Annotated in this window: 217 protein-coding genes, 1 other RNA gene, 1 pseudogene and 1 riboswitch (2 of these 220 cut by a window edge); of the genes and pseudogenes, 103 read left to right on the forward strand and 116 right to left on the reverse strand. The window is 63.3% G+C overall.

From position 1 onward, the window contains the following. The 8 genes from betB to yccS form a co-directional block, all read left to right on the forward strand. Positions 1–1450 carry the 3' portion of a betaine-aldehyde dehydrogenase gene (gene betB / locus V5F23_RS25935; RefSeq protein ID WP_123579715.1) on the forward strand. 23 nt of this gene lie to the left of the window's left edge, so 1450 of the gene's 1473 nt are visible here — the last part of the coding sequence; the start codon falls outside the window, past its left edge; its stop codon occupies positions 1448–1450. 218 nt (positions 1451–1668) lie between these two features. Continuing rightward, complete coding sequence (betA, locus tag V5F23_RS25940; RefSeq protein ID WP_338496979.1) at positions 1669–3372, forward strand: choline dehydrogenase; 1704 nt, start codon at positions 1669–1671, stop codon at positions 3370–3372. Between the two features lie 538 nt (positions 3373–3910). Further along, positions 3911–5353, forward strand: coding sequence for a TldD/PmbA family protein (locus V5F23_RS25945; RefSeq protein ID WP_338496981.1), 1443 nt, complete (start codon positions 3911–3913; stop codon positions 5351–5353). Further along, positions 5353–6690: a TldD/PmbA family protein gene (locus V5F23_RS25950; protein ID WP_123579158.1), complete on the forward strand. Its 1338-nt coding sequence runs from the start codon at positions 5353–5355 to the stop codon at positions 6688–6690. The genes V5F23_RS25945 and V5F23_RS25950 overlap by 1 nt, the downstream gene beginning before the upstream one ends. Positions 6691–6899: 209 nt before the next feature. Next, positions 6900–8327 carry a multidrug transporter subunit MdtD gene (mdtD, locus tag V5F23_RS25955; RefSeq protein WP_042729642.1) on the forward strand — a complete coding sequence of 476 codons (1428 nt, stop codon included), beginning with the start codon at positions 6900–6902 and terminating at the stop codon, positions 8325–8327. Positions 8328–8642: 315 nt separating this feature from the next. Next, the gene (gene dbpA, locus V5F23_RS25960; protein WP_338498989.1) at positions 8643–9980 is read left to right on the forward strand and encodes an ATP-dependent RNA helicase DbpA; all 1338 of its coding nucleotides are present in this window, start codon (positions 8643–8645) and stop codon (positions 9978–9980) included. Between the two features lie 195 nt (positions 9981–10175). Then, positions 10176–11354, forward strand: coding sequence for an NAD(P)/FAD-dependent oxidoreductase (locus V5F23_RS25965; RefSeq protein ID WP_042729641.1), 1179 nt, complete (start codon positions 10176–10178; stop codon positions 11352–11354). A 254-nt stretch (positions 11355–11608) separates the two neighbouring features. Beyond that, a complete protein-coding gene (gene yccS, locus V5F23_RS25970; protein WP_042729640.1) occupies positions 11609–13792 on the forward strand; it encodes a YccS family putative transporter in 2184 nt (727 codons plus the stop codon). A 114-nt stretch (positions 13793–13906) separates the two neighbouring features. Here yccS and V5F23_RS25975 read toward each other — a convergent pair whose 3' ends face one another. Continuing rightward, positions 13907–14644: a transporter substrate-binding domain-containing protein gene (locus V5F23_RS25975; RefSeq protein WP_042729639.1), complete on the reverse strand. Its 738-nt coding sequence runs from the start codon at positions 14642–14644 to the stop codon at positions 13907–13909. A gap of 262 nt (positions 14645–14906) precedes the next feature. On the opposite strand from V5F23_RS25975, the gene V5F23_RS25980 reads away from it, so the two are divergent. Next, positions 14907–15359, forward strand: coding sequence for a GNAT family N-acetyltransferase (locus V5F23_RS25980; RefSeq protein WP_042729638.1), 453 nt, complete (start codon positions 14907–14909; stop codon positions 15357–15359). A gap of 99 nt (positions 15360–15458) precedes the next feature. On the opposite strand, the gene V5F23_RS25985 is transcribed toward V5F23_RS25980, so the two are convergent. From V5F23_RS25985 to V5F23_RS25995, 3 genes are read right to left on the reverse strand one after another with little or no spacing between them, the layout of a single operon-like run. Then, entirely contained in the window at positions 15459–15755 is a 297-nt protein-coding gene (locus V5F23_RS25985; protein ID WP_042729637.1) for a winged helix-turn-helix domain-containing protein, read from the reverse strand. Positions 15756–15759: 4 nt separating this feature from the next. After that, positions 15760–16263, reverse strand: coding sequence for a M48 family metallopeptidase (locus tag V5F23_RS25990; RefSeq protein ID WP_042729636.1), 504 nt, complete (start codon positions 16261–16263; stop codon positions 15760–15762). A gap of 41 nt (positions 16264–16304) precedes the next feature. Next, positions 16305–18428, reverse strand: coding sequence for an EAL domain-containing protein (locus V5F23_RS25995; RefSeq protein ID WP_042729635.1), 2124 nt, complete (start codon positions 18426–18428; stop codon positions 16305–16307). A gap of 323 nt (positions 18429–18751) precedes the next feature. On the opposite strand from V5F23_RS25995, the gene V5F23_RS26000 reads away from it, so the two are divergent. Beyond that, positions 18752–19420 (forward strand): polysaccharide lyase family 7 protein, encoded by a 669-nt coding sequence (locus V5F23_RS26000; RefSeq protein WP_042729634.1) that lies wholly within the window; start codon positions 18752–18754, stop codon positions 19418–19420. 330 nt (positions 19421–19750) lie between these two features. Continuing rightward, complete coding sequence (locus V5F23_RS26005) at positions 19751–20419, forward strand: polysaccharide lyase family 7 protein (protein ID WP_042729633.1); 669 nt, start codon at positions 19751–19753, stop codon at positions 20417–20419. Between the two features lie 179 nt (positions 20420–20598). Here V5F23_RS26005 and V5F23_RS26010 read toward each other — a convergent pair whose 3' ends face one another. The 7 genes from V5F23_RS26010 to tkt form a co-directional block, all read right to left on the reverse strand. Then, positions 20599–21834 carry a delta-60 repeat domain-containing protein gene (locus V5F23_RS26010; RefSeq protein ID WP_042729632.1) on the reverse strand — a complete coding sequence of 412 codons (1236 nt, stop codon included), beginning with the start codon at positions 21832–21834 and terminating at the stop codon, positions 20599–20601. 704 nt (positions 21835–22538) lie between these two features. After that, complete coding sequence (gene fba / locus V5F23_RS26015; protein WP_072346296.1) at positions 22539–23603, reverse strand: class II fructose-bisphosphate aldolase; 1065 nt, start codon at positions 23601–23603, stop codon at positions 22539–22541. Positions 23604–23848: 245 nt separating this feature from the next. Then, complete coding sequence (locus V5F23_RS26020; protein WP_042732124.1) at positions 23849–24181, reverse strand: MliC family protein; 333 nt, start codon at positions 24179–24181, stop codon at positions 23849–23851. A 56-nt stretch (positions 24182–24237) separates the two neighbouring features. Then, positions 24238–24462, reverse strand: coding sequence for a hypothetical protein (locus V5F23_RS26025; RefSeq protein ID WP_042732123.1), 225 nt, complete (start codon positions 24460–24462; stop codon positions 24238–24240). 31 nt (positions 24463–24493) lie between these two features. Continuing rightward, entirely contained in the window at positions 24494–25657 is a 1164-nt protein-coding gene (locus tag V5F23_RS26030; RefSeq protein WP_042732122.1) for a phosphoglycerate kinase, read from the reverse strand. 24 nt (positions 25658–25681) lie between these two features. Further along, positions 25682–26764, reverse strand: a complete 1083-nt coding sequence (epd, locus tag V5F23_RS26035; protein WP_042732121.1) for an erythrose-4-phosphate dehydrogenase — start codon at positions 26762–26764, stop codon at positions 25682–25684. 148 nt (positions 26765–26912) lie between these two features. After that, the gene (gene tkt / locus V5F23_RS26040; protein WP_042732120.1) at positions 26913–28910 is read right to left on the reverse strand and encodes a transketolase; all 1998 of its coding nucleotides are present in this window, start codon (positions 28908–28910) and stop codon (positions 26913–26915) included. 271 nt (positions 28911–29181) lie between these two features. On the opposite strand from tkt, the gene V5F23_RS26045 reads away from it, so the two are divergent. From V5F23_RS26045 to V5F23_RS26060, 4 genes are all read left to right on the forward strand, one after another. Next, positions 29182–30177 (forward strand): metalloregulator ArsR/SmtB family transcription factor, encoded by a 996-nt coding sequence (locus V5F23_RS26045; protein WP_123579163.1) that lies wholly within the window; start codon positions 29182–29184, stop codon positions 30175–30177. Between the two features lie 19 nt (positions 30178–30196). Beyond that, positions 30197–31387, forward strand: coding sequence for a methionine adenosyltransferase (gene metK / locus V5F23_RS26050; RefSeq protein WP_042729543.1), 1191 nt, complete (start codon positions 30197–30199; stop codon positions 31385–31387). A 175-nt stretch (positions 31388–31562) separates the two neighbouring features. After that, positions 31563–33236 carry an NAD-dependent DNA ligase LigB gene (gene ligB, locus V5F23_RS26055; RefSeq protein ID WP_042729542.1) on the forward strand — a complete coding sequence of 558 codons (1674 nt, stop codon included), beginning with the start codon at positions 31563–31565 and terminating at the stop codon, positions 33234–33236. Between the two features lie 90 nt (positions 33237–33326). Next, positions 33327–33722: a DUF1090 domain-containing protein gene (locus tag V5F23_RS26060; protein WP_042729541.1), complete on the forward strand. Its 396-nt coding sequence runs from the start codon at positions 33327–33329 to the stop codon at positions 33720–33722. Positions 33723–33813: 91 nt separating this feature from the next. Here V5F23_RS26060 and V5F23_RS26065 read toward each other — a convergent pair whose 3' ends face one another. Beyond that, positions 33814–34263, reverse strand: a complete 450-nt coding sequence (locus tag V5F23_RS26065) for a cytochrome c (protein ID WP_042729540.1) — start codon at positions 34261–34263, stop codon at positions 33814–33816. Positions 34264–34388: 125 nt separating this feature from the next. Between V5F23_RS26065 and V5F23_RS26070 the strand changes: the two genes are divergently transcribed. Continuing rightward, positions 34389–35576 carry an MltA domain-containing protein gene (locus V5F23_RS26070; protein ID WP_042729539.1) on the forward strand — a complete coding sequence of 396 codons (1188 nt, stop codon included), beginning with the start codon at positions 34389–34391 and terminating at the stop codon, positions 35574–35576. A 63-nt stretch (positions 35577–35639) separates the two neighbouring features. On the opposite strand, the gene V5F23_RS26075 is transcribed toward V5F23_RS26070, so the two are convergent. Beyond that, positions 35640–36023, reverse strand: coding sequence for an MAPEG family protein (locus V5F23_RS26075; protein WP_042729538.1), 384 nt, complete (start codon positions 36021–36023; stop codon positions 35640–35642). Positions 36024–36392: 369 nt separating this feature from the next. On the opposite strand from V5F23_RS26075, the gene V5F23_RS26080 reads away from it, so the two are divergent. Together V5F23_RS26080 and V5F23_RS26085 are read left to right on the forward strand one after the other, a co-directional pair. Further along, positions 36393–37553, forward strand: a complete 1161-nt coding sequence (locus tag V5F23_RS26080) for an MFS transporter (protein WP_338496989.1) — start codon at positions 36393–36395, stop codon at positions 37551–37553. Between the two features lie 243 nt (positions 37554–37796). Next, positions 37797–39845 (forward strand): patatin-like phospholipase family protein, encoded by a 2049-nt coding sequence (locus V5F23_RS26085; RefSeq protein ID WP_237614144.1) that lies wholly within the window; start codon positions 37797–37799, stop codon positions 39843–39845. On the opposite strand, the gene V5F23_RS26090 is transcribed toward V5F23_RS26085, so the two are convergent. Continuing rightward, the gene (locus tag V5F23_RS26090) at positions 39766–40641 is read right to left on the reverse strand and encodes a formate/nitrite transporter family protein (RefSeq protein ID WP_042729536.1); all 876 of its coding nucleotides are present in this window, start codon (positions 40639–40641) and stop codon (positions 39766–39768) included. The two genes, V5F23_RS26085 and V5F23_RS26090, sit on opposite strands and share 80 nt — an antisense overlap. A 177-nt stretch (positions 40642–40818) precedes the next feature. Beyond that, positions 40819–41220, reverse strand: coding sequence for a hotdog domain-containing protein (locus V5F23_RS26095; protein ID WP_042729535.1), 402 nt, complete (start codon positions 41218–41220; stop codon positions 40819–40821). 190 nt (positions 41221–41410) lie between these two features. Continuing rightward, positions 41411–41517, forward strand: a riboswitch (S-adenosyl-L-homocysteine riboswitch). A gap of 23 nt (positions 41518–41540) precedes the next feature. Between V5F23_RS26095 and ahcY the strand changes: the two genes are divergently transcribed. The 5 genes and pseudogenes from ahcY (at position 41541) to V5F23_RS26120 (ending at position 48070) form a co-directional block, all read left to right on the forward strand. After that, positions 41541–42950, forward strand: coding sequence for an adenosylhomocysteinase (gene ahcY / locus V5F23_RS26100; protein WP_042729534.1), 1410 nt, complete (start codon positions 41541–41543; stop codon positions 42948–42950). A gap of 160 nt (positions 42951–43110) precedes the next feature. Then, the gene (gene metF, locus V5F23_RS26105) at positions 43111–43956 is read left to right on the forward strand and encodes a methylenetetrahydrofolate reductase [NAD(P)H] (protein ID WP_042729533.1); all 846 of its coding nucleotides are present in this window, start codon (positions 43111–43113) and stop codon (positions 43954–43956) included. An 83-nt stretch (positions 43957–44039) separates the two neighbouring features. Continuing rightward, positions 44040–45122 (forward strand): hypothetical protein, encoded by a 1083-nt coding sequence (locus V5F23_RS26110; RefSeq protein ID WP_042729532.1) that lies wholly within the window; start codon positions 44040–44042, stop codon positions 45120–45122. 55 nt (positions 45123–45177) lie between these two features. Continuing rightward, a pseudogene (locus V5F23_RS26115) lies at positions 45178–45988 on the forward strand (transporter substrate-binding domain-containing protein); the annotation flags it as partial. A 228-nt stretch (positions 45989–46216) separates the two neighbouring features. Then, positions 46217–48070 carry a DEAD/DEAH box helicase gene (locus V5F23_RS26120; RefSeq protein ID WP_042729530.1) on the forward strand — a complete coding sequence of 618 codons (1854 nt, stop codon included), beginning with the start codon at positions 46217–46219 and terminating at the stop codon, positions 48068–48070. 275 nt (positions 48071–48345) lie between these two features. Here the strand turns inward: V5F23_RS26120 and V5F23_RS26125 are convergent, their stop codons facing one another. The 3 genes from V5F23_RS26125 to V5F23_RS26135 all read right to left on the reverse strand — a co-directional run bounded on the left by V5F23_RS26125 (position 48346) and on the right by V5F23_RS26135 (position 51493). Further along, the gene (locus tag V5F23_RS26125; RefSeq protein WP_042729529.1) at positions 48346–48939 is read right to left on the reverse strand and encodes a YceI family protein; all 594 of its coding nucleotides are present in this window, start codon (positions 48937–48939) and stop codon (positions 48346–48348) included. A gap of 32 nt (positions 48940–48971) precedes the next feature. Beyond that, positions 48972–49523 (reverse strand): cytochrome b, encoded by a 552-nt coding sequence (locus V5F23_RS26130; protein WP_042729528.1) that lies wholly within the window; start codon positions 49521–49523, stop codon positions 48972–48974. A gap of 215 nt (positions 49524–49738) precedes the next feature. Beyond that, positions 49739–51493, reverse strand: coding sequence for a flavin monoamine oxidase family protein (locus tag V5F23_RS26135; protein ID WP_042729527.1), 1755 nt, complete (start codon positions 51491–51493; stop codon positions 49739–49741). A 248-nt stretch (positions 51494–51741) separates the two neighbouring features. On the opposite strand from V5F23_RS26135, the gene V5F23_RS26140 reads away from it, so the two are divergent. Both V5F23_RS26140 and V5F23_RS26145 read left to right on the forward strand, forming a co-directional pair. Continuing rightward, a complete protein-coding gene (locus V5F23_RS26140; protein ID WP_338496994.1) occupies positions 51742–53148 on the forward strand; it encodes an adenosylmethionine--8-amino-7-oxononanoate transaminase in 1407 nt (468 codons plus the stop codon). Positions 53149–53307: 159 nt separating this feature from the next. After that, on the forward strand, positions 53308–54027 hold the full coding sequence (locus V5F23_RS26145; RefSeq protein WP_047735867.1) for a 16S rRNA (uracil(1498)-N(3))-methyltransferase: 720 nt from the start codon (positions 53308–53310) through the stop codon (positions 54025–54027). Positions 54028–54159: 132 nt separating this feature from the next. Here the strand turns inward: V5F23_RS26145 and V5F23_RS26150 are convergent, their stop codons facing one another. Continuing rightward, the gene (locus tag V5F23_RS26150) at positions 54160–54777 is read right to left on the reverse strand and encodes a hemolysin III family protein (protein WP_338473998.1); all 618 of its coding nucleotides are present in this window, start codon (positions 54775–54777) and stop codon (positions 54160–54162) included. Positions 54778–54922: 145 nt separating this feature from the next. On the opposite strand from V5F23_RS26150, the gene V5F23_RS26155 reads away from it, so the two are divergent. Beyond that, entirely contained in the window at positions 54923–55837 is a 915-nt protein-coding gene (locus V5F23_RS26155; RefSeq protein WP_042731356.1) for a LysR substrate-binding domain-containing protein, read from the forward strand. A 108-nt stretch (positions 55838–55945) separates the two neighbouring features. Here V5F23_RS26155 and madM read toward each other — a convergent pair whose 3' ends face one another. From madM to V5F23_RS26230, 15 genes are all read right to left on the reverse strand, one after another. After that, positions 55946–56710, reverse strand: a complete 765-nt coding sequence (madM, locus tag V5F23_RS26160; RefSeq protein ID WP_042731367.1) for a malonate transporter subunit MadM — start codon at positions 56708–56710, stop codon at positions 55946–55948. A 5-nt stretch (positions 56711–56715) separates the two neighbouring features. Further along, positions 56716–57108 carry a malonate transporter subunit MadL gene (gene madL, locus V5F23_RS26165; RefSeq protein WP_042731357.1) on the reverse strand — a complete coding sequence of 131 codons (393 nt, stop codon included), beginning with the start codon at positions 57106–57108 and terminating at the stop codon, positions 56716–56718. 67 nt (positions 57109–57175) lie between these two features. After that, positions 57176–58096 carry a malonate decarboxylase subunit epsilon gene (gene mdcH, locus V5F23_RS26170; protein WP_338496998.1) on the reverse strand — a complete coding sequence of 307 codons (921 nt, stop codon included), beginning with the start codon at positions 58094–58096 and terminating at the stop codon, positions 57176–57178. Beyond that, on the reverse strand, positions 58093–58716 hold the full coding sequence (locus tag V5F23_RS26175; protein ID WP_053147225.1) for a malonate decarboxylase holo-ACP synthase: 624 nt from the start codon (positions 58714–58716) through the stop codon (positions 58093–58095). The genes mdcH and V5F23_RS26175 overlap by 4 nt, the downstream gene beginning before the upstream one ends. Next, positions 58710–59513 (reverse strand): biotin-independent malonate decarboxylase subunit gamma, encoded by an 804-nt coding sequence (mdcE, locus tag V5F23_RS26180; RefSeq protein WP_042731360.1) that lies wholly within the window; start codon positions 59511–59513, stop codon positions 58710–58712. Before mdcE ends, V5F23_RS26175 begins: the two co-directional genes overlap by 7 nt. Beyond that, positions 59510–60361: a biotin-independent malonate decarboxylase subunit beta gene (locus V5F23_RS26185; RefSeq protein ID WP_042731361.1), complete on the reverse strand. Its 852-nt coding sequence runs from the start codon at positions 60359–60361 to the stop codon at positions 59510–59512. Before V5F23_RS26185 ends, mdcE begins: the two co-directional genes overlap by 4 nt. Further along, entirely contained in the window at positions 60354–60653 is a 300-nt protein-coding gene (locus V5F23_RS26190; protein WP_042731362.1) for a malonate decarboxylase subunit delta, read from the reverse strand. The genes V5F23_RS26185 and V5F23_RS26190 overlap by 8 nt, the downstream gene beginning before the upstream one ends. After that, positions 60653–61528: a triphosphoribosyl-dephospho-CoA synthase gene (locus tag V5F23_RS26195; protein ID WP_123579174.1), complete on the reverse strand. Its 876-nt coding sequence runs from the start codon at positions 61526–61528 to the stop codon at positions 60653–60655. The genes V5F23_RS26190 and V5F23_RS26195 overlap by 1 nt, the downstream gene beginning before the upstream one ends. Then, a complete protein-coding gene (gene mdcA, locus V5F23_RS26200) occupies positions 61528–63198 on the reverse strand; it encodes a malonate decarboxylase subunit alpha (RefSeq protein ID WP_123579175.1) in 1671 nt (556 codons plus the stop codon). Before mdcA ends, V5F23_RS26195 begins: the two co-directional genes overlap by 1 nt. 389 nt (positions 63199–63587) lie before the next feature. Beyond that, entirely contained in the window at positions 63588–64061 is a 474-nt protein-coding gene (locus V5F23_RS26205; protein WP_042731365.1) for a chemotaxis protein CheW, read from the reverse strand. Further along, positions 64054–69999, reverse strand: a complete 5946-nt coding sequence (locus V5F23_RS26210) for an Hpt domain-containing protein (RefSeq protein WP_338497001.1) — start codon at positions 69997–69999, stop codon at positions 64054–64056. The genes V5F23_RS26205 and V5F23_RS26210 overlap by 8 nt, the downstream gene beginning before the upstream one ends. 208 nt (positions 70000–70207) lie before the next feature. Next, complete coding sequence (locus V5F23_RS26215; RefSeq protein ID WP_212803123.1) at positions 70208–72262, reverse strand: methyl-accepting chemotaxis protein; 2055 nt, start codon at positions 72260–72262, stop codon at positions 70208–70210. Between the two features lie 159 nt (positions 72263–72421). Continuing rightward, the gene (locus tag V5F23_RS26220; RefSeq protein WP_042731342.1) at positions 72422–72961 is read right to left on the reverse strand and encodes a chemotaxis protein CheW; all 540 of its coding nucleotides are present in this window, start codon (positions 72959–72961) and stop codon (positions 72422–72424) included. Between the two features lie 10 nt (positions 72962–72971). Next, positions 72972–73337, reverse strand: a complete 366-nt coding sequence (gene pilH / locus V5F23_RS26225; protein WP_042731352.1) for a twitching motility response regulator PilH — start codon at positions 73335–73337, stop codon at positions 72972–72974. Between the two features lie 46 nt (positions 73338–73383). After that, positions 73384–73812: a response regulator gene (locus V5F23_RS26230; RefSeq protein WP_042731343.1), complete on the reverse strand. Its 429-nt coding sequence runs from the start codon at positions 73810–73812 to the stop codon at positions 73384–73386. A 224-nt stretch (positions 73813–74036) separates the two neighbouring features. Here V5F23_RS26230 and gshB point away from each other — a divergent pair, with 224 nt between their 5' ends. The 7 genes from gshB (at position 74037) to V5F23_RS26265 (ending at position 80049) form a co-directional block, all read left to right on the forward strand. Then, complete coding sequence (gshB, locus tag V5F23_RS26235; RefSeq protein WP_212803124.1) at positions 74037–74990, forward strand: glutathione synthase; 954 nt, start codon at positions 74037–74039, stop codon at positions 74988–74990. 76 nt (positions 74991–75066) lie between these two features. Continuing rightward, entirely contained in the window at positions 75067–75963 is an 897-nt protein-coding gene (locus V5F23_RS26240; protein WP_212803125.1) for an energy transducer TonB, read from the forward strand. Between the two features lie 191 nt (positions 75964–76154). Next, positions 76155–76724 (forward strand): YqgE/AlgH family protein, encoded by a 570-nt coding sequence (locus tag V5F23_RS26245; RefSeq protein WP_042731345.1) that lies wholly within the window; start codon positions 76155–76157, stop codon positions 76722–76724. Then, positions 76724–77161 (forward strand): Holliday junction resolvase RuvX, encoded by a 438-nt coding sequence (ruvX, locus tag V5F23_RS26250; RefSeq protein WP_042731346.1) that lies wholly within the window; start codon positions 76724–76726, stop codon positions 77159–77161. Before V5F23_RS26245 ends, ruvX begins: the two co-directional genes overlap by 1 nt. An 84-nt stretch (positions 77162–77245) precedes the next feature. Continuing rightward, complete coding sequence (gene pyrR, locus V5F23_RS26255; RefSeq protein WP_042731347.1) at positions 77246–77752, forward strand: bifunctional pyr operon transcriptional regulator/uracil phosphoribosyltransferase PyrR; 507 nt, start codon at positions 77246–77248, stop codon at positions 77750–77752. Between the two features lie 24 nt (positions 77753–77776). Beyond that, entirely contained in the window at positions 77777–78781 is a 1005-nt protein-coding gene (locus V5F23_RS26260; protein ID WP_042731348.1) for an aspartate carbamoyltransferase catalytic subunit, read from the forward strand. Then, complete coding sequence (locus V5F23_RS26265) at positions 78778–80049, forward strand: dihydroorotase (RefSeq protein ID WP_042731349.1); 1272 nt, start codon at positions 78778–78780, stop codon at positions 80047–80049. Before V5F23_RS26260 ends, V5F23_RS26265 begins: the two co-directional genes overlap by 4 nt. A gap of 123 nt (positions 80050–80172) precedes the next feature. On the opposite strand, the gene V5F23_RS26270 is transcribed toward V5F23_RS26265, so the two are convergent. Continuing rightward, a complete protein-coding gene (locus V5F23_RS26270) occupies positions 80173–80601 on the reverse strand; it encodes a TM2 domain-containing protein (protein WP_042731350.1) in 429 nt (142 codons plus the stop codon). A 248-nt stretch (positions 80602–80849) separates the two neighbouring features. Between V5F23_RS26270 and V5F23_RS26275 the strand changes: the two genes are divergently transcribed. Continuing rightward, entirely contained in the window at positions 80850–81461 is a 612-nt protein-coding gene (locus V5F23_RS26275; RefSeq protein WP_042731351.1) for a C40 family peptidase, read from the forward strand. Between the two features lie 162 nt (positions 81462–81623). Here V5F23_RS26275 and V5F23_RS26280 read toward each other — a convergent pair whose 3' ends face one another. Continuing rightward, positions 81624–82658 (reverse strand): type IV pilus twitching motility protein PilT, encoded by a 1035-nt coding sequence (locus tag V5F23_RS26280; protein ID WP_053147214.1) that lies wholly within the window; start codon positions 82656–82658, stop codon positions 81624–81626. A 55-nt stretch (positions 82659–82713) separates the two neighbouring features. Between V5F23_RS26280 and V5F23_RS26285 the strand changes: the two genes are divergently transcribed. From V5F23_RS26285 to V5F23_RS26325, 9 genes are all read left to right on the forward strand, one after another. Further along, positions 82714–83400: a YggS family pyridoxal phosphate-dependent enzyme gene (locus tag V5F23_RS26285; protein ID WP_212803128.1), complete on the forward strand. Its 687-nt coding sequence runs from the start codon at positions 82714–82716 to the stop codon at positions 83398–83400. A gap of 42 nt (positions 83401–83442) precedes the next feature. Then, positions 83443–84261: a pyrroline-5-carboxylate reductase gene (gene proC / locus V5F23_RS26290; RefSeq protein ID WP_338474002.1), complete on the forward strand. Its 819-nt coding sequence runs from the start codon at positions 83443–83445 to the stop codon at positions 84259–84261. Positions 84262–84270: 9 nt separating this feature from the next. After that, positions 84271–84861: a YggT family protein gene (locus V5F23_RS26295; protein WP_042732791.1), complete on the forward strand. Its 591-nt coding sequence runs from the start codon at positions 84271–84273 to the stop codon at positions 84859–84861. 199 nt (positions 84862–85060) lie between these two features. After that, positions 85061–86200, forward strand: coding sequence for a homoserine O-acetyltransferase (locus V5F23_RS26300; protein ID WP_042731260.1), 1140 nt, complete (start codon positions 85061–85063; stop codon positions 86198–86200). Between the two features lie 7 nt (positions 86201–86207). Continuing rightward, the gene (metW, locus tag V5F23_RS26305) at positions 86208–86828 is read left to right on the forward strand and encodes a methionine biosynthesis protein MetW (protein WP_042731259.1); all 621 of its coding nucleotides are present in this window, start codon (positions 86208–86210) and stop codon (positions 86826–86828) included. A 25-nt stretch (positions 86829–86853) separates the two neighbouring features. After that, the gene (locus V5F23_RS26310; protein ID WP_042731258.1) at positions 86854–87288 is read left to right on the forward strand and encodes a DUF4426 domain-containing protein; all 435 of its coding nucleotides are present in this window, start codon (positions 86854–86856) and stop codon (positions 87286–87288) included. Beyond that, positions 87285–87881 carry an RdgB/HAM1 family non-canonical purine NTP pyrophosphatase gene (rdgB, locus tag V5F23_RS26315; RefSeq protein WP_042731257.1) on the forward strand — a complete coding sequence of 199 codons (597 nt, stop codon included), beginning with the start codon at positions 87285–87287 and terminating at the stop codon, positions 87879–87881. Before V5F23_RS26310 ends, rdgB begins: the two co-directional genes overlap by 4 nt. Then, the gene (gene hemW, locus V5F23_RS26320; protein WP_338474003.1) at positions 87878–89077 is read left to right on the forward strand and encodes a radical SAM family heme chaperone HemW; all 1200 of its coding nucleotides are present in this window, start codon (positions 87878–87880) and stop codon (positions 89075–89077) included. Before rdgB ends, hemW begins: the two co-directional genes overlap by 4 nt. 18 nt (positions 89078–89095) lie before the next feature. Then, positions 89096–89419 carry a DUF3392 domain-containing protein gene (locus tag V5F23_RS26325; RefSeq protein WP_024778900.1) on the forward strand — a complete coding sequence of 108 codons (324 nt, stop codon included), beginning with the start codon at positions 89096–89098 and terminating at the stop codon, positions 89417–89419. 128 nt (positions 89420–89547) lie between these two features. On the opposite strand, the gene trmB is transcribed toward V5F23_RS26325, so the two are convergent. The 4 genes from trmB to V5F23_RS26345 all read right to left on the reverse strand — a co-directional run bounded on the left by trmB (position 89548) and on the right by V5F23_RS26345 (position 91803). Beyond that, entirely contained in the window at positions 89548–90273 is a 726-nt protein-coding gene (gene trmB / locus V5F23_RS26330; RefSeq protein WP_042731255.1) for a tRNA (guanosine(46)-N7)-methyltransferase TrmB, read from the reverse strand. Positions 90274–90282: 9 nt separating this feature from the next. Continuing rightward, on the reverse strand, positions 90283–91077 hold the full coding sequence (locus tag V5F23_RS26335) for a thiazole synthase (RefSeq protein ID WP_003177480.1): 795 nt from the start codon (positions 91075–91077) through the stop codon (positions 90283–90285). A gap of 54 nt (positions 91078–91131) precedes the next feature. Continuing rightward, positions 91132–91332, reverse strand: coding sequence for a sulfur carrier protein ThiS (gene thiS / locus V5F23_RS26340; RefSeq protein ID WP_042731253.1), 201 nt, complete (start codon positions 91330–91332; stop codon positions 91132–91134). 90 nt (positions 91333–91422) lie between these two features. Then, on the reverse strand, positions 91423–91803 hold the full coding sequence (locus V5F23_RS26345; protein WP_042731252.1) for a DUF423 domain-containing protein: 381 nt from the start codon (positions 91801–91803) through the stop codon (positions 91423–91425). Between the two features lie 73 nt (positions 91804–91876). Between V5F23_RS26345 and mtgA the strand changes: the two genes are divergently transcribed. Then, entirely contained in the window at positions 91877–92599 is a 723-nt protein-coding gene (mtgA, locus tag V5F23_RS26350; protein WP_042731251.1) for a monofunctional biosynthetic peptidoglycan transglycosylase, read from the forward strand. Positions 92600–92797: 198 nt separating this feature from the next. Here the strand turns inward: mtgA and rpoH are convergent, their stop codons facing one another. From rpoH to ftsY, 4 genes are all read right to left on the reverse strand, one after another. Further along, on the reverse strand, positions 92798–93652 hold the full coding sequence (gene rpoH / locus V5F23_RS26355) for an RNA polymerase sigma factor RpoH (RefSeq protein ID WP_003177476.1): 855 nt from the start codon (positions 93650–93652) through the stop codon (positions 92798–92800). 111 nt (positions 93653–93763) lie between these two features. Continuing rightward, positions 93764–94786 (reverse strand): permease-like cell division protein FtsX, encoded by a 1023-nt coding sequence (gene ftsX / locus V5F23_RS26360; RefSeq protein WP_042731250.1) that lies wholly within the window; start codon positions 94784–94786, stop codon positions 93764–93766. Beyond that, the gene (ftsE, locus tag V5F23_RS26365) at positions 94783–95454 is read right to left on the reverse strand and encodes a cell division ATP-binding protein FtsE (RefSeq protein WP_024778908.1); all 672 of its coding nucleotides are present in this window, start codon (positions 95452–95454) and stop codon (positions 94783–94785) included. Before ftsE ends, ftsX begins: the two co-directional genes overlap by 4 nt. Continuing rightward, a complete protein-coding gene (gene ftsY / locus V5F23_RS26370; RefSeq protein WP_047735851.1) occupies positions 95451–96902 on the reverse strand; it encodes a signal recognition particle-docking protein FtsY in 1452 nt (483 codons plus the stop codon). The genes ftsE and ftsY overlap by 4 nt, the downstream gene beginning before the upstream one ends. Before the next feature lie 344 nt (positions 96903–97246). Here ftsY and V5F23_RS26375 point away from each other — a divergent pair, with 344 nt between their 5' ends. From V5F23_RS26375 to V5F23_RS26390, 4 genes are read left to right on the forward strand one after another with little or no spacing between them, the layout of a single operon-like run. After that, on the forward strand, positions 97247–98602 hold the full coding sequence (locus V5F23_RS26375; RefSeq protein WP_042731124.1) for a pitrilysin family protein: 1356 nt from the start codon (positions 97247–97249) through the stop codon (positions 98600–98602). After that, positions 98595–100085 (forward strand): pitrilysin family protein, encoded by a 1491-nt coding sequence (locus V5F23_RS26380; RefSeq protein WP_338474004.1) that lies wholly within the window; start codon positions 98595–98597, stop codon positions 100083–100085. Before V5F23_RS26375 ends, V5F23_RS26380 begins: the two co-directional genes overlap by 8 nt. After that, positions 100085–100693: a 16S rRNA (guanine(966)-N(2))-methyltransferase RsmD gene (rsmD, locus tag V5F23_RS26385; protein WP_042731126.1), complete on the forward strand. Its 609-nt coding sequence runs from the start codon at positions 100085–100087 to the stop codon at positions 100691–100693. The genes V5F23_RS26380 and rsmD overlap by 1 nt, the downstream gene beginning before the upstream one ends. A gap of 31 nt (positions 100694–100724) precedes the next feature. Further along, positions 100725–101723 carry a hydrolase gene (locus tag V5F23_RS26390; protein ID WP_338497008.1) on the forward strand — a complete coding sequence of 333 codons (999 nt, stop codon included), beginning with the start codon at positions 100725–100727 and terminating at the stop codon, positions 101721–101723. Positions 101724–101873: 150 nt separating this feature from the next. Here V5F23_RS26390 and V5F23_RS26395 read toward each other — a convergent pair whose 3' ends face one another. Together V5F23_RS26395 and V5F23_RS26400 are read right to left on the reverse strand one after the other, a co-directional pair. After that, the gene (locus V5F23_RS26395; protein WP_338497011.1) at positions 101874–102728 is read right to left on the reverse strand and encodes a sulfurtransferase; all 855 of its coding nucleotides are present in this window, start codon (positions 102726–102728) and stop codon (positions 101874–101876) included. A 33-nt stretch (positions 102729–102761) separates the two neighbouring features. Continuing rightward, a complete protein-coding gene (locus tag V5F23_RS26400) occupies positions 102762–103433 on the reverse strand; it encodes a TetR/AcrR family transcriptional regulator (RefSeq protein WP_042731129.1) in 672 nt (223 codons plus the stop codon). Positions 103434–103583: 150 nt separating this feature from the next. On the opposite strand from V5F23_RS26400, the gene V5F23_RS26405 reads away from it, so the two are divergent. The 5 genes from V5F23_RS26405 (at position 103584) to V5F23_RS26425 (ending at position 108321) form a co-directional block, all read left to right on the forward strand. Beyond that, the gene (locus V5F23_RS26405) at positions 103584–105014 is read left to right on the forward strand and encodes a coniferyl aldehyde dehydrogenase (RefSeq protein WP_338497012.1); all 1431 of its coding nucleotides are present in this window, start codon (positions 103584–103586) and stop codon (positions 105012–105014) included. 26 nt (positions 105015–105040) lie between these two features. Further along, complete coding sequence (locus V5F23_RS26410; protein ID WP_123579186.1) at positions 105041–105586, forward strand: twin-arginine translocation pathway signal protein; 546 nt, start codon at positions 105041–105043, stop codon at positions 105584–105586. Positions 105587–105732: 146 nt separating this feature from the next. Continuing rightward, positions 105733–107328, forward strand: a complete 1596-nt coding sequence (locus V5F23_RS26415) for a GMC family oxidoreductase (RefSeq protein ID WP_338497016.1) — start codon at positions 105733–105735, stop codon at positions 107326–107328. A 115-nt stretch (positions 107329–107443) separates the two neighbouring features. After that, on the forward strand, positions 107444–107923 hold the full coding sequence (gene coaD, locus V5F23_RS26420) for a pantetheine-phosphate adenylyltransferase (protein WP_042731133.1): 480 nt from the start codon (positions 107444–107446) through the stop codon (positions 107921–107923). Positions 107924–108069: 146 nt separating this feature from the next. Continuing rightward, on the forward strand, positions 108070–108321 hold the full coding sequence (locus V5F23_RS26425) for a YfhL family 4Fe-4S dicluster ferredoxin (protein WP_003249063.1): 252 nt from the start codon (positions 108070–108072) through the stop codon (positions 108319–108321). Positions 108322–108481: 160 nt separating this feature from the next. On the opposite strand, the gene V5F23_RS26430 is transcribed toward V5F23_RS26425, so the two are convergent. From V5F23_RS26430 to V5F23_RS26440, 3 genes are all read right to left on the reverse strand, one after another. Continuing rightward, the gene (locus V5F23_RS26430) at positions 108482–108802 is read right to left on the reverse strand and encodes a hypothetical protein (protein WP_042731134.1); all 321 of its coding nucleotides are present in this window, start codon (positions 108800–108802) and stop codon (positions 108482–108484) included. A gap of 64 nt (positions 108803–108866) precedes the next feature. Then, on the reverse strand, positions 108867–109679 hold the full coding sequence (gene mutM, locus V5F23_RS26435) for a bifunctional DNA-formamidopyrimidine glycosylase/DNA-(apurinic or apyrimidinic site) lyase (RefSeq protein WP_053147170.1): 813 nt from the start codon (positions 109677–109679) through the stop codon (positions 108867–108869). 29 nt (positions 109680–109708) lie between these two features. Then, positions 109709–110524 carry an HDOD domain-containing protein gene (locus V5F23_RS26440; protein WP_162489260.1) on the reverse strand — a complete coding sequence of 272 codons (816 nt, stop codon included), beginning with the start codon at positions 110522–110524 and terminating at the stop codon, positions 109709–109711. A gap of 230 nt (positions 110525–110754) precedes the next feature. Between V5F23_RS26440 and V5F23_RS26445 the strand changes: the two genes are divergently transcribed. The 3 genes from V5F23_RS26445 (at position 110755) to ilvD (ending at position 114790) form a co-directional block, all read left to right on the forward strand. Continuing rightward, positions 110755–111294, forward strand: coding sequence for a type 1 glutamine amidotransferase domain-containing protein (locus tag V5F23_RS26445; protein ID WP_042731184.1), 540 nt, complete (start codon positions 110755–110757; stop codon positions 111292–111294). A 138-nt stretch (positions 111295–111432) separates the two neighbouring features. Further along, positions 111433–112629, forward strand: a complete 1197-nt coding sequence (locus V5F23_RS26450) for a class I SAM-dependent rRNA methyltransferase (protein WP_042731185.1) — start codon at positions 111433–111435, stop codon at positions 112627–112629. Positions 112630–112948: 319 nt separating this feature from the next. After that, positions 112949–114790, forward strand: a complete 1842-nt coding sequence (gene ilvD / locus V5F23_RS26455; protein WP_042731186.1) for a dihydroxy-acid dehydratase — start codon at positions 112949–112951, stop codon at positions 114788–114790. Between the two features lie 235 nt (positions 114791–115025). Here ilvD and V5F23_RS26460 read toward each other — a convergent pair whose 3' ends face one another. After that, complete coding sequence (locus tag V5F23_RS26460) at positions 115026–116081, reverse strand: haloacid dehalogenase-like hydrolase (protein ID WP_338497019.1); 1056 nt, start codon at positions 116079–116081, stop codon at positions 115026–115028. A gap of 242 nt (positions 116082–116323) precedes the next feature. Between V5F23_RS26460 and V5F23_RS26465 the strand changes: the two genes are divergently transcribed. After that, positions 116324–117715 (forward strand): L-cystine transporter, encoded by a 1392-nt coding sequence (locus V5F23_RS26465; protein WP_042731187.1) that lies wholly within the window; start codon positions 116324–116326, stop codon positions 117713–117715. A 106-nt stretch (positions 117716–117821) separates the two neighbouring features. On the opposite strand, the gene V5F23_RS26470 is transcribed toward V5F23_RS26465, so the two are convergent. After that, complete coding sequence (locus tag V5F23_RS26470) at positions 117822–118334, reverse strand: dihydrofolate reductase (protein WP_042731188.1); 513 nt, start codon at positions 118332–118334, stop codon at positions 117822–117824. 86 nt (positions 118335–118420) lie between these two features. Between V5F23_RS26470 and V5F23_RS26475 the strand changes: the two genes are divergently transcribed. Continuing rightward, entirely contained in the window at positions 118421–119788 is a 1368-nt protein-coding gene (locus tag V5F23_RS26475) for a DUF2868 domain-containing protein (protein ID WP_042731189.1), read from the forward strand. Continuing rightward, positions 119781–121157, forward strand: coding sequence for a GTPase/DUF3482 domain-containing protein (locus V5F23_RS26480; RefSeq protein ID WP_042731190.1), 1377 nt, complete (start codon positions 119781–119783; stop codon positions 121155–121157). Before V5F23_RS26475 ends, V5F23_RS26480 begins: the two co-directional genes overlap by 8 nt. 166 nt (positions 121158–121323) lie before the next feature. On the opposite strand, the gene V5F23_RS26485 is transcribed toward V5F23_RS26480, so the two are convergent. Beyond that, the gene (locus V5F23_RS26485; protein WP_042731307.1) at positions 121324–121815 is read right to left on the reverse strand and encodes a DUF523 domain-containing protein; all 492 of its coding nucleotides are present in this window, start codon (positions 121813–121815) and stop codon (positions 121324–121326) included. Positions 121816–121819: 4 nt separating this feature from the next. Then, the gene (locus tag V5F23_RS26490; RefSeq protein ID WP_042731306.1) at positions 121820–122452 is read right to left on the reverse strand and encodes a 2OG-Fe(II) oxygenase; all 633 of its coding nucleotides are present in this window, start codon (positions 122450–122452) and stop codon (positions 121820–121822) included. Positions 122453–122592: 140 nt separating this feature from the next. Here V5F23_RS26490 and V5F23_RS26495 point away from each other — a divergent pair, with 140 nt between their 5' ends. Further along, positions 122593–123336 carry a DUF2059 domain-containing protein gene (locus V5F23_RS26495; protein WP_042731305.1) on the forward strand — a complete coding sequence of 248 codons (744 nt, stop codon included), beginning with the start codon at positions 122593–122595 and terminating at the stop codon, positions 123334–123336. 118 nt (positions 123337–123454) lie between these two features. Here the strand turns inward: V5F23_RS26495 and V5F23_RS26500 are convergent, their stop codons facing one another. Then, complete coding sequence (locus tag V5F23_RS26500; protein ID WP_042731308.1) at positions 123455–124402, reverse strand: alpha/beta hydrolase; 948 nt, start codon at positions 124400–124402, stop codon at positions 123455–123457. A 108-nt stretch (positions 124403–124510) separates the two neighbouring features. Here V5F23_RS26500 and V5F23_RS26505 point away from each other — a divergent pair, with 108 nt between their 5' ends. The 14 genes from V5F23_RS26505 (at position 124511) to V5F23_RS26570 (ending at position 134091) form a co-directional block, all read left to right on the forward strand. Further along, positions 124511–125086 (forward strand): DUF6436 domain-containing protein, encoded by a 576-nt coding sequence (locus tag V5F23_RS26505; protein ID WP_042731304.1) that lies wholly within the window; start codon positions 124511–124513, stop codon positions 125084–125086. 395 nt (positions 125087–125481) lie between these two features. Further along, positions 125482–126405 carry a sigma-54 dependent transcriptional regulator gene (locus V5F23_RS26510; protein ID WP_042731303.1) on the forward strand — a complete coding sequence of 308 codons (924 nt, stop codon included), beginning with the start codon at positions 125482–125484 and terminating at the stop codon, positions 126403–126405. Positions 126406–126498: 93 nt separating this feature from the next. Continuing rightward, the gene (locus tag V5F23_RS26515) at positions 126499–126708 is read left to right on the forward strand and encodes a hypothetical protein (RefSeq protein WP_042731302.1); all 210 of its coding nucleotides are present in this window, start codon (positions 126499–126501) and stop codon (positions 126706–126708) included. Positions 126709–126766: 58 nt separating this feature from the next. Next, a complete protein-coding gene (locus V5F23_RS26520) occupies positions 126767–127681 on the forward strand; it encodes a type III secretion protein (RefSeq protein ID WP_042731301.1) in 915 nt (304 codons plus the stop codon). Positions 127682–127727: 46 nt separating this feature from the next. Next, positions 127728–128102 (forward strand): type III secretion system inner rod subunit SctI, encoded by a 375-nt coding sequence (gene sctI, locus V5F23_RS26525; protein ID WP_042731300.1) that lies wholly within the window; start codon positions 127728–127730, stop codon positions 128100–128102. 14 nt (positions 128103–128116) lie between these two features. After that, complete coding sequence (gene sctJ, locus V5F23_RS26530) at positions 128117–129001, forward strand: type III secretion inner membrane ring lipoprotein SctJ (protein WP_042731299.1); 885 nt, start codon at positions 128117–128119, stop codon at positions 128999–129001. Then, positions 128998–129597 carry a hypothetical protein gene (locus V5F23_RS26535; protein ID WP_042731298.1) on the forward strand — a complete coding sequence of 200 codons (600 nt, stop codon included), beginning with the start codon at positions 128998–129000 and terminating at the stop codon, positions 129595–129597. Before sctJ ends, V5F23_RS26535 begins: the two co-directional genes overlap by 4 nt. Beyond that, entirely contained in the window at positions 129575–130156 is a 582-nt protein-coding gene (gene sctL / locus V5F23_RS26540) for a type III secretion system stator protein SctL (RefSeq protein WP_042731297.1), read from the forward strand. The genes V5F23_RS26535 and sctL overlap by 23 nt, the downstream gene beginning before the upstream one ends. Before the next feature lie 98 nt (positions 130157–130254). After that, on the forward strand, positions 130255–130479 hold the full coding sequence (locus tag V5F23_RS26545; RefSeq protein WP_042731296.1) for a type III secretion protein: 225 nt from the start codon (positions 130255–130257) through the stop codon (positions 130477–130479). Further along, on the forward strand, positions 130466–130903 hold the full coding sequence (locus V5F23_RS26550) for a type III secretion system chaperone (RefSeq protein WP_042731295.1): 438 nt from the start codon (positions 130466–130468) through the stop codon (positions 130901–130903). The genes V5F23_RS26545 and V5F23_RS26550 overlap by 14 nt, the downstream gene beginning before the upstream one ends. Continuing rightward, positions 130896–133043, forward strand: a complete 2148-nt coding sequence (sctC, locus tag V5F23_RS26555; RefSeq protein WP_047735831.1) for a type III secretion system outer membrane ring subunit SctC — start codon at positions 130896–130898, stop codon at positions 133041–133043. Before V5F23_RS26550 ends, sctC begins: the two co-directional genes overlap by 8 nt. Further along, entirely contained in the window at positions 133040–133249 is a 210-nt protein-coding gene (gene hrpT, locus V5F23_RS26560) for an HrpT family type III secretion system protein (RefSeq protein ID WP_042731022.1), read from the forward strand. The genes sctC and hrpT overlap by 4 nt, the downstream gene beginning before the upstream one ends. A 6-nt stretch (positions 133250–133255) precedes the next feature. Next, entirely contained in the window at positions 133256–133633 is a 378-nt protein-coding gene (locus V5F23_RS26565) for a hypothetical protein (RefSeq protein WP_042731021.1), read from the forward strand. Between the two features lie 8 nt (positions 133634–133641). Continuing rightward, positions 133642–134091, forward strand: coding sequence for a type III secretion system chaperone (locus V5F23_RS26570; RefSeq protein ID WP_042731020.1), 450 nt, complete (start codon positions 133642–133644; stop codon positions 134089–134091). Between the two features lie 54 nt (positions 134092–134145). Here V5F23_RS26570 and V5F23_RS26575 read toward each other — a convergent pair whose 3' ends face one another. From V5F23_RS26575 to sctW, 12 genes are all read right to left on the reverse strand, one after another. Continuing rightward, entirely contained in the window at positions 134146–134667 is a 522-nt protein-coding gene (locus V5F23_RS26575; RefSeq protein WP_185057675.1) for a type III effector, read from the reverse strand. 126 nt (positions 134668–134793) lie between these two features. Further along, positions 134794–135894, reverse strand: a complete 1101-nt coding sequence (sctU, locus tag V5F23_RS26580) for a type III secretion system export apparatus subunit SctU (RefSeq protein ID WP_042731019.1) — start codon at positions 135892–135894, stop codon at positions 134794–134796. 15 nt (positions 135895–135909) lie between these two features. Continuing rightward, positions 135910–136707: a type III secretion system export apparatus subunit SctT gene (sctT, locus tag V5F23_RS26585; protein WP_042731018.1), complete on the reverse strand. Its 798-nt coding sequence runs from the start codon at positions 136705–136707 to the stop codon at positions 135910–135912. Further along, on the reverse strand, positions 136707–136961 hold the full coding sequence (sctS, locus tag V5F23_RS26590) for a type III secretion system export apparatus subunit SctS (protein WP_042731017.1): 255 nt from the start codon (positions 136959–136961) through the stop codon (positions 136707–136709). Before sctS ends, sctT begins: the two co-directional genes overlap by 1 nt. 9 nt (positions 136962–136970) lie before the next feature. Continuing rightward, positions 136971–137624, reverse strand: coding sequence for a type III secretion system export apparatus subunit SctR (gene sctR, locus V5F23_RS26595; RefSeq protein WP_042731016.1), 654 nt, complete (start codon positions 137622–137624; stop codon positions 136971–136973). After that, positions 137621–138739 carry a FliM/FliN family flagellar motor switch protein gene (locus tag V5F23_RS26600; RefSeq protein ID WP_042731015.1) on the reverse strand — a complete coding sequence of 373 codons (1119 nt, stop codon included), beginning with the start codon at positions 138737–138739 and terminating at the stop codon, positions 137621–137623. The genes sctR and V5F23_RS26600 overlap by 4 nt, the downstream gene beginning before the upstream one ends. 1 nt (position 138740) lies before the next feature. Beyond that, on the reverse strand, positions 138741–139304 hold the full coding sequence (locus V5F23_RS26605; protein WP_042731014.1) for a hypothetical protein: 564 nt from the start codon (positions 139302–139304) through the stop codon (positions 138741–138743). Then, positions 139297–139716, reverse strand: a complete 420-nt coding sequence (locus tag V5F23_RS26610; protein WP_042731013.1) for a hypothetical protein — start codon at positions 139714–139716, stop codon at positions 139297–139299. Before V5F23_RS26610 ends, V5F23_RS26605 begins: the two co-directional genes overlap by 8 nt. Next, positions 139703–141061: a FliI/YscN family ATPase gene (locus tag V5F23_RS26615; RefSeq protein ID WP_042731012.1), complete on the reverse strand. Its 1359-nt coding sequence runs from the start codon at positions 141059–141061 to the stop codon at positions 139703–139705. The genes V5F23_RS26610 and V5F23_RS26615 overlap by 14 nt, the downstream gene beginning before the upstream one ends. Beyond that, entirely contained in the window at positions 141061–141954 is an 894-nt protein-coding gene (locus tag V5F23_RS26620; protein WP_042731011.1) for an FHA domain-containing protein, read from the reverse strand. The genes V5F23_RS26615 and V5F23_RS26620 overlap by 1 nt, the downstream gene beginning before the upstream one ends. Before the next feature lie 125 nt (positions 141955–142079). Further along, positions 142080–144167, reverse strand: a complete 2088-nt coding sequence (gene sctV, locus V5F23_RS26625; RefSeq protein WP_042731010.1) for a type III secretion system export apparatus subunit SctV — start codon at positions 144165–144167, stop codon at positions 142080–142082. Continuing rightward, positions 144164–145267, reverse strand: coding sequence for a type III secretion system gatekeeper subunit SctW (sctW, locus tag V5F23_RS26630; RefSeq protein WP_185057676.1), 1104 nt, complete (start codon positions 145265–145267; stop codon positions 144164–144166). The genes sctV and sctW overlap by 4 nt, the downstream gene beginning before the upstream one ends. Positions 145268–145606: 339 nt before the next feature. On the opposite strand from sctW, the gene V5F23_RS26635 reads away from it, so the two are divergent. Next, positions 145607–146143 carry an RNA polymerase sigma factor gene (locus V5F23_RS26635; protein ID WP_047735823.1) on the forward strand — a complete coding sequence of 179 codons (537 nt, stop codon included), beginning with the start codon at positions 145607–145609 and terminating at the stop codon, positions 146141–146143. Further along, the gene (locus tag V5F23_RS26640) at positions 146140–146730 is read left to right on the forward strand and encodes a GNAT family N-acetyltransferase (protein WP_042729305.1); all 591 of its coding nucleotides are present in this window, start codon (positions 146140–146142) and stop codon (positions 146728–146730) included. The genes V5F23_RS26635 and V5F23_RS26640 overlap by 4 nt, the downstream gene beginning before the upstream one ends. Positions 146731–146779: 49 nt before the next feature. Here the strand turns inward: V5F23_RS26640 and V5F23_RS26645 are convergent, their stop codons facing one another. Then, positions 146780–148009 (reverse strand): cytochrome P450, encoded by a 1230-nt coding sequence (locus V5F23_RS26645; protein WP_042729306.1) that lies wholly within the window; start codon positions 148007–148009, stop codon positions 146780–146782. 146 nt (positions 148010–148155) lie between these two features. Between V5F23_RS26645 and V5F23_RS26650 the strand changes: the two genes are divergently transcribed. After that, the gene (locus V5F23_RS26650) at positions 148156–149313 is read left to right on the forward strand and encodes an EstA family serine hydrolase (RefSeq protein WP_042729307.1); all 1158 of its coding nucleotides are present in this window, start codon (positions 148156–148158) and stop codon (positions 149311–149313) included. A 45-nt stretch (positions 149314–149358) separates the two neighbouring features. Here V5F23_RS26650 and V5F23_RS26655 read toward each other — a convergent pair whose 3' ends face one another. Then, the gene (locus V5F23_RS26655; RefSeq protein ID WP_042729308.1) at positions 149359–150483 is read right to left on the reverse strand and encodes a transglycosylase SLT domain-containing protein; all 1125 of its coding nucleotides are present in this window, start codon (positions 150481–150483) and stop codon (positions 149359–149361) included. A gap of 165 nt (positions 150484–150648) precedes the next feature. Between V5F23_RS26655 and V5F23_RS26660 the strand changes: the two genes are divergently transcribed. The 4 genes from V5F23_RS26660 to V5F23_RS26675 all read left to right on the forward strand — a co-directional run bounded on the left by V5F23_RS26660 (position 150649) and on the right by V5F23_RS26675 (position 156462). After that, entirely contained in the window at positions 150649–151137 is a 489-nt protein-coding gene (locus V5F23_RS26660) for a type III effector (RefSeq protein WP_042729309.1), read from the forward strand. A 53-nt stretch (positions 151138–151190) separates the two neighbouring features. Further along, positions 151191–153263 (forward strand): type III effector, encoded by a 2073-nt coding sequence (locus V5F23_RS26665; RefSeq protein ID WP_237614141.1) that lies wholly within the window; start codon positions 151191–151193, stop codon positions 153261–153263. Between the two features lie 350 nt (positions 153264–153613). After that, positions 153614–156019: a penicillin acylase family protein gene (locus V5F23_RS26670; RefSeq protein WP_042729311.1), complete on the forward strand. Its 2406-nt coding sequence runs from the start codon at positions 153614–153616 to the stop codon at positions 156017–156019. 101 nt (positions 156020–156120) lie between these two features. Continuing rightward, on the forward strand, positions 156121–156462 hold the full coding sequence (locus tag V5F23_RS26675; protein WP_024780471.1) for a carboxymuconolactone decarboxylase family protein: 342 nt from the start codon (positions 156121–156123) through the stop codon (positions 156460–156462). 313 nt (positions 156463–156775) lie between these two features. Here the strand turns inward: V5F23_RS26675 and V5F23_RS26680 are convergent, their stop codons facing one another. From V5F23_RS26680 to V5F23_RS26715, 8 genes are all read right to left on the reverse strand, one after another. Continuing rightward, entirely contained in the window at positions 156776–157663 is an 888-nt protein-coding gene (locus V5F23_RS26680; RefSeq protein ID WP_042729312.1) for an ABC transporter permease subunit, read from the reverse strand. Further along, positions 157660–158580, reverse strand: coding sequence for an ABC transporter permease subunit (locus V5F23_RS26685; RefSeq protein WP_042729313.1), 921 nt, complete (start codon positions 158578–158580; stop codon positions 157660–157662). Before V5F23_RS26685 ends, V5F23_RS26680 begins: the two co-directional genes overlap by 4 nt. Next, a complete protein-coding gene (gene potA / locus V5F23_RS26690; RefSeq protein WP_042729314.1) occupies positions 158577–159719 on the reverse strand; it encodes a polyamine ABC transporter ATP-binding protein in 1143 nt (380 codons plus the stop codon). Before potA ends, V5F23_RS26685 begins: the two co-directional genes overlap by 4 nt. Before the next feature lie 67 nt (positions 159720–159786). Next, a complete protein-coding gene (locus V5F23_RS26695; protein WP_042729315.1) occupies positions 159787–160884 on the reverse strand; it encodes a polyamine ABC transporter substrate-binding protein in 1098 nt (365 codons plus the stop codon). A 185-nt stretch (positions 160885–161069) separates the two neighbouring features. Continuing rightward, positions 161070–162182: a polyamine ABC transporter substrate-binding protein gene (locus V5F23_RS26700; protein WP_042729316.1), complete on the reverse strand. Its 1113-nt coding sequence runs from the start codon at positions 162180–162182 to the stop codon at positions 161070–161072. Between the two features lie 166 nt (positions 162183–162348). Continuing rightward, a complete protein-coding gene (locus tag V5F23_RS26705) occupies positions 162349–163713 on the reverse strand; it encodes an aspartate aminotransferase family protein (RefSeq protein WP_042729317.1) in 1365 nt (454 codons plus the stop codon). A gap of 59 nt (positions 163714–163772) precedes the next feature. Next, on the reverse strand, positions 163773–165131 hold the full coding sequence (locus V5F23_RS26710) for a glutamine synthetase family protein (RefSeq protein WP_042729318.1): 1359 nt from the start codon (positions 165129–165131) through the stop codon (positions 163773–163775). A gap of 40 nt (positions 165132–165171) precedes the next feature. Then, complete coding sequence (locus tag V5F23_RS26715) at positions 165172–165948, reverse strand: gamma-glutamyl-gamma-aminobutyrate hydrolase family protein (protein WP_042729319.1); 777 nt, start codon at positions 165946–165948, stop codon at positions 165172–165174. Positions 165949–166226: 278 nt separating this feature from the next. Between V5F23_RS26715 and V5F23_RS26720 the strand changes: the two genes are divergently transcribed. Continuing rightward, positions 166227–167603, forward strand: coding sequence for a glutamine synthetase family protein (locus V5F23_RS26720; protein WP_042729320.1), 1377 nt, complete (start codon positions 166227–166229; stop codon positions 167601–167603). Between the two features lie 327 nt (positions 167604–167930). Continuing rightward, the gene (locus tag V5F23_RS26725; protein ID WP_042729321.1) at positions 167931–168566 is read left to right on the forward strand and encodes a TetR/AcrR family transcriptional regulator; all 636 of its coding nucleotides are present in this window, start codon (positions 167931–167933) and stop codon (positions 168564–168566) included. Between the two features lie 12 nt (positions 168567–168578). Here the strand turns inward: V5F23_RS26725 and V5F23_RS26730 are convergent, their stop codons facing one another. From V5F23_RS26730 to V5F23_RS26770, 9 genes are all read right to left on the reverse strand, one after another. Further along, positions 168579–169793 (reverse strand): type II toxin-antitoxin system HipA family toxin, encoded by a 1215-nt coding sequence (locus V5F23_RS26730; protein WP_042729322.1) that lies wholly within the window; start codon positions 169791–169793, stop codon positions 168579–168581. Beyond that, on the reverse strand, positions 169793–170110 hold the full coding sequence (locus V5F23_RS26735; protein ID WP_042729323.1) for a hypothetical protein: 318 nt from the start codon (positions 170108–170110) through the stop codon (positions 169793–169795). The genes V5F23_RS26730 and V5F23_RS26735 overlap by 1 nt, the downstream gene beginning before the upstream one ends. Before the next feature lie 188 nt (positions 170111–170298). Beyond that, entirely contained in the window at positions 170299–170514 is a 216-nt protein-coding gene (locus V5F23_RS26740) for a TOBE domain-containing protein (RefSeq protein ID WP_003177394.1), read from the reverse strand. 105 nt (positions 170515–170619) lie between these two features. Continuing rightward, positions 170620–171426 (reverse strand): aliphatic sulfonates ABC transporter ATP-binding protein, encoded by an 807-nt coding sequence (gene ssuB / locus V5F23_RS26745; protein ID WP_042729324.1) that lies wholly within the window; start codon positions 171424–171426, stop codon positions 170620–170622. After that, a complete protein-coding gene (gene ssuC / locus V5F23_RS26750; protein WP_123579203.1) occupies positions 171423–172205 on the reverse strand; it encodes an aliphatic sulfonate ABC transporter permease SsuC in 783 nt (260 codons plus the stop codon). Before ssuC ends, ssuB begins: the two co-directional genes overlap by 4 nt. A gap of 7 nt (positions 172206–172212) precedes the next feature. Continuing rightward, the gene (ssuD, locus tag V5F23_RS26755) at positions 172213–173361 is read right to left on the reverse strand and encodes an FMNH2-dependent alkanesulfonate monooxygenase (RefSeq protein ID WP_042730184.1); all 1149 of its coding nucleotides are present in this window, start codon (positions 173359–173361) and stop codon (positions 172213–172215) included. A gap of 25 nt (positions 173362–173386) precedes the next feature. Then, on the reverse strand, positions 173387–174352 hold the full coding sequence (locus tag V5F23_RS26760; RefSeq protein ID WP_042730185.1) for a sulfonate ABC transporter substrate-binding protein: 966 nt from the start codon (positions 174350–174352) through the stop codon (positions 173387–173389). Between the two features lie 91 nt (positions 174353–174443). Continuing rightward, positions 174444–175037, reverse strand: a complete 594-nt coding sequence (gene ssuE / locus V5F23_RS26765) for an NADPH-dependent FMN reductase (RefSeq protein ID WP_042730186.1) — start codon at positions 175035–175037, stop codon at positions 174444–174446. A gap of 316 nt (positions 175038–175353) precedes the next feature. Then, positions 175354–175992, reverse strand: coding sequence for a peroxiredoxin (locus tag V5F23_RS26770; RefSeq protein WP_024617266.1), 639 nt, complete (start codon positions 175990–175992; stop codon positions 175354–175356). A 343-nt stretch (positions 175993–176335) separates the two neighbouring features. On the opposite strand from V5F23_RS26770, the gene V5F23_RS26775 reads away from it, so the two are divergent. Further along, positions 176336–176731 carry a nucleotidyltransferase domain-containing protein gene (locus tag V5F23_RS26775; RefSeq protein WP_042730187.1) on the forward strand — a complete coding sequence of 132 codons (396 nt, stop codon included), beginning with the start codon at positions 176336–176338 and terminating at the stop codon, positions 176729–176731. Next, positions 176721–177149: a DUF86 domain-containing protein gene (locus V5F23_RS26780; protein ID WP_042730188.1), complete on the forward strand. Its 429-nt coding sequence runs from the start codon at positions 176721–176723 to the stop codon at positions 177147–177149. Before V5F23_RS26775 ends, V5F23_RS26780 begins: the two co-directional genes overlap by 11 nt. A 110-nt stretch (positions 177150–177259) precedes the next feature. Here the strand turns inward: V5F23_RS26780 and V5F23_RS26785 are convergent, their stop codons facing one another. From V5F23_RS26785 to argE, 3 genes are all read right to left on the reverse strand, one after another. Then, a complete protein-coding gene (locus V5F23_RS26785) occupies positions 177260–178642 on the reverse strand; it encodes an OprD family porin (protein ID WP_042730189.1) in 1383 nt (460 codons plus the stop codon). Positions 178643–179116: 474 nt separating this feature from the next. After that, entirely contained in the window at positions 179117–180415 is a 1299-nt protein-coding gene (gene argA / locus V5F23_RS26790) for an amino-acid N-acetyltransferase (RefSeq protein ID WP_042730190.1), read from the reverse strand. 132 nt (positions 180416–180547) lie between these two features. Beyond that, a complete protein-coding gene (gene argE / locus V5F23_RS26795; protein ID WP_123579207.1) occupies positions 180548–181705 on the reverse strand; it encodes an acetylornithine deacetylase in 1158 nt (385 codons plus the stop codon). Between the two features lie 158 nt (positions 181706–181863). Between argE and V5F23_RS26800 the strand changes: the two genes are divergently transcribed. Beyond that, positions 181864–183231: a CYTH domain-containing protein gene (locus V5F23_RS26800; protein WP_338497034.1), complete on the forward strand. Its 1368-nt coding sequence runs from the start codon at positions 181864–181866 to the stop codon at positions 183229–183231. A gap of 125 nt (positions 183232–183356) precedes the next feature. On the opposite strand, the gene V5F23_RS26805 is transcribed toward V5F23_RS26800, so the two are convergent. Then, positions 183357–183827 (reverse strand): Lrp/AsnC family transcriptional regulator, encoded by a 471-nt coding sequence (locus V5F23_RS26805; RefSeq protein WP_042730193.1) that lies wholly within the window; start codon positions 183825–183827, stop codon positions 183357–183359. A 125-nt stretch (positions 183828–183952) separates the two neighbouring features. Here V5F23_RS26805 and V5F23_RS26810 point away from each other — a divergent pair, with 125 nt between their 5' ends. From V5F23_RS26810 to V5F23_RS26820, 3 genes are all read left to right on the forward strand, one after another. Next, positions 183953–184291, forward strand: coding sequence for a hypothetical protein (locus V5F23_RS26810; protein WP_042730194.1), 339 nt, complete (start codon positions 183953–183955; stop codon positions 184289–184291). A gap of 145 nt (positions 184292–184436) precedes the next feature. Then, positions 184437–186221, forward strand: coding sequence for a GspE/PulE family protein (locus V5F23_RS26815; RefSeq protein ID WP_042730195.1), 1785 nt, complete (start codon positions 184437–184439; stop codon positions 186219–186221). An 85-nt stretch (positions 186222–186306) separates the two neighbouring features. After that, positions 186307–186627 (forward strand): DUF2388 domain-containing protein, encoded by a 321-nt coding sequence (locus V5F23_RS26820; protein ID WP_170846005.1) that lies wholly within the window; start codon positions 186307–186309, stop codon positions 186625–186627. Positions 186628–186767: 140 nt separating this feature from the next. Here V5F23_RS26820 and gcvH read toward each other — a convergent pair whose 3' ends face one another. The 8 genes from gcvH to V5F23_RS26860 form a co-directional block, all read right to left on the reverse strand. Continuing rightward, positions 186768–187154: a glycine cleavage system protein GcvH gene (gcvH, locus tag V5F23_RS26825; protein ID WP_042730196.1), complete on the reverse strand. Its 387-nt coding sequence runs from the start codon at positions 187152–187154 to the stop codon at positions 186768–186770. Between the two features lie 52 nt (positions 187155–187206). Then, positions 187207–188289, reverse strand: coding sequence for a glycine cleavage system aminomethyltransferase GcvT (gene gcvT, locus V5F23_RS26830; RefSeq protein WP_042730197.1), 1083 nt, complete (start codon positions 188287–188289; stop codon positions 187207–187209). A 153-nt stretch (positions 188290–188442) separates the two neighbouring features. Further along, positions 188443–190059: an iron ABC transporter permease gene (locus tag V5F23_RS26835; RefSeq protein ID WP_042730198.1), complete on the reverse strand. Its 1617-nt coding sequence runs from the start codon at positions 190057–190059 to the stop codon at positions 188443–188445. A 195-nt stretch (positions 190060–190254) separates the two neighbouring features. Further along, the gene (locus V5F23_RS26840; protein WP_042731585.1) at positions 190255–191259 is read right to left on the reverse strand and encodes an extracellular solute-binding protein; all 1005 of its coding nucleotides are present in this window, start codon (positions 191257–191259) and stop codon (positions 190255–190257) included. Between the two features lie 218 nt (positions 191260–191477). Then, complete coding sequence (locus V5F23_RS26845; RefSeq protein WP_185057678.1) at positions 191478–192695, reverse strand: 2-octaprenyl-3-methyl-6-methoxy-1,4-benzoquinol hydroxylase; 1218 nt, start codon at positions 192693–192695, stop codon at positions 191478–191480. Between the two features lie 67 nt (positions 192696–192762). Then, positions 192763–193950 (reverse strand): 2-octaprenyl-6-methoxyphenyl hydroxylase, encoded by a 1188-nt coding sequence (ubiH, locus tag V5F23_RS26850; protein WP_042731583.1) that lies wholly within the window; start codon positions 193948–193950, stop codon positions 192763–192765. Beyond that, positions 193947–195281: a Xaa-Pro aminopeptidase gene (gene pepP, locus V5F23_RS26855; protein ID WP_042731582.1), complete on the reverse strand. Its 1335-nt coding sequence runs from the start codon at positions 195279–195281 to the stop codon at positions 193947–193949. Before pepP ends, ubiH begins: the two co-directional genes overlap by 4 nt. Before the next feature lie 27 nt (positions 195282–195308). Then, on the reverse strand, positions 195309–195863 hold the full coding sequence (locus V5F23_RS26860; protein ID WP_042731581.1) for a YecA family protein: 555 nt from the start codon (positions 195861–195863) through the stop codon (positions 195309–195311). Positions 195864–195992: 129 nt separating this feature from the next. On the opposite strand from V5F23_RS26860, the gene V5F23_RS26865 reads away from it, so the two are divergent. The 4 genes from V5F23_RS26865 to V5F23_RS26880 all read left to right on the forward strand — a co-directional run bounded on the left by V5F23_RS26865 (position 195993) and on the right by V5F23_RS26880 (position 197446). Beyond that, on the forward strand, positions 195993–196202 hold the full coding sequence (locus tag V5F23_RS26865; RefSeq protein WP_042731580.1) for a TIGR02449 family protein: 210 nt from the start codon (positions 195993–195995) through the stop codon (positions 196200–196202). Next, positions 196199–196516 carry a cell division protein ZapA gene (locus tag V5F23_RS26870; RefSeq protein WP_024780504.1) on the forward strand — a complete coding sequence of 106 codons (318 nt, stop codon included), beginning with the start codon at positions 196199–196201 and terminating at the stop codon, positions 196514–196516. The genes V5F23_RS26865 and V5F23_RS26870 overlap by 4 nt, the downstream gene beginning before the upstream one ends. 30 nt (positions 196517–196546) lie before the next feature. Then, positions 196547–196726: non-coding RNA, 6S RNA (ssrS, locus tag V5F23_RS26875), on the forward strand. Between the two features lie 114 nt (positions 196727–196840). Further along, a complete protein-coding gene (locus tag V5F23_RS26880) occupies positions 196841–197446 on the forward strand; it encodes a 5-formyltetrahydrofolate cyclo-ligase (protein ID WP_042731579.1) in 606 nt (201 codons plus the stop codon). A gap of 35 nt (positions 197447–197481) precedes the next feature. On the opposite strand, the gene V5F23_RS26885 is transcribed toward V5F23_RS26880, so the two are convergent. Next, a complete protein-coding gene (locus V5F23_RS26885) occupies positions 197482–197628 on the reverse strand; it encodes a hypothetical protein (protein ID WP_172679762.1) in 147 nt (48 codons plus the stop codon). Between the two features lie 195 nt (positions 197629–197823). On the opposite strand from V5F23_RS26885, the gene V5F23_RS26890 reads away from it, so the two are divergent. Then, entirely contained in the window at positions 197824–198276 is a 453-nt protein-coding gene (locus tag V5F23_RS26890) for an EVE domain-containing protein (RefSeq protein WP_042731578.1), read from the forward strand. A 52-nt stretch (positions 198277–198328) separates the two neighbouring features. Here V5F23_RS26890 and V5F23_RS26895 read toward each other — a convergent pair whose 3' ends face one another. Next, positions 198329–198745, reverse strand: a complete 417-nt coding sequence (locus V5F23_RS26895; RefSeq protein WP_042731586.1) for a flagellar basal body-associated protein FliL — start codon at positions 198743–198745, stop codon at positions 198329–198331. Between the two features lie 150 nt (positions 198746–198895). Here V5F23_RS26895 and V5F23_RS26900 point away from each other — a divergent pair, with 150 nt between their 5' ends. Together V5F23_RS26900 and glpT are read left to right on the forward strand one after the other, a co-directional pair. Then, the gene (locus V5F23_RS26900) at positions 198896–199873 is read left to right on the forward strand and encodes an NADPH:quinone oxidoreductase family protein (protein WP_042731577.1); all 978 of its coding nucleotides are present in this window, start codon (positions 198896–198898) and stop codon (positions 199871–199873) included. 410 nt (positions 199874–200283) lie between these two features. Continuing rightward, positions 200284–201633 carry a glycerol-3-phosphate transporter gene (glpT, locus tag V5F23_RS26905; RefSeq protein WP_047735806.1) on the forward strand — a complete coding sequence of 450 codons (1350 nt, stop codon included), beginning with the start codon at positions 200284–200286 and terminating at the stop codon, positions 201631–201633. On the opposite strand, the gene V5F23_RS26910 is transcribed toward glpT, so the two are convergent. From V5F23_RS26910 to V5F23_RS26940, 7 genes are all read right to left on the reverse strand, one after another. Further along, positions 201609–202277, reverse strand: coding sequence for a gamma-glutamylcyclotransferase (locus V5F23_RS26910; RefSeq protein WP_047735805.1), 669 nt, complete (start codon positions 202275–202277; stop codon positions 201609–201611). The genes glpT and V5F23_RS26910 overlap by 25 nt on opposite strands. Positions 202278–202496: 219 nt before the next feature. After that, positions 202497–203465 carry a CDP-6-deoxy-delta-3,4-glucoseen reductase gene (locus V5F23_RS26915; protein WP_338497035.1) on the reverse strand — a complete coding sequence of 323 codons (969 nt, stop codon included), beginning with the start codon at positions 203463–203465 and terminating at the stop codon, positions 202497–202499. Beyond that, a complete protein-coding gene (gene ubiD / locus V5F23_RS26920; RefSeq protein WP_042732143.1) occupies positions 203465–204931 on the reverse strand; it encodes a 4-hydroxy-3-polyprenylbenzoate decarboxylase in 1467 nt (488 codons plus the stop codon). The genes V5F23_RS26915 and ubiD overlap by 1 nt, the downstream gene beginning before the upstream one ends. 78 nt (positions 204932–205009) lie before the next feature. Next, entirely contained in the window at positions 205010–206965 is a 1956-nt protein-coding gene (locus tag V5F23_RS26925) for an acyltransferase family protein (protein ID WP_338497036.1), read from the reverse strand. Between the two features lie 152 nt (positions 206966–207117). Beyond that, on the reverse strand, positions 207118–208377 hold the full coding sequence (gene rho, locus V5F23_RS26930; protein ID WP_003206716.1) for a transcription termination factor Rho: 1260 nt from the start codon (positions 208375–208377) through the stop codon (positions 207118–207120). 241 nt (positions 208378–208618) lie between these two features. After that, positions 208619–208948 (reverse strand): thioredoxin TrxA, encoded by a 330-nt coding sequence (gene trxA, locus V5F23_RS26935; RefSeq protein WP_042730928.1) that lies wholly within the window; start codon positions 208946–208948, stop codon positions 208619–208621. Positions 208949–209069: 121 nt separating this feature from the next. Beyond that, positions 209070–209777, reverse strand: a complete 708-nt coding sequence (locus tag V5F23_RS26940; RefSeq protein WP_042730924.1) for a FadR/GntR family transcriptional regulator — start codon at positions 209775–209777, stop codon at positions 209070–209072. A gap of 254 nt (positions 209778–210031) precedes the next feature. Between V5F23_RS26940 and V5F23_RS26945 the strand changes: the two genes are divergently transcribed. From V5F23_RS26945 to V5F23_RS26960, 4 genes are read left to right on the forward strand one after another with little or no spacing between them, the layout of a single operon-like run. Continuing rightward, positions 210032–210817, forward strand: a complete 786-nt coding sequence (locus tag V5F23_RS26945; RefSeq protein ID WP_042730923.1) for a transporter substrate-binding domain-containing protein — start codon at positions 210032–210034, stop codon at positions 210815–210817. 21 nt (positions 210818–210838) lie between these two features. After that, positions 210839–211519 (forward strand): amino acid ABC transporter permease, encoded by a 681-nt coding sequence (locus tag V5F23_RS26950; protein ID WP_042730922.1) that lies wholly within the window; start codon positions 210839–210841, stop codon positions 211517–211519. Then, a complete protein-coding gene (locus V5F23_RS26955) occupies positions 211516–212166 on the forward strand; it encodes an amino acid ABC transporter permease (RefSeq protein WP_042730921.1) in 651 nt (216 codons plus the stop codon). Before V5F23_RS26950 ends, V5F23_RS26955 begins: the two co-directional genes overlap by 4 nt. Further along, positions 212153–212890, forward strand: coding sequence for an amino acid ABC transporter ATP-binding protein (locus V5F23_RS26960; protein ID WP_042730920.1), 738 nt, complete (start codon positions 212153–212155; stop codon positions 212888–212890). Before V5F23_RS26955 ends, V5F23_RS26960 begins: the two co-directional genes overlap by 14 nt. A 3-nt stretch (positions 212891–212893) precedes the next feature. On the opposite strand, the gene V5F23_RS26965 is transcribed toward V5F23_RS26960, so the two are convergent. From V5F23_RS26965 to V5F23_RS26985, 5 genes are all read right to left on the reverse strand, one after another. After that, positions 212894–213391 carry a hypothetical protein gene (locus V5F23_RS26965; RefSeq protein ID WP_338497040.1) on the reverse strand — a complete coding sequence of 166 codons (498 nt, stop codon included), beginning with the start codon at positions 213389–213391 and terminating at the stop codon, positions 212894–212896. Then, positions 213369–215978, reverse strand: a complete 2610-nt coding sequence (locus V5F23_RS26970) for a fimbria/pilus outer membrane usher protein (protein ID WP_338497042.1) — start codon at positions 215976–215978, stop codon at positions 213369–213371. The genes V5F23_RS26965 and V5F23_RS26970 overlap by 23 nt, the downstream gene beginning before the upstream one ends. Then, complete coding sequence (locus V5F23_RS26975; protein ID WP_080922107.1) at positions 215978–216676, reverse strand: fimbria/pilus chaperone family protein; 699 nt, start codon at positions 216674–216676, stop codon at positions 215978–215980. Before V5F23_RS26975 ends, V5F23_RS26970 begins: the two co-directional genes overlap by 1 nt. 185 nt (positions 216677–216861) lie before the next feature. After that, positions 216862–217518 (reverse strand): DUF1120 domain-containing protein, encoded by a 657-nt coding sequence (locus tag V5F23_RS26980; protein ID WP_042730918.1) that lies wholly within the window; start codon positions 217516–217518, stop codon positions 216862–216864. 366 nt (positions 217519–217884) lie between these two features. Beyond that, positions 217885–218535 (reverse strand): DUF1120 domain-containing protein, encoded by a 651-nt coding sequence (locus V5F23_RS26985; protein WP_042730917.1) that lies wholly within the window; start codon positions 218533–218535, stop codon positions 217885–217887. A 356-nt stretch (positions 218536–218891) separates the two neighbouring features. On the opposite strand from V5F23_RS26985, the gene ppx reads away from it, so the two are divergent. Next, positions 218892–220394 (forward strand): exopolyphosphatase, encoded by a 1503-nt coding sequence (gene ppx, locus V5F23_RS26990; protein WP_042730916.1) that lies wholly within the window; start codon positions 218892–218894, stop codon positions 220392–220394. A gap of 223 nt (positions 220395–220617) precedes the next feature. Here the strand turns inward: ppx and ppk1 are convergent, their stop codons facing one another. Together ppk1 and hemB are read right to left on the reverse strand one after the other, a co-directional pair. Further along, a complete protein-coding gene (ppk1, locus tag V5F23_RS26995; RefSeq protein ID WP_042731155.1) occupies positions 220618–222834 on the reverse strand; it encodes a polyphosphate kinase 1 in 2217 nt (738 codons plus the stop codon). Between the two features lie 17 nt (positions 222835–222851). Then, on the reverse strand, positions 222852–223865 hold the full coding sequence (gene hemB, locus V5F23_RS27000) for a porphobilinogen synthase (RefSeq protein WP_047735797.1): 1014 nt from the start codon (positions 223863–223865) through the stop codon (positions 222852–222854). A gap of 203 nt (positions 223866–224068) precedes the next feature. Here hemB and V5F23_RS27005 point away from each other — a divergent pair, with 203 nt between their 5' ends. Next, on the forward strand, positions 224069–224692 hold the full coding sequence (locus tag V5F23_RS27005; protein ID WP_042731153.1) for a DedA family protein: 624 nt from the start codon (positions 224069–224071) through the stop codon (positions 224690–224692). Here the strand turns inward: V5F23_RS27005 and V5F23_RS27010 are convergent. Beyond that, positions 224673–225908, reverse strand: coding sequence for a sterol desaturase family protein (locus V5F23_RS27010; RefSeq protein WP_338497043.1), 1236 nt, complete (start codon positions 225906–225908; stop codon positions 224673–224675). The two genes, V5F23_RS27005 and V5F23_RS27010, sit on opposite strands and share 20 nt — an antisense overlap. 123 nt (positions 225909–226031) lie before the next feature. Between V5F23_RS27010 and elbB the strand changes: the two genes are divergently transcribed. Beyond that, on the forward strand, positions 226032–226700 hold the full coding sequence (gene elbB / locus V5F23_RS27015) for an isoprenoid biosynthesis glyoxalase ElbB (protein ID WP_042731151.1): 669 nt from the start codon (positions 226032–226034) through the stop codon (positions 226698–226700). Between the two features lie 143 nt (positions 226701–226843). On the opposite strand, the gene V5F23_RS27020 is transcribed toward elbB, so the two are convergent. After that, on the reverse strand, positions 226844–227299 hold the full coding sequence (locus tag V5F23_RS27020) for a YaiI/YqxD family protein (RefSeq protein WP_042731150.1): 456 nt from the start codon (positions 227297–227299) through the stop codon (positions 226844–226846). Further along, positions 227299–227307, reverse strand: partial view of a cytochrome c/FTR1 family iron permease gene (locus tag V5F23_RS27025; protein WP_047735795.1) — the 3' portion only. It continues 1890 nt past the right edge of the window; only the last 9 of its 1899 coding nucleotides appear in the window; its start codon lies off the right edge, out of view; its stop codon occupies positions 227299–227301. The genes V5F23_RS27020 and V5F23_RS27025 overlap by 1 nt, the downstream gene beginning before the upstream one ends.

Below are 227307 nucleotides of genomic sequence, written 5' to 3' on the forward strand. Positions count from 1 at the left end.
ACTCTACATCGATGGCGCCTACAGCGATGCCAGCGGCGACGCCACTTTCGAAGCCATCAACCCTGCCAACGGTGAAGTGCTCGCCCTGGTGCAGCGTGCAACGAAGGAAGACGTCGAGCGCGCCGTGGTCAGCGCTGAAAAGGGCCAGAAAGTCTGGGCCGCGATGACCGCCATGCAGCGTTCGCGCATCCTGCGCCGGGCCGTGGACATCCTGCGCGAGCGCAACGATGAACTGGCGGCCCTGGAAACCCTCGACACCGGCAAGGCCTATTCCGAAACCCGCTACGTCGACATCGTGACCGGCGCCGACGTGCTGGAATACTACGCCGGCCTGGTGCCTGCCATCGAAGGCGAGCAGGTGCCGCTGCGCACCACCTCGTTCGTCTACACCCGCCGCGAGCCATTGGGCGTTGTGGCCGGTATCGGTGCGTGGAACTACCCGATCCAGATCGCCCTGTGGAAGTCGGCCCCTGCCCTGGCGGCCGGCAACGCCATGATCTTCAAGCCGAGCGAAGTCACGTCGCTGACCACCCTGAAACTGGCCGAGATCTACACCGAGGCCGGCGTTCCAGCAGGTGTGTTCAACGTACTGACCGGCAGCGGCCGGGAAGTCGGCACCTGGCTGACCGAGCACCCGCGCATCGAGAAGGTTTCATTCACCGGCGGCACCGACACCGGCAAGAAAGTCATGGCCAGCGCCTCGAGCTCGTCGCTCAAGGACGTGACCATGGAACTGGGCGGCAAGTCGCCGTTGATCATCTTCGACGACGCCGACCTGGATCGCGCCGCCGACACCGCGATGATGGCCAACTTCTACAGTTCCGGCCAGGTTTGCACCAACGGCACCCGCGTGTTCGTCCCGAGCCACCTCAAGGCGGCGTTCGAAGCCAAGATCGTCGAGCGCGTGGCACGCATCCGCGTCGGCAACCCGGAAGACGAGAACACCAACTTCGGCCCGCTGGTGAGCTTCGCCCATATGGAAAGCGTGTTGGGCTACATCGAGAAAGGCAAGGCCGAAGGCGCTCGGCTGCTGTGCGGCGGCGCTCGGTTGACCGAAGGCGAATTCGCCAAGGGCGCGTTCGTCGCCCCGACCGTGTTCACCGACTGCACCGACGAGATGACCATCGTGCGTGAAGAGATCTTCGGCCCGGTGATGAGCATCCTTGCCTACGACACCGAAGAAGAAGTGATCCGCCGCGCCAACGATACCGACTTCGGCCTGGCCGCCGGCGTCGTGACCCGCGACCTGAACCGCGCCCACCGCGTGATCCACCAGCTCGAAGCCGGCATCTGCTGGATCAACGCCTGGGGCGAGTCCGCCGCCGAAATGCCGGTGGGCGGCTACAAGCAATCGGGCGTGGGCCGCGAGAACGGCCTCAGCTCGCTGAACAACTACACGCGCATCAAGTCGGTACAGGTCGAGCTGGGCGATTACGCGTCGGTGTTCTGAACCGAGACGAGATCTTGAGTGAACGCCGTTGTGGCGAGGGGATTTATCCCCGTGGGGCTGCGTAGCAGCCCCTTCCCAAGCCCCTCCGTTCTCCAGACAAGTCCAGTCGCCGGTTTACGACTGCTGCGCAGCCGAACGGGGATAAATCCCCTCGCCACAGGTTACGTGGCACCCCGGCATGCGCGACCTGAACCCAACTCAAAAAGAGGGTGCCTTTCATGTCCCAAGAATTCGATTACATCATCATCGGTGCCGGCTCGGCCGGTAACACCCTGGCCACCCGCCTGACCGAAGACGAAGGCGTCACGGTCCTGCTGCTGGAAGCCGGCGGCCCGGACTATCGCCTGGATTTCCGCACGCAAATGCCCGCCGCCCTGGCGTTCCCACTGCAAGGTCGACGCTATAACTGGGCCTACGAAACCGATCCCGAGCCGCACATGAACGGCCGCCGCATGGAATGTGGCCGAGGCAAGGGCCTGGGCGGTTCGTCGCTGATCAACGGCATGTGCTACATCCGCGGCAACGCCCTGGACTACGACAACTGGGCCAAGCTGCCCGGCCTGGAAGACTGGACCTACCTGGACTGCCTGCCATATTTCAGGAAAGCCGAAACCCGGGACATCGGCCCGAACGACTACCACGGCGGCGACGGCCCGGTCAGCGTGACCACGCCCAAGGCTGGCAACAACCCGCTGTTCCACGCCATGGTCGAGGCCGGCGTGCAGGCCGGCTACCCGCGCACCGATGACCTCAACGGCTACCAGCAGGAAGGCTTCGGCCCGATGGACCGCACCGTCACGCCGAACGGCCGTCGCGCCAGCACGGCTCGCGGCTACCTCGACATCGCCAAGAAGCGTTCGACCCTGACCATCGTCACCCACGCCCTGACCGACAAGATCGTGTTCGAAGGCAAGCGTGCCGTGGGCGTGCGCTACCTGGTCGGCGCCGCTGAAGAGCGCGTCGAAGCCCGGGCCCGCAAGGAAGTGCTGCTGTGCTCCGGCGCCATCGCCTCGCCGCAGGTCCTCCAACGCTCCGGCGTCGGCCCGGCCAAGCTGCTGGAAAGCCTCGACATCCCGGTGGTCCACGACCTGCCCGGCGTCGGTGAAAACCTGCAGGACCATCTGGAACTGTACCTGCAATACGCTTGCACCCAGCCGGTCTCGCTGTACCCATCGCTGCTCTGGTACAACCAGCCGGCCATCGGTGCCGAGTGGCTGTTCAACGGCACCGGCATCGGCGCCAGCAACCAGTTCGAGGCCGGTGGTTTCATCCGCTCTCGTCCAGAGTTCGATTGGCCGAACATCCAGTATCACTTCCTGCCGGTGGCGATTAACTACAACGGCAGCAACGGTGTGAAGGAACATGGCTTCCAGGCGCACATGGGCTCGATGCGTTCGCCCAGCCGCGGTCGGATCCAGGCCAAGTCCAAGGACCCACGCCAACACCCGAGCATCCTGTTCAACTACATGGCGACCGAGCAGGACTGGCAGGAGTTTCGCGACGGCATCCGCCTGACCCGCGAGATCATGCAGCAGCCGGCGCTGGACCCGTTCCGCGGGCGCGAGATCAGCCCGGGGATCGAGGTGCAGACGGACGAGCAACTGGACCAGTTCATCCGCGAACACGCCGAAACCGCCTTCCACCCGTCGTGCTCGTGCAAGATGGGCACCGACGACATGGCGGTGGTGGACGGCGAAGGTCGCGTACATGGCATGCAGGGCCTGCGGGTGGTCGATGCCTCGATCATGCCGATCATCACCACCGGCAACCTGAACGCGCCGACGATCATGATCGCCGAGAAAATCGCCGACAAGATCCGTGGCCGCAAGCCACTGCCGCGCAGCACCGCTCCGTACTACGTGGCCGGCGACGCACCGGTCAAGGGCAAGCCGCTGCGTGAACTGGCGCCAGCCGGGCAGTAACCCCCAGCGCCGCCTTCGCGGGCAAGCCCGCTCCCACAAGGGATCTACGGTGAACACACATCCTGTGCCCACCCACGATCAACCTGTGGGAGCGGGCTTGCCCGCGAAGAGGCCGGCCTATCCAGCATCTCTATCGACTGACACACCGCCTTCGCGAGCAAGCTCGCTCCCACAAGGGATCTACGGTGAACACACATCCTGTGCCCGCCAACGATCAACCTGTGGGAGCGGGCTTGCCCGCGAAGCGGCCGGTCTATCCAGCATCTCCATCGACTGACACACCGCCTTCGCGAGCAAGCTCGCTCCCACAAGGGATCTACGGTGAACACACATCCTGTGCCCACCCACGATCAACCTGTGGGAGCGGGCTTGCCCGCGAAGAGGCCGGCCTATCCAGCATCTCTATCGACTGACACACCGCCTGACATCCACAATTTCCTTGTTCCTTGATCCCTCCCCCGGCCAGGCCTACTCTAGAGCCGCCGCATCAATGCGTCGCACCTCGCTGCAGCGCCAGTCCAGACAAGGAGGTTCCCGAATGTTCGACTTCCACCCCCAGCTCAAGCAGCGGTTTGCTGCCTTGCGCACGGGCGCCGAATTCTTTTCCCTGCGTTATGTGCGCGAGTCCGGCCAGCATTTGTCGGTGCGCAAGAATGTCGCCGAACCGCCCAGCCTGAGCCGTGACGAAGGGGCGATGCTCACCGCGCGGGTCAATGGCGTGGAGGCCTATGCCGCCACCAACGACCTGTCCCAGGCCGGCTTGCAGGCAGCGCTGGAGCGCGCCGAGCAACAGGCCCGCCGGCTCAAGCCCCATGCACTGCTTGACCTGCGCGAGCAGACAGTGGCCAGCGACCGGGCCGATTATTTTTCGCCGCATTTCGACCAGGCGTTCCCGCCCCTGAGCGACTGCTACCAGTTGCTCGGCGCCGAATCGGCGGCGGTGCCCCAGGACGAGCGCCTGGTGAACTGGCAGGTCAGCATCGGCCTGACCCAGGTCGAGCAGATCTACCTCAACAGCGCCGGCGCCGAATTGCGTCAGGCCCAGCGGTTCATCTACCCGTCCCTGGATGTCACCGCGTTCGACGGCCAGGACAGCCAGACTCGCACCCTGGGCCGCGAGAACTTCGGCCAGCAAGGTGGCTTCGATGTGATCGACCGCTGCGGCCTGATCGGCGCCGGACCGAAAATCGCCGACCAGGCCCTGCAACTGTTGATGGCGCCGAACACCCCGCAAGGCCCGCGGGACCTGCTGCTGATGCCGGACCAGATGATGCTGCAGATCCACGAGTCCATCGGCCATCCTCTGGAGCTGGACCGCATCCTCGGAGACGAGCGCAACTACGCCGGCACCAGCTTCGTCAAAGCCAGCGACTTCGGCCACTTGCAGTACGGCTCCAGCCTGTTGAACGTGACGTTCGACCCGGACATTCCCGAAGAACTGGCCAGCTACAGCCATGACGACGACGGCAGCCCGGCGAGCAAGCAGTTCCTCATCCGTGAAGGACGGCTGTTGCGCCCGCTGGGTGGCGCGCTGTCGCAATTTCGCGCGGGCCTTGCCGGCGTCGCCAACAGCCGCGCCTGCGGCTGGAATCGCCCGCCCATCGACCGCATGGCCAATTTGAACATCGAACCCGGCGACCAGTCCCTGGGGCAACTGATCCAGGGCATCGAGCACGGCGTGCTGATGCGCACCAATCGTTCCTGGTCCATCGACGACGCCCGCAACAAGTTCCAGTTCGGCTGCGAGTGGGGCCAGTTGATCGAGAACGGTGAGCTCAAGGGCGTGGTGAAGAACCCCAACTACCGGGGTATCTCCGCGCAGTTCTGGAAGAGCCTGCGAGCGGTGGGCGATGCCAGTACCGCCCAGGTGCTGGGCACCCCGAACTGTGGCAAGGGCGAACCGAACCAGGTCATTCGCGTCGGGCATGCCTCGCCGGCCTGCGTGTTCAGCAACGTCGACGTGTTCGGAGGTGACGCCTGATGGCTACCATGAATAACCAGGCCGAAGCCTTCAAGGCATTGGTCGACTGGCTGCGCGCGGCGCTGCGTGAGCCTGAACAGTTCACCCTCGGCTACGCTGCCGAGTCCTCGGCCTTCGTGCGCTTCAACCATGGCAAGGTCCGCCAGGCCGGGCAGGTGCAACAGGCCAACGTCAGTTTCAAGCTGATCGACGAGGGGCGCCATGCCGACCTGCAGATCACCTTGTCCGGCGAGGCCGAGACCGACAGGCAGCGCCTGGAAGAAGGCTTGCACCAGCTTCGCGAGACCCTGGCGCTGCTGCCTCGCGACCCATACCTGCTGCTCAACCCCAACCACTGGCAAAGCCACGCCGTGCAGGATCATCCGTTGCCGGAGACCGAACAGGCCGTGGCCGAGATCGCCCGCGCCGCCGAAGGCCTGGACCTGGTGGGGATCTACGCCGCCGGCCCCATCAGCCGTGGTTTCGCCAGTTCGTCGGGGGCCTTTGGCTGGCATCAGGCCAACAGCTTCAACTTCGATTTCAGCCTGTTCCACGAAAACGGCCAGGCGGTCAAAGCCAGCTACGCCGGGCATGACTGGAGCAGCGAAGGGTTCGCCCGGCGCTTTGCACAGGCTCGCGAACAACTGGCGTTTCTCGGCCGGCCGCTGCGTACGCTGCCGCCCGGCGAATACCGCGCCTACCTCGCGCCCGCCGCCCTGGAAGAAATCATGGGCATGCTCAGTTGGGGCGGTTTCTCGGCCCGGGCGATCGCCAGCAAGCAGAGCCCCTTGCAGAAGTTCTATGCCGGCGAAGCCGCTTTCAGCCCTGCCGTGGGCTTGCGTGAACAGGTCAGCGGCTCCCTGAGCCCGGCCTTTTCCGACGAAGGCTATCCCCGTGACGACCTGGCGTTGATCGCCCAGGGCACCGCCAGTGCCCGCTTGATCAACTCCCGCAGCGCCGCCGAATATGGCCTCGCCGCCAATGGCGCGAGCAGCTACGAGTACCCCACGGCCCTGGTCATGGACGAAGGCCAGTTGGCACAGCAGGAGATCCTCGCCCGCCTCGGCACCGGCCTGTACATCAGCAACCTCTGGTACCTGAACTACTCGGACCAACCCGCCGCCCGACTGACCGGCATGACCCGGTTTGCCACGTTCTGGGTGGAGGACGGCCAGATCCAGGCGCCGGTCAGCACCATGCGCTTCGACGACAGCGTCTACAGCCTGCTCGGCTCGCAACTCGAAGGCCTGACCCGGGAGCGGGAACTTCTGCTCTCGGCCAGCACCTACAGCCAGCGGGCCACGGCTTCGATGCTGCTGCCGGGAGCGCTGGTGAAGCGGTTGACGTTGACGCTGTAAGCCCCCCACCAACCTGTGGTGCAGATGATGATTTGTGGCGAGGGGATTTATCCCCGCTGGGTTGCACAGCAACCCCAAGAAGTATCGGTACGATCCAACTGACCCGCAGGGTCTGCGGATTCGGGGGCTGCTTCGCAGCCCAACGGGGATAAATCCCCTCGCCACAAGAGCTGTGTTCGCCCGTTCCAATATTCCATACAAGAGGTCCCATGCCCAACCGCGCACCGCTCGACGCCACCACCGCCCGCTGGCTTCCGTGGGTGGTGGCGATCGCTTTCTTCATGCAGTCCCTCGACGGGACCATCCTCAACACCGCCCTGCCCGCCATGGCCAGCGACCTGGCCGAAAACCCGCTGCGCATGCAGGGTGTGATCATCGCCTACATGCTCACGGTGGCGCTGCTGATCCCGGCCTCGGGCTGGATCGCCGATCGCTTCGGCACCAAGAAGATCTTCTTCGGCGCGATCCTGCTGTTCAGCTTCGGCTCGTTGCTGTGCGCCCTGTCGAGTTCGTTGAGCATGCTGATCGGCGCCCGGGTGATCCAGGGCCTGGGCGGCGCGCTGATGCTGCCGGTCGGCCGGCTCGTGGTGCTGCGGGCGTATCCGCGCTCCGAGCTGGTGCGGATCATGGGCTTCATCACCATTCCCGGCCTGCTCGGCCCGCTGATCGGCCCGACCATGGGCGGTTGGATGGTGCAGTACCTGACCTGGCACTGGATCTTCATCATCAACCTGCCGGTCGGCGTGATCGGTTGCTACGCGGTGTGGAAGTTCATTCCCGACCTGCGCGGCAGCGAGCGCACGCGGTTCGACGGCCTGGGCTTCCTGCTGTTCGGCGCGGCGATGGTGCTGATCACCATTGCCATGGAAGGCCTCGGTGAACTGCACTTGCCGCACTTGCGAGTCATGTTGCTGCTGTTCGGTGGCATGGCCTGCCTGGCGGCGTACTGGCTGCGGGCCGGGCACATCGAAAACCCGCTGTTCGCACCGTCGCTGTTCAAGACCCGGACCTTCGCCGTGGGCATCCTGGGCAACCTGTTCGCGCGCCTGGGCAGCGGTGCCCTGCCGTTCCTGGTGCCGTTGCTCTTGCAAGTGGCCCTGGGGTACTCACCGTCCCAGGCAGGAATGAGCATGCTGCCCCTGGCGGCCGCCGCCATGGTCGCCAAGTCCGTGGCCCGCCCGCTGATCGAGCGCCTGGGCTATCGCATCGTGCTGACCGGCAACACCCTGGCCCTGGGCGTGATGCTGGCGAGCATGGGCCTGGTCAGCGAACAGACGCCGTACTGGCTGTTGCTCGCGCAACTGGCGGTGCTGGGGGCGATCAACTCGCTGCAATTCACTGCGATGAACACCGTGACCCTGATCGACCTGGACGACGCCAGCGCCAGCAGCGGCAACAGCCTGCTGTCGGTGGTGGCGCAACTGTCCCTGAGCCTCGGCGTCGCCTGCGCCGGCGCCCTGCTCGGCGGCTTTACCGCCCAGGTGGGCAACGATGGCGTGGAGACCGTGTTGGGTGCGTTCCAGTTGACGTTCGTGACGGTGGGTATCATGGCGATGCTGGCGGCGACGATTTTCTCTCAACTGTCTCGTGAAGACGGGCGACGGGTGAAGCGGCCGGATGAGCATATCGAGCATTAAACCGAGCTTGAGTGGCTTCGGTGAGCTTTTGTGGCGAGGGGATTTATCCCCGTTGGGTTGCGCAGCAGCCCCAAAAAGGCTGAATGCGTTCTCCCTGATCCACCAGGGTGACCATCCTAGGGCTGCTTCGCAGCCCAGCGGGGATAAATCCCCTCGCCACAGGGAATTCGCCCACTTCAGAACTGCGCCACAGCTCGTCCAGAACTTTCAAAGAAAGTGGCAAGAGGCTGCTACACTGCGCGACATTTTGTTTTGCAGGCCCGTCCCGTGACCACCATTGCCACCGCTTTTAATACTTTGCCGCTGTCCGCCGCCATGCTGGCTAACCTCGAATCACTCGGTTATGCCCAGATGACGCCGATCCAGGCGCAGAGCTTGCCGGTGATCCTCAAGGGCATGGACCTGATCGCCCAAGCCAAGACCGGCAGCGGCAAGACCGCGGCCTTCGGCATCGGCCTGCTGAACCCGATCAACCCGCGCTTCTTCGGTTGCCAGGCGCTGGTGATGTGCCCGACCCGCGAGCTGGCCGACCAGGTGGCCAAGGAAATCCGCCGCCTGGCCCGCGCCGAGGACAACATCAAAGTCCTGACCCTGTGCGGTGGCGTGTCCTTCGGCCCGCAGATCGCCTCCCTGGAACACGGCGCCCATATCATCGTCGGCACGCCGGGACGTATCCAGCAGCACCTGCGCAAGGGTTCGCTGGTGCTCGACGGCCTCAACACGCTGGTCCTCGACGAAGCCGACCGCATGCTCGACATGGGCTTCTACGACGCCATCGAGGACATCATCCAGCAGACCCCGGAACGCCGCCAGACGCTGCTGTTCTCCGCCACCTACCCGGTGGGCATCAAGCAATTGTCGTCCAGGTTCATGCGTGACCCGCAGCAGGTGAAAGCCGAGGCGCTGCACTCCGATGCACAGATCGAGCAGCGCTTCTACGAGATCGCCCCAGAAGAACGCATGGACGCGGTGGTCAAGGTGCTCGCGCATTTCCGCCCGGCGTCCTGCGTGGCGTTCTGCTTCACCAAGCAGCAGGTCCAGGAAACCGTCGACCATCTGACGTCCAAGGGCATTTCCGCGGTCGGCCTGCACGGCGACCTGGAGCAGCGCGACCGTGACCAGGTGCTGGCGATGTTCGCCAACCGCAGCACCTCGGTGCTGGTGGCCACCGACGTGGCGGCCCGTGGCCTGGACATCGATGCGCTGGACATGGTGATCAACGTCGAACTGGCCCGGGATTCGGAAATCCATATCCACCGCGTCGGCCGCACCGGTCGCGCCGGCGAAACCGGGATCGCCATCAGCCTGGTCGCACCGTCCGAAGCCCACCGCGCCCAGGCCATCGAGCAGCTGCAGAAGGCGCCGTTGAACTGGGACCAGCTGGACAATCTCAAGCCCCAGGGTGGCGGCCCGCTGCTGCCGGCCATGAGCACCTTGTGCATCGCCGCCGGCCGCAAGGACAAGGTCCGCCCCGGCGACATCCTCGGCGCCCTGACCGGCGAGGCCGGCATCCCTGGCGCCCAGGTCGGCAAGATCGCGATTTTCGACTTCCAGGCCTACGTGGCCGTGGAACGCGGCATCGCCAAGCAGGCCCTCAAGCGCCTGAATGAAGGCAAGATCAAGGGCCGCTCGTTGCGGGTGCGGATCCTCTGACCGATATCGATTCACCCTGTGGCGAGGGAGCTTGCTCCCGCTGGGCTGCGCAGCAGCCCTAAAAAACCATGAACACGGTGCTCCAGACAGTTCGCGTTCGTTAATTTTGCGACCGCTTCGCGCTCGAGCGGGAGCAAGCTCCCTCGCCACAAGAGCAAACTCCTGCCAGCTCCCAGACATACAGAGGACACCGTTTTGCGCTCTACCGAAGTCGTGATCATTGGCGCTGGCGCCGCAGGCCTGATGTGCGCGTTGACCGCCGCCGCGCGAGGGCGCCAGGTCATGTTGCTGGACCACGCCAACAAGGCCGGCAAGAAAATCCTCATGTCCGGCGGTGGGCGCTGCAACTTCACCAACCTGTACACCGAACCGGCCAACTTCCTCTCGCAGAACCCGCACTTCTGCAAATCTGCCCTGGCCCGCTACACCCAATGGGATTTCATCGCCCTGGTGGCCAAGCACAACGTGCCTTATCACGAGAAGAAACTCGGCCAGTTGTTCTGCGATAACAAGTCCAGCGACATCCTCGCCATGCTGCTGGATGAGTGCGACCAGGCCGGCGTCAGCCTGCACCTGGAGACCTCTATCGAGCACATCGACAAGACCGAAGGTGGCTACCAGTTGCAAACCACCCTCGGCGCCATCGGCTGCCAATCACTGGTGATCGCCACCGGCGGGCTGTCAATTCCGACCCTCGGCGCCACCGGCTTCGGCTATCAAGTGGCCCGGCAGTTCGGCCACCAGTTGCTGCCGACCCGCGCCGGCCTGGTGCCTTTCACCATCACCGACCAACTCAAGACGCTGTGCAGCGAGCTCTCCGGCACCTCGGTGGACTGCCTGGTGAGCTGCAACGAGCAGAGTTTTCACGAGAACATCCTGTTCACCCATCGCGGCCTGAGCGGCCCGGCGATCCTGCAGATTTCGTCGTTCTGGACGCCAGGGGACACGGTGCAGATCAACCTGCTGCCCGACCATGACGTGCCGCAGTGGCTGCAACAGCAGCAGGCCGAACGCCCCAACAGCGAACTGAAGACCCTGCTCGGCGAGCTCTTCACCAAGAAGATGGCCAACCTGCTGGCCGACACCTGGTTTGTCTCCAAGCCTATGAAGCAATACACCCACGCCGAACTGGCGGACATCGCCGAGAAGCTGGCGAGCTGGAACGTTGTCCCGGCCGGCACCGAGGGCTACCGCACCGCCGAAGTGACCCTGGGCGGCGTCGACACCCGGGAAGTCTCGTCCAAGACCATGGAATCGCTGAAAAGCCCCGGCTTGTACTTCATCGGCGAAGTGCTCGACGTCACCGGGCACCTGGGCGGCTTCAACTTCCAATGGGCCTGGGCCTCGGGCTATGCGGCGGCGCAGTACGTTTGATTCATGATTCAAATGTGGGCACAAATCCTGTGGGAGCGAGCTTGCTCGCGAAAGGCGGTGTGTCAGCCAATTCAGATGCTGACTGACACACCGCATTCGCGAGCAAGCCCGCTCCCACAGGAGGCCAGTGGTGCTTTGGGAAGCGCATTCACACGTGACGGAACACTTTTTGCTGCCAGATGTGATCGCCCCCATTGCGTCGGCGTCATTACTGCCTCAATTTAGCGTCATTGCCCGTCAGGCCCGTGCACTTCATGTCATCGACCTCGTTTAGCCAATCTCTGCGTCGCCTTTGGGCGTTGGATAAGTTCAGTTATAGCGTGCGGGTGTTCATCGCCCTGACCGGCAGCATGGGGCTATGCTGGTACCTCGATGAAATGGCCCTGCTGATCCCATTGTTCCTGGGCATCATCGCCAGTGCACTGGCCGAGACCGACGACAGTTGGCAAGGGCGCCTCAACGCGCTGGTCGTCACCCTGGTGTGCTTCAGCGTCGCGGCGCTGTCGGTGGAGTTGCTGTTCCCCTATCCCGTCCTGTTCATCATTGCCCTGGCCCTGGCGAGCTTCGGCCTGACCATGCTCGGTGCCCTGGGCGAACGCTACGGCGCGATTGCCTCGGCCACCTTGATCCTGTCGGTCTATACGGTGATCGGCGTGGACCAACGCGGTGGCGCGGTCACCGACTTCTGGCACGAGCCCTCGCTATTGGTCGCCGGCGCGGCGTGGTACGGCCTGCTCTCGGTGCTGTGGCACGCGCTGTTTTCCAACCAGCCGGTGCAGCAGAGCCTGGCGCGGCTGTTTCGCGAGCTGGGGCGCTACCTGAAGCTCAAGTCGTCGCTGCTCGAACCGATCCGCCAACTGGACATCGAAGCGCGACGCCTGGAACTGGCCCAGCAGAACGGTCGGGTGGTCGCCGCCCTCAACAGCGCCAAGGAGATCATCCTGCACCGCGTTGGCAACGGCCGGCCGGGGTCGAAAGTCAGCCGCTACCTGAAGCTGTACTTCCTGGCCCAGGACATCCACGAGCGCGCCAGCTCGTCTCACTACCCGTACAACGCCCTGGCCGAGGCGTTCTTCCACAGCGACGTGCTGTTCCGCTGCCAGCGCCTCCTGCGCCAGCAAGGCAAGGCTTGCCAGGCCCTGGCCGAATCGATCCAGTTACGCCAGCCGTTCGTCTACGACGACACCTTCGCCGAAGCCCTCAACGACCTGCACGCCTCCCTGGAGCACCTGCGGATCCAGAGCAATCCGGCCTGGCGCGGTCTGCTGCGGTCGCTGCGGGCATTGTCGGTGAACCTGGCCACCATGGACCGCCTGCTCAGCGACGCCAGCAACCCCGACGCCCTGGCCGATGCCACCGACAGCAGCCTGCTGGACCGCTCGCCGCGCAACCTCAAGGACGTCTGGCTACGCTTGCGCACCCAGTTCACGCCGACCTCGCTGCTGTTCCGCCATGCCCTGCGCCTGCCCCTGGCCTTGAGCGTCGGTTACGCCGTGGTGCACATGATCCACCCGTCCCAGGGTTACTGGATCATCCTCACCACGTTGTTCGTCTGCCAGCCGAACTACGGCGCCACCCGGCGCAAGCTCGGCCAGCGGATCATCGGCACCGCCATCGGCCTGACCGTGGCCTGGGCATTGTTCGACCTGTTCCCCAACCCACTGGTGCAGTCGTGCTTCGCCATTGCCGCCGGGGTGGTGTTCTTCACCAACCGCACGACCCGCTACACCCTGGCGACGGCAGCGATCACCATCATGGTGCTGTTCTGCTTCAACCAGGTGGGCGATGGCTATGGCCTGCTGCTGCCGCGCCTGTTCGACACCTTGCTCGGCAGCCTGATCGCCGGGCTGGCGGTGTTCCTGTTCCTGCCGGACTGGCAAGGCCGGAGGCTAAACAAGGTGCTGGCCAATACGCTGACCTGCAACAGCATCTACCTGCGCCAGATCATGCAGCAGTACGCCGCCGGCAAAAGTGATGACCTGGCTTATCGCCTGGCCCGACGCAACGCCCACAACGCCGACGCGGCACTGTCCACCACGCTGGCCAACATGCTGATGGAGCCGGGGCATTTCCGTAAGGAAGCCGATGTGGGCTTCCGCTTCCTGGTGCTGTCCCACACCCTGCTCAGCTACCTCTCGGGCCTGGGCGCCCACCGGGGCACCGAGCTGCCGGCGCAGGTGCGCGAAGACCTGATCGACGGGGCGGGAGTGAAGCTGGCGACCAGCATCGATGAAATCGCCCAGGGCCTGGCGAGCAAACAGCCGATTGCGGTGCAAAGTGACGAAGAAGAAGCCCTGGCCAATGCCCTGGAGCAGATGCCCGACGAGATCGACGAAGGCCAGCGGCTGGTGCAAACGCAATTGGCGTTGATCTGCCGTCAGTTGGGGCCATTGCGCACGTTGGCGGCGCATTTGATCAAGGAGACGGGTGAGGCCTGACCCGGTGGTGTCCAGACGGTCGCCTTCGCGAGCAAGCTCGCTCCCACGTTGGAATGCGTTCCCCTGTGGCAGCGAGCTTGCTCGCGATGAGGCCGGCGCAGGCACGCAAACTGCTCACATCCCGTGCTGCTTCAATATTCGCTCATAGCTCCCATCGGCCTTCATCGCCGCAATCTCACGATCGAACCCCGCCACGATCTGCTCGTGCTCCGGGTTCTTCAGGCTGACCAGGATGTGCAGGCTGTTCTCGCTCAACGGCTTGGGCAAAAACTCCACGGCGTTGCGCACCTTGGCGGATTCGCGAGACAGGTAGTAACGGGCGACGAACTCATCTTCCAAGGTCAGTTTGACCCGGTCGGCGGCCAACATGCGCACTGCCATGGCGAAACTGTGGACCGGAACCTTCTGCATCTGCGGGTCTTCATCGAATGCCTTGGAGTAGGCATAACCGCGCACCACGGCAATCGGATATACGTGCAGTTGCTGCAAGTCGTCGTATTCGATGGGGATGTCCTTGCGTTTGATGAAACGCACGCTGTTGAGCAGGTACTCGGCCGAGAATTGGCCGATGCGGGTGCGCTCCTCGCTGTACCAGGCGTTGATCAACACATCGTAGCGGCCCTCGCCGATGCCCAGCATGGCCCGGGCCCAGGGCACCTGCTCGAAGTCGGTGGCATACCCCGCCCGCGCCAGGGCCGTGCTGACGATATCGGTCGCCAGGCCGCCGTTGACCAGCGTGGCGTCGGTAAAAGGAGGCCAACCATCGGCGACCAGGCGCAACTTTTGTGCGTAGGCGTTATGGCTCAGCAACAGCAACCCGACCAAAGCAAGAGCTCGATGCAATCGCGGCATGCCAACATCCTTGACGGGTTCAAATCCCGGTTTGTTTTTAGCCGAAACTCAAAGGCGATCCCTAAGATATCCGGTCCTAACATTAGCTCATTGAAACCGCTGCGCAGGGCTGGGTCGAAGATTACACAAAGAAGACAACAGCGCGACAGGCCAATGATGGCATTTTGGCCTCTATCACAGTTTTTTCCAGTTGCCCAAGGAAAGAGACTTCCCGGGGCAGCCCGCTTAATATCGGCAGCAGGTTTTTCAGGAAATTCAAAAAATGGACATCGACTGGGTCTGCAAACATCACAGTGACCTGAGCAAGGAACAGCTGTACGCCATCCTCAAATTGCGCGCCGAGGTGTTCGTCGTCGAGCAGAACTGCGCCTATCCCGACGTCGACGGCTTCGACCTGGAAGGCGACACCTGCCACCTGATGGCCTGGCAGGACAACCACCTGGTGGCCTACCTTCGCCTGCTCGACCCGCACTCGCAGAACAGCGACGTGGTGATCGGCCGCGTGATCATCGCGCCGCAGGCACGGGGCAAGGGCCTGGGCCATACGCTGATGGAGCAGGGCCTCAAGCAGGCCGAGAAGCATTGGCCCGGCACGTCGATCTCGTTATCGGCCCAGGCGCATTTGCAGGGGTACTACGGGCGGTATGGGTTCGAGGCGGTGGGGGTGGAATACCTGGAGGATGGGATTCCACACATTGGCATGCACAGGCCTTGAGGCCGTCTTCGCGGGCAAGCCCGCTCCCACATTGGAATGCATGCGCCCTTGTGGGAGCGGGCTTGCCCACGCAGGCGTCAGCCCTGATACCCACCCTCTTCAGGGGTATTGCAGCACCGTCTTGATCTGCTGCAGATTCTCCTCGATCCACCGCCGGTCGATCGCTCCCCAATCGCGAATCCGATAAGAGCCGGCATGATGGCGGGCGCCCTGCGCTTGCTCGAACTCGCAGACGATGTCCAGGTCCGCCAGCGCCGCCACGGTGTCCTGGGCCGTGCGCCGGGGCATCCCGGTGACCTCGGTCAGCGCGGGAATGCTGCTGGCCACGCCGCTGTCGATCAGGTAAGCCACGTACATGCGCCGGTAGAAGCTGGTCTTGGTCTTGCTGACATCCATCCGATCATTCCTTGTGAGGTTGCAGGTCCCGCCAGGTCAGGTACACCCGCAGGTCGAATTCCAATTGGTGATAGCCCGGCAGCATGTGCTCGCAGAGCTGGTAGAACGCCTTGTTGTGATCCGACTCCTTGAAGTGCGCCAGCTCGTGCACGACGATCATGCGCAGGAACTCCGGCGCCGCCTCCTTGAACAGCGCCGCGATGCGGATTTCCTTCTTGGCCTTGAGCTTGCCGCCCTGCACCCGCGAAACGGTAGTGTGCAGGCCGAGGGCGCGGTGGGTCAGGTCCAGGCGATTGTCGAACAGCACCTTGTCGATGGCCGGCGCATTACGCAGGTACTGCTGCTTGAGCTCCAGCGCGTAGCCATACAGGGCCTTGTCGCTCTGGATCGCATGCCGTTCGGGATAGCGCTGTTGCAGGTAGTCGCCCAGGCGATCCTGGGCGATCAGTTGCTGCACCTGAGCTTGCAGGGCGGGCGGATAGGCCTGGAGGTACTTGAGCGCGGTCATCGGGCGGCAACAGTGTGAGAGAGGTCGCCAGTGTAGCGAATTCAGTGCCTGATCGCGCTCCAGTCGAACGGCTCGGCAAAGGCATCGGTGTCGTCGGCCACCAATGGCCGCGCCACCAGAAAGCCCTGCACGAACTCGCAGCCATGGGCCTTGAGCCACTGGTACTGCTCGGCGGTCTCCACCCCTTCGGCAATCACCCGCAAGCCCAGCTGCAGGCACAACTCGATCACCGACGCGGCCAGTGCCGCATCCCGCGGCGAACCGGGCAGGCGGGCGATCAGATGCCGGTCGAGCTTGAGGGTGTCGAGCTCCAGGTCGCGCAGGTGCACCAGCGAGCACGGCCCCGAACCGAAATCATCCAGCGCCACCCGCACCCCGAGGTGACGCAGCAGCCGCAGTTGCTTCTGGGTTTCGTCGGGGTTGCGCACCAGCGCATCTTCCGTCACCTCGACCTCCAGTTGCCGGGGCTTCAAGGCATGGCGCTCCAGCACCTGGCGCAGCTCGGTCACCAGGTTGGGCATGCCGAACTGGGTGCTGCTCAGGCTCACCCCCAGCACCAGGTCGTCCGGGAACCTGCGCTCCCAGACTTTGCGCTGGGCGCCGCTGCGATGGTAGATCCAACTGCCCAGTCGACTGATCAACCGCGCCTCCTCCAGCAACGGCAGGAACAGCCCGGGCGGCACGTCGCCGACGCTCGGATGCTGCCAGCGCAGTAACGCCTCGAAGCCACGGATGCGCCCGTCGCCGATGCTGACCTGGGGTTGATAGACCAGGTTGAACTCACGGTTCTCGATGGCCGAGCGCACGCTTTCTTCGAGCATCAACCGTGAACGGGCTCGACCGTTCATTTCGTGATCGTAAAAACGGTATTGCTGGCGACCGGCGCGCTTGGCCTCGTACATGGCAATGTCGGAGGCACGCAGCAGGCCATCGAGGTTGGCGCCGCAGTCGGGGTACGTCGCGATGCCGATGCTGGCCCCGAGCGCCACGTCCATGCCCTCGATCTGCTGGCAGATCGCGACGCGCTCGATGAGCTTCTCGGCGATCTTGGCCGCCTGCTCCGGAAACTCCAGGTCCAGCAGCGCGGTGAACTCGTCGCCCCCCAGGCGGGCAAGGATGTCGAAGGGCCGCAGGCACGCCTTCAACTGTTCCGAGACCCAGCGCAGCACCCGATCGCCGGCGTCATGGCCGAGCAGGTCATTGACCCGCTTGAAGCCGTCGAGGTCCAGGTACAGCAGCACCCAGTTGCTTTCCAGTCGCTCGCTGCGCATCAGCAGGTTTTCCGCGGTCTGGTAGAACCCTCGCCGGTTGAGCAAGCCGGTCAGCGGGTCCGTGACCGCCTGGTATTCGAGTTGCTGGTGCAGGTGACGCACCACCGACATGTCCTGCAGTGTCACCACCATGGCCTTCTGCTCTGCCGGCAGCGGTGCACAGGACAACGCCACCGACACCTGCTGGCCCGGCGCCGTGCGCAATACGGCATCATGCAGGCGCAAGGTCTGCCCACGGCAATAGGCCGCGAAGATATCGGAATCGGCCCAATCGGGAATGTGGGGTTTTTGCAGGAAATCCAGCATCGGCAGCCCTTGCAACTGCTCAGCCGTCGCGTTGAGCAGTCGGCAGGTGGACGGATTGGCGAAGCGGATGCAGCCGCTCTCATCCACCACCAGGATCCCTTCGGCGGCGTTATCCAGCACCGAAGCGTTGAAGGCCCGGGCCGCTTCCAGGTCCTGGCTCAGGCGCTGCAAGGCTCGGCGATTGCGCTGATGCTCCAGCAACGCCTGGACCTTGGGCTTGAGAATCTGCGGGTCGAAGGGCTTGAACAGGTAATCCACGGCGCCACTGGCATAACCCTTGATCACCGCGTCCTGGGATTGTTCGTTGGCGGTCAGGAAGATGATCGGCGTGAGCCGCGTGCGTTGGCTACCGCGCATCAGGCGCGCCACCTCGAAACCGTCCATGTCGGGCATCTGCACATCCAGCAGCACCAGATCGATGTCGTGTTCGAGCAGCAGGTTGAGGGCCTCGACACCCGAGGCCGCCGTCATCACCTGCCAATCCTGACGCTGCAGTAACGCTCGCATGCTGAGCAGGTTTTCGGGGTAGTCATCAACAATCAAAAGGACAGAGTTGTCTTCGCCAAGCGTAGGTTGCGCGCATTCCATGCTGCTTCTCTTATCAGGCGCCACGTCCGTTTTTCACAAAGTAAAGCGGACAAATACTGAGATCTCACTCTAGACCGGGATTTTGAAAAGCAGTAGGTGTCATCACGCCATCATCCAGACAAAGCCCGAAATAGCCGACTAACGGTCACCCTCCTCAGGCATAGAACCTGCAAAGACGGATTTCGACGGACATTTGACGTCAACCATCCGCCGGGCAGCGCTCGAAAACATCCTGCCTGACTTTTATAGATACGCCTCAAAGGCCTGGGCTAGAGCCTCCCTGATGCGGCGTGCAACATTGAACCGTTACGCAGGATCCGAACATGATCGATCTCAACACCTGGAACTTGAGCATTCCTGAAGGCAGCCCGGCCATCACCATCGAAACCCCTCGATTGGCACAAGGTTTCAAGGACGAATACTTCAACGCCGAAACCGGCACACTATTCTTCTGGGCCCCGGTGACCGGCACCAAGACCGCCAACGCGATCTACCCGCGCAGCGAGCTGCGCGAAACCTACAGCGACGGCACCCTGCGTAACTGGCTGTATTCGGCAGCGGATAACTCGCTGAAGGCGACCCTGATGGTCAACCAGGTACCCAGTACCGGCAAGATCGTGATTGGTCAGATCCACACCAAGGACAGCACCAGCCCCATGGTGAAGCTCGAATACCAGTACAAGACGAAGACCTCCACCGGCAACATCGTCGCCAAGGTCCGCATGCGTCCTGACGACGAGGAAGGGCAGGTCATCATCATTGCGACCGGCGTCAAGCTCGACAGCCGGTTCTCCTACCAGATTCATCTCAACCAGAAGGGTGCGCTGGGTATCACCGCAGCGGGCTACAACTGGAGAACCACCATCGACCCGACCTGGAAAGACAAGCCGCTGTATTTCAAGGCGGGGGTCTACGTGCAAGACAACACCGGCTACACCACCGAAGGCGGAAAAGTGACCTTCAGCCTGCTGGCTGTCGATCACAAGATCTGATCCCCTCCAGGCGCCGAAGCAGCAGGGAACGCTGCTTGGGCGGACGCCTGTCGATACGCCCCCTCTCCAAGCAAGAGCTGCCAAAAAGTGGAAAGCGACAGATACCACTTGGCCATCGTTCCAACCATTTTGTGATTAATCGACCAACGGTCATTCCGTTCGGGCACAAAAGCGGCAAATGCCACTCTGACGGTCCGTTGACGCCAACCCTCCGCCGAACGCGTACAGGAAGAATTACCGTCGCGCACGCCCACCGGTGTCTTCAAAAGCGCGTCACAGAGCCTCCGGCTATGGCGTAAATCATTTCTTTTGTACAGAAAGGATCCGAGCATGGTCGATCTTGCAACGTGGAACTTGAGCATCCCTGAAGGCAGCCCGCCGAAAACCATCGAAACCCCACGCCTGGTGGACGGGTTCAAGAACAAATACTTCAACTCCGACGGCAGTACCGTCTACTTCTGGGCGCCGGTCACCGGCGCCAAGACCGAAAACGCCATCTACCCGCGCAGCGAGCTGAGGGAAACCTATAAAGACGGCACCTTGCGTAATTGGCTATACCCCGACGCCGATAACTTCTTGAATGCCACCCTGACCGTGAACCAGGTGCCCAGCAGCGGCAAAGTGGTCATCGGTCAGATCCATACCAAGGACAGCAACAAGCCCATGGTGAAACTGGAATACCAGTACAAAGAGGCTACCGACAGCGGTGACATCGTCGCCAAGGTCCGGATGCGCCCCGACGACAAAGATGCCCGGGTCATCACCGTCGCCACTGGTATAAAGCTTGGCCGCGCCTTCTCCTACCGCATTCACCTTGACCGCACCGGCGACCTGGGCATCACCGCGGCGGGCCGCAGCTGGTACACCACCATCAGCGCAACCTGGCGAGTCAGGCCGCTGTATTTCAAGGCAGGCGTGTATGTGCAGGACAACACCGGCTATACCAGCGAAGGCGGGAAAGTGACGTTCAGCAAGCTGGATATCGATCACAACACCTGAGACTTTCTGCTCCTAAAACCTCGTAGGCATTGACACTTCGTGGCGAGGGAGCTTGCTCCCGCCGGGTCGCGAAGCGGCCCTCGCTTTTCGTCAGACCCAGCGCATGTCCAGGCTTTGCAGCGGCTGCGCCACCAAGCGGGGGCAAGCTCCCTCGCCACGGGGGGGGGCCCTCTCCTGTCTTAAAGCCAATATTTAGAGATGTACTGGCGCTCGAACGGCAATTCTACGTGTAACCGAGTGGCTCCTAGCACCAGAAGATTGCCGTCCGAGGTAAGCGCCAAGCGACTGACTTGCTCAAAGAAACCAGCGTCGACCGTGTGCGTCCAGCCCATGTATTCAGGGCTTCCATCAAAGCTTGGAAAGCCAAAGCTATGGTCAAGGGCACCGCTACGTTCCAAACGAAAAAGCACTCCCTGCTCTAGCCCCGCGGTTTGTCCGCCCACCACGATCTTGCCATCGGTTTGGATGGCGACAGCCTTTGCATCCCCACTGTCGATGCCCAGCTCTATTGCCACAAGCGGTTGCCCGCCGTTGAACGTGTTATCGAAGCTCCCGTCACTGTTGAGGCGCAAGACGACTGCATCAGTGGTATGCGCTCCTTCAATGCCGATTCCTCCAACCGCTACCAGTTTTCCGTCGGACTGCAACGCAAGGGCCTGCAGCATCGCCGGGCGCCCGTCAACGGGTACGAAAGTCACGTATCCTCCACTTCCGAATGCCGGTTCCAGGCATCCATCGAGTCGGTACTTGGCGACCAATGCGCTTTCCCCATTGATGACGCCCGTAGCAAGAATGTGCCCACTGTGCAAGACAACTAGAGGCCCGCGCAGCCCTACAGGCGCCAGAAGCACGACGCCCAATTCACCGAATGAATGATCGATTTCGCCATCAACCGTGAAGCGCATGAGCCAGGATGCTCCACTCGAGTATGGACCATGACCAGCGCCGATCACCCGACCATCAGGCAGAAGGGCAATCCTGGCGGTCGTGAGCATACCGATAGGTACCGGTGCCCAAGCGAAGCCACCGTCGCCAAAATCAGGCTCAAGCACACCTTCCGAAGTGACGCACATCAGGCGCACGGTTGTCTGCTCTCGCCCCAATCCGTAGACCAGAACTTTACCCTCCGCCAGAATCGCAACATCTGTCACACTGAAGAACCCCGAATCAGGCATTTGCAGGCCGCCACCATTGCCATAGCTTTGATCGGGCTTGCCATCCGCTGTAAAGCGCCACAGCTCCAGTTGCAGGCCCGGCGCCATGAATGCTGCGAATATTTTTCCATCCGGCAGCTGGACGACCGAACCGGGAAAACGTTCGGTCTCAACACCGGAGGGGGGCGGAAAAACCAGTGCACCTCGGTCAGCAAAAGCTTCATAAGGACTGCCTGGGTGCAAAGGTACGCTCTGGTTCATGGTCATACTCTCCTGAGTTAGCAGCCTCTTGATGACGTCCCGGACAGATCTGCTCAAACTCGCACTTACGATCCGACTTCTGATGGTGCACGGCGTCGCTTTAACGGTCGTGCTTAAAGTGTCACCCAGGGTTTGCAGTGGCAGCTACTGTCAGGATCGACAGCTGCACAGACAGTTTCCGAATATAAGGTTGCTCCAAACCACCAGAAGTCATCCAAGAGAATGCCCTCAACAACTGCTGGCACGAGGCGTGCATTGGCCATGAACGCAATGAGGGCGTTGAATGGATTCTGTATGTACCGACGCCTTCGCGGGCAAGCCCGCTCCCACAATTGGATCGGGTATTGCCGAAAGAGTCAGGCCGGCTATTAGGCCGCCTCGCGAGCAAGCTTTGCTCCCACAGCCTTAGCCCTACAGACCTTATGAATGTACGACCGCAAGAGCCAGATCGGCTTTAAGGCCGCTTCGGCGAGCTTTTGATCTGGGGGCCCCGTTAACCACGCCTGCGTTCGGGCACACCGAGCCTAGGCGAGGTGCCGAGTGGTGGGGCAAGGCGCTTTTGGTTACTTTTGGCGCCTTTCCAAAAGTAACCCGCTGTAAGAGCGGAACCCTAAGTAGCCGTTACCGCAGCAATGGATATGCCCACAAAACCCCACCCATAAAAAAAACCCGCAAAAATGCGGGTTTTTCCGAAAGCAAAAGACTCAGTTGACCTTGGCGTTCAACTCACCCTTCAAATAGCGCTGGTACATGGCCTCCAGCGAAATCGGTTTGATCTTCGAAGCATTACCCGCCGTACCAAACGCCTCATACCGCGCAATGCAAACGTCACGCATGGCCGTCACGGTGGCGCCGAAGAACTTGCGCGGGTCGAACTCGCTGGGATTGGTCGCCATCAAGCGGCGCATGGCACCGGTGGACGCCAGGCGCAGGTCGGTGTCGATGTTGACCTTGCGCACGCCGTACTTGATGCCTTCGACGATTTCCTCAACCGGCACGCCGTAGGTTTCCTTGATGTCACCGCCGTACTGGTTGATGATCGCCAGCCATTCCTGAGGCACCGAGGACGAACCGTGCATCACCAGGTGGGTGTTGGGGATGCGCTTGTGGATTTCCTTGATGCGGTCGATGGCCAGCACGTCGCCGGTAGGCGGCTTGGTGAACTTGTAGGCGCCGTGGCTGGTGCCGATGGCGATCGCCAGGGCGTCGACCTGGGTCTTCTTGACGAAATCAGCGGCTTCTTCCGGATCGGTCAGCATCTGGCTGTGATCCAGCATGCCTTCGGCGCCGATGCCGTCTTCTTCACCGGCCATGCCGGTTTCCAGCGAACCCAGGCAACCCAGCTCACCTTCCACCGAAACGCCGCAAGCGTGGGCCATGGCGACGGTTTGCTGGGTAACGCGCACGTTGTATTCGTAGTCGGTCGGGGTCTTGCCGTCTTCGCCGAGGGAGCCGTCCATCATCACCGAGCTGAAACCCAATTGGATGGAGCGCTGGCAGACGTCTGGGCTGGTGCCGTGGTCCTGGTGCATGCACACCGGGATATGCGGGAATTCTTCGATGGCGGCCAGGATCAGGTGACGCAGGAACGGTGCACCGGCGTATTTACGCGCGCCGGCCGAAGCCTGGACGATCACCGGGGAGTCAGTCTTGTCAGCGGCTTCCATGATGGCGCGCATCTGCTCAAGGTTGTTGACGTTAAAGGCTGGGACGCCGTAGCCGAACTCGGCTGCGTGGTCCAGCATCTGACGCATGCTGATAAGTGCCATGTGTGTCTCTCTCCCGGTCGAGGGTCGTTAATCGTGCCAGCCTGCCGGAGCGGCGGCGGCTATTCAAGTCATTGCAGGTCGGGGCTTGGCCCTGGCCTGGATGTTTGGTGAAGCAAATGCTCGAAACTGCAGCGGCCCCTTGTGGGAGCGGGCTTGCTCGCGAATGCGGTTTCACATCCAACTAAAATGCAATCTGATCCACTGCATTCGCGAGCAAGCCCGCTCCCACACTGGATCTCTGTGAATCAATCGGCCTTGCAGCCACGCCCAATCAAGTCATTGGTGGCGACCCAATACACCAAGCCTTCCTCACCCTTGACGTGAAACGCCAGCATGTCATCGCTGTACAGCGAGCCTGAGGCGCCCGGCTCCTGCTTCAGGTGGTAGACCTGCTCGGCACCGCCAAGGCGCACGTCGACTTCCTGATGGGCGGCATCGGTGTAGCGCCAGAGCACCTTGGCCTCGCTGTCACAGGTCCAGGTCGTCCAACCCGTAGCAGGCGCGGCCCCGCCCGAAAAACCCAACTGCGCACAACCGGCCAGCACTGCCAACGCCGCAACGGCGATCAAGCCTTTCATCCGTGTTCCTCGACTGACGGCGCACGCCGCCAGCCATGAGTTAAGAGTCAGACCCGTCAAGGACAACCATGTTCCTTGGCCGGGGTTTGCGTCTCGTATTTGTCCAGGCCGTCGGGTCCGGAACGCTTGTTCAGCACCGGATTGGTCTCGGCCTGCCAGTCGGCCTGGTAGCAGCCTTCCTCAGGCGCCGGCGTCCCGGTTTCCGGGGGCGTGGCCTTCGGACTGCCGGAGCAGGCCGCCAACAGCGTCGCCGCCAGCAGCAACGTGAACGTCTTGACCATCAGAACACTCCTTTGCCTGGTCAACGCAGCCTCAGGCCTTGGCCCGGCTTTCCAGGACTTCCACGGCCGGCAGCACTTTGCCCTCGACGAATTCGAGGAACGCGCCACCCCCGGTAGAAATGTAGGAGATCTGCTCGGCCACGCCATATTTATCGATGGCCGCCAGGGTGTCGCCGCCGCCCGCGATGGAAAAGGCCGCGCTCTCGGCGATCGCCTGGGCCAGCACCTTGGTGCCGTTGCCGAACTGGTCGAACTCGAACACGCCCACCGGGCCGTTCCACAGGATCGTCTGGGACGATTTCAACAGTTCGGCGAAGTTGGCCGCGGTTTGCGGGCCGATGTCGAGGATCATGTCGTCTTCGGCCACGTCGGCGATCAGCTTCACGGTCGCGGCAGCGCTTTCGGCGAACTCCTTGGCCACCACCACGTCCACCGGCAACGGCACGCTGACCTTGGCGGCGATGTCCCGGGCCGTGTCCAGCAGGTCCGGTTCATACAGGGACTTGCCGACCGGATGACCGGCCGCCGCGAGGAAGGTGTTGGCGATGCCGCCACCTACGATCAGTTGGTTGCAGACCTGGCTCAGGCTGTTGAGCACATCGAGCTTGGTCGACACCTTGGAGCCGGCGACGATGGCCGCCATCGGCTGGGCCGGGGAGCCCAGTGCCTTGCCCAGCGCGTCCAGTTCGGCGGCCAGCAGCGGGCCGGCGGCGGCGACCTTGGCGAACTTCGCCACGCCATGGGTCGAGCCCTCGGCGCGGTGGGCGGTGCCGAACGCGTCCATCACGAATACGTCGCACAGGGCGGCGTATTGCTGGGCCAGTTCATCGGCGTTCTTTTTCTCGCCCTTGTTGAAGCGTACGTTTTCAAACAGCACGACATCGCCGGCCTTCACGTCCACGCCGCCCAGGTAGTCAACCACCAGAGGCACCTCACGACCCAGGGCACGGCTCAGGTAGTCGGCCACGGGCTTGAGGCTGTTTTCGGCCGAGAACTCGCCTTCGGTCGGGCGGCCCAGGTGGGAGCAGACCATCACGGCCGCGCCTTTTTCCAGGGCCAGCTTGATGGTCGGCAGCGAAGCCAGGATACGTGCGTCGCTGGTGACAACACCGTCCTTGACGGGGACGTTGAGGTCTTCGCGAATCAGTACACGCTTACCTTGCAGATCGAGGTCGGACATCTTCAACACGGTCATGGGTCGCAATTCCTGGGTAACTGTTTAGAGAGCAGGTTTGTTGGAAGCACTGAGCGGGCCAGAATGCGCCGTCGCTGCTTGCAGGTAATGTTCAGCAACGTCGAGCATTCGGTTGGCAAAACCCCATTCGTTGTCGAACCAGGCCAGGATGTTCACGAGCCGCGGCCCGGAAACACGGGTCTGGCTGGCATCGACGATGGCCGAATGGGGGTCATGGTTAAAATCACAGCTGGCATGAGGCAATTCGGTGTAGGCCAGAAGGCCTTTGAGCGGGCCGCTGGTGGCGGCTTCGCGCAGGATCCGGTTGACCTCGGTGGCGTCGGTATCGCTCACGGTCTGCATCGTGATATCGAGGCAGGACACGTTGACCGTCGGCACCCGCACGGCTTTGGCCTGAATTCGCCCCGCAAGTTCCGGCAGCAGCCGTTCGATGCCGCGCGCCAGACCAGTGGACACCGGAATCACCGACTGGAACGCCGAACGGGTGCGGCGCAGGTCTTCGTGGTGATAGGCGTCGATCACCGGCTGATCGTTCATCGCCGAGTGGATGGTGGTGATCGACACGTATTCCAGGCCGATGGCCTGGTCCAGCAGGCGCAACAGCGGCACGCCGCAGTTGGTGGTGCAGGACGCGTTGGACACCAGCAGTTCGTCGCCCGCCAGGCAATCCTGGTTCACGCCGTAGACGATGGTCGCGTCCACATCCGCTTCGCTGGCCATCGGTTGGGAGAACAGCACGCGGGGCGCGCCGGCCGCGAGAAAACGCTGGCCGTCTTCGCGGGTGTGGTAGGCGCCGGAACATTCGAGCACCAGGTCGACGCCCAGGGACGCCCAGTCGATGCCTTCGGGGGTGGCACTGCGCAGGACCTTCACGCAGTCACCATTGATATGCAGACAATCGCCCTCGACCCGCACTTCGCCCGGGAACCGGCCGTGGGTGGAGTCAAAGCGTGTCAGGTATTCGATACTGGCCATGTCGGCCAGATCGTTGATCGCGACAATTTCAAACCCGGCCTTCGCCCCTCGCTCGAACAACGCACGCAAGACGCAACGACCAATCCGGCCGTAGCCGTTGAGTGCAACTTTGTAGGGACGCGGTTGGGGCATGGGGGTCTCTATTACCGTATTGGACCTTCAATCCACTGTCGCCTGGAACACCGTCTTCGCGAGCAAGCCCGCTCCCACATGAGAAGGTAATCCTCTGTGGGAGCGGGCTTGCTCGCGAAGGCGCCGGCCCAGGCGACATCTTTGCGGATCAGTCTTCCAGCAACTCTTCAGCCTGGCCCAGGATGTTGTCCAGGGTGAAGCCGAACTCCTCGAACAGCGCCGGCGCAGGCGCCGATTCGCCGTAGGTGGTCATGCCGATCACGCGACCTTCCAGGCCGACGTACTTGTACCAGTAATCGGCGTGAGCTGCCTCGATGGCGATCCGGGCGCTGACCTGCAGCGGCAGTACCGCCTGCTTGTAGCCGGCGTCCTGGGCGTCAAACACGCTGGTGCACGGCATCGACACCACGCGTACGTTGCGACCCTGCGCGGTCAGCTTGTCGTAGGCCTGGACGGCCAGGCCAACTTCGGAGCCGGTGGCGATCAGGATCAGTTCCGGCTCGCCGATGCAGTCCTTGAGCACGTAGCCACCGCGAGCGATGTCGTCGATCTGGCCGGCTTCGCGCACTTGGTGTTGCAGGTTCTGACGGGAGAAGATCAGCGCCGATGGGCCGTCGTTACGCTCGATCGCGTACTTCCAGGCCACCGCCGACTCCACGGCGTCGCAAGGGCGCCAGGTATCCAGGTTCGGCGTGCAGCGCAGGCTGGCCAGTTGCTCGATCGGCTGGTGAGTCGGGCCGTCTTCGCCCAAGCCGATGGAGTCGTGGGTGAACACGTAGAGCACGCGTTTCTTCATCAGGGCCGACATGCGCACGGCATTGCGGGCGTATTCCATGAACATCAGGAAGGTCGCGCCGTAAGGCACCAGACCACCGTGCAGCGCCACGCCGTTCATGATGGCGCTCATGCCGAATTCACGAACACCGTAGTACATGTAGTTGCCGCTGGCGTCTTCGGCGCTGACACCCTTGCAGCCTTTCCACAGGGTCAGGTTGGAACCGGCCAGGTCGGCCGAACCGCCCAGCAGTTCGGGCAGCAGCGGGCCAAAGGCATTGAGGGTGTTCTGGCTGGCCTTGCGGCTGGCGATGGTCTCGCCCTTGGCCGCGACTTCGGCGATGTACGCCGAGGCCTTGGCGGCGAAGTCGGCCGGCAGCTCGCCGCTGAGGCGACGCACCAGCTCATTGGCCAACTCAGGGAATTCGGCGCTGTAGGCCGCGAAACGCTGGTCCCAATCGGCTTCGACGGCGCGGCCTTTTTCCTTGGCGTCCCACTCGGCATAGATGTCGGCCGGGATTTCGAACGGGCCATGGTTCCACTTCAGCGCCGCGCGGGTCAGGGCGATTTCCTCGGCGCCCAGGGGAGCGCCGTGGCAGTCTTCCTTGCCCTGCTTGTTCGGCGAGCCGAAGCCGATGGTGGTCTTGCAGCAGATCAGGGTCGGCTGGGCACTTTTGCGAGCGGTTTCGATGGCGGTCTTGATCTCTTCCGGGTCATGACCGTCGACGTTGCGGATCACCAGCCAGTTGTAGGCTTCGAAACGCTTGGGGGTGTCGTCGGTGAACCAGCCTTCGACTTCACCGTCGATGGAGATCCCGTTGTCGTCGTAGAAGGCGATCAGCTTGTCCAGGCCCAAGGTGCCGGCCAGGGAGGCGACTTCGTGGGAAATACCTTCCATCATGCAGCCATCACCCAGGAACACGTAGGTGTGGTGATCGACCACGTTATGGCCGGGACGGTTGAACTGCGCCGCCAGGACTTTTTCCGCGAGGGCGAAGCCCACGGCGTTGGCCAGGCCCTGGCCCAGCGGGCCGGTGGTGGTTTCCACGCCTGGGGTGTAGCCGTATTCCGGGTGGCCCGGGGTGCGGCTGTGCAACTGGCGGAAGTTCTTCAGGTCATCGATCGACAGGTCATAGCCGGTCAGGTGCAGCAGCGAGTAGATCAACATCGAGCCGTGGCCGTTGGACAGCACGAAGCGGTCACGGTCGGCGAACGATGGATTGCTCGGGCTGTGCTTGAGGTAGTCGCGCCAAAGCACCTCGGCGATATCCGCCATACCCATAGGGGCACCGGGATGGCCGCTGTTGGCTTTCTGCACGGCATCCATGCTGAGGGCACGAATGGCATTGGCTCGCTCACGACGGCTGGGCATCGCTGATCTCCTGCGGGAATTGAATCGAGAATGAATAAAACGAAACTGAAAAAGGCGAGCATTTTCCCTCACCCACCCGCCCCGGGGCAATGACAGATAGTCATCGGCAGGCGTTTTTCCGGTGGATAAAGTCTCATTCGCCAGGTGAAACCTTTCCGCTGATGGATTGTAGAGTCCGGCACGCGGCGGGAAGTGCCATTTATCAAGCAATATCAAAACTTTTTGATATTGACCTTGCGATGCACCGCCCCCCTCACTAGACTGCCGCCTTATGAACTTACACGTGCCTTCCATTCGCCACGACGATTGCGATGAGCTGGCGGCCCTTTGCAAGGCCGGCGGCGATCCGTTGCGGCTCAATGTATTGCGCGCCCTGGCGAACGACTCGTTCGGCGTGCTGGAACTGGCGCAGATCTTCGGCATCGGCCAGTCCGGCATGAGCCACCACCTCAAGGTCCTGGCCCAGGCCGACCTGGTGGCCACCCGCCGCGAAGGCAACGCCATTTTCTATCGCCGCGCCCTGCCCCACACCGATCTTCTGGGCGGCAAGCTGCACGCCGCGCTGCTGGACGAAGTGGACGCGCTGCAGTTGCCGACGGACGTGCAGGCACGCATCGCACAGGTCCACAAGCAACGGGCCGCCGCCAGCCAGGACTTCTTCGCCCGTGTGGCCGAAAAATTCCGCGCCCAGCAAGACCTGATCGCCGGTCTGCCGCAATACCGCGAAAGCGTGGTGGCGCTGCTGGACAAGCTCGGCTTCGAGCCCACGGCCAGCGCGATCGAAGTCGGCCCTGGCGACGGCGCGTTCCTGCCGGAACTGGCGCGGCGTTTTAACCAGGTCACGGCGCTGGACAACAGCCCGGCCATGCTCGAACTGGCGCGCCAGGTGTGCGAGCGGGAAAACCTGGCTAACGTCAGCCTGCAACTGGCCGATGCCCTGGATGGCCTCAACCAGCAGGCCGACTGCGTGGTATTGAACATGGTGCTCCACCACTTCGCCGCACCGGCCGATGCCCTCAAGCACTTGGCCAGCCTGGTGCAAACGGGCGGCAGTCTGCTGGTAACCGAGTTATGCAGCCACAACCAGAGCTGGGCCAGGGAGGCCTGCGGAGATCTCTGGCTGGGGTTTGAACAGGATGACCTGGCCCGTTGGGCCTCCGCTGCGGGCCTTGTGCCCGGGGAAAGCCTCTATGTGGGCTTACGCAATGGTTTCCAGATCCAGGTTCGCCACTTCCAGCGACCGACTGGCGACACTCACCAACGGTAACTTGTAGGAAAACATCGAGATGAGCGAATACTCCCTTTTCACCTCCGAGTCCGTGTCTGAAGGGCATCCGGACAAAATCGCCGACCAGATTTCCGATGCCGTGCTGGACGCCATCATCGCGGAAGACAAATTCGCCCGCGTGGCGTGCGAGACGCTGGTGAAAACGGGCGTGGCGATCATCGCCGGCGAAGTCACCACCTCGGCCTGGGTCGACCTGGAACAGATCGTCCGTGACGTGATCCTGGGCATCGGCTACAACAGTTCCGACGTCGGCTTCGACGGCGCTACCTGCGGCGTGATGAACATCATCGGCAAGCAATCGGTAGACATCGCCCAAGGCGTTGACCGCAGCAAGCCGGAAGACCAGGGCGCCGGCGACCAGGGCCTGATGTTCGGCTACGCCAGCAACGAAACCGACGTGCTGATGCCAGCCCCGATCACCTTCTCCCACCAGTTGGTCCAGCGTCAGGCCGAAGCCCGCAAATCCGGCCTGCTGCCGTGGTTGCGTCCGGACGCCAAGTCCCAGGTCACCTGCCGTTATGAAAATGGCAAGGTAGTGGGTATCGACGCCATCGTGCTGTCGACCCAGCACAACCCTGAAGTGTCCTACAAAGATCTGCGCGAAGGCGTGATGGAGCTGATCGTCAAGCACGTATTGCCTGCCGAGCTGCTGTCCAAGGACACCCAGTTCCACATCAACCCGACCGGCAACTTCATCATCGGTGGCCCGGTGGGTGACTGCGGCCTGACCGGTCGCAAGATCATCGTCGACAGCTACGGCGGCATGGCCCGTCACGGCGGCGGCGCGTTTTCCGGCAAGGATCCATCCAAGGTCGACCGTTCGGCCGCCTACGCCGGTCGCTACGTCGCCAAGAACATCGTGGCCGCCGGCCTGGCCGAGCGTTGCGAGATCCAGGTTTCCTACGCCATCGGCGTCGCCCAGCCAACGTCGATCTCGCTGAACACCTTCGGCACCGGCAAGATCGGCGACGACAAGATCATCAAGCTGGTGCGTGAAGTGTTCGACCTGCGTCCTTACGCCATCACCACCATGCTCGACCTGCTGCACCCGATGTACCAGGAAACCGCCGCCTACGGCCACTTCGGCCGCACGCCGCAGACCCGTACCGTCGGTGACGATACCTTCACCACCTTCACCTGGGAAAAAACCGACCGCGCCGATGCCCTGCGCGCCGCTGCCGGCCTGTAATACCCGCGTGACATGAAAAAGCCCCTGGCGACCCGGTTGCCAGGGGCTTTTTCATGCCCGGCGCTTTGTATGCCGCCAGGGCAATCAGGCGGGTAAAACCCGGTAACGCTCTCGACCGCCCAGTGCGCGCGACAGTGACTAGCCTTCAAGTCACTCAACGAGCAAGGATGCCTCGATGCCACTGCCCGCATTTGTATTCATCGGTCTTCTATTCACCACCCTACCCGTCACTGCGGTGCCCTGCCCAACCTGGCCCGAGGAACGCGCCCAGGCCGAGGTGGCCGCCGTGCAGCAACAAATCGACAGCTGGGACGACAGCTATCACCGCGAGGGGCGCGCAGAGGTCGCCGATGAACTGTACGACCAGGCCCGCGAGCAACTGGAGCAATGGCGCAAATGCCTGGGCCTGGAGAAGCCCGCGAGCCCATTGCGCACGGCTGGTGGAAAGGTCGCGCACCCGGTGGCCCACACCGGCTTGGACAAACTCAAGGATGCCGACGCCGTGCAAGCCTGGCTGCAGGATCGAGAAGACGTCTGGGCCCAGCCGAAAGTCGATGGCGTAGCCGTTACGCTGATCTACCGCAAGGGCCGGCTGCACCAGGCGATCAGCCGCGGCGATGGCGTACAGGGACACGACTGGACTGCGAACGCGCGAAAGATCGGCGCCATCCCCCAGCACTTGCAGCAACGTTCGGACGTGCGAGTTCAGGGCGAGTTGTATTGGCGCCTGAATGCCCACGTCCAGGCACAAAGCGGCAGCCTCAACGCCCGCGGGACGGTGGCGGGACTGATGGCGCGCCAGCATTTGACGGCGCAGGAGGCGGCGGGGATCGGTCTGTTTGCCTGGGACTGGCCAGAAGGGCCCGACACCCTGACCGAACGGATGACGGCCTTGGGCAAGCTGGGTTTTGCCGACACCCTCACATACAACCAGCCTGTCCACACCCTGGCCGACGCCGAGCATTGGCGCGATCACTGGTATCGCACGCCACTGCCGTTTGCCAGCGATGGGATCGTCCTGCGCCAGAGCCGCCGTCCACCCGCCGACCGCTGGCAGGCCCGGGCACCGTTCTGGAGCGTGGCCTGGAAGTACCCCCACGCCCAGGCGCTGGCCGAAGTACGCAAAGTGCGCTTCAAGATCGGGCGCACCGGGCGGATCACACCGCTGCTGGAACTTGAACCGACCCTGCTCGACGACCGGCTCATCCGCCGGGTGAGTGTCAGCTCCCTCAAGCGCTGGGAAGCATTGGACATCCGGCCCGGCGACCGAGTCGCCATCAGCCTGGCCGGGTTGACGATTCCGCGTCTCGACGACGTCGTGCTGCGCGGCGCCATGCGTGACGCCATCGACGTACCGGTGGCAACCGATTATCACCCGTTGAGCTGCTGGCAACCGACGCCCGGCTGCGAAAGCCAATTCCTCGCACGCCTGAACTGGCTCAGCGGCAAGCAGGGGCTCGCCCTGCCCCACGTCGGCCCCGGCACCTGGGAAAAACTCCTGGCGGCCGGTCGACTCGACGGATTGCTGGATTGGATGACCCTCGATGCCGCCGAGCTTGCTAACATGACCGGCTTCGGCGAACGCAGCAGCACCCGCCTGCTCGCCAGTCTGCATGGCGCCCGGCAGCGGCCTTTTCGGCAATGGCTCAAGGCCCTCGGCCTACCGCCCGTTGGCGAGGCACGGCTGGAAGGCCCCTGGCAGGCGCTGGCCGAGCGCAGCACCGAACAATGGCAAGCCGAAACGGGTATTGGACCGGGGCGCGCCGCGCAATTGAGCGCGTTTTTTGGCGACCCTCAGGTGCAAGCCTTGAGTGACGTGTTACGCGCCGCCGGAGTCGACGGGTTCTGATCCGTACCCGTGTGGTTGAACCCAAGGGGCCCCTGGGGGCTCCAACTGCGCATCTGAACCGACCGCTCGCGATTTAATTACGGAGTTGCTATGAATTTCCTGTCCCCCGCCGCCCTGCTGGTCCTGTGCAGCGCCATGGCCACGCCGCTGATGGCGGACGAGCAAGCCCCGGAGCTCACCGGCTGCGCGGCCAAGCGCCAGGGCATCATCAACCAGATCGAACTGGCCAAGTCCCGTGGCAACCAGGATCAGCAAGCCGGCCTGGAGACGGCGCTGAGCGAGGTCACCACCCATTGCACCGACGCGTCCTTGCGCAAGGAGCGTGAAAACAAGGTGCTCGAGGCCAAGCACGAAGTCAGCCGACGCCAGGCCGACCTGGAAAAAGCCATGAAGAAAGGCGACGCCGAGCGGATCAACAAACGCAAGGACAAGCTGGCGACCTCCCGCAAGGAGTTGCAGGAAGCCGTGGATGAGCTGGACAAATAAGCGGCAAGTTTCAAGCTAAAGGCGTCAAGTTATGGCGAACCGCTAGCCTTTTACTTGCCGCTTGTGGCTGGCCACTCGAAGCTGCTCTATTTCAATGATCGCGAAATTCCTTATGGCAGGCACTGCACGCATCTTCGACCTTCTGCACCGCCGGCCCCAGGTTGCTGGCCTTGTAGGGCTGGACCTGGCTGACCGTCACCAATTCGCCGGTCGCCACCTCAAGGTTGCGGGCCAGTTCCTGGAAACGTGCCTGTTTCTGCCAGACCTCATCCCGGGCGCTGGTGTGGTCTTGCTCGCGCACTGGCGGGAAGTGCTTCCACGGCTCATGGGACAGTCGATCGAGCTGCACCGCGCCCTCGGCGAAACGCGTGCCGTCGAACGGGACCCGACCACGCAGCATGCCGCCCAGTTCTTCGTTGGTCTTGAGCATCTGTTTGAAAATCGCCTTGCGCTGGCCCAAGGGAGAGTTGGGATCGACGCCGCCACAAGCGGACAACAGCAGGCAGGCCAGCATGACCATGGAAAATCGTTTTACAAACATCTTGGCCTCGGGACAGGAAACGGCGGTTAGTATCCTCGCGTCATCGGTAAAGACCAATGGCCCCATCAACAATACGGGTTGTTCACGCGCCTGACAGCGTTTGAATGACTGCAAGGGAAATCTTCATGAACAGTCGCTCCAAGACCTGGCACCTGGGCCTGGCGTTGACCTTGCCGCTACTCGCTGTGCTGGCCGGCTGCAACCGCGGCGAAAAAACCGAAGCGCCCCAGACCCACGCCCTCGCCACGTATGCCAGCGCGCCATGGGAAGCGCTGCCGCCTGTGTCCGACCAGGATCTGTTGGCCGGTTTCGCCTCCTGGCGCAGCGCCTGTACCCGGCTCAAGGCCGATGCGAATTGGGGCCCGACCTGCGCGGCGGCGGCTACGGTGCCGCAGACCGCCACGGCTGTGCGCAACTTCCTCAAGCAAAACCTGGACGTCTATGGCCTGCGCTCGGGCGACAACAGCCCCAACGGCCTGATCACCGGCTATTACGAGCCGGTCTACCCCGGCAGCCTCACCCAGACCGCCAGCGCGAACATCCCGGTGTACGGCGTGCCCGACGACATGATCATCGTGGCCCTGGACAGCATCTACCCCGAACTCAAGGGTAAGCGCCTGCGCGGACGTCTCGAAGGTCGCGTGCTCAAGCCCTACGACGACGCCGCCACCATCGAAACCCAGGGCGTGAAGGCGCCGGTGATCGCCTGGCTGACAGACCCGATGAACCTGCAATTCCTGCAAATCCAGGGTTCGGGGCGGATTCGCCTCGATGACGGCCGCCAGTTGCGCATCGGCTATGCCGACCAGAATGGCCACCCTTACCGGCCCATCGGCCGCTGGCTGGCGGAACAGGGCGAGCTGAAGAAAGAAGACGTGACCATGGGTACCATCGCCGCCTGGGCCAAGGCCAACCCGAAGCGGATCCCGGAGTTGCTGGGCAGCAACCCCAGCTACGTGTTTTTCAACCGCAACCCCGACAGCAACGAAGGCCCGCGAGGCTCGCTGAACGTGCCGCTGACCGCCGGCTACAGCGTGGCGGTGGACCGCAAGGTGATTCCGTTGGGCAGCCTGTTGTGGCTGTCCACGACGCGCCCCGACGGCAGTGCCTTGAACCGCCCCGTCGCCGCCCAGGACACCGGTGGCGCAATCACCGGAGAAGTACGTGCGGACCTGTTCTGGGGCACCGGGGACGCCGCCGGGCAGTTGGCCGGGGACATGAAGCAGCAGGGCCAGATCTGGATGCTATGGCCCAAAGGAATGCCATTGCCGCAAGTGCCACAGGTGGCGAATGCGGTCAGCGCCAATCCCTGAGGGTTTTGGCGCCAGCGGTCCCCTCTTGGCGAGCAAGCCAGCATCAGGCCCCAGCAGCCAGGCTCAAACCGAAACGAAGAAGAAACTCAACACCAATCCCACGCCCACGAACCACACCAGCGAACGCAGGATCGCCCAGTCGGCCAGGTAGCAAATGATGTAGAGCAGGCGGCTGGTGATGAACAGCACCGCCAACACATTGATCGTCACCAGCTCGGCATTGCCGGCCAGGTGCGCGACGATCACGGCGGCAGCGAACGCCGGGGCGATTTCGAAGCTGTTGAGCTGTGCGGCATAGGCGCGCCGCGGCCAGCCGTCGAGCGATTCGAGAAAATCCCGAGGGTCGTGGTTGTCCTGCAACCGATACCTGCCGCCTATCTTGGCAAGACCGATACACAGGTAAGGCAGGATGATCGCAATCAAAATACACCACAGGGCCACCGTCATGACGCAGTTCCTTTTTTTAAGTGTTATGGACAATCGAGCATCAGGGCGCCGGTCAGAACATCACCACCGACGTGCCAATCCGCACCGGCCCGCAGCCTAAGAGCCGCGGCCGGGCAAAAGGTTCTTTCAGGCCATGCACGCCGTTGCGGGCATGGCATCCCCCCTGTCCGGTTTCACGCCCGCAAGGGCACAAATTGATTCGCGATCCCGGGACAGCTGTTTATACTGCACGCAACCACGCCGCACTCAGTTGCGCATGCACCTATTCCAATAATTTCCAATAATTGTGCCGATATCCGCGCCCTTCGAGCCGGACGTCGGCCTGCGTATGCCTGAACCGCGTCAAGACTATAGACAGAGACCCTGCGCATGCCACTCGCCTTGCTTGCTTTGGCCGTCGCCGCTTTCGGCATCGGCACGACTGAATTCGTCATCATGGGGCTGCTGCCCGACGTCGCCCGAGACCTGGCAGTGAGCATTCCCCAGGCCGGGTTGCTGATCACCGGCTACGCCCTGGGCGTGGTGTTCGGTGCGCCGATCCTGGCCATCGGCACCGCCAACATGCCGCGCAAAGCCACATTGCTGGGCATGACGTTGATGTTCATTCTTGGCAACGTGCTCTGCGCCCTGGCGCCGAACTACGCCACGCTGATGGCCGCCAGGGTCATCACGGCGCTGTGCCACGGGGCGTTCTTTGGCATCGGTTCGGTGGTGGCTGCCGGGCTCGTCGCTCCGAACAAGCGGGCCCAGGCGATTGCCATGATGTTCACCGGCCTGACCCTGGCCAACGTGCTGGGCGTGCCGCTGGGCACGGCCCTGGGTCAATACGCCGGCTGGCGCTCGACGTTCTGGGCGGTGGCGGTCATCGGCGTGATCGCCGCCATCGCCCAATGGGTCTGGCTGCCCAAGGCAATCCCCATGGACAAAGCCAACCTGGCCAGCGAGTTCAAGGTGCTGGGCAAGGTCAACGTGTTGTTGGCCCTGGGCATGAGCGTGCTGGCCTCCACCAGCCTGTTCAGCGTGTTCACCTACATCGCGCCGATCCTGCAGGACATCACCGGCGTCAGCCCCCACGGCATCACGGTCATGCTGCTGTTGTTCGGCGTCGGCCTGACGGCGGGCAGTTTCCTGGGTGGGCGCCTGGCCGACCGCCGCCTGTTGCCAGCGCTGGTGGCGATGACCTTGGCCGTGGTGCTGGTCCTGGCCGCGTTCAGCCAGACCAGCCATTCGGTAATTGCGGCGGCGATCACTCTGGTGCTGTGGGGCATCTTCGCCTTCGCCCTGTGCCCGATCCTGCAACTGCTGATCATCGACCAGGCCCATGAAGCGCCGAACCTCGGCTCGACCCTGAACCAGAGCGCATTCAACCTCGGCAACGCCGCGGGCGCGTGGATCGGTGGCCTGGTGGTCGCCAGCGGCGCGGATCTGGCGGACCTGCCGTGGACCGGGGCCCTGGTCGGCGGCCTGACGACGTTGACGGCGTTGTTCTTTATTTATCGACAGCGGCGCCTGGCTGCAGTCGCTGCCTGAGGCGACGGAAACCTGCCCTGCCGGCGACAGAATGGGCAACGCATGCTGTAAGACATTGCCAACCTGCTTGCAGGCTATTTTACGTACCGGCTAGGAGCCTCATTCCAGAGCGCTTTCGGAGACAGAGGCTGACGGCCCGCCGCGCGCGGCAGATGTTTTTCCAGTTGCGTCGCGCCACCGGCAGGCCTCCAATTCTCTTTACAGTTCCGTCCTTTCCCTTTCAGGTCAAAGGAACGAACCAGAATGCCATTAATCACTGGGCTCAAACTTTTCTCCACTATTCATCCAAAGGACCCAGCCAACAGCTCATCACAGCAAACGGCCCTGAAAAATGTGGATTGGAGTGGTTTCAGCCAGGGCATCAATGAGCGAGCAAACCCCGGGCGAGCCTGCCTGCTGGTATGCGGTGTGACAGACCGTCGGATGTCGATCGTTCTTCATGAGGACGGCAGCGTCAAAATCAGCATGGACCGGCCTCCCATTGACGATGTAAGCATGAGCGGTGGCGGTGCCAAAGGGGTGGCCAATTCCGGGCTCGTCAAGACACTTACCGAAAACAATGTCATGGATCTTGTCCGAAGGTTTTCAGGGTCTTCCGCAGGCGCCATATCAGCCGCCTTACTCGCCAGCGGCATGAGTCATGCGGATTTCGACAGGATCTCCGACTACGTTTCCCTCGTCTCGTTACTCAACAGTACCCAACCTGACCTTGCCGCCGAACAGGATGAATGGTCGAGGATGGGCAAGAACATGAACGCCATCCCACTGGCTCAATTGCTTTGCGATCTGCTGCCACGCCTGGGTTCCAAGGGAATGCCGCTGGAAGAGTTGATCAGGAAAGAAAGCTATAAGTCACTTTTGCAGCATTGCGTCCAAGGGCCGCTTTCTGAACAGGTGCATAAAGCCGTCGAAAATGTGAAACACAACCAATACGTCACCTTTGCCGACCTGGCGACATTGAGCAAGGAAATCCCGCAAATCAAATCCTTGGAAATCACCGGCACCGCCATGTTCGATAGCGGTGCGCAACTGGTGGTCTTCAGTGCGGACCTGACGCCTGACATGGACATTGCCGTGGCCGCGCATATCTCCGCAGCGCTGCCGGTGGTATTCAGCAAACCGACCTTGCAAGGACAGCCCTTTCAACCGGCAGACGCAACCACTGCATTTGCAGATGGTGGCATCCTGAACAACACACCGATACCAGCCTTGTACAACCCGATGCCCCAAATGAGCCCGATCCCGGAGGGGGAGCCTTTGATCCTGGTGTTCGAGACGGACGAATCGAATCAGAAAAAGCCACGAGGAACGGGAGTATCAGCCCTGGTCGACAAATTCCTCAAGGCTCCACATACGGCACTCTCCGCATTGAATTCCGAACGAATGAAGCCTTTTGCCGACCAGACCATCGTCGTTCCGCTGAAAACCGATAAAGGCGATTACCGTGGTGTGTTTACTGGAACGGTTTACTTCAGTATGCCCACGGAGGTGAAGAATCATCTTCAGGAAGAACTGCGCAAGGCTGTCCAATCCCATCTGGACAAACGCAATGCCACCCAGCAGACCTTCTGGTTTGCTTCGCTCGAGGCAGCCCTGCTGGCACTGGGCGACAAAGAGTTCGACCAACTGGGCGCAGAATTGAAAGGCAACGAAGCCTATGACGAAGTGGCTGCCTTCAGGCAGCAGGCCCAACAAACGCTGGCAAGTCTCAAGAGCGCGATCAAGGAGGCCAACATGACATCCACCCGGCTTGAACCCACTCCACAGATACGCGAGGCCATCGGGACTCTGGATCAGTTGGCGGACAACGCCGGGAAACTGGAGTGGCTGGCAAAACGCATTAACCACCGCAACGACCCGGACTTCATGCAATTGCTGCAAGCGGCCGCCCGTTGGGACAGCGGTGCGACGACCGGCGTCTCAGAGGTGACCCGTCAAGCCATCGAGGAAATGGACCGACGCGACCTTGCTACTCGTGTCGATAATGTCGTGCGAGACGTACTACAGATCTCCCGGTTTCTCGGCGGCCAGCACGACTCGAACCTCAAGCTGCTAGAGGGGGCCATCCGCGACTTGAGGGACGTGCAAACCCCAGAAGCTTTCAACAATGCACTCGAGCGGGTCATTGCCAACTACACATCACGCTATACGGGACTGAAACCCTTCAGTTCAAAAACGGTTGAGCAATTGCGTAACTGGCGGATCAAACCACCTATTCGGGATCTCCAGGCCTTGCAGACGACGTCTTATCTTTCGGAGGTCCCTCTTCGCTTCGAATCTGCGCGTGGCTGAGCAAGGCAAAGATAAAGCTGCCACCGACAATGTTGCCCGCCAGCGTCGGCCCGGCAAACACCATCCAGAAATCTTCCCAGGGCAGCTCGCCGGCAAACACCAGGTACGACACCTCGGCCGAGCCGACGACAATGTGGGTGAAATCGCCGAGCGCCATCAGGTAGGTGATGAGGATGATGGTCCACATCTTGGCGCTTTCCATGGAGGGGATCATCCAGACCATGGTGGCGATCATCCAGCCGGAAATGATGCCCTTGGCGAACATCTGGCCAGCGTCGTTTTCCATGACCTTGCGACCGATCTCCAGGAAAGCGAGGTCGGTGCGCGGGTCGAAGATCGGCAGGTGCAGCATCACGTAGGCTACCAGCAGGGTGCCGCACAGGTTGCCCACCAGCACCACGCCCCAGAGCCGCAGCAATCGTCCGAAATTGGCCAGGGTGGGTTTGCTCATGACCGGCAACACGGCGGTCAGGGTGTTTTCGGTGAACAATTGCTGGCGGGCAAGGATCACCGCGAGAAAGCCGGCGCAGTAGCCGAAACTGGCGATCACCTTGAAGCCTTCGTGGTCCGGCAGCCGGGAGTTGAGCAAGCCCATCGCCATCAGCGACAGGCCCATGGTCAGCCCGGCCGCCAGGGCCGACCACCAGAGCGCGGCAATGCTGCGCTCCAGTTCCTGGTCGCCCTGGGTGCGGATGATTTCGTGCAGCACCGCTGCCCGTGGCGGCTGGTTGCGGTCGACTTCCTGCTGTTCCTGAGCCGAAAGGTCAGGGGTCTTGCCGTCTTTATGAGTGTCCATACAGCTCCTGAACCGGTGGCGTGATGTAGCTACGACAGGCGGCGTTCGGAGCTGTTCAGTCACCTGGGCCTGAAACCGCTATCGCGAGCAAGCTCGCTCCCACAGGGAGTTTGGTGCCCGATTTCACCGCAGCCCCTTGTGGGAGCGAGCTTGCTCGCGATAGCAGCACCGCCGATCTCACTCGACGACAGCATCCTGGAACTGATCCTTGACGTACTTGATCTCGGTACGGCCATGGGGCGCCGGCAGGCCATCCTCGCCAAGATTGACGAAGACCATCTTCTCCACGGTCAGGATGCTCTTGCGGGTGATTTTGTTGCGCACCTCGCATGTCAGGGTGATGGAGGTACGGCCAAACTCGGTGGCGGTGATCCCCAGCTCGATGATGTCGCCCTGGCGCGAGGCGCTGACAAAGTTGATCTCCGAGATGTACTTGGTGACCACGCGCTGGTTGCCGAGCTGGACGATGGCATAGATGGCCGCCTCTTCGTCGATCCAGCGCAGCAGGCTGCCGCCGAACAGCGTGCCGTTGGGGTTGAGGTCTTCGGGCTTGACCCATTTGCGGGTGTGGAAATTCATGTTCACTCCTGAGTGTCTGGCCGATGAATGGCTGCATCATGGCAGACCGGCCGGTCAGGCTCTACGTCGCGGGTCCTATAACGACCATCGGCAATTTTGATTTGCCGACAGAAACCCTTTGGAAGATCGGCCGAGCCCGTTATAATCGCCACCGCTTCAACCGGTCCTCGCTTTGGACCGTTCCCGCCACCTGTCCGAGGGGCGCTGCAGCAGGCTCGACCTGTCAGGCTCGGATGGGGCGTTGTTCACACGGGGCAACCTGCATGGACACTAAACGCACAACGGCGCCCATTCGCATACATTACGAATGGAGGCTCTTCATGAGCGCTGTTATCACGCCTGCAGATTTTAACGACTACAAAGTTGCCGACATGTCCCTGGCCGCCTGGGGCCGTCGCGAAATCATCATCGCCGAATCCGAAATGCCAGCCCTGATGGGCCTTCGCCGCAAATACGCCGGCGAGCAACCGCTCAAGGGCGCGAAGATCCTCGGCTGCATCCACATGACCATCCAGACCGCCGTGCTGATCGAAACCCTGGTAGCCCTGGGTGCCGAAGTGCGCTGGTCGTCCTGCAACATCTTCTCGACCCAGGACCAGGCCGCCGCCGCCATTGCCGCCGCCGGTATCCCGGTGTTCGCCTGGAAAGGCGAGACCGAGCAAGAGTACGAGTGGTGCCTGGAGCAGACCATCCTCAAGGATGGCCAGCCATGGGACACCAACATGATCCTCGACGACGGCGGCGACCTGACCGAGCTGCTGCACAAGAAATACCCGGCCGTGCTCGAACACGTCCACGGCGTGACCGAAGAGACCACCACCGGCGTGCACCGCCTGCTGGACATGCTGGCCAAGGGCGAACTGAAAATCCCGGCCATCAACGTCAATGACTCGGTGACCAAGAGCAAGAACGACAACAAGTACGGCTGCCGTCACAGCCTCAACGACGCCATCAAGCGCGGCACCGACCACCTGTTGTCGGGCAAGCAGGCGCTGGTGATCGGCTACGGTGACGTGGGCAAGGGCTCGGCCCAGTCCCTGCGCCAGGAAGGCATGATCGTCAAGGTCTCGGAAGTCGACCCGATCTGCGCCATGCAGGCCTGCATGGACGGTTTCGAGCTGGTTTCGCCGTTCATCGACGGGATCAACGACGGCACCGAAGCGAGCGTCGACAAGGCCCTGCTGGGCAAGATCGATCTGATCGTGACCACCACCGGTAACGTCAATGTCTGCGACGCGAACATGCTCAAGGCCCTGAAGAAGCGCGCCGTGGTGTGCAACATCGGTCACTTCGACAATGAAATCGACACCGCCTTCATGCGCAAGCACTGGGCCTGGGAAGAAGTGAAGCCGCAGGTCCACAAGGTACACCGCACCGGCACCGGCAGCTTCGACCCACAGAACGACGACTACCTGATCCTGTTGGCCGAAGGCCGCTTGGTCAACCTGGGCAACGCCACTGGCCACCCGAGCCGGATCATGGACGGTTCGTTCGCCAACCAGGTCCTGGCCCAGATCTTCCTGTTCGGCCAGAAATACGCCGACCTGTCGCCTGCCCAGAAAGCCGAACGCCTGACCGTGGAAGTATTGCCGAAGAAACTCGACGAAGAAGTGGCGCTGGAAATGGTCCGCGGCTTCGGCGGCGTGGTCACCAAGCTGACCAAGCAACAGGCTGACTACATCGGCGTCACCGTCGAAGGCCCGTTCAAGCCGCACGCCTACCGCTACTGATCGGCGCTACTGCCTGCTCTCTCTGTGAGAGCGGGCTTGCTCGCGAAGACGGTGCATCATTCAACGTCTGATGTCGCCTGAGCCAGCGCCTTCGCGAGCAAGCCGCTCCCACATTGTGATGTGCAGGCTTCAAGGCTTACGAGTTTCCAAGGATATGACCATGTCCCAAGACCGTCGCTACAGCTTCGAATTCTTCCCGACGAAGACCGATGCTGGGCATGAAAAACTGATCGCCACTGCCCGCCAGTTGGCGAGCCACAAACCCGACTTCTTCTCCTGCACCTACGGCGCCGGCGGTTCGACCCGTGACCGCACGATGAACACCGTGTTGCAGCTCGAAAGCGAAGTGAAAGTCCCGGCAGCGCCCCACCTGTCCTGCGTGGGCGACAGCAAGGACGACCTGCGCGGCCTGCTGACCCAGTACAAGGCAGCGGGCATCAAGCGCATAGTTGCCCTGCGCGGTGACCTGCCCTCGGGCATGGGCATGGCCAGTGGTGAACTGCGCCACGCCAACGAACTGGTGAGCTTCATTCGTGAAGAGACCGGTGACCACTTCCACATCGAAATCGCCGCTTATCCGGAAATGCACCCGCAGGCGCGCAATTTCGAAGACGATCTGCGCAACTTCGTCCGCAAGGCCCACGCCGGGGCGAACAGCGCCATCACCCAGTACTTCTTCAACGCCGACAGCTACTTCTACTTTGTCGAACGCGTGCGGCAGCTGGGAGTCGACATTCCAGTGGTGCCGGGGATCATGCCGATCACCAACTACAGCAAGCTGGCGCGTTTCTCCGATGCGTGCGGCGCCGAGATCCCACGCTGGATCCGCAAGCAGCTGGAAGCCTATGGTGACGACACGTCCAGCATCCAAAGCTTCGGCGAGGACGTCATCACGCAAATGTGTGAACGTTTGTTACAGGGCGGTGCACCGGGGCTGCATTTCTATACCCTTAACCAGGCCGAGCCAAGCCTGGCGGTATGGAACAACCTCAAACTGCCACGTTAATGGCTTAACGTGCCGGTATGAAAAAGGCCTTGGCACCCTCCAAGGCTTTTTTTTCACCCAAGACACCTGAAGGATTGCAGTAGATGCTCAACGGTCAAAGGTTAAAGACCCCACAACTGATCTACCTGGTCTATGGGGCCAAGACCTATCACCAGGAAGCCTTGTTCAGCATCGCCAGCGCGTTGGCGGGCCTGCGCAAAACCCCCGGCGAAGCCTTGGATATCCAGGTATTCACCGACGATCCGGCACCGTACGAAGGCCTGCCGGTGCGCTTGCGCCTGCTGGACGACGAGACCCGCAAGGCCTGGATCGAGCCCCACGGCTATCATTTCCGCGCCAAGCATGTGGTGATGCAAAAGGTGCTTGAAGAAGCCGAACTGGCCCTGTTGATCGACACCGACACCTTCTTCCATTGCTCACCGCTCGAATTGTTCCGCCGTATCCAACCCGGCACCTTGCTGTGCAATGCCGTCAACCTGAGTTATGGCGCCAACAAGGATTCGTTGCTGTACGTGACGCTGGCGGACATCCTGCGTGAGCGCCGGCTGGCGGACGACAGCATGCCCCAGTTGAATTCGGGGGTCATCGGCCTCTACCACACGGAAGCGTCGGTGCTGGACCGCTCGATTGCACTGATGGATGAGCTCTTTCCCCTGGCACAAGGGGCCTACACCCTGGAAGAGTTCTGCCTGGCGGTGGCGGCCTACCGCTCGGTGCAACTGCGCGAATGCCCGGACCTGATCCATCACTATTGGAGCCGCAAGCAGCTGTTCCGCGCCAAGACCAAGGCCTGGCTCGACAAGCACCATGCCGCGCCCACCTGCCAGCAGGCGCTGGACGAAACGGCGCAGGTCACCACCGCTCTGCCCCGCCCTCCGGCGTTCCAACGCCTGGCCTACAAGTTCGTCACCCTGGCGCTGCCCGCCCATAAACGGCAATTCATGCGCGAGATCCTCTACGGCTGCTACCGCCATACCAACCAGTTCGATCAGGCTTGCGCCCCGGTCTGGTGGGAAAAAGCCCTGGAAAACGTCGAAGATCGCCTTAAAAAACCACTGGAAGACCACGAACTCAAGCGCTGGCTCAATCATCCGCTGATTCGCCTGGTGCTGGGCGAGCGCCGCGAGGTCATCTATGCGCACCTGATGCAGGCAAAAGGCGACTGAGGCCCAGGCCAGAGCACTCTAGCTATTTGATGAGCTCTCGTCGTAACCTCAGGGCATGCCCGTCATTACCCAGCTACTGACAGCCTTAATTCTCATGTGCCTGAGCATTGCCGCTCGGGCAGAGAAGTTGCGCATTGTCACTGAGCCCTGGGCGCCGTACGTGTACGAAGAAAACGGCAAGCGCCTGGGCCTGGACTACGAAACCACGGCCATTGTGTTCAAGCGCCTGGGGATCGACGTGGAATGGCAGTTCCTGCCCTGGAAGCGTTGCCTGGCGATGCTGGAGCAAGGCCTGGCGGACGGCGCGCTGGACATTTTCCACAGCGACGAGCGCGATGCCACGCTGCTGTACCCCAGCGAGCCGCTGTCGGACGTGGAGTTCGTGATGTTCTACGCCAATGCCCGCCCCCATCCCTTTCGTACACTCGACGACCTCAAGGGCCTGACCGTCGGCACGTCACCCGGCTATCTCTACAGCCAGGCCTTCAGCGAATCGAACCTGTTCAAGCGCGAAACCGCACCCACCCACGAAGCCAACTTCGGCAAGTTGCAACTGGGCCGGATCGACCTGCTCATCACCGATCGCCGGGTCGGCCGCCATGTGCTCGAGCAGATGCAGCTCGGCGACCAGATCACCGAGAACCCGACGGTCGTCAGTCGTCAGAGCCAATACCTGGCGGTGCGACGCAACGCCGGCATGGACCTGCTGGTGCAACGTTTCGGCGCCGAACTCAAGCGTTTCAAGCGCGAACCGGCCTATGCCGAACTGAGCGCCCGGTACGGCGCAGGCCCGATGGCCCAGGTCATGCCGTCGGCTGCGGCCAACGCCGAAATACACCGTTGAGCAGCAGGAAAGCAGCGCACGGCGTTTGCTCTGTTATACTCCGGCCTTCCCGCCAGGCTCACGCCCGGACGCCCGGTCTTGCAAAAGGTCTCCCGACACCGCTACAGCGCAGCTTTCAGCCCCGCGCGAGCCGTATCCGGACCCACCTTTAAGACCCGGCAGGACCGGACGGGATGACATTTATTGACCGTCATTCGCGCCAGGCAAGACTATCCCATTGGGCCAGGCCCTCACTAAAACAGGATTACTCATGTCCTTTGCTTCCCTCGGTCTCTCCGAGGCTTTAGTCGGCGCCATCGAAGCCGCCGGCTACACCGAGCCTACCCCGGTGCAACAGCGGGCCATTCCCGCCGTGTTGCAAGGTCGCGACCTGATGGTCGCGGCGCAGACAGGCACTGGTAAAACCGGCGGTTTCGCCCTCCCGATCCTGGAGCGGTTGTTTCCCAACGGTCACCCAGACAAATCCCAGCGTCATGGCCCGCGCCAACCGCGCGTACTGGTCCTGACCCCGACCCGCGAACTGGCGGCCCAGGTCCACGAGAGCTTCAAGATCTATGCCCGTGACCTGAAGTTCGTCAGCGCCTGCATCTTCGGCGGCGTGGGCATGAACCCGCAGGTCCAGGCCATGTCTCGCGGTGTCGACGTGCTGGTGGCCTGCCCCGGCCGCCTGCTGGACCTCGCCGGCCAAGGCAGCGTCGATTTGTCCCACGTGGAAATCCTCGTGCTGGACGAAGCCGACCGGATGCTCGACATGGGCTTCGTCCATGACGTAAAGAAGGTCCTCGCCCGCCTGCCCGCCAAGCGCCAGAACCTGCTGTTTTCGGCGACGTTCTCCAAGGACATCACCGACCTGGCCGGCAAGCTGCTGCACAACCCGGAACGCATCGAAGTCACGCCGCCCAACACCACGGTCGAGCGCATCGAGCAGCGAGTGTTCCGCCTGGCAGCCAGCCACAAGCGCGCCCTGCTGGCGCACCTGATCACCGCCGGCGCCTGGGAACAGGTCCTGGTGTTCACGCGCACCAAGCACGGCGCCAACCGCCTGGCCGAATACCTGGACAAGCATGGCCTGCCGGCCGTGGCGATCCATGGCAACAAGAGCCAGAACGCCCGCACCAAGGCCCTGGCCGACTTCAAGGCCGGTGAAGTGCGCATCCTGGTCGCCACCGACATCGCCGCCCGCGGCCTGGACATCGACCAGTTGCCCCACGTGGTCAACTTCGAACTGCCGAACGTCGATGAAGACTACGTGCACCGTATCGGCCGTACCGGCCGGGCCGGTCGTTCGGGCGAGGCGATCTCCCTGGTTGCGCCGGACGAAGAAAAGCTGCTCAAAAGCATCGAGCGCATGACCAAGCAGAAAATCGCCGACGGCGACCTGATGGGTTTCGACGCCAGCACCATCGAGGCCGAGAAGCCTGAAGTGCGTGAACGTCCGGACGTGCGCAACCCGCGCAATGCCCGTGGCCCACGGGGCGACGGTCCGAATGGCGGTGGCGGTGGTGGTGGCGGTCGCAAGGACAAAGGCAAGGACAAGGGCAAGGAAAAATCCGCCAGCAACGGCCGTGGCGAACGCCCGGCCCGTGAGCAGAAGCCCCGTGAAGGCAGCCCAGCCCGCGAGCAGCAGCGTCCGGCCCCACGCGCCGCAGCCGATCGCGCCCCGGACGAGTTCCTGGACGACGATATCGACAACTTCGGTAACCGCGTCGACTACGTACCGCAGCAAAAGCCCGCCCAAGGCCGCGGCCGTCGCCCGGGTGCTCCGGCACAAGGCGCAGCACGCAGCGGCCAGTCGCAGGGTCGCCAGAACGGTCCGCGCAACAGCAATGGCTCGTCCACCGGCACCCCGCCAGCCAAGCGCAACGGCCCACGCAACGGTGCACCCCGTGACGGCCAGGCACGCCGCGAAGACTCCCGCCCTCGCCGCCCGGCCCGTGACGACCAGTCTCGCCAGGAACCGGCCGTACAGAACCCACGTGGCAACCAGCCGAAGATCATGCACAAGGAGTCGAAGATCGATCGTTTCCCGACGCCTGAGCAGCTGGATCAACTGCCGAGCCGTCCACGAGGCGAGAAACCGGCCTTGCTGACCCGCAATCGCTGAGTTTTTCCGTGCCGTAGAAAATGCCCCTTGGTCTCACGATCAAGGGGCATTTTTGTTGAAGCCTCACACACATTCCTGTGGGGCACATCCTAATGTGGGAGCGGGCTTGCTCGCGAATGCGCACTGTCATTCAACATCTGTGTCTACTGGCCCACCGCTTTCGCGAGCAAGCCCGCTCCCACAGAGGTCAGGGGTCGTTTGCAGCATATTCATACGGCCATAAAAAAACGCCCCCGACCGTAAGGCCGGGGGCGTTTTCTTGTCAGGCGCGAAGATTACTTCGCTTTGACACCTTCAAACGAAACGTACAGCTCGACCACATCGGACGATGGGCCCAGGTCTTTCTGTTTGCCGAAGTCCGAGCGCTTGATGCTGGTGGTGCCTTCGAAGCCGGCACGGTAGCCGCCCCATGGGTCCTTGCCTTCACCCAGGAAAGTGGCCTTGACCACGACTGGCTTGGTCACGCCTAGCAGGGTCAGGTCGCCGGTGACGTCGGCCGTTTCCTTGCCATCAGCGTTCTTGCCGGTGGACTTGACGCTGGTGGAGACGAACTTGGCGTCGGCGAATTTGCCCGCGTTCAGGAAGTCGGCACTGGCGATGTGCTTGTCGCGCTCGGCGTGGTTGGTGAACACGCTGGCGGTGCGGACGTTGAACTCGATCTTGCTGTCTTCAGGCTTGGCGGCGTCGAAGTTGAACTTGCCGTCGATGTCCTTGAAGGTACCGGTGATGTAGCTGTAGCCCAGGTGGCTGATCTTGAAGTCGACGAAGGCGTGCTGACCTTCCTTGTCGACTACGTAGTCGGCAGCCATGGCCTGGCCGGCCAGCAGGGTGGAACCGATTGCCAGGGCGGCGAGCGTCTTTTTCAACATGCTTTCTATTCCTTTGGAGTCGAGGTTGAACATCAGGCTTGGCGCCCCAGCATGCGCTTGAGGGTCGCGTCACGGTCGATAAAGTGGTGTTTCAATGCTGCCAACGCATGGAGGCCGGAGAAAATGACCAGCGCCCATGCCAGGTACAGGTGAATCAGGCCGGCGACGTCTGCCTGGTCAGGCAGTCCAGACACCAACGCGGGTACTTCGAACAGGCCAAACACCGGGATCCCGACACCGTCTGCGGTGGAAATCAGGTAACCGGCAATCATCACGGCGAACAACCCGAGATACAGGGCACTGTGGCCGAGCTTGGCGCCGACGCGGGTCAGGCGACCATAGCTGGGCAAGGTCGGTGGCGGCGGGCTGACAAAACGCCAGAGCACCCGCAGCAGCATCACCGCCAGCAGCACCAGGCCAATGCTCTTGTGCAGGTCCGGCGCGTCTTTGCGCCAGGTGCTGTAGTAATCCAGGCCGACCATCCACAAGCCAAGCGCGAACAAACCGTACACCACCAGCGCAACGCCCCAGTGCAAAACGATACTGACCCAGCCATAGCGAGAAGAAGAGTTGCGTAGCTGCATTGCTCATATCCTGTAAAAACTGCGACCAAGACTAGCGAGTTATCTATCGATTTAAAGCGGAAAATTTCGCTTTGAAATATCGAGAAATACGATCATCAGTGTGGGTGGAGCGGGTTAAGAAAAGATTAAAGCTAATACGCTGTGTGGTATTGGGTAATCCCCAGGCAAAAAAAGCGCGGCTGATACGCCGCGCTTTTTTGGTTCACCCCGAGTCGTTACTGAGCCTTGGTCTCAGCCGGTGTGGCCGTGGCCGGCTTGGCCGCCGGTTTTTTTGCCGGTGCGGATTTCTTCTCCGGCGCTTTTTTCGCCGGCGTTTTCGCCGCAGGCTTCTTGGCAGCCGGCTTGGCGGCGGCCTTCTTCGCCGGTTCAACCTTGGCCGGGACCGCAGGTTTCGGCGCTTCCACCGGAGCCGGGGCCGGTGCGGGAGCAGGCGCCGGGGCGGGTGGCGCTACCGGTTCCGGTGCCTTGACCGGCTCTGGCTTCTTCTCGTCGTCCGAACCACCGAACAGGTTGGTGAAGAAGTTGCCCTTCTTCGCCGCCACGGCGCCCGCGGCTGCGGCCGCGACCGGAGCTACCTTGGCCGGCTCGAACGACTTGCCCGCGGCCAGGTCTTCCACCTGGCTGGCCGCCCGTTGACCGCTGCGCAGCGCACCTTCGAGGGTGCCTGGGTACAAGGTGTCGGTGTGCTCGCCGGCAAAGGCTACGCGTTGCAACGGTTTTTCCCACAGACGCCAGTACTTGCTGATCTGGCCCGGGCCAAAGGCCAGGTAGGCGCCGCCCATGGACGGGTCGGTGCTGTAGCGGCGGATTTCATAGCCGGTGAACGCGCCACGGGCCTGTGGGTAGAACGCGTGCAGGCGAATGAGCACCTGGTCGACCATCTGCTTGTCGCCGAAGGCCTGCATCACCCGGGCGTTGTCGCCAGACAGGTTGATGACCACGTTGGCGCCGCCCTTCAAGGCCGGCTCGATCCACATCATGCCCAGGCCGGTGTTGCTGTAGATCTCGCCGGACATGCGCGCCTTGCTGTCCCATACCGGGGTCTTGAACTTGAGCATGATCTGGTCGCGCCAACCATAGTTGGTGCCTTTGATCGCGCCCTGGTGCTGGGCGTCGAGGGCCGGGGTCAGCTGGATCTTGTTCAGCGCCCGCAGCGGTACGGCCAACACCACGTAGTCGGCCTGGTAGCCGACGGCGCCGACCTTGACGGTCACGCCGTCCTTGTCCTGGGAAATCGCCGATACCGGCGAGTTGGTCTTGATGGTCTTCAGTTGCTTGACGAACGCCTGGGCCAGGACCGGGCTGCCGCCGAGCAGGCGCGAGGCCCGCAGGTCGCGGTCGGACACGCCCCGGTAAACGCGGTTCTGCTGTGCGAAATACAGCAGCGACAGGCGCGAAGGTTCGTCATAACGGGTACGGATTTCCTGGTTCACCAGTTGCCGCGCGGTAGCGGGCAGTTGCAGGCGGTCGAGCCAATTGGACACGGTGATCTGGTCCAGGGCGTGCAACGTGCTGGTGGCGGCCGGGTTCTGCGGGTCCTCGATGGAGCGCGCCAGGTCGTCCAGGGTGGTTTCGTAGCGCTTCAGGGCTTCGGCGGTGGCCGGCTGCTTGGTCGCCAGGTCCGCGGCCGTGAAGTAGGTGCCGTCGATCAGGTAGCTGGGGGTGCGCACGAACTCCGGGGCCGGCGTGGTGCTCAGCTTGAAGGTCGAGACGTATTTGTTCAGTACCGGCTGGGTCTTGTCATTGCCGATCCATTCACTGGTGGCCATGCCCGAACGGCCGCCCAGGTCCTGCTTGGCCTCCAGCAGCGTCACGGCCCAACCCTTGTTCTGCAGCTCATAGGCCGCCGTCAGCCCCGCCAGGCCGCCACCGACGACGATGGCCGTCGGTTGTTTGTCCTTGGCCAGCGCCGAAACGCTGAACAGCCCTATCATCACCAGCGCACAGGCGCGCAGCCAACCAGCAGACATTCAGCGAACTCCGGATTAAAACGTAGGAAATTTCAGTTGTTCGAGCCAGACGGCTCTCGGTCTTGCGAGCCAGTCGGCTCAGGGAACGGCGAAGAATACGTCAGCCATCAAAACGCCGCCAGCGACGTCTATCGCCTCGGCCAAAGTAGCGGGAATGACACAATGGGTTGTCCGCGCGGCCACCATTGCATAGGCTTGCGCGATTGTTTTGCCCGCGCCCGCCGCGAGCCGCACCGAGGAGACTGTAAATGGGCCTGAATGACCAGTGGATGCAACGCGATCTCGCCGTGCTGTGGCATCCCTGCACCCAGATGAAAGACCACGAACAGCTGCCGCTGATCCCGATCAAGCGCGGTGAAGGCGTGTGGCTGGAAGACTTCGAGGGCAAGCGCTACCTCGATGCCGTCAGCTCCTGGTGGGTCAACGTGTTCGGCCACGCCAACCCGCGCATCAACCAGCGGATCAAGGATCAGGTCGATCAACTGGAGCACGTGATCCTCGCCGGTTTCAGCCATCAGCCGGTGATCGAACTGTCCGAGCGCCTGGTCAAGCTCACGCCTGAAGGCCTGACGCGGTGCTTCTACGCCGATAACGGCTCGTCCTGCATCGAAGTGGCGATGAAGATGAGCTTCCATTACTGGGTCAACCGCGGCCGGTCGGACAAAAAGCGCTTCGTCACCCTGAGCAACAGCTATCACGGCGAAACCATCGCGGCGATGTCGGTGGGCGACGTGCCGCTGTTCACCGAAACCTACAAGGCGCTGCTGCTCGACACCCTCAAGGTGCCGAGCCCCGATTGCTACCACCGGCCCGAGGGGGTGAGCTGGGAAGCGCATTCGCGCACGATGTTCGCCGCCATGGAGCAGACCCTCGCCGAACATCACGATACGGTCGCGGCGGTGATCGTCGAGCCGCTGATCCAGGGCGCCGGCGGCATGCGCATGTATCACCCGGTGTACCTGAAACTGCTGCGCGAAGCCTGCGATCGCTACGGCGTGCACCTGATCCACGACGAAATCGCCGTCGGCTTCGGGCGCACCGGCACGATGTTCGCCTGTGAGCAGGCCGGCATCACGCCGGACTTCCTGTGCCTGTCCAAGGCCCTGACCGGTGGCTACCTGCCGCTGGCGGCCTGCCTGACCACCGACGAGGTCTACAGCGCCTTCTACGACGACTACCCGACTCTACGGGCCTTCCTGCATTCCCACAGCTACACGGGCAATCCACTGGCCTGCGCGGCGGCCCTGGCGACGCTGGATATCTTCGAGCAAGACCAGGTCATCGACAACAACCGGGCCCTGGCCCAGCGCATGGCCAGCGCCACCGCGCACCTGGTCGATCATCCGAATGTCGCCGAAGTGCGCCAGACCGGCATGGTGCTGGCCATCGAGATGGTCAAGGACAAGGCGAGCAAGACCGCCTACCCCTGGCAGGAACGGCGTGGCCTGAAGGTGTTCCAGCATGCCCTGGAGCGCGGGGCGTTGTTGCGTCCGCTGGGGAGCGTGGTGTATTTCCTGCCGCCGTACGTCATCACCCCGGAGCAGATCGACTTCCTGGCCGAAGTGGCCAGCGAAGGCATCGACATTGCCACCCGAGACACGGTCAGCGTGGCGGTGCCGAAGGACTTTCATCCGGGCTATCGCGACCCTGGCTGAAGATAGATTCCCCTGTGGCGAGGGAGCTTGCTCCCGCTCGATTGCGCGGCAATCGCAAAAAAAGGGCCGCTTCGCAGCCCAGCGGGAGCAAGCTCCCTCGCCACAAAAAGCGCCCGATCAAAATAGCAACGACACCCCCTGATTCAGCAGAGAACCAACATGAGACTGTCCCGCTTCTTCATCGACACCCCCCTGAGCCTCGGCGACCACGAGCTGCCCGAGGCCCAGGCGCATTACATCGGCCGGGTGCTGCGCATGGCAGAGGGGGATGCGGTGCAGGTGTTCGACGGCTCGGGCCAGGAGTTTCGCGGTAGCCTGGCCGAAGTCGGCAAGAAGCGCGTGCGGGTGCAACTGGACGAGCAGTTCGCCGGGCAGCCTGAATCACCGTTGCGCATTCACCTCGGCCAGGGCTTGTCCCGGGGCGAGCGCATGGACTGGGCCATCCAGAAAGCCACGGAACTGGGCGTCAGCGAGATCACGCCGATATTCAGCGAACGCTGCGAAGTGCGCCTCAAGGACGAACGCGCCGACAAACGCCTGCTGCACTGGCGCCAGGTGGCGATCAGCGCCTGCGAGCAATGCGGCCGTTCGACCGCGCCGGTGATCCATGCGCCATTGCTGCTGGCCGATTGGCTGAAGCAGACCGAGGCCGAGCTGAAACTGGTGCTGCACCCGGTGGCCGAGCCACTGGTCAGCCATGCCAGGCCATCGACGCTGGCCTTCCTGATTGGCCCCGAAGGCGGGTTGTCCGAGGGCGAAGTCGAACAGGCCAAGGCCGCCGGCTACCACGCCGCCCGCCTCGGCCCTCGGGTGCTACGCACCGAAACCGCGCCGGTGGTGGCGCTGGCGGTGGCGCAGCAGTTGTGGGGGGATTTCTAACCGCCTGCGGCCACTGAGGAACCCGTGTGGGAGCGGGCTTGCTCGCGAATGCCATGGGTCAGTGACATCGATGTTGGCTGACCTACCGCTTTCGCGGGCAAGCCCGCTCCCACACGGGTTAAGCGGTGTTTGTCAGAGTACATAACGCAGAATCGCCACGAAGTGCAGCAGGCTGCCGGCGATCACGAACAGGTGCCAGATGCCATGGGCATGGCGCAGGCGTTTATCGAGGGCGAAGAAAATGATGCCCACGGTGTACAACACGCCGCCCGAGGCCAGCCAGGCGAAACCGGTGCTGCCCAGGGCCGCCAGCAGCGGCTTGACCGCCACCAGCACGATCCAGCCCATCACGGCGTAGATCACGATCGACAGGATCCGCGCCTCGGACCGCGGCTTGATCTCCTGCAGGATCCCGATCAGCGCCAGCCCCCAGACGATCCCGAACAGGCTCCAGCCCCACGGCCCGCGCAAGGTCACCAGGCAGAACGGCGTGTAGCTGCCGGCGATCAGCAGGTAGATCGAAAAATGATCGACCTTCTGCATGATCTCTTTTCGGCGCCCGCGCACGCTGTGATAGACCGTCGAGGCGCTGTACAGCACCAGCAGGGTAAACCCGTAGATCGCCACGCTGACGATCTTCCAGGGATCGCCGGTCAGCGCGGCAATCACCACCAGCCACACACCACCGATAAAGGCCGCAACGGCCCCGACCAGGTGGGTCCATGCGTTGAGTCGTTCCCCGTGATACATCGATTTCTGACCCTCCATGATGAAACAGGCGCCAAGGCTCAGCCCTGTGGCGCAAAAGTGCAATGGTTTGCTTCTTGGCGAAGAACACTCCGTGGCATCAGATCGATTGAGGCACAATCGGATGACACGAATAAGAGCCCGCCCCATGCTGATCGACGAAGAATTGACCCTGAAGAAACTCGAGGTGTTCCTGGCGTTCATGCGCACCGGCAACCTGGCGCGGGCGGCGGTTGAGTTGCAGACCAGCAACGTCAGTGTGCACCGGGCCATTCACTCGCTGGAGAGCGCCCTGCGTTGCCCGCTGTTCAAGCACGAAGGTCGCAACCTCACGCCGCTGGAAAGCGCCTACGTGCTGGAGGAACGGGCCCAGAAGCTGATTCAGGACGTGGTCGAAAGCGTGCGCCTGACCCGTGAGGCCGCCGGGTTCTCCGCTGAGCGTTTCAAGCTCGGCTCGCTCTACTCACTGACGGTCAAGACCGTCCCGCAACTGATCATGGGCCTGAAGATCCGCCGCAGCGAACTCAACATCGACCTGATCATGGGCTCCAACATCGACCTGCTGTACAAGCTCAAGAACATGGAAGTGGACGCGATCCTGGTCTCGCTGGACGACAGCGTCAACGACCCGGACTGCGAGCACATCGCGCTGTTCTCCGATGACATTTTCCTCGCCACGCCGGCCGACTCACCGTTCGCCCAGCGCAGTGAGGTCGACCTGGCCGAGGTCCGCGACGAGACGTTCATCACCCTGACCCAGGGGTTTGCCACGCACCAGGACGGCATCCGGGTGTTCAGGCAGGCGGGGTTCGAGCCGAAGGTGGCGATGCAGGTCAACGACATCTTTACCCTGCTGAGCATGGTCAGCTCGGGCGTGGGCTATGCGTTGCTGCCAGGCAGGATCGCGGCGGTGTACGAGAACCGGGTGAAACTCATCCCGTTGCAGGACAAGTACCGATTGCAACAGCACATCGGCGTGGTGTTCCTCAAGGCCAAGGAGCGCGACCCGAACCTGCTGGCGTTGCTCGCCGAGTGCCGGATGTACGCCAATCGCCAGGGTTGAGACCCCGCGGACTTCTTCGCGAACAGGCTCGCGCCCACAAGATCCCAGGGCCTCTCGATCAAACGTGGGGCGAGCCTGCTCGCGAAGGGGGCGCCCCTGCCAACCGAACTACCCCAACAGCCCTCGCATGATCAAAAACAGTACCGAGGGACCCAGCAAGCAACCCAGCGCGGTATAGAACGCCGCCGTCAGACAACCATAGGGCACCAGCTTCGGATCCGTGGCTGCGAGCCCGCCCGCCACGCCACTGGAGGTCCCCATCAAGCCGCCGAAGATCACCGCGCTGCGTGGGTTGTTCAGGCCGATCAGTGGCGCCACGAACGGCGTCGCCACCATGACCAGGATCGCTTTGATCAAGCCTGCGGCAATCGACAGTGCCATCACCTCGGAACTGGCGCCGATGGCTGCGCCGGTCACGGGGCCGACGATGTAGGTGACCGCGCCTGCGCCAATGGTAGTCAGGCTTATCGCGTCGGTATAACCGAAGGCCATCGCCACCCCAACACCGGCGATGAATGATGTCCCGACGCCGACGAACAGCGCCAGCACTCCGACGAAACCGGCACGCTTGAGTTCTTCGATGTTCACGCCGAACGCAGTGGCGACGATGGCAAAGTCGCGCAACATCGCGCCGCCCAGCAGGCCGATGCCCGAGAGCAATGGAATGTCCACCACCCCTTTCTGTCCCCCGGTCATCGCGCCGCCAATGTACGACAGCACCAGCCCCAGCAGTATCGCGATGGCTGAACCATGTAGGCGACCCTTGGTGAATGTGTTACTGATCCAGTACGACACCCACATGGTGATGCCGACAATCGCGAAACCGCTGATCAGGCCGTAGCCGGTGATGACCTTCATCAATGACTCGTACATGGCGATCACCCTACCGTTTTCACGCAGGTGTCGGCTTCAGGCCCCTTGTTGCCGATGCGCACCAGCACCGGCACCATTGCAAAGGCAATCACCACCGCCAGAGTCCCCGCCAGGATCGCCATCGGCCCGCCCTTGAGGGCACCGTAGACATTCTGCTGGGCTGCCATTGCCACAACGATGGGAATGTAGACCGCGCTCCAGAATTCCACCCCGGCCTCGGATTTGCCCTTGAACAGACCACGCTTGCCCAGGTAGCTGCCCAGGCCGATCAGCAACAGCATTGCAATGCCGACCCCGCCGACATTGGCCGGCACGCCGATCAACTTACCCAGCAGTTCACCGATGAAAATACCCGTCAGGGTACAAAAAGCCAGAAACGCCACGCCGTAAATAATCATTGTTGTAGTCCTCAAAATGCATCGTCGAAGTTGTTGTTTTTGTGCTTCGCCAGCTTGAGTCGGTGGTCTAGGGTTGGCGGCGTCCCTCCTCTGCGAGCAGCGTCTGCAGCGTATCGAGCCGGGCACCGTCATAGGCCATGACCGTGCCCGACTCGAACACCCGGCGCGCCAGCCCGGTCAGCACCGCACCGGGTGGCAGTTCGATCTGCAGCCGCACACCGCGCTCGTAGGCACTTTGCACCGTGCCGCGCCAATCGACGACACGGCACATGTTGAAGGCCAGGTCGTCACGCAAGGCCTGCGGCGCGATGACCGGCCGGGCACGGCTGCCGCTCAAGTAACCCAAGGCCAGTGCTTGCAGCGGTACATCGGCAAATGCCTGGGCCAACGTTCGCGCCGGCGTCTCCAGCAGCGGGCAATGGGACGGCACGCTCACCGCCAGGCGACAGGCCTTGCCGGCGCCCTGGCCGCGCGCGTGCCTGGCGACGGTGGCCATGGCCTCGTCGCTGCCGGCGATGACCACCTGGTTATCGGCATTGATATTGGCCAGGTAGACCGGCGTGCTGTCGCTGTGCACTTGCGCCAGCAAGCCTTCCACGGCGGCGAGGTCCAGGCCGATGATGGCGGTCATGCCATAGCCCTGTGGGTACGCCTGCTGCATCAACTCGCCCCGAAGGCTGACCAGCCGCAGCGCATCCTCGAAGCCCAACGCACCCGCCACCACCGCCGCCGGATAGGCACCGATGGACAACCCCGCCACATAATCCGGTGCCGGCGCCTGCTCCAGCAATCGACGGGATGCCGCCACGCCGGCGATCAACAGGCACAACTGCACGGCGCGGGTCGATTGCAACGCCTGGGCGCTGTCCAGTTGCAGCACGTCTTCACCGAGCACTTCGCTGGCCTGTTCCAACCACTGCGGCGCCAGGCCGTGGAGCATGCCTGCCCGCTGCGCGCCCTGGCCCGGAAACACCAAAAGGCTGCTCATGCCACCTGCTCCAGCGCCGGCTGCCAGGGATTGCTCACCAGTCGGGCCTGGTGGTCATCCTTGAGCAGGACCCGGCGCGACGACCCCGCCCACTCCCGCAGCGCCACGGCGCCGAAGGGCGTTTGCAGCTGCATGTCCACCCCGCACGCCGAGTCCTCCAGGTCCGCCAGCAACGCCTTGGCCCGCTGGCGTTCCAACGGTTGTGGCGTGCGCAGAATCAGGTCCAGGTCGCTGCGCGCATGCAGGGCCTCGACCCCACTGGCAAGCTCGAACCCGGCGCTGCCGCTGATGCCCCAGCGCCAGCCGCAGGCATCGAGCAGCGGCCGCAGACGGGACAGCGCTCGCAGGGCCGGCAGGTCGCGAGCGGAGTGGGCCTGGCACAGGTCTTCCGGGCGAACCCGGCGCAGGATCGCCGCCAACGGCATCGACGTGGCATAACGTTGTTCCCGGGCCCGACCACGAATGCCCACCGCCACCCACCCCGCCGGGCTCAGTGCCCGTCGTACCACCACCGGGTGCCCGAGACCGAGGGCTTCGCTCGCCCAGGCGGGTGCATCCAATGGCAACTGCGCCGGGGTCATCCCCCAGAGCAGGTCGTGGGCCAAGAAGGTGCTCACCACTGCTCACTCAGCAATTGGCGAACATGGCTGGAAGCGGCGCGATGGGGCGCCCCAAGGCGACTGCGCAAATCCCGAGGCGCCCCGCCGACATGCTTGATCGCCTGTTGCAGGCAGTCGGCAACCCGGGCCAGATCGGTCACCGAGGGCTGTTCGATCTGCTCGACCGACAAGGTTTCCCAGAGCAATCCCAGGCTGGCAAAGCTGTCGATGTCATAGGCCATCGGCGGCACGCTGGCGGCCAGTGCTTCCAGTTCTTCGACACTGCGCAGGGTCACCCGCGCCGCCGACGCCTTGCCCATGGCGTGGACCATCACCCCCGGATCGCGCAGCGCAATCAACCGGTTCGCCTGGTAGCCGTGGGCCAGGAACGCCCCAGACATCGCCTTGCCCACCAGCAGGCCGATCACCGGGTGCCCGGCCAGGCGGGCACGGGCGTAACTGTCCGCCGCCCCCGCCAGGGCCTGATGGATGCCCAGGGCTTCTTCCCGGCGCCCATAAGCCTGGCTGGGCACATCGACAATGGCGATCAGCGCCCGCTTGGCGGACGCCTGGCGGTCGGCCTCGATGGCGTCGTCCACCGCCTTGGCCAGGCCCCAGCCCTCCAGCAAACCGACCTCGCCGTTGCGCGCACGGGGAAAACGGTTGTCGGGGTCGGCCACGACCGCCAACAGGCGCACGGCCTGTTCGCCCAGCGTCGTGTCGACGACTTTCACCGAAGCAGGCAATCCCGACAGCGGCTCGGCACCGCCGCTCAAGGCTTCGAACCAGCGCAAGCCTCTCAATGAATACGAACTCATGGGCGTTCTCCCTGATACAACTGGCGAACCGCGGCCGGTTCGATCTGCGCGTGCGTGTCCAGGCGAGCCAGGCGTTGCAGGAACAGCCCGGCCTGGCCGCTGCGGTGCTGGGCAGGTACGCCCAGGTGCAGCAACTGGCTGACCTGTTGGCGAATCTGTGTCACATCATCGGCGCTGTAGCGGTCCACCAGCCCGGTGGCAAAACGCTGTTCGCCGCCGGTCAGGCTCCAGATGAAGGGGCGGTCGCGGGAGTCGTACTCGTCGAGCCCGGCCTCCTGCTCGATCACCTGCGGGCCGTTCAGGCCCAGCCGGGCCTCCTGGGTCACCAGCAGGTAACTGCACAATCCGGCGGCGATGGACATGCCGCCAAAGCAGCCGACGCTACCCGCCACCACGCCCACCACCGGCTGGTACTGGCGCAGGTCGACGATCGCCGAGTGGATCTCGGCAATCGCCGCCAGGCCCAGGTTCGCCTCCTGCAAGCGCACGCCGCCGGTTTCCAGCAGCAGCACGGCGCGGGTCGGAATGCCACGACGGTTGTCCTCGGCAGCCAACTCCAGCGCACCGGCAATCTTCGCCCCACCGACCTCGCCGAGGCTGCCGCCCTGGAACGCGCCTTCGATCGCGGCGATCACCACCGGCAGGCCGTCGAGCGAGCCCTTGGCGATCACCACCCCGTCGTCGCTTTGGGGCACCACGCCTTGTCGCAGCAACCAGGGCGACATGACCCGCTGGAACGGGTCGAGCAACTCGCGAAACGTACCGGCATCGAGCAAGGCTTTCGCCCGCTGCCGGGCACCGAGTTCGACGAAGCTGTGCTTGTTGAGCAACGCTGCGCTGTCAGTCATGACCGATCTCCTCGAAGCCTTGTTCCAGGCGCAGGCGTACCACCCCCGGGGTGGCGCCGAAATCGTGGATGTCGATGGCCAGCGCGGGAGGCGTCTGGCCGTCGAACATCCGGGCGAACAGATGTTGCCAGCGTTGTTCGCTGCCATTGACCGAGGTCTGCACCTGGATGGTCAGCTTGCCGGCCAGCCCCGGCTCGATCAGCACTTCCAAGTCGCCCGAGCCGACACAGCCCACCAGGGCACGCCCCCGTGGCGGCTGCCCGGCGGGGAATTCAAACATTAAGGTTTGCATCAGAAAGCTCCCTGGATGAGGCCGTCACCCGATTCGATACGGTCGACGAACAGGCAGGCGGCGAGCAGGTCGGCGGCGCCGCCGGGCGAGGCGTTCAAGGCGATCAGTTGTTGGTCCAGCCCGTGCAAGCGGCGGCGGCCGTCGAGGCTGGCACTGCCGCCGGCGTCCAGCACCGCCTGGGCACCGGTCTGCATGGCCTGCAAACCGGGCTCGCCGGCGCGGTACAGCACGCAGGTGTCCGCCAGTTGGGTCATGATCGCCAGCAAGGCATCGAGCCGGGCGTTCTGTTCACCATGCCCTCGGGCGCGGCTGCGTCTGAGTTGCGGCAGGGCCCGTTGCGTGATCGAAGGGAAACCAAGCTGCGCTTCTTCCCTGGCGCCGCGGGCGCCGTAGCGTTGAGCGACTTGGGCGCCATGGCTGAGGGGCCTTGGCGCATAGCGATCGTCGAGCAGCGCCAGGCGTGCGGCGCGCAAGGTGACCGCGCCGGCCGTAGCGGCTTGAGGTGCCAGCGCCGCCGCGGCCACCAACAGGCCCAGCGCCCAGATCGCGCCACGATGGGTGTTCACGCCGCCGGTGGTGGCAAGCATTGATGCTTCCCCTTCCCGCCCGATCCGCCCGAGGGCTTCGCGCAGCGGCAGGCCGATTTCACCGAACTCGATCGCTGCTTCAGCCATTTGCTTGAAAGCCGGCCACAAGGCCAGCGCCGAGGCGTGCATCAGTCCGAGGTGCAGGTCGGTGTGGGCGCCGTTGCCACGCCGGTCCACCAGCGCCGGTTTGGGCGACAGGTCCGCTTCGTCGATCAGCACGTCCACCGCCAGGTCGGCCAGTCGGTCGGCCAGGCTCAGGGTTTTCGGTTGCAGGTTGAATGCGAGCATTACCAACTCCTGAATTTGGCGGGCGGGTTGTAGAGGCCACCGGACCACTCCACCAGATCGGCCACGCTCTTGGCGGCGAGCCATTGGCGGGTGGCGTCGGTGCGGCGAATGCCGAGGTCTTCGGGCAAGGCGATCAAGCCCTCGCGGCGCATGCGGGCGGTGTCCTTGGGGTTGTGCCGCAGGCCGATGGCGGTGACGCCGGCCACAGCAGCGATCATGGCCTGGCGCTCTTCCAGGGAACGGGCCTTGTACAGGTAGGCGATGCCTTCCTCGGTGAGCAGGTGGGTGACGTCGTCGCCGTAGATCATGATCGGCGCCAGGGGCATCCCGGCTTTCCTGGCCACGTCCACCGCGTCGAGGGTGTCGACGAAGGTGGGCTTGCCGCCTTCCTGGAAGGTTTCGACCATTTGCACCACCAGCTTCTTGCCACGTTCGAGCAATGGCGCCTCGCCGTCGCCATGGCGCATGTCGAGCCAGGCCGGCGTGCCATGCCGGCGACCACGCGGGTCGTGGCCCATGTTCGGTGCCCCGCCGAAGCCGGCCAGTCGCCCTCGGGTCACGGTGGAGGAATGGCCGTCGCCGTCCACTTGCAGGGTCGCGCCGATGAACAGGTCCACCGCGTATTGCCCGGCCAGTTGGCACATCATGCGGTTGGAGCGCAGCGAGCCGTCGTGGCCGGTGAAGAACACGTCCGGCCGGGCGGCGATGTAGTGCTCCATCCCCAGCTCGGTGCCAAAACAATGCACGCTTTCGACCCAACCGCTTTCAATGGCCGGGATCAACGTCGGGTGCGGGTTGAGGGTCCAGTTGCGGCAGATCTTGCCCTTGAGCCCGAGGGATTCGCCGTAGGTCGGCAAGATCAGCTCGATCGCCGCGGTGTTGAAGCCGATGCCGTGGTTGAGGGACTGGACGTTGTGTTTCTCATAGATCCCACGGATCGCCATCATCGCCATCAAGACGTGCACCGGCTTGATGTGACGCGGGTCGCGGGTGAACAGCGGCTCGATATAGAACGGCTTGTCGGCCACCACCACGAAATCCACCCAGGACGCCGGGATATCCACCCGCGGCAGGTCGCTGACGTCGTCTACCAACTGATTGACCTGGACGATGACGATGCCATCGCTGAACGCCGCCGGTTCAATCAACGCCGGGGTGTCTTCGGTGCTCGGGCCGGTGTAGATGTTGCCGGCGCGGTCGGCCATGAAGCCGGCCGAGAGCACCACGTTGGGAATCAGGTCCACCACCAGCCGGGCGTAAAGCTCGATGTAGGTGTGGATCGCGCCGACTTCCAGCAGCCCGTCTTCGAGCAACTGGCTGATGCGCAGGCTCTGGGTGCCGGCGAAGGAAAAGTCGAGCTTGCGGGCGATGCCGCGTTCGAACAGGTCCAGGTGCTCGGGCCGGCCGACGCTGGGCATGATCATGTGCAGGTCGTGCAGCTTCGAAGGATCGGCCTTGGCCAGGGCGCGCGCGAGGAAATCCGCCTGCTTCTGGTTATTGCCCTCCAACACCACACGGTCGCCTGGCAGGACCAGCGCCTCCAGCGCCGCCACGATCTTGTCGGTGGGCAACACCACACCGTCGGCCAGCCCCTTCACCAGCCCGAGACGCCGCTGCTTTTCGCCGCGCCGCCGCGTCCAGCGCGAGTCGGGGGATATTGTTGTTGTCATGACCACTCCACGGGTTCGCTGTCGTGGGGCTTACCTTAGGAGCGATGGTGTGACGGCATCAATCAAGCTCGATGGAGGATCGTTACGCTTGGCGTAATGATCGAGCACAACCCTTGTGAAAGGCGGTTTGAGACACGGCGCCAGCCCTCGTGGGAGCGAGCTTGCTCGCGAAGACGGCGGCACGGTCAACATTATCGGTGACTGACATATCGCTTTCGCGAGCAAGCTCGCTCCCACAGCGAGGGATGGCGGGCTGCTTGAAATTGAGACTCAGCGCCGGACTTTGTGGGAGCGGGCTTGCCCGCGAAGGCGGCGGCACGGTCAGCATCATCGGTGACCGACACGCCGCTTTCGCGAGCAAGCTCGCTCCCACAGGATGAGGGACTGGCTCAGGCTTTGACCAGGCCGGCGGCGATGACCAGTTCTTCCAATGCCAGCAGGTCCGGTACTTTTGCCACGTGCTCGCCCACTTGCACCGCCGCCTGTTCCAGCCCGCACAGCGGTACATCGACGTAGCTCAGTTGAGCGTCGAGCTTGCAGGAACGGGGGATGCCTTGCACCAACAGTGCCATGAAGCGCAGCTCCGGGCGGCCGCCCAGGGCGTTGAGCACGACGATGCGCACTCGCTCGCCGATCACGGTTTTCTGGCCGCACGCCGATTCGAAGCTCAGCAGCGGGATCTGCCGTTCGCGCCAGCTGGCCCAGCCCAGGAACCACGGCGGCGTGTCCAGATCGAACGTGCTGCCCTGGTAGTCGATCAACTCGGCCACCGCGACGTTGGGCAGGATCAGGTGGCGGTCCGCCAGGGGCAACAGCAACCCGGTGAGGTGGCTGGTGCGCTGGTGGGGGTGCAGGTCATGCATGGGGCTTGCTCCAGTGCGCGATGCTGTCGAGCAGCACCGATTCCTGGTACGGCTTGCCCAGGTAGTCGTTGACGCCGATCGCCATGGCGCGGTCGCGGTGTTTCTGGCCGGTGCGCGAGGTGATCATGATGATCGGCAAATGTGCCAGGCGCGGGTCGTTGCGCACCAGGGTGGCCACTTCGAAGCCATCCATGCGCGGCATCTCGATGTCCAGCAGCATCAGGTCCGGCGAATGCTCGGCCAGCAGCGCCATCGCGTCCACCCCATCCTTGGCGGTCAGGACATGCATGCCATGGCGCTCCAGCAGGCGGCTGGTGACCTTACGCACCGTCACCGAGTCGTCCACCACCAGCACCAGCAGCGGCCGTTGCGGCTCGCCCTCGCTTTCGGTCGGCAGCGGTCGGCGTGGCACCTGGTGAGGCAAGGCGCGGATCGGCGCCAGCAGGTCGAGGATCAACACCACCCGGCCATCCCCCAGGATCGTCGCCCCGGACACACCCTGCACCGCCGCAAACTGCGCGCCAAGGCTCTTGACCACGATCTCGCGGGTGCCGGCGGTGGTGTCCACCTGCACCGCGATATGGCGCTCGTTGCACTGCATCAGCAGCAGCGGCAACGGTTGGCTCTGGCCCAGCAGTTTCGGCCGCGCCGTGGTCTTGAGCAGCTCGCCCAGGTAGCACAGTTCGTAGCGCTGCCCGGCGTAGGTATAGGTCGGCGGATCGAGCTGGTAATAGCCATCCAGCTCGGCAGGCAAGACCCGCACGATGCTTTCGATGGTATTGAGCGGGATCGCGTATTGGTCTTCGTGACACTGCACCATCAACGCCCGGTTGATCGCCAGGGTGAACGGCAGGCGGATACGGAAATGCACCCCCTGCCCCGGCGTCGAGTCGATGATCATGCTACCGCCCAGTTGCCGCACCTCTTCGTGGACCACGTCCATGCCGACGCCGCGCCCGGAGATCTGGGTGATCTTCTCGGCGGTGGAAAACCCCGGCTGCAGGATGAACTGCAACACGTCGCGGTCACTGATGTCGCTGTCGGGAGCCAGCAGGCCGCGCTTGATCGCCTTGCGCCGCACCGCCTCCAACGGCACGCCGGCACCGTCGTCGCGGATGTCGAAAATGATGTCGCCGCCCTCCCGCGACAAGTCGAGGCTGATGCGTCCGCGGGTCGGCTTGCCGGCGGCGAGACGCACGTCGGCCGGTTCCAGGCCGTGGTCGACGGCGTTGCGCAGCATGTGCTCCAGGGGCGCGGCCATGCGCTCCAGCACGTTGCGGTCCATTTCGCCCTCGGCATTGTCGACCACGAACTCGACCTCCTTGCCCAGTTCCTGAGCCACTTGCCGGACGATGCGCTTGAGGCGCGGCAACATGCGCTCGAAGGGCACCATGCGCGTGCGCATCAGGCTTTCCTGGAGCTCGGTGTTGATCCGTCCTTGCTGTTGCAACAGGCTTTCGGCGTCGTGATTGCCGCGGTCGAGGGTTTCCTTGAGGTCGAGCAGATCCGAGGCGGATTCGAACAACGCCCGGGACAATTGCTGCAATTGGGAATGCCGATCCATTTCCAGCGGGTCGAACTCCTCGTAGCCCAGGCGCTCGGCCTCGACCTGCTGGCGACTGAGAATCCGCCCCTGGGTCTCGGTGTCCAGCCGGCGCAATTGATCACGCATGCGCTCGATGGTGGTTTCCATTTCGCTCAACGCCACCCGGGCGTCGTTGACTTGCTGTTCGATGCGGCCCCGGAAGATCGACGCTTCACCGGCCAGGTTGACCAGGTCGTCGAGCAGTTCGGCGGAGACCTTGACCATGTCCGCACCGTCGCTGGGTGCGCTCGGCTCGGGCCTGGCGGGTGCCGGCGTGGCGGCAGCGACCGGGGCCGCGACCGGCGCCGGAAGCGGCTGTGCCACGGGCGTCGCCTGACTTGCCGGAGCGTCCTGCGCGTGACTCACCGCCTGGATCTGTGCGATCAGCCGGTCGCCCGGCGGGCACGGATGCCCGGCGCGTACGGCATCGAGCATCTGCGCCAGTCGGTCGTGACTGCTTTGCAGCAGGGTGAACAGGCTCGGACTGGGCTGGAGCAGACCGGCCGACAAGCCTTCGTAAAGGTTCTCCAACTCATGGGCCAGGTCGCCGATGGGCACGATCTCCACCATCCGCGCGCCGCCCTTGAGGGTGTGCAGGTCCCGCAACAGGGTTTCCACGGCCTGGCGATTCGACGGCTCGGCCTGCCAGCGCAGCAACGCCGCGCCGGAGCTGTCGAGAATGTCGAAGCCTTCTTCGAGGAAGATCTCCAGCAACTCAGGGTCCTGGCCGGCTGCATCACCCTGGCCTGCCCCGGCGGTGTCGATGGCGTTCGGCTTGTCCTGGCGGAAGCGGCGGATGGCATCGATCAGCGCAACGGGATCGCCCAGCGGCTGGCCCTGTTGCAATTGCCCAAGCAGCAGGTCGAGGCGTTCGTGGCTGCGTTCGAGCAGTTGCTCCAGTGCCTCGCTGTGGCTGTAGCGACGGTCCACCAGGCCTTCGTAGAGGTTTTCCAGTTCCTGGGCCAGGTCGCTTACCGGCCGGATATCGGCCATCCGTGCCCCGCCCTTGAGGGTGTGCAGGTCCCGTTGCAACGAAGACAGCGGCGCACCGTTGTCCGGGTCGGCCAACCAGCGCTGCAAGGCCTGGGCGGCGCTCTCGAGAATGTCCTGGGCTTCCTCGAGGAAGATCGCCGCGATGTCGTCGTCCACCGCCGCGTCGGTGGGGGCGTCGCGTTCCAGCTCGGCGGTGGCCTGACCCAGTTCGTGGATGCTCAGGGTCCGACTGCCGTCGCTGCGGATCAGGCCGGTGGCCGCCGGGTCGAGGCCGTCTTCCAGCAACCTGCGCAAGGCCTGGACCCGTTCGGGTTGTGGATGCACCGACTGCCCGGCCGCCAGTTCATCGAGCATGTCGATCAGCGCCTCATGGGCGCGCTGGGCTTCCTGGAAAAACATGTCGCTGACCACCAGGCTGCTCTCTTCCACCGCGCCGTAGAGGTCGAGCAACGCTTCGCAAAGCTCATCGACCGGGTGCAGGTCGGCCAGGTGTGCGCCTTCGCCGAGGGTGGTCAGCTCATCCAGCAACGCACTCAGTTCCTGGCCTTCGCCCGGATGCTGCTGCCAGCGCTGCAGCAGGCTTTCGGCGTCGAGCAGGATGTCCATGCCCTGGGCGAGGAAGTTGTTGATCAGTTGGGGATCGCGCTTGGCACGCGGTCCCTTGTCCGGGGCGTCGAGGGCTGTTTGCAGGCGTTCGGCCAACAACGACTGGGCTCGCTGGATCAGGTCCTCGGCACCGGGAATCGGTGCCAGCGGCTCGCTGTGCAACTGGCGCAGGCTGCGGCGCAGCAACCCTTCGGCCTCCAGCAACAGCTCGACCTCATCCAGGTCGAGGGCAATCAGGTGGGCCTTGTATTCCCGGGCCAGTTCATCCAGTGCGCCAGTCAGCTCGGCAATCGGCAGCACGCCGGCCATGGAGGCACTGCCCTTGAGGGTGTGCAAGGCCCGTTGCAGTTCATCGCTGGCCTGCAACGGCAAGTGGTCGGTGGCCTGGTCGAGAAACCGATTGAGGCTGGCGAGGTGGCCCTGGGCTTCATTGTCGAAGATCTTCAGCAGCAACGGGTCGAGGGCGGCCACGTCCTGCACATCTTCATCGGCCTCGTCATCGCCCTTGGCGAGGGCATGGGCGCGGGCGGCCAGGCGATCGACGTCATCGCGCTGCCGTTGCTGGTGGGCGGCGAACTCGGTCACCAGGGCCGGCAGCAACTGCACGGTGTCCTCGATCAGTTGGCGCACCGAAGCCGTCGGCTCGACACTGCGCTCCAGCACCCGGTTGAGCAGGTTTTCCACCGCCCAGGCCAGTTCCCCCAGCACCAGCGCCCGCACCATCCGGCCGCTGCCCTTGAGGGTGTGGAAGGCCCGGCGCAATTCACTCAGGGCACTCTGGTCATCGGGGTGGGCGTTCCAGCGCGGCAGGTATTCGCGCAGGACGTCCAGCACCTCATCGGTCTCCTCGAGAAAGACCTCGCGCAATTCATCGTCCACCGGATGTTCGTCCCGCGGCGGCGGCAGCAGGCTGCCCGGTGTGCTGCGGGCCGGCGGGTTGACCGTCGAGACCGGGCTGGCCAGCACTTGCGCCAGCGATTGCACCGTCAGCGGGTCGTCCAGTTCTTGCAAGTCCTGCATCAGCTGGGCTTCGTTGGGCCCCAGCACATCCTCCAGCAACGGCACCCGCGCTTCGTCCGGGAAATAGCCGAGCGCGGCCAGGCTCCGCTCGACCCCGTCGAGCAAAGACTCGCCGGGGGTCTGTGGGTCTTCGCTCAAGCGCTCCAGGTAGTATTCGAGGCCGCTGATCACATCGGCCAGATGGTCGAGGGCTTCCCAGCCCGGCTGGGCCTGATCGAACAACAGGTGTTCGCGGATGAACCCGTTGCACGCCTCCACCAGGCCGGCCGCGCGGCTCAGGGGGATCATCGCCAGCGCACCGCGCACCTGGGTCAGCAGGGCTGGCAAGGGCTGCAACTGCTCGCGGTTCCAGTCGGCGTCGATGTAGTCGACGATCATGTCCTTGGCCTGTTGCAGGCAGGTGTGCGCCTCCTTGATGACAATCTGGTGGATCTGAGTCAGATCGGTGGTGGGCAGGTGCGTGTCTTCGCGGCTCTGCGGCTCGACGGTGCCGACCATGCCGGCCAGGGTGGCTTCGACGTAGAGCAAGGCACCGGCGACGTCCATCAGGGTCGCGTCATCAGGCTCGCGCTGGCCCTGGGCGAGGCTCAGCACCACCGCCAGTTGATCGATGATGACCTTGCGCGGCTGGCCGAAGCCCAGCACCGCCAGGGTATCGGCGATCTGTCGCAGCGGCGCCAGCAGACTGTCCAGTTCCGAGGCGTGCTGGCGATCGCTGCGCACGAACAGGTCGAGGCGCTCCTTGACCCGCACCAGTTCTTCACAGAGCGCGGCAAGCACCGAGCGCAAGGCATCGCGGTCGGGCCCGGCGAGGCGCGCGCGTTCTTCGTCGACCATGGCGCTGTCGGGCAGCGCGTCGTCCAGTGAGTAGCGTTCTTTCATGATCTGCATCTGCCCGCTGGGGTGTTCGGCCTTGGCAATATAGAACAACAAGCTCTTGAGCAGGTGGGCCGGTGCCGGTTGATTGATGCCACCCATGCCGTGTTCGAGCAAGCGCCTGAGTTCCTTGTCGGCTTCCTTGAACAGGCTGCGCAACGCCGGGCTGTTGGCGATGCGCCCCTCGCGCATGCCTTCGACCAGCGCCGAGGCCACCTGCCACAAGGCATTGAGCGGCGCCCCGGCGCACAGCCCTTCCAGGCGATGGAAGACCTTGGCCAGGTAGCCGAGGTGGGTGGCATCGTCTTGTTCGCGCAACAGCCCGACGAGAGCCATTTGCAGGGTCTGGCGCAGCTTGCGCAGGGTGTTCGGCAGGTCCGGCGGTTCGAGTCGCCGCAACGCTTCGTCGCTCAGCGGCGGCAGTTGCGGCAGCTCGGGGCTGAACAGGCTGGTCTCCGACAACAGGCTTTCGCCCCGGGCGCTGCGCAAGTCGTTGATCAACGGCAGCACCACCAGCGGTAAATCGCGGCGAGCGCCCTGGACACGGTCCAGGTAGATCGGCAACTGGCCCAGGGCCTGGCTCAACAGGCTGATGGCCTCTTCGCGATGGCTGATGCGGTTGTCCTTCAGGGCCAGGCACAACTGTTCCATCTCTTCGGCCAGCAGCGCGGCGCCGTAGAATTCGACCATCTGCAAGCCACCGTGCACCTGATGGATACCGGCCAGGCACTGCGCGAGGGCATCCAACGCCTGCGGGTCGTCCACCAGGCGATTGAGGGCCTGGTGGGCCTGCTTCAGCGTTTCGGCAATCTCGCCCTTGACCCACTCCAGGGCCACATAGTCGCGCCGATCAGCCATAACCACTCCAAATCAACAGTGACATGCCAAGGGTACGAATCAACCCTGTGGCGAGGGGATTTATCCCCGCTGGGCTGCGCAGCAGCCCCCAAAAACCCGGCAGCAAGATGTCAGCTCGTCAGACAGTTTGAATGGGGCCGCTTCGCGCCCCAGCGGGGATAAATCCCCTCGCCACAAAAGCGCCTCATCATCAGACGAATCCCGCTGGTCACCCCTTGTCCTCACCCGCAGCCGCCGGCAAGGTGAACCCGGACACCGACCGCCGCAGTTGGCTGGCCATTTTCGCCAGGTTGCCGATGCTCTCGGCGGTGGCGGTGGAGCCCGACGAGGTTTGCGTGGTGATCTGCTGGATCACGTTCATGGTCAGGGAAATCTGCCCCGCCGACGTGGTCTGTTGCTGCGCCGCGTTGGAAATGCTCTGGATCAGCGCCGCCAGGGTCTTGGACACGCCTTCGATCTCCTCCAGCGCGACGCCGGCATCCTGGGCCAACCGGGCCCCGCGCACCACTTCGGTGGTGGTCTGCTCCATGGAGATCACCGCTTCATTGGTGTCGGCCTGGATCGCTCGCACCAGTGTCTCGATCTGCCGGGTCGCCGCCGACGAACGCTCCGCCAGGCGCTGCACTTCATCGGCCACCACCGCGAAGCCGCGCCCGGCGTCGCCGGCCATGGAGGCCTGGATGGCGGCGTTGAGGGCCAGGATGTTGGTCTGGTCGGCGATGTCGTCGATCAGGCTGACAATGTCGCCAATCTCTTGGGACGATTCGCCCAGGCGCTTGATGCGCTTGGCGGTGTCCTGAATCTGTTCGCGAATGTTGTCCATGCCGTGGATGGTGTTGTGCACCACCTCGTTGCCCTTGTTGGCGATTTCCACCGAGCGCTCGGCCACCGCCGACGACTCGGCGGCGTTGGCCGAAACCTGGTCGATGGACTGGGCCATCTCATTGATGGAAGTCGACGCCTCGGAGATCTGCTGGGCCTGGTGCTCGGACGCCTGGGCCAGGTGCATCGCCGTGGCCTGGGTTTCCTGCACGGCGGCGGCGACCTGGCCGGCGGTGAGGTTGATGGTCGCCACCAGGTCGCGCAGTTGATCCACCGAATAGTTGATGGAGTCGGCGATGGTGCCGGTGAAGTCCTCGGTCACCGAGGCGGTCACCGTCAGGTCGCCGTCGGCCAGGTCTTCGATCTCGTCCAGCAGACGCATGATCGCGTTCTGGTTGCGCTCGTTCTTTTCCGCGGTCTCGCGCAATTGGCGGTTGGTTTCCCGAACCATTACCAGGCCGATCAGGATGATCGACGTCAGCGCCAGCAGGCCCAGCACATACCCGCCGATGGCGTTGGCCGCGCGCCCGCCGGCCAGGTTCTCGAACGCCGTGGCCAGGTGCGACGCTTCGTCGAGCAGGGTTTGCGACAGGCTGAAGATATTGCCGGCCGACTCACGGACCTTGAACAGCTCCGGCGACGTTTCGAGGATTTCATCCACCGAACCCGAGACGAACTCGAACAGTTCGCTGATTTCGCTCAAGCGGGCCCGGGCATCGCGGTCCTGGACCTGGGAAATCTTCAAGGCCAGGTCACCCTGCAACATGCCGTTGAGTACCTGGCCGAAACGCGCGGCGTCGCGGCCGAAGGTGTCGGCGGCCTGGCTGGCGTTTTCATCCCCCGCCAGCACGGTGTTGACCGCGCCGAGAATCCGCTCGGCCAGCAGCGACTGGCGCTGGGCCATGGCCACCTGGGCCGCAGGCGCACCGCGTTGCAGCAGGATCTCGACGACTTTCTCGTACTCGACCTGCAGTTGCGGCACGGTCTCGGCCAACGTCGCCGCCACTTGATGCAACGACAGGACCGTCTGCTCGCTGGACAGAATGGCGTCGGCGTTTTTCAGCAGGCGTTCCCAGTCCAGCTGCACGGCGCGCATCTGCGGGCGCAGGGCGGCGGGAGCGGGCGGCAGCCCGGTCACCGGGTCCCCCTGTTTCAGGTAGCCCCAGCGCTGGGCAAAGTCATTGCGCGCATCGCTCAGCAACTTGAACGCGGCCGGCTTGCCGGCAGCGGCCTCGGTGGCGTTCTTGGCAATGCGCTGGGACAGCACCCGCAACTCACCGGCGTGACCGATGTACTGCTTGTCGTAGGTGGACTGGGTGTTGAGGTAGGCGAAGTTGGCGAACAGCAACATGATGAAGACAATCAGCGCGACGAACAGCACGATGATCTGCGAACGACTGCGCGACGCTTCCAGTGGCTTGCCTGCTTTTGCTTTGATCATCGGTTCTCGCCTGTACTGCATCATCCAACTCACTCACCGTGGTACCCCATGTGGGAGCGAGCTTGCTCGCGATAGCATCGGATCAGCCAGCCTTGATTTAGCTGACCCACCGCAATCGCGAGCAAGCTCGCTCCCACAAGGGACCGGCGCTGTATCCCGTCAAATCGCTACATCCATGAACCCTGGCGAGCGCGTCAACGCAAACGGGCTGAACACCTGCCACGGCGGCTCGCCGGGAAACTGCCCTTTGACGAACACCGACTCCGGGCCGTCGAGCTCGTCCACCAGCGTCGGCTCCAGGCTGCCTTGGGGAAAATGCTGCAACCCGAGGACCTCATCCACCAGCAAGCCGGTGAACACTTCGTCGTGATCCACCACCAGCACGCGCCGCTGCTTGCGCACGGGCGACAGTTCATGGCCGAAGAACCCGCACAGGTCCATCAATGGCAGCAGCCGCCCGCGCAGGTTAGCCACACCGCGCACCCAGGGCTTGACCCCGGGCAACTGTGTGCAACGCGGTTCATGCAGCACTTCACTGACCTCCCCCATGGGGGCCACGTACCAATGCTCGCCCAGGCGAAACCCGATGCCGCTCCAACTGTCGCGGTGGGTCGGCTGGGAAGGCAGGTCGGCCCCCAGCAGCCGGCAGCGCCGGTCGATCTGCAGCAGCAGTTCGAATGCCGTCAGGTTCTGGCTCATGGCCGCGTCGTCAATCCGCCAGCACTTTGTTCAGGGTCGCGATCAGGGTTTCTTCGTCCACCGGTTTGGTCAGGTAGTCCTTCGCGCCCTGGCGCGTGCCCCAGACCTTGTCGGTGTCCTGGTCCTTGGTGGTGATGATGATCACCGGGATGTGCCCGGTGTCAGGATCCTTGGTCAACTGGCGGGTGGCCTGGAAACCGTTGAGGCCGGGCATGACGATGTCCATCAGCACGGCGTCGGGTTTTTCCTGGCGTGCCAGGGCCACGCCATCGGCGCCGTTTTCGGCCTTCAGGACCTGGTGGCCGTGCTTTTCCAGCATACCGGTCAATTTGTACATTTCGGTCGGCGAATCATCGACGATCAGAATACGTGCCATGGTGTTCCCCATTTTTGTCGACCCCAGGCCCGTTGGCCGAGTGTCATTAATGTGCCTGGTGCGGCTGGACAGCGGCAAAGCCCGGGACATGGGCCTGTATCGCACCCAGCAGTTCTTCCTTGCTGAACGGTTTGGTCAAAAACTGATCGGAGCCGACGATGCGCCCCTTGGCCTTGTCGAACAAGCCGTCACGGGACGACAGCATGATCACCGGCGTGGCCTTGAACGCGCTGTTGTTCTTGATCAGGGCGCAGGTCTGGTAGCCGTCCAGGCGCGGCATCATGATGTCGACAAAGATGATGCCCGGATGATGATCGGCGATCTTGGCCAGGGCATCGAAGCCGTCGATGGCCGTGATCACCTCGCAGCCGACGTTGCGCAGCAAGGTTTCAGCGGTGCGGCGGATGGTCTTCGAGTCGTCGATGACCATCACCTTCAAGGCACTGGGTTGCTGCTGCGTAAATTGCTCTGCCATTGCCACTGCGAACCGGTTTTTAACGCGCCAGGGTGGTCGACGGCGCAAACCCTTGATGTTCAAGGCCCGCGCGTCACATGGCAGCCTTTTTAGCACAGTCTCCATCGCCGATCTATCGGCCGCTCGGCGCGGCGGTTTTTCCTTGACCGCCAAACTTGGGGGCGCCACTCTGACGCCACTTTTTCACGCCATTTGTGCCCATCATATTTTCGAGGAACCAAGCCATGAGCGTACGCGTCGGCATTGTCATGGACCCTATCGCCAGCATTTCCTATAAGAAGGATAGCTCGCTGGCCATGCTGCTGGCCGCTCAAAAGCGCGGCTGGGAGTTGTTCTACATGGAGCAGCGCGACCTCTACCAGGCCGAGGGCCAGGCGCGGGCGCGGATGAAACCGCTGAAAGTCTTCGCCAACCCCGAGAAATGGTTCGAGCTGGGCGCCGAAAGCGATGCCCTGCTGAGCGACCTCGACGTGATCCTGATGCGCAAGGACCCGCCGTTCGACATGGAGTTCGTCTACTCCACCTACCTGTTGGAGCAGGCCGAGAACGCTGGCGTGCTGGTGGTCAACAAACCCCAGAGCCTGCGCGACTGCAACGAAAAGCTGTTCGCCACGCTGTTCCCTCAGTGCACGCCGCCGACCCTCGTCAGCCGCCGCCCGGACGTGCTGCGCGAGTTTGCCGAGCATCACGGCGACGTGATCCTCAAACCCCTGGACGGCATGGGCGGTTCCTCGATCTTCCGCCACACCGCCGGCCACCCGAACCTGTCGGTGATCCTGGAAACCCTGACCCTGCATGGCAAACAGCAGATCATGATCCAGGGCTACCTGCCGGCCATCGTCGACGGCGACAAGCGCATCCTGATGATCGACGGCGAACCGGTGGACTATTGCCTGGCCCGGATTCCAGCGGCCGGCGAAACCCGCGGCAACCTGGCCGCCGGTGGCCGTGGCGAGGCGCGCCCGCTGACCGACAAGGACCGCTGGATCGCCGCCCAGGTCGGCCCGAGCCTGCGGGAGAAAGGCCTGCTGTTCGTGGGCCTGGACGTGATCGGTGAGCACCTGACGGAAATCAACGTCACCAGCCCGACCTGCATCCGCGAGATCGACAACGCCTTCGGCACCGACATCGGCGGCCTGCTGATGGATGCCATCGATCAGAAGCTCAAGGCTCGTTGATCCAGATCTGATGAAGGAAACCCACATTGCGTTATCATGCCCGGCCTGAAAAAAACGCGATGTTGGTTTCCTTGTCATGACCCTCCCGTCCGACCTGCCCCAAGAGCTTGCCCATCGCGGCGTGCGCCCGGCCGATCGCCTCGGTTTTACGCTGTTCCTGGCGGCGCTGATCCACCTGGCCCTGTTGCTGGGCGTCGGGTTTGCCACGGTCGAACCCAAGCAGATCAGCCAGACCCTGGAAATCACCCTGGCCACCTTCAAGAGCGAGACGAAGCCGGCGAAGGCCGATTTCCTCGCCCAGGAAAACCAGCAGGGCAGCGGCACCCTGGAAAAAAAGGCCATTCCCAAGACCACCGAGATCGCGCCGTTCCAGGACAATCAGGTGCAGAAAACCAGCCCGCCCCCAGCCACCAAGCCCGAGGTGCAGGAGGCCGCGCCGAAGGCCGCCGTGACCACCGTGGCGCCCAAGCCCAAGAAGGCCCCGGTCAAGGAAGAGGTCAAGCCCGACCCCAAGCCCAAGGCCCCCGCCCCGACATTCGACAGCTCCCAGTTGTCCAGCGACATCGCCAGCCTGGAAGCCGAACTGGCCCAGGAGCAGCAGCTCTATGCCAAGCGCCCGCGCATTCACCGCCTGAGCGCGGCCTCGACCATGCGCGACAAGGGCGCCTGGTACAAGGACGAGTGGCGCAAGAAGGTCGAGCGCATCGGCAACCTGAACTACCCCGACGAAGCGCGGCGCAAGCAGATCTACGGCAACCTGCGGCTGATGGTCTCGATCAACCGCGACGGCTCGCTGTATGAAGTGTTGGTCCTGGAGTCCTCCGGCCAGCCACTGCTGGACCAGGCGGCCCAGCGGATCGTGCGCCTGGCCGCGCCGTTCGCCCCGTTTACCGGGGATCTGTCGGACATCGACCGGCTGGAGATCATCCGCACCTGGAAATTCTCCCGGGGCGACCGGTTGTCCAGTAACTGACACATCATTGATGCCTGTGGGAGCGGGCTTGCTCGCGAAGCGGCCTGTACATCCGACAGATTTCTTGCGGCAGGACCACCGTCTTCGCGAGCAAGCCCGCTCCCACATTGATGGGGCCGGGAGGCCGATAGGGGCATTTGCAACGCATCCCCAGCTTGTCAGTTCGCCCCCGCGCCGCCACACTAGCGCCTATGAAAAACGTCAGCCCCACCTACCTCAAGCATCAATTCCTGATCGCCATGCCGCACATGGCCGATCCGAACTTTGCCCATACCTTGACTTACATCGTCGAGCACACGGCCAATGGGGCCATGGGGCTGGTGATCAATCGCCCGCAGGAGCTGAACCTGGCGGACATCCTCGAGCAGCTGCGCCCTGATGTAGAGCCGCCATTGTTGTGCCAGCACGTGCCGATCTTCATCGGCGGCCCGGTGCAAACCGATCGCGGTTTCGTGCTCCATCCGTCGGGGCCGACCTACCAGGCCACGGTGGACCTGAACGGCGTGTCGCTGTCCACGTCCCAGGACGTGCTGTTCGCCATCGCCGACGGCGTCGGCCCGGAAAAAAGCCTGATCGCCCTCGGCTACGCCGGCTGGGAAGCCGGGCAACTGGAGGCCGAGTTGGCCGACAACGCCTGGCTGACCTGCCCGTTCGACGCCGACATCCTGTTCAACACCAGCAGTGAACTGCGCCTGGAAGCGGCTGCCAGCCGGCTGGGGATCAACCTCAGCCTGCTCACCAGCCAGGCGGGACACGCCTGATGGCCTTGCGCTTGCTGCTGGGCTTCGATTACGGCACCAAACAGATCGGCGTGGCAGTCGGCCAGGTCATTACCGGCCAGGCCCGCGAACTGTGCACGCTCAAGGCGCAGAATGGCGTCCCGGACTGGAACCAGGTCGAGGCGCTGATCAAGGAATGGAAACCCGACGCCGTGGTGGTCGGCCTGCCGCTGAACATGGACGGCACGCCCAGTGACATGTGCGTGCGTGCGGAAAAGTTCGCCCGCCGGCTCAATGGCCGCTTCAACCTGCCCTTCTATACCCACGACGAACGCCTGACCACGTTCGAAGCCAAGGGTGAGCGCCTGGAGCGTGGCGGGCAGAAAGGCAGTTACCGCGACAACCCGGTGGACGCCATTGCCGCCGCCCTGCTGCTGCAAGGGTGGCTCGATGCAAACACCGCCCTGTTCGAAACCTGATTTTCTATAAAGCGCCGCCAAGGCGCTTTCTTTTAGCGATGAACCGCGCCCCTCACACCGGCCCGGAAACCTGAAGGAGCCAGCATGAGCCTGCCCAATCCTGCCGAACTGATCAGCCAGATGGCGATCCGTCTCACGGCACACCTGGAACAACGCGGCATCCGCGAACCGCGCTACATCGGTATTCGCACCGGTGGCGTCTGGGTCGCCCAGGCATTGCTCGATGAACTGGGCAGCCAATCGCCGTTGGGCACCCTGGATGTGTCGTTCTACCGCGACGACTTCAGCCAGAACGGCCTGCATCCGCAAGTCCGCCCTTCGGCGCTGCCGTTCGAGATCGAAGGCCAGCACCTGGTACTGATCGACGACGTGCTGATGAGCGGGCGGACCATCCGCGCGGCCATGAATGAGTTGTTCGACTACGGCCGCCCGGCCAGCGTGACCCTGGTGTGCCTGCTGGACCTGGACGCCGCCGAACTGCCGATCCGCCCGGACGTGGTCGGCGCGACACTGGCGCTGGCCGCCCACGAGCGCGTCAAGCTCTCCGGGCCCGCGCCGCTGCAACTCGAACTGCAAGACCTTGCCCTTTAACTGCCCTTGTAAGAGTCCATTGCGATGACGCCTCTCGAAACCAAGCGCCCGCTGCAGCTCAACGATCAGGGCCAGCTGCGGCACTTCCTGTCCCTCGACGGCTTGCGCCGCGAGCTGCTGACAGAAATCCTCGACACCGCCGACTCGTTCCTCGAAGTCGGCGCCCGGGCAGTGAAGAAAGTCCCGTTGCTGCGCGGCAAGACCGTGTGCAACGTGTTCTTCGAAAATTCCACCCGCACCCGCACCACCTTCGAACTGGCCGCCCAGCGGCTGTCGGCGGACGTGATCACCCTCAACGTGTCGACGTCCTCGGCGAGCAAGGGCGAGACCCTGCTCGACACCCTGCGCAACCTCGAAGCCATGGCCGCCGATATGTTCGTCGTGCGCCACGGTGATTCCGGCGCGGCGCATTTCATTGCCGAGCACGTCTGCCCACAGGTGGCGATCATCAACGGCGGCGACGGCCGCCACGCCCACCCGACCCAGGGCATGCTGGACATGCTCACCATCCGCCGGCACAAAGGCAGCTTCGAGAACCTCTCGGTGGCCATCGTCGGCGACATCCTGCATTCGCGGGTGGCCCGCTCGAACATGCTGGCCCTCAAGACCCTCGGTTGCCCGGACATTCGCGTGATCGCGCCGAAGACCCTGCTGCCCATCGGCGTCGAGCAGTACGGCGTGAAGGTCTACACCGACATGACCGAAGGCCTCAAGGATGTCGACGTGGTGATCATGCTGCGCCTGCAGCGTGAACGCATGACCGGCGGCCTGCTGCCCAGCGAAGGCGAGTTCTACCGCCTCTACGGCCTGACCACCGCCCGCCTGGCCGGGGCCAAGCCAGACGCTATCGTCATGCACCCGGGCCCGATCAACCGCGGGGTGGAGATCGAGTCGGCGGTGGCCGACGGGCCGCATTCGGTGATCCTCAATCAGGTGACCTACGGCATCGCCATCCGCATGGCCGTGCTGTCCATGGCCATGAGCGGGCAAACGGCCCAGCGCCAATTCGACCAGGAGAACGCCCAGTGAAGCTCAGCATTCTCGGCGCACGCGTGATCGATCCGGCCAGCGGCCTGGATCAAGTGACCGACATCCACATCGACGCCTGCAAGATCGTCGCCCTGGGCGCTGCGCCCGCCGGTTTCACCGCCGTGCAAACCCTCGACGCCCAAGGCCTGGTGGCGGCCCCGGGCCTGGTGGACCTGAATGTCGCCCTGCGCGAACCCGGCTACAGCCGCAAAGGCAGCATCGTCAGCGAAACCCGCGCCGCCGCCGCCGGTGGCGTGACCAGCCTGTGCTGTCCGCCGCAGACCAAACCGGTGCTGGACACCTCGGCTGTGGCCGAACTGATCCTCGACCGCGCCCGCGAAGCCGGCAATACCAAGGTCTTCCCGATCGGCGCCCTGAGCAAAGGCCTGGACGGCGAGCAACTGGCCGAACTCATCGCCCTGCGCGACGCCGGCTGCGTGGCGTTCGGCAACGGCCTGAACAGTTTCCGCAACACCCGCACCCTGTGCCGCGCCCTGGAATACGCGGCGACGTTTGGCCTGACGGTGATCTTCAATTCCCAGGATCACGACCTGGCCGAAGGTGGCCTGGCCCACGAAGGCCCGACCGCCAGCTTCCTCGGCCTGCCGGGCATCCCGGAAACCGCCGAGACCGTGGCCCTGGCCCGGGACCTGCTGCTGGTGGAGCAAAGCGGCGTGCGTGCGCACTTCAGCCAGTTGACCAGCGCCCGTGGCGCGGCGTTGATCGCCCAGGCCCAGGCCCGGGGCTTGCCGGTCACCGCCGACGTGGCGCTGTACCAGTTGATTCTGACCGACGAAGCGCTGATCGATTTCAACAGCGTCTATCACGTCCAGCCGCCGCTGCGCACGCGCGCCGACCGCGATGGCTTGCGCGAGGCGGTGAAGAGCGGCGTGATCTCGGCCATCTCCAGCCACCACCAGCCCCATGAGCGTGATGCCAAGCTGGCACCGTTCGGCGCCACCGAGCCCGGCATCAGCAGCGTCGAACTGCTGCTGCCGTTGGCGATGACCCTGGTGGAAGACGGCTTGCTCGACCTGCCGACCTTGCTCGCGCGCCTGAGCGCTGGCCCGGCCCAGGCCCTGCAATTGCCGGCCGGGAAACTGGCCGTGGGCGCCGCGGCCGACCTGGTGCTGTTCGACCCCGCCGCTTCCACCGTGGCCGGCGAAGCCTGGCGCTCCAAGGGTGACAACTGCCCGTTCCTGGGCCACAGCCTGCCGGGGGTGGTGCGTTACACCTTGATGGATGGGCGGGTCACTCACCAGGCCTGAGACCGCGTCGCGCCTATCGCGAGCAAGCTCGCTCCCACAGTTGGATCTTTGGTGAACACATGATTTGTGAACACCTCGATCCAGTGTGGGAGCGAGCTTGCTCGCGATGCAGGCGCCCCGGTCTTACTGAAACGCCCCCCGCTTCTGCGCATTGCGAATCGAAACCTGGTCATTGAGTGTCCAGAAGTCATACAGCACCCCCAGGAAAAACACCCCGCCCGTCAGCAGATAGACAATCCCGCTGAGCCATTTGCCCTGGTACATGCGGTGTACGCCAAACACCCCGAGAAACGTCAGCAGGATCCACGCCACGGAGTATTCGATGGGGCCGGGGGTAAAGCGCAGGTCCGCCTCGCGGTCCATGGCCGGGATCAGGAACAGGTCGATCAGCCAGCCGATGCCCAACAGGCCAAACGTGAAGAACCAGAGCGTGCCGGTGACCGGCTTGCCGTAATAGAAACGGTGGGCACCGGTGAAACCGAAAATCCACAGCAGGTAGCCGATGACTTTGCTGTGGGTGTCGTGCACGGCGCCCGGTTGATAGCTGTTCATGAAGAGTCTCTTCGCCTCGATAGATAAATTTTTTCTGACTTTTTGTGACTTTTTCGTGTCTCGCCGACAAGCGGTCTTCGCCGCACCGATTCGACGAAAGCCCCGTACTAGCGGGGCTGTTTCGGACAATCGGGCCAATTTGTCGCATTTAGACGGGTTTTGCCTGGGGTTCCAAATCGACAAACGGCCTCGGAATCGCAAAAAAAGCTGTTATAAAGTTGCGCGCTAACCTTTATGAGCCCTGCCTAATGCGTCCATTTTTCAAGACATGGCTAACCATTTGCCTATTATTGCCACTGGCCGCCCACGCCACCAATCGTGAGCAACGTCTGCCCAACATCAACGGCTACACCCCCAAATCCCATGTTTCTGCTCCTTCGAGCAAGAACAAGCCCGGTGCACAACGCCCAGGCACCGCCAGCAGCAAGCTGGTACCGCCCATGGCGAGCAAGACCAGCAGCAACGTGCTGAGCCGCGCCGTCAATGTACTCGGTACACCTTATCGTTGGGGCGGCAGTAGCCCAAGTAAAGGCTTCGATTGCAGCGGACTGGTGAAATACGCCTTCAACGACGCCACCTTCGACCTGCCGCGCACCTCCAACGCGATGGCTGCCGGGCATGGCGAGAAAGTCGAGCGCAAGGACCTCAAGCCGGGCGACCTGATCTTCTTCAAGCTCAAGAGCCGCCGGGTCAACCACGTGGCGATCTACCTGGGCAACGACCGCTTCATCCATGCCCCGCGCCGTGGCAAGTCGGTGACCATCGACACCCTGAACAAGCCGTACTGGGACACCCACTATGTGGTAGCCAAGCGCGTGCTGCCGAAAGAGCCGGGCGGGATGCGGGTCGTCCAACGCTGATCAAAGCCCCCCCTGTGGCGAGGGGATTTATCCCCGCTGGGCTGCGGAGCAGCCCCCAAATGTGGCGAGTCAGAAATAAAAATGTAAGCCTCTGCATTTTGGGGGCGCTTCGCGCCCCAGCGGGGATAAATCCCCTCGCCACAAGGGCTCGCGCCGGCCTTTCTAGAAATTATCCGGCGTACGCGCCCGCTCCCGCGCATGTTCCCGGCTGATCAGGCCCTTGTTCACCAGGTCCTTCAGGCACATGTCCAGCGTCTGCATCCCCAGCGACCCGCCGGTCTGGATCGACGAGTACATCTGGGCGATCTTGTCTTCGCGGATCAGGTTGCGAATGGCCGACGTGCCCAGCATGATCTCGTGCGCGGCAATGCGGCCGCCACCGATCTTCTTGATCAGGGTCTGGGAGATCACCGCTTGCAGTGACTCCGACAGCATCGAGCGCACCATGGACTTCTCGTCCCCCGGGAATACGTCCACCACCCGATCGATGGTCTTGGCCGCCGACGTGGTGTGCAGCGTACCGAACACCAGGTGCCCGGTTTCGGCGGCGGTCAGCGCCAGGCGAATGGTTTCCAGGTCGCGCATTTCCCCCACCAGGATCACGTCCGGGTCTTCCCGCAGGGCCGAGCGCAAGGCCGTGGAGAAGTCCTGGGTATCGCGGTGTACCTCACGCTGGTTGATCAGGCACTTGCGCGGCTCGTGGACGAACTCGATCGGGTCTTCGATGGTAAGAATGTGATGGTGCTTGTGGCTGTTGAGGTAGTCGATCATCGCCGCCAGGGTGGTGGACTTGCCCGAGCCGGTCGGCCCGGTCACCAGGACCAGGCCCCGGGGCGACTCGGTCACTTTGCGAAACACTTCGCCCATCCCCAGGTCTTCCATGGTCAGGACCTTCGACGGGATGGTCCGGAACACCGCCCCCGCGCCGCGATTCTGGTTGAAGGCGTTGACCCGAAACCGTGCAACGCCCGGCACCTCGAAGGAAAAGTCGGTTTCCAGAAACTTTTCGTAATCCACTCGTTGCCGGTCGTTCATGATGTCGTAGATCAGCTCATGGACCTGCTTGTGATCCAGTGCCGGCAGGTTGATCCGCCGCACATCGCCATCGACCCGGATCATCGGCGGCAAGCCGGCGGACAGGTGCAGGTCCGACGCCCCCTGTTTGGCGCTGAACGCCAGCAGTTCAGTGATATCCATAGCGCTCCTCAATTCCAGTAGAATGCCGCGAACCTCAGACCGCTGGCGCTTCTTTATGTCCACGATAGCAGACAACATCGCTCAGGTTAGATCGCGTATCCGCGCTGCGGAACAGGCCGCCCAGCGTGCCGAACAGAGTGTCCAACTGCTGGCCGTGAGCAAGACCAAGCCCGCCCAGGCCCTGCGCGAAGCCTATGCCGCGGGCCTTCGGGACTTCGGCGAGAACTACCTGCAAGAAGCCCTGGGCAAGCAGGCCGAACTCACCGACCTGCCCTTGATCTGGCACTTCATCGGCCCCATTCAATCGAACAAGACGCGCGCTATTGCCGAACATTTCGATTGGGTGCACTCCGTGGATCGCTTGAAAATTGCCCAACGCCTGTCCGAGCAACGCCCGGACGGCTTGCCGCCGCTGAACATCTGCATCCAGGTCAACGTCAGCGGTGAAGCCAGCAAGTCCGGCTGCACCCCGGCGGACCTGCCCGCCCTGGCCGCCGCCATCGACGCCTTGCCGCGGCTCAAGCTGCGCGGGCTGATGGCCATTCCCGAGCCAACCGAGGAGCGTACCGCCCAGGATGCCGCCTTCGGTGCGGTCCAACGCCTGCAAGCGAGCCTGCAATTGCCGCTGGACACCCTTTCCATGGGCATGAGCCATGACCTCGAGTCGGCCATCGCCCAAGGCGCCACCTGGGTACGAATCGGAACAGCCCTGTTCGGCGCCCGCGACTATAGCGCCGGCTGAGCCCAAGCAATGCCGACCCCACTCTCTAATCAAGGACCAGTCATGAGCAACATGCGTATTGCCTTCATCGGCGCCGGCAACATGGCCGCCAGCCTGATCGGCGGCCTGCGGGCCAAGGGTCTGGATGCCTCGCAGATCCGCGCCAGCGATCCGGGCGAGCAAACCCGCAGCCGGGTGAGCGACGAGCACGGCATCGAGACCTTTGCCGACAATGCCCAGGCCGCCGACGGCGCGGACGTCATCGTGCTGGCGGTCAAGCCCCAGGCCATGAAAGCCGTATGCGAAGCCCTGCGCCCGAGCCTCAAGCCCCATCAACTGGTGGTGTCGATTGCCGCCGGCATCACCTGCGCCAGCATGAACAAATGGCTGGGCGAGCAGCCCATCGTGCGCTGCATGCCCAACACCCCGGCGCTGCTGCGCCAAGGTGTCAGCGGCCTGTTCGCCACCCCGCAGGTGAGCGCCGCGCAACGCCAGCAGGCGCAGGAGCTGTTGTCAGCCGTGGGCCTGGCGCTGTGGCTGGACACCGAGCAACAGCTGGACGCCGTCACCGCCGTCTCGGGCTCGGGCCCGGCGTACTTCTTCCTGCTGGTCGAAGCCATGACCGCCGCCGGCGAGAAACTCGGCCTGCCCCGGGAGATCGCCGCGCAGTTGACGGCGCAGACCGCCCTCGGCGCGGCTCACATGGTGGTGTCCAGCGACGTCGATGCGGCCGAGCTGCGCCGCCGCGTGACATCGCCGGCCGGCACCACCGAAGCCGCCATCAAATCATTCCAGGCCGGGGGCTTCGAAGCCCTGGTGGAAACCGCACTCGGCGCCGCCGCGCACCGCTCGGCCGAAATGGCCGAACAACTGGGTCAATAAGGAGCCATCATGATTGGATTGAACACCGCAGCGGTCTACGTGCTGCAAACCCTTGGCAGCCTGTACCTGCTGATCGTGCTGCTGCGCTTCGTGCTGCAACTGGTGCGCGCCAACTTCTATAACCCGCTGTGCCAGTTCGTCGTCAAGGCCACCCAGCCGCTGCTCAAGCCCTTGCGCCGGATCATCCCGAGCCTGTTCGGCCTGGACATGTCGTCGCTGGTGCTGGCCATCCTCGTGCAGATGGCACTGATGGCCCTGACCCTGCTGCTGACCTACGGCACCACCGGCAATCCGCTGCAACTGCTGATCTGGTCGATCATTGGCGTGACCGCGCTGTTCCTGAAGATCTTCTTCTTCGCCATGATCATCAGCGTCATCCTGTCGTGGGTCGCGCCTGGCAGCCACAACCCGGGCGCCGAGCTGGTGAACCAGATCTGCGAACCGGCCCTGGCCCCGTTCCGCCGCATCGTGCCGAACCTCGGCGGCCTGGATATCTCGCCGATCCTGGCGTTCATGGTGCTCAAGCTGATCGACATGCTGGTGATCAACAACCTCGCGGCCATGACCATGATGCCCGAGATCCTGCGCCTGCTGATCTGACGAGGCGCACATCCTGTGGCGAGGGAGCTTGCTCCCGCTGGGCTGCGCAGCAGCCCCAAAAACCAGGGCCGCTACGCGGCCCAGCGGGAGCAAGCTCCCTCGCCACGGGTGGCAGTGTTCGAACAGGCCCCGCGCCTTTGCTTGCCGCTAACCCCAGCGGTCTTTAGACTTACGCCTCATTTCAACGAGAGCAGGGTCGATGCCAGCTGCCTTTCCCGCCGATTCCGTTGGTCTGGTGACGCCGCAAGTGGCGCATTTCAGCGAGCCCCTGGCCCTGGCCTGCGGACGCTCGTTGCCGGCCTATGACCTGATTTACGAAACCTACGGCACCCTCAATGCCACGGCCAGCAATGCCGTGCTGATCTGCCACGCCTTGTCGGGCCACCACCACGCCGCCGGCTATCACAGCGTCGACGACCGCAAGCCGGGCTGGTGGGACAGTTGCATCGGCCCGGGCAAGCCCATCGACACCAACCGGTTCTTCGTGGTCAGCCTGAACAACCTCGGTGGCTGCAACGGCTCCACCGGCCCCAGCAGCCTCAACCCGGACACCGGCAAGCCGTTCGGCGCCGATTTCCCGGTGCTCACCGTGGAAGACTGGGTGCACAGCCAGGCACGCCTGGCCGACCGCCTCGGCATCGACCAGTGGGCGGCGGTGATCGGCGGCAGCCTGGGCGGCATGCAGGCGCTGCAATGGACCATCACCTACCCGGACCGCGTGCGCCATTGCCTGGCAATCGCCTCGGCCCCCAAGCTGTCGGCGCAGAACATCGCCTTCAACGAAGTGGCGCGCCAGGCCATCCTCACCGACCCGGAGTTCCATGGCGGCTCGTTCCAGGAACACGGCGTGATCCCCAAGCGCGGGCTGATGCTGGCGCGCATGGTCGGGCACATCACCTACCTGTCCGACGACTCCATGGGCGAGAAATTCGGCCGCGGCCTCAAGAGCGAAAAGCTCAACTACGACTTCCACAGCGTCGAGTTCCAGGTGGAAAGCTACCTGCGTTATCAGGGCGAGGAGTTCTCCGGGCGCTTCGACGCCAACACCTACCTGCTGATGACCAAGGCCCTGGACTACTTCGATCCGGCGGCGAGCTGCGACGATGACCTGGCGAAAACCTTCGCCGGCGCCACCGCCAAGTTCTGCGTGATGTCGTTCACCACCGACTGGCGTTTCTCCCCGGCACGCTCCCGGGAGTTGGTGGATGCGCTGATGGCCGCGCGCAAGGATGTCTGCTACCTGGAAATCGACGCGCCCCAGGGCCACGACGCCTTTCTGATCCCGATCCCGCGCTACCTGCAGGCGTTCGGTAACTACATGAACCGTATAACGCTGTGAGGACGCCATGAGAGCCGATCTGGAAATCATCCAGGAATGGATCCCCGCCGGCAGCCGCGTGCTCGACCTGGGCTGCGGCGACGGCGAACTGCTGACCTGGCTGCGGGACCACAAGCAGGTCAGCGGCTACGGCCTGGAAAACGACCCGGACAACATCGCCGAATGCGTCGCCAAGGGCATCAACGTCATCGAGCAGGACCTGGACAAGGGCCTGGGCAACTTTGCCAGCAACAGCTTCGACATCGTGGTCATGACCCAGGCCCTGCAAGCGGTGCATTACCCGGACAAGATCCTCGACGAAATGCTGCGGGTCGGGCGCCAGTGCATCATCACCTTTCCCAATTTCGGGCACTGGCGTTGCCGCTGGTACCTGGCGAGCAAGGGCCGCATGCCGGTGTCGGAGTTCCTGCCCTACACGTGGTACAACACGCCGAACATCCACTTCTGCACCTTCGCCGATTTCGAAGCACTGTGCCGCGAACGGGAAGCCAAGGTCATCGATCGCCTGGCCGTGGACCAGCAGCACCGACACGGGTGGGCCAGCAAGCTATGGCCTAATCTGTTAGGTGAGATCGGCATTTATCGGGTCAGCAGCCCAGGCCTGCCCGATTACCAGGTCGCGGTGTGAACCCCGGCCCTGACAGGAGCACGACATGAAACGTCTCGCATTGTTTCTCATCACCGCCTGCCTCTGTGCAGGCGCCATGGCCGCCGACGTCATCAAGGCCGAGCGCAAGGAAGTGTTCGGTGACGTCACCGTGCACTACAACACCTTCAACTCCACGTTCCTCACGCCGGACATCGCCAAGGCCACCGAGCTGGTGCGCAGCAAGAACCAGGGCGTGATCAACGTATCGGTGATCAAGGACGGCAAGCCCTTGATGGCCCAGGTCAGCGGCACGATCAAGGACCTGACCAGCAAGGCGGTCCCGCTGACGTTCCGCCAGGTCATCGAGCAAGGCGCGATCTACTACATCGCCCAGTACCCGGTGGAGCAGCAGGAAAACCGCACCTTCGAAATCAAGGTGCAGACCGGCGACAAGATCAACACCCTCAACTTCAACCAGGAACTGTTCCCCGGCGAATGATGAACCTCTCCCAACTCGTACTCGCCAGCCACAACGCCGGCAAACTCAAGGAACTCCAGGCCATGCTCGGCGGGTCGGTGCAATTGCGCTCGATCGGTGAGTTCAGCCAGGTGGAGCCTGAAGAAACCGGCCTGTCGTTCGTCGAGAACGCCATCCTCAAGGCCCGCAATGCCGCGCGCCTCTCGGGGCTGCCGGCGCTGGCCGACGACTCCGGGCTGGCAGTGGACTTCCTGGGCGGTGCGCCGGGCATCTATTCGGCCCGTTACGCCGACGGCAAGGGCGATGCAGCGAACAATGCCAAGCTGCTTGAGGCCCTCAAGGATGTGCCGCAAGCCGAGCGCGGCGCGCAGTTCGTTTGCGTCCTGGCGCTGGTGCGGCACGCCGACGACCCGCTGCCGATCCTCTGCGAAGGCCTGTGGCACGGGCGCATCCTCACCGAGGCCAGCGGCGAGCACGGTTTTGGCTATGACCCGCTGTTCTGGGTGCCGGAACGCAATTGCTCCAGCGCCGAACTCGGCCCGGTGGAGAAAAACCAACTGAGCCACCGCGCGCGCGCCATGGTCCTGCTGCGCCAGCGCCTGGGCCTGCAATGAACGATGACACCCCCGCGCCGCTGATCCATGGCGGCGCACAAACGCCTCGGGCGCCACTGCCGGTGCTGCCGCCCCTGGCGTTGTACATCCACATCCCGTGGTGCGTACGCAAATGCCCTTATTGTGATTTCAACTCTCACACCGCCAGCCCACAGCTGCCCGAAGAGGACTACGTCGATGCCCTGCTGGCCGACCTCGACCAGGACCTGCATGGCGTGCATGGCCGGGCACTGAGCTCGATCTTCTTCGGTGGCGGCACTCCCAGCCTGTTCAGCGCCCAGGCCCTGGGCCGGCTGCTCAAGGGCGTCGAGGCGCGCATACCGTTCGCCCCTGGCATCGAAATCACCCTGGAAGCCAACCCCGGCACGTTCGAGCAAGAGAAGTTCGTCGCTTACCGGGCGCTGGGCATCAATCGCCTGTCCATCGGTATCCAGAGCTTCCAGCAAGCCAAGCTCGAGGCCCTGGGGCGGATCCACAACGGTGACGAAGCCGTGCGCGCCGCCGGCATGGCCCGCCAGGCCGGGTTCGACAACTTCAACCTGGACCTGATGCACGGCCTGCCGGACCAGTCCCTGGACGATGCCCTGGGCGACCTGCGCCAGGCCATCGCCTTGAAGCCGACGCATCTGTCCTGGTACCAGTTGACGCTGGAGCCCAATACCGTCTTCTGGAACCAGCCGCCGACGCTGCCGGAAGACGACACGTTGTGGGACATCCAGGAAGCCGGCCAGACCCTGCTCGCCGAACACGGCTACGCCCAGTACGAAGTCTCGGCCTACGCCCAACCCGGCCGGGCGGCGCGGCATAACCTCAACTACTGGAGCTTTGGCGACTTCATTGGCATCGGTGCCGGTGCCCACGGCAAGCTCAGCCATCCGGACGGACGCATCGTGCGCACCTGGAAGACGCGCCTGCCCAAGGACTACCTCAACCCGGCCAAGCGCTTCCTGGCCGGCGAGAAGACCCTGGCCAACGAAGAGCTGCCGTTCGAGTTCCTGATGAACGCCCTGCGCCTGACCCAGGGCGTGGACGCCCGCTTGTACCCGGAGCGCACTGGCCTGCCCCTGCAAAGCCTGGCCGACGGCCGCCGCGAGGCCGAACAAAGCGGGTTGTTGCAGGTCGAACCGTCACGTCTGGCGGCCACCGAGCGCGGACAACTGTTTCTCAATGACTTGCTGCAGAAATTTCTGAGCTGATCAACACAAGGAAATCGAATGGATCTGGTACTCGACCTGCTGGCCACCGTGTCCCGCTGGAGCCGCAGCAACCTGTCGGAAATCTCCCTGGCGCTGGTCGGCTGCCTGCTGGTGCTGTTCGGTGCGGACATCAAGGCCTGGGTCGAGCAACGCCTGGGCAGCATCGCCGGCGCGTTGCGCGTCCCGTTGATCGCCCTGCTGTGCATGATCGGCAGCGGTGCCGCCCTGATCTACGCCACGCCATGGGTGGTGCGAGGGCTGAGCCAGTTCAACAACTACAGCCTGGCGCCGGTGCTGTTGGTGGTGCTGGTGTTGATCGGCGTGGTGGCGGATCGGCGCTGACCTTCGCACCGCCCCAAAACGACTGTGGGAGCGGGCTTGCTCGCGAATGCGGTGTATCAGTCGACATTAATGTGTCTGATACACCGCATTCGCGAGCAAGCCCGCTCCCACATTGAACTGCGTGTGGCTTAGGACTGCTTCTCGAACTTCAAATCCCAGACCCCATGCCCCAGCCGCTCGCCGCGGCGCTCGAACTTGGTGATCGGTCGTTCAGCCGGACGCGGGACGTATTGGCCGTCTTCGGCAAGATTGCGGTAGCCCGGCGCGACGTTCATCACTTCCAGCATGTATTCGGCGTAGGGTTCCCAGTCAGTGGCCATGTGCAGCACGCCACCGACTTTCAACTTGCTGCGCACCAACTCAGCGAACGAAGCCTGGACGATGCGGCGCTTGTGGTGACGGCTCTTGTGCCAAGGGTCCGGGAAGAACAGCATCAGCCGGTCGAGGCTGTTGTCGGCCACGCAGCGGTTGAGCACCTCGATGGCATCGCAATCGTAGACCCGCAGGTTGGTCAGCCCCTGGGTCAGCACGCCGTTGAGCAGCGCACCGACACCGGGCCGGTGCACTTCCACACCGATGAAATCCTGTTCCGGCGCCGCGGCGGCCATCTCCAACAGCGAGTGGCCCATGCCGAAACCGATTTCCAGCGAGCGCGGGGCCGAGCGGCCGAACACCTGGTCGAAGTCCACCGGCGCGTCGGCCAGCGGCAGGACGAACAGAGGGGCGCCCTGCTCCAGGCCACGCTGCTGGCCTTCGGTCATGCGCCCGGCACGCATCACGAAACTCTTGATGCGGCGGTGTTGGCGCTCTTCGCCTTCGTCCGGCTGGACAGGCGTGTCGTTCGATTCAGTCATCAATGGCTCTTACTTGATCAGACCATCCAGCGGCGAGGAGGCGCTGGCGTAAAGTTTTTTCGGCATGCGGCCGGCGAGGTACGCCAGGCGCCCGGCCACGATGGCGTGCTTCATGGCTTCGGCCATCAGGATCGGCTGCTGGGCGTGGGCGATGGCGGAGTTCATCAGCACCGCTTCGCAACCCAGTTCCATGGCGATGGTGGCGTCGGAAGCGGTGCCGACGCCGGCATCTACCAGCACCGGGATCTTCGCTTCCTCGAGGATGATCTGCAGGTTGTACGGGTTGCAGATCCCCAGGCCCGTGCCGATCAGCCCGGCCAGCGGCATCACCGCGATGCAGCCGATTTCCGCCAACTGACGGGCGATGATCGGGTCATCGCTGGTGTACACCATCACGTCGAAGCCTTCCTTGACCAGCGTTTCAGCGGCCTTGAGGGTTTCGATCACGTTGGGGAACAGGGTTTTCTGGTCGGCCAGCACTTCCAGTTTCACCAGGTTATGGCCATCGAGCAGCTCACGGGCCAGGCGGCAGGTGCGCACGGCTTCGATGGCGTCAAAGCAACCGGCCGTGTTCGGCAGGATGGTGTAGCGATCCGGCGGCAGGATATCCAGCAGGTTCGGTTCGCCCGGGTTCTGGCCGATGTTGGTCCGGCGCACGGCGACGGTGACGATTTCGGCGCCCGAGGCCTCGATAGCCAGGCGGGTCTCTTCCATGTCGCGGTACTTGCCGGTGCCTACCAGCAAGCGCGACTGGTAGGTACGACCGGCCAGGACGAAGGGCTTGTCGCTACGAACGATGCTCATGGGAAATCCTCTGTTGGGGTGAGGTTCTTGCGAAAGACTGCGAAACCGGCGCGACTAGCCGCCACCAATGGCGTGCACGACTTCAACCTGGTCACCCTCGTTGAGGGTGGTGTCGGCGTGCTGACTGCGCGGGACGATATCCAGGTTGAGCTCCACCGCCACACGGCGCCCGGTGAGTTCCAGGCGGGTCAGCAGGGCCGCGACGGTTTCACCGTCGGGCAGGTCAAGGGGTTCGCCGTTCAACTGAATGCGCATGCCGGATGCCGCCATCATTTTTAGGGGCAGGCATTCTAGCCCGATCAGTCTGGGGGACCCAAGTCCCTTGGTCAGCTACATCGGCAAGCGTTACGCCGCAAGCTGCAGGCGCCAGGCCGCGATCCCCAGGCAAAGCCAGCCGATCAAGAACGCCACGCCGCCGAACGGGGTGATGATGCCGAGCTTGCCTATGCCCGTGAGGGTCAGCAGGTAAAGGCTGCCGGAGAACAGCAGGATGCCGATCACGAATGAAATCCCGGCCCAGGTGACGATTCGACCAGGGATGTGCGTGGCCAGCAGCGCAACCCCCAGCAAGGCTAGGGTGTGCACCAGTTGGTAGGTGACGCCGGTATGGAAAATCGCCAGGTAATCGGCGCTCAGGCGGTTTTTCAGGCCGTGGGCGGCAAAGGCTCCGAGTGCCACGCCGGTGAAACCGAAAAAAGCAGCCAGCATCAGAAAGCTACGCAGCATGAGAACTCCAATCAGACGCGGTGGACAGGGTCTGTATAATGGCCCGCTCGACCGGTTCGGCCAAGCCATCCCTATGCTGCGTTCATTATTTCGACGATTCCTCCAGGCCCTGCTCTGGTTCGCCGTCGGCAGCGTTGTCCTGGTGCTGCTGTTTCGCGTCGTGCCGCCGCCGTTCACGGCGCTGATGATCGAGCGCAAAGTCGAGTCCTGGTTCAACGGCGAGCCCATCGACCTGCAACGCACCTGGCAACCCTGGGATCAGATCTCCGACAACCTCAAGCTCGCCGTGATGGCCGGCGAAGATCAGAAATTCCCCGAGCACTGGGGGTTTGACATCGGCGCAATCCAGGCCGCGTTCGCCCACAACGAACGGGGCGGTTCGATTCGCGGCGCCAGCACCCTCAGCCAGCAAGTGTCCAAGAACCTGTTCCTGTGGTCCGGTCGCAGCTGGCTGCGTAAAGGCCTGGAAGCCTGGTTCACCGCACTGATCGAAGTGTTCTGGTCCAAGGAGCGGATCCTTGAGGTGTACCTCAACAGCGTCGAGTGGGACGACGGTGTGTTCGGGGCCGAAGCCGCGGCGCGCCATCATTTCCGTGTTGGCGCCAACGCCCTGTCCCGACAGCAGGCCAGCCTGCTGGCAGCGGTCTTGCCCAATCCACGTAAATGGAGCGCCGGCCGGCCAAGCCCTTATGTGCTACGGCGGGCTAGCTGGATTCGCCAGCAGATGAGCCAGTTGGGGGGCGATAGCTACCTGCTGGAGCTCGATCGTGCGCGGCGAGCGCCCTGGGCTCAGTAGCCCAGACACTGAGGACCCCTTGTGGGAGCGAGCTTGCTCGCGATAGCAGTTCAACAGCCAGCACTGACGTTGAATGCAATGGCCTCATCGCGAGCAAGCTCGCTCCCACAGGATCAGCAGTGAGCTCAAATTATCGAGCCCGAACGAAAACGCCCCGATCATCGCTGATCGGGGCGCTTTTTATTACCGCTGCGAAGATCAGGCCGCAATCGATACCTTGAGCTTGTTCATCGCGCTTTTCTCGAGCTGACGAATCCGCTCGGCCGACACGTTGTACTTCTGCGCCAGGTCGTGCAGCGTGGCTTTTTCCTCGGCCAGCCAACGCTGGTAGAGGATGTCGCGACTGCGCTCGTCCAGCACTTCCAGGGCTTCGTGCAGGTTGGTGTTGGAGTTGTCGCTCCAATCGGCGTCTTCCAACTGGCGCGCCGGGTCGTACCGGTGGTCTTCCAGGTAGTTGGCCGGCGATTGGAAAGCGCTGTCATCGTCCGCTTCGGCGGCCGGGTCGAAGGCCATGTCATGGCCGGTCAGGCGGCTTTCCATCTCACGGACTTCCCGAGGCTCGACGCCCAGGCTTTCCGCCACGCGGTGGACTTCTTCGTTGTTCAGCCAGGCCAGACGTTTCTTCTGGCTGCGCAGATTGAAGAACAGCTTGCGCTGGGCCTTGGTGGTCGCGACTTTCACGATGCGCCAGTTGCGCAGGATGAACTCGTGGATTTCCGCCTTGATCCAGTGCACCGCAAACGACACCAGGCGCACGCCCATTTCCGGGTTGAAACGCTTGACCGCCTTCATCAGGCCGACGTTGCCTTCCTGGATCAGGTCGGCCTGGGCCAGCCCGTAGCCGGAATAGCTGCGGGCGATATGTACGACAAAACGCAGGTGGGCGAGCACCATCTGCCGAGCCGCCTCAAGATCCTGCTCATAATAGAGACTCTCGGCCAGTTCACGCTCCTGCTCGGGTGTCAGCAATGGAATGCTGTTCACCGTGTGCACATACGCCTCCAGGTTCGCACCCGGGACCAAGGCATAAGCAGGTTGCAAAGAAGTGGTCATACGAAAAAACCTCCGACTCACATAACTCGTGCAGTTCAGCACTGCGAAAATTGACCGGGAACCGTAGGACAAGTTCCCACAAAAACCGAAAGGTCAATACGCGCAAATTCACTATTTTGGTGCAAGCTCACGCAAGTGGCGTGCTACCGCAATCCATGCACCGATATAACCCAACAGTACGGCGCCAAGCAAGAGCGACAGACCGTCGGCGACTGGCACGCCGGCCAGTGCGAAGTCACTGCCGTACAAACCGGCCAGCCCCACCACCGCATCGTTCAGCCAATCCAGGCCGAACGCCAATACACCCCAGGACAGGATCCCGGCACCAAAGCCATAGAGCGCGCCCATATAGAGGAAGGGCCTGCGCACATAACTGTCCGTGCCGCCGACGAGTTTAATCACTTCTATCTCGGTGCGGCGGTTTTCAATATGAAGACGAATGGTATTGCCTATCACCAAAAGTAATGCAGAAACCAGCAGCACCGTCAGGCCGAAGACGAAACGATCGCCCAGCTTGAGGATCGCCGCCAGACGCTCGACCCAGACTAGATCAAGCTGCGCCTGTTGTACCTTCGGCAATTCGGAAAGTGTTTGTCTCAATGCTTCAAGGGTCGGCTTGTCGACCTCCTTCGGCGTCACCAGCACCACGCCCGGCAATGGGTTCTGCGGCAATTCCTTGAGGGCTTCGCCCAGGCCGGACTGCTGCTGGAACTCCTCCAGTGCCTGTTCGCGGCTGATGTACTCGGCGTCGGCCACCCCCGGCATGGCCTGGATCTGCTCACGCAGCGCCTGGCCTTCGCCCGGCGTCGCTTCCAGTTGCAGGTACAGGGAGATCTGCGCCGCACGCTGCCAGGAGCCGCCGAGGCGCTCCACATTGTTCAGCAGTAATGACAGCCCCATCGGCAAGCTCAAGGCGACGGCCATCACCATGCAGGTAAAGAAGCTGCCGATGGGCTGCTTGCCCAGGCGGCGCAGGCTGTCCAGCAGGCTGGCCCGGTGGCTTTCGATCCAGGCACGCAGCAGCGTCGGGAAATCCGGGCCGTCGTCATCGTCGCGTTTCTTTTTTTGCGGCTGCGGGTCGGAGGCCTTTGGCGCCACGCGCTCGGCCACTTTCGGGCTACGGGTTGCGCTCATACACCGGCCTCCCCGTCACCGATCAGACGGCCACGTTGCAAGGTGAGCATGCGGTGACGCATGCGTGCGATCAGGGCCAGGTCGTGACTGGCGATCAGCACGCTGGTGCCCAGGCGATTGATGTCTTCGAACACGCCCATGATTTCCGCCGCCAGGCGCGGGTCGAGGTTACCGGTGGGCTCGTCCGCCAGCAGCAAGGCCGGGCGATGGACGATGGCGCGGGCGATGCCGACGCGCTGTTGCTGGCCGGTGGACAGGTCGCCCGGATACAGGTCGGTCTTGTCCGACAGGGCCACGCGTTCGAGGGCCGAGTCCACGCGCTTGTTGATCTCGGCCTTGGACAGCCCGAGGATCTGCAACGGCAGCGCCACGTTGTTGAACACGGTGCGATCGAACAGCAACTGGTGATTCTGGAACACCACGCCGATCTGCCGCCGCAGGTAGGGAATCTGGGCATTGCTGATGGTGCTCAGGTCCTGGCCGGCCAGCAACAGCTTGCCAGTGGTGGGCCGCTCCATCGCCAGCAGCAGGCGCAGCAGGGTGCTCTTACCGGCACCGGAATGGCCGGTAACAAACAGAAACTCGCCGCGACGCACCCGAAAGCTCAGCTCATGCAAGCCGACATGCCCGTTCGGATAGCGTTTACCGACCTGTTCGAAACGAATCATGAATGCTCCCGCTCGGCAAACAGCGCCTGGACAAAGGGCTCGGCTTCAAAAGTGCGCAGATCATCGATGCCTTCACCCACGCCAATGTAGCGAATGGGCAGGCCGAACTGCTTGGCCAGGGCAAAGATCACCCCACCCTTGGCGGTGCCATCGAGCTTGGTCAGGGCCAGCCCGGTCAGTTCGACGGTCTGGTTGAATTGCTTGGCCTGGCTGATGGCGTTCTGGCCGGTACCGGCGTCGAGCACCAGCAGCACTTCGTGAGGCGCCTCGGCGTCGAGTTTGCCGATGACCCGGCGAACCTTCTTGAGCTCCTCCATCAGGTTGTCCTTGGTGTGCAGGCGACCGGCCGTGTCGGCGATCAGCACATCGATGCCACGGGCCTTGGCGGCCTGCACGGCGTCAAAGATCACCGAAGCGGAGTCGGCGCCGGTGTGCTGGGCGATCACCGCGATCTTGTTGCGCTCGCCCCACACTTGCAGTTGCTCCACCGCGGCGGCGCGGAAGGTGTCGCCCGCGGCCAGCATGACTTTCTTGCCCTCCAGTTGCAGCTTCTTCGCCAGCTTGCCGATGGTGGTGGTCTTGCCGGCGCCGTTGACGCCCACCACCAGGATCACATACGGCTTGTTCTGGGAAGCAATCACCAGCGGTTGCTCCACCGGCTTGAGCAGGTTGGTCAGCTCGCCCTGCAAGGATTTGTACAGCGCGTCGGCATCGGTCAACTGCTTGCGCGCGACTTTCTGGGTCAGGCTCTTGATGATCACCGAGGTCGCCTCCACGCCGACGTCGGCGGTCAGCAGGCGGGTCTCGATGTCTTCCAGCAGTTCGTCATCGATGACCTTCTTGCCCAGGAACAGGCTGGCCATGCCTTCGCCGATGCTGGCGCTGGTTTTCGACAGGCCTTGCTTGAGGCGGGCAAAGAAGCCGACCTTGGCCTCTTCGTTTGTACGTGCCGGCTGCGCCGGGGCCTCGGGCTCGACGGGCGCAGGCGCAACGGCGGGCACGGCTGGCGTGGCGACAGGTGTGGGTATGAGCGTGGCGGCCACCGCCGGCAGGTCGGCAACCGGCTGCACCACGGGTGCGACAACAGGCTGGGCAACAGCCGGGATCGGCGGGGTGACCTGCGAGGCCTGCGCGTCATCCACCAGCGCCACCGGCTCTTCCGCCACGGGCAGGGTCAGCCAGGGCGTTTGCCCGGCAGGCGCGGCCAGTGGCTGTTCGACCACAGGCTCGGGCGTGGGCTCGGGTTCGGATTCGGCCGGTTGCAGCACCGGCTCGGCAATCGGCAGGACGATGGGCGCGGCTTCCTCGGCCACCGGCTCGGCGGGTTCAAGCGGTGCTTGCGGCTGTTCGACGACGGTTTCCTGCGGCTTCTTGCGCAGCCATCCGAACAGGCCTTTCTTCTCGCCAGCCGCGGCTGGGGTCTTCTTGTCGTCGTTGGAACCAAACATGGAGGACGGCTATCTCACGGTAGCGAAGCGCCACAAGGGCGCCTCGGTGATAAATATTCGATGCTGAACAGACTGCGTTTCACCCAGCTTGTTCACGGGCAACAGATTGTCGAAATGTCCCGGGGACACCTCATGGCTGATTTTTTCAAAGGACTGGTACGGCATCATCGGCGAAAACGCCGGGATCGACGCGCTAACCCGGCGTTTCTGCGCAGAACCCAAACAGCCTCGGGCCGATAAAAGGCCCGATAGGCGTGGCCGCCAGTAAAACGGACCGTTATCCTAGCACCCTCTCGCCCGCCGACGCTAAGACCTAGCGGGCAGCCCAACAGGTTTAAACACGAATGAATGCTCTTGCCCGCCGCGTTGCAGGCCTGCTGTTCAGCACAGTTTGTCTGCCCCTTTCAGCCCTGGCTGCCGATCCACAACCCACCCACGAATTTACCCTCGATAACGGCCTGAAGGTCGTGGTGCGAGAAGACCATCGTGCGCCGGTGGTGGTCTCCCAGGTCTGGTACAAGGTCGGCTCCAGCTACGAGACACCGGGCCAGACCGGTTTGTCCCACGCCTTGGAACACATGATGTTCAAGGGCAGCGAAAAAGTCGGTCCTGGCGAGGCCTCGCTGATCCTGCGGGACCTGGGCGCCGAAGAGAACGCCTTCACCAGCGATGACTTCACCGCCTATTACCAGGTGCTGGCCCGTGACCGCCTGGGCGTGGCCTTCGAACTGGAAGCCGACCGCATGGCCAGCCTGCGCCTGCCGCCGGAAGAGTTCAGCCGCGAGATCGAGGTCATCAAGGAAGAGCGCCGCATGCGCACTGACGACAAGCCCATGTCCAAGGCCTATGAACGCTTCAAGGCCATGGCCTACCCGGCCAGCGGCTACCACACGCCGACCATCGGCTGGATGGCCGACCTCGACCGCATGACCGTCGAGGAACTGCGCCACTGGTACGAATCCTGGTACACCCCGAACAATGCGACCCTCGTGGTGGTCGGCGACGTAACGCCAGACGAGGTCAAGGCCCTGGCCCAACGCTACTTCGGCCCGATTGCCCGGCGCGCCGTGCCATCGGCGAAGATCCCCCTGGAACTGGCCGAACCCGGCGAGCGCCAGATCACCCTGCACGTGCAGACCCAACTGCCCAGCGTGATGCTGGCCTTCAACGTCCCCAGCATCGCCACCGCGACGGACAAGCGCTCGATCAACGCCTTGCGGTTGATCTCGGCGCTGCTGGACGGCGGCTACAGCGGGCGGATCCCGACCCAACTGGAGCGCGGTGAGGAACTGGTCTCCGGTGGCTCGTCGAATTACGACGCCTACACCCGCGGTGACTCGCTGTTCACCCTGTCGGCGACCCCTAATACCCAGAAAGGCAAGACCATCGCCCAGGCCGAAGCCGGGCTGTGGCGCCTGCTCGAACAACTGAAGACCACCGCTCCGACGGCCGACGAACTGGAGCGCGTGCGCGCCCAGGTCATTGCCGGCCTGGTGTACGAGCGCGATTCGATCACCAGCCAGGCCACCGCCATCGGCCAGCTGGAAACCGTCGGCCTGTCCTGGAAGCTGATGGACACCGAACTCGCCGAACTGCAAAGCGTGACCCCGCAAGATATCCAGAAGGCAGCCCAGCTGTATTTCACCCGCGCACGCCTGAGCGTTGCGCATGTCCTGCCCGAGGAGAAAGCCCATGAGTGAGCGCACATCATCGCGTCGGCTGTTGATCGGCCTGGTGTTCGTCGCCCTGGCCGGCGCACTGGCGTTCTATCTGTTGCCCGCCACGGGCGTCACCGCGAGCCAGGCCCTGGATAACGCCAAGTCCGGCAACAAGCTGCAATCGTTGGCCGAGCTGGACGGCAAGGCGCCCAGTCATCGCCAGCTCGACGTACAAACCTGGAAAACCGCCGAAGGCGCCAAGGTGCTGTTCGTCGAAGCCCGGGAATTGCCCATGTTCGACCTGCGCCTGACCTTCGCCGCCGGCAGCAGCCAGGACGGCGACGCACCCGGCCTCGCGATGCTGACCAATGCCATGCTCAATGAAGGCGTGGCCGGCAAGGACGTCGGCGCCATTGCCGAAGGCTTCGAAAGCCTCGGCGCGGACTTCGGCAACGGGGCCTACCGGGACATGGCCGTGGCATCCCTGCGCAGCCTCAGCGCCGTGGACAAGCGTGAACCGGCGCTGAAACTGTTCGCCGATGTGGTCGGCAAGCCGACCTTCCCCGCCGACTCCTTCAGCCGTATCAAGAACCAGATGCTCGCCGGGTTCGAGTATCAGAAGCAGAACCCCGGCAAACTGGCGGGCCTGGAGCTGATGAAGCGCCTGTACGGCGATCATCCCTACGGCCACTCCAGCGATGGCACCGCACAGAGCATTCCACCGATCACCCTGGCCCAGTTGCGGGCTTTCCATGCCAAGGCCTACGCCGCCGGCAACGCGGTGATCGCGTTGGTGGGCGACCTGTCCCGTACTGAAGCCGAGGCGATGGCCAACCAGGTGTCCGCTGCGTTGCCCAAGGGGCCGGCCCTGGCCAAGACGCCTGCGCCGGTCGAGCCGAAGGCCAGCGTCAGCCACATCGAATTCCCGTCCAAGCAGACCAACCTGATGCTCGCGCAGTTGGGCATCGATCGTGACGACCCGGACTTCGCCGCCGTGTCCCTGGGCAACCAGATCCTCGGTGGCGGCGGTTTCGGCACGCGCCTGATGACAGAAGTTCGGGAAAAACGCGGCCTGACCTATGGCGTGTATTCCGGCTTCACGCCGATGCAGGCCCGCGGTCCATTCATGATCAACCTGCAGACCCGCGCCGAAATGAGCGAAGGCACCTTGAAACTGGTGCAGGACGTATTCGCCGATTACCTGAAGAACGGCCCGACCCAGAAAGAACTCGACGACGCCAAGCGTGAAATGGCCGGCAGCTTCCCGCTGTCCACGGCCAGCAACGCCGACATCGTCGGCCAGCTCGGGGCCATGGGTTTCTATGACCTGCCGCTGAGTTACCTGGAAGACTTCATGCGCCAGTCCCAGGCGTTGACCGTCGAGCAGGTCCGCACCGCGCTGGAAAAACACCTGAGCACGGACAAGATGGTCATCGTCACCGCCGGCCCGACCGTGCCGCAAAAGCCGCTACCGGCCCCCACTGACAAACCTGCCGAGCAACCGCTCGGGGTTCCGGAGCACTAATGGCCCGCCCATCGAATTCCAAGAAACCCGCCCACAACGGCGTGAACCAGCTACGCATCATCGGCGGCGAATGGCGCAGCCGGCGCTTGAGTTTCCCCGACGCGCCCGGCCTGCGCCCAACGCCGGACCGTGTGCGGGAAACCCTGTTCAACTGGCTGGCACCGTACGTCGCCGGAGCACGGGTACTCGACCCGTTCGCCGGCAGCGGCGCGTTGTTCCTCGAAGCGCTGTCCCGTGGCGCCGCCATGGGCCAGGCCCTGGACGCCAGCAGCCTGGCGGTCTCCCAATTGAAAGAGCACCTGGGCACCCTGCGTTGCACCGTCGGCCAGGTGCAGACCGCCGATGCGCTGCGCTACCTGGACAGCCAGCCGGCGACGGCCTTCGACCTGGTCTTCCTCGACCCACCGTTCAACCAGAACCTGCTGCCGACAGTGTGCGCCCTGCTCGAGGAACGTCAGTGGCTGGCCGAGGATGCCTGGGTCTACACTGAAAGCGAGACCGCTCCGTCGACCCTGGGCTTGCCGGGCAATTGGCGTTTGCATCGCGAGCAGAAATCCGGGCGGGTGTACTACGCGTTATGGCAACGAATGGCGCAAGCCGTTGAATGAACGGCTGGCCGGTGCATCGAGAACAATAATAATGGCCGCTGCATCTGAACGATTCATCCCCGCCCGGGGCCTGGGCAACCCGCACTTGCAGACCTTGTGGGGGCCGCTGTGGCGCAAGACCACCGTCATCGAGCGCCAACGCGAGCGCCTGTGGCTGGAAGACGGTGACTTCCTCGACCTCGATTGGCATGGCCCCCACAACGCCGAGGCGCCGCTGGTGTTGGTGCTGCACGGACTGACGGGCTCCTCCAATTCGCCCTACGTGGCCGGCCTGCAACATGCCCTTGATCGCCAGGGTTGGGCCAGCGTTGCGCTGAACTGGCGCGGCTGCTCGGGGGAACCCAACCTGTTAGCCCGCAGCTATCACTCCGGCGTCAGCGAAGACCTGGCCGCCACCATCGCCCACTTGCGCGAGCGACGGCCGTTGGCGCCGCTGTTCGCGGTAGGTTATTCGCTGGGCGGCAACGTGTTGCTCAAGCACCTGGGTGAAACCGGCAGCCATAGCCAGTTGCAGGGCGCCGTGGCGGTCTCGGTGCCGTTTCGCCTCGACCAGTGCGCCGATCGCATCGGGCAGGGTTTCTCCCGCTTCTACCAGACCCACTTCATGCGCCAACTGGTGGCATACGTGCGCAACAAGCAGCGGCAGTTCCAGCACGACGGACGCCACGAAGGGCTGGCGACCCTGGCAGCGCTTGGCCCGCTGGAAAACATGCGCACGTTCTGGGACTTCGACGGCCGGGTGACCGCGCCGTTGCACGGTTTCTCGGACGCGGCGGATTATTACCGTCGTGCCTCCAGCCGCTATTTCATGGGCGAGATCAACACGCCGACCCTGCTGATCCAGGCGGCCGACGATCCTTTCGTCTTTCCCCACAGCCTGCCTGAACCCGGCGAACTGTCGGCGTCGACCCACTTGGAGCTGCATGCCCAGGGCGGGCACGTGGGGTTTGTCGACGGCACCATGCGCCACCCCGGTTACTACCTGGAGCGACGCATTCCCCAGTGGCTGGCCAGCCTGGGTCACGGATAAGGTCCTGCACAAAGCGCCTGTGGGATGCACAAACCGCCTGTGGGAGCAAGCTTGCTCGCGAAAGCGGAGTGTCAGTCAACGTTTGTGTGTCTGGTACACCGCTTTCGCGAGCAAGCTCGCTCCCACAAGGCTCAATGACAGGGTTGAGTGTTACTCGCCGACGGCAACGGCCCTGTGTGGATCGGTGATCCACTCACTCCACGAGCCGGCGTACAACTGTCCCAACGGGTATCCCGCCAGGCAAAAGGCAAACAGGTTATGGCAGGCGGTCACGCCGGAGCCGCAATAGGCCACCAACCCCGCTGGTGAACGCTCGGCCAGTTTTTCGGCGAAACGCTGCTTGAGCTGGGCGGGCGGCAAAAAGCGACCGTCGCTGCCCAGGTTGTCGGTGAACGCGGCGCACTGCGCGCCCGGAATATGCCCGGCCACCGGGTCGATCGGTTCGACTTCACCCTTGAAACGCGGCAGCGCACGGGCATCCAGCAACGTCATGTCCGGCTGGCCGAGGCGCTGCTGCAAGGTTTGCGCGGTCAGCACCAGGGCGGTGTCCGGTGCGCCGTCGAAGGTGCCGCGGCGCGTCTGTGGCGGGTCGAGGCTCAACGGCAAGCCGGCCGCATGCCAGGCCTTGAGTCCGCCGTCGAGCAGGTACACGCCCTCGCGCTTGCCCAGCCAGGCCAGCAACCACCAGGCCCGCGCGGCATACGCGCCCGGACCGTCGTCGTAGAGCACGACGTCGCTGTCGTTATCGATCCCCCAGGCCCTCAAGCGCTCCACTAGGGCCTCGGGTGACGGCAGCGGATGGCGACCGGTCACGCCCTTGGTCACCGGCCCGCTCAGGTCTCGCTCAAGGTCCGCGAACGTCGCACCGGCGATATGGCCCTCGGCATAGCTGCGTTGGCCGTAATCCGGGTCTTCCAGGGCAAAGCGGCAATCAAGGATGACCAGCCCGGGCAGCGCTCGCCGCTGATCGAGGGCCTGGGGACTGATGAGTTGCGCAATCGACATGGTGAGCTCCTGTGGGAAATCGAGGGTCCGTTCCTACTGCCCTTCCTCCAGGGTCTGGGCCAGGGGGACATAAAACTCTTTGAACAAGGCATCCACCGCGTCGCGGGCCTGATCGGTCACGAAACCGGCTTCCAGCACCAGGACCTGATACACCCCGCGCTTGATGGCCTGTTCACTCAAGTGGCTGAAGTTTTCCCGCGTGGTGCACAGGAACCGCACCCACGACGTGAGGATGATCCAGGCATTGAGGGTCAGGGATTCGATCTGCACCCGGTCCATCTTCAGGATGCCCGCCTCGACGAAGCCCTCGTAGATGGCCGTGCCATGGATCAGGCTGCGCTGGGAAAAACGCCGATAGCGCGCCGCGAGGTCCGGGTCGCTGTCGAGCAGGTGCTCCAGGTCACGGTGCAGGAAGCGGTAGCGCCACATGGCCGCCAGCAGTTCCTGCAGATAGAAGCGCTTGTCCTCCACGGTCGCCGCGCGGCCCTGGGGCGGGCGCAGGAAACTGTCCACCAGGTTCTCGTACTCACTGAACAGCACGGCGATGATCGCCTGCTTGTTGGGGAAGTGGTAATAGAGATTGCCTGGCGACATGTCCATATGAGCGGCAATGTGGTTGGTGCTGACGCTGCGCTCGCCCTGCTGGTTGAACAGCTCCAGGCTGTTTTGCACGATGCGCTCGCTGGTTTTGATTCGTGGGGCCATGGTTTGGGCTTTAATTCTACGAAGGCATTGAGGGACATCTTACGACCTATTGGTCACCGGAAAAAACCCAAAGCCGCTTGTGGAGGCCATTGACTTTCTAGAGTATAAGCTCTAAAAAACACCCATTCTAATAACATCCGGTGCTCGAACATGCCTGCCGACGTTGCCTACCTGCATGAATCCCAACAGCAATTGGACGCGTTGCGGTCGCTCTTCGATGCCCAGCGCAAGGCCTACGCTGCCCACCCCATGCCGCCGGCCGAACAGCGCCGGCAATGGCTCAAGGCGCTGGGCGAGATCTTGAGCAACGAGCGCCAGGCCTTGATCGACGCCATCAGCCAGGACTTCAGCTACCGCAGCGCCGACGAAACACTGCTGGCCGAGCTGATGCCCAGCCTGCACGGCATCCATTACGCCAGCCGCCACCTCGCGGGCTGGATGAAGCCATCCCGGCGCAAGGTGGGCATGGCGTTCCAACCGGCATCGGCCAAGGTCATTTATCAACCGCTGGGCGTGGTCGGGGTCATCGTGCCCTGGAACTACCCGCTGTTCCTGGCCATCGGCCCGTTGGTGGGGGCATTGGCCGCAGGCAACCGGGTGATGCTCAAGCTCAGCGAAGCAACCCCCGCGACCGGCCTGTTGCTCAAGCAACTGCTGGCCCGGATCTTTCCCCAGGACCTGGTCTGCGTGGCGCTTGGCGAAGCGGAGGTCGGCGTGGCGTTCTCCAGGCTGCCCTTCGATCACTTGTTGTTCACCGGCGCCACCAGCGTCGGCCGGCATGTCATGCGGGCCGCCGCCGAGAACCTGACTCCGGTGACCCTCGAGCTGGGTGGAAAATCGCCGGCCATCGTTTCCGCCGACGTCCCCCTGCGCGATGCCGCCGAACGCATTGCCTTCGGCAAGACCCTGAACGCCGGGCAAACCTGCGTCGCACCGGACTACGTGCTGGTGCCGCAGAACCGTGTCGGCGAATTCGTCGAAGCCTATCGCGAAGCGGTGCGCAGGTTTTATCCGACGTTGGCGGACAATCCGGACTACACAGCGATCATCAATGAACGACACCTGGCCCGGCTCAACGGCTACATCGGTGACGCCACCAGCAAGGGCGCACTGCTGATCGAGCTGTTCGACCAGGGCCAGGGGCGCCGCATGCCCCACAGCCTGCTGCTCAACGTCCACGATGACATGACCGTCATGCAGGACGAAATCTTCGGCCCACTGTTGCCCATCGTGCCGTACGAGCACCTGGACCAGGCTTTTGCCTACATCAACCAACGCCCACGCCCGCTGGCGCTCTACTACTTCGGCTACAACAAGGCCGAGCAGCAGCGTGTCCTGCACGAAACCCACTCCGGTGGCGTTTGCCTGAACGACACGCTGCTGCACGTCGCCCAGGACGACCTGCCCTTTGGCGGCGTCGGCCCTTCGGGCATGGGGCATTACCACGGGCACGAGGGCTTCCTGACCTTCAGCAAGGCCAAGGGCGTGCTGACCAAGCAGCGTTTCAACGCCGCGAAGTTGATCTATCCGCCCTACGGCAAGCCGCTGCAGACGTTGATCCAGAAGCTGTTCGTTCGCTAACAGGCCTGCCCCCGGTAACGATAAACATGAACCCTAGCCTCATCGATGCACCCGCGCTGTCGCGGCGCGGCCTGCTGAAGTTCAGCCTCGGTGCCAGCGCTTTCCTGGCCACGGTCGGATTGGGCGCCAGCCTCAGCGGTTGTTCGTCAAGCCTGCCGGCCCACGGTTTCGCCGCGTTGCGTGACAGCGACCTGCCGTTCTTGCGTGCCATCATTGCGGTGATGCTGGACGGCGCAGTGGCGGTTGAAGGGATCCGCGCCGCCACCGACGCCACCCTGCGCAACCTGGACACCGAGCTGGCGTACCTGTCCCCGGCCATGCTCAAGCTCACGCGCCAACTGTTCGACGTGCTCACCCTGGGCGTCACCCGCGGGCCGCTGGCGGGCATCTGGGGGGCGTGGGAAAACGCCAGCGCTGATGACATCCGCCAGTTTCTCAACCGCTGGGAAAACAGCTCCCTGGACCTGCTGCGGCAAGGCCACAACGCGTTGCTGCAAATGGTGATGATGGCCTGGTACAGCCGGGCCGAGGCCTGGGCGCACTGTGGGTATCCGGGACCGCCCAAGATTTGAGTCATCAAAATCCTGTGGGAGCGGGCTTGCTCGCGAAAGCGGTGTGTCAGCTTGCATAGAGGTTGAATGTACAGCCGCCTTCGCGAGCAAGCCCGCTCCCACAGGGTTCTTCATCGTCCATCCATAACAATAAGAGAGCCCTGAACATGCCCGTACCCGATCTCTTTCGCGAAGGCCTGGCCCGTGGCTGGACCACCTACAACGGCGCGCAACTGACCCAGGACCTGAGCCTGGACGCCGACGTGGCGATCATCGGCAGCGGCGCGGGCGGCGCAACCACGGCGGAAATCCTCAGCGCCGCCGGCTACCGCGTGTTGCTGATCGAGGAAGGACCGCTCAAGACCAGCAATGACTTCAAGCTGCTCGAAGACCAGGCCTATTCCAGCCTGTACCAGGAAGGCCTTGGGCGCATGAGCAAGGGCGGCGCCATCACCATTCTCCAGGGCCGGGCCGTGGGCGGTACGACGCTGATCAACTGGACCTCGAGCTTCCGTACGCCCGACCAGACCCTTGAGCATTGGGCCGCCGAACACGGCGTCCAGGGCCACAGCCCGGCGCAGATGGCGCCCTGGTTCGAAAAAATGGAGCAACGCCTGGGCGTGGCCCCCTGGATGGTTCCACCCAATGCCAACAACGACGTGATCCGCAAGGGTTGCGAACAGTTGGGCTACAGCTGGCACGTCATCCCGCGCAACGTGCGCGGCTGTTGGAACCTGGGGTACTGCGGCATGGGCTGCCCGACCAACGCCAAGCAGTCGATGCTGGTCACCACCATTCCCGCCACGCTGGACCAGGGTGGCGTGCTGCTTTACCTGGCCCGGGCCGAGCGCCTGGTGATCAAGGGCGATGCGGTCGTCGGCCTGGAGTGCGTGGCCATGGACGAGCGCTGCGTGGCACCGACCGGGCGGCGCATCACGGTCAAGGCGCGGCACTACGTACTGGCGGGCGGTGGCATCAACAGCCCCGGCCTGCTGCTGCGCTCCGACGCGCCGGATCCCCATGAACGCCTGGGCAAGCGCACCTTCCTGCACCTGGTCAACACGTCAGCCGGGCAATTCGACGACGTCATCAACCCGTTCTACGGCGCGCCGCAGTCGATCTATTCGGATCATTTCCAATGGCAGGACGGTGTCACCGGCAAAATGTCCTACAAACTTGAAGTCCCGCCCCTGCACCCGGCGCTCGCCGCCACGCTGTTGGGCGGGTTCGGGGCCGAGAACGCCGCGCACATGGGCAGCCTGCCCTACACCCACGCAATGCTGGCCTTGCTGCGCGACGGTTTTCATCCGGACAGCCCCGGTGGGTGCGTCGAATTGCGCGGCGACGGCACGCCCGTGCTCGACTACACGGTTACGCCGTATACCTGGGAGGGCTTGCGCCGGGCCTTCCACAGCATGGCCGAGATCCAGTTCGCCGGCGGCGCCAAGGCCGTCATGCCGGTGCACGGCGATGCCCACTACGTGAAAACCCTGGCCGAAGCCCGGACCCTGATCGACGGCCTGGCGCTGGAGCTTTATCGCACGCGCCTGAGTAGCGCCCACGTGATGGGCGGCTGCGCCATGGGCGAAGACCCGAAACACGCAGTCACCGACAGCCTCGGTCGTCATCACCAGTTGGCTAATCTTTCGATCCACGATGGCTCGCTGTTCCCCACCAGCATTGGCGCCAACCCGCAATTGTCGGTGTACGGACTGACGGCGCAACTGGCGACAGCCCTGGCCGAGCGCTTGAAAAACCCATGAATATCCGGATTATTCGCACCGTCTATAGTGCTTTCTTATCCCACGGCCGACTTGGCCGACCGGGTCGGCTGCGATACCATCCGACTCCCCAACGGACTCCCGCCAGGACGACGCGATGAACCGAGTGTTGTACCCAGGTACCTTCGACCCTATTACCAAGGGCCATGGCGATCTGGTCGAACGCGCCGCGCGCCTGTTCGACCACGTGATCATTGCCGTCGCCGCCAGCCCCAAGAAAAACCCGCTGTTCCCGTTGGAACAACGCGTGGGGCTGGCCCGTGAAGTCACCAAGCACCTGCCCAACGTGGAAGTGGTCGGCTTCTCCACGCTGCTGGCGCACTTTGCCAAGGAAAAGAACGCCAATGTGTTCCTGCGTGGCCTGCGCGCGGTCTCGGACTTCGAGTACGAGTTCCAGCTGGCCAACATGAACCGCCAGTTGGCGCCGGACGTCGAGAGCCTCTTCCTGACGCCGTCGGAACGCTATTCCTTCATTTCCTCGACCCTGGTGCGGGAAATCGCGGCCCTGGGCGGTGACATCACCAAGTTCGTCCATCCGGCCGTGGCGGATGCGCTGACCCTGCGCTTCAAGAAGTAGCCCTTGCCGGCGACACTGCGCTCACGCTTTCCCACGCGAAGCGCAGCGCAGTCCATCGCACCCGCGTGCACTGCGCGCGCCAATGCGGCACAATTGCGCGCATACGTTTTCAGATGCCCGGGCCCAACGCCCCGGCAGGAGCCTGCATGTCCCTGATCATCACCGACGACTGCATCAATTGCGACGTCTGCGAACCCGAGTGCCCGAACGAAGCCATTTCCCAGGGTGAAGAAATCTACGTCATCGACCCGAACCTGTGCACCCAGTGCGTCGGCCATTACGACGAGCCCCAGTGCCAACAGGTTTGCCCGGTGGATTGCATTCCCCTGGACGAAGCCCATCCGGAGACTGAAGAACAGTTGATGGCGAAATATCGCAGGATTACTGGCAAGGGTTGAGCCGGATAATTTTGTAGTGTTTTTTGCGGGCCTCTTCGCGAGCAAGCCCGCTCCCACAAGGGGATCTGCTCAAGACGCAAATTCGGTGAGCACAGCCAATCCCTGTGGGAGCGGGCTTGCTCGCGAAGAGGCCATCAGCCATACCCCAAAACCAACTCCCTCACTCCTGCCGCTCAAATCCCTCCCCGATACACCCCAAACACCGCACAAACGTGGCTTTCGCCGGGTCCACCACCAGCGCTTTACCCGCATCGCCCACCCCACCGCCCAGCGCGGTAAAGGGCAACGACACCACGAACGCCCCTGTGCCGATCACGGTGGCAGCAAGCAACAACGGGCGGGCGATCAACAGGTCGCCGAGCATGGCATAGGCTGGTGGGTTCTGGATGGTATAGCGCGGGTCGCCGCTGCCACCGTTCGCCAGGGCGGGCGCGGCGACACTCAACAGCAACGTTAGAACGACGAGGCGAAACAGGTTCATGGGGCGGTCCTTCGGCTAAGCAGTCTGACAACTGACTATAGACCGTAGGACGGATCAGCTCCGATCAGCGCTGGCAGCGTGGACACCAGACACTGGCGCGCTGGCCGAGGCGGATTTCCCGCAGCCCCGTGCCGCAGACCTTGCACAGCTCGCCACCGCGGCCGTACACGAACAACTCCTGCTGGAAATACCCCGGCTGGCCGTCACCGCCGATGAAATCCCGCAGCGTGGTGCCGCCCCGCTCGATGGCATGGGCGAGGATGCGTTTGATCTCGATGGCCAGCTTCAGGTAACGCGCCCGGGAAATGCCCCCGGCCGCCCGGCGCGGGTCGATGCCGGCGGCAAACAGCGCCTCGGTCGCATAGATATTGCCCACCCCTACCACCACGGCGTTGTCCATGATGAACGGCTTGACCGCCATGGCCCGGCCCCGAGACAACTGGAACAGGCGCTCGCCGTCGAACAGGTCGGTCAACGGCTCCGGCCCGAGGCGCACCAGCAACTCATGGTTGAGCGGGTCGAGGCTCCAGAGCATGGCGCCGAAGCGCCGTGGGTCGGTGTAGCGCAAGGCCAGGCCGGACTCCAGCTCGATGTCCACATGCTCGTGCTTGGCCGCCGGCATGCCGATTTCCACCAACCGCAGGTTGCCGGACATGCCCAGGTGGCTGATCAACGTGCCAACCTCGGCATTGATCAACAGGTACTTGGCCCGCCGCTCCACCTGCACGATGCGCTGGCCGGAGAGCCGCACGTCGAGGTCTTCCGGGATCGGCCAACGCAGGCGACGATCGCGCACCAGCACGCGGCTGACCCGTTGTCCTTCGAGGTGTGGCGCAATGCCGCGACGGGTGGTTTCGACTTCCGGCAGTTCTGGCATGGGGCTCTCGAGTCAGGCGAACCGGGCACTCAACGAGTGGACAGGTCGCGGATTTCCTGTTTCTGGGTCTGGAAGTCGTATTCCGACAAGCCGATGTAGTCGAGCACCAGCGCCCCGACGCTGTCCCACTCATGGTCTTCAGGCTGGTTGCCCAGCACCCGGTGGGAGGCGCAGATGTTCTCGGACATCTTCAGGATCGCCAGCAAATTCTTCAGCGCGGTGTTGTTGCGCGAGGACTCGTCGCTGAAGACCGCCAGGGCATTGTGGTGGTTGGCGATGGCCTGGCTGACGTGATCCGGCAGGCGCCAGGACTTGGAGGTGTAGTAGCCGACCACCGCATGGTTGGTATTGAACTCGCGGTTTTCAGTGTCCACCACCCGGCACTCGGCGCTGGCATTGGCGTAGGCCTGCTCGAGCACGCTCATGTAGTGGGGGAATTGCTTGAGCATCAACGGCACGCCGCAATCGTGGAACAACCCTAGCGCGTAGGCTTCGTCGCCGTTTTCCAGACCGACACGCTTGGCCAGGGTCAGGCAGGTCATCGCCACGTCCTGGGCGGTGTCCCAGAAACGGTTCAGGGTGACGATGGCGTCATCGTGCAATTCACCCTTGATCGACTGCGCGTTGATCAGGTTGATGATCGAACGACTGCCCAGCAGATTCACCGCGCGCTGGATCGAGGTGATCTTGTTGCGCAGCCCGTAGTAAGGCGAATTGACGATCTTGAGCAAGGCCCCCGAAAGGCCCGGGTCCTGGGAGATCAGCTTGGCGATGGTGTCCAGGTCCGGATCGGGCATGTACTGCTCCATCTGCAGGTCAACCATGATCTGCGGCTGGGGCGGCACACTGATGCCTTGCAGGGACTGTTGAATCTGTTCGGCGGAAAGCTCTTGGGACATGAGTACACACTCTGGGTCAAGCGGGGATTCTAACCCTTAAAGATGGATCCGATACACCGTCGGGTAGATAGTCGGAACTTTCCTTCGGGCTCAGGCTTCGGACTGTGTAGGGCCGACATCAAGCCTGCGTAAGGTTTAGGTCGGCCGCCAACCCACTCAGCTTGAGGAGATTTTTCATGCCCGGTTCGCTGAACAACAAGCGTGTTGCCATCCTGGTGACCGACGGTTTCGAACAGGTCGAACTGACCGGCCCGAAACAGGCGCTGGAACAGGCCGGCGCCCAGGTGGACATCATTTCCGCCGACGAGGGCCAGGTCAAAGGCTGGAACCATGACAAACCCGCCGACGACTTCAGGATCGACCGGACCTTCAAGGCCGCCAATGTCGAGCAGTACGACGCCGTGGTCCTGCCCGGCGGCGTGCAGAACTCCGACACCATCCGCATAGACCCCGACGCGCAGAAGCTGGTCAAGGGTTTCGAGGCGGCCAGCAAGCCCATCGCGGTCATCTGCCACGGTGGCTGGCTGCTGGTGTCGGCCGGGCTGGTCAAGGGCAAGACCATGACCAGCTACAAGACGCTCAAGGATGACCTGGTCAACGCCGGGGCGAACTGGGTCGACAAGGAAGTGGTCAAGGACGGCACATTGATCAGCAGCCGCCAGCCGGATGACATCCCGGCGTTCAATCGCGAGCTGATCGGGGCGTTGTCTGCCTGACTCATCGTAGCGAGGGGTCTTGATCGAAATAGGGCGGCTGCGCCACCCAGCGAGCAAGCTCCCTCGCCACATGTCCAGCGCAAGCCCCGGACCCGCTTCAACACGCTATACTCCCGCTCTTTTTTCCGGAGCGACGTCATGTCCCTGCCTAGCCTGCGCCTCAAAGCCAACGCCGACCGTCGCCTGCGCGCCGGCCACTTGTGGGTCTACAGTAACGAAATCGACGTGGCCGCCACGCCGCTGCACGGTTTCCAGGCCGGCGACCAGGCGGTCCTCGAGGCGGCCGGCGGCAAGCCGTTGGGCATCGTCGCGATGAGCCCCAACAACCTGATCTGCGCACGCCTGCTGTCGCGAGACGTGAAGCTGGCGCTGGACAAATCCCTGCTGGTGCACCGCCTCAACGTGGCACTGTCGTTGCGCGAGCGGCTGTTCGACAAGCCGTTCTATCGCCTGGTCTACGGTGACTCCGACCTGTTGCCGGGCCTGGTGGTCGACCGTTTCGGCGACATCCTGGTGGTACAGATTGCCTCCGCCACCATGGAGGCCCACAAAGATGACGTGATCGCGGCCCTGACCCAGGTGCTCAAGCCCAGCGGCATCCTGTTCAAGAATGACTCCGCCGCCCGCGACGCCGAAGGCCTGAACCGCTACGTCGAGACCGTGTTCGGCCTCGTGCCGGAATGGGTCGCCCTGGAAGAGAACGGCGTGAAATTCGAAGCACCGGTCATGGAAGGCCAGAAAACCGGCTGGTTCTACGACCACCGCATGAACCGCGCGCGCCTGGCCCCCTACGCCAAGGGCAAGCGCGTACTGGACCTGTTCAGCTACATCGGCGGCTGGGGCGTGCAAGCCGCGGCCTTCGGCGCCAGCGAAGTGTTCTGCGTCGACGCCTCGGGCTTCGCCCTCGACGGTGTCGAGCGCAACGCCGCGCTGAACGGCTTCGCCGAAAAACTGACCTGCATCGAAGGCGACGTCTTCGAAGCCCTGAAGGAACTCAAGGCCAGCGAAGAGCGCTTCGACGTGATCGTCGCCGACCCACCGGCCTTCATCAAGCGCAAGAAAGACCTGAAGAACGGCGAAGGCGCGTACCGCCGCCTCAACGAACAAGCCATGCGCCTGCTCAGCAAGGACGGCATCCTGGTCAGCGCCTCGTGCTCGATGCACCTGCCCGAAGACGACCTGCAAAACATCCTCCTGACCAGCGCCCGCCACCTGGACCGCAACATCCAACTGCTCGAACGCGGCGGCCAAGGCCCAGACCACCCGGTCCACCCGGCCATTCCCGAGACCCGCTACATCAAGAGCATTACCTGCCGGTTGTTGCCGAACAGTTGAGTGCTATCGTGGCGTGGGGCTTTTCCCGCGCCACTCCACCCTGTGGGCGTGAACGCTACCAATCGTCATCCCGTGCGCGACATTCACACCCGATCAGCACTTTGCGTCATTTCATCCTGACGCCAGCGGTGTAGAATCGCGACATTCATCGCCATTCATCCCCGGCGGGTTTATGAGCTCATGCCCAGGCTCGCAGCGATCCTGCACAGTCATCGGCCACCTCCAGACACTGCGCCCATCCCGAGTGTTCCAGAGGTCAACAGAAGCTCACTTCCCCTTGTTACCTGATTAGTACCTGATTAGCCGCCCGGAGTGCTCCATGCCCGATTACCGCTCGAAAACATCCACCCATGGCCGCAACATGGCCGGCGCCCGTGCCTTGTGGCGCGCCACGGGGATGAAGGATGACGACTTCAAGAAGCCGATCATCGCCGTTGCCAACTCCTTCACCCAGTTCGTACCGGGCCACGTGCACCTCAAGGACCTGGGTCAACTGGTGGCCCGGGAAATCGAACGCGCTGGCGGCGTGGCGAAAGAATTCAACACCATCGCCGTGGACGACGGCATCGCCATGGGCCACGACGGCATGCTCTATTCGCTGCCCAGCCGCGAGATCATCGCCGACTCCGTCGAGTACATGGTCAACGCCCACTGCGCCGACGCCATCGTGTGCATTTCCAACTGCGACAAGATCACCCCCGGCATGCTGATGGCCGCGCTGCGCCTGAACATCCCGGTGATCTTCGTTTCCGGCGGCCCGATGGAAGCCGGCAAGACCAAGCTCGCCAGCCATGGCCTCGACCTGGTGGATGCCATGGTGATCGCCGCCGACTCCAGCGCCTCCGACGAGAAGGTCGCCGAGTACGAGCGCAGCGCGTGCCCGACCTGCGGCTCGTGCTCCGGCATGTTCACCGCCAACTCGATGAACTGCCTGACCGAAGCCCTGGGCCTGGCCCTGCCGGGCAACGGCTCGACCCTGGCCACCCACAGCGACCGCGAGCAACTGTTCCTGCAGGCCGGCCGCACCATCGTCGAGCTGTGCAAGCGCTACTACGGTGAGAATGATGCGTCGGTGTTGCCGCGCAACATCGCCAACTTCAAGGCGTTCGAAAACGCCATGACCCTGGACATCGCCATGGGCGGTTCCACCAACACCATCCTGCACCTGCTGGCCGCCGCCCAGGAAGCCGAGATCGATTTCGACCTGCGCGACATCGACCGCCTGTCACGCAACGTGCCGCAACTGTGCAAGGTCGCGCCGAACATCCAGAAGTACCACATGGAAGATGTTCACCGTGCCGGCGGGATCATCAGCATCCTCGGTTCCCTGGCCCGAGGCGGGTTGCTGCACACCGACCTGCCGACCGTGCACAGCAAGACCATGGCCGAGGCCATTGCCAAGTGGGACATCACCCAGACCACCGACGAAGCCGTGCATCACTTCTTCAAGGCAGGCCCGGCGGGCATTCCGACACAGACCGCGTTCAGCCAGTCGACCCGTTGGGAAACCCTGGACGACGATCGTGAGAACGGCTGCATCCGCAGCGTCGAGCACGCCTACTCCAAGGAAGGCGGGCTGGCCGTGCTGTACGGCAACATCGCCCTGGACGGTTGCGTGGTGAAGACCGCGGGCGTCGATGAGTCGATCCATGTGTTCGAAGGCAACGCCAAGATCTTCGAAAGCCAGGACAGCGCCGTGCGCGGGATCCTCGCGGACGAGGTGAAGGCCGGCGACATCGTGATCATTCGCTACGAAGGCCCGAAAGGTGGCCCGGGCATGCAGGAAATGCTCTACCCCACGTCCTACCTGAAGTCCAAGGGCCTGGGCAAAGCCTGCGCCCTGCTCACCGACGGCCGTTTCTCCGGCGGGACTTCGGGCCTGTCCATCGGTCACGCTTCGCCTGAAGCGGCGGCAGGTGGCGCCATCGGCCTGGTGCGCGATGGCGATAAGGTGCTGATCGACATTCCGAACCGCTCGATCAACCTGTTGATCAGCGATGAAGAGCTGGCCGCGCGCCGCGTCGAACAGGACAAGAAAGGCTGGAAGCCGGTGGAAGTGCGCCCGCGCAAGGTCACCACGGCACTCAAGGCCTACGCCCTGCTCGCCACCAGCGCCGACAAGGGCGCGGTACGCAACAAGGCAATGCTCGACGGCTTGTAAGCGTCTACAGCGGCCAAAAAAATGCCCCGCCAAGTGCGGGGCATTTTTTTGGGCTCTCATTTGCCTTGCGGCCATGGCGTCTCTTGTGGCGAGGGAGCTTGCTCCCGCTGGCCTGCGCAGCAGGCCCCCAGCATTGCTTCAGGCAAACCGCACTACCTGGTTTGCGACTGCTACGCAGTCGAGCGGGAGCAGGCCCTTGCCACGGGTTCTTCGTGGTCCCGCGGGGTCGTGGGACTTACTGGATGTCTTCCGGCTTGACGATCACCCAGTTCTTGTCCGCCGTCACGGGCAGGCCTTCCTTGGCCTGGGCCGCGGCGTGCTTGACCATCATGCCGTTGAGCTGGGTCATGTATTTGTCCTTGCGGTTGACCCACAGGTGGATGCCGCCCTTCGCTACATCCACATCGTGGAACAACATGTAGCCATCGCTGCTCGGCGTGTCGCCGCCCACGAGCACCGGTTTCTTCCACTCGTCGATGTAGGTCAGGATCGCCGCATGCTTGCCGGCCATCCAGGTCGCCGGCGTCCACAGGTAAGGCGTGTACTCCAGGTCGAGGTTGGCCTTCTCGTCATACTTGCCGGCGCTGATCTGCTTGCGGGCCGTGGTCAGTTCGCCCGTCTTGCGATCCTTGAGCAGCGTGGTCACGCCGATCACGTTCTGCGGCTTGAGGTTGTAGCCATACTTCGGATCGGCAGCGACCATGCGCACCAATTCTTCCGACGCCGCGGTCATGACATAGACCTCGATGCCGTTTTCCATCAGTTTGTTGTACAGCTCGGCCTGGCCGGTGAAGACCTTGGGCGGGTTGACGGTGGAGTTGACCACCTTGTCGCCGTCGTAATACGTGGTGGGCACCGGCTTGCCGGAAGCCATCAGCTCGTCGACGTAGCCCTTGAGCTCTTTGAGGGTGAAACCGGAGAACACCTGGGCCACCCAGGGGTAGCAGACCATGTCGTCCACTTCGCACAGGCGATAGTAATAGCTGAACAGGCTTTCCTTGTGGTCGGCGGTGTCCTTGAACGGCATCAGCTTGAGGGACGGGTCCAGGGTTTCGCGGGTGATGAGGCCCTTGTTCTCCATGAACGGCAGCAACGATTCCTCGAGGTCGTAACGGTAGCTGGTGTTGTCCATGTCGAACACCGCGTAGTTACCCTTGTTGGCGTTGGCCGCGATCATCGCGTCCAGGGCCTTGGCCTGCTCGGCCGGCCAGTGCTTGAGCTCGGTGGCAAGGGCCTGTCCGGCCAGGCCCAGGCTCAAGGCGACAGCGAGAAAACGAGGTGCGAGCTTCATCGGCATTTCTCCCAGGTTCAAAGAACCCGACGCTAACAAATGCGTATGACAGTCCTCGCCTGTCCGCGACCGCTTACGTCTTGAAAACGCCAGCGACGTACCCGCAAACGCCACGTCCTTATTCCATAAACGACATTCAACATGCATTTTTAGTATTAATTCATTAGTTATCAGACTGTTAGGCTTTCCTGTTCGCAGTCGCGGCTTCAAGCGACTGGCAAAGTCTTAACGGAGCTCTCTTGATGAATCTGCCGCTGATCCTCAATCTGTTGGTGTTCCTCGCCTTGCTGTTCGGCCTGGCGCAAACCCGTCACGCCAGCTGGAGCCTGGCCAGGAAAGTACTGCTGGCCCTGGTGCTGGGCGTGGGGTTCGGGGTGGCCCTGCACACGATCTACGGGGCTGGCAACCCGGTGCTCAAGGCCTCGATCGGCTGGTTCGACCTGGTCGGCAACGGCTACGTGCAACTGTTGCAGATGATCGTCATCCCGCTGGTCTTCGCCTCGATCCTCAGCGCCGTGGCGCGTCTGCACAACGCCTCGTCCCTGGGCAAGATCAGCTTCCTGACCATCGGCACCTTGCTGTTCACCACGGCCATCGCCGCCCTGATCGGGATCGGCCTGACCAACCTGTTCGGCCTCACCGCCGAAGGGCTGGTGGCCGGCAGCCAGGAACTGGCGCGCCTGCAAGTGATCCAGAGCGATTACGCCGGCAAGGTCGCCGACCTGAACATCCCGCAGTTGCTGCTTTCGTTCATTCCACAAAACCCCTTTGCCGACCTGGCCCGGGCCAAGCCGACCTCGATCATCAGCGTGGTGATCTTCGCCGCGTTCCTCGGCGTGGCCGCCCTGCAATTGCTCAAGGATGACGCGCAAAAAGGTCAGAAAGTGATCGACGCCATCGACACCCTGCAAAGCTGGGTCACGCGTCTGGTGCGGTTGGTGATGAAGCTGACGCCCTATGGCGTGCTGGCGTTGATGACCAAAGTGGTGGCGGGCTCCAACCTGCAGGACATCATCAAGCTCGGCAGTTTCGTGGTGGTGTCGTACCTGGGCCTGGGCCTGATGTTCGTCGTCCATGGCCTGCTGGTCAGCGCGGCGGGGATCAACCCGTTGCGTTTCTTGCGCAAGATCTGGCCGGTGCTGACCTTCGCCTTCACCAGCCGCTCCAGCGCGGCGACCATCCCGCTGAGCATCGAAGTCCAGACCAGCCGCCTCGGCATTCCACGCGCCATCGCCAGCTTCAGCGCCTCGTTCGGCGCCACCATCGGCCAGAACGGTTGCGCTGGCCTGTACCCGGCGATGCTGGCGGTCATGGTTGCGCCGACAGTGGGCATCAACCCGCTGGACCCGGTATGGATCGCGACGCTGGTGGCGATCGTGACCTTGAGTTCGGCGGGCGTCGCCGGGGTCGGTGGCGGGGCGACATTTGCCGCGCTGATCGTGCTGCCGGCGATGGGCTTGCCGGTCTCGCTGGTGGCGCTGCTGATTTCCGTCGAGCCGCTGATCGACATGGGTCGCACGGCGCTGAACGTCAGCGGCTCGATCACCGCCGGGGCGATCACCAGCCAGGTGATGCAACAGACCGACAAGGCCTTGCTCGACGCTGATGAACATGGGGAGTTGGTGCACGCTTGATGCGTGGCGCCTGATAGACCGCTTTCGCGAGCAAGCTCGCTCCCACAGTCGACCGAGGTCTGCCTGACAAAACTCGGTTAACTGTGCGAGCTTGCTCGCGATGCCCTTAACGCTTTTCCCACACCTCGAAGCTATACGCCGGCTTATCCCCTTCGGCCGGGTTCGGCTGGTTCGAAACCAGCGTCCACTGGTTCGCGTCGAACGCCGGAAACCACGCATCCCCTTCCGGGCTCAGCGCCACGCGGGTCAGGTACAGTCGGTCTGCCTGCTCCAGTGCCTGGGCGTACAGCTGCGCACCGCCGATCAACATCAGCTCATCGACACCCTGCGCCTGCGCCCAGGCTTCGGCCCGCTCCACGGCGGCGTCGAGGCTGGAAAAGACTTCCGCGCCCTCGAGCAGCAAGCCAGGCTGGCGACTGACCACGATGTTCAGGCGCCCCGGCAACGGTCGACCGAGGGAATCCCAGGTCTTGCGCCCCATGATGATCGGCTTGCCCAGGGTGGTGGCCTTGAAGTATTTGAAATCCCCCGGCAAGTGCCAGGGCATGCTGTTGTCGACGCCGATCACCCGGTTTTCACCAAGGGCTGCGATCAGGCTTAAGGGAAGTGTTTTTTTCATGCCGCCGAGGATACCAGAGGCGCGCCTTACCCCGACAGGCGCTACAGCGGTTATGCTCAAGCCTCATTTGAGCTACGGAAGCACCCGTGACGAAACTGCAAGAACTCTGGTTGACCGAGGCCATCCGCCTGCGTGAAGAGCACGCCGGCCCGTTGCAGGACCAGGAAGCTAATCGCCTGGCCCGTGCGGCCGGCGGTGAGTTGTCCACCCGTATCCGCCATCGCGCCCGCTGGCTGGCCGAGCGCGATGGCCTCGTCCTGGCTCTGCGCCACTGGTTGCAAGGGGCGCGCCTGGCACTGATGGTGTTGGCGGTGCTCGCCGTGGTCAGCGGCGCCGGCCTGGGCTTTGCCGCACTCGGCGACGGGCAGACGCCAGTCAACGTGTTCTGGGCCTTGGGCAGCCTCCTGGGCCTCAACCTGGTCTTGCTGATCGGCTGGGCCTTCGGCCTGGCGTTCGCCGGGGGCCAGGATGCCGTGCTGGGCCGCTTGTGGTTGTGGCTCAGCGAGAAGCTCGCCCGCGACGCCAAGGCCATCCAACTGGCGCCGGCCCTGCTGCTGTTGTTGCAACGAAAGCGACTCAACCGCTGGGTTCTCGGGGCGCTGGTCAACGGCGTCTGGCTGGTAGCGATGGTCAGCGCGCTGGTCATCGTACTGATGCTGATGGCGACCCGGCGCTACGGGTTTGTCTGGGAAACCACCCTGCTCGGCAGCGAGACCTTTGTTGCCCTGACCCGCGCCCTCGGTACTGTGCCTGCCCTGCTGGGTTTCAACGTACCGACCGTGGAGATGATCCGCGCCAGCGGCGACGGCGCCCTGAACCTCGACAGCGCCCGCCAGGCCTGGGCCACCTGGCTGGTGGGCGTGGTGCTGGTCTACGGCGTGCTGCCACGCCTGGGCCTGGCGCTGCTGTGCCTGTGGCGCTGGCGCCGCGGTCGCGCCGACCTGGCCCTGGACTTGAACCTGCCGGGCTATGCCCAGTTACGCGAACGCCTGATGCCCAGCAGCGAGCGACTGGGAATCAACGACGCCGCGCCCGCCCAGTTGCATCAGGTGCAAAGCCCCGCCGGCACGGTGCAAAGCACCGGCGCCTTGCTGGTGGCCATCGAGCTGGACGAGCGGCCCTGGCCGCCGAAGCTGCCCGACTCGGTGAAAAACGCCGGTGTCCTCGACAGCCGCGAGTCTCGCCACAAACTCCTCGAACAACTGTCGCGATTTCCACCGGCGCGGTTGGCGATTGCCTGTGATCCACGCCGCTCGCCAGACCGGGGCAGCCTGGCGTTGATCGCCGAACTGGCCCGCAGCGCCAGCGCCACCCGCGTGTGGCTGTTACAGGCGCCGCCCGGCGAAGCGCTGGACGCCGAACGCCTGGGCGACTGGCACAGCGCGCTGCAACAGCTGCAATTGCCTTTCGCCGATTGCGCCCCCATGAGCTGGCTGGAGAACGGCCATGACTGATTCCATCAAGCCGCTGAAACTGGCTGTGGTCGGGCATACCAACGTCGGCAAGACCTCGCTGCTGCGCACCCTTACCCGGGACGTCGGCTTCGGCGAAGTGTCCCATCGCCCGAGCACCACCCGGCACGTCGAGGGCGCACGCCTCTCGGTGGACGGGCAAGCCCTGCTGGAGCTGTACGACACCCCAGGCCTGGAGGACGCCATCGCCCTGCTCGACTACCTCGAATGCCTGGAGCGCCCCGGTGAACGCCTGGACGGCCCGGCACGCCTGGCCCGTTTTCTCGAAGGCAGCGAGGCGCGGCAACGCTTCGAGCAAGAGGCCAAGGTGTTGCGGCAGTTGCTCGCCAGCGACGCCGGCATTTATGTCATCGACGCCCGTGAACCGGTGCTGGCCAAGTACCGCGATGAGCTGGAGGTCCTCGCCAGTTGCGGCAAGCCGCTGCTGCCGGTACTCAATTTCGTCAGCAGCACCCAACACCGTGAGCCCGACTGGCGCGAAGCCCTGGCACGCTTGGGGCTGCATGCCCTGGTGCGCTTTGACAGCGTCGCGCCGCCCGAGGATGGCGAACGACGCTTGTATGAAAGCCTCGCGCTGTTGCTGGAAAGCGCCCGCGGGCAACTGGAGCGGTTGATTGCCGACCAACAGGCTCAGCGCCTGGCCCGCCAGCAGAGCGCAGCCCGGTTGATCGCCGAGCTGTTGATCGACTGCGCCGCCTGCCGCCGCAGCGTCGCCAGCGACCCCGAGCGGGAGCGCCAGGCCATCGACGAGCTACGCCATGCAGTGCGTCAGCGCGAACAACGCTGCGTCGAATCCCTGCTCAAGCTCTATGCCTTCCGCCCCCAGGACGCCGCCGCCTGTGACTTGCCACTGCTCGACGGACGCTGGGGCGATGACCTGTTCAATCCCGAGACTTTGAAGCAATTGGGTGTGCGGGTTGGCGGTGGAATCGCCGCAGGCGCCGCGGCCGGTGCCGGGGTGGACTTGCTGGTGGGCGGCCTGACCCTCGGCGCCGCCGCCCTCGCCGGGGCCATTGCCGGCGGCGCCCTGCAAACCGCCCGCAGCTACGGCAATCGACTCATGGGCAAACTCAAGGGCCAGCGCGAACTGACGGTGGACGACAGCGTGCTGCGCCTGCTGGCCCTGCGCCAACGGCAACTGCTGCAAGCCCTCAACCAGCGTGGCCATGCGGCCCTCGACAGCATCCGCATCGCCACGCCCCAGGCAGACAAGACCTGGCGCGAAGGCAAGCTGCCCGACGCCCTGGCCAAGGCCCGCGCCCATCCCCAGTGGTCCAGCCTCAACCCCCAGGCGCGGTTGAGCCAGGCTGAGCGGCAGGAGCAGATCGAGCAGTTGGCGGGTCAGTTATGACAGAAGACCGACTGTGGCGAGGGGATTTATCCCCGCTGGGGCGCGCAGCGTCCCTGATGCCTGACACCACGATGTGTCTGACAGACCGTGTCGATTCTTTTGGGGGCGCTGCGCACCCCAGCGGGGATAAATCCCCTCGCCACAACAGGGTTGTGCCAGATAGCAATCAGCGACTGTTCAACACCACGAGCGCCAACGCAACTTCAGCCAACTCCAACTCATTGAACACCCGCACCCCATGGCGCTTGAGCAAGGCCGCTGTCACGCCCTCGCCACTGACTTTCACGCCACTAAACGTGCCGTCGTAGGTCAGCAGGTTGCCGCACGATGGGCTGTTGGCCTTGAGCACGGCGATCCGGATGCCGTGTTCGCGCACCAGCGCCAGCGCCTGGTCGGCGCCCGACAGGAACTGCGCACTCACGTCCTCGCCGTCTGTGGTGATCACCGCCGCCTGGCCGTCGAGCACCTGGACGCCCTGTCCACCGGCAATCTCCGCCGCGGCCCGGGGCGTGGGCAGGCCGCCGGCGACTTCCGGGCACAGGGGCACGACCCGGCCTTCGTCGAGCCATTGCTGAAGTTGATCGAATGGCCCGCTGGCACCGCCGTCATAGCGCACCCGGTGGCCGAGCAGGCAGCGACTGACCAGGATTTTTTCCATGGGGTCAGAACAACTCGTTGCCGCGGCGCCGGAACCAGCCGGTCAAGGACAGGCGGTTGCGCGTGGCCGGCAGGACTTCGTGGGGAATGTCGCCCGAGAGGAACACCACCAGGCAACCGCCGACGGGCACGACGTCATGCTCCACGCCATCGTCCAGGTACATGCGCAGTTGGCCACCCTGTTCCGCCGACCAGGCGTCATTGAGGTAGAGCACCGCCGACACCATGCGCCGGTCGTCGTCACGAAAGCGGTCGACATGCTTGAGGTAGAACGCGCCGGGCGGGTACAGGGCGAAGTGGCTTTCGAAATCCTCCAGGCCCAGGAACAGCCCACGGTTCATCGCCTCGCGCAGGCTGTCCATCAAGGCCAGGTAATGATCGCAAGCCTGCGCCTGGCCAGGCTCGATCCATTGGATGCGATCACCCCGGATACCTTCGCGGATCTCCGAGAACGGTCCGCGCCCGACCGCCGCCGGCGCCAGTTCGCCTTCGGCGGCGCGCTGGCGACACTCGGCCGCCAGGGCGCGGGTCAGCGCGTCCGGCAGGAACAGGTTCTGCTGCGACCAGCCGCGCTCGGCCAGGTCGTCGACGATACGTAACAGCAGCGGGTGATCAGAAGGTATTTGCATGGCGCGCATAGTATGCCTGTGCCTGCAAAACCGACAGCGCCACGCAGCGACTTTACGGCGCCAGGTAGCACTGGCGTACGAACTTGATACGAATTCTCGACAAGTTCCCATGCCCCACGGAGAATAGTCGGCTGCTGACAGGAGTCCCTATGCGCCGTTTGCTTTTCTCACTGTTGATGTTCTGCGTGTTGCCCGCCTGGGCAGACAGCTACGACCAGTTGTACAAGGTCGCCGGCTGGCCGGAACAACGGGCGCATTTCAATGACGCCCTGAGCGCGGCCCAGCAGCGCTACCAGAGCAGCCTGCCACCGGCGGTGTTCCAGGCCCTGGTGACCAACAGCAATCAACGCTTCGCCCCCCAGGCCATGGACCAGCGGGCCGAGGCGCAAATGCGCAAGAACCTTCGCGATCCGAACCCGGCACTGAATTTTTTCCAGACGCCCCTGGGTCGCAAGGTCGTGGCGGCCGAGTTGCTGGCCACCCGGCGCGATCAACTGGCCAAGAACGCCAAGGGCTTGCCGAAGATGCAAGCCAGTGACAATCGCCTGCTGATCATCGGCCACCTGGCCCAGGCCCTGCCCGCCCGCGAGGCCGGCGCCGAGGTCAGCCTGGCGATCGCCGGCGTCGCGGCCGACAGCCTGAGTTCGATGATCCCCGGCCTGCTGGGCGCCGGCCAGGCCCAGGGCATGCTGAACGGCCAGCGCCAGCGGTTGATGGAACAGATCGGCGCGGACCTGAACAACACGCTGCTGTACGTCTACCGTGACCTGAGCGATACCGAGCTGGAAGAGTTCGCCACTTTCGCCGAATCAGCCGAGGGCCAGGCTTATTATCAAGCCGCGCTGGCGGCGATCCGGGCGGGGCTGGCGGTGGGGCAGAATCTCGGGCAGTAGTGCCCAATAACGCCATCGCGAGCAAGCTCGCTCCCACAGGGTTTTGAGTACGCTCAGATTTCCCGAACGCCAGAGGTCCAATGTGGGAGCGAGCTTGCTCGCGATTGCACATTCAAAGTCACCGCCGCATCCGGCTCATCCGCTTCGCCAGAAACCCGAACATCTCCTGGCGCAACGCCAGGGTCTCGTTCGCCAGGTGATGCCGTCCCTGGGGCAGCATCAGCACCTGGGGCCGGTCGAACTTGCTGCGCAACACGTCCAGGTTGTGTTTCCAATCCACCGTCATGTCGGCCTGGCCCTGCACGATCAGCGGCTGGCGTGGGCTGCCCGGGGCGGCCTCGATACGCTTGATCCACTGGCCCAGCGCCCCGACCCACGCCGTGGGCAGGCGGAGCGGTTGCAGCGGGTCGGCTTGCAGGAATGGCAGGAACTGCGGGTCACTGGAGTTTTCGCTGAAGCGCCGGGCAATACCGGTCACGAACGGCTTGAGCAGGTAATAACTGAGGCGCGACCAGCCCCAGGCCCGCGGTCGCACCAAAGGCGACAACAGGATGACCTGGCCCTGGGCCGGGCTCTGGGCGCCCTGGTTGAGCACGTGATCGACCACGATGGCGCCACCGGTGCTCTGCCCGCACAAGTGCCAGGGCTGGGGCAGCTCCAGCGTGGCGGCCTCGCCCAACAGGCCCTGCAAGGTGGCCTGGTACTCGGCGAAATCACCGATGCTGGCGCGCTCGCCACTGGACAGGCCATGGCCCGGCAAGTCACAGGCGATCACCGCGAAGCCCTGCTCCAGGCCCCATTCGATCAAGTGCCGGTACAGCCCCATGTGATCGTAATAGCCGTGGAACACGAACAGCGTCGCCACGGTTTTTTCCGGCCACCAGACCTGACTGACCAGCGTGTAACCCTCTACCTCGAAACACCCCAGTCCCTTGCGCACGTCGCGCCCGGGAAAGTCCAGGCCGTAGAAGCGCTGGTACGCCTGGGCTTGCTCCGACAGGGGTTGCCACCGGGCCAGAGGTTGCAGGCTGGCACGCAGGAGATCGGGATCGAAAGGAGCAGGCATCAATAGGTCCAGGCAGAAGCGCATCGCGCGAAACAGACTTTGTAGGCCTGTGATATTCATCTGTCGCAGCGGGCATGGCAAGCTACGCGACCTCAGAGGATCGACACCATGCGCCCGTCCCACCGCACGACCTTGCTTGCCAGCCTGCTTGCCCTCGCGTGCGCCATCCTGTTGTGGGTGGCCTACGACTGGTTCCAGGGGCGTTTCCTGCGGGCCTTCAGCCAACACACGGCGGTATTTTCCGGCGAGCCGCTGCGCCTGCCGTCCGAGCTGGCCGGCCCCGGTGCCATCCGCCTGGTGCATTTCTGGGACCCGGCCTGCCCGTGCAACGTCGGTAACCAGCAACACCTGTCCGAACTGGTCGATCAATATGCCGCGCAGGGCGTAGAGTTTTATGCGGTTCAGAAAACCGGCAGCCAGGGCCAATTGCCCGCGACGCTCAGCCGCCTCAAACCCCTCGCCACACTCCCCGGTTCCAACCAGATTCCCGCCAGCCCGGCAGTGGCGATCTGGGACCACAGCGGCCAACTGGCGTACTTCGGTCCCTACAGCGAAGGGCTGACCTGCAACTCCACTAACAGCTTTATCGAGCCGATCCTTGAAGCGCTTAGTGCTGGCCGAAAAGTTAACGCCACTAACACATTGGCGGTCGGCTGTTATTGCCCCTGGTCAACTCCCAAGTGACTAATCTGAACTACGAAACGTATTTCCAAAACCCACTAGTTCAGTACTAAGCGATCGAACATTTGTTTGATTGTAGAGCGTTTGCTCCAAACAGGCGCTTGCGCTGAACCGTTTGTCGGATCCAATTTTCAGAAGCCCCTCCTACACGCCTCGTTTTTTGGCCGAACCCCATGCCAGACGGGTTGCGCAGGGGTGTTCCGGCTTTCCGGCCGTTGAGCTGAAACGATTAACATCTGCCGTGCCAGCATGAACTTTTTTTTAATCGGTTCTCTAAACCTCCGTAGCAAACAGAACGTTGGTCTCAAGTCGGTCATGCCGCGGCGCGGGAAATTTCTACGCGCCTTTGATCTTTAAATTGTCGACCTCCTACCAAAACAAGAATGGAATCGTCAGTGATGCAAAAGATGCTTTGCGCTGCACTTTCCACTACCCATAAAGAGGATGTTCTCAACCTTGAGGCGTTTGCCCAAAGTGTGGCGCCGCTCATGGTTGACGTGCTATTGCGCGGCGAAACCGGCACCGGCAAAGACACGCTGGCGGAGAAAATCCACCGCATGTCCGGTCGTTCAGGCAAATTCGTCGCCATCAACTGCGCCGCCATTCCCGAGAGCCTGGCGGAGAGTCAACTGTTCGGGGCCAACACCGGTGCGTTTACCGGTGTCAGCCAGAGCCGCGCAGGGTTCGTCGAGGCGGCGCATAACGGAACGCTGTACCTGGACGAGGTCGACAGCATGCCCCTGGCGTTGCAAGCCAAGCTGCTGCGTGTCCTGGAATCCAGGACCGTCCAGCGCTTGGGTTCGACCCAGAGCATCCCGGTGAACATGCGGGTGATCGCCTCCGCCCAGTGCCCTTTGGGGGAGATGGTCGAACGGGGCGAGTTTCGTCGCGACCTGTACTTCCGGCTGAACATCGTCAGCCTCAAGCTGCCGCCCCTGCGCAGCCGCAAGGAACGTATCGTGCCGCTGTTCCAGTCACTGGTGCGGCGTGAAGCCAAGGCCCTGGACCGGCCCTACATCCCCCCGTCGCCGGAGCTGTTGTGCCACCTGATCGGCTACGCCTGGCCAGGGAACATCCGTGAGCTGCAATCCGCCGCCAAACGCTACGTGCTGGGCCTGCCGGCGCTGCCCCGTGCCGAACTCTCGGAGCACTGCAACACCACGCTCAATTTGAAAGAGCAACTGCAGCAGTTCGAGAAAGTGCTCATCGAAGACTGCATGCGTCGCCACCATCGTCATATCGACAAGGTCATCGCCGAGCTGGGCATCGCACGGCGCACGCTCTACTACCGGATGAAGTGCCTGGAAATATCGATGGGTTGAGTGCCCGGCGTGGAACCGTTTCCACCTGCGCCGCCACCTAACCTTCGAGACACTCACAACCGTCTCGCCATTCCACAATCCGGAGATACGACTATGAGTTTTGGTGGAGCTTCTCTTGCGGCCTCCATGGCGGCCATGCAGCAGATGGATGCTACCTCGGCCGCGATGACGACCATGAAATCCGAATTCGACCAAAAGAAACTGATCGCCGACACCATGAACGCCATCTCGGCAGAGTCCATGGACAGTGCCACCAAGGCCATTACGGCCATGGGGGAGGCGTCCAAGAACATACGATTCTGACAACCCGCTTCAAGCCCCGCCGCGGCGGGGTCTCTTCAAGCGCGATGAGATCAGGCCCATGCATATCGATCGGCTGAACAGCCTTCGTCCTCCCGCAGCCCTTTCACATGACGACTCCACGCAACGCCGCGCCTCGATCACCCAGGGCCTGGCAGATGCGGTGATCGAGCACCTGACGCAGCATGCGAGCAGCGGCCGGTTGAAAGAGTCACTGGTGCGATGGGGCGGTGAACACGACTCGGCAGGTGGACGCTCGCCCTTCGGCTGGCAGCCCCCGCAGCAGGGCTTGGCCGTGGAAACGGAAAACCCGCTGAACCTGGTCCTGACGGACATCCTGGAAGAGATCAACGGCGGTACCGGCCAGAACCTGGAGGTCGATATCGACGACGCCTATTCCGATGAGGACCTGTTTGGCGACCTGGCGCAGATGTTCGCCCATCGCCGGCCACCCATCGGCGACAACGACGTCGGCAGCCAGAGTGATTTCGGCAGTGCGAACAACCCGTTCTGCGGCGCGCTGTTCGGCGCCTGGGAAACGGACGGCCCGCTCGACCGGCATAACGCCAGCCTGCGGCTGTTGCTCAGGCTCATCGCGGTGCTGGGCCGGCGCAAGCTGCTGACGCTGCTGGACATCGACGACAGCGCGGGCCAGGCGCGCTACGAGCCGGACGACCAGGACCTGTTGTTCGAGATCGCCAGCTTCATGGACCAGCACCCACAGCGCTATCCGCCGCCCAGCACCCACGGCGAAACGTGGACATGGACCGAGCGCATCGCCCTCGGCACGCCACTGCAAGCCCACGAAACCCGGCTGTTCCAGCTGGCCCTGGAACAACTGGACCTGGCGCTGGCTCGCCTGGCAGGCCAGTACCCGGTCGCGCGGCGGCGAGCCCGGCGCGGGCGTGAGGAAATCGAGTTTCACCTGAGCGTCACCGGCAGTGCCCGCAACGTCCTGCGGCTGATGTGCGCCTGAAGGCATCCGCCCCTTTTGATTCGTCCCCTCGAGATTGGAGAAGCCCATGGAAATACAAGCCATCGATGCCAGCCAACTGGCCTCCTCACCGGCCAAGGCGGGCGCACGGCCGCAGGCCAGCGCCGAGACCAGCGACGTCAGCTGGTTCAACGCCCAGATGCGCGAGAAACCACCGGCGCCGGATAACGAAAACAACGTCGCGGCACGCATCATCGATTCGCTGTCGAGTCGCTCCGGCGAACTGCAACGACTGGACGAGCGCGCCAACCGCGACATGCTCAAGGCCATCCGCACCGCCGACCCGCAGGACATGTTGCAGTCCAACCGGTCGTTGTCGTCGTTCCACCTGGAAAGCCTGATGACCGCGAAACTGGTCAGCAAAGGCTCCCAGGCGATCGAGAAGCTCACTAACCTCCAGTAAAGGAAATGCCGGCCATGTTCATGCGCGCATGCTCAACGTTGTTACTGTGCCTGCTGCTCACGGCTTGCGAGGAGCGATCGGCGCTGCACAGCCGCCTCTCCGAGCAGGATGCCAACGAAGTGATCGCAGAGTTGGCGGACAAGAACATCGAGGCGAGCAAGCAAGTCGACAAGGACGGCATGACCGTCCTGGTCGAGCCCGCCGACATGAACAGTGCCGTCCACGTGCTCGAAGCGGCCGGCCTGCCGCGGCGCTCACGTTCCAGCCTGGGGGATATCTTCCGCAAGGAAGGGGTCATTTCCACGCCACTGGAAGAGCGCGCCCGCTATATCTACGCGTTGTCCCAGGAGCTCGAATCGACCTTGTCGCAGATCGACGGCGTGGTGCTCGCCCGGGTCCATGTGGTCCTGCCGGAGCGGGTCGCGCCCGGCGAGCCGGTGCAACCGGCGTCGGCCTCGGTGTTCATCAAGCACACCGGGGCGCTGGATCCCGACAGCATCACGCCACGGGTGCGCAACCTGATCGCCAGCGGGATCCCCGGCATGGCCGATGCGGCCCACAATGCGAGCAAGTTGTCGGTGGTGTTCGTGCCCACCGTGCCGTATCAGGAGCGGCGCAAGATGGCGCACTTCGGGCCGTTCGTCATGCAGGCCGAGGAAGTCGCCTACTGGCGAACGGTCACTGTGGTGGCGGGCATCATATTGCTGGGGATCCTGCTGGGCGCCGGCTATGGTCTCTACCGGTTGTGGCGCAAGGGCGCCCTGACGCTGCCGCGCTTTCTCGAACACAAGCTCGCCCGGCCGGGCGCCCCCGCCGCACCACCGGGCAACACGGCGGCACCGTTGTTCGCGGTCAAGACACCGGGCGCTGGAACCCATGACAAAGGCTCTGCCGCATGAGCGCCGCGCTGGAGTGGGTTCACTGGTGGCACCACGCCTGGCGCCAGGCCACCCCCGAATGGCAGCCACTCGACCTTGCCCGACTGAGTGCGTCACGCCTCGACGCCCTGGCCCGTGGGCACCACGCCACGCTGGCCAGGCGCTTCGGCATGACGCCCTGCACGCCACCCAGGCCGAGCCCGGCGCAGCAGGCACTGCTTTGCACACCGGCCGCCCTGGCCCTGGCCTGTGAACTGGTGGCGACCACCTGTTCACCGTTGACGGCCACCCCGGCATTGTCGGCGCAGGACCGCGCCTGGTGCGAACGCACGGCCAAGGCATTGCGCCCCGGGCATTGGCTCGAACCGGACCAGGATCCGCTCGCGCTGCTGCGGGCCTGGCTCGACGAACCGACCTGGCAACGGGCGCGCCTGGCGTTCCCTCGCGCAAGGATCATGGCCATCGAATGCAGCACGGCGCCCCAACCCCAACCGCCCGCGGCCAGGCTCGACACGCTCTGGCAGTCCGCCTGCTGGAAAGCCGGGCAAAGCCTGGCGTCCCCCGTCCCTACCCCCCACGACACGGAGATCCACGATGCTCGCCCGGCGCTCGCTTGAACTACGCCCCGAAGGCCAGGGCTTGCTGCAGCCCTATATCGCGCGCGAAACCCTGGTCGATTGCGCCCGTGCGCAACGTGTCATCGAACACGCCAGGGACCAGGCCGCGCAGTTGCTCGAACAGGCCAACGAAGTGGCCGAAGCGCAGGTCCTTGAGGCCCAGGCGCAATTCTGGGACAAGGCCGACGCCCTGCTCGCCACATGGGAAGCGCAGCGCCAGGCGATGTGGGAGCAGATTGAAAGCAGCGCTGCACGGCTGGTCAACGAGGCCCTACAAACGCTACTGGACGAGGTGCCCGAACCGGCGCGCATCGATGCGCTGGTGCGTCAGCTGGCCTCGGGGCAACGCGATCCGGCCACCGCTACCCTGCACTGTCATCCCGAAGACCTGGCGAGCCTGACCCGCAGCCTCGGCAACGCCAGCCCGCAAGCCTGGACGCCGGTGGCCGATGCCGGCATGGACCGTCAGCAGGTGAAACTGCAAACCCCTGGCGGCACGTTCCAGCTCGACTGGCCCAGCGCCGTGCAAGCGCTGCGGCTGCCAGAGCCGCAACCCTAAATCCAGTCCCCCGCTTCTTTTCTCGCTTCCTTGCGGAACCGCCACGGGCGTAACCACCACTCACCGGGTGAACACGCCCAAGCCCGGAGGAACCGTTTATGTCTTCTATCGATGCCCTGCAGCGCCGCCTCGACACTTACTTCCAACGCGCCACCGACAACGTCAACAACGCGGCGATGAACGCTGCGCAGAGCCAGTCCCTGGACGACATGCACACCTTCCTCACCAGCATGAACGGCATGTCGGTCGCGGTGACGGCGGCCACTCAACAGACCACGGCCCACCACAACCTCGCCAAGGCGATCATCGATGCAATGCCATGAGCTGCGCGCGCAGCTCATTCGCTGGAGTGCCGGCGCCGATGAGCCCGCGCCTTTCACCCTGGTCATCGACGACGGCGACGTCACCTTCGACAAACTCGAAGGCGCGCTGCTGCTGTCGGTCGAGCTGCCCGCCAGCGTGTCCAACGAGGCGGCCCTGGAAGAGGTGCTCCGGCTGGCCCACCCGAGCCTTTCGCGATTCCCCGGGGCACTGGCGCGCGCGCCCCACGATGCGCGGTTGTGGTTGATGGCGCAGCTGGCTCCGGACGGACACGTCGACGACTTGATCGAGTTGCTCGAAGCGCTGCTCAACCAGCGCGACACCTGGCAATCGATTCTGCAAAAAGCCCCACGTGCGGCGGCGGCGCCCGTGGCGCGGCGGCCCTCGCACGCTCATTTCCTTGGAACAGGACTGCGCCATGCCTAACCAGTGGTTTATGCCGTACCGCTTGATGACCGAAGGCAACGCCCGTCTTCGCCAGTTGATCACGCAGCGCTGGGCGAGCCCCTCGCTGATTGCGCTGGTGCTGGCCGGCTCGCTTGGGCTGGCCGCGCCGACACAGGCCGCCGTGCCCACCGATTGGAAGAACACCCCCTATGCCTATGACGCCCAGGCCACGCCGCTGACCAAGGTACTCGATGACTTCGCCAATACCTTCGGCGTGCAACTGGTGATCGACGGCACCGTCAAGGGCACGGTGGAAGGCCGGATGCGGGCCGAAAGCCCCCAGGCGTTCCTCGACCGGCTCGGGCTGGAGAATCGCTTCCAGTGGTTCGTGTACGGCAGCAGCCTGTACGTCAGCCCGTTGCAGAACCAACGCTCCAAGCGCCTGGAGGTGTCCGCCGATGCAGTGCCGGACATGAAACAGGCGCTGACCGATATCGGCCTGCTGGACCCGCGTTTCGGCTGGGGTGAATTGCCTGACGAAGGCGTGGTGCTGATCACCGGTCCCGAACGCTACGTGCGCCTGGTGACCCAGTTCGCCAGGGCACGCAAGACCCCCGAAGAAAAACAGGAAGTCATCAGCTTCCCGCTGCGCTACGCCACCGCGGCCGACCGCAACATCAAATACCGGGGCGACACCCTGGTCATCCCCGGCGTCGCCAGCATCCTGCGGGGCCTGCTGGAGAATCGTGGCTCGACCTCCGGCGCGGCACCCACCGCCCTGCCCCAAGCGTCGTTCCAGAACATGCAGGGCAACCAATCGATGGCCATGGGCAATATCGAACAACTGGCCTTCAACGGCATGGGCCGCCCGAACACCACCCGCGTGCAGCCCGGCGATAGCGGCGGTGGGAGCCGCGGCAAGATTCGTGTCGAAGCCGATGTGCGCAACAACGCCGTGCTCATCTACGACGCGCCCAAGCGCCGGGAAATCTATACCCCGCTGATCCGCGACGTGGACGTGCCGCGCAAACTGGTGGAAATCGACGCGATCATCCTGGACATCGACCGGACCCAACTGGCCGAACTGGCCTCCAACTGGAACGTCGAGAGCGGCGACCTGATCGGCGGCGCCTCGATGCTGCGCCCCGGTGCCAGCTCGACGGTATTCATCCAGGACTACGGCGACTTTTCCGCGCAACTGCGCGCGCTGGAAGGCCGCGGCCTGGCCACGGTGGTCGCCAACCCCTCGGTCCTGACCCTGGAGAACCAGCCGGCGGTCATCGACTTCAGCCGTACCGAATACCTCTCCGCCATCGGCGAGCGCGTGGCCAACATCGAACCCATCACCGCCGGCACCAGCCTGCAAGTGGTGCCGCATGCCATCGAGACCGGCGGGCACAAGCAGATCCAGATGGCCCTGGACATCGAAGACGGCCGCATCGAACCTTCCGAGGTTGGCCAGCAGACGCCCAGCGTGCGCCGCGGGGTGGTCAGCACCCAGGCGGTCATGGGCGAAAGCCGTTCGCTGGTGGTGGGCGGTTTCCACACCGAGGAAACCGGCGACAACCTGGAACGGGTGCCATGGCTGGGGCGCATCCCGCTGCTGGGGCCGCTACTGTTTTCGTCGACCACCCGCGAAACCAGCCGCCGGGAGCGAGTGTTCATCCTGACGCCACGCCTGATCGGCGACCAGGTCGACCCGGCCCGCTACATCTCGACCCTCGACCGCGAACAGGTGGACAGCGCCATGGCGCGCCTGGAAGAGCGGCGCAACGGCAAGCGCCCGGTCGGTCGCCTGGAAGTCAGCGACGTGCTCGCCCGCCTGGCCGACGGCAACATCCCGGCCTCGTTCAAGCAGGCCGATTCGATTCCCTACTCCCCCGAGACGCTGTGCGCCTTGCAGCCCGGACTGACGCTGGACGCCTCGCGCGCCCAATGGTTCGCCGGCCCCGACTACGGCATCGCCGTGGGCGTGGTGCGCAACGATGGCCAGCGGCGGTTGCGCTTCGATGAAGCGAGCTGTGGCAGCCGCTGGACCCTGGCGGCCTCTGCCTGGCCGAAAGTGTGGCTGGAACCCGGTGAGGAAACCGAAGTGTTCGTGGTCATGAACCAGCCCGCGCGCGTACCGGGCGGCGAACGTCCTTCCCTACTGCAAACCACTGCGAGGATGAACCCATGAGGCGCACACCGCTGCTGCTCGCCGTACTCCTGAGCCTGCCGGTATTCGCCGGCTGCGCAAGTCGCTCGGGCTGCCAGGCCGGTTCCTGTGAACGTGCCGAGCCCGACCCTGCGCGGATCGTCGTCTGGTGGTCGCCCGGCATGCGCGGCGGCCTCGGCTCGCCCGAACACCCACTCGACCACAGCGTCGTCCCCTTGGAGAACTGAATCGGCATGTCTTTCTCGGTGCACAGCGCAAGCACTCGCCAAGCTTTTCAAAAGAACATCATCGCCGGCATTGCGACGTATTGGGAAATTGCCCCCGGCATTGAGTTCGGCTTGAGACGCGAGCCTCACAGCGTGGGGCTCGCGCTACAAGTACAAAGCCAGGTGCTACGCGCCAACCAGATCCAGCAAGCGCTCGAACGACGCTTCGCCAACCCGCTGGAATACGCTCAACTGTTCGTGTTCCTCGACCCACAGCGAGCGCTCGTGGTGTGGCAGGCGCTGCCGGACTCCTCCATCACATCTGAACTGCTCGACGAGATCCAGTCCCGACAGCTTTCGCTGCTGGGCCTGGAAGACCTCGACGACCGTCCAGCCACCTACTGAGGTTCGCCATGACCGCCGCACCGCTCGCCCAACGTTTGATCTCGGCCCTCGCAGACCATCTGCACGCGGACTTGCAACTGGAGCAAGGTGTGTGCGCGCTGTATGACAAGCACAACCGCGAAGCGGTGGTCATCGAGTTGCCCGAGCACAGCGACATGGCCATTCTGCACTGCGCGATCGAGGTGACGGTCCACGCCCCCGGCCTGCACAAGCGCCTGCTGGAACTCAACTTTCGCCTGGACCTGCTCGGCGGCAGCTGGCTGGCCCTGGACGACAAGGCCTGTGTTCGCCTGTGCGCCCACAGCGCGTTGTCGGCCCTCGACGAAACCCGGTTCTGTCATTGGGTGGTGGGGTTCGTCGCCCAGGTCAACGAGGTGCGCCCTCGCATCCTCGATTTGGCCAAGCCGGGCGAACCCCGTCCGGCGAGCCTCGCCATGAACCGCACCCGCCTGGGTTGAACCGCCCCGTCGAGCCCCACCAGGTACGCCTGGCGGGGCCGTGGGCATCGGGCCTCAACGCAGCTTCATCGCTTCGCCACCTTCCTGCATGACCTTCCTGGCGCTGTCCAGGAAGCCCTTGGTGACTTCTGTCACCGTGTCGCTCATCAGCTTGGTCATGTCCGCGGCACTCTTGATTTTCAGCATCGCCGCCTGGCGCTCCTCGATGCCCATCTGAAGTTCGAACTGATTCGCCATCAACTGTCGCTGACGGGACTCCATGTCGCTCAGCAGCGTTTGCTCGGAGCTAGGTGCCGGCGGCGGGGTCGCCGTATCGGTTTCGGCGGACGGCCGTGGCTGCGGGGGCTGGGACCTGGCACGGGACGCGCGGGTTTCCTCGCGGGTGCGGGTTCGACCGCGCTGATGCAACGTCGGGGGCGTCGAGGACGAACGCCCTCGTGCCTGCAAGCTCTGGCTGGTGCGGCGTTGTTGGGCTTCGAGAGGCTGCTGGCTCAACGTGGAAGCGTTGGACAACAGGCTGCTGTCGACCCCGTGCAGGGCGCCTGTGCGCCCGACAAGGCTTGGATCATGGGGCATGGGAAATTCTCCAGTGGGTTCCTCGGGGAGGATAGGCGGGCCATAGCGGCAAGCCGGCAGCGCCCGGACGAATCCGGCTCATCCCCTGAGTGGCCGTCACGGGTGCATCGGTTCCCTCGCCCGGCCTCAGCGCAGGTTCAACTCCGGAATCTCGATCACCTCGGCCTTGGCCTCGTCGTCCAGTTCCCGCAGCACCCGGTAGATGTGCGCCACTGCCTGGAGCGTCTCGCGGGGGATGAAACCGCCGACGTCCTCGCGGTAGATCGTGCGCGCCAGCCAAATGCACTGGATGACCGGGATCCGCGCCGCCTTGGCCCGCTCGATCAGCGCCCGGGCCTCGGCATCGACGCCCTTGACGATGAGCTGCGGCAGCGCCGTTTCCTCGGGCCGGTAGCGCAGCGCGACGGCAAAGTGAGTGGGGTTGACCACCAGCATGTCGGCGTCCTCCACCGGCTGAGCTTCCTTCTCGGCGGACTGCCCGGCCAACTGCCGGGCCAGGTTGCGGCGGTGCATCTTGACGTGCGGATCGCCTTCCATTTCCTTGAATTCCTTGCGCACTTCTTCCTCGCTCATGCGCAAGCGCTTGGCAAAAAAGTACTTCTGCAGGCCGAAGTCGATGATCGCCAACACCAGCAACACCGCCAGGCACGTGTGCATGATGTGCCGGAACAAGCTGGCCAACCCGCGCCAGTAGGTTTGCAGGTCGCCGTTGACCAGGCTGACCAACGCCCCGAGCGCCGGCATCGTGACCAGGTACAGCACGGCCCCGATGAACACTGCCTTGACCAGCCCCATGAACAGGTTGATCAGCGCCTGCCCGGAAAACATCTGCTGGGCCTGGTTCAGCGGGTTCAGGCGGTTCGGGTCAGGCGCCAGGGCCTCGGGGGAGAACAGGAAGCCGAACTGTATCCAGCCGGCCACCAGCCGCGTGGCAATCGCCAGCCCCACGGTCATCAGGGTGAAGCTGAGCAACACGCTACCGGCATGGGCCAGGGTTTCCTCGAAGGCCCGCGTGAAATCGACGTCCAGCCGATGCAGCGGGAAGGCCGCCAGGTCTTGCAGCGTCTGCATGCTGTCATCGGCCAGTGTCAACGCCACCTCGGTGACCGCCGCGAGCACCAGCAGGCTGCTGAGGTCCTGGCTCTGGCCAACCTGGCCTTTGTTGCGGGCGTCGCGAATCTTCTTCGGCGTCGCGCTCTTGGTCTTTTCGCCACTGTCTTCACTCATCGGCGAGCCCCTCCCTCAGGGCGCCTGCAACAGCAGGTCAAGCAGGTGCCGGATTTCCCCATAGCGGATGAGACGGCCGGTCATCGCGTCCCACAGCGTGGGCAGGTAGAACAGCAAGAAGCCCAGGCCAATCAGGCTCTTGGCCGGCATGGCGAGGATAAACACCTGCAGTTGCGGGCTGTACAGGCTCAGCAGCGCCAGGCTGAACTCCACCAGCAACAACAGGCCAATGAACGGCGCGGCGTAGAGCAGCATGTGCATGAACATCTCGGCGAGCAGCCCGAGGAACACCCCGAAGCCATCCGCGCCGGGCAGCGGGAACCAGGTCGTGGGCGACCAGACCAGGTAGCTGTCCCAGATCACCTGGGTCAAGGTGCCGATGCCCAGGGTGGCGACCAGCAACAGGATGATCATCTCCTTGAACAGGTGGCCCAGGGGCGTGGTATCGGTGCCCAGTGCCGGGTTCAACTGGCCGCCGATGAGCGCGCCGCGCTGGTTGTCCAGCAAGGCCCCCACCGATTCGTACAGCCAGAACGGCATCGCCAGCAACACCCCGAGCAAGAAGCCCAATATCAGCTCCTTGACCATCAAGCCGCCCAGGAACAGCCAGTTGACCTGGGCGTCGATCAGCGCCTGGCGGATACCGGGGGCCGGCAACATCGCCAGGGCGAAGACGATGGCATGGCGCGGCAGGCCGCGCAGGTGCTGGAAGCAGAACACCGGCACCAGGTAGGCGACCGGATAGATGCGCGCCATGCCGAGCGCCACCGACAGCAGCAGGTCGAAATAGGGCAGGAACGCCGAGGCCGCCATCAGGTGTTGGCCATCATTTCAAAGGCCCGGCGCAGCAATCCCATCAGTTCTCCGCCCACCCAGCGCCCGGTCACCAGCAGGGTCAGCCCCACCGCCACCAGCTTGATGCCGAACGGCAGGGTCTGGTCCTGGATCTGCATCAAGGCCTGCACCAGCGAGGTCAGCACCCCCACTAGCACCGCCACGATCAACGGCGGCGCGGAGAGCAGGACCACCAGCAACATGCCTTCCTTGAACAGCGTCATCGCGTCCATCGCAGGTCCTCAGAGGTAGGAATAGAAGAGGCTGTCCAGTAGCTGCGTCCAACCCTGGGCAAGCACGAAGACCAGCAACTTGAGCGGCAACGAAATGGTCATGGGCGCCACCATCTGCATGCCGAGCGCCAGCAGCAGGTTGGACACGATCAGGTCGATGACGATGAACGGGATGTAGATCAAAAAGCCCATCTGAAAGCCCGCCTCCAGTTCCGACAGCATGAACGCCGGGATCAGCAGCATCAGGTCATCGCGACTGGCCTGCTCGGCGCGCTCCTTGGGCCACATTCGCTGGGTGTTCTCCAACAGGTGGGTGAGGATGTCCGGGTTGGTGTTACGCGACATGAAGGCTTGCAGCGGCTTGATCGCGTTCAGGGCCGACCCCTGCAACGCCTCGGTGTTGCTGAAGTCCAGCGGCCGTTCTTTGAGCGCTTCGGCCACGTTGTGGCCCACCGGCGCCATGATGAACAGCGTCGCGGCCAGCGCAATGGCATACAGCGCCATGTTCGGCGGCACTTGCTGCACGCCGATGGCGTTACGGGTGATGGTCAGCACGATGGCGATCTTGAGGAACGCGCTGCAGATGATCAGCAGCAGCGGCACCAGGGAAATGCCCCCGATGAACAGCGCCAGCAGGAAGGGGTCGACCCCCTGGAAGCTCATCCAGCCACATCCACGCGGACGATCTGCAAGCCCAGCCGGCCATCGACCTCCACCAACTCGCCATGGGCCACGGGCCGCTCGCCATAGAACAAGGCCCCGGCCCCCGCGGCTACGCCTTGCACTTGCAGCACCGCGCCGGGTGCCAGGTTGCGCAGTTCGCCCAAGGTCAGGTTCAGGTGGCCGCAACGTACCGTGAGCGCCAGCGGCAGGTCGTCGAAACGTTCATGGCGGTCGACGGCCGCTTGTTGTGCCGCCGGTGCGTCCTCGGCATCGGCTCCGGCTTCGGCGTCGGCCTGGGCCAAGGTCGCCGGGTCGAACGCCGCCGGGTCCTGTTCGTCGGCGGCGTAGCGGGCGGTGTCGTCCCATTCGGGCGTCAGGATGTCGGTGTCGGCGGTGCTGCTCATAGCGGTCTCCTCAAGCGCGAGTACGGTCAGGTGCAACGGTGCGGCGTGGCTGTGCACCTGCACGTGTAGGCAATGCCGGCCCAGGCGAACCAGGCCTTGGCCGGATGAATCGAACCGGTGTTCCTCGGGTATCACCACGTCACCGGGGCGAAGGGCGGCGAGCTGTCCGCTGGCCAGGGCCAGGTGCCCGACCAGCAGCGGCACGCGGAACATAAAGTGTTCGGTCCAGGGCTCGGCCTGGCGCTGCCAGAGGGCGGCGTCGAGCAGGCCCAGCAAGGTCTGGCCGGGCACCTCCAGGTGGCTGACCACACGCGCGGCCCCCAACTGCACCTCGAGTCGACAGGCAATGCCGCTGACTCCGGTCGCGGCCAGCGGCTTGAGAAAACCGAAGGCTTGGCGCAAGGGCTCGCTCAGGAGCTGATGGAACAGGGACCAGAACCACTCGTCATCGGCCCCGGGCTCGGCGGGCAAGACCACCGGGCACTCACCGAACAGGCTCAGCACCGGGCCGGGTTCACCCAAGACAAACGCCCCGTGGGCACACTCGAGCACAGCGGGCGAGGCACCCGTGGGGCCGTTGCCCAGGCTCAGCGCCAGTCGCCCCGTTTCTCCCGCCACGTCGAACGGCAACTCGACGCCAGCCCCCAGCCGTTGGCGGGCGACGGCTTCCTCGGCGCTGACCGATGGCAGCGACAGTGCAAATGCGCTCATGTCAGTCGTCCTCCTCTACGCGTGCCACGTGCACGCTCACCGGTTGTCCCAGGCTCTGCGTCAAGGCGTCTTCGAGGTGGCCGCTTCGGCTCGACAGGCGCGCCTGCACCTCATCGCTTTCGCCACTCAGGCCGATGTCCCAGCCGGGACCACTGTCCAGCCGCCGTGCCAGCACCTTGATCCGTCCCAGGTGCGGCAGGTGCAGCAACAGGTCCAGTTGCAGGTCCTGGGTGGCGCGCAAGCGCGGCGTGAGCTGATCGACAAACGCCTCCACATCACTGCCGTCCAGGCCCACCAGGCCCGACAACGAGCCCGCCCCGGCAGTGTCCTGTTGCAAGCCGCCCTCTGGTGCCTCGACCCATTGGCGGAACCAGTAGCCGTCGCTGCGACCGATCGTGGCTTCCGGGTCGCGATCGGTGCCGGGCGTGCAATCACGCAGCGTCGAGCGTAGCGCCCGACTCGCCTGGGCCGGTGGCGGTTCATACCCACGCAACGGGTGGCGAACCGGGGCGCTCGGCGGTTCGTGCCGAGGCACCGGCTCATGGCGTACGGGACGTTCATTCATCGCATGACTCCTGCGCCAGGCGCTCCATCAACGCCTTCAGCTTTTCCAGGTCGCGGCGGCGCCCGCGCAGGCGCAGCTGTGCCGCTTCCGTGTCCTGTGCCTGCTGGGCCCGGGCAGCGTCCAGCGCCTGCACGCCCTGGGCTTGCTCGGCCAGCTCGCCCATCAGGCGGCGTTCCTGGGTACTCCAGGCATTCAACTCGACCACGCTCAGCGCCCGCTCACGGTGTTCGTCGCACAGGGCCGCACGCTGCGCGGCCTGGCGCTCGCTGGCCGCCTGCCACTGCGCCTGCGCCGCCGCCACGCTGGCTTCGCGCTCACGCAGCAGGTCACGGGCCTGGCGCCACGCCCGCTCGGCCTGCGCCTCACGGTGACGACGCACCGGCGCCAGGGCATCCAGGTCAGCTTGGGACATAGGCAGTCAACTGGTGCAGGTGAGCCAGGGTCGAGGGCATCGGCTCCGGCTCGCGCAGGTCCTGGCGCAAAAAACCGTCCAGGGCCCCGCGTGACTCCACGGCCAGGTCGGTCAGCGGGTCGGCGCCGGCCTGGTACTCACCCAGGCGCAGCATCAGTTCGATCTGATCGTAGGCCGACAACAACCGGCGCAGGTTGATGCCCGCCCGCAGGTGCTCCGCCTCGGCCACATTGGCCAGGGTCCGCGACAAGCTCGCCAGCACGTCGATGGCCGGGTAGTGCCCGCGCTCAGCCAGTTTTCGCGACAGGACAATGTGGCCGTCGAGCAACGAGCGCACTTCGTCGGCCACCGGATCGTTCATCGAGTCCTGCTCGATCAGCACGGTGTACAACGCGGTGATGGCGCCGTCTTGGGTCAACCCGGCCCGCTCGACCAGGCGCGGCAGCAGGCTGTAGACCGACGGCGGCAGGCCTCCGCGCCCCAACGGTTCACCGGCGGCCAGGCCGATTTCACGCTGGGCCCGGGCAAACCGGGTCAGGGAATCGATCAACAGCAGGACGCGCCGGCCTTCGGCTCGAAAGCCCTCGGCCAGTGCCGTCGCCGTGAAAGCCGCGCGGGCGCGTTCCATGCTGGAACGATCGGAAGTGGCGCACACCAGCACCGCGCGGGCCCGGAGTTCGTCGTCGAGTTCGTGATCGAGGAACTCGCGCAATTCGCGCCCACGTTCGCCAATCAGGCCGAACACGATGACGTCGCAATCGACGTTGCGGGCGATCTCTGCCAGCAGCGTGGTCTTGCCGCAGCCGGCACCGGCGAACAACCCCACGCGCTGGCCTTCGCCGAGGGTCAGCGGCCCGTCGATGGCACGCACGCCAGTCGTCAGGGCGTGCTGGATGCGGGGCCGAGCGGTGGGCGCAGGCGCTTCGCCAATCACCACCGACGCGTGCAGCACGGACGCATCGGCAAACGCGCCGGCGCCACCGTCCACCAGCGGCCGGCCGAACCCGTCCAGTACCTGGCCCAACAACTGCGGCCCCACGTGCACCCGGTGCGGCATGCCCAGGGGCTCCACCGTCGCCCCGACGCGCACGCCTTCCAGGCCGCCCAGGGCACTGAGCAAGGCGTCGTGCTGGTCGAAGCCGACGATCTCGGCGAGCAGTGGCTCACGGGCATCGCGCTCGACCCGGCACAGATCGCCGATCTGCGCCTCGGGCAGCCGGCATTGCAACAGAATGCCGTTGACCCGTTGCACCCGCCCGCGCACCGCGACCGGCGCGAACCGCTGCAAGCGTGCTCGCTGGGCGCTTTCCCAGGCCTGCAGGCGTGCCGCCGCCGCGTGTGTCATCACCAGGTGACCTCGTAGCGTTGGTCACCTTCGAAGGTCACCTTGTCGTTGCCGATGGCCGTCAGACGCAAGCCATCGATCTGGTCGCCGAGAAACAACCGGCGGCCGTCGGACGTGACGACATGGCCGCGCTTGCCGCCCACGATCTGGGCGATCTGGAACGGCAACTGCGTCAGGTGCTCCTGCACGTTGGCGGTGACCGGAACCGGGGTTTCATAACGGTCGTTGAACCGCTCGACCAGGCGCTCGACAACCGCCAGGCGCTGGCGCGGCAGCTCGCCCACCAGCACCAGGCGATCGTCCCGGGACTCGACCTGAACCTGCGCCGCGAGGTCGCGCTCTTGCAACATGCGATCCAGCTCCAGGCGCACCGCCGCGACGTTGTCCAGCGTCACCTTGCTGCGCTTGAGTGACTGGGCCGGGCCGGGCGCCACGGGCTGCGCCGGTTGGCTGGTAAAGGCCCAGGCACTGGACGCCACGGTGATCACGGCGGCAGCAATGGCCAGGCGCCTGGGCCACCAGGGCCGGGCCGCCGATTTCAGGTTGTCCGGGCTGCCTGCCGCCGGCGCACCGTTCTCCAACGCCGCCTCCTGGGGCCACGGTTGGTCGGCCGGGGCGAGGCACAGCCAGATGCCGGCGACGACAAAAGGCGCGTTGACCGGCAACGGTTCCGTGGGCGTCCAGGGTTGCCCTTGTGCATCACACGCCACGCCATCCAGCAGCGCCAGCCGCCACTGTTCCTCCACTCGTTCAAGGCGCACGTGCCGGGCGCAGATGCCTGGATCGTAGAGGGCCAGGTCGGCGTCCTCCGCCGCCCCGACCACCCATTCATCGCCCACCAACGGCAAGGCCGCACCCCGGTGCAGACCACTCAATACCCGTAGCTCGAACATGGCCAACTCCTCAAGGGGCGACATCGCTCGCCCTCACCTGTTGTGGACGGGACACCCGCAGGCTCCCCTCCTCGTTATGTGCAATCCGTGCAATTGCCCCGTGACGCCGCCGAAGCCGACGGCGGTCAGGCAGCATCCTCTACCCGCAGTTGTTCCTGCTCGAGGTCGAAGCGGCCCAGGACGTTGACCTGGGCGTTGCTGTGCAACTCGCTGTAGGCGAGCACCGGCACGTGGTTGAATTCATCGCGCAGCAGGTCGCGCAACGGTGCGCGCAGGTCCTGGGCCACCAACAGCACGGCCACGCGCTTGGCGCGCAGCGGGAAGCCTTCGCGCAACTGCAAGACCAGCGCCCGGGTGTGCCCGCTCTCCAGGGCAAAGAAGGTTTCGGTTTGCGTCTGGCGCAACGCATCGCGCAACAGCGTTTCGGTTTCCGGCGTCAGCAGCCAGGCATGCAGGCCCTCGGCGTCGCGGTACTGGTGATAGATCTGCGACTTCAGGGCGATGCGGGCGTAGTCGGTCAGGGCGCCGACGTCTCGTTCGTGTTGCCCGTGTTCGATCAACGACTCGGCGATCAGGCGCACCGCCCGCAGCGGAACGCCTTCGCCGGCCAGGCGTTGCAGCACCGCCGCGAAACGCGCTAGCGGCATGGTCCGCTGCAACTCCTGGACAAGCTCCGGCTGGCCCGCCTCGAGCCAGCTAAGGATCGACTTGCTTTCCTGCAGGCCAAGGAACTGCGGACCGGTGGCGAACATGGCGCGGCTCATCCGCTCCACCAGCAGCTCGGTGGCGGACACCGCCTCGACCCGCTCATCCGCCAGCAACGGGTCATCGGGCATCAACCACAGCCACTGCTGCTCGTCCCGCACCTCGCTGCCGACCTGCGCCTGGCGCGGTTCGAAAGGCAGGGGCCCGCGCGCCACGGCCACGCGCTCGCAGAAGGTAGCGCGCAACATCGGCACCTCATGCACGCAGAAGCGACATTCGTCGTCCTCCAGCAACGCGCTGTATTCGATTTCAAAGGGCGGCAACGTCAGGCCAAAACCGGCCACCAGCCCATTGCGCTTCTTGCGAATCGTCTGGATGGCTTCTTCGGTGGCAGGGTGTCCCTGCATGGCCTTGGAAAACTGCAAGAGATAGGCGCGGGTCGGGTCGAAGCTGCGCAGGTCTTCTGCACCGTTCTGCTCGGGGGACAACACCGTCGGTGCCTGATCGCCTTGCCGCGCCTGCCGTGCGCGGGCATACAACTGGACGATCCCGGCCGTGCCGGTGATCAGGGCGATGACGATGAACACCAGCGTCGGCATGCCGGGCAGCGCGGCGAAGCCCAGCATCCCCACCGACGCGATCACCCAGGCCTTGGGCTCGGCAGTCAACTGGCTGGCGATTTCCTTGCCGACGCTGCTCCCGGCCGGCTGTCCTTCCGGCGACACCCGGGTGATGATCATGCCGGCGGTGAGGGAAATCAGCAGTGCAGGAATTTGCGCGATGAGGCCATCACCGATGGTCAGCACCGAATACAGGTGCATCGACTCGGAGGCGCCCATGTCGTGCTGCATCATGCCCACCGAGAAACCACCGATGAGGTTGATCACGACAATCACCAGGCCGGCGATGGCATCGCCCTTGACGAACTTCATCGCCCCGTCCATCGCCCCGAACAATTGGCTTTCCTTGTTCAGTTCTTCGCGGCGGCGACGGGCTTCGTTGACATCGATCAGATTGGCGCGCAGATCACTGTCGATGGACATCTGCTTGCCCGGCAGCGCATCCAGGGTGAAGCGCGCGGCCACCTCGGCGACACGCTCGGAGCCCTTGGTGATCACCAGGAAGTTCACCACCGTCAGGATCAGAAAGATCACCAGCCCGACGGCCAGGTTACCGCCGACCACAAAGTTGCCGAACGCCTGGACGATATGCCCGGCATCGCCCTGAAGCAGGATCAGCCGAGTGGTCGCCACCGACAACGCCAGCCGGAACAACGTGGTCAGCAGCAGCACTGCCGGGAACGAGGAAAAGGCCAACGGGCGAGGCAGGTAGAGCGAGAGCACGATCAGCAGGCAGGAGATGCAGATGTTGACCGCGATCAGCGCATCGACCACCGAGGTCGGCAGCGGCAGGATCAGCATGAACACGATGCCCAGCACCACGAACGCGCCGGCCACCTCGATACGCCGCACCGCTGCGCCGGCGACTTTGTTCAACAGGGCGATCATGCGTGCACTCCTATGATCGGTGCGGCGGTCTGCCCGCGAACCTCGCCACGGGAACGCTCATCCAGCAGCACCAACAGATTCTTCAATGCGCTCTGCCGACTCTTGCCGTCGCGCCAGAGCGCCAGCGGCAAACGCTTGAGCATCGAATACAAGCCGTTCAGCGAAACCAGTTGATCGCGTTCCTCTTCACCGCCGAGTTCACGTCCGATGCGGCGCACTTCAGCCGCCGACAAGCCACTGGCCGCCACCCCGAGCATGCGCTGGAGCAACAGCACCGCGGTGAGCTGGCTGGCCGGGCAACTGCCGGCCAATTGCTCCAGCAACTGCCGGCAGCTGTGCAGCACGCTGCCGAGCTGGGTCGAAGCGGCCAGGCCGATCAGCAGCGCACGCAGCTTGGCGGTGGGGCTCGACGGGGTCTGCGCGGCGATGTCGTCTGCCAGGGCCCGGCGCATCATGTCCAGCCCCGACACGAACGCGGTTTCGCCAAACAGCCCGAGCAGCGCCTGCATCATGGTGGGCAGGGACTGCTTGAGCACCACGGTGTCGTAGTAGAGGCGGCGCACTGCCTGGCGCAGTTGCGGATCGCCGCCCGCCGCGCGCAACGCTTCGGCGATGTTCATGCCGGCCTGGATCTGCGCGCTGTATTGTTCGCGCAGCAATTGCAGGTAGTCGCGGGCCCGCTTGGCTTCGACCTGCCGGCCCTGGGACTCGGCCTCGCGCACCACTTGTTGCAGGATCAGGTCGGTACGGGCCGGATCCCCACCGGTGGCTTGCACCACGTCTTCGAGCACCGGCTCGCCGTAGAGCAGGGTCCCGGCCTGGGCCGCCATCGCACTCAGGCTCTGCTTGCCGGGATGACCGAGTTGGTCGTACCACTCTTCCAATCGCTCACGCGTCTCGACCCGCGTCTGGCCCACCTCGCTGCGCGCATTACGGATGCGCCGCTGGCTCAAGGCCTTGGTGTTGCGCTCCACGTGATGGCTGAAGGTCATGCCGACCTCCTCCATCGAATTGGTCTGCACGGCCTGTTGCGTTTCGACAGGCTTGCCCACGCCCCCCAGCGCCGAAGCGGCCTGGGCGAGATTGACGGCAATGCGCATGTTTGTCGGTGCTTCTACTTTCATGATGACCATGAGCGTGGTTTCGGACGCTCAATGGGTGGCAGTGCTTCGCTGTTCGGTTCCATCCCCCGCACAGGCTTTTTTCGACGCATTCGCAGGGTGACGCCAGCGTGCTTTTTCACCCGGCCATGCGGTGCAAATTATTGCAGTGGCGCTCGGGTCGGCTGTGCACGGCTCTGCACAGATAGAGCCTGAGCTCTAATAAAAAATTGTTACTTATCAGAGTGATAAATCAAAAAATGGGTTTGGCACAGGTCCTGCTGATAGGGGTTGTCGACATCCGATCGACGCTATGCACCTATTCAGAGGGATTCATCGATGAGCAGTCTGAACCTCGTGTCACCCCCGAAAACCTCCTCGCCAGGCATGACATTTGGCGAGGAGCGCAAACTGCGTCTGTTTGTACAAAAGCGTGTGCTCAACCAGGACGACGCCGACGACCTCATCCAACTCACGTACCTGGAAGCCTGGCGTAACCAGGAGAAATTCAAGGGGCTGGCCAAGCCCGACACCTGGCTGTGCGGAATCGCCCTGAACCTGATCCGCAACCATTTCCGCCGCTACTACGCGCAACCGCCGCTGAGCACCTTCGATGAGAGCGAGTTCCACGAGTCCAGTGACGACATCGACCTCAGCGAGCTGTGCGACAACCGCCGGCTGCTGGATCGCACGCTGTTGGCGATGGATGAGCTGCCCAAGGACATGCGCGAAACCTTGTGGACCGCCGTGGACACCGAGAGCAGCTACCGCGACGCCGCCGAACGCCTGGGCGTGCCCATCGGGACCGTGCGCTCGCGTTTGTTCCGCGCCCGCGAGCAACTCAAGCGCAGCGTTTATGGAGAAGCCCGATCATGACCACCAATCGCTTGAACAGCCGACTCGACCTGCCCCACGGGGTACGTCGCTACACGCCCGACGACCTGCCGGTGATGACCGATATCTTCAACGAAAGCGCTCTGGGGGGCACCAGTTCCCCCGTGCTCAGAGCGTTTTCCCTGAAGGAAATGACATTCTTCGTCGACTGCTTCGTCAAGGAGGGCGACCCGATCTACGTGCTGGAGCGCAAGGGCGAAGTCGTCGCCTGGTTGATCGTCAACCGCTTCAGTTGGGGCGCCCAGGCCTGCCGGTTGACCGGAGAGGTGTCGATCTACGTGCGCAACGACCACGTGGGCAGCGGCGTCGGCATTCGCCTCGGCCAAGCCGCCGTGGTGTTGGCCCGACGCTATGGCTTCGAAACGCTGGTGGCCTGGATCATCGAGCATAACGAGGCCAGCAAACGCGGCGTGCAAGGCCTGGGCGCGACGCAATGGGGGCGGTTTCCGGGCATTGCCCGGTTCGCCGACACGCGGGCCGACGTGGTCCTCTACGGGCTGCACCTGACGTCGGACGTTTCGGCGCCTGCCACCGCACACACCCGGCCGGCGCACGCGGTCCTGGCGTAACGTCACGGCTCGCCCAGCCGGGTTGTCGGGCGAGCCTCACCTGCCATTGTCAGTCCACCGACCAGCGCACAGGCAAGGCTTGCGGCCCCCTGAAATTGGGGACATAGCGCCAGTGCACGGCCTCGGGCGCCACCGCCAGTTGCAGCCCCGGACAGCGCCTGAGCAAGGTGTTCAACGCGATTTCCAGTTCCTGCCGGGCCAGCGAGGCCCCCAGGCAATGGTGCGTGCCCTTGCCGAACGACAGGTGCGGGCAGGCCGGGCGGGTGATGTCCAGGGTGTCGGGATGGGCACACAGCGCTTCATCACGATTGGCCGCCCCCACCACCGCCATCAGTAGCTGGCCACGCTGCAAGCGTTGCCCCGCCAATTCGGTGTCCTGGGTCACGAAGCGGACCATGGCGCGCTCCACCGACGAGTCATAGCGCAGCAATTCCTCGACGGCATTGGGCATCAGGCCCGGTTCGTCGCGCAGTTGAACCAGCGCCTGGGGATGCTGCACCAGCAGGTACACCGCATTGCCGATCATCGACGCCGCCGTTTCATGCCCGGCGATGATGAGCAGCGCAATCATGCTGCACAACTCGCTGCAACTGAGCACGTTGCCCTCTTCCTCGACCTGCACCAACGCAGTCACCAGGTCGTCGGTGGGCTGCGCCCGACGCTGCTCGATCAAGGCCAGCATGTAGCTCGCGAACTCGCTGTAGCAGCGCTGCAACTCGCTCAAGTCGTGCCCGACCTGCTGGACGATCATGTGGGACCAACGGCGAAAATCGTCCCGGTCCCTGGCGGGGACGCCGAGCAGTTCGGCGATGACGGTGATCGACAACGGAAACGCGTATTGGCTCACCACGTCCATGTGTCCGCTGGGCCCGGCCTGGTCCAGCAGCGTCTCGGCGATCTGCTCGATGCGCGGGCGCATGGCATTGACCGCCTTGAGCGTGAATGCCTTGTTCACCAGCCGACGCAAGCGACGGTGGCGCTCGCCGTCGCGGTTGAGCATGTGATCGTTGAGAAAGGCGATGGATTGCTCGCCCCCGATCATCGCCGCGAACTGCGGGCTGATGCGGGCCGGGTCACGGGCGAAGCGCTCGTTGTCCAGCAGCACGGTCTCGACTTCCCGAGCGCCGGTGACGTACCAGATCGGCAACTGCCCTTGCGGTTGGCTGAGGAACACCGGCGCGACCTCGCGCAGCGCCGCATAGTGCCGGTAAGCCGCGCTGCGGAAGGCATCGCTGTTGAAATCGACGCCGTTGAAATCAAGGGTGCGCTCGTGCGCCATGGGCATGCTCCAGAGACAGGATGGTTGCCCGTGAGTGGCCTGGCGTACAGAAAAGATCCATCCCCCCCGCCTTCGGGCAAACCTCTGAACCGTTTGCGGCGCCGCGCTCACTCAGCAGAGACCTTCCCCTCTTTTCTGGAGCACACATGACGCGAGCATTCGTAGTCCATGGCCATTGCGACCCCCGCTTCGAACCGGTCAGGGCGGCCTTCAGCCAACTGATGCAAAGCCCCTTCGAACGCGGTGCCGCCTTGTGCATGCAGGTCGACGGCGAAACAGTCATCGACCTCTGGGCCGGCCAGGCCGGGCCCGAACCGGATCGCCATTGGCAACACGACACCCTGCTCAACCTGTTCTCCTGCACCAAGCCCTTCACGGCGGTGGCGATCATGCAATTGGTGGGCGAAGGCCGGCTGGACCTGGACGCCCCGCTCTGCCAGCACTGGCCGGCCTTCGCCGACGCCGGCAAGGCCTCGATCACCCTGCGCCAGGTGCTGTGCCACCGGGCCGGGCTGCCGGCGCTGCGCACACCGTTGGCGCCGGAAACCCTGTACGACTGGGACACCATGGCGCAGCTGATTGCCGGGGAACAACCCTGGGCCGGCGCCGGCGAACGACAGACCTATTCGCCATTGCTGTTCGGCTGGATCCTGGGTGAACTGCTGCGCCGGGTGGACGGCCTGCCCCCCGCCCAGAGCATTTGCCGTCGGGTGGCCGCGCCACTGGCGCTGGACTTTCACCTGGGCCTGGACGACGTGACTATGGCGCGCTGTGCCTACATGGCACGGACCAAGGAAGACATCGACGACGAAGCCTTCGGGCGCGTGCTCCAGGACGTGCTCACCGAGCCGACGGCCATGAGTGCCCTGGCCTTCGCCAACCCGCCGATGGTGCTGGGACGCAGCAACGAACCCGGCTGGAAGCGCATGACCCAACCGGCCGCCAACGGGCACGGCAACGCGCGCAGCCTGGCGACGTTCTACGCCGGCCTGCTCGACGGGCGCTTGCTGGAATCACCGCTGCTCAATGAAATGCTGCGCGAACACAGCGCCGAGTACGACCCGACGCTCCAGACGCCGGCACGCTTCGGCCTGGGCATCATGCTCGACCAGCCGAACGTGGCGAATGGCAGCTATGGCATGGGCAGCGAGGCGTTCGGCCACATGGGCGCCGGTGGCACGGTCGGTTTCGCCGATCCGGAGCGCGGCGTCTCGTTCGGCTTCGCGTGCAATACGATCGGTTCCTACGTGTTGATGGACCCGCGCGGCCGGCACCTGGCCACCGTCGCGACGGGTTGTCTGTAGCCTGTTTGATCGGTGCCTCGCCCCGGGCACGGGGCGAGCGTCGGGTCATGCCCCTGGCGGCACGTTGGCCTCCGCGACCTGCGTCCCCGCTGCCCCGGTCTCGGGAGTGACGACCCGTTGTTCTTCGCCGCCCGGCACCCGGGGTTGCGCCGCCCGGGCGATCAGGTCCGGCTGCGCGCTCAATCGGCGCGAGGCCGCCATGGGCATCAGCAAGCGCCCACTGGCCCGGCCTCGCCCGGCCGGATTGAGCATGCGCAACTCGCGCTCATGCACACCGGACAACACCGCCAGGTGCGCCAGGTCCACCGGCTGCGCCAGGGCGAGCATCTGGAAGTACGGCTGGTCGGCGATGGGCACCAGGTCGACGCCATAGTCCGCCGGCGTATTGACCAACTGCGACAGCGCCAGCAACCGCGGCACGTAGTTCTGGGTCTCGCCGGGCAGCGACAGGTCCCAGTAGCGGGTCGCCAGGCCACGGGCCCGGTTACGCGTGATGGCGTCGCGCACCCGTCCTTCGCCGGCGTTGTAGGCAGCCAGCGCCAACAGCCAGTCGCCGTCGAAGTAGTCATGCAGGTAAGACAGGTAGTCCAGGGCGGCGCGGGTGGAAGACGGAATATCCCGGCGCTCGTCATAGTCGGCCCGCTGCTGCAATTGATAACGGCGCCCCGTGGCCGGGACGAACTGCCACAGGCCCATGGCCTGGGCGGGCGATTGCGCGTTCGGGTTGAAACCGCTCTCGATGGCCGGCAACAGCGCCAGCTCCAGCGGCATGTTGCGCTTGCTCAACTCGCCGACGATGAAGTGCAGGTAACGGCTGCCGGCGCGCCCGGTCTGGGTGAGAAACGCCGGGCGCTCCATCAGCCAGCGGCGCTGCTCGTCGATGCGCGCCACGCCGCGGGCCTTGGCCTGCAGCGAAAACCCCTGGCGCATGCGCGCCCACAGGCTGCCGTCGCCTTGGGACGACAGTTCTTCGATCTGGACGATCGTGTCCGTGGGCGCCGGCGTGCGCCAGCGCAGTTGCGATCGATAGGTTTCATTGGCGAACGGGTCACCGATGGTCAGCGGCGGTTCGAGGTGCTGGCAGCCGTACAGCAAGGACCCCATCGCCAACATGGACAGCCCCCTGGGGACGAAGCGAAGGACCGGCGAACGTGAAAGTGAACGGGACATGGGCGGTCAACCTTGAATGAGGTGGCGCCAATGGGTGGCCGATCCTGGCCCGACGGTTCCCATCCGCACGACATGACAACGGCACTTGGAACCGAAATGCCGCCGGCGTCACTCACGAGGGGCAGCAGGCGCTCGTCGCGCCTGGATGACAATGCGAGGTCAATCATGGCGTCACCCATCTATTGCAAGCTGATCGATCAGCTTTGCGCCCTCACGATGATTCCCACCCCGTCCGCGTTCTACGAACAGGCGAACCTGTCGGTCAAGGAGGTCGACTTTTCCCTCAAGCACACCCCCAGCGTGGGTGAAGGCGACGTGTTCATCTACGCCAGCTTCGGGCCGCTGCCGACCGCCAATCGCGAAGCCGTCCTGCAACGGCTGCTGGAAACCAATCTCTACCTGCTGAGCGGGCCGTTCTGCCCGTCCCTGTCCTACAACAGCGACAGCGAACTGGTGATCCTGATCGGCCACGTGCCCCTGGAAAACCTCACCGCCGAACACTTGCTGGGGCTCATGGGCGGTATCGCCGACATGGCGCTGATCTGGCGAGAGGGTTACTTCTTCGACGGTGCCAGCCCGAACGTCGCCGCCAAGCCCACCCAGCACAAACCCACACCCCGTAGCACCGGGCTCAACAACGCCCTGTCAATCTAGGAGAGCACGACATGCCAGATTTATCCGTAGGACGAAGCACAAGCTCGGCGGCGTTGGCCCAGGACGACCGGATCACGCCGATCAGAAACAGCCTGTCCGACCAGGTCCGCCCCTCCACCACACCGCTGGTGCCTTATCACTTCGAAGGAAAATCGAGCGACGCCACCCAGCAGACCCTCAGGACCCGGCAGCAGCGCCTGACAGGGCTGGTCAACACCCTCGGCAAGAAAAACCCCGATACCGACCCGCTCGGCTACGCGCGCGAGCACATGAGCCTGGAAAGTAAAGTACTGGGCTTTGCGCCAGGAACCAGCTATCAGGATGTGCAGAAGCATCTGGTCGAACTCGGCGGCACCCCCCACCCGATGCTGTCGGGCCAGGAAGAAACCGCCGAGTTCGTCAAGGATTTCAACCAATACCTGGGTATGAGCGAGGAAGACCGCAAGGAAGGCGGCGGTTTCAAGGCCGTCTGGGACAAACACTGCGACCGCGTCGGTAACACCCTCGGCGCCTACCATTCGCTGTGCCAGGAGGTCATCGAAGGCACGCCGCAGGGGGATGAACGTACGAGTCTGCAAAGCAGCCATGATGCCTTCCGCGGTTACGCCAAAGGCGTCATGCAAGCCATGACGCAAGAGCTGCCCGACCGCTTGAATACCTTCATGGAAAGCCGCATCGAGCACGCGCGCAGTGCGATGAACAACGAGAGTCTTTCCCAGCCCGAACGAGACCAGGCGACCTCTGAACTGAACCAGTTGATCAAGGTTCAGGTGGAATTCGAAGAGTTAGTGGACAAGAAGGACGACAAGCCCAGCGAACTGACGACGGCGACGAAGAAAAACGAAGTGCTGGACACGGCGCTGAAGAACGTCGGCCGCCAGGACTATGTCGCAGACCTCAAGACCCACAGTGGATTCCGGACAGGGCTGGCGGTGTTTGCCGATGCGGGCATCCCGCAAGGCTTCGCCTCCTCGGCTCACTTCGGTGCCAGCACCGCGGCAATCGATGAGAAGCTCGACGGTACGCACCTCGCAGCCCACGCCGCGGGTACCTCGGCCGTCCTGGGCGCCGCCCATAAAGTGGTCAGCGACAGCGCCCGCCCCATCATCCAGACCATCGTCGATAAAACCATCGGCAGTGGGCTGGAGAAGGTCGATCCGCTGTCGGTGTACCCCAAGGCCCTGCAGGAGGTGACGGTGAATGGGCGACGGGTCGCCAATCCTCAACGCGAGGCCCTCGACAAGACGCAGGAAGACAAGCGCACCAGTTTCCTGCTTAAACAAAACGCCAACAACTTTGGCACCATCAGCGGCGACTTCACCGGATACATCGCATTCGGTGCGGCTCATGCGGTACGAGAAGTCCTGAATCAATTCACCAGCGTGAACGCCTCGGGCATCGGCGCCCGCAGCCTGGCATCCGCGGTCGGCGGCACGCTCATGGCCGGCGGTCAGGCCGTGTTCAAATACTCTCAAACCCATGGCGACGAGAAGATCCCGACCTACCGGGTCAAAAACGAAACGCGCGAATGGAAGGAGCTCCTGCCCAAGGCACTGGCCGAATCAAGCAAAGTGCTGCCGACCAACATGACCAATATCAGTGACTATGTGAACCGAATCGTTGGCGTCGGTGCGGGTATTACCATGCGCACCGCAGTGGGGGACGCCGCCGCGCCAGGCGAAGATGCCGAGACGCTGGAAAAAATGCAGCAGATCATCACGACCTTCTTCTCTTCGGGCCTGACCCTGCTTCCGTTCTTTGCCAACAGCGTAGCGGCACCGCTGGAAAACAAAGCGCTGAACGACGGCAAGGACGACCTGACCGCACGCGCAAACGTCCCATGGCAGAACCTCACGAATGCAAACCGGGACACCCTTGCCCACACCCAGCCACCGGGCTGGAGACGCGCTGGCGAGAACGTCTATCACGGCACGCGTGGTGCTTCCCAGTTGGTTCCGCAAGCCACGGTCGCCGGGCTCAACCTGGGTACCGAGTGGGTCAAGAGCTTGGGGACAGGACCTAAGAGTACGGCGACTGGCGACACGATGGAGCTGGCCGAACGAGGCGAAGCGCCACCACAAGGCGGGCCGTCCAACGAACCGACGCCGACTACCCGGCCAAGCTGATGACCCCGTCGGGCCACCCTTCTATGGCTCGACGATCACCGCCTGAAACCGCCCTCCCACCACCGGCCGCCGGCGCTGCCCCGCGGTCGGCCCTCCTGACACACGCCGACTGACATCCCCCGCACTTCGACGACGACAGGCGTGATTGCTGTCGCAATCAACGATAGCCTTGCGATGCTCGGCCTCGGCCGCCCGGTCGCGGCACCGGACCTTCCACCGCCTATTACGCTGGCCGTGGGGCCGTCTGGAGAAAATCCCTCCAATGGACGATGCGCCGGTAAGCGGCCGTATGCTAAACAGGGAAGCAACAGCGAGACGATGGACCGCTGTCACCCGAATAAGGAATCCCCATGAAACGCACCCTCGTTGCCTTCCTGTCACTGGTCGTCACCGCTGTCATCGTCGCGGGCGGCTACCTCTACAGCAAGCAGCCCACCCGCCAGGGCACCGTGCAATTGCAGGGCCTGCAGGGCTCGGTGACCGTGCGCTACGACGAGCGTGGGGTGCCGCATATCCGCGCCGAGAACGAAACCGATCTGTACCGCGCCCTCGGCTATGTCCATGCCCAGGATCGGCTGTTCCAGATGGAGATCATGCGGCGCCTGGCCCGTGGCGAACTGGCCGAGATACTGGGGCCCAAACTGCTCGACACCGACAAGCTGATGCGCAGCCTGCGGATCCGCGAGCGGGCCGCGCGCTATGTGACGGAGCAGGATCCGCAATCCCCGGCCTGGATCGCGATGCAGGCGTACCTGGACGGCATCAATGCCTACCAGGACAGCCACACCCGGCCGCTGGAGTTCGATGTGCTGGGCATTCCCAAGCGCCCCTTCACCGCCGAAGACACCGTGAGCATCACCGGCTACATGGCCTACAGTTTCGCCGCGGCTTTTCGCACCGAACCGCTGCTGACTTATGTGCGCGATCAACTGGGCGCTGACTACCTGGATATCTTCGACCTCGCTTGGCAGCCCCAAGGCGTGCTGGCCGAGGGCCGCAAGAGCGCCTTGCCACTGGCCGCCAATGACTGGAAAGACCTCAATGCCCTGGCCCGCCTGAGCGAGCAGGCCCTGGCCGAGAACGGCCTGCCGCAGTTCGAAGGCAGTAACGCCTGGGCGGTCTCCGGCAGCCGCACCCACAGCGGCAAGCCGTTGCTGGCGGGCGACCCGCACATCCGTTTTTCCGCGCCCTCGGTGTGGTACGAGGCGCACCTGTCGGCACCCGGTTTCGAGCTCTACGGGCATTACCAGGCGCTGATGCCATTTGCGACGCTGGGCATGAACAAGGATTTTGGCTGGAGCATCACCATGTTCCAGAACGACGACCTGGACCTGATCGCCGAGAAGGTCAACCCGGACAATCCCGAGCAGGTCTGGTACCGCGACAAGTGGGTGGACATGACCCGCAGCGAGCAGCAGATTGCGGTCAAGGGCCAGGCGCCGGTGACGCTGGTGCTGCGCCAGTCGCCCCATGGGCCGATCGTCAACGACGCCCTCGGTGCCAACGCCGGCAAGACCCCGGTCGCCATGTGGTGGGGCTTCCTGGAGAGCCGTAACCCGATCCTCGATGCCTTCTACCAGCTCAACCGTGCCGACACGCTCACCAAGGCGCGCGATGCCTCGTCCAAGATCCATGCACCGGGGTTGAACGTCGTCTGGGCCAATGCCAAGGGCGATATCGGCTGGTGGGCCGCCGCGCAGTTGCCCAAGCGGCCGAGCGGCGTGAAGCCCGGGTTCATGCTCGACGGCAGCAGCGCCGAGGCGGAAAAGGACGGTTTCTACCCCTTCAGCAGCAACCCGCAGGAGGAGAACCCGGCGCGGGGCTACATCCTTTCGGCCAACTTCCAGCCGGTGGTGGCCAGCGGCATCGAGATCCCGGGGTACTACAACCTCGCCGACCGCGGCCAGCAACTGAACCTGCAGCTCGGCGACAAGCAGGCCAAGTGGGACATCCAGACCACCCAGGCACTGCAACTGGGCACCACCACCGCCTACGGCCCCCGTCTGCTCGCGCCGCTGCTGCCTGTGCTGCGTGGCGTGGTCAGCGACCCGCAGGAACGCAAATGGGTGGACCAACTGGCCCAATGGCCCGGCGATTATCCGCTGGACTCCGTCAGCGCCACGCTGTTCAACCAGTTCCTGTTCAACCTGGCCGAGGCGGCGCTGCGCGATGAACTGGGCGACGGCTTCTTCGACACGGCGCTGTCGACCCGGGTGATCGATGCGGCCCTGCCACGCCTGGCGGCTTCAGCCGATTCCCCCTGGTGGGACGATCGCTCGACGCTGGGCACGGAAACCCGCGCCGACATCGTCCACATCGCCTGGAGCAAAAGCCTCGCGCACCTCAAGGCCACCCTGGGCGAAGACGCCAGCCAGTGGCAATGGGGCAAGGCCCACACCCTGACCCACGGTCATCCGCTGGGCCAGCAGAAACCGCTGGATCGGCTCTTCAACGTCGGCCCGTTCGCGGCACCGGGCACCCATGAGGTGCCCAACAACCTTTCCGCCCGCATCGGCCCGGCACCCTGGCCGGTGACCTACGGGCCCTCCACCCGGCGCATCATCGACTTTGCCGACCCGAGCCACAGCGTCACCATCAACCCTGTGGGCCAGAGCGGCGTGTTGTTCGACAAGCATTACGAGGATCAGGCCGAGGCGTACATCGAGGGGGTGTATCACCAGGCACACCTGGCCGAGGAAGAGGTGACGGCCAACACCCATGGCACGCTCAAACTGTTACCGGCCCGAACCCCTTGAACGAGGAGCGGGCTTTTTTTCACCGCCAACGGGCCTGTTTGTCATGGATGGTCAAGACTACAAGGCTCAACACCCCGTCCACTTCCTGAGGAGTCAATGCAATGTTCAATAACTGGTCCGAGCTGCTGCCTACCATCAAGTCCGCCTTCGGTGCCCTGGGCAAGAGCAACCCGAAGATGGTCAAGGCCTACATGGCCCTGGATGAGGCCGCCGCCGAGAACAACGTGCTCGATGCCAAGACCCGCGAGCTGATCTCCATTGCCGTGGCAATCACCACCCGCTGCGACGGCTGCATCGGCGTCCACACCGATGCCGCCATCAAGGCCGGCGCCACCCGCGAAGAAATCGCCGCCACCCTGGCGACTGCCGTGTCACTGAACGCCGGCGCGGCCTACATCTACTCCCTGCGGGCACTGGAGGCCCATGACACGCTGAAGAAATGAGCAAGTGGCGGGACAACGCCGGCGCCCGCCCCACCGCCTTCGCGAGCAAGCTCGCTCCCACAATTGGTTCTGTGGTGGCCACAAACCCAAGGCAACCCCACAGTTGCTCTGTGGTGGCCACAGACTCAAGGCAATCCCACCATTGCTCTGTGGTGGCCACAGACTCAAGGCAATCCCACCATTGCTCTGTGGTGACCACAGACTCAAGGCAACCGCAAAACCTGTGGGAGCGGGCTTGCCCGCGAAGACGGCCGCACAGCCAACATCGCCATTGACTGACCCACCGCCTTCGCGAGCAAGCTCGCTCCCACATTCACACCTGGGCGGTCGCGGCGCGGCGCACTTCCGGTTGTTTCCAGGAGTCGGCGGCGCTTTCCTCGATGGCTTGCTGGATGGCGCGCTTGCGGTTCTCTTCGGCGCGACGGCTGAAGTACCAGACCAGGAACGTCACCAGCGACACCGCCAGCAGGATCAGGCTGGCCACGGCGTTGATCTCCGGCTTGACCCCCAGGCGCACCGCCGAGAACACTTCCATCGGCAAGGTCGTCGATCCCGGCCCCGACACGAAGCTGGCCAACACCAGGTCATCCAGGGACAGCGCGAACGACATCATGCCCCCCGCCGCCAGCGACGGCGCGATCATCGGGATGGTGATCAGGAAGAACACCTTCCACGGCCGCGCGCCCAGGTCCATGGCCGCCTCTTCGATGGACAGGTCCAGTTCACGCAAGCGGGCCGAAACCACCACCGCCACGTAGGCCGCGCAGAACGTCGTGTGGGCGATCCAGATCGTGACGATGCCACGCTCCTGGGGCCAGCCGATGATCTGCGCCATGGCCACGAACAGCAGCAACAGCGACAGGCCAGTGATCACCTCCGGCATGACCAGTGGCGCGGTGACCAGCCCACCAAACAACGTACGCCCCTTGAAGTGAGTGATGCGGGTCAGCACGAAGGCCGCCAGCGTACCCAGCGCCACGGCGGCCACCGCCGTGTAGCAGGCGATTTCCAGCGAGCGCAGCACCGACCCCATCAACTGGGTGTTGTCCAGCAGGCCGACGTACCACTTGATCGACCAGCCGCCCCACACTGTCACCAGTTTCGAGGCGTTGAACGAGTAGATCACCAGGATCAGCATCGGTGCGTAGATGAACAGCAAACCCAGCACCAGCATCAGGCTTGAAAAACTGAAGCGCTTCATTCCTTGCCCTCCATTTCCTTGGCCTGACTGCGGTTGAACAGGATGATGGGCACGATCAGGATTGCCAGCATCACCACCGCCAGGGCGGATGCCACCGGCCAGTCACGGTTGTTGAAGAATTCCTGCCACAGCACTTTGCCGATCATCAGGGTTTCCGGACCGCCCAGCAGTTCCGGGATCACGAACTCGCCCACCACGGGGATGAACACCAGCATGGCCCCGGCGATGATGCCGTTCTTGGACAGCGGCACGGTGATTTTCCAGAAGCTGTTGAACGTGCTCGATCCCAGGTCGGAAGCGGCCTCCAGCAGGCTGGGGTCGTGTTTGACCAGGTTGGCGTACAGCGGCAGGATCATGAACGGCAGGTAGGAGTAGACCACCCCGATGTAGACCGCCAGGTTGGTGTTGAGGATCTGCAACGGTTCGCTGATCCAGCCCATGCTCAGCAGGAAACCGTTGAGCAAGCCGTTGTTGCTGAGGATGCCCATCCACGCATAGACGCGGATCAGGATCGCGGTCCAGGTCGGCATCATGATCAACAGCACCAGCACCGTCTGGATTTCCTTGCGGGCGTTGGCGATGCCGTAGGCCATCGGATAACCGATCAACAGGCACAACACGGTGCTGATCAGCGCCATCTTCAGCGAGCCGAGGTAGGCGGCGATGTACAGCTCATCGTCGCTCAACATCGCGTAGTTGGCGAAATTGAGCAGCACCTGCAGCTTCTGGTCGACGTAGCTGTAGATCTCGGTGTATGGCGGAATGGCCACGTCGGCTTCGGCGAAGCTGATCTTCAGGACAATGAAGAACGGCAACATGAAGAACAGGAACAGCCAGATGAAAGGCACCCCGATGACCAGTTGACGGCCACCGGGCGTTATTCGATCGAGTCGGCGTTTGAATTTGCGCATGTTCATGAGCGAAGCACCACGCCGCTGTCATCTTCCCACCAGACGAACACCTGGTCGCCCCAGGTCGGGCGCTGGCCACGGCGCTCGGCGTTGGCGACGAAGGACTGCACCAGCTTGCCGCTCGGCAGTTCGACGTAGAACACCGAGTGCCCGCCCAGATAGGCGATATCGTGGACCTTGCCGCTGGACCAGTTGTGCTCGCAGGTCGGCTGTTCGACGGTCACCAGCAGTTTTTCCGGGCGAATGGCGTAGGTCACCGACTTGTCCTGCACCGAGGTGCTGATCCCGTGGCCGACGTAGATGTTGCGGTCCAGGTCCTTGCAGGTCAGCACCGCGTGACCCTCGGCGTCGTCCACCACTTCGGTCTCGAAGATGTTGACGTTGCCGATGAACTCGCAGACCAGCCGGCTGGTCGGGGTCTCGTAGATGTCGATCGGGCTGCCGATCTGGGCGATCCAGCCCAGGTGCATGATCGCGATGCGCTCGGCCATGGTCATGGCCTCTTCCTGGTCGTGGGTCACCATCACGCAGGTCACACCGACCCGCTCGATGATCTCGACCAGCTCGAGCTGCATCTGCGAGCGCAGCTTCTTGTCCAGGGCGCCCATGGGTTCGTCGAGCAGCAACAGCTTTGGACGCTTGGCCAGGGAACGGGCCAGGGCCACGCGCTGGCGCTGGCCGCCGGAGAGCTGGTGCGGCTTGCGCTTGGCGTACTGGCTCATCTGCACCAGCTTGAGCATTTCCGCCACGCGGGCCTCGATCTCAGGCTTGGGGATCCTGTCCTGTTGCAGGCCGAAGGCGATGTTCTGCGCCACGGTCATGTGCGGGAACAGGGCGTAGGACTGGAACATCATGTTGATCGGCCGCTCGTACGGCGGCATGTCGGTAATGTCCACACCGTCGAGGAAAATGCGCCCCTCCGTGGGCCGCTCGAAGCCGGCGAGCATGCGCAGCAAGGTGGATTTGCCCGAACCCGAACCACCGAGCAAGGCGAAGATCTCGCCTTTCTTGATCTCCAGGGACACATCGTCCACGGCAATCGTCTCGTCGAACTTCTTCGTGACCCGGTCGATTTTGACCAGCACCTGCTTGGGTGTCTGGTCGCCCTCGAGGGCTTTCTTATAGGCGCCGGAGGCAACTGCCATTTTCGAAACTCCCACAGAATTTACTGTTCGCCCCATGCGGGCGAGCGTTTAGTTAGAGCGCTTAACGCTATTTACCCGACTTGACCTTGGTCCAGCTGCGGGTCATGAGTCGTTGAATCTTGGGCGGCAACTCGGAGTTGACGTACAGCTTGTCGACGACCGCCTGCGGTGGGTACACCGCTTCATCGGTGCGCACTTTCTGATCCATCAGTTCGCCCGCCTTCGGGTTCGGGTTGGCGTAGCCGACGGTGTCGCTCACTTGGGCGATCACCTCAGGCTTGAGCAGGTAGTTGATGAAGGCGTGGGCCTCCTTGACGTTGGTGGCGTCGCGCGGGATCGCCAACATGTCGAACCAGAGGTTGCCGCCTTCCTTGGGGATCACGTAGGCGATCTCGACGCCTTTACCGGCTTCGCTGGCACGCGAGCGGGCCTGGAAGATGTCGCCGGAGAAACCGGCGGCCACGCAGATCTCGCCATTGGCCAGATCAGAGATGTACTTGGAGGAATTGAAGTAGGTCACGTACGGCCGGATCTTGAGGAGCTGGGCCTCGGCCTTCTTGTAGTCTTCAGGGTTTTCGCTGTTGGGGCTCAGGCCCAGGTAGTTGAGCATCGCCGGGATCATTTCGTCGCCCGAGTCGAGGAACGACACGCCGCAGCTGGAGAGTTTCTTGATGTTTTCCGGCTCGAATAGCATGGCCCACGAGTCGATCTTGTCGACGCCCAGCACCGCCTTGACCTTCTCGACGTTGTAGCCGATGCCGTTGGTGCCCCACAGGTACGGCACGGCGTACTGGTTGCCCGGGTCGTTACGCTCCAGGCGCTTGAGCAGCGCGGGGTCCAGGTTGGCGTAGTTGGGCAACTGGGCCTTGTCGAGTTTCTGGAACGCCCCGGCCTTGATCTGCTTGCCCAGGAAGTGGTTGGACGGCACGACCACGTCGTAGCCGGTACGACCGGCCAGTAACTTGCCTTCCAGGGTTTCGTTGGAATCGAACACGTCATACACCGGCTTGATGCCAGTGGCTTTTTCGAAGTCCGCCAGGGTGGTCTCGCCGATGTAGTCCGACCAGTTATAAATATGCACGGTGGAAGCAGCCTGGACACTGACGGCGAGCGTCAGGCCGGCGCCGACCAGCAAGGCGTTGCGTAACAAAGAAAAGACTGGCACGTGGAGGTCCTCTTAAATAGTTGGGCCCAAGTTGCCCCCGTTACCTGGCCACGACAGGCCCTGCAACAAAACCGGCGCGCAACTTACCCTCGATAAACCGATCCAGCAAAACTTTTAATTATTCTTGGCTTCCTGTTGCCGCCGCCCTGGAGGGTGACGGCGACAGGAAAGTACTTCAGGCCGGCTTACTTGCCGGATTTGATCTTGGTCCAGCTGCGGGTCAGGATCCGCTGGGTGGCCGGCGGCAAGTCACTGATCGCGTAGAGCTTGGCTTTCACTTCATCCGACGGGTAGATGTTCGGGTCGCCGGAGATATCTTTTTCCACCAGCGCCGTCGCCGCCTTGTTGCCGTTCGGGAAGCGTACGTTGTTGGTGATCTCGGCCATGATTTCCGGCTTCAGCAGGAAGTTCATGTACTGGTAGGCCGCGTCGACGTTTTCGGCGTCCTTGGGAATGGCGACCATGTCATAGAAGGAACCGGCGCCCTCTTTTGGAATGGCGTAGGCCACCTTGACCTTGCCACCCGCTTCGGCAGCGCGGGACTTGGACTGTTCGATATCGCCCGAGTAACCCACGGCGACGCAGATGTTGCCGTTGGCCAGGTCAGAGATGTACTTGGACGAATGGAAATAGCTGATCGAAGGACGGATCTTGAGGAACAGTGCCTCGGCGTCGGCCAGTTGTTTCTTGTCCTGGCTGTCGGTCGGGTAGCCCAGGTAGTGCAACGCCACCGGGATCATTTCGGTCGGTGAGTCGAGGAAACTCACGCCGCAGCCCTTGAGCTTGGCGATGTTCTCCGGCTTGAGCAGGGTGTCCCACGAGTCGATCTTGTCGACGCCCAGCGCGGCCTTGACCTTCTCCGGGTTGTAGCCGATACCGATGGTGCCCCACATGTAAGGGAAGGCATGCTGGTTGCCCTTGTCGCTGGCATCGCCAACGGCCTTGAGCAGGTCGGTGTCGAGATTCTTCCAGTTGGTCAGCTTGGACTTGTCCAGTGGCTGGTAGACGCCGGCCTTGATCTGCTTGGCCAGGAAGTTGTTCGACGGCACCACGATGTCATAACCGGATTTGCCGGCCAGCAACTTGGCTTCGAGGGTTTCGTTGCTGTCGAACACGTCGTAGACGACCTTGATCCCCGTTTCCTTCTCGAACTTGGCGACGGTGTCCGGCGCAATATAGTCGGACCAGTTATAGACGTGCAGCACTTTGTCGTCCGCCTGGACGGCACCCGCCATCGCGCCCACCAGCGACATGGCGAGGAGGGTCTTGCCAGCTATCTTCATACCTAATGCCTTCATGGATTGATGCTCCAGTTATTCTTTTTAGCCACGTTCAGTAGCCGGCTCGCGGGCAACTTGAACAGTCGGTAGTCTGGCAAGTTACAGGGCAGGCTTTCAACACAAGCCCGGCCTTTTGTTCGCACTGGGCGAGGCCCTTGTAAGCGCCTCGCTCAGAGCCTAGCACTTAGCCTTGCAACGCACTGAGGGTCAGGTCCAGGCACTGCCGCGCCTTGGTCACCAGTTCGTCGATCTCGGCCTTGCTGATCACCAGTGGCGGCGCAATGATCATGGTGTCGCCCACCGCACGCATGATCAGCCCGTTGTCGAAGCAGAACTGCCGGCAGATCATGCCCACGCCCCGACCTTCATAGCGCTTGCGCGTGGCCTTGTCCTGAACCAGTTCGATTGCCCCCAGCAGGCCGACACCCCGGACCTCACCCACCAGCGGATGATCGTTCAGTTCCCGCAAACGCTTCTGCAAATAGGGTGCCGTTTCGTTGTGGACGCGCTCGATGATCTTTTCTTCGCGCAGGATGCGAATGTTCTCCAGGGCCACCGCGGCGGCCACCGGGTGACCGGAGTAGGTGAAGCCGTGGTTGAAGTCGCCCCCTTCATTGAGCACGTCGACCACATCGTCACGCACGATCAGCCCGCCCATGGGGATGTAGCCGGAGGTCAGGCCCTTGGCGATGGTCATCATGTGCGGCTTCAAGCCGAAATGATCGGTGCCGAACCATTCCCCGGTGCGGCCAAAACCGCAGATCACTTCGTCGGCCACGAACAGGATGTCGTACTTAGCGAGGATTTCCTTCACCCGCGGCCAGTAGCTGTCCGGCGGAACGATCACGCCGCCCGCGCCTTGGATCGGCTCGGCGATGAACGCACCGACGTTGTCCACGCCGACCTCCAGGATCTTGGCTTCCAGTTGGTCGGCCGCCCACACGCCGAAGGCCTCCGGGCTCATGTCGCCGCCTTCGCCGAACCAATAGGGCTGGGCGATGTGGACGATGCCCGGGATCGGCAGGTCGCCCTGCTCGTGCATGTAGGTCATGCCGCCCAGGCTCGCGCCGGCCACGGTCGAACCGTGATAGCCGTTCTTGCGGCTGATGATGACTTTCTTGTTCGGCTGGCCCTTGATCGCCCAGTAATGGCGAACCATGCGCAGCATGGTGTCGTTGCCTTCGGAGCCGGAGCCGGTGAAGAACACATGGTTCATGCCTTCAGGGGCGATATCGGCGATGGCCTTGGACAGCTCCAGCACCGGCGGGTGAGCGGTCTGGAAGAACAGGTTGTAGTACGGCAGTTCGCGCATCTGCCGGCTGGCGGCGTCGGCCAGTTCATCACGGCCGTAACCGACGGCCACGCACCAGAGGCCGGCCATGCCATCGAGGATCTGGTTGCCTTCGCTGTCCCAGAGGTAGACGCCCTTGGCGCGGGTGATGATGCGCGGGCCTTTCTCCTTGAGTTGCTTGAAGTCGCTGAACGGCGCCAGGTGATGATCGTTGCTCAGGGCCTGCCATTCGCGGGTTTGCGGGTTGTTGCCGGTCATGCGGATTCTCCTTTCGTATCGGTGGGGGCGAGGCTGGCGCGGCAGCCCCGCCCGGCGCTTCAGACGGCAAAGAGCAGGAATTCCCGCTCCCACGAACTGATGACGCGCTTGAAGTTTTCATGCTCGGCCCGCTTGACCGCGACGTAGCCCGTGATGAATTTCTTGCCCAGGTATTTCTCGATGGTGGCGCTGTTTTCCATGCGCTCCAACGCATCTTCGATGGTCAGCGGCAGGCGCAGGTTCCGGCGTTCGTAACCCCGTCCCACCACCGGCGCACTCGGGTTGATGCCTTCGACCATGCCGATGAAACCGCACAGCAGGCTCGCGGCAATGGCCAGGTACGGGTTGGCGTCGGCGCCCGGCAGGCGGTTTTCCACCCGACGGTTCTGTGGCCCGGCATCCGGCACGCGCAGGCCGACGGTGCGGTTTTCTTCGCCCCACTCCACGTTCACGGGCGCCGAGGTATCCGGCAGGAAGCGGCGGAACGAGTTGACGTTGGGGGCGAACAGCGGCAGCAGCTCGGGGATGAGCTTCTGCAAGCCGCCGATGTGGTGCAGGAACAGCTCGCTCATGGTCCCGTCTTCATTGGAGAAGACGTTCTTGCCGGTGTCCTTGTCGATGATGCTCTGGTGCAGGTGCATTGCACTGCCCGGCTCGCCGGTCATGGGTTTGGCCATGAAGGTCGCGGCCACGTTGTGCTTGAGCGCCGCCTCGCGCATGGTGCGCTTGAACACCAGGATCTGGTCGGCCAGGGACAGGGCGTCGCCATGACGGAAGTTGATTTCCATCTGCGCCGTGCCGTCCTCGTGGATCAGGGTGTCGAGGTCCAGCTCCTGCAACTCGCACCAGTCGTAGACGTCCTCGAACAGCGGGTCGAATTCGTTGGCGGCCTCGATCGAGAACGACTGGCGCCCGGTTTCCGGGCGGCCGGAGCGGCCAACAGGCGGTTGCAGCGGGAAGTCCGGGTCGTCGCTGCGCTTGGTCAGGTAGAACTCCATCTCCGGCGCGACGATCGGCTGCCAGCCTTTGTCGGCGTACAGCTTGAGCACCTTCTTGAGCACGTTGCGCGGCGACAGCTCGATCGGGTTGCCCTGCTTGTCGTAGGAATCGTGGATGACCTGGGCAGTGGGCTCGATGGCCCAGGGCACAAGGAAGACGGCGTTCTCGTCCGGGCGGCATATCATGTCGATGTCGGCAGGATCGAGCAGTTCGTAATAGATGTCGTCTTCGACATAGTCGCCTGTCACGGTCTGGAGCAGGACGCTCTCGGGCAGGCGCATGCCTTTTTCGGCAATGAACTTGTTGGTCGGCGAGATCTTGCCCCGGGTGATACCGGTCAGGTCGCCAATCATGCATTCGACTTCTGTGATCTTGTGGTCTTTCAACCAATCGGTGAGCTGGTCGAGGTTGTTACTCATAAATGCCTCTAGGCGTGAGTTTCCTGACTGCTATTAGTCGTCAGGCGTTGTTTGACGCATCGGCGTCGCGTTGTATTGCCCTTGCTCGGCAGGCATCGCCAAATGCCTGGAAAATCGCAAGGTAGTGCGGGTTAGAGCTTACCGCCCATTCGGGGTGCCACTGCACTCCTAAAGCAAAAGCCTTGCCTTGTATAACCGAAACGGCTTCGATCAGGCCATCCGGCGCCCTCGCTTCAACCCGCAATCCCGGCGCCAGTCGCTCGATGCCCTGGCTGTGGATGGAGTTGACGTCGATCACCGGCGGCAGGCCCAGGCCCGCCAGCACGCCGCCGGGCTGGATATGCACGGCATGGGCCGGGCCGTACTGGATCGCCACCGGCTGGGTGTCGTCTTCACGATGATCGATAAAGGTTCCGACTTCATGAACTTTCTGATGCAGGCTACCGCCAAAGGCTACGTTCATTTCCTGGAAACCGCGGCAGATCCCCAGCACCGGGACGCCTGCCTCGACGGCGGCGCGGATCAGCGGCAGGGTGGTGGCATCGCGTGCAGGATCATGAGCAGTGCCCGGCGCACTGGCAGGGCCATGGTAGTGAAAAGGTTCTACATTGGAAGGAGAGCCGGTAAAGAGAATACCGTCCAGGGCGTCCAGAATAACGGACGGGGAGAACAGATCCGCCAGGGACGCAATCAGCATGGGCAAGCCCTTGGCGGCTGTCGCGACAGCCCGGGAATATTTATCGCCGCTGATGTGATACGCATGCAGGCCCAACTGCCTGGAGCAGGTGGTGACGCCGATTAACGGCAGGCGAGACATGAAGCACCCCGGTATTATTGCTGTTATGGGTTTGAATCGAGCTTAGCCTTGTTCATTTTTTTACACAACACCCCCGTAAAAAATACAACACGGCCCGCTCAAGCCCGCGGTCGACACGACCTTCAAAGGGAAAAAAACGCCCTAAATTGCCTCAAAAAAGCCCCACGAGTGCTTTTTTAGGGCAAAAAAGGCCCTGCTTGACTTCGGCATGCCGTTCGGGTTGACTGGCTTTCGAAGAGATCAATGATTGATATTTTTAACAACAAAGGTGTTGCATCATGTCGGTACCCCCGCGTGCCGTTCAGCTTAACGAAGCGAACGCGTTCCTTAAGGAACATCCTGAGGTTCTGTACGTTGACCTTCTGATTGCGGATATGAATGGTGTGGTGCGCGGCAAGCGCATCGAACGCACCAGCCTCCACAAGGTTTACGAGAAAGGCATCAACCTGCCGGCCTCCCTGTTTGCCCTGGACATCAATGGCTCGACGGTGGAAAGCACCGGCCTGGGCCTGGACATCGGCGATGCCGACCGGATCTGCTACCCCATCCCCGGCACCCTGAGCAATGAGCCCTGGCAAAAGCGCCCCACCGCGCAACTGCTGATGACCATGCACGAGCTCGAAGGCGAGCCGTTCTTCGCCGACCCCCGCGAGGTCCTGCGCCAGGTCGTGACCAAGTTCGATGAGCTGGGCCTGACCATCTGCGCCGCGTTCGAGTTGGAGTTCTACCTGATCGACCAGGAGAACGTGAATGGACGCCCACAACCGCCCCGCTCCCCCATCTCCGGCAAGCGTCCGCATTCGACCCAGGTCTACCTGATTGACGACCTCGACGAATATGTCGATTGCCTCCAGGACATCCTCGAAGGCGCCAAGGAACAAGGCATTCCCGCCGACGCCATCGTCAAGGAAAGTGCCCCGGCGCAGTTCGAAGTGAACCTGCACCACGTCGCCGACCCGATCAAGGCCTGCGACTATGCGGTCCTGCTCAAGCGCCTGATCAAGAACATCGCCTACGACCATGAAATGGACACCACCTTCATGGCCAAGCCGTACCCAGGCCAGGCGGGCAATGGTCTGCACGTTCACATTTCGGTCCTGGACAAAGACGGCAAGAACATCTTTGCCAGCGAGGATCCCGAGCAGAACGCCGCGCTGCGTCACGCGATCGGCGGTGTGCTCGAGACCCTGCCCGCGCAGATGGCCTTCCTCTGCCCGAACGTCAACTCCTACCGCCGTTTCGGCGCCCAGTTCTACGTGCCGAACTCGCCGACCTGGGGCCTGGACAACCGCACCGTGGCCTTGCGCGTACCGACCGGCGCTGCCGATGCCGTGCGCCTGGAACACCGTGTGGCCGGCGCCGACGCCAACCCATACCTGCTGATGGCCTCCGTGCTGGCTGGCGTGCACCATGGCCTGGTCAACAAGATCGAGCCGGGTGCTCCGGTCGAAGGCAACAGCTACGAGCAGAACGAGCAAAGCCTGCCGAACAACCTGCGCGATGCCCTGCGCGAGCTGGACGACAGCGAAGTCATGGCCAAGTACATCGACCCGAAATACATCGATATCTTCGTGGCCTGCAAGGAAAGCGAGCTGGAGGAGTTCGAACACTCCATCTCCGACCTTGAATACAACTGGTACCTGCATACCGTGTAAGCGGTTGCGGTAGAGAAAACGCCGCAGGCCTTCACGGGCTGCGGCGTTTTTTATGGCTGTTCAGCCCAGATGATGAATTGGCTGCCTCCACAATGGTCCGGCTAGACGCAAGACCGTGGCGAGGGAGCTTGCTCCCGCTGGGCTGCGCAGCAGCCCCAAAAAAGGCTTGAGCGATCAACTTGAAGCACCGCAGTGACTGACGTCGGGGCTGCTGCGCAGCCCAGCGGGAGCAAACTCCCTCGCCACAGGTTTCTTTTCCTCACAAGCGCCGCTATGGACCCTCCGCTCGCTCTGCGTACAATGCCCGCAGTCCCGCAGGAGCCACCCATGACGCGCACCGCCACCCCTCGCAAACCCCGCGCACGCAGCCAGGCCCGGATCGACTCGATTCTCGACGCCGCCCGCACGCTGCTTGCCGCCGAAGGCGTGGCCAGCCTGTCGATCTACAGCGTCGCTGAACGCGCCGGGATTCCCCCGTCCTCCGTGTATCACTTCTTCGCCAGCGTCCCTGCCCTGCTCGAAGCCCTGACCGCCGATGTCCACGCCGCGTTCCGCGCCTGCCTGCAAGCCCCCATCGACCATGACGCCCTGAACCACTGGCACGACCTGTCACGGCTGGTGGAACAGCGCATGCTCACCATCTATGGCCAGGACGCCGCCGCCCGCCAATTGATCCTGGCCCAGCATGGCCTGACCGAGGTCACCCAGGCCGACCGCCAGCACGACCTCGAACTCGGCGACCTGATGCACAAGCTCTTCGACCGCCATTTCGCCCTGCCGGCCCTGCCCACCGACGTCGACGTGTTCGCCCTGGCCATGGAACTGGGCGACCGCGTCTACGCCCGCTCGGTGCAGCAACACGGGCAGATCACCCCACGCATGGCCGAAGAAGGCATGCGAGTGTTCGACGCGTACCTGGGCCTGTACCTGCCGCCGTATCTGCCCAAGCGAGAAACAGCCTGATCCCCTCAGTCATCAGCTTTTCATACGTTTAGCGCCTATCGCGCTCACACCGAGTTCCAACTCAGCACCCGTCAAATGGCTGGCGTAATGCGCGCCAAGCTCTGCCTCCCAACTGATCACTTCATCCAGGACATCGGTGGCCTGCTCTGGCGTCAAGGCAAAGTGCAGGCAATGGCTGAGCAGGTTCTCTCGACTGATCACTCGCCCACTGCGACCAACCGCCATCGAAAGGTAGGGTGGTGACGAACCCTCCAGTCCCGGGACTACGTCATACATCGGAGCCAACCGCCAGCGTCCCTCGAGCCAGAGAATGGCGTGATTCTTCGGGTGATCATCGTCATTGCCCACCAGGGCGTTGAAACACATGCGCTTGAACAGTTCACGCAAGTCATCATCCGGCACCCCGCGACGCTGCATCTCGTTGGCAAGCCCGGCATACACCCAGGCGCTGCGATCATTGGATCGCCAATCGGCATCCAGGAGCGTCAGCCCGCTCAGCATCGGTATCCGACGGCCGGACTCGGCAATCGGAAATCGGTCGAATCGTTTGACCAGCAACGTCGAGGGCGCACCGAGGTACAGCGCAGTTTTCGCGACATTCAGTCCCTTGAGCGAAGCGAATGTCATGCAGGCATGTTCCATGGCCGGGACATCACAGGTGTCATAGCGATCACGGGGCTTGGCAAGAATGAAGACGCCCTCATCGTGTAATGTACGCTTGGGCCTTGCGCCCCCCAGCGATGAACGTTGTTTGCGCAACTGGAGGGTTTTGATCGCCTCATCATCCAGTTGGTTATCGAAGATCGCTTCGGTGGCCTCGATGAATGCAGACAACCCCTTAAGGGAGGGCAGCGCTTCCTGGCCGATGCCAACGGGTGGATGCCGGCTTATCCCGGCCATGAGGTTGCCGGCGCGATCGTTGTTGGGGGACTTGAGCAGGTAATCGACAGCCTCCAGATCCGCTCGATGAAGGTCTCTCAAGACACGCTCGCCCCAGCCGTCGGGCATTGAATCATTGATGAAACCGGGCACACCGCGGTTGGTGGCAATGCCGGTAAAAGGCTGGATGCGCAACGGATAACGGATGGGATCTGGCACCCAACGATGCTGGGCAACATACTCCGGGTCGTAGCTGAACTCGCCCCGACCATTATCGATGCTCAATCGCCCCAGCGTGCGGATCTCTCCAGTCTGAGGGTCTTCAACATAAATGTAGGCCCTGGCCATCAGAATTCTCCCTTTACACTGGCCAGGCGTACACGAGCGTTGCGAGGCGCTTGAGTGGATACAAGGGATGAAGCTTCGAGCTGTTGACGGCTTTGGAACACTTCCTGGATCAGCCCCAATTGCCACAGCACCAACATGAATGAGCGCAACTCCACAGTGGGGTCGCCCGCCTCGATTTTGCGCACTGTTCGCTCCGACAGCTTAAGAGAAGCGGCAAGATCTTTCTGCCGCTGCCGGTGTTGAAGCCGCCGACTTTTCACCAGCAGGCCAATGGCGTGGAGCGTGTCGGCACAATCAATAGGAAAAAATCCAGACATAAACGGTGCTCTGAAGCTGCTAATGCTTGATAAAACGGACTATAGCACCGCTTAAACAGAATAAATGTTAAAAACAGTCCACTCTTAAAGATCTTATAAATCCCTTTAAATTAGATAAAACGCCTTTTAGTGACGCTAAAAAAGCCCCGAAGGGCTCGCGCCGTTCGGGGCCGTGGGTCACGCACCGCTCACAACTTGGCGATGGACACCTCGGTGGATTTGACGAAGGCGATCACTTCGCTGCCGATTGCCAGCTCCAGCTCTTTCACCGAACGGGTGGTGATGACCGAGGTGACGATGCCGGAGGCCGTTTGCACGTCGATTTCCGAGAGCACGTCGCCTTCGACGATTTCCTTGATGGTGCCTTTGAACTGGTTGCGCACGTTGATGGCTTTGATAGTCATGTTATTTCTCCTGGGGTCGAAATGAGCTGCAAGCTTCGAGCTACAAGCTGCAAGGAAAAGCACGCGCCTCTTCTTGCAGCGTGTCGCTGGCCGCTTGAAGCGGCTTCATTGCGCCCAACGCAACTGCGTGGGCAAGGGTGAAACGGGTTCGGGTTCCGGCGGTTGGCCGGGCAAGGACAGCACACGGTTGAGCACTTCGGTTTCCAGGCTCGCCAGGCGATGAGAGCCGCGAACCCGTGGACGTGGCAGGTCGATGAGCAGGTCGAGGCCGATCTGGCCGTCTTCGATCAGGATGACCCGGTCGGCGATGGCCACCGCTTCGCTGACGTCGTGAGTCACCAGCAACACGGTGAAGCCGTGTGCCTGCCACAGGTTTTCGATCAACTGCTGCATCTCGATACGGGTCAGGGCGTCCAGCGCCCCCAAGGGTTCGTCGAGCAACAGCAAGCGCGGTTGGTGGATCAGCGCCCGGGCCAGGGCCACGCGTTGCTTCTGGCCACCGGACAACGCGGCCGGCCATTCATTGGCACGGTCGGCCAGGCCGACGGCTTCCAACGCCTGCAAGGCTTGCGGCCGCCAGTTGCCCTTGAGCCCAAGACCGACGTTGTCGATGATTTTTTTCCAGGGCAACAAGCGCGCCTCCTGGAACATCAGCCGCGTGTCCTGTTGCACGGCACTCAACGGCGCCGAGCCGGCCAGCAATTGACCCGCGCTGGGTTGGTCGAGGCCGGCCAGCAAGCGCAGCAAAGTACTTTTGCCACAGCCGCTGCGACCGACCACCGCCACGAACTGCCCGGCCGGGATATGCAAGTCGATATCACGCAGCACCGCACGGGTGCCGAAGGTTTTCTGCAACTTGCGCACCGCCAGCGGGATGCCTCGCAGCAGGCGCGGAGGTTGTTGGGCCGTCATGCGACACCTCCCTTGCTCACTTGGTAGGCCGGGTGCCAACGCAACCAGACCCGTTCCAGCCCGCGGGCGGCAAGGTCGGCCAGCTTGCCCAGCACGGCGTACAGAAGAATCGCCAGCACCACAACGTCGGTCTGCAGGAACTCCCGGGCATTCATCGCCAGATAGCCGATGCCGGAACTGGCCGAGATGGTTTCCGCCACGATCAGCGTCAACCACATGAAACCGAGTGCAAACCGCACCCCCACCAGGATCGACGGCAAGGCACCTGGCAGGATCACCTGGCGAAACAGGCTGAAGCCGGACAAGCCATAGCTGCGGGACATCTCCACCAGGGCCGGATCGACATTACGGATGCCGTGATAGGTGTTGAGGTAGATGGGAAACAGCGTGCCCAGCGCCACCAGGAAAATCTTCGCCGACTCGTCGATGCCGAACCACAGGATCACCAGGGGAATCAACGCCAGGTGCGGGACGTTGCGGACCATCTGCACCGAGCTGTCCAACAGGCGCTCGCCCCATTTCGACAGGCCAGTGATAAAGCCCAGGATCAGGCCGATACCGCCGCCGATGGCGAAGCCGACCGCCGCCCGCCAGCCGCTGATGGCCAGGTGCGTCCAGATCTCGCCGCTGCGCACCAGGTTTACCCCGGCCTCGATGACCGCCACCGGTGCCGGCAGGATCCGCGTGGACAGCCAGCCCGCCGATACCGACAGTTGCCAGACCGCCAGCAACAGCAGCGGCACCGCCCAGGGCGCCAGGTTGTGGATAAGTTTTTTCATGGCCGCCTCAGCTCTGTGCGGCGGCTTTGGGGAGAATGTCATTGGCGACCATTTCCCCGAACGGGCTCACGTAGCCCTGGCTCTTGGGCAGTTCCGGGCGCTCCACGTCCAGATGCGGGAACAACAGTTCCGCCACGCGATAGGACTCTTCCAGGTGTGGATAACCCGAGAAGATGAACGTATCGATCCCCAGGTCGGCGTATTCCTTGACCCGCGCGGCGACAGTCGGGCCATCGCCCACCAGTGCCGTGCCGGCACCACCGCGAACCAGGCCGACACCGGCCCAGAGGTTGGGGCTCACTTCCAGTTTGTCGCGCCGACCACCGTGCAGGGCGGCCATGCGTTGCTGGCCCACCGAGTCGAAGCGCGCCAGGGAGGCCTGGGCGCGGGCGATGGTGTCGTCGTCCAGGTGGGAGATCAACCGGTTGGCGGCCTGCCAGGCCTCGGCATTGGTTTCGCGCACGATCACATGCAAGCGGATGCCGAAGCGCACGGTGCGGCCCAGCTTGGCAGCCTTGGCCCGGACCTGTTCGATTTTCTGGGCAACGGCCTCCGGTGGTTCGCCCCAGGTCAGCACCATTTCCACCTGTTCGGCGGCGAGGTCCTGGGCCGCTTCGGAAGAGCCGCCGAAATACAAAGGCGGACGCGGTTGCTGGATCGGCGGGTAGAGCAACTTGGCGCCCTTGACGCTGATGTGCTCGCCGTCGTAATCCACGGTCTCGCCTTCCAGGACCCGACGCCAGATGCGAGTGAACTCCACCGACGCCTGGTAGCGCGCCTCGTGGTCGAGGAACAGGCCGTCGCCGGCCAGTTCGTCCGGGTCGCCACCCGTCACCAGGTTGAACAACGCGCGCCCGCCGGACAACCGGTCCAGGGTTGCGGCCTGACGCGCCGCCACCGTCGGGGAAATGATCCCGGGGCGCAGGGCAACGAGGAACTTCAGGCGCTGAGTCACGGGAATCAACGAGGCCGCCACCAGCCAGGAGTCTTCGCAGGAGCGTCCGGTGGGAATCAGCACGCCACCGAAACCCAGCCGGTCCGCAGCCTGGGCGATCTGTTGCAGGTAGCCGTGATCGACGGCGCGGGCGCCTTCGGCGGTGCCAAGGTAATGGCCGTCGCCGTGGGTGGGCAGGAACCAGAAAATATTGAGGCTCATGGAGTGGTCTCCTAAGGGGGTCGGATTACTGCGCGTTCGCGACGGCCGCCGGTGGCGTCCAGATCACGTCCTTGATGCTCAAGGGCTTGGGTATCAGCTTGAGTTGGTAGAAGCTGTCGGCGATTTTCTGCTGGGCTGCCACCACGTCGGGTGTGAGGAACGAGGCACCGAACCCCTGGCGTTTCATCGAGGTCAGGGTGATCGGCTCAGGCAGGCCGAGCAGCGGCGACACCTGTTTGGTCACGTCTTCAGGATTGGCCTTGGACCACTCCCCCACGGCACGCACTTCGTCCACCAGGGCGGTGATGACCTGGGGATGCTGTTGCGCATAGGGCTTGGTGGCGAGGTAGAACTGATGGTTGTCGACGATGCCCTGGCCGTCGCGCAGGGTCCGTGCCTGCAACTGTTGCTCGGCGGCGGCCTGGTACGGATCCCAGATCACCCAGGCGTCGACACTGCCGCGCTCGAATGCGGCACGGGCGTCGGCCGGTGGCAGGAAAACGGTCTGGATGTCGGTGTATTTCAGACCAGCATCTTCCAACGCCCGCACCAGCAGGTAGTGGACATTGGAACCTTTGTTCAGCGCGACTTTCTTGCCCTTGAGGTCTTGCACCGACTGGATGGGCGACCCCTTGGGCACCAGGATCGCTTCGCTGGTGGGCGCAGGCGGTTCATACGCCACGTAGAGCAAGTCGGCGCCCGCGGCCTGGGCGAACACCGGTGGGGTTTCGCCGGTCACGCCGAAATCGATGGAGCCGACGTTCAGGCCTTCAAGCAGTTGCGGGCCGCCGGGAAACTCGGTCCATTGCACATCCACGCCTTGGGCGGCCAGGCGTTTTTCCAAGGTGCCCTTGGCCTTGAGCAGCACCAGGGTGCCGTACTTCTGATAACCGATCCGCAAGGTCTCGGCTTGAGCCTGGGTAATAGCGCCGAAGGACACAGCCGCAGCAAACAGAGCGACCAGCCCGCGACGCAAAATGACAGTGCGCATGGCGCCTCTCCTTTTTGCTGTGGGGGTGTGGCTGCACCTGCTTGGCCGTTGGCGGCTGAGTAAGGTGAGTTGAAACTGGGTTTACACGGGGTCAAATGCTCCAGCGAGCACTCAACAGGCGTTCATTCAAGACGTGTGGGTCCAGCGGCCTGGGCCGCCGCGCCATGGCACTGAAAAACTGCTCCAGGGCTTCGTTCAAGCGTTGTTGCAGGGCCGGTGCCAATTGCGCCTGGGCAGTGCCTTCGCCATAGGCGATCTGGCTGTCTTCGGCAAAGATCCCCTGGAGCATTTCCTGGGCCTTGAGGGCCGACAACACCGGCTTGAGGGCGTAGTCCACCGCCAGCATGTGGGCGATGCTGCCTCCGGTGGCCATGGGCAGCACGACCTTGTGGCTGAGCGCTCGCTCCGGCAGTAAGTCCAGCAGCGTCTTCAGCGCGCCGGAAAAAGACGCCTTGTACACGGGCGTCGCGATCAACAGGCCGTCGGCGTTGTCGATCTGCTGGAGCAGGTCGACCACCTTGGGGCTGTCGAAACGGGCATGGAGCAAGTCTTCAGCCGGAAAATCACGCACCTGATAACTGACCACTTCCACACCTTGCTGCTGCAACCAACGTTGCGAGCGTTCCAGCAACACCCCGGAGCGTGAGCGCTGGCTGGGGCTGCCACCGAGTGAGACGACCAACATGCCTGCCATTCCTTAACTGTCACGTGCGATTCGCGGTGGGCGATCTCGCTGCATGAGGCAAACCATAACAGGGGATTCATATATCTTTAAATCATATTTATTCATTTGGTTATTCTTTATATGAATATGAAAGCGACGCTCCTCCAGGCATAAAAAAAGGCCGTCGAAACGGCCAAAACCCTTTGGTGCACGGCGTTTCACTGTGGGAGCGGGCTTGCTCGCGAAGGCCATAGGTCAGGTTAAGAAATGTCGCCTGATACACCGCCTTCGCGAGCAAGCCCGCTCCCACAAAGAGACATTGGCGCCTGCCTGCTTATTAACGATTGGGCTGCGGGGTAAGGCGCAGGTACGGCTTCACCGCGCGGTAGCCCTTGGGGAAACGCTGCTTGAGTTCTTCTTCGTCCTTGAGCGACGGGACGATCACCACTTCATCGCCATCCTGCCAGTTGGCCGGCGTGGCGACCTTGTAGTTGTCGGTCAGTTGCAGAGAATCGATCACCCGCAGGATCTCGTTGAAATTGCGCCCGGTGCTGGCCGGGTAGGTGATGGTCAGGCGAATCTTCTTGTTCGGGTCGATCACGAACAGTGAGCGCACGGTCAAGGTGTCGCTGGCGTTGGGGTGGATCAGGTCGTACAGGTCGGAGACCTTGCGATCGGCGTCGGCCAGGATCGGGAAGTTGACCACGGCATTCTGGGTTTCGTTGATGTCTTCGATCCACTTGTGATGCGAATCCACCGGGTCCACCGACAGGGCAATGGCCTTGACGCCCCGCTGGGCAAACTCATCCTTGAGCTTGGCGGTCAGGCCCAGCTCGGTGGTGCACACCGGCGTGAAGTCCGCCGGATGAGAAAACAGCACGCCCCAGCTGTCACCGAGCCACTCGTGGAAGCGGATCTTGCCGGCGCTGGAGTCCTGTTCGAAATCGGGGGCAATGTCGCCCAGTCTGAGGCTCATGGTAAAGCTCCTGGATGAGATTCTTGTGGAGCCTGACTGTGCCTCGGTTTGGACCGTTTTAAAAAGAATGAATATTGCTTTCGCTAGACTTTTTCAGAATATAAAAAACTGTTCACTGGCACCCACCCACCTATGGGTCCACCATCCTCGACGAGGTTTCGAGAAGGCCTCGAGTTGCTGTAAAGAGGAGAAGTTTCGGGAAAGGCTACAGGGGTGGGCCTGACCCGAAACGCAAAAGCCCCGTCCGGCGCAGGCCGAACGGGGCTTTTTTTGTCGGCCCTGTTTGCCATCCGGGCGAGTAAACACTGTCCCCATGCCAGGATGAGCGGCTAGGATAGGCGGCATGAACACTCAAGCCTTGCTGACTCACCTGCAACATCATCTGCCGGACTTACTGGCGGTGTACCTGTTCGGCAGCCACGCGCAGGGGACCGCCGGGCCTGACAGCGACGTCGACATGGCGGTGCTCCTGGCCGGCCAGGCCGACCCGGTACTGCTATGGCAGCTTTCGGGAGACCTGGCCGATATCGCTGGAAGTCCGGTGGATCTGATTGATCTACGTGGGGCCACGACGGTGATGCAGTACCAGATCGTGACCCGAGGTCGCCGATTGTGGGCCAAAGACGTACAGGCGGGCTTGTTCGAGAGTTTTATTCTCAGCGAGAAAACGGCCTTCGACGCGGCTCGCGCAGGCCTGCTCGAGGATATTCACAAGGAAGGCACCGTGTATGGTCGATGACGTCCTGATCAATAAAGCGGCGAGTATCGAACGCTGTGTGGCCAGAGTGCGGGAGGAATATGACAAGGACCCTGCCACCTTCGCCACGGATTTCACTCGCCAGGACTCAGCCATCCTGAATATCCAGCGTGCCTGTGAAGCGGCGCTGGACATGGGGCAGCATTTGATTCGCCGTGAGCGACTGGGTGTCCCGCAAAGTGCCCGGGACGTGTTCGAGTTGCTTTTTCAAGGTGGCTGGGTGGCGGAAGGCCTGGTGAAAAGCATGAAGAACATGGTGGGTTTCAGGAACATCGCCGTACATGATTACCAGGCCCTGCAACTGCCGATCATGATCGCGATCATCACCCGGCACCTGGACGACTTTCTGGCATTCAGTGCGTTCATTCTGCGCAAAGATGCAACCCGGCCCGCACCATAAGCAACTCGACGCATCAGGACAGAAAGTCTCCCGTCACGATGACCCGAAACGCAAAAGCCCCGTCCGGCGCAGGCCGAACGGGGCTTTTTTTCGTCACGCGAACGCGTGGCTTACAGCAGCGGCAGCGAGTAGCTGACGATCAGGCGGTTTTCATCCTGGTCGCGCTGACCTGGGATGTCGTTGCGCCAGGTGGCGTTTTTCCACATGACGCCAACGTTCTTCAGCGGACCTTCCGGTACGACGTAGCCGACGGTGATGTCACGTTCCCACTCGGAACGGCCAGTGGCCGACAGGTTGGTCTGTGCCACGCCTACACGGCCGGTGGTATCGATGTTATCGCCACGCAGGTAGATAACGCCGGCTGTCAGGCCAGGTACGCCCAGCTTGGCGAAGTCATAGGAGTAGCGACCCTGCCAGGTGCGTTCGCCGGCACGGGCGAACTTGGCGATTTGCATGTCGGTGGTCAGGTAGGCCGACGAGCCATCACCCTGGTTCAGCCATGGGAAGTCGCTGTCGCCATTGCTGACCTGGTAGCCACCACCGAAGGTGTGTCCACCCACGGTGTACAGGAACAGGCCGCTGTACAGGTTGTTATCGACTTTGCCGCGGGTAATGCCGGTACCGTAGTCACCCGTGGTGTAGTAAGCCGAATCATGGCCATTGGCGCCGTCATCGGTGCTGTGGAAGTAACGCAGATCGGATTTCAGGACGCCTGGGCCGATTGCCCAGCTGTGAACCAGACCCAGGAAGTGCTGCTTGTAGAAGTCTTCCAGGTTGCCGTAGTAGTACTGGGCGGTCAGGTCCTTGGTGATCTTGTAGTCACCACCACCGTAGATGAACTTGTTGCTGTCACGGCCAGCGGCCGTGTGGGCGTTGGCACCGGCAATGGACAACTCTTCGTTGTTGCTGGAGTTACGTCCCTTGGCGTGCTCGATCTGACCGCCGACCAGCGTCAGGTCCTTGATCTCGCCGGAAGTGATCTGGCCACCTTGGAAGGTTTGTGGCAGCAGACGACCGTCGTTGGTCACGATCACTGGCAGTTTTGGCTGCAGGGTGCCCAATTTCAGTTCAGTCTGGGAGATCTTGGCCTTGGCAGTCAGGCCCAGGCTGGAGTAGTTGTCGACAGCCTTGCCGTTGGACTCGCTTGGGAAGACCGTACCGCCGTAGGAGGTTGCAGTGGCGCCGTTAGAACCGCCGCCCGAATCCAGCTTGATACCCAGCAGGCCAATGGCATCCAGACCGAAGCCTACGGTGCCTTGGGTGTAGCCGGAGATGAAGCGCAGGTCAAAACCCTGGCCCCATTCTTCGCTCTTGCTTTGAACGCCGTTAGCCTTGTTACGAGGGGCGTTGGCGTCGGAGTCACGGTTGTCCGTGTTGATGTAGAAGTTACGCAGACCCAAGGTAGCCTTGCTGTCTTCGATAAAACCGGCGGCGCCTGCCTGCTGCGCCAGAACCCCAACGGCCACAGCCAGGGCCAAGGTGGACTTGTTCATGCTTCGCTCCTCTCGTTTTCTAATTCTTGTGTTTCTTTGGGTGCCGGATCGAATGCCCGGAATCCGCAGATGCGCGATTAGCGCCAGACCGTGACTGACAAGTCAATCGTAACCATTTGTGATTACGACCATGGTCTAACCCCGCTACACCGGCGCGCAGAATAATGGATTCTGGATAACTCCAAAAAGAATTGTTTCCACAGTTTTCAGATTATTTTGAAATATAGATGCCATCAAAACTTCGTCAAACTGAGATACGGCTTATCGGCCAGTCGACGGATTACTGAATGGTCTTTTTCTGCACCTTTTCAGGGCAGTGATCGCTCTGCCACAAGCTCCGCGTGCCTGGGAAATTTTCACGGCCAGGCGCGAAGCACGGCCTCAGGCTGCAATCTTGATGGCTTTCCTTGAGACGGTTCCTTGTCTGAAGTCAAAAAGCCTGCAGCCTGACGCCCGGCATCAGGGCGTTGCGCCCTACAAAGATTTCTCGAAGATTTTCGAGTTGCGCTGGTAGTTGTAGAGCGAGGCCCGCGCGGCCGGCAGGCGTTCGACGCTGCTGGGTTCGAAACCGCGCTCGCGGAACCAGTGGGCGGTCCGGGTGGTGAGCACGAACAGGGTCTTGAGCCCTTGGGCACGGGCGCGGGTCTCGATCCGCTCCAGCAGTTCATCACCCCGGCCACCGTGGCGGTATTCCGGGTTCACCGCCAGGCAGGCCAGCTCCCCGGCGTCCGAATCGGCGATCTGGTACAACGCCGCGCAGGCGATGATCATCCCTTCGCGCTCGACCACGCTGAACTGTTCGATCTCACGCTCCAGCACTTCGCGGGAGCGACGGACCAGGATCCCTTGTTCTTCCAACGGGCTGATCAGGTCCAGCAAGCCGCCGACGTCTTCGATGGCCGCTTCGCGAACCACTTCGAACTGCTCCTGGGCCACCAGGGTCCCGCTGCCGTCGCGGGTGAACAGTTCGGCCAGCAGCGCACCGTCCTCGGCGTAGCTGACGATATGGCTGCGTGCCACGCCGCCACGGCAGGCCTGGGCGGCGGCATCCAGCAATTCGGCCTGGTAGTCGCTGCCCAGGCGCTGCATGTGGGCCGGCACCTGCTGGGGGCGCAACTCGCGCACCAGCCGACCGTCCTCGCCGATCAGCCCCTGCTCGGCGCCGAACAGCAACAGCTTGTCGGCCGCCAGGTCGATGGCGGCCCGTGTGGCGACGTCTTCACAGGCGAGGTTGAAGATTTCCCCGGTGGGTGAATACCCCAGCGGCGACAGCAGCACGATGGAGCGCTCGTCCAGCAGGCGGTTGATGCCTTTGCGATCGACCCGACGCACTTCGCCGGTGTGGTGGTAATCCACGCCTTCCAGCACGCCGATGGGCCGTGCGGTGACCAGGTTGCCGCTGGCGACCCGCAACCGCGAGCCCTGCATGGGCGAGGACGCCATGTCCATGGACAGGCGTGCCTCGATGGCGATGCGCAGCTGGCCCACGGCGTCGATCACGCATTCCAGGGTCGCGGCATCGGTGATGCGCATGCCGTGATGGTAGTGCGGCGTCAGGCCTCGCGCGGCCAGACGGGTCTCGATCTGCGGACGCGAGCCATGGACCAGCACCAGGCGCACGCCCAGGCTGTGCAGGAGCACGAGGTCATGGACGATGTTGCCGAAGTTGGGGTGCTCCACCCCGTCGCCGGGCAGCATGACGATGAAGGTGCAATCACGGTGGGCATTGATATAGGGCGAAGCGTGACGAAGCCAATTAACGTATTCGGGCATGAACCTGGGCCTGTAATAAATAGCAGCCGAAAAAAGACCAAACTGAACGCACAGCGGGCTGGTGGTTATCGTCGGAACAGGCTTGGCGACACGCGCGCTCTCCTTATGAATACGGGCCCGGACAGGGGCAATTTAGCCGGCGGTGGCCGGCGTCAGGCAGTAATGGCCGATCAGCTGCCGCAGCAGTTGTACGGTAGGTTGCAAACGTGACATTTCAAGGTACTCGCCCGGTTGGTGGGCACAGGCGATATCTCCGGGGCCCAGGACCAGGGTTTCGCAGCCAAGGCGCTGAAGATAAGGCGCTTCGGTGCCGAACGCTACTGCTTCGGCACGATGACCAGTGAGTCGCTCGGCCACACGCACCAGTTCGGCCTCTTCGGCCTGTTCGAACGGCGGCACCTCGGGGAACAGCGGCGCATAGTCGATCTTGACCTTGTGTCGCTCGGCAATGGGGTCGAGCTTCTGCTGGATCGCCGCCCGCAGCACTTGCGGGTCCATGCCTGGCAAGGGCCTCAGGTCGAACTCCATGGAACACTGGCCGCAGATCCGGTTGGGGTTGTCGCCGCCATGGATGCAACCGAAGTTCAGGGTCGGCTGAGGCACGGTGAATTGCGGGTTGCGGTATTCGCGCTGCCATTGCAGGCGCAGGCCGCGCAATTCGCCCATGGCGTCGTGCATCGCTTCGAGGGCGCTGTGGCCCAGGCTCGGGTCGGAAGAATGGCCACTGCGCCCGAGGATATCGATGCGCTCCATCATCACGCCCTTGTGCAGGCGGATCGGCCGCAGGCCGGTCGGCTCGCCGATGACGGCCGCGCGCCCCAATGGACGCCCGGCCTCGGCGAGGGCTCGGGCACCGGCCATCGAGCTTTCTTCGTCGCAGGTGGCGAGGATCAGCAGCGGCTGCTTGAACGGCTGGTCCAGCAGCGGCTTGACCGCTTCGATGACCAGGGCGAAGAAGCCCTTCATGTCGCAACTGCCCAAGCCCACCCAACGACCATCGACCTCGGTCAGTTTCAGTGGGTCGGTCTGCCACAGCGCACCGTCGAACGGCACCGTGTCACTGTGCCCGGCCAGCACCAGGCCACCGGGGCCACTGCCAAAACTGGCCAGCAGGTTGAACTTGCCAGGGCTGACCTGCTGGATGTCACAGCAGAACCCGAGGTCGCCGAGCCAGCCTGCCAGCAGTTCGATGACCGCGCTGTTGGACTGGTCCAGTCCGGGCTGGGTACAACTGACTGACGGCGCGGCGATCAGGGCAGCGAACTGATCTTTCATGGACGGCAAAGGCATCGCTGGCTCCGGCTTGCAAATTGACGTTCATCATAGAACCATCCGGCGCAAGGAAGAAACCGTCGCGGCGCGTAGGACGGATGAGTCCTGTACACTGCACGACCTTGGCAGCCAGACACCTTCCCCGGCTGCACACCCGATCCCTGGATTTTCCGGCCATGCAGAAAGAAACCGAAATCAAACTCCGCGTCAGCCGCGAGACCCTGACAGCCCTGCGCGAGCACCCGCTGCTGAAAAAACGCAACAAGCATGGCTGGGAACGCCATGAACTGATGAACCAGTACTTCGACACGCCCGAGCGCGATCTCGCCAAGGCCAAGGTCGCGCTGCGCCTGCGTCGTGACGGCGAAGAGGTGATCCAGACCCTCAAGACCCGCGGCCAGAGCATCGCCGGCCTGTCCGAACGCAATGAATACGACTGGCACCTGCCCAAGGCCAAGCTCGACGTGAAGAAGCTCGACGGCGAATGCTGGCCCGCGTCCCTGGCTGACCTGGACAAGAAAACCCTCAAGGCCATCTTCACCACCGATTTCGTGCGTGAGCGGGCCGAGATTGCCTGGGGCCGTGGCAAGGGCAAAGTGGTCATCGAGGCCGCACTGGACCTGGGTCATGTCGTGGTCGGCAAGCAGAAGGAAGAAATCTGCGAGCTGGAGCTGGAGCTGCGCGAAGGCGAGCCCGCCGCCCTGCTGGAACTGGCAGCCGAGCTGGCCGCCACGCTGCCCTTGATGCCTTGCGACATCAGCAAGGCCGAGCGCGGCTATCGCCTGCACGACGCGGCCAGCTATGCCCTGAGCCTGCCGGCCCCGCAACTGAGCGCCGAAATGCCGCTGGACGACGCCTTCGCCGCGCTGGGCTGGCACCTACTGGGCAGCAGCCAGCGCCTGGCCGAGCAATACCGTTTCAATGGCCACTGGCGCCTGCTGCAGGACTGGGTGGAAACCCTCGCCGAGATGCGCGCCCTGCTCAGCAGCCTCGGCCAGGCCGCCCCTCGTCAATCGACCCACGACTTGCGCATTGCCCTGGACGCGCTGCTGGAAGACTGGCGCCCACTGGTCCAGGCCGGCCTGGACGACGAAGACGTGCGCAAGGCCGCGCCGGAGCAGTTCCTCGACGAGCTGCAAGACCCGCGCTGGGGCCTGTTCTCCCTGAACACGTCACGCTGGTTGCTGGCCCGCAGTTGGACCGCCGAGCGCAACACCCGCGGCAATCGCCAAGGCGCTGCGCAACTGGGCAGCTGGTTGCCACGCCTGCTGGGCGAAGAGTCCACGTCCCTGCAACTACAGCGCTACCAGCAGCAACCCGAAGACCTGGCCGAGCAGCTGCCGCGGATCGAACGCATCCAGGCCTGGCTGCACCACGCCCGCCATGTGCTGGACATTCCGGAGATGGACCGGCTCTACGGCGAGCTGAACAAACTGGCGCAACTGGCCAACCAGCCGATCACCGACGAAGCCCTGGACATGCGCAAGCAGCAGGCGATCGCGGTGTATCAGAACCGGGCCTGGAAGACTTTGCTGCGCCTGTGACGCCGCCATCGCGAGCAAGCTCGCTCCCACAGGGGTTCAGCGTGGTAACCACATCTAGTGGCCGCTGAAGATCAACCGTGGGAGCGAGCTTGCTCGCGATGAGGCCAGCACATCCTCCACAGAACTCAGCGCAGCACTGGCAAACTCGTCGTGGACTTGATCTCCGAAAGCGCGACGATCGAGTTCACTTCCTGGATTCCCGGCACCATCGATAGCTTTTCGAAGAAGAATCGCTCATACGCCTCGATGTCAGCCGTGACGATACGCAGCAGGAAATCCACCGCCCCCATCAATACGTAGCATTCCAGGACCTCGGGAAAGCCGCGGATCGCCTCGGTGAACTCGGTGAAGTTCGAACGTCCGTGGGCGTTGAGTTTGACTTCGGCGAAGATCTGCGTGTTAAGCCCGATCTTCTTGCGATCGAGCAGGGTCACCTGGCGGCGGATGATGCCCTCCTCCTTCATCCGCTGGATCCGTCGCCAGCACGGCGACTGCGACAACCCTACCTGCTCGGCCACCTGGGCACTGGACAGCGAAGCATCCTCCTGGAGCAGCGCCAGTATGCGGCGGTCGTAACTGTCCAGCTCACTGTGCATAAATAAACCCGCTATTTATAATTTCTAGAATTAAACCATTCGATCCGGCGTTTAATCGGGTCATCTTAGATAAGAAATACCCGTCAGTGCATGTAAATATTTCTCCCGCCCTCAAGGAGATCCACATGCCATTACTCGAAGCCATCGCCCCCCTACCCAGCCGCGTCGACGCCTGGCACACCGCCAACCCCCATTGCCGCGTGCACTACCAACTGCTAGGCGAAGCCGAACCGGACCTGTTGTGCCGGGCGCTCAACTTGTTTGCCTTGCAGGGCCTGACGCCGCAACAGGTGCGCATGGAGCGCCACGACGACCTGCTGTCGATGGACATCGTCGTGGAGGGGCTGAGCTGGCACCGTGCCCAAGTCCTCGCGGAAAAATTACGAAACCTGATCAGTGTGTGCTCGGTGGATTTACAAGAGGCTGATATTTCGCGGGTTCAGCCGGTCCAGGCCGCCGGTTGAGCCGCCCCAGGGCAAGACTTCGTAACGCATTGGTCGGGTAGTGGCCCAACGGTCCATGGCGTCAGGACTATTCTCTTGCACATCGAGCGAAGACGCCGAGGCGTCTGTATCGCTGCTTTGCTGCAATTGTCCAATAGGAACCCGCATGTCCACCAAACACGCCACTCAGGACCGCTGGCTGGACCTCAACGATCTGCTACGCCAACTGGTCGCCCAGGGCCTCATCAGCCAGGACTGCGCCGAGACCGCGCTGAACGCCCGCCGACGCCACGGCGCCAACAGCCAGTTGCATCCACTGGAGTTCATCGCCAACCAGCACCTGGACGACCTCAGCCGCCCCGGCAAGCGCCTGGACCTGGAGAGCCTGACCCTGTGGCTGGCCGAGCAGGCCGGCCAGCCGTACCTGCGCATCGACCCGCTGAAAATCAACGTGGCGGCCGTGACGCCCCTGATGTCCTACGCCTTTGCCCAACGCCACAAGATCCTCGCCGTGGCGGTCGATCGCGAGGCCGTCACCGTGGCCAGCGCCCAGCCCTACGTCAGCAGTTGGGAAGCCGACCTGACCCACGTGCTCAAGCTGCCGGTGCAGCGGGTGGTCGCCAACCCGGTGGACATCCAGCGCCTGAGCGTGGAGTTCTATCGCCTGGCCAAGTCGGTCAGCGGCGCCGCCACCCACGATCAGCAGCCGAGCAACCTGACCAATTTCGAACAACTGCTCAATCTGGGTGCCAGCGACCAGGAACCGGACGCCAACGATGCCCATATCGTCAACATCGTCGACTGGCTGTTCCAGTACGCCTTCCAGCAGCGGGCCAGCGATATCCACATCGAACCGCGCCGCGAACAAGGCACCGTGCGGTTTCGCATCGACGGGGTGCTGCACACCGTCTATCAATTCCCGCCGCAGGTGACGATGGCGATCATCAGCCGCCTGAAGAACCTGGGGCGGATGAATGTCGCCGAGAAGCGCAAGCCCCAGGACGGCCGGGTCAAGACCAAGACGCCGGATGGCGGCGAAGTGGAACTGCGCCTGTCGACACTGCCGACGGCGTTCGGCGAAAAAATGGTCATGCGGATCTTCGACCCGGAAGTGTTGCTCAAGGACTTCGACCAGCTCGGCTTCTCCGCCGACGACTTGCGTCGCTGGCAGGACATGACCCGCCAGCCCAACGGCATCATCCTGGTGACCGGACCCACCGGCTCCGGCAAGACCACCACCCTCTACACCACCCTGAAGAAACTGGCGACGCCAGAGGTGAACCTCTGCACCATCGAGGACCCGATCGAAATGGTCGAGGGCTCCTTCAACCAGATGCAGGTCCAGCACAACATCGACCTGACGTTCGCGGCCGGGGTGCGGGCGCTAATGCGGCAGGACCCGGACATCATCATGATCGGTGAGATCCGCGACCTGGAGACCGCCGAAATGGCGATCCAGGCGGCGCTGACCGGGCACCTCGTGCTCTCGACCCTGCACACCAACGATGCGCCAAGCGCCATTAGCCGCCTGCTGGAGTTGGGTGTGCCCCATTACCTGATCAAGGCCACGGTGCTCGGCATCATGGCCCAACGCCTGGTGCGCACCCTGTGCCCTCAATGCAAGGCACCCTTGACCCTGGATGAAGACGATTGGCAAACCCTGACACGCCCCTGGCAGGCACCATTGCCGGGCAATGCCCACCGGGCCGTCGGCTGCCTGGAGTGCCGTGACACCGGTTACCGGGGTCGTGCCGGGGTCTACGAGATCATGCAACTGACTGACAGCGTCAGGGCGCTGATTCATCCGGACACCGACCTGCTGGCGGTACGCCGCCAGGCGTTCAAGGAAGGCATGCGCAGCCTGCGACTGTCCGGCGCGCAAAAAGTCGCGGCCGGGCTGACCACGGTCGAAGAGGTATTGCGGGTAACGCCGCAAAGCGAACAGCGATGAAGCGGACGACGCCTGACCGGGCGGTCATGGAACTGAATCGAGGCGCTGGTAATCCAAAGTCATAGTTAACCCAGTGGAGTCACCTATCATGCGTCTCAAACTTGCTGTCGCCACCCTGGCCTTGCTGTCTCTCCCTGTTGGCTCGGCAATGGCCGACACGTTTTGGCGTAACGTCATCTCGTCCGGTGCGACCACCGGTTCGACCTACCTGACCTTCAAGGATCACAAGCTGATCGTCGCCGCCCAGGACGACGCCGGCAGCTTCGTCGCCAGTGACGGCGGTATCCGTGGCCCTTACCTGGAAGCCGCGATGCAGAAAGTCCGTGCCGACAACCCAGGCCTGCAAGCCACCGACATGGAACTGGCCAACGCGATCCTGGCGAAAAACGCCGTCGCCCAGGACTGATACCTGGCCAATAAAAAATGCCGCTCGATCGAGCGGCATTTTTTTGCCTGGCAGCTTCCCTCGCATCCCCGCCCTTGTGGGAGCGAGCTTACTCGCGAAGGCGGTCTGGCTGCCGATGACGCCGGTCAGCAGGCCTGGGGTTATTCGCCGATGGCGGCCTTGTAGCCCGCGGCATCCAGCAGTTTGGCCAGGTCGGCCTGGGCGTTGGAAGGTTTGAGCTTGAAGATCCAGGCGCCGTAGGGATCGGAGTTCAACAGCTCGGGCGAACCGCCCAGTTCATCGTTGACGGCAATCACTTCGCCCGCAATCGGCGAATAGATATCGGAAGCCGCCTTGACCGACTCCACCACACCCGCTTGAGCGCCCGCTTCAAACACATTGCCGACTTCTGTCAGCTCGACGAATACCACGTCACCCAAGGCTTCCTGGGCGTGGTCGGAGATGCCGACGGTAACGGTGCCGTCGGCTTCCAGGCGTGCCCACTCATGGCTTTCGGCAAAACGCAGTTCGGCAGGGATATCGCTCATATTCTGTGTCCTCAAGAGAAAGTGTCAGCGGCCGGCGGCCTGCCGCATACAGTTAGATCAGGGTTTTGCCATGGCGGACGAAGGTCGGCTTGACCACTCGTACCGGGTACCACTTGCCACGAATTTCTACCTCGGCCCGGTCGGCGGTGGCCATCGGCACGCGTGCCAGGGCGATCGACTTGCTAAGCGTAGGAGAAAAACTACCACTGGTGATCTCCCCTTCGCCAACATTGGCGATGCGAACCACCTGATGGGCGCGCAAGACACCCCGTTCCTCCAGCACCAGCCCAACCAGTTTGTGCTGCACGCCGGCCGCGAGTTCGGCCTCCAGCGCGCTGCGGCCGATGAATTGGCGGCTCGCCGGTTCCCAGGCAATGCTCCAGGCCATGTTCGAGGCCAGCGGTGAAACGTCCTGGTGAATGTCCTGGCCGTAGAGGTTCATGCCGGCCTCCAGGCGCAAGGTGTCGCGAGCGCCAAGACCAATGGGGGAAATGCCGGCGCCGACCAGGTCGTTGAAGAAGCTTGGGGCCTCGCGGGCGGGCAGGACGATTTCCAGGCCATCCTCACCGGTATAGCCGGTGCGGGCAATGAACCATTCGCCATCGGCACGCCCTTCGAAGGGCTTGAGTTGCTGGATCAACTGGCCACGCGACTGACTGACCAGCTCAGCGATCTTCTGTCGCGCATGGGGCCCCTGGATCGCCAGCATCGCCAACTCGGGGCGCTCGTGCAATTGCACGTCGTAGGCGCCGAGCTGAGCCTGCATCCAGGCGAGGTCCTGGTCGCGGGTCGAGGCATTGAAGACCAGCCGGTAACCGTTCTCGACGCGGTAGATGATCATGTCATCGACGATACCGCCGCGCTCATTGAGCATGCTGCTGTACAAGGCACGTCCTGTGTCCTGCAAGCGATCGACGTCGTTGGCCAGCAAACGCTGCAGCCAGGCCTTGGCCTGGGGACCGGCGACATCGATCACGGTCATGTGGGATACATCGAACACCCCGCAGTCACGTCGCACCTGATGGTGTTCCTCGACCTGCGAGCCATAATGCAAGGGCATATCCCAACCGCCAAAATCGACCATCTTCGCGCCGAGGGCGAGATGAAGGTCATACAGAGGCGTACGCTGTCCCATGGGTTTCTCCTTCCGGGCTTGGCGAAGGTGCGGACGGATACTGCACAGCGCACACCTGGAAAAAAGGCGCGTCAGCCGTTCTCAGTTACCCGGTCCGACAGACGGACCGCACCGAATGCCGCGCATTGTAGCCGCATGATGTAGGACTGGCACCTAGCCAATTCGATGGGCCGAGCGCCGGATCAATCCGATGACCGGCAACAACCCGACCAGCACCAGGGTCAGCGCTGGCAGCGCGGCCCGAGCCCATTCGCCTTCGCTGGTCATTTCGAAGATCCGTACCGCCAGCGTGTCCCAGCCGAACGGGCGCATCAGCAAGGTCGCGGGCATCTCCTTGAGCACGTCGACGAACACCAGCAGCGCCGCGCTGAGCGTGCCGGGCACCAGCAGCGGCAGATACACTTTGAAAAACAGTCGCGGCCCACTGACACCAAGGCTGCGTGCGGCCTCAGGCAGTGACGGGCGAATTCGCGCCAGGCTGCTTTCCAGCGGGCCGTAGGCCACGGCCAGGAAGCGCACCAGATACGCCAGCAACAACGCCGACAGGCTGCCCAGCAACAAGGGTTTTCCCGCGCCACCGAGCCAGTTCGACAGTGGGATGACCCACGCACGGTCCAGGTAGCTGAACGCAAGCATGATCGACACGGCCAGCACTGAGCCAGGCAAGGCATAGCCCAGGTTGGCCACGGCAACCGCGGCGCGAATCGGCCGGGTCGGCGCCAGCCGCCGGGCGAACGCCAGCAGCAAGGCCACGGCAACGGTGACCAGCGCGGCCAGCCCGCCCAGGTAGAGGGTGTGGGCGATCAGCCCGGCGTAGCGTTCGTCCAGGTCGAAGCGCCCGCGCTGCCAGAACCACACCAGCAACTGCAGCACCGGGATGACAAACGCACAGGCGAACACCAGCAAGCACCAGCCGCTGGCCGCCACGGCCTTGAAGCCGCGCAACGGGTACAGGGCCTTGCTCCGCGGCCTCTCGTTGCTGGCACGATGGGCGCCACGGGCCCGGCGCTCGCCGTAGAGCACCAGCATCACCACCAGCAACAGCAGGCTCGCCAGTTGAGCGGCACTGGACAGGCTGAAGAAACCGTACCAGGTCTTGTAGATGGCAGTGGTGAACGTGTCGAAGTTGAACACCGACACCGCGCCGAAGTCGGCCAGGGTCTCCATCAACGCCAAGGCCACGCCGGCCCCGATGGCCGGCCGCGCCATCGGCAGCGCCACCCGCCAGAACGCTTGCCACGGCGATTGCCCGAGCACCCGCGCCGCTTCCATCAACCCCTTGCCCTGGGCCAGGAACGCACTTCGCGCCAGCAGGTAGACATACGGGTAGAACACCAGGACCAGCACCAGAATCACCCCACCGGTGGAACGCACCCTGGGCAAGCGCAGGCCGCTGCCGAACCATTCGCGCATCAGCGTCTGCACCGGGCCGGCGAAATCCAGCAGACCCACGAAGACGAATGCCAGCACGTAGGCCGGAATCGCGAACGGTAACATCAATGCCCAGTCGAGCCAGCGCCTGCCGGGGAACTCACACAAGCTGGTGAGCCAGGCGAGGCTGACGCCCAGCACCGTCACCCCGACGCCCACCCCCAGGATCAACGTGAGGGTATTGCCCAGCAGCCGGGGCATCTGGGTGTCCCACAAATGGGACCAGATCTGCGGGTCGATGCTTTGCCAGGACAGCACCAGCACGCTCAAGGGCAGCAGGACCAACGCGGCGATGGCGAAGACCAGGGGATACCAGCGGCGTTGGACGGGGTGGGTCAAGGAAGGCTCTCGTTCAAGTGATGCATCGGCAGGCACACATGCTGTGTAGCATGTGGCGAGGGAGCTTGCTCCCGCTTGAGTGCGCAGCGCTCACCCAAAGGGCCGCTACGCAGCCCAGCGGGAGCAAGCTCCCTCGCCACGGGCCAATCCCAGGAACGAGCCCCCCTGCATGCCCAGGGGGCCGTTACCGTTCGGTCAGTTCCAGCCAGCCCGATCCATCATGCGAATCGCCTCGGCCTGGCGCTTACCGGCCACTTCCACCGGCAGGGTGTCGGCCTTGAACGTGCCCCAGGCCGCGACTTCCTTGGACGGCTCGACTTTCGGGTTGGCCGGAAACTCCTGGTTCACATCGGCAAAGATGCTTTGCGCTTCTGGCGTGGTCATCCATTCCACCAGTTGCTTGGCGGCCTCAGGGTGCGGTGCATGCCGGGTCAAGCCGATGCCCGAGAGGTTGATGTGCACACCGCGGTCGGCCTGGTTCGGCCAGAACAGCTTCACCTTCAGGTCCGGTTTCTGCTGGTGCAGACGGCCATAGTAGTAGGTATTGACGATCCCCACGTCGCACTGCCCGGCGTTGATAGCCTCAAGCAGCGCAGTGTCGTCGGAGAACACGTCGGTGGACAGGTTGCGAACCCAGCCCTTGAGGATTTCCTCGGTTTTTTCCGCGCCGTGGGTTTCGATCAGCGTGGCGGTCAGGGACTGGTTGTAGACCTTCTTGGAGGTTCGCAGGCACAGCCGACCCTCCCACTGCTCGCCCGCCAGGGCCTCATAGGTGCTCAATTCAGCGGGTTTGACCCGGTCGGTGGAATAGACGATGGTTCGCGCCCGCAGGCTCAAGCCGGTCCAGGCGTGGGAGGACGCACGGTATTGAGGTGGGATGTTGGCATCGATCACCGGGGAGGTGAACGGTTGCAGAATGCCCATCTGCTCGGCCTGCCAGAGGTTGCCGGCGTCGACGGTGAGCAGCAGGTCGGCGGTGGCGTTCTCGCCCTCGGCCTTGATCCGCTGCATCAAAGGCGCTTCCTTGTCGGTGATGAACTTCACCGATACGCCGGTCTTCTTGGTATAGGCATCGAAGACAGGCTTGATCAGCTCATCGATACGCGAGGAGTAGACCACCACCTCATCGGCGGCCTGGGCGGCGGTGGTGCCTGCCAGGGTCAGGGCGAGGGCGGACAGCAGGCGCTTGGATGCCGACATGGGAGCAGTCTCTCGATGATGAAGTGCGCAAATGATAAGGACTCACATTTGGCATCTCAATCGAACAGTGGGCGGAGACATTTCCAAATGTTGCGCAGATGGGTTCCCTGGGCGACTGTCCCGGCCTCATCGCGAGCACGCTCGTTCCCGCAGGCGCAGCAGGTCAATGTGGGCGCGAGCTTGCTCGCGATAGGAGCATAAGCTCCAACCCACATTTTTCAGGCCTTGGCCAGATCCGGCAAATCGCCAATCAGCCCCAGCGCCTCACGCACGAACAACGCCTTGGCTTCGGGCAGGCGGTCCACCAGCTTCAGGCCGGTGTTACGCAACCAGCGCACCGGCAACGGGTCGGCCTGGAACAGTCGCTCGAAGCCCTCCATGGCCGCCATCAACGCCAGGTTGTGAGGCATGCGGCGGCGCTCGAAGCGGCTCAGCACCTTCACGTCCGCCAGACGCTCGCCCCGGCCCGCCGCCTGGAGCAGCACCTCGGCCAATACCGCGGCGTCGAGGAAACCGAGGTTCACGCCTTGTCCGGCCAATGGGTGAATGGTGTGGGCCGCATCGCCGATCAGCGCCAACCCTTCGGCCACGTAGCGCTTGGCGTGGCGCTGGCGCAGCGGCACGCACAGGCGCGGGTCGGCGCTCAGCACCGCGCCCAGTTGGCCTTCGAAAGCCCGCTCCAGTTCGCTGCAGAACGCACCGTCATCCAGCGCCATCAAGCGCTGCGCTTCGCCAGGGGTGGTGGACCAGACGATCGAGCACCAGTCGTGCTGGCCGTCACGCTCCAGAGGCAGGAACGCCAGCGGGCCGTTGTCGGTGAAGCGTTGCCAGGCCGTCAGGCGATGCGGCCGGGCACTGCGCACGCTGGTCACGATGGCATGGTGCAGGTAATCCCATTCACGCGTCGCGACGCCCGTCAGGCGCCGCACAGCCGAATTCGCGCCATCGGCAGCGATCACCAATGGCGCCCGCAAGCTGCGACCGTCCGCCAGAGTCAGCAACCAGTCATCGCCGGAGCGGCGCATCTGTTCGAGCCGAGCGTTGGCCAAAAGGCCGAGGTCGCAGTCATGCAGGCGTTCCAGCAAGGCATCCTGCACCACTCGGTTTTCAACGATGTGCCCCAGGACGTCGGCATGCAGGCTTTCGGCTGAAAAGTGGATCTGCCCGGTGCCGCTGCCGTCCCAGACATGCATGTCGGTATACGGACTGGCGCGCCGGGCAGTGATGCCCTCCCACACGCCCAGGCGTTCGAGGATCCGCTGGCTGGCCGCCGACAGGGCACTGACCCGCGGCTCGAACGCGGCCTGGGGGTCGTAGGGCTTGACGCTCAGCGGACTGCCATCGAGCAGCAACACTTGCAAGCCACTGCCCTGTAACGCCAGCGCCAGGGCGCTGCCGACCATACCCGCACCGACAATCAGCAGATCTGCACGCAATTCCATGCTTTAAGCCTGTTTAGCGGGCGACACGCGCCGCCCATGAAAAGAATGTCCCATCGCCGGCCTACACATCGGGCCGCGTCCCGATCCCCATGGCCTGCCGGGCGAACCAACGCTTGGCCGGCGGCAGCAGGTCGAGGCCGAGCAAACCGAGGTTACGTCCCACGGACACCAGCGGCAGGCTGCTGCCGAACAGGCGCGTGACCTGATCGGAGAAACCCACGGTCAGGGCCTGGTCCATGCGCTGGCGCTCGCGATAGGCCTGCAATACGGCAAAGTCGCCGGGCTCGCGGTCGCTGTCGAGCAAGGCTTCGGCCAGGGCCTGGGCATCGCGCAGGGACAGGTTGAAGCCCTGCCCGGCGATCGGGTGCAGGCTGTGGGCGGCATTGCCAAGGATCGCCAGGTGCGGGCGGACCTGCTCCTCGGCCTCGACCAGCGCCAACGGGTACAGGTGGCGCGCGCCCACCTGCTTGAGCGTGCCCAGGCGATAGCCGAACACGCCCTGCAATTCGCTGAGGAAGCTGCGCTCGTCAAGGGCTGCCAGCCGTTGCGCGTCCATCCCCTGGCGGGTCCAGACCAGCGCGCAGCGGTTCTCCGGCAGCGGCAGCAACGCCATCGGCCCGTCATCGGTGAAGCGCTCGAAAGCCATGCCGTTGTGGGCTTCGCTGGGGGTGATGTTGGCGATCAGCGCGCTCTGGTCATAAGGTCGATGCCGCACGCCGACGCCCAGTTGCTCTCGCAGCCCCGAACGGCCGCCGTCGGCCAGCACGGCGAGATCGCATTCCAGGGTGGTTTCGTCGTCGAGGGTCAGGCGGTAGCCGCTGACCAGCGGCTCCATTCGCGTCACCTGGGCCGGACAGCGCCAACTGACCACGTCCTTGTCGAGGCCTTGCCACAGGCATTGGCCCAGCCAGGCGTTTTCCACCACGTAGCCCAACGCCGGCACGCCCTCTTCCATCGCCGACAGGCGCGCCGTGGAAAACCGCCCGCGATCGGACACGTGGATCTGCTTGATCGGCTCGGCGCGTCGGGAAATCTGCTGCCAGACACCCAGGCGCTGATAGATCTGTCGGGCGCCGTAGGACAAGGCCGAGGATCGGGCATCGTAGCTCGGCTGCCAGGCATCGCCTGGGGCGAAAGGCTCGATCAGCAGGATCTTCCAGCCCCGGGCCTTGGCGCCGGCTTGCAAGGCCAGCGCCAGGCTCGCCCCCACCAGGCCGCCACCGACGATCGCCAGGTTGACCCGGCTCATGCCGCTTGCGCCCGGGCCGCAGCCATCAGGGCCTCGATCTCGGCGACCGTCTTGGGCACGCCTCGGGTCAGGATTTCACAACCGGTTTTGGTCACTACCACGTCATCCTCGATGCGCACGCCAATGCCGCGCCATTTTTTCGCTACGCTACGGTCGGTCGGGCTGATGTAGATACCGGGTTCCACCGTCAGCGTCATGCCCACTTCCAGTACCCGCCATTCGCCGCCGACCCGGTATTCACCCACGTCATGTACATCCATGCCCAGCCAGTGGCCGGCACGGTGCATATAGAAGGCCCGGTAGGCTTCACTGGCGATCAGTGCGTCCACCTCGCCCTCCAGCAACCCCAGGCGCACCAACCCTTCGGTGATGACCCGGACCGTCGCTTCGTGGGCCTGGTTCCAATGCTTGTCCGGGGCGATCTCGGCAAACGCCGCTTCCTGGGCCGCCAGCACCACTTCATAGATCGCTTTCTGTTCGGGCGAAAACTTGCCGCTGACCGGCCAGGTCCGGGTGATATCACTGGCGTAGCAGTCGATTTCACAGCCGGCGTCGATCAGCACCAGGTCGCCCTCCTTGAGCAACGCGTCATTCTGCTGGTAGTGCAGGATGCAGCTGTTGCGCCCCGCCGCGACGATCGAGCCATAGGCCGGCATCTTCGCCCCGCCCTTGCGGAACTCGTAGTCCAGTTCGGCCTCGAGGCTGTATTCGTAAAGCCCCGGGCGCGCCGCCTGCATCGCCCGGATATGGGCCTGGGCGGAAATCCGCGCCGCCTCGCGCATCACCTTCACTTCCGCCGCCGATTTATACAGGCGCATGTCGTGCAGCAGGTGATCCAGGGCAACGAATTCGTTCGGCGGCTGGGCGCCGAGGTTGGCCTTGGAGCGAATCACGTTGATCCACTCCATCAGGTGCCGGTCGAATTCCGGGTGGCTGCCCATGGCCGAATACACCCGGTCGCGCCCTTCGATCAGGCCCGGCAGGATGTCGTCGATGTCGGTGATGGGGAAAGCGTCGTCGGCGCCATAGTCGCGGATCGCGCCTTCCTGGCCGGCTCGCAAGCCATCCCACAGCTCGCGCTCGGCGTTGCGCTCGCGGCAAAACAGGATGTACTCGCCATGGGCGCGACCGGGCATCAGCACGATCACGGCCTGCGGTTCGGGGAAGCCGCTGAGGTATTGGAAGTCGCTGTCCTGGCGGTAGACGTGCTCGACGTCGCGGTTGCGGATCGCCACGGCGGCGGCAGGCAGGATCGCGATGCTGTTGGGCTCCATCTGCGCCATCAGCGCCTTGCGGCGACGGCCGTATTCCGCTTTCGGGATATGAATCATGGGCAGGCGGCGTTCCCTTTCAGGCGATCAGTGCAAGGACGGCTTGGCGGCCGGTTCCGAGGTTTTCCGGGTCTCGGTGAACAGCAGCAAGGGCGCGACCCGCAGGTATTCCATCACTTCCATGTAGTCGCTTTCGCCGTCGTCGGACTCTTCCAGGGCATCCTGGACCTGGGAGATCGCGGCCAAATCCTGCAACACTTCTTTTGCTTCTTCGCTCAGCGCGTATTCGCGGCGAGTCAGGCCGAAGCCGGCGAGGAAACCCTGGCACCACTGGCCCAATGCAGCAGCACGTTCAGCCAGCGGGGTGTCGTCGGTGGGCAGCAGCAGGACGACGGTCATGTCGTCGCTGGTCAATTCACCCTTGACCATTTCCTGCAGGCCAACAAGTGCATTGCGGACATTGTCCGCCGGCTCGCCTTCGAGCAGTTCGGCGGCATCGGCCAACCAGCCCTCGACATCGAAACCGGCGCCGGCGCAACTGCGCCCGAGCAGCAGGCCGTGCAGTTCGGCAGGCGAAACAGGATGACCGCTGGAACTCAGCAGGGTGGCGAACGCTTGATACGGGGAATTCTGAATGGGCATGGGCAGCTAGGCGCCAGACGGCGCTATGTCTAGAATGGAGGCCTTGTATCCTACATCGACAGACTCGCCAAGACTATCAGAGGCTGTGCGACCTGCATTCCCCATCAGACACTCTCTTCAGTGGACACAATGGAAGACAACGACCTGCAAGCGCTGATGGCCAGACTCGAATTGCTAATTGAGCGGGTCGAGCAACTAAAGAGCCAAAACGGACTCCTATTAGCTCAGGAAAAAACCTGGCGCGAGGAACGCGCTCACCTCATTGAAAAAAACGAAATCGCCCGGCGTAAGGTCGAATCGATGATTTCGCGCCTCAAGGCCCTGGAGCAAGACTCATGAGTTCAAGCAATAGCGTTACCGTGCAGATCCTCGATAAAGAATATTCGATCATCTGTCCCCAGGAAGAGCGCAGCAACCTGGTGAGCGCCGCCCGGTACCTGGACGGCAAGATGCGCGAGATCCGCAGCAGCGGCAAGGTCATCGGCGCCGACCGCATTGCCGTGATGGCCGCCTTGAACATCACCCACGACCTGCTGCATCGCCAGGATACGCCTGACGTGCAGGTCAGTGGCTCGACCCGCGAACAGGTCCGCGACCTGCTCGAACGGGTGGATCTGGTGCTGGCGACCGATCCAGACGTCAGCAAGGGCTGATTCGCGAGGCAGCCTGGGGTATACTCGCCTCACTCCCTGGGGTGCTTGCCAGTTGGTGATGTCCCTGAGCCGATACGCACAACCACGGGGGTTGCACGTTGGGGCCGGTGTGCATGTCCGCTTGACGGAAAGCCTTAACGCCTCCTGCAACTTCCACCTTGAACTTTCGGGTTCAAGGGCTAAGCCGACAGCGGTTCATCCGGGGAGCCTGATTCCAGACGATGCCAGTCCATGCGACTGGCATCGTCGTTTCCGGCCCGGGCATTTATGAGTGTCCTGTTTTGCGGTTACGCTGTGCCATCGCCGACACCGTGAACTTTCGACATGACCGAACCCGCGCTGCTGCCCCGCCCGCAACTTCGCCGCCTGCTGCGCCAGGCCCGCCGAGCCCTGACGCCTACCCAGCAACGGCAAGCGGCCCTGGGGCTGTACCGGCAACTGGCCCAGCATCCACTGTTCCGCCGCGCCAGGCACATTGCCCTGTACCTGCCCAACGATGGCGAGATCGACCCGCGCCTGCTGCTGCGTGCCGCCCAGCGCCGGGGCAAGGCCACGTACTTGCCAGTGCTCAGCTCGTGGCCGCGGACCAAAATGGTTTTCCAACGCATCCGCCCTGGCGAGCAACTGCATCCCAATCGTTTCCGTATCCTCGAACCCCGGATCGACATTGCCCGGCAACGCAAGGTCTGGGCGCTGGACCTGGTGTTATTGCCGTTGGTGGGGTTTGACGATGCCGGAGGTCGGCTGGGCATGGGCGGCGGCTTCTATGACCGCAGCCTGGCGTACCTGGCGCGGCGCCGGCAGTGGCGCAAACCGACATTGCTGGGGCTGGCCCATGAATGCCAGAAGGTCGACCGGTTGGCACAGGCAAGCTGGGACGTACCGCTACAGGGCACGGTCAGCGACAGGCATTGGTATAGTGCGCAATAGGCGCCGCGGCAATCAGCGGCGCCAGGAAGACGGGTTCAGCGTTTGAACGTGGGCGCGGGCTGGGTAATGTCCATCGGCGCCTCGACCTTGTTGGTCCACAGGCTTTGTGCGTAACCCGTGGTCACGACACCCAGACCGAACAGAATGACCAGAATCCACAACAAATCCGGTTTGCGTTTCATCGATTGCCCCCCTCAAGGCATATCACACACGATGACAGCAGCGGTTTTCTTATTGGCCGTGCAGCAGCGTCAAGCTTGGAAGGCCGGCATTTTGCGGCAACCTGCAGCGACACGCAAACTCTGGCGTCAACCGACTGTCGGTTTGTCATAAAATCGCTGAACTATTTTCAAGCACACCGCCCAGGAGTAGAAATCATGGCCTATTGGCTGATGAAGTCCGAGCCCGACGAGCTCTCCATCCAAGGCCTGGAAAAGCTCAGCCAGGCGCGCTGGGACGGGGTTCGCAACTATCAGGCGCGCAATTTCCTGCGAGCCATGGCCGTCGGCGATGCGTTTTTCTTCTACCACTCCAGTTGCCCCGAGCCGGGCATCGCCGGGATCGGCCGGATCGTCCGCGCAGCCTACCCCGACCCGACCGCACTGGACCCCGACAGCCATTACCACGACCCCAAGGCCAGCCCGGACAAGAACCCCTGGACGGCCATCGACGTGGCTCACGTCGAGACATTTGCCCGGGTGCTGAAGCTCGACTACCTCAAGCAGCAGAGCGCATTGGCCGAGATGCCACTGGTGCAGAAAGGCTCGCGACTGTCGGTGATGCCCGTGACAGCCGAACAATGGGCGGCGGTCATCGGGTTGAAACCCTAGACGACCGTCTTCGCGAGCAGGCTCACGAAAGCCCCGCCCTGGCCCTCAAGCCTTACTGAATGATCAGGTTGTTGAACAACAGATCTTCCACCGTCGGCTTGCCAGTCTCGTCGCTCATCACTTGCTGGGTCTGCTTCAACGCCTCCTGGCGCAGCTTTTCCTTGGCCTCGACGTTGTTCATCGTCTCGACGGTCTGCTGGGCAAACAATGCCACCAACTGGTTGCGAATCAGCGGTTCATTCGCCTTCACCGCCGCGGCAGCCGCATCGCCGGTCACCCGCAGCGCCACGTCAGCCTTGTAGACCTTCAGCTTCGCCGTACCGTCCAGGCCATAGTTGCCCACGAAGGGCGGGCTGAGGGTGATGTAGCTGACCTTCGGCGCCTCGCCTTCCTTCGCTTCCTTGGCCTCTTCGGCCATCACTGCCGCAGGCAGCGCCAGGGCCAGCATCAACACAATCCACGCTTTCACATTCGACTCCTCATCCGGTTTGCGGCCCAGCATACCGACCCGCCGTTCAAGCACAAGCTTATGGCCGGCTATCAGGGCGGGGCATGCTCGTTGACCCGTTGACTCTCACACCTACACTTATCGGCCATCACTCCCAAAGGAATAGCCCTGATGAAAGCCGTGCTGTGCAAAGAATTCGGCCCTGCCGAATCGCTGGTGCTGGAAGACGTCGCCAGCCCCATTGCGAAGAAGAATGAGATCCTGCTGGACGTGCACGCCGCCGGGGTGAATTTCCCTGACACGCTGATCATCGAGGGCAAATACCAATTCAAGCCACCCTTCCCGTTTTCCCCTGGCGGCGAAGCGGCGGGCGTCGTCAGCGCCGTGGGCGAAAAGGTCAGCCACCTGAAAGTCGGCGACCGGGTGATGGCACTGACCGGTTGGGGCAGCTTTGCCGAACAGGTCGCGGTCCCTGGCTACAACGTGTTGCCTATTCCAGCAGCCATGGACTTCAACACCGCTGCCGCCTTCAGCATGACCTACGGCACCTCGATGCACGCCCTCAAGCAACGGGCCCACCTGCAACCCGGCGAAACCTTGCTGGTGCTCGGTGCCTCCGGGGGTGTCGGCCTGGCGGCAGTGGAGATCGGCAAGGCCATGGGCGCACGGGTGATCGCCGCCGCCAGCAGCGCCGAGAAGCTCGCCGTGGCGAAGGCGGCCGGTGCCGACGAACTGATCAACTACAGCGAAGCCAGCCTAAAGGATGAGATCAAGCGCCTCACCGACGGCCAGGGCGCCGACGTGATCTACGACCCGGTGGGTGGCGACCTGTTCGACCAGGCCATTCGCGCCATCGCCTGGAATGGCCGGCTGCTGGTGGTGGGCTTTGCCAGCGGACGCATCCCCGAACTGCCGGTCAACCTGGCCCTGCTCAAGGGCGCCGCCGTCATGGGCGTGTTCTGGGGCTCTTTCGCCCAACGCCAGCCCCAGGACAATGCCGCCAACTTCCAGCAACTGTTTGGCTGGTTCACCGAAGGCAAGCTCAAGCCTCTGGTCTCGCAGGTGTACCCACTGGACAACGCCGCCCAGGCCATCAATGACCTGGCGCAGCGCAAGGCCGTGGGCAAAGTCGTCGTGCAGGTGCGCTGAAGCGCTACTGGCTCACGGCGTTTCGGGCGGCATCGGCGAAGTCGGGATGATCGCTGTGCAGCATCGCGCCCGACTCGACCCGGCCGTCGGCGTGCGCCGTAAAGCCGACCCGGACCGTGCCCGCCACCCCGGCCCTCATCAGCAGCATGGCCCAAAGGCTGAATGGCGAGACGTCCCCTATCAATGAAGGACGTTTCCCATTGCCTTGTCGCGCAGGCTGCGATTCGGGGTGTGAAAACGCCACTGACGAAGCTTCCTACAGCGCCCTTCGACTACGTCTGAGCGACATGTTCATTTAAGAACATTCGATCAGGAAAATTTCCGCTTTTTAAGTGATGAGAAGCAATGCTATTTTCGGTAACGAAACTGTAACATTCACATCCGCATAACAAGAATCCTGGAGCCCTTGAATGTTTGCTTTCTTTCGTCCTGCCGCACACCAGGCGCCCTTGCCTGAAGAAAAGATAGACAGCACCTACCGACGCCTACGCTGGCAGATCTTCGCCGGGATCTTCATCGGCTACGCCGGTTACTACCTGCTGCGCAAGAACTTCTCCCTGGCCATGCCCTACCTGATCGACGAGGGCTACAGCCGAGGCCAACTGGGCCTGGCCATGTCGGCCATCGCCATTGCCTACGGCCTGTCCAAGTTCCTGATGGGCCTGGTGTCCGACCGCTCCAACCCACGCTATTTCCTGCCATTCGGCCTGCTGGTATCGGCGGGGGTGATGTTCATCTTCGGGTTCGCGCCTTGGGCCACGTCCAGCGTGACCATGATGTTCATCCTGCTGTTCATCAACGGCTGGGCCCAGGGCATGGGCTGGCCGCCCAGCGGGCGGACCATGGTGCACTGGTGGTCGCAGAAAGAGCGCGGCGGCGTGGTGTCGGTGTGGAATGTGGCGCACAACGTCGGCGGCGGCCTGATCGGCCCGCTGTTCCTGCTGGGCATGGGCTGGTTCAATGACTGGCACGCCGCGTTCTACGTGCCTGCTGCCGTGGCCCTGGCGGTTGCTGTATTTGCCTTCGTGACCATGCGCGACACCCCGCAATCGGTGGGCCTGCCGCCGATCGAAAAGTACAAGAACGACTACCCGGAAGGCTACGACGCCAGCCACGAGAACGAATTCAGCGCCAAGGAAATCTTCGTCAAGTACGTGCTGCGCAACAAAATGCTCTGGTACATCGCCATGGCCAACGTGTTCGTCTACTTGCTGCGCTATGGCGTGCTGGACTGGGCACCGACGTACCTGAAGGAAGCCAAGGGCTTCACCGTGGATAAAAGCTCCTGGGCCTACTTCTTCTACGAGTGGGCGGGTATTCCCGGCACGCTGCTGTGTGGCTGGATGTCGGACAAGATCTTCCGCGGCAACCGTGGCCTGACAGGCATGGTGTTCATGGCCCTGGTGACCGTGGCCACGCTGGTGTACTGGCTGAACCCGGCCGGCAACCCGACCGTCGACATGATCGCCCTGGTTTCCATCGGCTTCCTGATCTACGGCCCGGTCATGCTGATCGGCTTGCAGGCACTGGAGCTGGCCCCAAAGAAAGCCGCCGGCACCGCCGCAGGCTTTACCGGCCTGTTTGGCTACCTGGGCGGCTCGGTCGCGGCAAGCGCTGCCATGGGCTACACCGTGGACCATTTTGGCTGGAACGGCGGCTTCGTACTATTGATCGGTGCCTGCCTGCTGGCCATGGCCTTCCTTGCGCCAACCCTGTGGCACAAGCAAGTCGCCAGTCAGAGTCGCGAAGCGGTCGTCTGATCCTGGGCTGACCTGCAACGCTTGAGCCGCGCCTCCAGATTCCGATCTGGCATGGCGTGGCTGCGCAGGGCGTGGACGGTCTGCTCGACGTAGTCGCGAGTGGTGCCGTAACGACCGCTGGCGCTTTCGAACACCTGGCTCAGCACATGGTCCGGCAAGTTGCCGGCGTAGCTGGGCAGGTGCCGCTCCAGCACGAAGCCCAGGGCCTGCACGCGGCTGCCATCCTCCAGGCGGCAACTGAGCCAGTGAGGCCGATAGGACGGCACCGGCATCTCGCGCTGCCACAGGGCAAACAGCGAATCCTCGAGGTTCTCCTGTGGCAAGCGATACGCGAAGCCGCTGCACGAACCGCCGCGATCCAGCCCGAACACCAACCCTGGCAACTCCGGGGTGCCGCGATGTTCGTGGGACCACAAGTACAAGCCGCGATGATAACCATGGACCCGGCCACGGACCCGCTCCACCGCCGTGCATTCGGGCCGCCAGATCAAGGAGCCGTAGGCAAACAGCCAGACCGGGCCGCCGCGATGGCGACTCATGGTCGACTGCATCGAGGCGAGCAATTGTTCATGGGTCAGTTGTGCCCCCAGGTCGAGCCGTGGTGGGTACAGAGCGCAGGTTATGGCGGATTCGATAGCGGTCATGGCCGGTAGCGTCTTTCAATAATGGGGCTGGCGCGCGTCAGGGGGATGACGTTTATCCGGAACAAGGCAAGTTGGATGCCATCCAGCGCTATATACGTTATCGGTATCCAGGCGCAAAGGCTAAATACCGAAACGAAATATAGGGGGTCATAAAGCTGTCACGAGGGGGTGGGATGGAGGGCTGCCAGGCAGCCCGGCCGGAGCAGGCGCCCCGCGCTATCAAGCCCGCGGGGCGTAGGCGAACACGTCGGCGCGCATTTGGTGCGCGTCCATCCCGGCTTCCACCAGGGCGTCCAGCGTGGCGTAGATCATCGCCGGCGAGCCACTGGCGTACACGTGCACGCCAGAGAGGTCGCGGATGTCCTCGCACACCGCTTCGTGAAGCATCCCGCAGCGCCCTTCCCAACCGCACAAGTCGCTGACGACTTTGTGCAGGAACAGATTCGGCAGTTGCTTCCACTCGTCCCAATGCTCAATTTCATAAAAATCGTTCGGTCGGCGCACGCCCCAGTACAGGTGCACCGGATGCTTGAACCCCGTCGCGCGGCAATGCTCGATCAGGCTGTGCATCTGCGCCATGCCGGTTCCAGCGGCGATCAGCACCAATGGGCCGTCCGGCAGCTCGGACAAGTGCGTGTCGCCAAACGGCATTTCCACCGCCACGCTGGGGTTGCGTTGCAATTGTGCAAGCAGCGCCCGCGCACTGCTTTCGCGCACCAGAACATGCAGTTGCAGGTCACGCCCGCCGTGCGGTGCCGAAGCCAGGGAGAACGCCGACTTCTCGCCGGTTTCCCGTTCGAGCATCAAGTACTGCCCGGCGTGGTAGCGCGGCGGCTTGCCTGCCGGTGCACGCAGGCGTACCCGCCAGACATCGCCGCCCACGTCGGCGCATTCGCTCACCTGGCACACCAGCTTGCGTACCGGCAGCTCGCCCGGCGACAACACGCCATCCCACAGCACCACGCAGTCCTCCAGCGGTTCGGCGATGCAGGTGAAGATCTCACCGTGATCGCGCACCTCGCCCGCTTGCTTCACGCGACCCTCCACCAGCAACGCACCACACACGTGACAGTTGCCGTTGCGGCAGCTTTGCGGACATTCATAGCCCAGGCGCCGCGCGCCATCGAGGATCCGCTCGGCGGGCTGTATGTCCAGGACCGCCCCGGAAGGCTGCAAGGTTACACGCATCAATCTATTCCTAACTGATTCCAGAGGGCATCGATCCGCTGGGTCACGGCTTCATCCTTGACGATCACCCGGCCCCATTCACGAGTGGTTTCACCGGGCCATTTGTGCGTGGCATCGAGCCCCATCTTCGAACCCAGGCCGGACACCGGGGAGGCGAAGTCGAGATAGTCGATCGGCGTGTTCTCGATCATTACCGTGTCGCGCTTGGGGTCCATGCGCGTGGTGATGGCCCAGATCACATCGTTCCAATCCCGCGCATTGATATCGTCGTCGGTGACGATAACGAACTTGGTGTACATGAACTGTCGCAAAAACGACCAGACCCCCAGCATCACGCGCTTGGCGTGCCCCGGATACGACTTCTTCATCGTCACCACGGCCATCCGGTACGAACAGCCTTCCGGCGGCAGGTAGAAGTCGGTGATTTCCGGAAACTGTTTCTGCAGGATCGGCACGAACACTTCATTGAGCGCCACGCCGAGGATCGCCGGCTCATCGGGCGGGCGGCCAGTGTAGGTGCTGTGGTAGATCGGCTTGAGCCGATGGGTGATGCGCTCGACCGTGAAGACCGGGAAGCTGTCCACTTCGTTGTAGTAACCGGTGTGGTCGCCGTACGGCCCCTCATCGGCCATCTCGCCGGGATGGATCACGCCTTCGAGGATGATCTCGGCGGTGGCCGGCACTTGCAGGTCGTTGCCACGGCACTTCACCAGCTCCGTACGGTTGCCGCGCAACAGGCCGGCGAACGCATACTCGGACAGGCTGTCCGGCACCGGCGTGACGGCGCCGAGGATGGTCGCCGGGTCCGCGCCCAGGGCCACCGACACCGGGAAGGGCTGGCCAGGATGCTTATCGCACCACTCACGGTAATCCAGCGCACCGCCGCGGTGGCTCAGCCAGCGCATGATGACCTTGTTGCGACCAATCACCTGCTGGCGATAGATGCCCAGGTTCTGGCGGTCCTTGTTCGGGCCCTTGGTGACGGTCAGGCCCCAGGTGATCAGCGGCCCCACGTCGCCTGGCCAGCAGGTTTGCACCGGGAGCATGGCCAGGTCGACATCGTCGCCCTCGATTACCACTTCCTGGCAGATCGCGTCCTTGACGACCTTGGGCGCCATGGCAATGATCTTGCGGAAGATCGGCAGCTTGGACCAGGCATCCTTCAGGCCCTTGGGCGGCTCGGGTTCCTTGAGAAACGCCAGCAGCTTGCCGATCTCGCGCAACTCGTCGACCGATTCGGCGCCCATGCCCATGGCCACGCGTTCCGGCGTGCCGAACAGGTTGCCCAGCACCGGGATGTCATAGCCCGTTGGGTTCTCGAACAATAACGCCGGGCCCTTGGCCCGCAGCGTGCGGTCGCAGACTTCCGTCATCTCCAGCACCGGAGAGATGGGAACCTGGATGCGTTTCAACTCGCCGCGCTGCTCAAGCTGCTGCACGAAATCCCGAAGATCCTTGAATTTCATTGAGATGCCACCCCGAAAATAGGCGTACATCCTACCTGCTCCAGCGCTCAAACAGCAGCCTGCGCATGCGCGGAGCGCTCAATAATCGGTCGTACCCAGCAGCAAGGGGGCGAACAGCGGGCTCAGGCGGGTACTGCCGATGTCAGACAAATGATCTTCATCCTTGTACTGGGTATGGCCGTTGACCTCGATGCGACAGACCTCGCCCGGACACATCAGCGGCGCCGGGTCGATGACATGCACACCGGCATCGGCGGCGCTCATCGACGCGAACAAGGCACTCAAGGCCTGCTGACGCGCCAGGTGCTCCTGAAGCGGACGGCCCAGGCCCTCGGCCGAGCGGCCTGTCCGTGCCAGGCTGGTCAAGCGGCTGATCGTGCCGAGGCGCTGCAGGGGCACTTCCTTGAACAACCAGACTTGCGCCCCCGTGGCCCTGATCGTCGCCACACGGGCCTTGATTGCCGCCGCCATGCGCGCTTCGGCCGTGGCGCGGTCATCCAGGCGGTTGAGCATGTGCTTCTTGTCCCCATCCTCGCGCCCGTAGACGTACAGGCTCCAGTTGGCCGCCAGCACCACATCCCTGATGTGCAGGCGACGCACCTGCTCCATGGTCCGCTCATTGAAATCCCGACAGCGCGGCGAGACGTCAGCGCTCTGCACCGGCGGGCAGCCGCCCATGGCGTAGAGCCACACGGGGCGCCCATCGCGGGTCCCGCTGGCTTGCACCGCTGGCAGCAGCGCCGCCGCATGACTGTCGCCCCAGAATAATTGCGTGGCCGGCAGGTCTTTGTTTGCGCTCAGCAGGCAGGCCTTGTCCGGCTGCGTATCCGAGAAACCGAGCATGCATTCCATCTGTCCGGCCCGCCAATCCCGCGCTTGCGCATATTCCAGCGCCTTGCCCGTGATGCGCTGGGGAAAGCCATCCGCCGATCGCACCACCACACCCGTCACGGCCAGGACGGCCATGGCCACTCCCGCCCCGATCAACACCGACTTGCGCCCGGCCAGCCAACGCTTCTCACGGAACGCAAGCTCGACGAAGCGCCAGCTCAGCCAGGCCAGGCCCAGCGCCAGCAGGATCCAGCCCAATGCCTCCCAAGACTGGATCCCGTCCACGGAAATGGCATTGGCATAGACGTAGACCGGCCAATGCCACAGGTAGAAGGAATAAGACAGCAAGCCCACCCAGACCAGCACTCGTGCGCTCAGCAGGCGCGCGGTCCAGCTCGGCCCCTGGGCACCGGACCAGATCAGTGCGGTGGCGCCGAGTACTGGCAGCAGAGCGGCCCAGCCAGGGAACACCGTGGTCTTGTCGAACGTGAAGATCGCCGCCAGCACGGCGATCAACCCTGCCAGGCCGACCAGTTGATAAACCCATGGGCGCACAGCGTGCCGGGGCGCCGGCCAGACAGCGAGCATCGCCCCACACAGCAGCTCCCAGGCTCGCGTGGGCAGCGAGAAAAAGGCCAGGTCAGGCTTGCGCTCGACATAGCCGATGTTCAGCGCGAAGGACCCCAGCAACACCGCAAACAACACCCAGCGCCAGTGACGCACATGGCGCATCAACAACACCATCAGCAGCGGGAAGAAAATGTAGTACTGCTCTTCGACCGCCAGGGACCAGGTGTGGAGCAACGGCTTGAGGTCCGAGGCTGGCTCGAAATAACCGTCCTCGCGCATGAACAGGATGTTCGACATGAACATCGCCTGATAGCGCACCGCCCTGCCCAACTGCGAGAAGTCCTTGGCCGCCAGCAACAACCAGCCCAGGACCAGGGTTACGAGCATGACCACGCTCAAGGCCGGAAGGATGCGCCGGGCACGCCTTGCCCAGAAGTCGACGAAACTGAAGCGCTGCGAGCTGATCTCGCGGAACAGGATGCCGGTGATCAGGAAGCCGGAAATGACGAAGAAGACATCGACGCCGACGAAACCGCCGCTGAAGGCGCCGAAGCCAAAGTGGAACAGCACGACCGGAATGACGGCCAGCGCCCGCAGGCCGTCGATATCACGGCGGTTGCCAAATACATGCATAACGATCCTTGTCGAGGTGGATACACAGGCGATGATGGGAAAAGAACCTGCAACCGGCAAAAGTTATCCGGTTCGATAAACGCGGTCCAGGCCGCGTGTCGCAAAAAAAAGGCGCCCTGTCCGGGGCGCCTTTTTGGCCGATGCCGTGCTTGTTACTTGCGCTTCATCGACAGGAAGAACTCATCGTTGGTCTTGGTCGTCTTCAGCTTGTCGACCAGGAACTCGATGGCAGCGACTTCATCCATCGGATGCAGCAGCTTGCGCAGGATCCACATGCGTTGCAGCTCGTCGTCGGCGGTCAGCAACTCTTCGCGGCGGGTGCCGGAGCGGTTGATGTTGATGGCCGGGAAGACCCGCTTCTCGGCGATGCGACGATCCAGAGGCAGTTCCATGTTGCCGGTGCCCTTGAACTCCTCGTAGATCACTTCGTCCATCTTCGAACCGGTTTCAACCAGTGCGGTGGCGATGATGGTCAGCGAGCCACCCTCTTCGATGTTGCGCGCGGCACCGAAGAAACGCTTTGGTTTTTCCAGGGCGTGGGCATCGACACCACCGGTCAGCACCTTGCCGGAGCTCGGGATCACGGTGTTGTAGGCACGGGCCAGACGGGTGATGGAGTCCAGCAGGATCACCACGTCCTTCTTGTGTTCGACCAGGCGCTTGGCCTTCTCGATCACCATTTCGGCCACTTGCACGTGACGGGTCGGCGGCTCGTCGAACGTCGAGGCAACCACTTCGCCGCGCACGGTGCGCTGCATCTCGGTCACTTCTTCCGGACGCTCGTCGATCAACAGCACGATCAGGTGAACTTCAGGGTTGTTGCGGGCGATGTTCGCCGCGATGTTCTGCAGCATGATCGTCTTGCCCGCTTTCGGCGGAGCCACGATCAGGCCGCGCTGGCCCTTGCCGATCGGTGCGCACAGGTCGATGACACGACCGGTGAGGTCTTCGGTGGAGCCGTTGCCGGCTTCCATCTTCATGCGCACGGTCGGGAACAGTGGGGTCAGGTTCTCGAACAGAATCTTGTTCTTTGCGTTTTCCGGACGGTCGAAGTTGATGGTGTCGACCTTGAGCAGCGCGAAATAACGCTCGCCTTCCTTCGGAGGGCGGATCTTGCCAACGATGGTGTCACCGGTGCGCAGGTTGAAGCGACGGATCTGGCTCGGCGAGACGTAGATATCGTCTGGGCCGGCGAGATAGGAAGCATCTGCGGAGCGGAGGAAGCCGAAGCCGTCCTGGAGAATCTCCAGCACGCCATCACCGGAGATTTCCTCGCCGCTTTTAGCGTGCTTCTTGAGCAGGGAGAAAATCACGTCCTGCTTGCGCGAACGGGCCATATTTTCTATGCCCATCTGTTCGGCCAATTCGAGCAGTTCGGTAATCGGCTTTTGCTTGAGTTCAGTCAGATTCATATAGGAATGACGTAATCATTTATGGAGGGGGGAAATTAAGCTTTTGGCTTAATGAGGCCGCGCCGCAGAGAAGGCGACAGGATCGCGTACTTAATCGAAAGGAGAGCGTCGGCGACGGCTTGCAGGGGGCACAGGAGAAACCAGTGCGGGGCCGAATGTAACACCTGGGTTTGCGAGCGTCTAGCCCCGAATAACGAAAAAGCCCCGCGATTTGCGGGGCTTTTTCAATGGCATTCGACGCTTAGATGTTGGCGTCGAGGAAAGCCGCCAGTTGCGATTTCGACAGCGCACCTACCTTGGTCGCCTCGACGTTGCCGTTCTTGAACAGCATCAGGGTCGGGATACCACGCACGCCGTGCTTGGCCGGAGTCTCCTGGTTTTCGTCGATGTTCAGTTTGGCAACGGTCAGCTTGCCTTTATACGTCTCGGCAATTTCGTCCAGGACCGGGGCGATCATTTTGCACGGACCGCACCACTCAGCCCAATAGTCGACCAGTACGAAGCCTTCGGCCTTGAGTACGTCAGCCTCGAAGCTAGCGTCGCTAACGTGTTTGATCAGATCGCTGCTCATGGAAATCTCCGGGGTTGTCAGCAAAAAAACGTGGCCCATCATAGCGGCCCTTCCCGGGTTCAGGAAGCCGCAGTTGATTGAGTCTCGCTATGGCGGTCGATGGCTTTGGGTATGGTCGAGGTCATGAAGCCGCGGGGGCGACGAAGGAAATCCCGGTACGCAGTGCAGCATTACGTACATGTTCCTGCATGGCTTTTTGCGCAGCGCCTGAAGCCCGACGAGCCAGGGCGCGAAGGATCTTGCGATGCTCCTGCCAGGTTTCCATCGCCCGCTCGGCCCTGATGAACGGTAGTTTCTGGCTTTCCAGGAAGATGTCGGCGCTAGCGGTGAGAATGCTCAGCATCGCCTGGTTGCCGCTGGCCAACAGGATTCGTCGATGAAATTCGAAATCCAGCCGCGCGGCGGCGTCGAAATCGCCAATCTTCAATTCCCGTCGCATGGCTTCGACATTGTCTTGCAGCATGTCCAGCTCATTGGCGCTGAGCGTCACCGCCGCCAACCCCGCCGCGAAACCCTCCAGAGCGTAGCGCAACTGGAAAATATCCACCGGCGTGGCCTGGGCCGCGAACGGCCAGCCCGGCGCCGATTCGCTGCGTGAAGCTTCTACCGGTGCCTGCACGAAGACCCCTTTGCCCGGCTGCACGCTGATCATGCCCAGGGCACTGAGGGATGACAGCGCTTCGCGCAGCGACGCCCGACTCACCCCCAATTGCAGCGCCAGCTCCCGTTGCGACGGCAACGCATCGCCCGGCCCGAAGCCTTCATCGACGATCAGTTTGCGGATGGCTTGCAGGGCCACTTCAGGAACGGCGCGAGCGATGGAATTCATGATTTTTAAGACGAACCGGGCCAGTGAGCGGCTAGTTGTAAAGCTATTCGCCGCGCCCGGCAAGTCGTGCCCCAGCAGGGTTCGGCGACAAATACCGACGCCCGATAACGGTGCGAAAAACACCACGACTGTTCAGACCAGTAAGACCGCTTCCCACCAGCAAAACCGCGGCCTGGGCGGCTGAAAAGGCGCCTTGGCATGGCCTGTGCTCTGTCCGAACGCAGAAATCACATCACCGATTGCGGAGATTCGCCATGATTCAGCGTTGCAGCGCCCTGCTCACAGCTCTGTTTGCCAGCCTGATGCTCTGCCAGCTACCCGCCCACGCCGACGGCCTGGAAGACGTGGTCAAGCGGGGCACCCTCAAGGTCGCCGTACCGCAGGACTTCCCGCCGTTCGGTTCGGTGGGCCCGGACATGAAGCCCCGTGGCCTGGACATCGACACCGCCAAGCTGCTGGCCGACCAGCTCAAGGTCAAGCTGGAACTGACCCCGGTCAACAGCACCAACCGTATTCCGTTCCTGACCACCGGCAAGGTCGACCTGGTGATTTCCAGCCTCGGCAAGAACCCTGAACGCGAGAAGGTCATCGATTTCTCCAGCGCCTATGCGCCGTTCTACCTGGCGGTGTTCGGCCCACCCGATGCGCCGATCAATGGCCTGGATGACCTCAAGGGCAAGACCATCAGCGTCACCCGTGGCGCCATCGAAGACATCGAGCTCACCAAGGTCGCGCCCGAAGGCACCACCATCAAGCGCTTCGAAGACAACAACTCGACCATCGCCGCCTACCTGGCCGGCCAGGTGGACCTGATCGCCAGCGGCAACGTGGTGATGGTCGCCATCAGCGAACGCAACCCCAAGCGGGTCCCGGCCTTGAAAGTCAAACTCAAGGACTCCCCGGTGTACGTGGGCGTGAACAAGAACGAGCCGGCGTTGCTGGACAAGGTCAACCAGATCCTCGCCACCGCCAAGACCGATGGCAGCCTGGAGAAAAACGCCCAGACCTGGCTCAAGCAGCCGCTGCCGGCCGATCTCTGATCGTCGCCTGAGAGACTGAGCATGGCTTATCAGTTCGATTTTCTGCCAGTGGTGCAAAACACTGAGTTGCTGGTGCGCGGCGCCCTGTTCACCCTGGAACTGACGGCCATCGGTGCCTTGCTCGGGGTCGGCCTGGGCATCGTCGGGGCCGTGGTGCGGGCGTGGAACATTCGCCCGTTCGCGGCGATCTTCGGCGTATACGTGGAGTTGATCCGCAACACGCCGTTCCTGGTGCAGCTGTTTTTTATCTTCTTCGGTTTGCCGTCCCTGGGCCTGCAGATTTCCGAATGGCAGGCGGCGGTGCTGGCGATGGTGATCAACCTCGGCGCCTATTCCACCGAGATCATCCGCGCCGGTATCCAGGCGATCCCGAAGGGGCAACTGGAAGCGGCCGCGGCCCTGGCCATGAGCCGCTTCGAAGCGTTCCGGCACGTGGTGTTGCTGCCGGCGCTGGGCAAGGTCTGGCCAGCCCTGAGCAGCCAGATCATCATCGTGATGCTCGGCTCGGCGGTGTGTTCGCAGATCGCCACCGAAGAGCTGAGCTTTGCTGCCAACTTCATTCAGTCGCGCAACTTTCGCGCCTTCGAAACCTACGCCCTGACGACCCTGGTGTACCTGTGCATGGCGCTGTTGATCCGCCAGTTCCTGAACTGGATCGGCCGCCAGTGCCTGTACCGGAACAGCGCGGGGGGCCGGCCATGAGTGACTTCACGTTCTGGGACGTGGTGCGCAACCTGCTCACCGGCCTGCAATGGACCCTGGCGCTGTCGCTGGTGGCGTTCATCGGGGGCGGCGTGATCGGCTTGCTGGTCATGGTGCTGCGCATTTCCAGAAATGCGCTGCCGCGCAACATCGCCCGTACCTACATCGAACTCTTCCAAGGCACACCGCTGTTGATGCAGTTGTTCCTGGTGTTCTTCGGCGTGGCCCTGGCCGGGGTGGAGATTTCGCCGTGGATGGCGGCGGCGATCGCCCTGACACTGTTCACCAGCGCCTACCTGGCGGAGATCTGGCGCGGCTGCGTCGAGGCAATCCCCAATGGCCAGTGGGAAGCGTCTTCGAGCCTGGCCCTCAACCGCCTGGAGCAGTTGCGCTACGTGATCCTGCCACAGGCTCTGCGCATTGCCGTGGCGCCGACCGTGGGCTTTTCGGTGCAGGTGGTCAAGGGCACCGCCGTCACCTCGATCATCGGCTTCACCGAACTGACCAAGACCGGTGGGATGCTCGCCAACGCCACGTTCGAGCCGTTCATGGTGTATGGCCTGGTGGCCCTCGGTTATTTCCTGCTCTGCTACCCCTTGTCCCTCAGTGCGCGCTACCTGGAAAGGAGACTGCATGCCTCTGCTTAGAATATCCGCCCTGCATAAGTACTACGGCGATCACCACGTGCTCAAGGGCATCGACCTGAGTGTCGAGGAAGGCCAGGTGGTGGCGATCATCGGTCGCAGCGGCTCGGGCAAATCCACCTTGCTGCGCACGCTCAACGGCCTGGAGTCGATCAACGATGGCGTGATCGAAGTGGACGGCGAATACCTCGATGCGGCCCGCGCCGATCTGCGCAGCCTGCGGCAGAAAGTCGGCATGGTGTTCCAGCAATTCAACCTATTCCCGCACCTGACGGTCGGCGAGAACGTGATGCTCGCGCCTCAGGTCGTCCAGAAAGTGCCCAAGGCCAAGGCGGCCGAACTGGCGCGCCAGATGCTCGAACGGGTCGGCCTCGGCGAAAAATTCGATGCGTTCCCGGAACGCTTGTCCGGCGGCCAGCAGCAACGGGTCGCGATCGCCCGTGCCCTGGCGATGTCGCCGAAAGTGCTGCTGTGCGATGAGATCACCTCGGCCCTGGACCCGGAGCTGGTCAACGAAGTGCTCAGCGTGGTGCGGCAACTGGCCCAGGAGGGCATGACGCTGATCATGGTCACCCACGAGATGCGTTTTGCCCGGGAGGTCGGCGACAAACTGGTGTTCATGCACCAGGGCAAGGTGCATGAGGTGGGCGATCCCAAGGTGTTGTTCGCCGCTCCGCAGACGGCGGAGCTGGCGAATTTCATCGGCACCGTGGAACCGGCCGCCTGACGTTCAGGGCTGCGGCACGAGCTCGAAGCGCCCGCGGCCATCGATCGACGTCTCATCACGGACCCGGGCCGCACTGGCGGGCAAGTAGGTCTCGATCTCGACCTGCGCGGAAAACATCCGCCCCCGGACAGGCCCTCCGCCCTGCCGGGCAACCAGTGTCTGTCCGGGCAATAGACGGCTGCCCTGCTCCAGGGTGCGGGCACGCCCCTGGAACAGCTCGACAGCCTGCCCGTCCAGCCGGGGCCGCGTGAGGCTGATCGTGAAATGACCGTGGAGCCCCAGGCTGAAGGCCTCTGGCCCGGCCCCAGGGCTGTCGAAACGCAAGGCCATCGTGGTGGGCTCGGCACAGACCACATTCAGGTTGAAGGTTCGCTTGCCCAGCGCCAGCTCTGCCTGGCCCGGCTGCTCGACCAGCAGTTGGCCTTGGTGCAGGCGGCCATAATCGAGCCGGTCCTGGCTCAGCGACACGCTGCATTGCTCAGCCTTCGCTGGGTTCGCCAACAGCAGACCCAGGCAACACAGGCTCCTCGCTAGAAGCCATTGCCTCGGATGCCGAAAAGTCGCGACAGACCGCCGAAGCGGTCTCATAAGGGAGGTCTTCATCATTGTTTTCCATGAATTCGAATTGAAGCTGGCACGTCCTGGAGCCGGACAACGCAACTTTCAGGGCCTGCTGCTCATTGATATCGCTGAGGAAAATCAGGCCTTCGCCGGCCACGCTGGTCAGGAAGTCGTCATTGGTCGTCAGCACCGAGACGCCCTGTGGAAGTGCCGCGCCGCTTTCGTCACGGGCCTGGACCAGCAGCCGGCGCACGTTGAGCACGGAGAAATCGACGGCATTGAACGAGCCACGCCCGGCGCTCAGCACCTTGGTGCCATTCTGGATGTCCACGCGTCTGGGCAGTGACCGGGTGTCCACCTCGACACGACTGTTGTTGTAGGCAGGCAAGCTGGCAATCACCGCCCGGCCCTGCGAGTCGGTCCATACCGGGCCTTGCGGCGTGTTGATCCGGGCTCTGGGAACGCCTTCCACAGATACGACGCCGAACGTTTCCTGGATTCGGTAAGGAGAAAAGGTCACCCCTTGCCCATGGGCGACGACGCCCCCCCTGAGATAACCGTTGTAATGCGTGCTGAAACGGTCCTGGCTGGCGCCGAGCCCGACCTGGGTGTAGCGCGGCAAGGCGTTGAGACTGCCGCGTGTCTGGGAATTCGGATGGTTCAGCCCTTGCTCGTGCCCCACTTCATAGTTGAGAGAGTCGCTTATGCGCTCACTGTAGGCAGCTCCCAGGGTGGAACGGCTGCCCTGATGGGTCAGAGACGAACGAGCGCGTCGGTCCCTGCCCAGCGGCACGCTGACCTGCAGGCGGACCGACACGCCATCATCGTAGGCGCTTGACGTGCCCATTGCCGAGTCAATGTAGGCACTCACATTCGCGTGCTTGAACGATTTGTTCCACGAGCCGTACAAGCGTGCATACGTCTGGTTATCGAACTGCGATGACTGCGTGTAACCCAGCGAGAAACCACCCAGCGCCGGATCGAACCAGTTGAGCCCAGCCGTGTACTGGTCCTTGAAACGCGACGCGTAGAAGTCCTGCCGACCGTCCTCGTCCTCCTTGCCAACGGAGTGGAGCTGCGAGACCTCGCGATACCCTAGCGTCTGCCGGGTCACGCTGAGTGACAGGTCAAGGCTGTCAGCCAATGACGTGCCCAGCGAAAGACTGCTACGCGCGCCCGACCTGCCGCTGGCTTTGTCATGGGAGACGTTGCCCCGCGCGCCGAGCGCGAGATTGTCCATGGGGCGCGTGTCGAGCCCGAGGCCCACCGCCTGATAATTCTGCGCCCCCACCAAACCGCTGCTCAACGCCGCGCCGCGCCCGATGCCCCAGGTTGCGCTGCCCATCGCCAGCAACGGCTGCTCACCTTCCCCCTTCCCCGCCCCACGCGCCTGGCCCAGGGAGAGGTAATAGCCCGACTGAGCGGGCGTCATGCCGCGAAAAGACGCCGCCGGCACGACAAAACGCTGCTCTGCGCCGTTTTCTTCGATCACGCTCACGTCAAGATCACTGGTGCCGTTGAGCAGCGGCAAGTGGCTGAGGGTGAAGGGGCCTTCCGGAACCAGTGTCGTATAAATCAACGCACCGGACTGGCGGACCTCCACACGGGACTGGCTCAGGGCCAACCCTTCCACCACGGCCCCGCCGGAACCCTCGCCGCGCTTGACGCCGTCGGGGAAAAACTGGAAACCGGAAAACTGCACCCCTCCGAACACCGGGCTGTTGCTGGAAAGCTGCCCGGCCTGGAAGGTGGATTGCAACGCCAGGACGTCGCGCTGGGCATAGGCGTACAGGTGCTCGCTGCGTTGCACCCCGTTGATCGAGGTGTAGAGCTGGCGACTGCGCACGATCCAGTCCCCCAGGTTGACGCCAGCCTCCGTGGCCGCGGACAGATAGCGATTGCCACCGCCCGAGCTCGATTGGCTATCCAGGCCCAGCACATCGTAATTGAGCAGGCCAGCCAGACCGCCCTGGGAAAAGGCGCCTTCAGCAAACCCCGGCTCTCGCAATGCCTCGCTCGGCACCACCAACGCAACCTCTTCGCGACCGGGAAGCAGGCTGACGACCGTGTTGGGGAACCGCGCCAGGAAATCATGGCAGGCCTGGTCGCCCACCCCTGCCCCGCCAATGATCGCGGCAGGCACTTGCACGCCGGCCTTCTCAAGCAGGCTGCGGGTGAAGCACAACGCGCCTTCGCGATCGAACCGCGCCTCGGTCAAGCCCAGCGGATTGCCGTTGACCCGCAGGCTGACCACCTGTGCCCCCTCATGGAAACGTGGCGTGGCCCGCAAGTAATCCGAAACGCGAGGATCGATCCCTCGGGACGAGAGAATCGAGGTATCGAACTGGGCAAATGAGCGGTCGGTGGAGCCTTGATCCTGCGCGTGCACCTGGCTACTGGCGCTCCAGCAGATCACTGCGGACAAGGCCAGGCCATGCGACCAGCGGGCGCTGCCCGTTCCCGCGACCCCCCATTGACCATCACCGCTGCGCAGGCCAGGGCATGGCGTGGCATGCATGAGCATCATCATCGACTCACGACCGGCGCATCGAAGTTGCCAATCGCAAACCCATACAATGTCGCAGGCTGGATCGTGACCGACGTGACGGCGGACACGGGCGCCTTGAGCTCGGCCGTCAAGGTTTCGCCCGGCAAGACGTAAGTGCGCGGCAGGGCCACAGAGGCGTTGGCCGGGTTCAACTGCACCCGCTCAGACAAACGCACGACGTAGGGGCTGTCGTTCTGGACCGCCAGGTTTTCGCCCTCGACGGTCCATTTCAAGAGCTCCCACGGTGCCGAATGCCGAGGCAAGCCCTTGGGATGAATGATCAGCGGCAGGTTATGCCGGATGTTGATCCCGACGGTGGCCCCGCCGTCGAGCTTCTTCTGAGGAATCCCTTCGAAGGTGACACGCTTGTAGCGCTGGGTCTTGAGCGGTTCCGTGAACGCCCCAACCAGACGGATCAACTGCGTTTGCCCGGCGTCGACCCGCACCACCGGCTGCGTCACGATCACCGACAGCTCGGGGTCTTCGGGGATGTGTTCGACTTTCGAATGCAGCAGCGTCGGGCCGGCATCCGTATTGGTGACGTTGATATGGGCCTGGCCATGCTCTTCATAAAAAATGACCACCGTGGTTTCCGGCTGCATGCCGGCCGCCATGGCCGGCCCCGCTGCACAGCAGCCCAGGCACAGCACTGCTCGCAGGGTCGATCCAAGTTTCATTGAGAAATCCAACACACACGCTCTCCCACCACGAAACGACGTTCGTGGAGCGATCTATAGGGTTTGAATAATCGGGCTCGAAACGGCCACATCCAGATGCCGGACCTGATCGTCCACATCCATCGACGGCGCAGAGCCCATGTGCCTGCAAGGAGCCAGCCCCTGGAACGGGGCTGGCCGTTTCATCAGATGTAAGTCAACTCCAGCGTTGCACTGCCATCTATTTGCAGGTCTTCGCGCACAACCAGTTCAGTCGTATTGTTGATCGCCGCCTCGATTTCCAACTCGCCGGAGACTGTTGTCAAAAGGTGGGGAGTCGTGGCACTGCTCGTAGACCACGAGAGCATGTAACTGGGCACGCTGCGCAAAAAGTTCCCAGCGTTGATCCAGCCGCCTGACCCCACTGCGGACAAGATCGTCTTGAAGTCCGTGTCCCCGTCTACGGAATAGTTACGAACATGCAGGCTGAAGGCACCAATTTTCTCGCCGTCGGCGTTCGCGCCCAGGCCGAAACTATTTTGTGGATAAGCAAGACCTGGATCGATGACCTCCATGGCTTCATGCTTTTTGCTAGCCGCCCGGTTATCGTTGGCGGTCAAACCGACAAGCGTCGGCCCGTCACAGACGATGGTGAATGCCGTATTCAGCTTGCTCAACTTTGTGTAATTGACCGGGCTCAAGTCCTTGACGCTGATTCGCCCATAATCGACAGCCGTCGTAGGAATATTCAGAGAGCAACTGCCCGGAACAATGCTACCTGTCACTTGCAAATCAGCCGCCTGGGCATGAGTGCACGCCAGAACGAGAACAGCGACTGCGGCCAGTCCAAACTTATTCTTCATATCAATTCCCTTAAAATCACATCAGCTTGATGTCAGTCATGCAACATCGACACTTCAACGATGCAACAACTAACTTCACGGCGAAATTGCCGGGCGAAAGTATCTGGAAAAAGCCCCTAAAGATAAGCAGGAAACATCATCATGAATCGTAGGAAACTTCTACCAACTACAAAACCATAGAAACTTTCCTACATAAATATCTTATAGATAACCGTTGCCCGCCAGAAACTCAGCCGCACCCGTTAGTGGCCATCATCGTTCATGCAGCATCGGAGCAGGTGTAGACCAGCCCTGTTCCCTTTGGGCAATACGCTTCAACGCAAACCCTGTAAAGAACCAGCCCCGGAAGCGGGACTGGCATTGACGTCAAATGTAGGTCAGTTCTAGCGTCGCATTTCCATCGATCTGGAGATCGTCGCTCACCACAAGCTCAGTCGTATTGTTGATTGCCGCTTCGATCTGGAACTCACCCGTGACCGTTGTCAGAAGGTGCGGGCTTCTGGCCCCAATAGCCGACCAAGTGAGAATACGATCAGGTTTACTCCGCATAATGTCATCTGCCTCGAACCAGGTATTACCCGCTTGCGAGATGGTTTCGAAATCGGTGCTCCCATCCACGGAATAGTTACGAACATGCAGGCTGAAGGCACCGATTTTTCCACCATCGGCGCTGGCGCCCAACCCAAAGCAGTTGATTGGCAAGGCTAACCAGGGATCGATCACCGTCATTGCCATGTGCTCTTTGCTGGCGGCCCGATTATCGGCAGCACTCAACCCCACCAGGGTCGGGCCGTCACAGGTAATGTTAAACGGCGTACTCAACTTGCCCAGCCTTGTGTAATTGACGGGGCTCAGATCATTGGCACTGATTCGCCCATAATCGACAGCCAAAGTAGGGATATTCAGAGAGCAACTGCCCGGGGAAATATTGCCCGTCACCTGCAAATCAGCCGCTTGCACGGAAGTGCAGGCCAAAGCGATTACAGCGACTGCCGCCAACGCAAAACTATTTTTCATTTCCGCTTCCTTCAAACATCATCAACTTGATGTCAATCCTGCAACGCCCGGAACTTCCTTATTCCAGCCACATGTAAACATTTTGTGGAGTTTCATCCTGAATTTGAGAAGAGGCCACAACTGCATCACGGCGAAATTGCCGGGCGAAAGTATCGAAAAAAAACCCTTAAAGATAAGCAGGAAACATCATCGCCAATCGTAGGAAAGCTCTACCCCATATGAAACAGATGAGACTTTCCTACGTAAATTTCTTGCGAACGGCGAAAACTGTCACCCACCGAAACCCGGCAGCATCCGTTGGCGGCGACGGTCGATCGTGGCAGGATGGCAAGGTTATCGACCGAGACTTTTTGCCCATGCCGCCATCCCAAGCCAAGAATCTGTCCCTGATCGCTGCCATAGACCTGGGCTCCAACAGCTTCCACATGGTCGTCGCCAAAGCCCAGAACGGGGAAATCCGCATTCTTGAGCGGCTCGGCGAGAAGGTCCAGTTGGCCGCCGGCATCGACGAAGAGCGCAAGCTGAGCGAAGAATCCATCCAGCGCGGGCTCGATTGCCTCAAGCGCTTTGCCCAACTGATCAACGGCATGCCCCTGGGCGCCGTGCGGATCGTCGGCACCAACGCCTTGCGCGAAGCGCGCAACCGGGGCGAGTTCATCCGCCGCGCCGAAGAGATCCTCGGCCATCCGGTGGAAGTCATTTCCGGCCGGGAGGAAGCCCGCCTGATCTACCTGGGCGTCTCCCATACCCTCGCCGACACCCCGGGCAAGCGCCTGGTGGCGGACATCGGCGGTGGCAGTACCGAATTCATCATCGGCCAACGCTTCGAGCCGCTGCTGCGCGAGAGCCTGCAGATGGGCTGCGTCAGCTACACCCAGCGGTATTTCCGCGACGGCAAGATCACCCCGGCCCGCTATGCTCAGGCCTACACGGCGGCGCGCCTGGAAATCATGAGCATCGAACACGCCTTGCACCGCCTGACCTGGGACGAGGCCATCGGCTCCTCCGGAACCATCCGCGCCATTGGCCTGGCCCTCAAGGCCGGCGGCCATGGCGCAGGCGAGGTCAATGCCGAGGGCCTGGCCTGGCTCAAGCGCCGGGTGTTCAAGCTCGGCGAGTCGGACAAGATCGATTTCGAAGGCATCAAGCCCGACCGTCGGGCGATTTTCCCGGCGGGCCTGGCGATTCTCGAAGCGATTTTCGATGCCCTGGAACTGCAACGCATGGACCACTGCGAGGGCGCCCTGCGCGAGGGCGTACTCTACGACCTGCTGGGACGGCATCACCATGAGGATGTCCGCGAGCGCACCCTGGGCTCGCTGATGGAGCGCTACCACGTGGACCAGGAACAGGCCGTGCGGGTCGAACGCAAGGCGCTGCACGCCTTCGACCAGGTGGCTGACGACTGGGACCTGAACGACGGCGTCTGGCGCGAATTGCTGGGCTGGGCCGCCAAGGTTCATGAAGTGGGCCTGGACATCGCCCACTATCACTACCACAAGCACGGCGCCTACCTGATCGAACACTCGGACCTGGCGGGCTTCTCCCGGGAAGACCAGCAGATGCTCGCGCTGCTGGTGCGTGGGCACCGGCGCAACATTCCCAAGGATAAGTTTGCCGAGTTCGGCGATGACGGCATCAAGCTGATTCGCCTGTGCGTGCTGCTGCGCTTCGCGATCCTGTTCCACCACATCCGCGGCACCCAGGCCATGCCCCAGGTGGCCCTGCGCGCCGACGGCGATCAGCTGGACGTGATGTTCCCCGACGGTTGGCTGGAAGAAAACCAGCTGACCCAAGCCGACTTCGCCCAGGAAGCCGAGTGGCTGACCCGGGTGGGGATTGTGCTGAACATCCACTGATCCTGCGGCGACGGGAACCTCTGTGGCGAGGGGATTTATCCCCGCTGGGCTGCGAAGCAGCCCCTGGTGAAATGACCTCGGTGAATCTGACGTACCGCAGACTCAGGCTTTAGGGCTGCTGCGCAGCCCAACGGGGATAAATCCCCTCGCCACAGATAAATCCCCTCGCCACAAGCAAGCTCCCTCGCCACGAAAAGCTGAGCCTGCCCCTTCCAGAAAACCTCTAGCTAACCGTCAACACCGGGCTGCTCAAGCGCTCCAGCAACGTCGCCTGGGCGCTGCGCGGGTTCTGGTTGCCGGTTGGCGTGTTGCGGATGTAGCGACCGTCCGACTGCAGGCTCCAGCTGTGGGTGTTGTCGGTGAGGTAGCTTTCCAGCTCCTTCTTGACCCGCAGGATGAGCTTCTTGCCCTCCACCGGGAAGCAGGTCTCGACTCGCTTGTCGAGGTTGCGCTCCATCCAGTCGGCACTGGACAGGAACATCTGCTCCTCGCCTCCGTTGAGGAAGTAGAACACCCGCGTGTGCTCCAGGAAGCGCCCGATGATCGAGCGCACATGGATGTTATGGGACACCCCCGGGATGCCCGGCCGCAGGCAGCACATGCCCCGCACCACCAGGTCGATGCGCACGCCGGACTGGCTGGCCTTGTACAACGCACGGATGATCTTCGGATCGGTCAGCGAGTTGAACTTGGCAATGATGTGGGCCGGCTTGCCATCCAGGGCGAACTGCGTCTCCCGGGTGATCATGTCGAGCATGCCCTTCTTCAGGGTGAACGGCGCATGCAGCAACTTCTTCATGCGCAGCGTCTTGCCCATGCCGATCAACTGGCTGAACAACTTGCCGACGTCCTCGCACAAGGCATCGTCCGAGGTCAGCAGGCTGTAGTCGGTGTACAAGCGGGCGTTGGCGGCGTGGTAGTTACCGGTGCCCAAGTGAGCGTAACGCACGATCTCCCCGGCTTCGCGGCGCAGGATGAGCATCATCTTGGCGTGGGTCTTGAAACCGACCACGCCGTAGATCACCACCGCACCGGCCGCTTGCAGACGGCTGGCCAGTTGCAGGTTGGACTCTTCGTCGAAGCGCGCGCGCAATTCGATCACCGCGGTGACTTCCTTACCGTTGCGCGCCGCGTCCACCAGGGCGTCGACGATTTCCGAGTTGGCGCCGCTGCGGTACAGGGTCTGGCGCACCGCCAGGACGTGCGGGTCCTTGGCGGCCTGGCGCAGCAGGTCGACCACCGGCGTGAACGACTCGAACGGGTGCAGCAACAGGATGTCCTGCTTGCTGATCACGCTGAAGATGTTCTCGCTGTTTTGCAGCAGTTTCGGGATCTGCGGCGTGAACGGCAGGTATTGCAGTTCCGGGTGGCTGTCCAGACCGGTGATGCTGAACAACCGGGTCAGGTTGACCGGGCCGTTGACCTGATACAGCTCGGTTTCGTGCAGGTTGAACTGCTTGAGCAGGTAATCGGACAGGTGTTTCGGGCACGTGTCGGCCACCTCCAGGCGCACCGCATCACCGTAGCGACGGGAGAACAGCTCGCCGCGCAAGGCGCGGGCCAGGTCTTCGACGTCTTCGGTGTCCACCGACAGGTCGGCGTTGCGGGTCAGGCGGAACTGGTAGCAACCCTTCACCTTCATGCCCTGGAACAGGTCATCGGCGTGGGCGTGGATCATCGACGACAGGAACACATAGTTGTCGCCCGTCCCGCCCACGTCTTCCGGTACACGGATGATACGTGGCAGCAGGCGCGGCGCCGGAATGATCGCCAGGCCGGAATCGCGACCGAAGGCGTCGATGCCTTCCAGTTCGACGATGAAGTTCAGGCTCTTGTTGACCAGCAACGGGAATGGGTGCGTCGGGTCGAGGCCGATCGGGGTGATGATCGGCGCGATCTCGTCGCGGAAATAGCGGCGCACCCAGGTCTTGATCTTGGTGTTCCAGTTGCGCCGACGAATGAAGCGGACCTGATGTTTCTCCAGCTCCGGCAACAGGATGTCGTTGAGAATCGCGTACTGGCGGTCCACCTGGCCGTGGACCAGCTCGCTGATACGCGCCAGGGCCTGGTGCGGCTGCAGGCCATCGGCACCGGCCTGTTCACGGGCGAACGTGATCTGCTTCTTCAGGCCGGCGACACGGATCTCGAAGAACTCATCCAGGTTGCTGGAAAAGATCAGCAGGAACTTCAAGCGCTCCAGCAATGGATAGGACTCGTCCAGCGCCTGCTCCAGCACGCGGATGTTGAACTGCAGTTGCGACAGCTCGCGGTGGATGTACAGGCTGCTGTCATCCAGGTTGGGGATCGCAATCGCCGGGGCCGGGGCGGGCTCGGTGGCCGCAGGCGGAGCGGGCTCCATCTGCGGTGGTGTCTCGGCGATTTGCTCGACCACCGGTTGAGCGTCTTTTACGGCAACTTCAGAGAGTCCTTCGGTATTCATCGCAAGTTCCTGGGAGGCTATTTCTGCTCTCGTAGCAATTGGGCGGCGCGCACGGCGAAATAAGTCAGGATGCCATCGGCGCCTGCGCGCTTGAAAGCGGTCAGCGATTCGAGGATCACCCCTTCGCTCAACCAGCCGTTCTGGATCGCGGCCATGTGCATGGCGTACTCGCCGCTGACCTGATAAACAAAGGTCGGCACTTTGAATTCGTCTTTGACCCGGCAAAGAATGTCGAGGTAGGGCATGCCGGGCTTGACCATGACCATGTCTGCCCCTTCTGACAAGTCGGCCGCGACTTCGTGCAGGGCTTCATGGCTGTTGGCCGGGTCCATCTGATAGGAGGCCTTGTTGGCCTTACCCAGGTTCAGGGCCGAACCGACCGCGTCGCGGAACGGGCCGTAATAGGCGCTGGCGTACTTGGCCGAATAGGCCATGATCCGCACGTTGACGTGGCCGGCCACCTCGAGGGCTTCGCGAATCGCCTGGATCCGTCCGTCCATCATGTCCGACGGCGCGACCACCTGGGCACCGGCCTCGGCGTGGGACAACGCCTGCCTGACCAGTGCATCGACGGTGATGTCGTTCTGCACATAACCGTCTTCGTCGAGGATGCCATCCTGGCCGTGGGTGGTGAACGGGTCCAGCGCCACGTCGGTGATCACCCCAAGCTCCGGGAAGCGGGCCCGCAGGGCACGGGTCGCGCGCTGGGCGATACCGTCCGGGTTCCACGCCTCGGCGGCGTCCAGGGACTTGAGGCCAGAGGGCGTGACCGGGAACAGCGCCAGCGCCGGAATGCCCAGTTCGACCCACGTCGCAGCCGCTTCGAGCAGCAGGTCGATGGTCAGCCGCTCCACGCCGGGCATCGACGCCACCGCTTCGCGACGGTTCTCACCGTCCAGCACGAACACCGGCAGGATCAGGTCGTCGGTGGTCAGCACGTTTTCACGCACCAGCCGACGAGAGAACTCATCACGGCGATTGCGACGCAGGCGGGTGGCAGGGAACAGACGATTGGCGGGGGTAAAGCTCACGGCAGACTCCTGAGCCCGCTGACGGGCGAGCGTGACAGTTATAAGCGGCCATTATGACGAACGTATGACAGTTGTGTGCACCTGTGACCTGTCGTCGCAGTTATTGTCGTTGTAGGAAATGTTCACGTCGAGACACATTTCGATACTTTCCTGAATGTGTCTGAAGGGTTAGGCTGCGCGTTCATTTCGCCAGCACCCAGACAATGCTCCAGCAATTTCTACATGACTTCGGCTACCTGGCCCTGTTCATCGGCACGTTCTTCGAAGGTGAAACCATCCTCGTGCTCGCTGGTTTCCTGGCGTTCCGCGGCTACATGGACATCAATCTCGTGGTGGTCGTGGCGTTCTGCGGCAGCTACGCCGGTGACCAGCTGTGGTATTTCCTGGGCCGCAAGCACGGGCGCAAGCTGTTGGCGCGCAAGCCGCGCTGGCAATTGATGGGTGATCGCGCCCTGGAGCACATCCGCCGGCACCCGGACATCTGGGTCCTGAGCTTCCGCTTCGTCTATGGCTTGCGCACGGTGATGCCGGTGGCGATCGGCCTGTCGGGCTATCCGCCGGGCCGTTACCTGTTGCTCAACGGCATCGGCGCGGCGATCTGGGCCACGGCGCTGGCCGCCGCCGCGTATCACTTCGGCGCGGTGCTCGAAGGCATGCTGGGTAGTATCAAGAAATACGAGTTGTGGGTACTCGGCGCCTTGTTGGTCCTCGGCCTCTGCCTGTGGCTGCGTCGCCGCATCAAGAATGCGCGGCTGGCGAAAAAGACCCTTGAAGCCGAACGCCTGGCGCAGAGCCGGCCCGCTGAACCTACGACGCCAACCGAGTGAATCGGCTCCGGCAGCCATACAGGCCGATGCCGCTGAGCAGACCGTAACTGAACACACCGACCCAGGCCAGTGGGCTGGCCGGCCATAACCCAGCCATCGGCGCCAGCCACACCAGCAGCAGGCTCGACACCAGCCGCAGGCACTCCAGCCGTAGCGCCCACGGGCGATTCTCCAGGGTCGCGCCCAGCACGAACAAACCCAGCGCCACCGTGCCCCAGCCCAACACCAGTGCGGCCACCGGCAAACGCGTCTCCAGGTTCATCAAATAACTGCCCAAGGCAATGTAGACGCAGAATTGCAGCACCACGTACCACTGCTGGCGCCCATCCAGCGGCACCTCGAATTTCTCGAAACGGCTCAGGTCCGGCTTCGCCAGCGGGTACTTCGCCGCCACGTCCGCCGGCCGCCAACCGGTGGGCATGAACCAGATCCGCACCTTGTCCCACCAGCGTCCGGCTCGTCGAGCGTCCGACCACAGCCGGGCGTAAAACTGCAGGTTGGCCCACAGCGGATTCCAGCTGGCCAATGGCGTGGTGACGCCGAAGATCACCGGCTCGTTGTCGTCTTCTTCCTGGAAGGTGCCGAACAGACGGTCCCAAATAATGAACACCCCGCCGTAGTTGCGATCCATGTAGAGAGGGTTCTGTGCATGGTGGGCGCGATGATTGGACGGCGTGACGAAACACCACTCCAGCCAGCCGAGCTTGGGAATGTGTTGGGTGTGGACCCAGAACTGGTACAGCAAATTCAATGCCGCAACGCTGACGAACACCCCCAGCGGCACCCCGGCGACCGCCAGCGGCAGGTAGAAGACCCAGCTCAGCAGGAAGCCGGTGCTGGTCTGGCGCAACGCCGTGGACAAGTTGTAGTCCTCGCTCTGGTGATGCACCGAGTGGGCGGCCCAGAGGATGTTGCGCTCATGGCCCATGCGGTGCAGCCAGTAGTAGCACAGGTCGTAGAGCACGAAGGCGAACACCCAGGTCCAGGCCTGGTCGCCCGGCAACGAGAAGATCGCCAGGTGCTTCAAGGCAAAGGCGTAGGTCACCAGGCCCACGCCCTTGGTCAGGAGGCCGGTGGTGGTCGACAGCACGCCGGTGCTCAGGCTGTTGATCGCGTCCGCGACCCGGTAGTGGCTGACCCCGCGCCAGCGATCGGCCAGCAATTCGACGGCAATCAGGACGAAGAAGAACGGCACGGCATACAGAATGAAATTCATGATGCGACCCGGGCAAGCGAAGCAGGGAGATAGTCGGCAGATTAGGTGTAGCTGCCGGATAACCCTATGGCAACGAATGACAAATTAGTGGACATTTAACGCCATGAATCTGGAGAAAAACCCATGAGCAAAAAAATTGCAGTGATCCTTTCCGGCTGTGGCGTGTACGACGGCGCCGAAATCCACGAGAGCGTGATCACCTTGCTGCGCCTCGACCAGCGCGGCGCCCAGGTCCAATGTTTCGCCCCCGACATTGCCCAACGGCATGTGATCAACCACCTGACGGGCGAAGAGATGCCCGAGAGTCGCAACGTGCTGGTGGAATCGGCGCGGATCGCCCGGGGCGAGGTCAAGGACCTGCGCGAGGCCAACGTCGAGGATTTCGACGCGTTGATCGTGCCCGGCGGCTTCGGCGCGGCGAAGAACCTCTCCAGCTTTGCCGTCGAGGGCGCCGGGTGCACGGTCCAGCCGCAAGTGCTGGCCCTGGCCGAAGCCTTTGCCGAAGCCGGTAAACCGGTCGGTTTGATGTGCATCTCGCCGGCCCTGGCAGCAAAAATCTACGGCCCTGGCGTGCTCTGCACCATCGGCACCGACGCCGACACGGCCGCCGCCGTGACCAAGATGGGCGGCACCCACGAAGACTGCGCCGTCACCGACATCGTCGAGGACACCGCCCGCAGACTGGTTACCACTCCGGCCTACATGTTGGCCAAGAACATCAGCGAAGCGGCCTCGGGCATCAACAAGCTGGTAGACCGGGTGCTGGAACTGACCCACGAAAACGACGCCTGACCTCCCCGCCCAGTCCCACAGAGATAGCCTGGACCCTGTGGGAGCGGGCTTGCTCGCAAAGACGTCGGTTCAGCCGGCCTATTCGTTGGCTGACACACCGCTTTGGCGAGCAGGCCAGCTCCCACAGGGGCGCTGAGCAGGATTCAAGATTGACGCGCCAATTGCGTCAATAGCCGATCCAGCGCATTGGCGAATACCTGCTTGTCCCGCTCGCTGTACGCCGCCGGGCCGCCGCCGACATGGCCCTGTTCACGCAGGTCAGTGAACAGGTTGCGTACCGCCAGCCGCTCCCCCATGTTCTGGGCATCGAATGCCTTGCCGCGGGGATCAAGGGCCGCGACGCCCTTCTTCACCAATCGGTCGGCCAGGGGCACGTCGCTGCAGATCACCAGTTCGCCCGGCGCGGCGTGCTCCACCAAATAGTCGTCCGCAGCGTCGGGGCCACTGGGCACCACGATCAGCTTCACACAGGCCAGGCCTGGCTTGATCTGCGGCTGACCCGCCACCAACACCACCTCGAACCGACGCTTCAGGGCGAACTTGACCACCAGGTCCTTCGCCGCCCTGGGACAAGCGTCGGCGTCGATCCAGACGCGCATCAGGACAC

The organism is Pseudomonas sp. WP18 (assembly GCF_036689585.1).
In the GTDB taxonomy this organism is placed as follows: Bacteria; Pseudomonadota; Gammaproteobacteria; order Pseudomonadales; family Pseudomonadaceae; genus Aquipseudomonas; species Aquipseudomonas chlororaphis_E.

Bases quoted from the DNA above. Each gene is read 5' to 3' on its own strand.
- ftsX (WP_042731250.1), bottom strand. From the start codon at position 94,786: ATGAGCGCAACCCGTAGCCCGAAAGTGGCCGAGCGCGTGGCGCCAAAG.
- V5F23_RS26605 (WP_042731014.1), bottom strand. From the start codon at position 139,304: ATGAATGAACGTCCCGTACGCCATGAGCCGGTGCCTCGGCACGAACCG.
- metF (WP_042729533.1), top strand. From the start codon at position 43,111: ATGTCCCAAGACCGTCGCTACAGCTTCGAATTCTTCCCGACGAAGACC.
- sctU (WP_042731019.1), bottom strand. From the start codon at position 135,894: ATGAGTGAAGACAGTGGCGAAAAGACCAAGAGCGCGACGCCGAAGAAG.
- madL (WP_042731357.1), bottom strand. From the start codon at position 57,108: ATGATTATTTACGGCGTGGCGTTTCTGGCTTTTTGTACCCTGACGGGT.
- V5F23_RS26960 (WP_042730920.1), top strand. From the start codon at position 212,153: ATGCCTCTGCTTAGAATATCCGCCCTGCATAAGTACTACGGCGATCAC.
- V5F23_RS26985 (WP_042730917.1), bottom strand. From the start codon at position 218,535: ATGAAAAATAGTTTTGCGTTGGCGGCAGTCGCTGTAATCGCTTTGGCC.
- argE (WP_123579207.1), bottom strand. From the start codon at position 181,705: ATGCCTTTGCCGTCCATGAAAGATCAGTTCGCTGCCCTGATCGCCGCG.
- metW (WP_042731259.1), top strand. From the start codon at position 86,208: ATGAGAGCCGATCTGGAAATCATCCAGGAATGGATCCCCGCCGGCAGC.
- pilH (WP_042731352.1), bottom strand. From the start codon at position 73,337: ATGGCACGTATTCTGATCGTCGATGATTCGCCGACCGAAATGTACAAA.
- V5F23_RS26195 (WP_123579174.1), bottom strand. From the start codon at position 61,528: ATGCTCGCATTCAACCTGCAACCGAAAACCCTGAGCCTGGCCGACCGA.
- V5F23_RS26870 (WP_024780504.1), top strand. From the start codon at position 196,199: ATGAGTTCAAGCAATAGCGTTACCGTGCAGATCCTCGATAAAGAATAT.
- epd (WP_042732121.1), bottom strand. From the start codon at position 26,764: ATGCCCCAACCGCGTCCCTACAAAGTTGCACTCAACGGCTACGGCCGG.
- V5F23_RS26940 (WP_042730924.1), bottom strand. From the start codon at position 209,777: ATGAATTCCATCGCTCGCGCCGTTCCTGAAGTGGCCCTGCAAGCCATC.
- V5F23_RS26155 (WP_042731356.1), top strand. From the start codon at position 54,923: ATGCTGATCGACGAAGAATTGACCCTGAAGAAACTCGAGGTGTTCCTG.
- V5F23_RS26735 (WP_042729323.1), bottom strand. From the start codon at position 170,110: ATGTCTGGATTTTTTCCTATTGATTGTGCCGACACGCTCCACGCCATT.
- V5F23_RS26425 (WP_003249063.1), top strand. From the start codon at position 108,070: ATGTCCCTGATCATCACCGACGACTGCATCAATTGCGACGTCTGCGAA.
- V5F23_RS26095 (WP_042729535.1), bottom strand. From the start codon at position 41,220: ATGAATTTCCACACCCGCAAATGGGTCAAGCCCGAAGACCTCAACCCC.
- V5F23_RS26345 (WP_042731252.1), bottom strand. From the start codon at position 91,803: ATGCTGCGTAGCTTTCTGATGCTGGCTGCTTTTTTCGGTTTCACCGGC.
- sctW (WP_185057676.1), bottom strand. From the start codon at position 145,267: ATGCGCATTGCCGTCAATCTCGCCCAGGCCGCTTCGGCGCTGGGGGGC.
- dbpA (WP_338498989.1), top strand. From the start codon at position 8,643: ATGCTGGCTAACCTCGAATCACTCGGTTATGCCCAGATGACGCCGATC.
- V5F23_RS26760 (WP_042730185.1), bottom strand. From the start codon at position 174,352: ATGCGCACTGTCATTTTGCGTCGCGGGCTGGTCGCTCTGTTTGCTGCG.
- V5F23_RS26390 (WP_338497008.1), top strand. From the start codon at position 100,725: ATGGCCGCTGCATCTGAACGATTCATCCCCGCCCGGGGCCTGGGCAAC.
- V5F23_RS26970 (WP_338497042.1), bottom strand. From the start codon at position 215,978: ATGATGCTCATGCATGCCACGCCATGCCCTGGCCTGCGCAGCGGTGAT.
- V5F23_RS26275 (WP_042731351.1), top strand. From the start codon at position 80,850: ATGCGTCCATTTTTCAAGACATGGCTAACCATTTGCCTATTATTGCCA.
- V5F23_RS26410 (WP_123579186.1), top strand. From the start codon at position 105,041: ATGAACCCTAGCCTCATCGATGCACCCGCGCTGTCGCGGCGCGGCCTG.
- V5F23_RS26620 (WP_042731011.1), bottom strand. From the start codon at position 141,954: ATGTTCGAGCTACGGGTATTGAGTGGTCTGCACCGGGGTGCGGCCTTG.
- V5F23_RS26150 (WP_338473998.1), bottom strand. From the start codon at position 54,777: ATGTATCACGGGGAACGACTCAACGCATGGACCCACCTGGTCGGGGCC.
- V5F23_RS26450 (WP_042731185.1), top strand. From the start codon at position 111,433: ATGTCCCTGCCTAGCCTGCGCCTCAAAGCCAACGCCGACCGTCGCCTG.
- V5F23_RS26640 (WP_042729305.1), top strand. From the start codon at position 146,140: ATGACCACCAATCGCTTGAACAGCCGACTCGACCTGCCCCACGGGGTA.
- V5F23_RS26000 (WP_042729634.1), top strand. From the start codon at position 18,752: ATGATCGATCTCAACACCTGGAACTTGAGCATTCCTGAAGGCAGCCCG.
- V5F23_RS26670 (WP_042729311.1), top strand. From the start codon at position 153,614: ATGAAACGCACCCTCGTTGCCTTCCTGTCACTGGTCGTCACCGCTGTC.
- V5F23_RS26070 (WP_042729539.1), top strand. From the start codon at position 34,389: ATGAACAGTCGCTCCAAGACCTGGCACCTGGGCCTGGCGTTGACCTTG.
- V5F23_RS26780 (WP_042730188.1), top strand. From the start codon at position 176,721: ATGGTCGATGACGTCCTGATCAATAAAGCGGCGAGTATCGAACGCTGT.
- ppk1 (WP_042731155.1), bottom strand. From the start codon at position 222,834: ATGAATACCGAAGGACTCTCTGAAGTTGCCGTAAAAGACGCTCAACCG.
- V5F23_RS26660 (WP_042729309.1), top strand. From the start codon at position 150,649: ATGGCGTCACCCATCTATTGCAAGCTGATCGATCAGCTTTGCGCCCTC.
- V5F23_RS25995 (WP_042729635.1), bottom strand. From the start codon at position 18,428: ATGGAATGCGCGCAACCTACGCTTGGCGAAGACAACTCTGTCCTTTTG.
- V5F23_RS26715 (WP_042729319.1), bottom strand. From the start codon at position 165,948: ATGTCTCGCCTGCCGTTAATCGGCGTCACCACCTGCTCCAGGCAGTTG.
- pyrR (WP_042731347.1), top strand. From the start codon at position 77,246: ATGAGCCTGCCCAATCCTGCCGAACTGATCAGCCAGATGGCGATCCGT.
- V5F23_RS26300 (WP_042731260.1), top strand. From the start codon at position 85,061: ATGCCAGCTGCCTTTCCCGCCGATTCCGTTGGTCTGGTGACGCCGCAA.
- V5F23_RS26295 (WP_042732791.1), top strand. From the start codon at position 84,271: ATGATTGGATTGAACACCGCAGCGGTCTACGTGCTGCAAACCCTTGGC.
- V5F23_RS26465 (WP_042731187.1), top strand. From the start codon at position 116,324: ATGAATCTGCCGCTGATCCTCAATCTGTTGGTGTTCCTCGCCTTGCTG.
- V5F23_RS26325 (WP_024778900.1), top strand. From the start codon at position 89,096: ATGGATCTGGTACTCGACCTGCTGGCCACCGTGTCCCGCTGGAGCCGC.
- V5F23_RS26880 (WP_042731579.1), top strand. From the start codon at position 196,841: ATGACCGAACCCGCGCTGCTGCCCCGCCCGCAACTTCGCCGCCTGCTG.
- V5F23_RS26950 (WP_042730922.1), top strand. From the start codon at position 210,839: ATGGCTTATCAGTTCGATTTTCTGCCAGTGGTGCAAAACACTGAGTTG.
- sctR (WP_042731016.1), bottom strand. From the start codon at position 137,624: ATGAGCTTCCAGGGGGTCGACCCCTTCCTGCTGGCGCTGTTCATCGGG.
- V5F23_RS26600 (WP_042731015.1), bottom strand. From the start codon at position 138,739: ATGAGCGCATTTGCACTGTCGCTGCCATCGGTCAGCGCCGAGGAAGCC.
- ppx (WP_042730916.1), top strand. From the start codon at position 218,892: ATGCCGCCATCCCAAGCCAAGAATCTGTCCCTGATCGCTGCCATAGAC.
- ilvD (WP_042731186.1), top strand. From the start codon at position 112,949: ATGCCCGATTACCGCTCGAAAACATCCACCCATGGCCGCAACATGGCC.
- V5F23_RS26110 (WP_042729532.1), top strand. From the start codon at position 44,040: ATGCTCAACGGTCAAAGGTTAAAGACCCCACAACTGATCTACCTGGTC.
- ubiH (WP_042731583.1), bottom strand. From the start codon at position 193,950: ATGAGCCGGGTCAACCTGGCGATCGTCGGTGGCGGCCTGGTGGGGGCG.
- sctV (WP_042731010.1), bottom strand. From the start codon at position 144,167: ATGATCGCCCTGTTGAACAAAGTCGCCGGCGCAGCGGTGCGGCGTATC.
- V5F23_RS26860 (WP_042731581.1), bottom strand. From the start codon at position 195,863: ATGCCCATTCAGAATTCCCCGTATCAAGCGTTCGCCACCCTGCTGAGT.
- V5F23_RS26720 (WP_042729320.1), top strand. From the start codon at position 166,227: ATGTCGGTACCCCCGCGTGCCGTTCAGCTTAACGAAGCGAACGCGTTC.
- V5F23_RS26065 (WP_042729540.1), bottom strand. From the start codon at position 34,263: ATGTTTGTAAAACGATTTTCCATGGTCATGCTGGCCTGCCTGCTGTTG.
- V5F23_RS26495 (WP_042731305.1), top strand. From the start codon at position 122,593: ATGCGCCGTTTGCTTTTCTCACTGTTGATGTTCTGCGTGTTGCCCGCC.
- V5F23_RS26565 (WP_042731021.1), top strand. From the start codon at position 133,256: ATGTCTTTCTCGGTGCACAGCGCAAGCACTCGCCAAGCTTTTCAAAAG.
- V5F23_RS26500 (WP_042731308.1), bottom strand. From the start codon at position 124,402: ATGCCTGCTCCTTTCGATCCCGATCTCCTGCGTGCCAGCCTGCAACCT.
- V5F23_RS26815 (WP_042730195.1), top strand. From the start codon at position 184,437: ATGTCCACCAAACACGCCACTCAGGACCGCTGGCTGGACCTCAACGAT.
- V5F23_RS27010 (WP_338497043.1), bottom strand. From the start codon at position 225,908: ATGAATTTCATTCTGTATGCCGTGCCGTTCTTCTTCGTCCTGATTGCC.
- mdcA (WP_123579175.1), bottom strand. From the start codon at position 63,198: ATGACAACAACAATATCCCCCGACTCGCGCTGGACGCGGCGGCGCGGC.
- trmB (WP_042731255.1), bottom strand. From the start codon at position 90,273: ATGACTGAATCGAACGACACGCCTGTCCAGCCGGACGAAGGCGAAGAG.
- V5F23_RS26285 (WP_212803128.1), top strand. From the start codon at position 82,714: ATGTCCACGATAGCAGACAACATCGCTCAGGTTAGATCGCGTATCCGC.
- argA (WP_042730190.1), bottom strand. From the start codon at position 180,415: ATGCCCGAATACGTTAATTGGCTTCGTCACGCTTCGCCCTATATCAAT.
- V5F23_RS25975 (WP_042729639.1), bottom strand. From the start codon at position 14,644: ATGCCGCGATTGCATCGAGCTCTTGCTTTGGTCGGGTTGCTGTTGCTG.
- V5F23_RS25990 (WP_042729636.1), bottom strand. From the start codon at position 16,263: ATGACCGCGCTCAAGTACCTCCAGGCCTATCCGCCCGCCCTGCAAGCT.
- V5F23_RS26125 (WP_042729529.1), bottom strand. From the start codon at position 48,939: ATGTTGAAAAAGACGCTCGCCGCCCTGGCAATCGGTTCCACCCTGCTG.
- metK (WP_042729543.1), top strand. From the start codon at position 30,197: ATGAGCGAATACTCCCTTTTCACCTCCGAGTCCGTGTCTGAAGGGCAT.
- V5F23_RS26205 (WP_042731365.1), bottom strand. From the start codon at position 64,061: ATGCATGACCTGCACCCCCACCAGCGCACCAGCCACCTCACCGGGTTG.
- V5F23_RS26975 (WP_080922107.1), bottom strand. From the start codon at position 216,676: ATGAAACTTGGATCGACCCTGCGAGCAGTGCTGTGCCTGGGCTGCTGT.
- coaD (WP_042731133.1), top strand. From the start codon at position 107,444: ATGAACCGAGTGTTGTACCCAGGTACCTTCGACCCTATTACCAAGGGC.
- V5F23_RS26575 (WP_185057675.1), bottom strand. From the start codon at position 134,667: ATGCCCCATGATCCAAGCCTTGTCGGGCGCACAGGCGCCCTGCACGGG.
- V5F23_RS26650 (WP_042729307.1), top strand. From the start codon at position 148,156: ATGACGCGAGCATTCGTAGTCCATGGCCATTGCGACCCCCGCTTCGAA.
- V5F23_RS26520 (WP_042731301.1), top strand. From the start codon at position 126,767: ATGCATATCGATCGGCTGAACAGCCTTCGTCCTCCCGCAGCCCTTTCA.
- sctI (WP_042731300.1), top strand. From the start codon at position 127,728: ATGGAAATACAAGCCATCGATGCCAGCCAACTGGCCTCCTCACCGGCC.
- ftsY (WP_047735851.1), bottom strand. From the start codon at position 96,902: ATGTTTGGTTCCAACGACGACAAGAAGACCCCAGCCGCGGCTGGCGAG.
- V5F23_RS26460 (WP_338497019.1), bottom strand. From the start codon at position 116,081: ATGAAGCTCGCACCTCGTTTTCTCGCTGTCGCCTTGAGCCTGGGCCTG.
- V5F23_RS26545 (WP_042731296.1), top strand. From the start codon at position 130,255: ATGTCTTCTATCGATGCCCTGCAGCGCCGCCTCGACACTTACTTCCAA.
- V5F23_RS26485 (WP_042731307.1), bottom strand. From the start codon at position 121,815: ATGGAAAAAATCCTGGTCAGTCGCTGCCTGCTCGGCCACCGGGTGCGC.
- V5F23_RS26550 (WP_042731295.1), top strand. From the start codon at position 130,466: ATGCAATGCCATGAGCTGCGCGCGCAGCTCATTCGCTGGAGTGCCGGC.
- V5F23_RS26120 (WP_042729530.1), top strand. From the start codon at position 46,217: ATGTCCTTTGCTTCCCTCGGTCTCTCCGAGGCTTTAGTCGGCGCCATC.
- pepP (WP_042731582.1), bottom strand. From the start codon at position 195,281: ATGATTCATATCCCGAAAGCGGAATACGGCCGTCGCCGCAAGGCGCTG.
- V5F23_RS26045 (WP_123579163.1), top strand. From the start codon at position 29,182: ATGAACTTACACGTGCCTTCCATTCGCCACGACGATTGCGATGAGCTG.
- V5F23_RS27005 (WP_042731153.1), top strand. From the start codon at position 224,069: ATGCTCCAGCAATTTCTACATGACTTCGGCTACCTGGCCCTGTTCATC.
- ahcY (WP_042729534.1), top strand. From the start codon at position 41,541: ATGAGCGCTGTTATCACGCCTGCAGATTTTAACGACTACAAAGTTGCC.
- V5F23_RS26135 (WP_042729527.1), bottom strand. From the start codon at position 51,493: ATGTCTGCTGGTTGGCTGCGCGCCTGTGCGCTGGTGATGATAGGGCTG.
- V5F23_RS26570 (WP_042731020.1), top strand. From the start codon at position 133,642: ATGACCGCCGCACCGCTCGCCCAACGTTTGATCTCGGCCCTCGCAGAC.
- ubiD (WP_042732143.1), bottom strand. From the start codon at position 204,931: ATGAAATTCAAGGATCTTCGGGATTTCGTGCAGCAGCTTGAGCAGCGC.
- mdtD (WP_042729642.1), top strand. From the start codon at position 6,900: ATGCCCAACCGCGCACCGCTCGACGCCACCACCGCCCGCTGGCTTCCG.
- V5F23_RS26700 (WP_042729316.1), bottom strand. From the start codon at position 162,182: ATGAAGGCATTAGGTATGAAGATAGCTGGCAAGACCCTCCTCGCCATG.
- V5F23_RS26210 (WP_338497001.1), bottom strand. From the start codon at position 69,999: ATGGCTGATCGGCGCGACTATGTGGCCCTGGAGTGGGTCAAGGGCGAG.
- V5F23_RS26375 (WP_042731124.1), top strand. From the start codon at position 97,247: ATGAATGCTCTTGCCCGCCGCGTTGCAGGCCTGCTGTTCAGCACAGTT.
- V5F23_RS26230 (WP_042731343.1), bottom strand. From the start codon at position 73,812: ATGGCAGAGCAATTTACGCAGCAGCAACCCAGTGCCTTGAAGGTGATG.
- V5F23_RS26470 (WP_042731188.1), bottom strand. From the start codon at position 118,334: ATGAAAAAAACACTTCCCTTAAGCCTGATCGCAGCCCTTGGTGAAAAC.
- hrpT (WP_042731022.1), top strand. From the start codon at position 133,040: ATGAGGCGCACACCGCTGCTGCTCGCCGTACTCCTGAGCCTGCCGGTA.
- V5F23_RS26405 (WP_338497012.1), top strand. From the start codon at position 103,584: ATGCCTGCCGACGTTGCCTACCTGCATGAATCCCAACAGCAATTGGAC.
- mtgA (WP_042731251.1), top strand. From the start codon at position 91,877: ATGCTGCGTTCATTATTTCGACGATTCCTCCAGGCCCTGCTCTGGTTC.
- potA (WP_042729314.1), bottom strand. From the start codon at position 159,719: ATGGCAGTTGCCTCCGGCGCCTATAAGAAAGCCCTCGAGGGCGACCAG.
- V5F23_RS26430 (WP_042731134.1), bottom strand. From the start codon at position 108,802: ATGAACCTGTTTCGCCTCGTCGTTCTAACGTTGCTGTTGAGTGTCGCC.
- V5F23_RS26490 (WP_042731306.1), bottom strand. From the start codon at position 122,452: ATGCGCGCCATGCAAATACCTTCTGATCACCCGCTGCTGTTACGTATC.
- V5F23_RS26140 (WP_338496994.1), top strand. From the start codon at position 51,742: ATGGGCCTGAATGACCAGTGGATGCAACGCGATCTCGCCGTGCTGTGG.
- sctS (WP_042731017.1), bottom strand. From the start codon at position 136,961: ATGGACGCGATGACGCTGTTCAAGGAAGGCATGTTGCTGGTGGTCCTG.
- V5F23_RS26945 (WP_042730923.1), top strand. From the start codon at position 210,032: ATGATTCAGCGTTGCAGCGCCCTGCTCACAGCTCTGTTTGCCAGCCTG.
- V5F23_RS26190 (WP_042731362.1), bottom strand. From the start codon at position 60,653: ATGCAAACCTTAATGTTTGAATTCCCCGCCGGGCAGCCGCCACGGGGG.
- V5F23_RS26130 (WP_042729528.1), bottom strand. From the start codon at position 49,523: ATGCAGCTACGCAACTCTTCTTCTCGCTATGGCTGGGTCAGTATCGTT.
- V5F23_RS26515 (WP_042731302.1), top strand. From the start codon at position 126,499: ATGAGTTTTGGTGGAGCTTCTCTTGCGGCCTCCATGGCGGCCATGCAG.
- mdcH (WP_338496998.1), bottom strand. From the start codon at position 58,096: ATGAGCAGCCTTTTGGTGTTTCCGGGCCAGGGCGCGCAGCGGGCAGGC.
- V5F23_RS26610 (WP_042731013.1), bottom strand. From the start codon at position 139,716: ATGTCCCAAGCTGACCTGGATGCCCTGGCGCCGGTGCGTCGTCACCGT.
- V5F23_RS26270 (WP_042731350.1), bottom strand. From the start codon at position 80,601: ATGAACAGCTATCAACCGGGCGCCGTGCACGACACCCACAGCAAAGTC.
- V5F23_RS26010 (WP_042729632.1), bottom strand. From the start codon at position 21,834: ATGAACCAGAGCGTACCTTTGCACCCAGGCAGTCCTTATGAAGCTTTT.
- V5F23_RS26025 (WP_042732123.1), bottom strand. From the start codon at position 24,462: ATGGTCAAGACGTTCACGTTGCTGCTGGCGGCGACGCTGTTGGCGGCC.
- V5F23_RS25945 (WP_338496981.1), top strand. From the start codon at position 3,911: ATGTTCGACTTCCACCCCCAGCTCAAGCAGCGGTTTGCTGCCTTGCGC.
- V5F23_RS26030 (WP_042732122.1), bottom strand. From the start codon at position 25,657: ATGACCGTGTTGAAGATGTCCGACCTCGATCTGCAAGGTAAGCGTGTA.
- V5F23_RS26775 (WP_042730187.1), top strand. From the start codon at position 176,336: ATGAACACTCAAGCCTTGCTGACTCACCTGCAACATCATCTGCCGGAC.
- V5F23_RS26865 (WP_042731580.1), top strand. From the start codon at position 195,993: ATGGAAGACAACGACCTGCAAGCGCTGATGGCCAGACTCGAATTGCTA.
- ssuE (WP_042730186.1), bottom strand. From the start codon at position 175,037: ATGTTGGTCGTCTCACTCGGTGGCAGCCCCAGCCAGCGCTCACGCTCC.
- ssuB (WP_042729324.1), bottom strand. From the start codon at position 171,426: ATGACGGCCCAACAACCTCCGCGCCTGCTGCGAGGCATCCCGCTGGCG.
- V5F23_RS26535 (WP_042731298.1), top strand. From the start codon at position 128,998: ATGAGCGCCGCGCTGGAGTGGGTTCACTGGTGGCACCACGCCTGGCGC.
- V5F23_RS26380 (WP_338474004.1), top strand. From the start codon at position 98,595: ATGAGTGAGCGCACATCATCGCGTCGGCTGTTGATCGGCCTGGTGTTC.
- V5F23_RS26680 (WP_042729312.1), bottom strand. From the start codon at position 157,663: ATGAAGCGCTTCAGTTTTTCAAGCCTGATGCTGGTGCTGGGTTTGCTG.
- ssuC (WP_123579203.1), bottom strand. From the start codon at position 172,205: ATGAAAAAACTTATCCACAACCTGGCGCCCTGGGCGGTGCCGCTGCTG.
- betA (WP_338496979.1), top strand. From the start codon at position 1,669: ATGTCCCAAGAATTCGATTACATCATCATCGGTGCCGGCTCGGCCGGT.
- gshB (WP_212803124.1), top strand. From the start codon at position 74,037: ATGAGCGTACGCGTCGGCATTGTCATGGACCCTATCGCCAGCATTTCC.
- V5F23_RS26020 (WP_042732124.1), bottom strand. From the start codon at position 24,181: ATGAAAGGCTTGATCGCCGTTGCGGCGTTGGCAGTGCTGGCCGGTTGT.
- mdcE (WP_042731360.1), bottom strand. From the start codon at position 59,513: ATGAGTTCGTATTCATTGAGAGGCTTGCGCTGGTTCGAAGCCTTGAGC.
- V5F23_RS26925 (WP_338497036.1), bottom strand. From the start codon at position 206,965: ATGCATGTATTTGGCAACCGCCGTGATATCGACGGCCTGCGGGCGCTG.
- V5F23_RS26085 (WP_237614144.1), top strand. From the start codon at position 37,797: ATGCCATTAATCACTGGGCTCAAACTTTTCTCCACTATTCATCCAAAG.
- V5F23_RS26510 (WP_042731303.1), top strand. From the start codon at position 125,482: ATGCAAAAGATGCTTTGCGCTGCACTTTCCACTACCCATAAAGAGGAT.
- V5F23_RS26910 (WP_047735805.1), bottom strand. From the start codon at position 202,277: ATGACCGCTATCGAATCCGCCATAACCTGCGCTCTGTACCCACCACGG.
- thiS (WP_042731253.1), bottom strand. From the start codon at position 91,332: ATGCGCATTCAGTTGAACGGCGAACCCCTTGACCTGCCCGACGGTGAA.
- V5F23_RS26900 (WP_042731577.1), top strand. From the start codon at position 198,896: ATGAAAGCCGTGCTGTGCAAAGAATTCGGCCCTGCCGAATCGCTGGTG.
- V5F23_RS26260 (WP_042731348.1), top strand. From the start codon at position 77,777: ATGACGCCTCTCGAAACCAAGCGCCCGCTGCAGCTCAACGATCAGGGC.
- fba (WP_072346296.1), bottom strand. From the start codon at position 23,603: ATGGCACTTATCAGCATGCGTCAGATGCTGGACCACGCAGCCGAGTTC.
- glpT (WP_047735806.1), top strand. From the start codon at position 200,284: ATGTTTGCTTTCTTTCGTCCTGCCGCACACCAGGCGCCCTTGCCTGAA.
- V5F23_RS26220 (WP_042731342.1), bottom strand. From the start codon at position 72,961: ATGAGCCAGAACCTGACGGCATTCGAACTGCTGCTGCAGATCGACCGG.
- V5F23_RS26685 (WP_042729313.1), bottom strand. From the start codon at position 158,580: ATGAACATGCGCAAATTCAAACGCCGACTCGATCGAATAACGCCCGGT.
- V5F23_RS26060 (WP_042729541.1), top strand. From the start codon at position 33,327: ATGAATTTCCTGTCCCCCGCCGCCCTGCTGGTCCTGTGCAGCGCCATG.
- V5F23_RS26890 (WP_042731578.1), top strand. From the start codon at position 197,824: ATGGCCTATTGGCTGATGAAGTCCGAGCCCGACGAGCTCTCCATCCAA.
- V5F23_RS26955 (WP_042730921.1), top strand. From the start codon at position 211,516: ATGAGTGACTTCACGTTCTGGGACGTGGTGCGCAACCTGCTCACCGGC.
- rho (WP_003206716.1), bottom strand. From the start codon at position 208,377: ATGAATCTGACTGAACTCAAGCAAAAGCCGATTACCGAACTGCTCGAA.
- V5F23_RS26980 (WP_042730918.1), bottom strand. From the start codon at position 217,518: ATGAAGAATAAGTTTGGACTGGCCGCAGTCGCTGTTCTCGTTCTGGCG.
- sctJ (WP_042731299.1), top strand. From the start codon at position 128,117: ATGTTCATGCGCGCATGCTCAACGTTGTTACTGTGCCTGCTGCTCACG.
- hemW (WP_338474003.1), top strand. From the start codon at position 87,878: ATGAACGATGACACCCCCGCGCCGCTGATCCATGGCGGCGCACAAACG.
- V5F23_RS26145 (WP_047735867.1), top strand. From the start codon at position 53,308: ATGAGACTGTCCCGCTTCTTCATCGACACCCCCCTGAGCCTCGGCGAC.
- V5F23_RS26710 (WP_042729318.1), bottom strand. From the start codon at position 165,131: ATGAGTAACAACCTCGACCAGCTCACCGATTGGTTGAAAGACCACAAG.
- V5F23_RS25985 (WP_042729637.1), bottom strand. From the start codon at position 15,755: ATGGATGTCAGCAAGACCAAGACCAGCTTCTACCGGCGCATGTACGTG.
- V5F23_RS26770 (WP_024617266.1), bottom strand. From the start codon at position 175,992: ATGAGCCTCAGACTGGGCGACATTGCCCCCGATTTCGAACAGGACTCC.
- V5F23_RS26445 (WP_042731184.1), top strand. From the start codon at position 110,755: ATGCCCGGTTCGCTGAACAACAAGCGTGTTGCCATCCTGGTGACCGAC.
- V5F23_RS26810 (WP_042730194.1), top strand. From the start codon at position 183,953: ATGCCATTACTCGAAGCCATCGCCCCCCTACCCAGCCGCGTCGACGCC.
- sctL (WP_042731297.1), top strand. From the start codon at position 129,575: ATGCTCGCCCGGCGCTCGCTTGAACTACGCCCCGAAGGCCAGGGCTTG.
- V5F23_RS26805 (WP_042730193.1), bottom strand. From the start codon at position 183,827: ATGCACAGTGAGCTGGACAGTTACGACCGCCGCATACTGGCGCTGCTC.
- V5F23_RS26885 (WP_172679762.1), bottom strand. From the start codon at position 197,628: ATGAAACGCAAACCGGATTTGTTGTGGATTCTGGTCATTCTGTTCGGT.
- sctC (WP_047735831.1), top strand. From the start codon at position 130,896: ATGCCTAACCAGTGGTTTATGCCGTACCGCTTGATGACCGAAGGCAAC.
- V5F23_RS26005 (WP_042729633.1), top strand. From the start codon at position 19,751: ATGGTCGATCTTGCAACGTGGAACTTGAGCATCCCTGAAGGCAGCCCG.
- V5F23_RS26740 (WP_003177394.1), bottom strand. From the start codon at position 170,514: ATGACTATCAAAGCCATCAACGTGCGCAACCAGTTCAAAGGCACCATC.
- V5F23_RS26215 (WP_212803123.1), bottom strand. From the start codon at position 72,262: ATGATCAAAGCAAAAGCAGGCAAGCCACTGGAAGCGTCGCGCAGTCGT.
- ruvX (WP_042731346.1), top strand. From the start codon at position 76,724: ATGGCCTTGCGCTTGCTGCTGGGCTTCGATTACGGCACCAAACAGATC.
- V5F23_RS26480 (WP_042731190.1), top strand. From the start codon at position 119,781: ATGACTGATTCCATCAAGCCGCTGAAACTGGCTGTGGTCGGGCATACC.
- V5F23_RS26280 (WP_053147214.1), bottom strand. From the start codon at position 82,658: ATGGATATCACTGAACTGCTGGCGTTCAGCGCCAAACAGGGGGCGTCG.
- V5F23_RS26705 (WP_042729317.1), bottom strand. From the start codon at position 163,713: ATGACCGGCAACAACCCGCAAACCCGCGAATGGCAGGCCCTGAGCAAC.
- yccS (WP_042729640.1), top strand. From the start codon at position 11,609: ATGTCATCGACCTCGTTTAGCCAATCTCTGCGTCGCCTTTGGGCGTTG.
- V5F23_RS26645 (WP_042729306.1), bottom strand. From the start codon at position 148,009: ATGGCGCACGAGCGCACCCTTGATTTCAACGGCGTCGATTTCAACAGC.
- proC (WP_338474002.1), top strand. From the start codon at position 83,443: ATGAGCAACATGCGTATTGCCTTCATCGGCGCCGGCAACATGGCCGCC.
- V5F23_RS26800 (WP_338497034.1), top strand. From the start codon at position 181,864: ATGCAGAAAGAAACCGAAATCAAACTCCGCGTCAGCCGCGAGACCCTG.
- madM (WP_042731367.1), bottom strand. From the start codon at position 56,710: ATGTACGAGTCATTGATGAAGGTCATCACCGGCTACGGCCTGATCAGC.
- V5F23_RS26185 (WP_042731361.1), bottom strand. From the start codon at position 60,361: ATGACTGACAGCGCAGCGTTGCTCAACAAGCACAGCTTCGTCGAACTC.
- sctT (WP_042731018.1), bottom strand. From the start codon at position 136,707: ATGGCGGCCTCGGCGTTCCTGCCCTATTTCGACCTGCTGCTGTCGGTG.
- V5F23_RS26655 (WP_042729308.1), bottom strand. From the start codon at position 150,483: ATGTCCCGTTCACTTTCACGTTCGCCGGTCCTTCGCTTCGTCCCCAGG.
- V5F23_RS27020 (WP_042731150.1), bottom strand. From the start codon at position 227,299: ATGCGCGTCTGGATCGACGCCGACGCTTGTCCCAGGGCGGCGAAGGAC.
- V5F23_RS26400 (WP_042731129.1), bottom strand. From the start codon at position 103,433: ATGGCCCCACGAATCAAAACCAGCGAGCGCATCGTGCAAAACAGCCTG.
- V5F23_RS26075 (WP_042729538.1), bottom strand. From the start codon at position 36,023: ATGACGGTGGCCCTGTGGTGTATTTTGATTGCGATCATCCTGCCTTAC.
- V5F23_RS26635 (WP_047735823.1), top strand. From the start codon at position 145,607: ATGAGCAGTCTGAACCTCGTGTCACCCCCGAAAACCTCCTCGCCAGGC.
- V5F23_RS26840 (WP_042731585.1), bottom strand. From the start codon at position 191,259: ATGTCGGCATCCAAGCGCCTGCTGTCCGCCCTCGCCCTGACCCTGGCA.
- rpoH (WP_003177476.1), bottom strand. From the start codon at position 93,652: ATGACCACTTCTTTGCAACCTGCTTATGCCTTGGTCCCGGGTGCGAAC.
- ssuD (WP_042730184.1), bottom strand. From the start codon at position 173,361: ATGAGCCTCAATATTTTCTGGTTCCTGCCCACCCACGGCGACGGCCAT.
- V5F23_RS26310 (WP_042731258.1), top strand. From the start codon at position 86,854: ATGAAACGTCTCGCATTGTTTCTCATCACCGCCTGCCTCTGTGCAGGC.
- V5F23_RS26505 (WP_042731304.1), top strand. From the start codon at position 124,511: ATGCGCCCGTCCCACCGCACGACCTTGCTTGCCAGCCTGCTTGCCCTC.
- rsmD (WP_042731126.1), top strand. From the start codon at position 100,085: ATGGCCCGCCCATCGAATTCCAAGAAACCCGCCCACAACGGCGTGAAC.
- V5F23_RS26240 (WP_212803125.1), top strand. From the start codon at position 75,067: ATGACCCTCCCGTCCGACCTGCCCCAAGAGCTTGCCCATCGCGGCGTG.
- elbB (WP_042731151.1), top strand. From the start codon at position 226,032: ATGAGCAAAAAAATTGCAGTGATCCTTTCCGGCTGTGGCGTGTACGAC.
- V5F23_RS26725 (WP_042729321.1), top strand. From the start codon at position 167,931: ATGACGCGCACCGCCACCCCTCGCAAACCCCGCGCACGCAGCCAGGCC.
- V5F23_RS26615 (WP_042731012.1), bottom strand. From the start codon at position 141,061: ATGACACACGCGGCGGCGGCACGCCTGCAGGCCTGGGAAAGCGCCCAG.
- trxA (WP_042730928.1), bottom strand. From the start codon at position 208,948: ATGAGCAGCGATCTGATCAAACACGTTAGCGACGCTAGCTTCGAGGCT.
- V5F23_RS26245 (WP_042731345.1), top strand. From the start codon at position 76,155: ATGAAAAACGTCAGCCCCACCTACCTCAAGCATCAATTCCTGATCGCC.
- ligB (WP_042729542.1), top strand. From the start codon at position 31,563: ATGCCACTGCCCGCATTTGTATTCATCGGTCTTCTATTCACCACCCTA.
- V5F23_RS26335 (WP_003177480.1), bottom strand. From the start codon at position 91,077: ATGAGCATCGTTCGTAGCGACAAGCCCTTCGTCCTGGCCGGTCGTACC.
- V5F23_RS26915 (WP_338497035.1), bottom strand. From the start codon at position 203,465: ATGCGTGTAACCTTGCAGCCTTCCGGGGCGGTCCTGGACATACAGCCC.
- tkt (WP_042732120.1), bottom strand. From the start codon at position 28,910: ATGCCCAGCCGTCGTGAGCGAGCCAATGCCATTCGTGCCCTCAGCATG.
- ftsE (WP_024778908.1), bottom strand. From the start codon at position 95,454: ATGATTCGTTTCGAACAGGTCGGTAAACGCTATCCGAACGGGCATGTC.
- V5F23_RS26415 (WP_338497016.1), top strand. From the start codon at position 105,733: ATGCCCGTACCCGATCTCTTTCGCGAAGGCCTGGCCCGTGGCTGGACC.
- rdgB (WP_042731257.1), top strand. From the start codon at position 87,285: ATGATGAACCTCTCCCAACTCGTACTCGCCAGCCACAACGCCGGCAAA.
- V5F23_RS26080 (WP_338496989.1), top strand. From the start codon at position 36,393: ATGCCACTCGCCTTGCTTGCTTTGGCCGTCGCCGCTTTCGGCATCGGC.
- V5F23_RS25950 (WP_123579158.1), top strand. From the start codon at position 5,353: ATGGCTACCATGAATAACCAGGCCGAAGCCTTCAAGGCATTGGTCGAC.
- V5F23_RS26730 (WP_042729322.1), bottom strand. From the start codon at position 169,793: ATGGCCAGGGCCTACATTTATGTTGAAGACCCTCAGACTGGAGAGATC.
- V5F23_RS26675 (WP_024780471.1), top strand. From the start codon at position 156,121: ATGTTCAATAACTGGTCCGAGCTGCTGCCTACCATCAAGTCCGCCTTC.
- mutM (WP_053147170.1), bottom strand. From the start codon at position 109,679: ATGCCAGAACTGCCGGAAGTCGAAACCACCCGTCGCGGCATTGCGCCA.
- gcvH (WP_042730196.1), bottom strand. From the start codon at position 187,154: ATGAGCGATATCCCTGCCGAACTGCGTTTTGCCGAAAGCCATGAGTGG.
- gcvT (WP_042730197.1), bottom strand. From the start codon at position 188,289: ATGGGACAGCGTACGCCTCTGTATGACCTTCATCTCGCCCTCGGCGCG.
- V5F23_RS26785 (WP_042730189.1), bottom strand. From the start codon at position 178,642: ATGAACAAGTCCACCTTGGCCCTGGCTGTGGCCGTTGGGGTTCTGGCG.
- V5F23_RS26090 (WP_042729536.1), bottom strand. From the start codon at position 40,641: ATGGACACTCATAAAGACGGCAAGACCCCTGACCTTTCGGCTCAGGAA.
- V5F23_RS25980 (WP_042729638.1), top strand. From the start codon at position 14,907: ATGGACATCGACTGGGTCTGCAAACATCACAGTGACCTGAGCAAGGAA.
- V5F23_RS26395 (WP_338497011.1), bottom strand. From the start codon at position 102,728: ATGTCGATTGCGCAACTCATCAGTCCCCAGGCCCTCGATCAGCGGCGA.